Annotated in this window: 181 protein-coding genes, 4 tRNA genes, 1 other RNA gene, 7 pseudogenes and 1 riboswitch; of the genes and pseudogenes, 116 read left to right on the forward strand and 77 right to left on the reverse strand. The window is 60.3% G+C overall.

Translation table 11 applies throughout. The features are described from left to right. The 7 genes and pseudogenes from AWB64_RS17750 to AWB64_RS31610 all read left to right on the forward strand — a co-directional run. Positions 1 to 201, forward strand: a pseudogene (locus AWB64_RS17750) (IS21 family transposase); the annotation flags it as partial. A 136-nt stretch (positions 202 to 337) separates the two neighbouring features. Beyond that, positions 338 to 2200 (forward strand): hypothetical protein, encoded by a 1863-nt coding sequence (locus AWB64_RS17755; protein ID WP_060856760.1) that lies wholly within the window; start codon positions 338 to 340, stop codon positions 2198 to 2200. A gap of 318 nt (positions 2201 to 2518) precedes the next feature. Then, a pseudogene (locus AWB64_RS17760) lies at positions 2519 to 3706 on the forward strand (LLM class flavin-dependent oxidoreductase). Positions 3707 to 3785: 79 nt separating this feature from the next. Further along, positions 3786 to 4868 carry a porin gene (locus AWB64_RS17765; protein ID WP_060856761.1) on the forward strand — a complete coding sequence of 361 codons (1083 nt, stop codon included), beginning with the start codon at positions 3786 to 3788 and terminating at the stop codon, positions 4866 to 4868. 10 nt (positions 4869 to 4878) lie between these two features. After that, positions 4879 to 5766 carry an aspartate dehydrogenase gene (locus AWB64_RS17770; RefSeq protein ID WP_082850529.1) on the forward strand — a complete coding sequence of 296 codons (888 nt, stop codon included), beginning with the start codon at positions 4879 to 4881 and terminating at the stop codon, positions 5764 to 5766. 239 nt (positions 5767 to 6005) lie between these two features. Beyond that, a pseudogene (locus AWB64_RS32300) lies at positions 6006 to 6239 on the forward strand (transposase domain-containing protein); the annotation flags it as partial. Between the two features lie 190 nt (positions 6240 to 6429). Further along, positions 6430 to 6588 carry a hypothetical protein gene (locus AWB64_RS31610; RefSeq protein WP_157766651.1) on the forward strand — a complete coding sequence of 53 codons (159 nt, stop codon included), beginning with the start codon at positions 6430 to 6432 and terminating at the stop codon, positions 6586 to 6588. Positions 6589 to 6699: 111 nt separating this feature from the next. Here the strand turns inward: AWB64_RS31610 and AWB64_RS17775 are convergent, their stop codons facing one another. From AWB64_RS17775 to pcaD, 7 genes are all read right to left on the reverse strand, one after another. Then, the gene (locus AWB64_RS17775; protein WP_244164102.1) at positions 6700 to 7581 is read right to left on the reverse strand and encodes an amidohydrolase family protein; all 882 of its coding nucleotides are present in this window, start codon (positions 7579 to 7581) and stop codon (positions 6700 to 6702) included. Between the two features lie 89 nt (positions 7582 to 7670). Beyond that, positions 7671 to 8879, reverse strand: a complete 1209-nt coding sequence (locus AWB64_RS17780; protein ID WP_244164103.1) for a sugar ABC transporter substrate-binding protein — start codon at positions 8877 to 8879, stop codon at positions 7671 to 7673. A 52-nt stretch (positions 8880 to 8931) separates the two neighbouring features. Then, entirely contained in the window at positions 8932 to 10002 is a 1071-nt protein-coding gene (locus AWB64_RS17785; protein WP_060856764.1) for an ABC transporter permease, read from the reverse strand. Then, the gene (locus tag AWB64_RS17790) at positions 9999 to 11018 is read right to left on the reverse strand and encodes an ABC transporter permease (protein ID WP_060856765.1); all 1020 of its coding nucleotides are present in this window, start codon (positions 11016 to 11018) and stop codon (positions 9999 to 10001) included. Before AWB64_RS17790 ends, AWB64_RS17785 begins: the two co-directional genes overlap by 4 nt. Next, entirely contained in the window at positions 11015 to 12544 is a 1530-nt protein-coding gene (locus AWB64_RS17795; protein WP_060856766.1) for a sugar ABC transporter ATP-binding protein, read from the reverse strand. Before AWB64_RS17795 ends, AWB64_RS17790 begins: the two co-directional genes overlap by 4 nt. Beyond that, positions 12537 to 13295, reverse strand: a complete 759-nt coding sequence (locus tag AWB64_RS17800; protein WP_060856767.1) for an SDR family NAD(P)-dependent oxidoreductase — start codon at positions 13293 to 13295, stop codon at positions 12537 to 12539. The genes AWB64_RS17795 and AWB64_RS17800 overlap by 8 nt, the downstream gene beginning before the upstream one ends. Positions 13296 to 13318: 23 nt before the next feature. Then, positions 13319 to 14119, reverse strand: a complete 801-nt coding sequence (pcaD, locus tag AWB64_RS17805; protein WP_060856768.1) for a 3-oxoadipate enol-lactonase — start codon at positions 14117 to 14119, stop codon at positions 13319 to 13321. A 227-nt stretch (positions 14120 to 14346) separates the two neighbouring features. Between pcaD and AWB64_RS17810 the strand changes: the two genes are divergently transcribed. Beyond that, positions 14347 to 15039, forward strand: coding sequence for a GntR family transcriptional regulator (locus AWB64_RS17810; protein WP_060856769.1), 693 nt, complete (start codon positions 14347 to 14349; stop codon positions 15037 to 15039). Further along, entirely contained in the window at positions 15036 to 15725 is a 690-nt protein-coding gene (locus tag AWB64_RS17815) for an MBL fold metallo-hydrolase (RefSeq protein WP_060856770.1), read from the forward strand. The genes AWB64_RS17810 and AWB64_RS17815 overlap by 4 nt, the downstream gene beginning before the upstream one ends. A 71-nt stretch (positions 15726 to 15796) precedes the next feature. Here the strand turns inward: AWB64_RS17815 and AWB64_RS17820 are convergent, their stop codons facing one another. After that, positions 15797 to 17323, reverse strand: coding sequence for a D-arabinonate dehydratase (locus tag AWB64_RS17820; protein ID WP_060856771.1), 1527 nt, complete (start codon positions 17321 to 17323; stop codon positions 15797 to 15799). Positions 17324 to 17465: 142 nt separating this feature from the next. Here AWB64_RS17820 and AWB64_RS17825 point away from each other — a divergent pair, with 142 nt between their 5' ends. The 5 genes and pseudogenes from AWB64_RS17825 (at position 17466) to AWB64_RS17845 (ending at position 22197) form a co-directional block, all read left to right on the forward strand. Next, complete coding sequence (locus AWB64_RS17825; protein ID WP_060856772.1) at positions 17466 to 18182, forward strand: FadR/GntR family transcriptional regulator; 717 nt, start codon at positions 17466 to 17468, stop codon at positions 18180 to 18182. A gap of 1082 nt (positions 18183 to 19264) precedes the next feature. After that, a complete protein-coding gene (locus tag AWB64_RS17830) occupies positions 19265 to 19831 on the forward strand; it encodes a carboxymuconolactone decarboxylase family protein (protein ID WP_060856773.1) in 567 nt (188 codons plus the stop codon). A 63-nt stretch (positions 19832 to 19894) separates the two neighbouring features. Beyond that, positions 19895 to 20671 carry an enoyl-CoA hydratase/isomerase family protein gene (locus AWB64_RS17835; RefSeq protein WP_060856774.1) on the forward strand — a complete coding sequence of 259 codons (777 nt, stop codon included), beginning with the start codon at positions 19895 to 19897 and terminating at the stop codon, positions 20669 to 20671. Positions 20672 to 20726: 55 nt separating this feature from the next. Next, positions 20727 to 21399 (forward strand): annotated as a pseudogene (locus AWB64_RS17840) (peroxiredoxin-like family protein). Between the two features lie 83 nt (positions 21400 to 21482). After that, positions 21483 to 22197: pseudogene (locus AWB64_RS17845) on the forward strand (SDR family oxidoreductase). Here AWB64_RS17845 and AWB64_RS17850 read toward each other — a convergent pair. After that, a complete protein-coding gene (locus AWB64_RS17850; RefSeq protein ID WP_060856775.1) occupies positions 22174 to 23106 on the reverse strand; it encodes a LysR family transcriptional regulator in 933 nt (310 codons plus the stop codon). The pseudogene AWB64_RS17845 and the gene AWB64_RS17850 sit on opposite strands and share 24 nt — an antisense overlap. Before the next feature lie 213 nt (positions 23107 to 23319). Continuing rightward, positions 23320 to 24435: an alkene reductase gene (locus AWB64_RS17855; protein WP_060856776.1), complete on the reverse strand. Its 1116-nt coding sequence runs from the start codon at positions 24433 to 24435 to the stop codon at positions 23320 to 23322. Positions 24436 to 24565: 130 nt separating this feature from the next. Here AWB64_RS17855 and AWB64_RS17860 point away from each other — a divergent pair, with 130 nt between their 5' ends. Next, on the forward strand, positions 24566 to 25312 hold the full coding sequence (locus AWB64_RS17860; RefSeq protein ID WP_244164104.1) for a glutathione S-transferase family protein: 747 nt from the start codon (positions 24566 to 24568) through the stop codon (positions 25310 to 25312). 90 nt (positions 25313 to 25402) lie between these two features. On the opposite strand, the gene AWB64_RS17865 is transcribed toward AWB64_RS17860, so the two are convergent. Further along, positions 25403 to 26314, reverse strand: a complete 912-nt coding sequence (locus AWB64_RS17865) for a LysR substrate-binding domain-containing protein (RefSeq protein ID WP_060856778.1) — start codon at positions 26312 to 26314, stop codon at positions 25403 to 25405. Between the two features lie 185 nt (positions 26315 to 26499). Here AWB64_RS17865 and AWB64_RS17870 point away from each other — a divergent pair, with 185 nt between their 5' ends. The 11 genes from AWB64_RS17870 to AWB64_RS17920 all read left to right on the forward strand — a co-directional run bounded on the left by AWB64_RS17870 (position 26500) and on the right by AWB64_RS17920 (position 40949). After that, positions 26500 to 27405, forward strand: coding sequence for a haloalkane dehalogenase (locus AWB64_RS17870; RefSeq protein ID WP_075643300.1), 906 nt, complete (start codon positions 26500 to 26502; stop codon positions 27403 to 27405). 27 nt (positions 27406 to 27432) lie between these two features. Further along, on the forward strand, positions 27433 to 30447 hold the full coding sequence (locus AWB64_RS17875) for an FAD-binding and (Fe-S)-binding domain-containing protein (protein ID WP_060856779.1): 3015 nt from the start codon (positions 27433 to 27435) through the stop codon (positions 30445 to 30447). A gap of 45 nt (positions 30448 to 30492) precedes the next feature. Then, positions 30493 to 31449, forward strand: coding sequence for a dihydrodipicolinate synthase family protein (locus AWB64_RS17880; RefSeq protein WP_244164106.1), 957 nt, complete (start codon positions 30493 to 30495; stop codon positions 31447 to 31449). A gap of 132 nt (positions 31450 to 31581) precedes the next feature. Then, positions 31582 to 32832 (forward strand): MFS transporter, encoded by a 1251-nt coding sequence (locus AWB64_RS17885; protein WP_082850530.1) that lies wholly within the window; start codon positions 31582 to 31584, stop codon positions 32830 to 32832. Between the two features lie 101 nt (positions 32833 to 32933). Then, complete coding sequence (locus tag AWB64_RS17890) at positions 32934 to 34178, forward strand: FAD binding domain-containing protein (protein ID WP_060856781.1); 1245 nt, start codon at positions 32934 to 32936, stop codon at positions 34176 to 34178. Between the two features lie 40 nt (positions 34179 to 34218). Next, positions 34219 to 35484 (forward strand): LVIVD repeat-containing protein, encoded by a 1266-nt coding sequence (locus AWB64_RS17895; protein WP_060856782.1) that lies wholly within the window; start codon positions 34219 to 34221, stop codon positions 35482 to 35484. Then, entirely contained in the window at positions 35475 to 36470 is a 996-nt protein-coding gene (locus AWB64_RS17900) for a Gfo/Idh/MocA family protein (RefSeq protein ID WP_060856783.1), read from the forward strand. Before AWB64_RS17895 ends, AWB64_RS17900 begins: the two co-directional genes overlap by 10 nt. 34 nt (positions 36471 to 36504) lie before the next feature. Then, complete coding sequence (locus tag AWB64_RS17905; protein ID WP_060856784.1) at positions 36505 to 37536, forward strand: porin; 1032 nt, start codon at positions 36505 to 36507, stop codon at positions 37534 to 37536. 190 nt (positions 37537 to 37726) lie between these two features. Continuing rightward, the gene (locus AWB64_RS17910) at positions 37727 to 38440 is read left to right on the forward strand and encodes an SDR family oxidoreductase (RefSeq protein WP_060856785.1); all 714 of its coding nucleotides are present in this window, start codon (positions 37727 to 37729) and stop codon (positions 38438 to 38440) included. Positions 38441 to 38597: 157 nt separating this feature from the next. Beyond that, complete coding sequence (locus tag AWB64_RS17915) at positions 38598 to 39002, forward strand: heme-binding protein (protein WP_060856786.1); 405 nt, start codon at positions 38598 to 38600, stop codon at positions 39000 to 39002. 63 nt (positions 39003 to 39065) lie between these two features. Then, positions 39066 to 40949, forward strand: a complete 1884-nt coding sequence (locus AWB64_RS17920) for a malate synthase G (RefSeq protein ID WP_082850531.1) — start codon at positions 39066 to 39068, stop codon at positions 40947 to 40949. Here the strand turns inward: AWB64_RS17920 and AWB64_RS17925 are convergent. Then, positions 40946 to 42120 (reverse strand): IS3 family transposase gene (locus tag AWB64_RS17925; protein ID WP_099050561.1). Its coding sequence is split into 2 segments (ribosomal slippage): positions 40946 to 41847 and positions 41847 to 42120, totalling 1176 coding nucleotides; the frame shifts between segments, so codons are not numbered across the junction. The genes AWB64_RS17920 and AWB64_RS17925 overlap by 4 nt on opposite strands. A gap of 47 nt (positions 42121 to 42167) precedes the next feature. After that, positions 42168 to 43454, reverse strand: a complete 1287-nt coding sequence (locus AWB64_RS17935; RefSeq protein ID WP_060856788.1) for a chloride channel protein — start codon at positions 43452 to 43454, stop codon at positions 42168 to 42170. Between the two features lie 280 nt (positions 43455 to 43734). On the opposite strand from AWB64_RS17935, the gene AWB64_RS17940 reads away from it, so the two are divergent. From AWB64_RS17940 to AWB64_RS17960, 5 genes are all read left to right on the forward strand, one after another. After that, on the forward strand, positions 43735 to 44643 hold the full coding sequence (locus AWB64_RS17940; protein WP_060856789.1) for an AraC family transcriptional regulator: 909 nt from the start codon (positions 43735 to 43737) through the stop codon (positions 44641 to 44643). A 120-nt stretch (positions 44644 to 44763) separates the two neighbouring features. Then, positions 44764 to 45696: a fumarylacetoacetate hydrolase family protein gene (locus tag AWB64_RS17945; RefSeq protein ID WP_060856790.1), complete on the forward strand. Its 933-nt coding sequence runs from the start codon at positions 44764 to 44766 to the stop codon at positions 45694 to 45696. A gap of 11 nt (positions 45697 to 45707) precedes the next feature. Continuing rightward, positions 45708 to 46535 (forward strand): N-acyl homoserine lactonase family protein, encoded by an 828-nt coding sequence (locus tag AWB64_RS17950; RefSeq protein ID WP_082850532.1) that lies wholly within the window; start codon positions 45708 to 45710, stop codon positions 46533 to 46535. A 2331-nt stretch (positions 46536 to 48866) separates the two neighbouring features. Further along, positions 48867 to 49889, forward strand: coding sequence for a glycosyltransferase family protein (locus AWB64_RS17955; protein WP_060856791.1), 1023 nt, complete (start codon positions 48867 to 48869; stop codon positions 49887 to 49889). Between the two features lie 385 nt (positions 49890 to 50274). Next, positions 50275 to 51234 carry a DUF6566 family protein gene (locus AWB64_RS17960; protein ID WP_060856792.1) on the forward strand — a complete coding sequence of 320 codons (960 nt, stop codon included), beginning with the start codon at positions 50275 to 50277 and terminating at the stop codon, positions 51232 to 51234. Positions 51235 to 51314: 80 nt separating this feature from the next. Here AWB64_RS17960 and AWB64_RS17965 read toward each other — a convergent pair whose 3' ends face one another. Then, on the reverse strand, positions 51315 to 52820 hold the full coding sequence (locus AWB64_RS17965; protein ID WP_060856793.1) for a mannose-1-phosphate guanylyltransferase/mannose-6-phosphate isomerase: 1506 nt from the start codon (positions 52818 to 52820) through the stop codon (positions 51315 to 51317). A gap of 468 nt (positions 52821 to 53288) precedes the next feature. Between AWB64_RS17965 and AWB64_RS17975 the strand changes: the two genes are divergently transcribed. The 25 genes from AWB64_RS17975 (at position 53289) to hutG (ending at position 83807) form a co-directional block, all read left to right on the forward strand. Then, positions 53289 to 54659, forward strand: coding sequence for an undecaprenyl-phosphate glucose phosphotransferase (locus AWB64_RS17975; RefSeq protein ID WP_060856795.1), 1371 nt, complete (start codon positions 53289 to 53291; stop codon positions 54657 to 54659). Positions 54660 to 54710: 51 nt separating this feature from the next. Next, positions 54711 to 56102, forward strand: coding sequence for a UDP-glucose dehydrogenase family protein (locus AWB64_RS17980; protein ID WP_060856796.1), 1392 nt, complete (start codon positions 54711 to 54713; stop codon positions 56100 to 56102). Positions 56103 to 56238: 136 nt separating this feature from the next. Further along, on the forward strand, positions 56239 to 56694 hold the full coding sequence (locus AWB64_RS17985; RefSeq protein WP_060856797.1) for a low molecular weight protein-tyrosine-phosphatase: 456 nt from the start codon (positions 56239 to 56241) through the stop codon (positions 56692 to 56694). Next, a complete protein-coding gene (locus AWB64_RS17990; protein WP_060856798.1) occupies positions 56688 to 57863 on the forward strand; it encodes a polysaccharide biosynthesis/export family protein in 1176 nt (391 codons plus the stop codon). Before AWB64_RS17985 ends, AWB64_RS17990 begins: the two co-directional genes overlap by 7 nt. A 32-nt stretch (positions 57864 to 57895) precedes the next feature. Then, a complete protein-coding gene (locus AWB64_RS17995) occupies positions 57896 to 60121 on the forward strand; it encodes a polysaccharide biosynthesis tyrosine autokinase (protein WP_060856799.1) in 2226 nt (741 codons plus the stop codon). 27 nt (positions 60122 to 60148) lie between these two features. After that, on the forward strand, positions 60149 to 61135 hold the full coding sequence (locus tag AWB64_RS18000) for a glycosyltransferase family 2 protein (RefSeq protein ID WP_060856906.1): 987 nt from the start codon (positions 60149 to 60151) through the stop codon (positions 61133 to 61135). Between the two features lie 56 nt (positions 61136 to 61191). Next, positions 61192 to 62331 carry a glycosyltransferase gene (locus AWB64_RS18005; RefSeq protein ID WP_060856907.1) on the forward strand — a complete coding sequence of 380 codons (1140 nt, stop codon included), beginning with the start codon at positions 61192 to 61194 and terminating at the stop codon, positions 62329 to 62331. Between the two features lie 3 nt (positions 62332 to 62334). Continuing rightward, positions 62335 to 63864: a glucose-6-phosphate isomerase gene (locus tag AWB64_RS18010; protein ID WP_060856800.1), complete on the forward strand. Its 1530-nt coding sequence runs from the start codon at positions 62335 to 62337 to the stop codon at positions 63862 to 63864. Next, positions 63861 to 65063 carry a glycosyltransferase family 4 protein gene (locus tag AWB64_RS18015; protein WP_060856801.1) on the forward strand — a complete coding sequence of 401 codons (1203 nt, stop codon included), beginning with the start codon at positions 63861 to 63863 and terminating at the stop codon, positions 65061 to 65063. Before AWB64_RS18010 ends, AWB64_RS18015 begins: the two co-directional genes overlap by 4 nt. 53 nt (positions 65064 to 65116) lie before the next feature. Continuing rightward, positions 65117 to 66283, forward strand: coding sequence for a glycosyltransferase family 4 protein (locus AWB64_RS18020; protein ID WP_060856802.1), 1167 nt, complete (start codon positions 65117 to 65119; stop codon positions 66281 to 66283). A 739-nt stretch (positions 66284 to 67022) separates the two neighbouring features. Next, positions 67023 to 67673, forward strand: a complete 651-nt coding sequence (gene purN / locus AWB64_RS18025; protein WP_060856803.1) for a phosphoribosylglycinamide formyltransferase — start codon at positions 67023 to 67025, stop codon at positions 67671 to 67673. Further along, positions 67670 to 68971: an RsmB/NOP family class I SAM-dependent RNA methyltransferase gene (locus AWB64_RS18030; protein WP_060856804.1), complete on the forward strand. Its 1302-nt coding sequence runs from the start codon at positions 67670 to 67672 to the stop codon at positions 68969 to 68971. The genes purN and AWB64_RS18030 overlap by 4 nt, the downstream gene beginning before the upstream one ends. Before the next feature lie 278 nt (positions 68972 to 69249). Further along, complete coding sequence (locus AWB64_RS18035; RefSeq protein ID WP_060856805.1) at positions 69250 to 70446, forward strand: DesA family fatty acid desaturase; 1197 nt, start codon at positions 69250 to 69252, stop codon at positions 70444 to 70446. Between the two features lie 152 nt (positions 70447 to 70598). After that, on the forward strand, positions 70599 to 71729 hold the full coding sequence (gene nadA, locus AWB64_RS18040) for a quinolinate synthase NadA (protein ID WP_060856806.1): 1131 nt from the start codon (positions 70599 to 70601) through the stop codon (positions 71727 to 71729). Next, entirely contained in the window at positions 71730 to 72617 is an 888-nt protein-coding gene (gene nadC / locus AWB64_RS18045; protein ID WP_060856807.1) for a carboxylating nicotinate-nucleotide diphosphorylase, read from the forward strand. It begins immediately after the preceding gene. 330 nt (positions 72618 to 72947) lie between these two features. Next, positions 72948 to 73802 (forward strand): transporter substrate-binding domain-containing protein, encoded by an 855-nt coding sequence (locus AWB64_RS18050; RefSeq protein ID WP_341845227.1) that lies wholly within the window; start codon positions 72948 to 72950, stop codon positions 73800 to 73802. Between the two features lie 84 nt (positions 73803 to 73886). Next, positions 73887 to 74609, forward strand: a complete 723-nt coding sequence (locus tag AWB64_RS18055; RefSeq protein WP_060856809.1) for an ABC transporter permease — start codon at positions 73887 to 73889, stop codon at positions 74607 to 74609. 27 nt (positions 74610 to 74636) lie between these two features. After that, the gene (locus AWB64_RS18060; RefSeq protein ID WP_060856810.1) at positions 74637 to 75407 is read left to right on the forward strand and encodes an ABC transporter permease; all 771 of its coding nucleotides are present in this window, start codon (positions 74637 to 74639) and stop codon (positions 75405 to 75407) included. A 14-nt stretch (positions 75408 to 75421) separates the two neighbouring features. After that, the gene (locus AWB64_RS18065) at positions 75422 to 76213 is read left to right on the forward strand and encodes an ABC transporter ATP-binding protein (protein ID WP_060856811.1); all 792 of its coding nucleotides are present in this window, start codon (positions 75422 to 75424) and stop codon (positions 76211 to 76213) included. Positions 76214 to 76273: 60 nt separating this feature from the next. Beyond that, a complete protein-coding gene (locus AWB64_RS18070) occupies positions 76274 to 77812 on the forward strand; it encodes an HAL/PAL/TAL family ammonia-lyase (RefSeq protein ID WP_082850534.1) in 1539 nt (512 codons plus the stop codon). A 261-nt stretch (positions 77813 to 78073) separates the two neighbouring features. Next, complete coding sequence (gene hutU, locus AWB64_RS18075; protein WP_060856812.1) at positions 78074 to 79756, forward strand: urocanate hydratase; 1683 nt, start codon at positions 78074 to 78076, stop codon at positions 79754 to 79756. Between the two features lie 7 nt (positions 79757 to 79763). Then, complete coding sequence (locus AWB64_RS18080; protein WP_063493236.1) at positions 79764 to 80369, forward strand: HutD/Ves family protein; 606 nt, start codon at positions 79764 to 79766, stop codon at positions 80367 to 80369. Next, positions 80356 to 81585 carry an imidazolonepropionase gene (gene hutI / locus AWB64_RS18085; protein ID WP_060856813.1) on the forward strand — a complete coding sequence of 410 codons (1230 nt, stop codon included), beginning with the start codon at positions 80356 to 80358 and terminating at the stop codon, positions 81583 to 81585. The genes AWB64_RS18080 and hutI overlap by 14 nt, the downstream gene beginning before the upstream one ends. Before the next feature lie 23 nt (positions 81586 to 81608). Then, positions 81609 to 82994, forward strand: coding sequence for a formimidoylglutamate deiminase (locus tag AWB64_RS18090; RefSeq protein WP_060856814.1), 1386 nt, complete (start codon positions 81609 to 81611; stop codon positions 82992 to 82994). Positions 82995 to 83006: 12 nt separating this feature from the next. Beyond that, positions 83007 to 83807 (forward strand): N-formylglutamate deformylase, encoded by an 801-nt coding sequence (gene hutG, locus AWB64_RS18095; protein ID WP_060856815.1) that lies wholly within the window; start codon positions 83007 to 83009, stop codon positions 83805 to 83807. A gap of 2 nt (positions 83808 to 83809) precedes the next feature. Here the strand turns inward: hutG and nadB are convergent, their stop codons facing one another. The 4 genes from nadB to radC form a co-directional block, all read right to left on the reverse strand. Continuing rightward, on the reverse strand, positions 83810 to 85408 hold the full coding sequence (gene nadB, locus AWB64_RS18100; protein WP_060856816.1) for an L-aspartate oxidase: 1599 nt from the start codon (positions 85406 to 85408) through the stop codon (positions 83810 to 83812). A 209-nt stretch (positions 85409 to 85617) separates the two neighbouring features. Beyond that, positions 85618 to 85785: a 50S ribosomal protein L33 gene (gene rpmG, locus AWB64_RS18105; protein WP_006478046.1), complete on the reverse strand. Its 168-nt coding sequence runs from the start codon at positions 85783 to 85785 to the stop codon at positions 85618 to 85620. An 11-nt stretch (positions 85786 to 85796) separates the two neighbouring features. After that, positions 85797 to 86030, reverse strand: coding sequence for a 50S ribosomal protein L28 (gene rpmB, locus AWB64_RS18110; RefSeq protein WP_031359861.1), 234 nt, complete (start codon positions 86028 to 86030; stop codon positions 85797 to 85799). 284 nt (positions 86031 to 86314) lie between these two features. Continuing rightward, positions 86315 to 87091 (reverse strand): RadC family protein, encoded by a 777-nt coding sequence (gene radC / locus AWB64_RS18115; protein WP_060856817.1) that lies wholly within the window; start codon positions 87089 to 87091, stop codon positions 86315 to 86317. A 273-nt stretch (positions 87092 to 87364) separates the two neighbouring features. Here radC and AWB64_RS18120 point away from each other — a divergent pair, with 273 nt between their 5' ends. From AWB64_RS18120 to AWB64_RS18150, 7 genes are all read left to right on the forward strand, one after another. Beyond that, entirely contained in the window at positions 87365 to 87820 is a 456-nt protein-coding gene (locus tag AWB64_RS18120; protein WP_060856818.1) for an FKBP-type peptidyl-prolyl cis-trans isomerase, read from the forward strand. A gap of 2 nt (positions 87821 to 87822) precedes the next feature. Then, positions 87823 to 88785: a 4-hydroxy-3-methylbut-2-enyl diphosphate reductase gene (gene ispH / locus AWB64_RS18125; RefSeq protein WP_060856819.1), complete on the forward strand. Its 963-nt coding sequence runs from the start codon at positions 87823 to 87825 to the stop codon at positions 88783 to 88785. 432 nt (positions 88786 to 89217) lie between these two features. Next, positions 89218 to 90486: a branched-chain amino acid ABC transporter substrate-binding protein gene (locus AWB64_RS18130; RefSeq protein WP_060856820.1), complete on the forward strand. Its 1269-nt coding sequence runs from the start codon at positions 89218 to 89220 to the stop codon at positions 90484 to 90486. A gap of 187 nt (positions 90487 to 90673) precedes the next feature. After that, positions 90674 to 91624: a branched-chain amino acid ABC transporter permease gene (locus AWB64_RS18135; protein ID WP_060856821.1), complete on the forward strand. Its 951-nt coding sequence runs from the start codon at positions 90674 to 90676 to the stop codon at positions 91622 to 91624. A 16-nt stretch (positions 91625 to 91640) separates the two neighbouring features. Next, positions 91641 to 92810: an ABC transporter permease subunit gene (locus AWB64_RS18140; RefSeq protein ID WP_056351684.1), complete on the forward strand. Its 1170-nt coding sequence runs from the start codon at positions 91641 to 91643 to the stop codon at positions 92808 to 92810. A 27-nt stretch (positions 92811 to 92837) separates the two neighbouring features. Then, positions 92838 to 93614 (forward strand): ABC transporter ATP-binding protein, encoded by a 777-nt coding sequence (locus AWB64_RS18145; protein ID WP_056351686.1) that lies wholly within the window; start codon positions 92838 to 92840, stop codon positions 93612 to 93614. Between the two features lie 44 nt (positions 93615 to 93658). Continuing rightward, positions 93659 to 94363, forward strand: a complete 705-nt coding sequence (locus AWB64_RS18150; protein ID WP_374728633.1) for an ABC transporter ATP-binding protein — start codon at positions 93659 to 93661, stop codon at positions 94361 to 94363. Positions 94364 to 94417: 54 nt separating this feature from the next. Here the strand turns inward: AWB64_RS18150 and AWB64_RS18155 are convergent, their stop codons facing one another. The 3 genes from AWB64_RS18155 to AWB64_RS18165 form a co-directional block, all read right to left on the reverse strand. Further along, positions 94418 to 94846 carry a GNAT family acetyltransferase gene (locus AWB64_RS18155; protein ID WP_060856822.1) on the reverse strand — a complete coding sequence of 143 codons (429 nt, stop codon included), beginning with the start codon at positions 94844 to 94846 and terminating at the stop codon, positions 94418 to 94420. Beyond that, the gene (locus tag AWB64_RS18160) at positions 94843 to 96027 is read right to left on the reverse strand and encodes an acetylornithine transaminase (protein ID WP_060856823.1); all 1185 of its coding nucleotides are present in this window, start codon (positions 96025 to 96027) and stop codon (positions 94843 to 94845) included. The genes AWB64_RS18155 and AWB64_RS18160 overlap by 4 nt, the downstream gene beginning before the upstream one ends. A 289-nt stretch (positions 96028 to 96316) precedes the next feature. Beyond that, the gene (locus AWB64_RS18165; protein ID WP_060856824.1) at positions 96317 to 97348 is read right to left on the reverse strand and encodes a CDP-6-deoxy-delta-3,4-glucoseen reductase; all 1032 of its coding nucleotides are present in this window, start codon (positions 97346 to 97348) and stop codon (positions 96317 to 96319) included. A gap of 59 nt (positions 97349 to 97407) precedes the next feature. On the opposite strand from AWB64_RS18165, the gene AWB64_RS18170 reads away from it, so the two are divergent. Further along, positions 97408 to 98502, forward strand: coding sequence for an NAD-dependent epimerase/dehydratase family protein (locus AWB64_RS18170; RefSeq protein ID WP_060856909.1), 1095 nt, complete (start codon positions 97408 to 97410; stop codon positions 98500 to 98502). Here AWB64_RS18170 and AWB64_RS31950 read toward each other — a convergent pair. From AWB64_RS31950 to AWB64_RS18180, 3 genes are all read right to left on the reverse strand, one after another. Next, the gene (locus AWB64_RS31950; RefSeq protein ID WP_167353928.1) at positions 98468 to 98644 is read right to left on the reverse strand and encodes a hypothetical protein; all 177 of its coding nucleotides are present in this window, start codon (positions 98642 to 98644) and stop codon (positions 98468 to 98470) included. The two genes, AWB64_RS18170 and AWB64_RS31950, sit on opposite strands and share 35 nt — an antisense overlap. Before the next feature lie 103 nt (positions 98645 to 98747). Next, positions 98748 to 99620, reverse strand: coding sequence for an alpha/beta hydrolase (locus tag AWB64_RS18175; RefSeq protein ID WP_082850536.1), 873 nt, complete (start codon positions 99618 to 99620; stop codon positions 98748 to 98750). Between the two features lie 65 nt (positions 99621 to 99685). Then, positions 99686 to 100399 carry a pseudouridine synthase gene (locus AWB64_RS18180; protein WP_060856826.1) on the reverse strand — a complete coding sequence of 238 codons (714 nt, stop codon included), beginning with the start codon at positions 100397 to 100399 and terminating at the stop codon, positions 99686 to 99688. Positions 100400 to 100601: 202 nt separating this feature from the next. Here AWB64_RS18180 and poxB point away from each other — a divergent pair, with 202 nt between their 5' ends. Continuing rightward, positions 100602 to 102323 carry a ubiquinone-dependent pyruvate dehydrogenase gene (gene poxB, locus AWB64_RS18185; protein WP_060856827.1) on the forward strand — a complete coding sequence of 574 codons (1722 nt, stop codon included), beginning with the start codon at positions 100602 to 100604 and terminating at the stop codon, positions 102321 to 102323. An 85-nt stretch (positions 102324 to 102408) separates the two neighbouring features. Beyond that, a complete protein-coding gene (locus tag AWB64_RS18190; RefSeq protein ID WP_060856828.1) occupies positions 102409 to 102699 on the forward strand; it encodes a hypothetical protein in 291 nt (96 codons plus the stop codon). A gap of 826 nt (positions 102700 to 103525) precedes the next feature. On the opposite strand, the pseudogene AWB64_RS32730 reads toward AWB64_RS18190, so the two are convergent. The 5 genes and pseudogenes from AWB64_RS32730 to AWB64_RS18215 all read right to left on the reverse strand — a co-directional run. Then, positions 103526 to 104410, reverse strand: a pseudogene (locus tag AWB64_RS32730) (NYN domain-containing protein); the annotation flags it as partial. A 215-nt stretch (positions 104411 to 104625) separates the two neighbouring features. Next, positions 104626 to 104916, reverse strand: a complete 291-nt coding sequence (locus AWB64_RS18200) for a hypothetical protein (RefSeq protein ID WP_157766653.1) — start codon at positions 104914 to 104916, stop codon at positions 104626 to 104628. Between the two features lie 172 nt (positions 104917 to 105088). After that, positions 105089 to 105173 (reverse strand) — tRNA-Leu (locus AWB64_RS18205). Between the two features lie 123 nt (positions 105174 to 105296). Then, positions 105297 to 106439, reverse strand: a complete 1143-nt coding sequence (locus AWB64_RS18210; RefSeq protein ID WP_244164110.1) for an ABC transporter substrate-binding protein — start codon at positions 106437 to 106439, stop codon at positions 105297 to 105299. Positions 106440 to 106509: 70 nt separating this feature from the next. Then, positions 106510 to 107451, reverse strand: coding sequence for a CysB family HTH-type transcriptional regulator (locus AWB64_RS18215; protein ID WP_060856831.1), 942 nt, complete (start codon positions 107449 to 107451; stop codon positions 106510 to 106512). Between the two features lie 220 nt (positions 107452 to 107671). Here AWB64_RS18215 and AWB64_RS18220 point away from each other — a divergent pair, with 220 nt between their 5' ends. The 6 genes from AWB64_RS18220 (at position 107672) to cobA (ending at position 113800) form a co-directional block, all read left to right on the forward strand. Next, a complete protein-coding gene (locus AWB64_RS18220; RefSeq protein ID WP_060856832.1) occupies positions 107672 to 109351 on the forward strand; it encodes a nitrite/sulfite reductase in 1680 nt (559 codons plus the stop codon). 33 nt (positions 109352 to 109384) lie between these two features. Continuing rightward, on the forward strand, positions 109385 to 109921 hold the full coding sequence (locus AWB64_RS18225) for a DUF934 domain-containing protein (RefSeq protein ID WP_060856833.1): 537 nt from the start codon (positions 109385 to 109387) through the stop codon (positions 109919 to 109921). Then, positions 109918 to 110649, forward strand: coding sequence for a phosphoadenylyl-sulfate reductase (locus tag AWB64_RS18230; RefSeq protein WP_060856834.1), 732 nt, complete (start codon positions 109918 to 109920; stop codon positions 110647 to 110649). The genes AWB64_RS18225 and AWB64_RS18230 overlap by 4 nt, the downstream gene beginning before the upstream one ends. Positions 110650 to 110715: 66 nt before the next feature. Next, on the forward strand, positions 110716 to 111678 hold the full coding sequence (gene cysD / locus AWB64_RS18235; RefSeq protein ID WP_060856911.1) for a sulfate adenylyltransferase subunit CysD: 963 nt from the start codon (positions 110716 to 110718) through the stop codon (positions 111676 to 111678). Positions 111679 to 111712: 34 nt separating this feature from the next. Further along, the gene (locus AWB64_RS18240) at positions 111713 to 113035 is read left to right on the forward strand and encodes a sulfate adenylyltransferase subunit 1 (protein ID WP_060856835.1); all 1323 of its coding nucleotides are present in this window, start codon (positions 111713 to 111715) and stop codon (positions 113033 to 113035) included. 9 nt (positions 113036 to 113044) lie between these two features. Then, a complete protein-coding gene (gene cobA, locus AWB64_RS18245) occupies positions 113045 to 113800 on the forward strand; it encodes a uroporphyrinogen-III C-methyltransferase (protein ID WP_060856836.1) in 756 nt (251 codons plus the stop codon). Positions 113801 to 113859: 59 nt separating this feature from the next. Here cobA and AWB64_RS18250 read toward each other — a convergent pair whose 3' ends face one another. The 6 genes and pseudogenes from AWB64_RS18250 to lptF all read right to left on the reverse strand — a co-directional run bounded on the left by AWB64_RS18250 (position 113860) and on the right by lptF (position 118933). After that, on the reverse strand, positions 113860 to 115164 hold the full coding sequence (locus tag AWB64_RS18250) for a type II toxin-antitoxin system HipA family toxin (RefSeq protein WP_060856837.1): 1305 nt from the start codon (positions 115162 to 115164) through the stop codon (positions 113860 to 113862). After that, a complete protein-coding gene (locus AWB64_RS18255; RefSeq protein WP_060856838.1) occupies positions 115154 to 115495 on the reverse strand; it encodes a helix-turn-helix domain-containing protein in 342 nt (113 codons plus the stop codon). Before AWB64_RS18255 ends, AWB64_RS18250 begins: the two co-directional genes overlap by 11 nt. Positions 115496 to 115651: 156 nt before the next feature. Further along, a complete protein-coding gene (locus tag AWB64_RS18260; RefSeq protein ID WP_060856839.1) occupies positions 115652 to 116020 on the reverse strand; it encodes a sirohydrochlorin chelatase in 369 nt (122 codons plus the stop codon). Between the two features lie 24 nt (positions 116021 to 116044). Then, on the reverse strand, positions 116045 to 117193 hold the full coding sequence (gene lptG / locus AWB64_RS18265) for an LPS export ABC transporter permease LptG (protein WP_060856840.1): 1149 nt from the start codon (positions 117191 to 117193) through the stop codon (positions 116045 to 116047). Positions 117194 to 117196: 3 nt separating this feature from the next. Beyond that, positions 117197 to 117742, reverse strand: a pseudogene (locus AWB64_RS18270) (LptF/LptG family permease); the annotation flags it as partial. 93 nt (positions 117743 to 117835) lie between these two features. Beyond that, positions 117836 to 118933, reverse strand: a complete 1098-nt coding sequence (gene lptF, locus AWB64_RS18275) for an LPS export ABC transporter permease LptF (RefSeq protein WP_060856912.1) — start codon at positions 118931 to 118933, stop codon at positions 117836 to 117838. A 222-nt stretch (positions 118934 to 119155) separates the two neighbouring features. Between lptF and AWB64_RS18280 the strand changes: the two genes are divergently transcribed. From AWB64_RS18280 to AWB64_RS18290, 3 genes are all read left to right on the forward strand, one after another. Next, on the forward strand, positions 119156 to 120667 hold the full coding sequence (locus tag AWB64_RS18280; protein ID WP_060856841.1) for a leucyl aminopeptidase: 1512 nt from the start codon (positions 119156 to 119158) through the stop codon (positions 120665 to 120667). 37 nt (positions 120668 to 120704) lie between these two features. Next, positions 120705 to 121136 (forward strand): DNA polymerase III subunit chi, encoded by a 432-nt coding sequence (locus AWB64_RS18285; RefSeq protein WP_060856842.1) that lies wholly within the window; start codon positions 120705 to 120707, stop codon positions 121134 to 121136. Between the two features lie 98 nt (positions 121137 to 121234). After that, the gene (locus AWB64_RS18290; RefSeq protein ID WP_244164107.1) at positions 121235 to 121642 is read left to right on the forward strand and encodes a DUF2486 family protein; all 408 of its coding nucleotides are present in this window, start codon (positions 121235 to 121237) and stop codon (positions 121640 to 121642) included. Here AWB64_RS18290 and AWB64_RS18295 read toward each other — a convergent pair whose 3' ends face one another. Further along, positions 121643 to 122008 carry a c-type cytochrome gene (locus tag AWB64_RS18295; RefSeq protein WP_063493237.1) on the reverse strand — a complete coding sequence of 122 codons (366 nt, stop codon included), beginning with the start codon at positions 122006 to 122008 and terminating at the stop codon, positions 121643 to 121645. 103 nt (positions 122009 to 122111) lie between these two features. After that, a complete protein-coding gene (ilvD, locus tag AWB64_RS18300; protein WP_060856843.1) occupies positions 122112 to 123785 on the reverse strand; it encodes a dihydroxy-acid dehydratase in 1674 nt (557 codons plus the stop codon). 106 nt (positions 123786 to 123891) lie between these two features. Between ilvD and AWB64_RS18305 the strand changes: the two genes are divergently transcribed. Both AWB64_RS18305 and lgt read left to right on the forward strand, forming a co-directional pair. Beyond that, positions 123892 to 124839, forward strand: a complete 948-nt coding sequence (locus tag AWB64_RS18305; protein ID WP_075643301.1) for a LysR substrate-binding domain-containing protein — start codon at positions 123892 to 123894, stop codon at positions 124837 to 124839. 21 nt (positions 124840 to 124860) lie between these two features. Next, positions 124861 to 125766: a prolipoprotein diacylglyceryl transferase gene (gene lgt / locus AWB64_RS18310; protein WP_060856844.1), complete on the forward strand. Its 906-nt coding sequence runs from the start codon at positions 124861 to 124863 to the stop codon at positions 125764 to 125766. A 97-nt stretch (positions 125767 to 125863) separates the two neighbouring features. Here the strand turns inward: lgt and AWB64_RS18315 are convergent, their stop codons facing one another. The 5 genes from AWB64_RS18315 to AWB64_RS18335 all read right to left on the reverse strand — a co-directional run bounded on the left by AWB64_RS18315 (position 125864) and on the right by AWB64_RS18335 (position 128319). After that, a complete protein-coding gene (locus tag AWB64_RS18315; protein ID WP_060856845.1) occupies positions 125864 to 126592 on the reverse strand; it encodes an SIMPL domain-containing protein in 729 nt (242 codons plus the stop codon). 94 nt (positions 126593 to 126686) lie between these two features. Beyond that, complete coding sequence (locus AWB64_RS18320) at positions 126687 to 127145, reverse strand: EVE domain-containing protein (RefSeq protein WP_060856846.1); 459 nt, start codon at positions 127143 to 127145, stop codon at positions 126687 to 126689. 149 nt (positions 127146 to 127294) lie between these two features. Further along, positions 127295 to 127476: non-coding RNA, 6S RNA (ssrS, locus tag AWB64_RS18325), on the reverse strand. A gap of 148 nt (positions 127477 to 127624) precedes the next feature. Beyond that, complete coding sequence (locus AWB64_RS18330; RefSeq protein ID WP_060856847.1) at positions 127625 to 127939, reverse strand: cell division protein ZapA; 315 nt, start codon at positions 127937 to 127939, stop codon at positions 127625 to 127627. Continuing rightward, positions 127936 to 128319: a hypothetical protein gene (locus AWB64_RS18335; RefSeq protein ID WP_060856848.1), complete on the reverse strand. Its 384-nt coding sequence runs from the start codon at positions 128317 to 128319 to the stop codon at positions 127936 to 127938. Before AWB64_RS18335 ends, AWB64_RS18330 begins: the two co-directional genes overlap by 4 nt. A 326-nt stretch (positions 128320 to 128645) precedes the next feature. After that, a riboswitch (cobalamin riboswitch) is annotated at positions 128646 to 128946 on the forward strand. Between the two features lie 72 nt (positions 128947 to 129018). Between AWB64_RS18335 and AWB64_RS18340 the strand changes: the two genes are divergently transcribed. From AWB64_RS18340 to cobC, 6 genes are read left to right on the forward strand one after another with little or no spacing between them, the layout of a single operon-like run. Next, complete coding sequence (locus tag AWB64_RS18340; protein WP_060856849.1) at positions 129019 to 130884, forward strand: TonB-dependent receptor domain-containing protein; 1866 nt, start codon at positions 129019 to 129021, stop codon at positions 130882 to 130884. Between the two features lie 50 nt (positions 130885 to 130934). Further along, complete coding sequence (locus AWB64_RS18345; protein ID WP_099050568.1) at positions 130935 to 131927, forward strand: FecCD family ABC transporter permease; 993 nt, start codon at positions 130935 to 130937, stop codon at positions 131925 to 131927. Continuing rightward, positions 131924 to 132715: an ABC transporter ATP-binding protein gene (locus tag AWB64_RS18350; RefSeq protein WP_060856850.1), complete on the forward strand. Its 792-nt coding sequence runs from the start codon at positions 131924 to 131926 to the stop codon at positions 132713 to 132715. The genes AWB64_RS18345 and AWB64_RS18350 overlap by 4 nt, the downstream gene beginning before the upstream one ends. Positions 132716 to 132722: 7 nt before the next feature. Continuing rightward, positions 132723 to 133772: a nicotinate-nucleotide--dimethylbenzimidazole phosphoribosyltransferase gene (gene cobT, locus AWB64_RS18355; RefSeq protein WP_060856851.1), complete on the forward strand. Its 1050-nt coding sequence runs from the start codon at positions 132723 to 132725 to the stop codon at positions 133770 to 133772. A gap of 7 nt (positions 133773 to 133779) precedes the next feature. Further along, positions 133780 to 134541, forward strand: a complete 762-nt coding sequence (locus AWB64_RS18360; protein ID WP_060856852.1) for an adenosylcobinamide-GDP ribazoletransferase — start codon at positions 133780 to 133782, stop codon at positions 134539 to 134541. After that, positions 134526 to 135101 carry an alpha-ribazole phosphatase gene (cobC, locus tag AWB64_RS18365; protein ID WP_060856853.1) on the forward strand — a complete coding sequence of 192 codons (576 nt, stop codon included), beginning with the start codon at positions 134526 to 134528 and terminating at the stop codon, positions 135099 to 135101. The genes AWB64_RS18360 and cobC overlap by 16 nt, the downstream gene beginning before the upstream one ends. A gap of 2 nt (positions 135102 to 135103) precedes the next feature. Here the strand turns inward: cobC and AWB64_RS18370 are convergent, their stop codons facing one another. The 4 genes from AWB64_RS18370 to cobU are packed head-to-tail and all read right to left on the reverse strand — an operon-like array spanning position 135104 to position 138476. Then, a complete protein-coding gene (locus AWB64_RS18370; protein ID WP_060856854.1) occupies positions 135104 to 135997 on the reverse strand; it encodes a cobalamin-binding protein in 894 nt (297 codons plus the stop codon). Next, positions 135994 to 136998 carry a threonine-phosphate decarboxylase CobD gene (cobD, locus tag AWB64_RS18375; protein ID WP_060856855.1) on the reverse strand — a complete coding sequence of 335 codons (1005 nt, stop codon included), beginning with the start codon at positions 136996 to 136998 and terminating at the stop codon, positions 135994 to 135996. Before cobD ends, AWB64_RS18370 begins: the two co-directional genes overlap by 4 nt. Then, a complete protein-coding gene (gene cbiB, locus AWB64_RS18380) occupies positions 136991 to 137932 on the reverse strand; it encodes an adenosylcobinamide-phosphate synthase CbiB (RefSeq protein WP_099050564.1) in 942 nt (313 codons plus the stop codon). The genes cobD and cbiB overlap by 8 nt, the downstream gene beginning before the upstream one ends. Before the next feature lies 1 nt (position 137933). Next, on the reverse strand, positions 137934 to 138476 hold the full coding sequence (gene cobU / locus AWB64_RS18385) for a bifunctional adenosylcobinamide kinase/adenosylcobinamide-phosphate guanylyltransferase (RefSeq protein ID WP_060856856.1): 543 nt from the start codon (positions 138474 to 138476) through the stop codon (positions 137934 to 137936). Positions 138477 to 138533: 57 nt separating this feature from the next. On the opposite strand from cobU, the gene AWB64_RS18390 reads away from it, so the two are divergent. Beyond that, positions 138534 to 140009, forward strand: coding sequence for a cobyric acid synthase (locus AWB64_RS18390; protein ID WP_060856857.1), 1476 nt, complete (start codon positions 138534 to 138536; stop codon positions 140007 to 140009). A gap of 14 nt (positions 140010 to 140023) precedes the next feature. Here AWB64_RS18390 and AWB64_RS18395 read toward each other — a convergent pair whose 3' ends face one another. Further along, on the reverse strand, positions 140024 to 140443 hold the full coding sequence (locus tag AWB64_RS18395; protein WP_060856858.1) for a PaaI family thioesterase: 420 nt from the start codon (positions 140441 to 140443) through the stop codon (positions 140024 to 140026). A gap of 165 nt (positions 140444 to 140608) precedes the next feature. On the opposite strand from AWB64_RS18395, the gene AWB64_RS18400 reads away from it, so the two are divergent. Then, entirely contained in the window at positions 140609 to 141235 is a 627-nt protein-coding gene (locus AWB64_RS18400; RefSeq protein ID WP_060856859.1) for a nucleotide-binding protein, read from the forward strand. A gap of 74 nt (positions 141236 to 141309) precedes the next feature. On the opposite strand, the gene panD is transcribed toward AWB64_RS18400, so the two are convergent. From panD to AWB64_RS18420, 4 genes are all read right to left on the reverse strand, one after another. Further along, positions 141310 to 141696 (reverse strand): aspartate 1-decarboxylase, encoded by a 387-nt coding sequence (gene panD / locus AWB64_RS18405; protein ID WP_060856860.1) that lies wholly within the window; start codon positions 141694 to 141696, stop codon positions 141310 to 141312. 11 nt (positions 141697 to 141707) lie between these two features. Beyond that, complete coding sequence (panC, locus tag AWB64_RS18410; RefSeq protein ID WP_060856861.1) at positions 141708 to 142541, reverse strand: pantoate--beta-alanine ligase; 834 nt, start codon at positions 142539 to 142541, stop codon at positions 141708 to 141710. 98 nt (positions 142542 to 142639) lie between these two features. Then, positions 142640 to 143491, reverse strand: a complete 852-nt coding sequence (locus AWB64_RS18415; protein ID WP_060856918.1) for a segregation and condensation protein A — start codon at positions 143489 to 143491, stop codon at positions 142640 to 142642. Between the two features lie 83 nt (positions 143492 to 143574). Continuing rightward, a complete protein-coding gene (locus AWB64_RS18420; protein ID WP_208603290.1) occupies positions 143575 to 143763 on the reverse strand; it encodes a DUF3460 family protein in 189 nt (62 codons plus the stop codon). Between the two features lie 596 nt (positions 143764 to 144359). On the opposite strand from AWB64_RS18420, the gene AWB64_RS18425 reads away from it, so the two are divergent. Further along, positions 144360 to 146093 (forward strand): autotransporter assembly complex protein TamA, encoded by a 1734-nt coding sequence (locus AWB64_RS18425; protein ID WP_244164111.1) that lies wholly within the window; start codon positions 144360 to 144362, stop codon positions 146091 to 146093. A 28-nt stretch (positions 146094 to 146121) separates the two neighbouring features. Further along, on the forward strand, positions 146122 to 150177 hold the full coding sequence (locus tag AWB64_RS18430) for a translocation/assembly module TamB domain-containing protein (RefSeq protein ID WP_060856863.1): 4056 nt from the start codon (positions 146122 to 146124) through the stop codon (positions 150175 to 150177). Between the two features lie 62 nt (positions 150178 to 150239). On the opposite strand, the gene metG is transcribed toward AWB64_RS18430, so the two are convergent. Beyond that, positions 150240 to 152369 carry a methionine--tRNA ligase gene (gene metG / locus AWB64_RS18435; protein ID WP_060856864.1) on the reverse strand — a complete coding sequence of 710 codons (2130 nt, stop codon included), beginning with the start codon at positions 152367 to 152369 and terminating at the stop codon, positions 150240 to 150242. A gap of 358 nt (positions 152370 to 152727) precedes the next feature. Continuing rightward, positions 152728 to 153384 (reverse strand): YiaD family glycine zipper/OmpA-like lipoprotein, encoded by a 657-nt coding sequence (locus AWB64_RS18440; protein ID WP_060856865.1) that lies wholly within the window; start codon positions 153382 to 153384, stop codon positions 152728 to 152730. 269 nt (positions 153385 to 153653) lie between these two features. Here AWB64_RS18440 and apbC point away from each other — a divergent pair, with 269 nt between their 5' ends. From apbC to AWB64_RS18460, 4 genes are all read left to right on the forward strand, one after another. Beyond that, a complete protein-coding gene (gene apbC / locus AWB64_RS18445) occupies positions 153654 to 154742 on the forward strand; it encodes an iron-sulfur cluster carrier protein ApbC (protein ID WP_060856866.1) in 1089 nt (362 codons plus the stop codon). 270 nt (positions 154743 to 155012) lie between these two features. Then, positions 155013 to 155501, forward strand: a complete 489-nt coding sequence (locus tag AWB64_RS18450; RefSeq protein ID WP_060856920.1) for a superoxide dismutase family protein — start codon at positions 155013 to 155015, stop codon at positions 155499 to 155501. Positions 155502 to 155701: 200 nt separating this feature from the next. Next, positions 155702 to 156271, forward strand: a complete 570-nt coding sequence (gene dcd / locus AWB64_RS18455; RefSeq protein WP_056351848.1) for a dCTP deaminase — start codon at positions 155702 to 155704, stop codon at positions 156269 to 156271. A gap of 114 nt (positions 156272 to 156385) precedes the next feature. Beyond that, a complete protein-coding gene (locus AWB64_RS18460) occupies positions 156386 to 158683 on the forward strand; it encodes an arginine/lysine/ornithine decarboxylase (protein WP_060856867.1) in 2298 nt (765 codons plus the stop codon). Positions 158684 to 158741: 58 nt separating this feature from the next. Here the strand turns inward: AWB64_RS18460 and AWB64_RS18465 are convergent, their stop codons facing one another. The 5 genes from AWB64_RS18465 to AWB64_RS18485 all read right to left on the reverse strand — a co-directional run bounded on the left by AWB64_RS18465 (position 158742) and on the right by AWB64_RS18485 (position 163833). Next, positions 158742 to 159683: a bestrophin family protein gene (locus tag AWB64_RS18465; protein ID WP_060856868.1), complete on the reverse strand. Its 942-nt coding sequence runs from the start codon at positions 159681 to 159683 to the stop codon at positions 158742 to 158744. A 124-nt stretch (positions 159684 to 159807) separates the two neighbouring features. Beyond that, positions 159808 to 161214, reverse strand: a complete 1407-nt coding sequence (argH, locus tag AWB64_RS18470) for an argininosuccinate lyase (RefSeq protein WP_060856869.1) — start codon at positions 161212 to 161214, stop codon at positions 159808 to 159810. Between the two features lie 151 nt (positions 161215 to 161365). Continuing rightward, the gene (locus AWB64_RS18475) at positions 161366 to 162133 is read right to left on the reverse strand and encodes an anti-sigma factor (protein ID WP_060856870.1); all 768 of its coding nucleotides are present in this window, start codon (positions 162131 to 162133) and stop codon (positions 161366 to 161368) included. Then, positions 162133 to 162717 carry a sigma-70 family RNA polymerase sigma factor gene (locus AWB64_RS18480; RefSeq protein ID WP_060856871.1) on the reverse strand — a complete coding sequence of 195 codons (585 nt, stop codon included), beginning with the start codon at positions 162715 to 162717 and terminating at the stop codon, positions 162133 to 162135. The genes AWB64_RS18475 and AWB64_RS18480 overlap by 1 nt, the downstream gene beginning before the upstream one ends. A gap of 291 nt (positions 162718 to 163008) precedes the next feature. Continuing rightward, entirely contained in the window at positions 163009 to 163833 is an 825-nt protein-coding gene (locus AWB64_RS18485) for a helix-turn-helix transcriptional regulator (protein WP_374728632.1), read from the reverse strand. A gap of 142 nt (positions 163834 to 163975) precedes the next feature. Between AWB64_RS18485 and AWB64_RS18490 the strand changes: the two genes are divergently transcribed. Beyond that, on the forward strand, positions 163976 to 164728 hold the full coding sequence (locus AWB64_RS18490) for a class I SAM-dependent methyltransferase (protein ID WP_060856872.1): 753 nt from the start codon (positions 163976 to 163978) through the stop codon (positions 164726 to 164728). A gap of 62 nt (positions 164729 to 164790) precedes the next feature. Here the strand turns inward: AWB64_RS18490 and ppc are convergent, their stop codons facing one another. After that, a complete protein-coding gene (ppc, locus tag AWB64_RS18495; protein ID WP_060856873.1) occupies positions 164791 to 167775 on the reverse strand; it encodes a phosphoenolpyruvate carboxylase in 2985 nt (994 codons plus the stop codon). 346 nt (positions 167776 to 168121) lie between these two features. On the opposite strand from ppc, the gene hemC reads away from it, so the two are divergent. From hemC to AWB64_RS18510, 3 genes are read left to right on the forward strand one after another with little or no spacing between them, the layout of a single operon-like run. Then, positions 168122 to 169141, forward strand: a complete 1020-nt coding sequence (gene hemC / locus AWB64_RS18500; protein WP_060856874.1) for a hydroxymethylbilane synthase — start codon at positions 168122 to 168124, stop codon at positions 169139 to 169141. Between the two features lie 44 nt (positions 169142 to 169185). Further along, the gene (gene hemDX / locus AWB64_RS18505; protein WP_060856875.1) at positions 169186 to 171342 is read left to right on the forward strand and encodes a fused uroporphyrinogen-III synthase HemD/membrane protein HemX; all 2157 of its coding nucleotides are present in this window, start codon (positions 169186 to 169188) and stop codon (positions 171340 to 171342) included. After that, positions 171342 to 172535 carry a heme biosynthesis protein HemY gene (locus AWB64_RS18510; RefSeq protein WP_060856876.1) on the forward strand — a complete coding sequence of 398 codons (1194 nt, stop codon included), beginning with the start codon at positions 171342 to 171344 and terminating at the stop codon, positions 172533 to 172535. Before hemDX ends, AWB64_RS18510 begins: the two co-directional genes overlap by 1 nt. 71 nt (positions 172536 to 172606) lie before the next feature. Here AWB64_RS18510 and AWB64_RS18515 read toward each other — a convergent pair whose 3' ends face one another. The 6 genes from AWB64_RS18515 to trxB all read right to left on the reverse strand — a co-directional run bounded on the left by AWB64_RS18515 (position 172607) and on the right by trxB (position 178151). Further along, positions 172607 to 174109 carry a TolC family outer membrane protein gene (locus AWB64_RS18515; protein WP_060856877.1) on the reverse strand — a complete coding sequence of 501 codons (1503 nt, stop codon included), beginning with the start codon at positions 174107 to 174109 and terminating at the stop codon, positions 172607 to 172609. A 41-nt stretch (positions 174110 to 174150) separates the two neighbouring features. After that, the gene (locus AWB64_RS18520; protein ID WP_060856878.1) at positions 174151 to 174474 is read right to left on the reverse strand and encodes a rhodanese-like domain-containing protein; all 324 of its coding nucleotides are present in this window, start codon (positions 174472 to 174474) and stop codon (positions 174151 to 174153) included. A 141-nt stretch (positions 174475 to 174615) separates the two neighbouring features. Then, the gene (locus AWB64_RS18525; RefSeq protein ID WP_060856879.1) at positions 174616 to 175269 is read right to left on the reverse strand and encodes a protein-L-isoaspartate O-methyltransferase family protein; all 654 of its coding nucleotides are present in this window, start codon (positions 175267 to 175269) and stop codon (positions 174616 to 174618) included. A gap of 219 nt (positions 175270 to 175488) precedes the next feature. Next, entirely contained in the window at positions 175489 to 176109 is a 621-nt protein-coding gene (locus AWB64_RS18530; protein ID WP_060856922.1) for a trimeric intracellular cation channel family protein, read from the reverse strand. 2 nt (positions 176110 to 176111) lie between these two features. Next, positions 176112 to 176939: a Smr/MutS family protein gene (locus AWB64_RS18535; RefSeq protein WP_060856880.1), complete on the reverse strand. Its 828-nt coding sequence runs from the start codon at positions 176937 to 176939 to the stop codon at positions 176112 to 176114. A 216-nt stretch (positions 176940 to 177155) separates the two neighbouring features. Continuing rightward, positions 177156 to 178151 (reverse strand): thioredoxin-disulfide reductase, encoded by a 996-nt coding sequence (gene trxB / locus AWB64_RS18540; RefSeq protein ID WP_060856881.1) that lies wholly within the window; start codon positions 178149 to 178151, stop codon positions 177156 to 177158. A 342-nt stretch (positions 178152 to 178493) separates the two neighbouring features. Between trxB and AWB64_RS18545 the strand changes: the two genes are divergently transcribed. Both AWB64_RS18545 and lolA read left to right on the forward strand, forming a co-directional pair. Further along, positions 178494 to 180800, forward strand: a complete 2307-nt coding sequence (locus AWB64_RS18545; protein ID WP_060856923.1) for a DNA translocase FtsK — start codon at positions 178494 to 178496, stop codon at positions 180798 to 180800. 21 nt (positions 180801 to 180821) lie between these two features. Continuing rightward, entirely contained in the window at positions 180822 to 181505 is a 684-nt protein-coding gene (gene lolA / locus AWB64_RS18550; protein WP_060856882.1) for an outer membrane lipoprotein chaperone LolA, read from the forward strand. Positions 181506 to 181557: 52 nt separating this feature from the next. Here the strand turns inward: lolA and cytX are convergent, their stop codons facing one another. Continuing rightward, positions 181558 to 182904: a putative hydroxymethylpyrimidine transporter CytX gene (cytX, locus tag AWB64_RS18555; protein ID WP_060856883.1), complete on the reverse strand. Its 1347-nt coding sequence runs from the start codon at positions 182902 to 182904 to the stop codon at positions 181558 to 181560. Between the two features lie 214 nt (positions 182905 to 183118). Here cytX and AWB64_RS18560 point away from each other — a divergent pair, with 214 nt between their 5' ends. From AWB64_RS18560 to AWB64_RS18570, 3 genes are all read left to right on the forward strand, one after another. Then, positions 183119 to 184432, forward strand: a complete 1314-nt coding sequence (locus AWB64_RS18560) for a replication-associated recombination protein A (protein ID WP_060856924.1) — start codon at positions 183119 to 183121, stop codon at positions 184430 to 184432. 167 nt (positions 184433 to 184599) lie between these two features. After that, complete coding sequence (gene serS / locus AWB64_RS18565; RefSeq protein ID WP_060856884.1) at positions 184600 to 185898, forward strand: serine--tRNA ligase; 1299 nt, start codon at positions 184600 to 184602, stop codon at positions 185896 to 185898. A 132-nt stretch (positions 185899 to 186030) separates the two neighbouring features. Next, positions 186031 to 186120 (forward strand) — tRNA-Ser (locus AWB64_RS18570). Positions 186121 to 186199: 79 nt separating this feature from the next. Here the strand turns inward: AWB64_RS18570 and AWB64_RS31615 are convergent. Beyond that, positions 186200 to 186568 (reverse strand): hypothetical protein, encoded by a 369-nt coding sequence (locus AWB64_RS31615; protein WP_157766654.1) that lies wholly within the window; start codon positions 186566 to 186568, stop codon positions 186200 to 186202. Positions 186569 to 187157: 589 nt separating this feature from the next. Between AWB64_RS31615 and AWB64_RS31620 the strand changes: the two genes are divergently transcribed. The 7 genes from AWB64_RS31620 (at position 187158) to AWB64_RS18605 (ending at position 191850) form a co-directional block, all read left to right on the forward strand. Beyond that, a complete protein-coding gene (locus AWB64_RS31620; protein WP_157766655.1) occupies positions 187158 to 187430 on the forward strand; it encodes a hypothetical protein in 273 nt (90 codons plus the stop codon). Between the two features lie 217 nt (positions 187431 to 187647). Next, positions 187648 to 188430, forward strand: a complete 783-nt coding sequence (gene map, locus AWB64_RS18580) for a type I methionyl aminopeptidase (RefSeq protein ID WP_060856886.1) — start codon at positions 187648 to 187650, stop codon at positions 188428 to 188430. 173 nt (positions 188431 to 188603) lie between these two features. Continuing rightward, complete coding sequence (locus AWB64_RS18585; RefSeq protein ID WP_060856887.1) at positions 188604 to 189125, forward strand: GNAT family N-acetyltransferase; 522 nt, start codon at positions 188604 to 188606, stop codon at positions 189123 to 189125. A gap of 242 nt (positions 189126 to 189367) precedes the next feature. Beyond that, the gene (gene minC, locus AWB64_RS18590) at positions 189368 to 190123 is read left to right on the forward strand and encodes a septum site-determining protein MinC (RefSeq protein WP_060856888.1); all 756 of its coding nucleotides are present in this window, start codon (positions 189368 to 189370) and stop codon (positions 190121 to 190123) included. A 97-nt stretch (positions 190124 to 190220) separates the two neighbouring features. Next, complete coding sequence (minD, locus tag AWB64_RS18595) at positions 190221 to 191036, forward strand: septum site-determining protein MinD (RefSeq protein WP_060856889.1); 816 nt, start codon at positions 190221 to 190223, stop codon at positions 191034 to 191036. A 9-nt stretch (positions 191037 to 191045) separates the two neighbouring features. Further along, positions 191046 to 191300 carry a cell division topological specificity factor MinE gene (gene minE / locus AWB64_RS18600; protein WP_060856890.1) on the forward strand — a complete coding sequence of 85 codons (255 nt, stop codon included), beginning with the start codon at positions 191046 to 191048 and terminating at the stop codon, positions 191298 to 191300. Between the two features lie 244 nt (positions 191301 to 191544). Then, complete coding sequence (locus AWB64_RS18605; protein ID WP_060856891.1) at positions 191545 to 191850, forward strand: YXWGXW repeat-containing protein; 306 nt, start codon at positions 191545 to 191547, stop codon at positions 191848 to 191850. A gap of 201 nt (positions 191851 to 192051) precedes the next feature. Here the strand turns inward: AWB64_RS18605 and AWB64_RS18610 are convergent, their stop codons facing one another. Together AWB64_RS18610 and AWB64_RS18615 are read right to left on the reverse strand one after the other, a co-directional pair. Continuing rightward, entirely contained in the window at positions 192052 to 193428 is a 1377-nt protein-coding gene (locus AWB64_RS18610; protein WP_060856925.1) for a chloride channel protein, read from the reverse strand. Positions 193429 to 193780: 352 nt separating this feature from the next. Continuing rightward, positions 193781 to 193960: a hypothetical protein gene (locus AWB64_RS18615; protein ID WP_060856926.1), complete on the reverse strand. Its 180-nt coding sequence runs from the start codon at positions 193958 to 193960 to the stop codon at positions 193781 to 193783. 249 nt (positions 193961 to 194209) lie between these two features. Between AWB64_RS18615 and AWB64_RS18620 the strand changes: the two genes are divergently transcribed. After that, positions 194210 to 195343: an OpgC domain-containing protein gene (locus AWB64_RS18620; protein WP_060856892.1), complete on the forward strand. Its 1134-nt coding sequence runs from the start codon at positions 194210 to 194212 to the stop codon at positions 195341 to 195343. 9 nt (positions 195344 to 195352) lie between these two features. Here AWB64_RS18620 and AWB64_RS18625 read toward each other — a convergent pair whose 3' ends face one another. Together AWB64_RS18625 and AWB64_RS18630 are read right to left on the reverse strand one after the other, a co-directional pair. Continuing rightward, complete coding sequence (locus AWB64_RS18625) at positions 195353 to 196660, reverse strand: MFS transporter (RefSeq protein WP_060856893.1); 1308 nt, start codon at positions 196658 to 196660, stop codon at positions 195353 to 195355. A 275-nt stretch (positions 196661 to 196935) separates the two neighbouring features. After that, positions 196936 to 197418: an energy transducer TonB family protein gene (locus AWB64_RS18630; RefSeq protein ID WP_060856894.1), complete on the reverse strand. Its 483-nt coding sequence runs from the start codon at positions 197416 to 197418 to the stop codon at positions 196936 to 196938. 120 nt (positions 197419 to 197538) lie between these two features. Between AWB64_RS18630 and AWB64_RS31955 the strand changes: the two genes are divergently transcribed. The 3 genes from AWB64_RS31955 to AWB64_RS18645 all read left to right on the forward strand — a co-directional run bounded on the left by AWB64_RS31955 (position 197539) and on the right by AWB64_RS18645 (position 198460). After that, positions 197539 to 197697 carry a hypothetical protein gene (locus tag AWB64_RS31955; protein WP_167353930.1) on the forward strand — a complete coding sequence of 53 codons (159 nt, stop codon included), beginning with the start codon at positions 197539 to 197541 and terminating at the stop codon, positions 197695 to 197697. A 208-nt stretch (positions 197698 to 197905) separates the two neighbouring features. Continuing rightward, positions 197906 to 198166, forward strand: a complete 261-nt coding sequence (locus tag AWB64_RS18640; RefSeq protein ID WP_341845228.1) for a type II toxin-antitoxin system RelE/ParE family toxin — start codon at positions 197906 to 197908, stop codon at positions 198164 to 198166. A 3-nt stretch (positions 198167 to 198169) separates the two neighbouring features. Beyond that, a complete protein-coding gene (locus tag AWB64_RS18645; protein ID WP_060856896.1) occupies positions 198170 to 198460 on the forward strand; it encodes an addiction module antidote protein in 291 nt (96 codons plus the stop codon). A 14-nt stretch (positions 198461 to 198474) separates the two neighbouring features. Here the strand turns inward: AWB64_RS18645 and AWB64_RS18650 are convergent. The 5 genes from AWB64_RS18650 to rph all read right to left on the reverse strand — a co-directional run bounded on the left by AWB64_RS18650 (position 198475) and on the right by rph (position 202505). Further along, positions 198475 to 198564: transfer RNA gene (locus AWB64_RS18650), tRNA-Ser, on the reverse strand. A gap of 119 nt (positions 198565 to 198683) precedes the next feature. Continuing rightward, positions 198684 to 199874 (reverse strand): MFS transporter, encoded by a 1191-nt coding sequence (locus AWB64_RS18655; RefSeq protein ID WP_060856897.1) that lies wholly within the window; start codon positions 199872 to 199874, stop codon positions 198684 to 198686. A gap of 39 nt (positions 199875 to 199913) precedes the next feature. Then, positions 199914 to 201152 carry a radical SAM family heme chaperone HemW gene (gene hemW / locus AWB64_RS18660; RefSeq protein WP_060856898.1) on the reverse strand — a complete coding sequence of 413 codons (1239 nt, stop codon included), beginning with the start codon at positions 201150 to 201152 and terminating at the stop codon, positions 199914 to 199916. Beyond that, positions 201149 to 201766, reverse strand: coding sequence for an RdgB/HAM1 family non-canonical purine NTP pyrophosphatase (rdgB, locus tag AWB64_RS18665; RefSeq protein ID WP_060856899.1), 618 nt, complete (start codon positions 201764 to 201766; stop codon positions 201149 to 201151). Before rdgB ends, hemW begins: the two co-directional genes overlap by 4 nt. Then, positions 201759 to 202505 (reverse strand): ribonuclease PH, encoded by a 747-nt coding sequence (gene rph, locus AWB64_RS18670; protein WP_279616268.1) that lies wholly within the window; start codon positions 202503 to 202505, stop codon positions 201759 to 201761. The genes rdgB and rph overlap by 8 nt, the downstream gene beginning before the upstream one ends. Before the next feature lie 299 nt (positions 202506 to 202804). On the opposite strand from rph, the gene AWB64_RS18675 reads away from it, so the two are divergent. From AWB64_RS18675 to AWB64_RS18695, 5 genes are all read left to right on the forward strand, one after another. Further along, positions 202805 to 203749: a YicC/YloC family endoribonuclease gene (locus AWB64_RS18675; protein ID WP_060856928.1), complete on the forward strand. Its 945-nt coding sequence runs from the start codon at positions 202805 to 202807 to the stop codon at positions 203747 to 203749. Between the two features lie 7 nt (positions 203750 to 203756). Then, entirely contained in the window at positions 203757 to 204422 is a 666-nt protein-coding gene (gene gmk, locus AWB64_RS18680) for a guanylate kinase (protein ID WP_060856900.1), read from the forward strand. A 56-nt stretch (positions 204423 to 204478) separates the two neighbouring features. Further along, entirely contained in the window at positions 204479 to 204682 is a 204-nt protein-coding gene (gene rpoZ / locus AWB64_RS18685) for a DNA-directed RNA polymerase subunit omega (protein ID WP_031359151.1), read from the forward strand. 82 nt (positions 204683 to 204764) lie between these two features. Continuing rightward, on the forward strand, positions 204765 to 207203 hold the full coding sequence (locus tag AWB64_RS18690; RefSeq protein ID WP_244164108.1) for a RelA/SpoT family protein: 2439 nt from the start codon (positions 204765 to 204767) through the stop codon (positions 207201 to 207203). A 113-nt stretch (positions 207204 to 207316) separates the two neighbouring features. Next, entirely contained in the window at positions 207317 to 207808 is a 492-nt protein-coding gene (locus AWB64_RS18695; RefSeq protein ID WP_060856901.1) for a phage protein NinX family protein, read from the forward strand. 85 nt (positions 207809 to 207893) lie between these two features. Here the strand turns inward: AWB64_RS18695 and AWB64_RS18700 are convergent. After that, a tRNA-Arg gene (locus AWB64_RS18700) sits at positions 207894 to 207970 on the reverse strand.

Below are 207970 nucleotides of genomic sequence, written 5' to 3' on the forward strand. Positions count from 1 at the left end.
ACCGCGCTTGGCGGCCGACGCTTCGACTCTATTGAGGAACAGAACGCGTTTCTCGTGCGCTGGGAAGCGAACTGGGCATCCAAGCGCTTGCACGGCCGCGCCCGCCGTCAGGTCGAGGCGATGTTCCAGGAGGAGAAGCCGCACTTGCGGGCGCTGCCCCTGGCAGGATTCCGCTACTTCGAGCAGGTCGTTCGCACCGTACTCTTCTAGCACCAACAGATCTGCATCGCCAACGCTTCGGTTGGTAACTTTTCGGCTCGACCTGGATGCAATTCTTCTTGTCCGGATAGTTGTTGCTGTACTATCCCGAGCCAATAAACCGAAAGACAGATTTTTAATGACAAAAAACCTGGTGGATATAGGAAGAATGTTTCGCGGGAATACCAAATACTTCCAAAGTGTCGTCGCATGCGTTTTCGGTCTGTCTCTTATAATTTTTTATGCGAACCGCATGCCGACATCGGGAGACCTAGTCGCTCACTTCTTGCTGGTTGACGAGATCATGCGGCATGCAGGCGTCCGACCAGCTCCCGTCCCGAACATCGGTGCCATGGCGCTATATCCTCCGGGCGCCCATTGGCTAGCAGCGATCGTTGGCTGGGCTCAAGGATCCGGCCTTCTCGGAATGGTCGTCGTCTCGATCGTATCGGTCTTCGTCGCCTATCTCCTCATTGTGCATCTCGTCGATCCTGCTTCGCCTGCGAACGTAATCGCCTTCGCAGTGTTGCTGAGACTGCTTGTAAGGACGCACGCGCAAATCGGCTGGGAGATATCTGGGAACTTTTTTTATCCGCAAATCGTGGCCGACGTAATTTTCTTTTCCGTCCTGCTATGGCTAACTCATAACAACGGCGTGCTGTACCGCGCGCCAGTGGTCGTCGGGGCCGGCGCTCTTGCAATGTTTGTGCAACCGCTCGTGGCATTGCACATTCTTGCTGCGGGATCAATGCTGTTCGCCTATGATTCTCTCGCGCGATGGGTCAAGACCCGCCGGGTCCCTTCGGCCTCGATACTGGGAGCAATCGGGGTTGCCGGATCAGCCGTCTTAATGGCTTTTTTTCATCCGTCGTTTAGGGCAATGAGGCAGATCGCACAGCATGATGGAGGACTCGACCTCGGCATCCGATATCCTATGGCGGCAGCGGCAGGATGTAGCCTACTTGGTCTAGCCAGCCTTTGGAGGCACTTCTCGGGTCACGCCAAAGAAGACGATGCCGTGCTAGGTTCCGCTCTCGTCGCTTCAGTGTGTCTCGCATTTACGCAATTAGCGGCACTTGAGTTGGCTGGAGAGGGGTCAACTTATGCTGTAAAGAAGCATATGTTCATCATCGTCACGCTGGCAGCGGTAAATGCGGCGAGATTGATTGGTCAGAGCACCTCAAGGTTCGAGCGGCGTTGGCCGATTGGCTGGTTGATTTCCCCTGTGATTGCGGCAGCGATATCAGTCACCATCCTCAATACGTTCACCGCGCCGATAGCGCCTGCAATAAGGGCAATCAAGTATGCCAACACAGCTATCAAGAATCAAATTTCAGGATTTGTCCCTGGCGATGTTGTGGCGCTTGATTCACAAAATCCATTAGTAAGTCTAATGGTGACGATGGGACCGTTCCAACATCCTTATACGTGGTTTGGAGCAGGCTCGCCGACATTAGGTGCCAAACTAATTATGGTACCGAGAGACCGGAGCATTGATGCCAAATGTCCGTCTCGTTTTGCAGAAACTTATGACTATGTAATCGTAGCAGCGGAATGTCTAAAAAAATATACGGTTGGCAAGATGTTAGATTTCACGCTAAATGGTGATGGTCGTTTTTTTCTTGGCGATGGCTGGGGTATGCCAACAGGATCCGGGACCGTTTCTGATGGATCAAAAGAAGCCTTTATCAATCTGCAGCTTACCCGTTCGCATCCAAGCGAATATCTATTAACGGTCGATGCGGACGTGTTTCTGAACAAAGCTCATCCAACCCAGACTTTCGATGTAAAAGTCAATGGTGATCCAGTAGCGACGTGGACCTTCGATCTCAATAACTACAGCAGTTTAAAGGCGGCTGTCGTTCCTGGGGCCCTGGTACCCGGCGACGTCATGAAAATTTCAATCAGCGCGCGAGACCCGATCTCAGCGCATGAGATCGATCCGTCATCCTCTGATCCGCGAACTTTAGGATTAGGGCTAAAAAGGTTGACAGTAGATTAAGTCGTCGCGTCAGGGTTTCTGGACCGACTCCTCATCGGCAAGGCGACCCAAAAAGGCTTCCGCCGATTTTGAGCGATCAGGCCACTATCGCGGGAGACTCGCCGCAAATGCAAATGCTCGGTGTCACGATATCGCTGGTCTACAGCGGAAAGGCGTAGTGTATAAATAGAAGCGCCCGAATCGGCTGTCACCGAGCGGGCGCTAGCGGCTCAGAACCCCAACCATCACGAAGGGAAACCGAATCGTGTACAAGACTACCAACGTGCCCAGTTTGACAGTTCCGCGCACGCCGAAAGTTTTTCCTGTGGTCCAAGAGTTATGTCAACGGAACCCGCAACACAATCAACACCCCGCGCGCCAGCGCTACAAGGCCCGCTCGATTTTCCGGACAGCCCTCTGTCGAAGGCCGGCCGTGAGCCGCTGATGCTCGGCCTGTTCCTGCCGACGCAGACCGGCGGTTTCTCCCAATCGACCTATCCGCGCGGTACGGACTGGACTTTTGACTACAACCGTGCCTTGGTGCTGAAAGCGGAATCGCACGGTTTGACTTCGTGTTCGGCCTGCAGCAATGGGTGCCCAAGGGCGGTTTCGGTGGCGCCTCACATTACCGGGAAAACTTCCTTGATCTTTTATGTCGACCGTCGCGTTGAGTGCGATGACTAAACGCATTATCACGATCTCGACAGTACACATCCTATATGGCAGCTGGCATCCGCTACATCTCGCGCGCTTCGCGGCGACCGCCGATCATATTTCAGGCGGCAAGTTCGGGCTGAATATCGTGACAGGTTACGATGCGGCCGAACCGCTGATGTTTGGGATGAAGCGGATCGCGCATGACGAGCGCTATGAGCGTGCGGACGAGTTCGCATCGGTGATGGAGACCTTGTGGAGGGCAGCGAAAACGTTACCCATGAAGGTCGCTTCTATCAGCTCGAAAACGCGTATGTGTCGCCGCGGCCGCGTTACGGCCGCCCGATCATGGTGTCAGCGAGCGCGTCCCAGGCCGGTTTCGAGTACGCAGCTCGGCATTCGGACGTGGTGTTCACGTCGAGTCCGGCCGGGGCGGTGTTCGAGCGTGCGATCGAGGCGCTGCCAGAGCATGTGAAGCGGATTCGCGCACCGTATGCAGACACGGGGCGCTCGCCAAAAGTGATCATTTTCCCCCTCGTCATTTGCAAGCCGACGCGGCAAGAGGCGTTCGCGTATCGCGACGCGATCCTGGCGCAGGCAGACTACGAGTCGGTCAGGGCGTACACCGCGCGTCACTCGGGCGGCGATGCGCAGGGATGGAAGGAACACGTGCCGGCCGACCGGATTCTCGGCGGTCACATCCAGATTGTCGGCGACCCCGACGACGTGGCCGACGCGCTGCAGAAACTGCATGAAGCGGGCATCGACGGCGCGCAGATCGGCTTCTATGATTATGCGCCCGAACTGGATTTCTTTGCTGCGAACGTGCTGCCGTTGCTCCGAGCGCGAGGACTGAGGCTCGAGCACGAGTAGGAATCCGGAACCACGGCGCGGACCGGCTTATCTAGAAGCCGGTCACGTCTTTTTACATATTAAATAAATAGGATAACTAATGATAAAAAGAAAAATATACAGTGCTGCCGCACTGGCGTGGTTTGCGGCTGGCGCCCACGCGCAAAGCAGTGTGACGCTGTATGGCAGTATCGACGAGGGGGTGACGTACAACACGAATGCCAAAGGCAGTGGCACGGCACTCGCGGGTCCAATCGCTGTGCCTGATTTCTTTGGCTTGCGCGGCAGCGAGGATCTCGGGAATCATCTGAAAGCGGTGTTTGCGTTGCAGCACGGGTTTCTCTCCAATACCGGCGCCGGAACGATCGGTAATGAGGCGTTCAGCCATTTTGCATACGTGGGCTTGTCTTCACCCCAGTACGGTACGTTCACGATGGGTCGGCAACTTGACCTGACGACCGAGGCGCTGCGGCTCAATTCGAACGGCAGTATTCAGTACACGTTCTATCTGTTCCACCCGGCGAATCTCGACAACATCGGGATCATGGGCGATTCGATCAACAATTCGCTGCGTTATACGACACCGGAAATCGGTGGACTGACTGCGAGTGCTATTTACGGCCTGGACGACACGGTCACGCAACCGGGGCATGTGTTTTCCGCCGACGTGTTGTATAAGAATGGTCCGTTCCGTGCATCGGCGGTGTATAGCAGTTGGCGCAACCACGCGATCGATGTGGGGTCGAAGCTCGGCTATTCGAGTTTCCTCGGACAATCGCTCGCCACTGGGGCTGTTTTTAGTGCGAGGACACAGCGCATCAGCGGCCTGTCCGCGTTCTATTCAATCGGCCAGAAAGTGGACCTGCATGGCATGCTGACTCAGGTGAACTTGGGAACGGACACTGCTTCGGGTCGCATGCGTACGGTCGAGGCGGGCGCTGATTTCCATACCACTGTAGCAAACACCGTCAACGTCGGCGGGTATCTGTCATGGCTGACTGATACACGGTACGCGGAGGTGGGTGTCGGCGATATGTACAAGCTTTCGGTGCGGACCACGGTCTATGCGCAGCTCGCGTGGCAGCACGCAAGCGGCTCAGGCAATGCTGCCATCCCCCTGCTCGCACCGTCGTCCAGCGCTAATCAGGCGGCGTTGCGCATCGGCATGCATCACTTCTTCTGACGAGCGTTCAATGGATACTCAAGCGTCTGCAGACATACCAGGTGTGAGTCGCCGCGCGCTCGTTACGTTGATCGGCTTCGGCGCAATAGGCTCGACTGTGTTCGACGCGTTCGTTGACGATCCTGATATTGCCATCAGCCAGATAATCACATCGCCACGCAGCGTCGAAGCGGTGCAGCGCCGTGTCGGCACGTCGGTGGTGGTGGTCAGCTCAGTCGACGAACTACCTCAAAGGCCGCAGTTCGCGCTCGAATGTGCGGGGCATCGCGCAATCGGCGACCACGTAATTCCGCTTCTACGTCGCGGCGTTGACTGCGCGATTGCCTCCGTCGGGGCGCTCACTGACGATGCCCTTCGCGAAGCACTCAACGCTGCCGAGGTGGCTGGAGGCACGCGCGCGGCGCCCCTATCAGGGGCGGTCGGCGGTATCGACGCGCTGTCGGCTGCGGCGGTCGGCGTGCTTCACGAAGTTCGCTACACCGGCCGCAAGCCGGTTGACGCCTGGCGCGGCACGCTCGCCGATGCCGCTGGCAGGCTCAATGCCGTTTGTGGGGCGACCGTGATTTTTGATGGCACAGCTGGCGAGGCAGCGCGGCTTTACCCTAAGAACGCGAACGTCGCCGCGGCGGTGGCGCTGGCAGGCATCGGCTTCGGGCGTACACGTGTGCAGTTGATCGCTGATCCTGCTGCAACAACCAATACTCACATCGTTTGGGCACGCGGCGTATTCGGCGAGCTGCGCGTGGAGATCGACGGGAATCCGTCAGCGCAGAACCGGAAAACTTCCGCGTTGACGGCATTCAGCGCGATTCGTTTTCTGCGCGACCAATGTCTTGGACCACACACGGTCCGGACGTCCAGGAAAGAGCGTTTTCAAGACACGCGGGATTCAGATTAGCATTCTTAGTGACGCGTTCGGCATCGTACCCCAGGTCGATTAAAGTGCCCCGCCAAGTCCCAAACCTCCTGCACCGGCGTCGATGAACGTATGTGCGCTAACCACGTATTACTGGGGTTCTGGCGCAGTAGCCGATCTGCTATGGTGGCCGGTCCCGAGACGAGCAATGTAACGAATGATTAAGACCCAACGCCGCTGTGAGCAAGGCGCTCAAACGGCGGCATTATCCGCTGGACATAATGCTGACATGCGTGCGTTAGGATGTGGCCTATCCATTGAGTCTACGTCATCTGGAAGAAATGATGTCCGAGCGGGCAGTGTCGGTCGATCATTCGACGGTGCACCGGTGTGCTATCCAGTAGCCCCCTGCGCTCGGTAAGGCATTCGGACCGCGCAAGAAAAAGATTGGTCGAAGCTGGCGAATGGACGAGACCTACATCAAGGTCAAGGGCGAATGGAGGTGTGTGTCACGAACACAAGCGAGGAGCTTGTGATGCTGTACTAAAGACGGAAGTTGGCTTTCCGAAGCCGGCCTGCAGGGGCATGCTTCAAACCGCCCGGTGCTGCTGCGTTCAAAAGGCGTGGTAGTGAGCGACCGTGGAAAAGTCAGCCGTTGAGGATGGCAGGTAAGTATTGAGAAGATGAACGAAAGTGAACCCTCCGATGACGCATCGTTATTGCCTTAAAGCGCTGTCCATGCTGGCGACCACAATGCTCGGTCCGGCGCTTCGTGGACTGCTGGTGTGGGACATGAATGGAACATTTGATGAAGTTTATTCAATACCAGTGATGCAAGCCGCACGCGAAATGATGACGCCGTAGTGGGCAAGCACGTGCGTTATGCGCCGACCCTCGACTGTGTGCATATCAGTTCGTTCGGATTTGAGGGCGGGAGCGCGTTACGAGAGGGGATCAAGTAATGATCGAAGTCGGCTAAACCGTGTATGGCTCGAAGTCATACAACCGCTCCGGGTTGTCGACAAAAATCGCTTGTCGTAGCGACGCGTCGTTGACCCATTCACCAAACTGGTCGACAAGATCGGTGTCGTCGGGCATGGGTACGGGTATCGATGGGTGCGGCCAGTCGGTGCCCCATACGAGCTGATGCGGGTTCGCACCGATCAAGGCCTCGACGAAGGGCCGGGTGTCTTCGAAAGGCGTAGTCTGTCGGCTCGTGCTTCGATAGGTTCCCGACAACTTCACCCACGCGCGTCCCTCGCGCACCAGCGCAAGGAGATTCTGGAAACCCGCATTGCGGATGCCCTTGTTCGCCGGCACATGGCCCAGGTGATCGAACACGGCCGGCACGCGCAAGCGCTGAACCAGCGCGGGGAGATCGTCGATCGTCGAGACGTCGGCGAGAAACTGCAAGTGCCAGCCGAGTTCGCTGATGCGCTGCGCGAGCGTGCTTGCCGTGTCCATCGCCAGGCCCGCGCCGAACAGCAGGTTCAGCCGCACGCCGCGCGTGCCGAGACGATGAAATTCAGCAAGTTCGGCATCCGTGACGCTCGGCTCGACCACTAAGACCGCACGCATCGGTATCCGGCTCGCGGCCACCGCCTGCAGGCTGCGACGGTTGTCCATACCGTATGGGCTTGGCTGGACAATCACCGACCGCGCGATGCCCAGGGTCTGCGCCAGATGCTCATAGTCCGCAAGCGGCGCATCGGGCGGTGTATAGCTGCGTGCCGGCGCATACGGCCATTCGCTCGCCGGTCCGAATACATGGAAATGGCAGTCGACGGTACCGGGCGGCAATGGACTTCTTGGCGCGCGTGAAATCGCACGCGCCGGCTCACACACGGGATTGATCACGATTCAATGTTCCTTGGCGCGGGGAATCAGGAAGCCCGTCGCAGACGCCCGCGCCTTTGGTGCGACGCTCGGGGCTTCATAAGGCTTCTTCAAGGCTTGACCGTCGCGGCCACCTTGGTCAGTTTGAACAGGTCCGCGGGCGCCTCGCAATGCGCACAATTTACGCCAGGAACGTTCGGCGCCTGCTTGATGACATCGGCAGGCAGCGGCTGGATCGTCGCGCTTGGCGTCGGTGTGCCGTGCAACGCAGAGCTGAGCGACAGCTCGGGTGTGAGCACCGGATCAAACACTTCGGTGTTAAACGAATCGGGTACCTTGGTCGACGGGAAGGCATTACAGCCGTTGGTGAAGGTGTCCCCTGTGCACACCTTCACCTGGGCCGCCGGTACCCACGGCAGCGGATACTCGATGTTATGCACCGCCACCTTGCGTTTGCCGGTCAGCTCTTCCATCATCAACTTGAACGCGTAACCGGACACGTTGATCGGGTCTCCCGACGATATTCCATCAAGGCCGCGCTGCTTCAGATCGGCGTTGGCGAGCGCAAGACGAAAGCCGTTGGTGTTCTCGCCCGTTACCGGCACGAGCTTTTTCTGACCGCTTGCGAGCATCGCGGCCACGATGCCGTCCTCGCCGTTTTCGCCAAAGATCGCATCGACGTCCGGGTGTGCCGCAAGCGCCTTCGCTGTCTCCTGCTGCGTAGTCTGGCTGTTCCACATGCCGTAGTACTCGGCCACGATCTTGATGCCTGGATACTTTTTGAACACACTCATCGCGCCGTCGTAGTTCATTTTGTCGACAGAGTTGCCCGCGACGCCGCGATCGATGAACACATTGCCCTTGCCGTTAAGCTTGTTGACGAGCCATTGGGCGGTATTTGGTGCGAAACCGGCTGTGATGTAACTGACCGTGCGCGCGCATGGCTCGGTCACCGTGGCACTGTATGTGTAGACCAGCACGTGTTTTTCGCAAGCCTCGTGGATCGCGCGGTTCAGGCCGGTCGACGAGATCGGGAAGGTGATGATCGCGTCCGCGCCCGCCGACACCATGCTCTGGTATGCGGCCGCTTGCGCTTGTACGTCGGTGCCGGAAATGACGGTTTTCAGATCAACGAGCTTGTCGTAAGGCGGTGTCGCGGCGAGCGCCTTGATCAGGTTCGAGGTCTCGGTCTGATAGCCGTTGCCGCTGTAGCTCATGCTGAGGTAAACCTTGTATTTCTTCGGCGCAGTCTGCGCCTGAGAAGGCGCGACTGCGCCGACCAGCATGGCGGCGGCGAGCGCGAGCGAGCAGGTCTTCAAGCGTGTGCTGGAATTCATGTTTCCTCCTGATGGTGTCCGGGTAGGCCGGTCTTTAGGGTTGTGTTCTGCTTCTGAAACCACTGCGTTTGATGAGAAGTGCGAAATCGTCGCGCAGCAACACCAGGGCGACGAAGATCACTGCGCCGTAGATGATCGTGCGCCAGCCTTCGGCAATACCGAGCGACGACACGATGGTGGACAGCGTGGTTAGCAGGATCGCGCCGGCTGCGGCGCCCAGATAGATGCCGCGTCCTCCGACGATCGACGTCCCGCCGATCACCACCGCCGCAACCGACGGCAGCAGGTAGCTCTGGCCGAGCGTGAGCGTGACGCCGCGCACGTAGCCGAGCATCAGAATGCCGGCGAGGCCCGCGCTTGCGCCGCTGATGGCATAGGTCGCGATGGTGAGCCGGTGTACGGGCAGGCCTGCCACGTGCGCCGCGGTCGGGTTTGTGCCGAGCGCGTAGACCTTGCGGCCGAAGCTCGTCCGCATCTGCAGGAAGCAGCCGGCCGCAGTGCCGAGCACCATCAGGTACAGGATCGGGGCGCCGAGCGGCGTGCTCACGAACAACGAAGAGAGGGCAGCAGACGGCTGGCCGGCCGGCGTGCCTTGCGTGAAGCCGAGCGTGACACCATAGAGGATCACACCCATCGCCAGCGTCATGATGAACGGCGGAATCTTCACGAGACTCACGCCGATGCCGCTGCACGCACCGAGCGCGCCGGTGACCGCGAGGATCGCGGGCACGCCCCACACGACGGCCGAATCCGCACCGCCGATCCACTTGAACGCGAGCACGCCGCCCAGGGTCATCATCGAGGCGACGCTCAGGTCCAGGCCGCCGAGCAGGATCACCATCTGCTGGCCGAACGCGACCACCATCAGGAAGCTCGAGATCACGAGGATGGCCTTCATCTGCGCGAGGCTGCCGAAGTTCGGGCCGAGCACGCGTGAGGCGGCAATCAGCGCGAAGGAAATCGCGAACAGCGCGATGGCGGTGCGCACGTCGCGGTCGAGCCGGCTGAACCAGCCTGGCGCGGCTTCGCCGCCACGGGTATCGGCGGGGCGGCCGCTGGTGTCATTGGCGCCGTTGCTGCCGTTGGTCAAGGGCGTCTCGGTCATGCGTGCACCTCTTCGCGTGAGCTGAAGCGGGCGAAGAACACCGCCACCACCACCGCCGCGATCATCACTACACCCTGGAAGATGCCGGTATAAAACGATGACACGCCGGTGGAGAACAGCACCTTCTGCAGCAGCGTCAGGGTCAGCGCGCCGAGGATCGATCCCGCCACGCCGCCGCGTCCGCCCGAGAACGAAGTGCCTCCCAGCGCAATAGCCGCGAACACCAGCAACAAATACGGTTCGCCCGCGTTCGGCGTGCCCGTGGAGGTGAGGGCGCTCAGCATGAAGCCGGCGAGGCCATAGCAGACGCCCGCGAGCATGTACGCCACCAGCTTGATCCGCTTGACCGGCACGCCGGCCAGAACCGCAGCGGTTTCGTCGGCGCCGGTGGCGTAGAGGCCGACGCCCCAGTCGGTGCGGCGCAGCACGCGCCAGATCGCGTACGTCACCGCTGCGATCACAAGCGAGACCGGCACGATGCCGTGAATGCGGTCAGTCATCGTGTAGATCATGAAGTCGGAGACGTTGCCGCCGGGGGCGTCGAGGATTAGCAGCGCGGCGCCTGAGCAGACGATCATCGACGCGAGCGTGAGCGCGATGGATTGCAGGTTCCAGTACGCCACCAGGTAGCCGTTGATCGCACCCACGCCGGCGCCGGCCGCCATCGCGATGGCCACGCCCTGCAGCGCGCCCCACGGGCCGTCGCCGCCGTGCACCGCGACCAGCACGTTGGTGAGCGAAACCACGCCCGCTACCGAGAGGTCGAAGCCGCGCGTCAGCACGACCAGCGTGCCGCCGGCCGCCGCCAGCGCGAGCGGCAGACTGTTGTTGAAGATGTCCGTGATGACCGTGGCGCTCAGCGCGTCGGACTGCGTTGCCGCGAAGATCACGGTCATCACCGCGAGGATCACGACAATGATCGTGGTGCCGTCGCCAAGCAGACGCCGGGACAACGGCTCGGGGCGCAGCATGGCGGCCGCACGCGAGCGGCCGGAAGAGGGACGTGCCTGGTTCATGATGCGTGGGCTCCGTGTCCAGCCGCAAGGGCGACGAGGCGCGCCTCGGAAAGTTCGTCGCCGGACGCTTCTCCCGCGATGCGTCCGCCGTAGACGACCGCGCAGCGGTCGACAAGATGGATGAGTTCGGCCAGTTCGGTGGAATAGATCAGCGCCGCGCCGCCTTCTGCGACGAACGCGCGGATGACGTCGTAGATCAGCGCCTTGGTGCCGACATCGACGCCGCGCGTCGGGTCGAACAGGACCAGGTAGCGCGCGCCCGACATCAGCACGCGGCCAATCAGCGCCTTTTGCTGGTTGCCGCCGGAAAGCGCGCCGATCTTCAGCTTCAGGTATCGGCTCGAAAGGTCGACGCGTGCCGCTTCCTGGTTCACGGCGGCCCGCTCGCGTGCGCCGTTGACCACGCCGAAGTGGCCCAGCCGGCCGAGAATGGGCAGAGTCATGTTGCTGTCGGTGCGCAGGCTGAGGAACACGCCTTCGGTCTTGCGTTCCTCGGGCACGAAGCCGATGCCGGCTTTTGCCGCGTCAGCCGGAGTAGCCAGGCGTACGGACTTGCCGTCGATACGGATCTGTCCGCCGCGCACGGGCGTGAGGCCCGCGAGCATGCGGAACAGGTCGCGCTGTCCCTGGCCTTCCAGACCTGCGACGCCGACTATTTCTCCCTTGCCGACGGACAGCGTGATGTCGTTCACCGTACCGCCCGCGAGCTTGGTCACCCCGAACGCTTCCGCTCGTGCCACTGTCGATACGCTGCGCGCCGCGTGCGATTCGCGCGCGGCGGAGCCGACCATCATCTTGAAGATGCCGGCGTCCTCGATGCCTGCAAGCGACACCGTGCCGATGCTTTCGCCGTTGCGCAGCACCGTGCCGCGACGGCACAGCCGGCGCACTTCGGAAAGCCGGTGCGAGATGTACAGCACGCCGGCGCCGGCCGCGGTCACGCGCGCGAGGATATCGAAGAGCCAGGTCGGATCGGAGAGCGCCGCGGTGGGTTCGTCCAGCACCAGAAGACGTGGCCGACGAGCCACCGCGCGCATGATCTCGACGCGCTGTTTTTCGGCTAGCGAGAGCGCGCGTACGTACACACCCGGATGAATGTGAGCGAGGCCGTACTCCGCCAGCATTGCAGCGGCGCTCGCTTCGCTTGCCTTCACCGAGACAAGGCCGGCCGCGCCCTTTGCCTGCCGGGGCAGCATCAGGTTTTCGGCCACGCTCAGGTTCGGCAGCAGGCTCAACTCCTGGAATGCGGTCGAGACGCCGGCGGCGCGGGCGGCCATCGGATTAGCCGGCGTATAAGCGCGGCCGTCGAGCGTGAGCGTGCCGGTGTCGGGAGCGACAATGCCCGAGAGCACCTTGACGATAGTCGATTTGCCCGCGCCGTTCTCGCCGAGCAGCGCATGGATCTCACCCGGCTCGATGTCGAAAGACACGCGGCGTACCGCGACCGTCGCGCCGTAGGACTTGGCGATGTTCTGGATGCCGAGGATCGCCGGTGCGCCCTTGGACTGCACAAGAGCGTCAGCCATTGTAGACACCGCCGTCGATGCCGAAGGACTGCGCGGTGACGTAGGCCGATTCGTCGGAAGCAAGGTAGACGAAGAGTGGCGCGATTTCGTCGGCGCCGGCCTGGCGGCCGAGTGGCACGAGTGCCGCGATCTTTTCGTGCTGCGCGTTCGCGCCGCCCATGAAGTCGATGGCCGGCTGGTTGAACGCGGTATCCACCCAGCCGGGACAGATCGCATTCACGCGGATGTTGTCGGGTGCGAGTTCGAGCGCGAGCGCCGTCGTGAAGGCGATCACCGCGCCCTTGGAGGCCGAATAAGCGACCAGTCCCGGGCCGCCGCGCTTGCCCGCAAGCGACGACATATTGATGATCGAGCCTTTACCCGACTGCTTCAGATGCGGGATCGCGTGCTTCGCGCCAAAGAAATGCGCGCGCGCGTTCACCGCAAAGAGCGCATCCCAGTTGGCCTGATCGAATTCCGCGATCGCGCCCGAGCGCTGCAAGCCGGCGTTCTGTGCGAGCGCGTCGAGGCCGCCCAGCCACTCCACGCCGCGCCCGATCAGGTTGGCGACGCTCGCTTCACTTGTCACGTCGACCTGTACGAAATGTGCGGCGTCGCCGAGTTCCGCAACTACCGCGCGGCCGGCTTCCTCGGCTATGTCGCCGATCACCACGCGCGCGCCTTGCGCAATGAAGCTGCGCGCCGCTTCCTTGCCAATGTTGCCAATAGCGCCCGTGATGATGATGCGTTTTCCGAAGAGACGGCCTGCCATGAGGAACTCCTGAATGGAATGGGTTACCGGCTGCGCGAATTCGCGAGCAGGAAGCTTTCGATTGCCGGATTGCACAACTGCGGCTGCTCCATGGTCGGCATGTGCGCCGCACCGGGAATCGTGATCAGCTGGGCGTTGGGGATAGGACGAGCGATGCGTTCTAGGACAGGTAGCGGCGTCGAAGTATCGTCTTCACCCGCCACGACCAGCGTGGGGACGGCGATGCGGCCGATCACAGCGGCGGCGAGATCCATGTCGCGGATGGCGGCGGCGCAGCCGGCATAGCCGTCGAGTGAAGTGCCGAGGACCATTGCGCGCATCTTCTGCATCAGTTCGGGCTGCGCGCGCTTGAACGCGGGCGTGACCCAACGGTCGACCGATGCTTCGGCGAGCGGCGCTACGCCGATATCGCGCACTTCTATCACGCGCGCTTCCCACAACCCCTTCGGCGCCTCGCTCGTGGTAGCACACAGCGTGAGGCTCATCAACCGCTCGCCGTGCCATGCGCCCACGTATTGGCCGATCATTCCGCCGAGCGACAACCCGACGTAGTGCGCCTGCTCGATGCCGAGGTGGTCCATGAGGGCGAGCACATCGGCGGCGAGCAGGGCGAGCGAGTAGTCGCCGGGCGTGGCGCTGGAGCCGCCGTGGCCGCGGATGTCATAGCAGAGTACGGTAAAAGAGCGCGACAGCGTATCGAGCTGCGGCGCCCACATCGACAGATCCGCGGCGAACCCGTGACTCAGGATCACGACCGGCGCGCCGGGCTTGCCGGTCAGCGTGTAATGGGTCTGAATGCCGTTAGTGTCGGCCCGTGCTTCCATGTCTCCGATTCCCCGATAAGCGTTTTGCTCAGCGCTTTTCCAGCGAGCTGGAGCTAATGAAAACCGAGTGTCGATTTTGTCGCCAATTTTGTCAAACGTATTTGCGTCAAGGTAAACGCCAATATTGGCGCAACACGATGGAGGTAGAATGCGCGGACGTATAGGCAGCCGGAAGCGTCGGAGAGTGGCGCGGCGAGAACGACGAGAAAACTATCGAGGGAAAGGGTTTGGTCACGAAAACGGACGCACAGGCGGCGCAACTTGTGGAAGGCATCAAGTCGGACATCATCATCGGCCGGCTGCGTCCGCATCAGCGATTGGTCGAGGAAGAGATCAGCGCGCAGTTCAACGTTTCGCGGCATGTGTCCCGAGCGGCGCTCGTGCTTCTTGAACGCATGGGACTGGTCACGCGTCGGCCCAATCGCGGCGTAATCGTGCGCGACTTTTCCATGGAACAGGTCGAGCAGATCTATGAGGTCAGGATGATCCTGCAGCGCGAGGCAGCGAGCCGTGTGCCGATGCCGGCGCGGCCCCACGATCTCTCGCAGATCGAAGCGATCCATGCGGAATACTGCCGCGAGTTGGACGCGGGCAACCTGCTGCAGGTCAACGTGCTCAACGACGCGTTCCACCGGCGCATCTGGGCGACCTGTCCCAATCTTTACCTGGCCGAGACGATCGAGAAGCTGTGGGTCGAGACGACCGGGATCCGCTGGTACGGCGTCGGCGATCCGCAATTACTGTCGCATTCGCGCGAGCATCACGCCACCATGATCGAACAGTTGCGAAGCGGCGACCGCGACGGTTTCATGGCGCTCGCCGTTGATCACATCATGCCGCCGCTGGACGCATTCAGACGCGCGCACCGGGCCAGTTCCATGTTCGGCGCGGCGGTGTTACAGGAGCGTGAAACCGGATGAATCCGACCTACGAGATCCTGGTGCAGGGCAACAACCTGCGCCTGAAGAACGATTTCCTGGGCATTGCCAACGTCACCCTGATTCGCGGACATGACGGCCTGACGCTGTTCGACACCGGCGGCTATATCTCGCGCCTTGGTCTGCTGAAGGCGCTGCGCGACCGCGGCATTGAGCCCGCCGACATCAAAACAGTCTTTCTCTCGCATTTGCATTTCGACCACGCGCACAATATCGACCTGTTTGCGAATGCGCGCTTTGTCGTCAGCGAACGTGAGTGGGAATACGCGGCGTGTCCGCATCCGGAAGATCTGTTGCTGCCCTGGGGGATTCGCGAGCAGCTCTCGAAAGGCAAGGTCGAGTTCATCAAGGGCGAAGGGCAGTTGGACCGGGGCGTGCACTTCTTTCCGGCGCCCGGCCATACGCCCGGCTGCTACGGACTTGAACTGGACACCGCCGACCGGGGCCGCGTGATCATCGCCGGCGACGCGATCAAATACGCTAAGGAAGCGATCCTCAAGCGTTGCGACATGGCCTTCGACGAGGTCGACGTTGGTACGCGCACGATCAAGCGGATCCTCGAACGAGCCGACCGGATTGTGCCGGGTCATTTCCCCGAGTTGATCCGCCAGCCGGACGGCAACTTCAGTTGGGAAGAGTCCGCGCCGTTCGAACTGCTGATTCGCTAGCGCCGCTTGAAAAGCGAACGGGCCGCCACGAGTCGGCCCGTTCACAACGTACTACGTACTACATCTGCGCACTACATCTGCGCGCCGATCATCCAAGGCACAAACTCGTCATCGCCCACGCCGAGGGCTTCGCTGCGGCTCGGCTCTCCCGATGCGACCCGCAGGATCGCATCGAAGATTTCCTGGCCCTTCTGCCGCACCGTGGCGCTGCCGTCCATGATGTCGCCGCAGTTGATGTCCATGTCGTCGCGCATGCGGTTGAACATTTTCGTGTTGGTGGCGAGCTTGATGGAGGGTGCGGGCTTGGCGCCGAAGCACGAGCCGCGTCCCGTGGTGAAGACCACGAGATTCGCGCCGCTCGCGATCTGGCCGGTCGCACCCATTGGATCGTAGCCGGGCGCATCCATGAAAACGAGGCCGTGGGTATCGACCGGTTCGGCGTAGCGGTACACACCCATTAAAGGCGTCGAACCGCTTTTCGCGACCGCGCCAAGCGACTTTTCGAGGATCGTGGTGAGGCCTCCGGTCTTGTTGCCCGGCGTCGGATTGTTGTCGATGCTGCCTTTCTCGCGCTGCGCGTAGTCCTCCCACCAGTGAATCCGCTCGACGATCTTTTCGCCCACTTCACGCGAGACGGCGCGCCGGGTCAGCAAGTGCTCGGCGCCGTAGATTTCGGGCGTTTCGCTGAGGATAGCGGTGCCGCCGTGCTGCACCAGCAAGTCGACGGCCGCGCCCAGCGCCGGGTTCGCCGTAATGCCGGAGTAGCCATCCGAGCCGCCGCATTGCAGCGCGATGCTCAAGTGCGAGACCGGCAGCGGTTCGCGTTCGACGCGATTGGCCGCTGGCAGCATCTCGTTGACGGCGGCGATGGCCGCGTCGATGGTCTTCTGCGTACCGCCGAGTTCTTGCATGACGAGGGGCACGATCATCGAGCCGCTTTCCACGTTCTCCGCAACGAAAAGAGCACCCATCTGGTTTGCTTCGCAGCCGAGTCCGATCACGAGCACGCCAGCGAAATTGGCGTGCTTAACGTAGCCGCCGATCGTGCGGCGCAGTTGCTGGATGCCTTCGCCGTTATGGTCGATGCAGCAGCCGAAGCTGTGCGTGATGGGCACGACGCCGTCCACATTCGGATAGGCAGCGAGCGCGCCGGGTGCGGCGAAGTGCTGCGCCACGCGCTTGCTCACCGTAGCGGAGCAGTTCACGGTGCTGACTACGCCAATGTAGTTGCGCGTCGCGACGCGTCCGTCGGCACGGCGAAAGCCCTGGAACGTCAACGGCTGCGCCGCCGGGGCTACAGCCTTGACGTCGCTGCTGAACGCGTAGTCGCGGTCGAACGAGCCGATCGACATGTTGTGCGTATGGACGTGGTCGCCCGGTACGATGGCGTCGGTCGCGAAACCGATGATCTGACCATAGCGGCGTACGGCTTCGCCGACGGCGATCGGGCGCAGCGCGATCTTGTGCGCAGCCGGGACGTCGGCGCGCGCAACCAGGCCGCCGAATTCGGCGAGCGTCGTGCCGCTGGTGAGCGCATCGCGGGCAATGGCGACGTCGTCTGCGTCGTCGAGTTTGAGCGCGCGTGAAAGTGGGTCCATCATCGTTCTCCAGATCCATCGAATGTAGTGTGGGCGCCGATTTTTGCGGACACCTGAGGCAGGTCCGTCGGCTGGGAGTCATACTGCGATAATCGCGTGTCGACAGGAAATTGGTCGGACCACAAGGGAAGGCGGAGGACTCATGGCAACGGCTGGCATCACTCGCGCGGCGCTTGCGCATGTAATCAGGAAACTGGAAGACAGGATCCTCGACGCCAACTGGCGCAAGGAAACGCGCCTGCCTTCGGAGCGGGAGCTGGCAGCCGAATACGCCACCTCACGCGCCACCGTGCGCGAGGCGATCCAGCGTCTCGTCACGCGCGGCTTGCTGGAGACCCGTCGCGGCAGCGGCCTCTTCGTAAGCGCCCAGCAGCCGGCGCGCCTAAGCGCGCCTTGGCTGCAGTTGATCGCGGAAAATCCGCCAGTGCGGGGGGACACGCTGGAGTTTCGCCTGATCTTCGAATGCGCCGCCGCGCGTTTCGCGGCGACACGCGCGACTCCCGATCAACTGACTGAGATGGCATCGATTCTGGAGCGGATGCATCATGCAGTGCACGCACGGGACGTCGAAGCGGAGGCGCGCGCCGATGCCGAATTTCACGCGGTCCTTGCAACGGCGTCGCACAATCTGATGCTGAGCCATTTCTATGCGAGCGTGATCACTTTATTGCGCGAGCACATCACGAACAATACGTACGAGGCGTCGCATATCCAGCTCGACGGGGGAGAACTGGCACTGACACGCCTCGCCCAGCACAAGGCGATATATCGGGCCATACGCGCTCGCCGGCCCGACGCGGCCTTCAAGGCCATGCATGCGCACATTGATTTTGTCGGCAAGCAGTTCGCAGCGACATGATGGTTGGTACCGCCAAGCATTGGCTGGGAGCAGAATGTGAGTTTTATGGCAGGGTTCGAATGACTGAGGCGACCGGGTCATGGGATATGGTTGAGTCGAGCGGCGCGCGATTGCCATCGGTGCAAGTTGCCGTCTTTGTTTGCGCTGTAGTGAGTTTGAAAACCTCATTCTGGTAATGCGAACAAAAGGATAGTTGCCGCCCGCTTTTGCTGCATTAATTACGAATGCTCATACCTTACTCCTTTGATCGTGGCGTACTGTGCTCGTGCTGTCAGTCTTGAAATCGCAGCAGCACACATAAATTGGAGTTACTCGATGGGCCAACCATACGGGCGTTCACAGAGCGCGGGGAAGAGGTTGCAAGCGTCGCGTCAACCCCCAACGGGAAAGCCGGCGCAACGCACCAATAAAGCACTGCATAAAGCCTGTGCCGCCGCGGGAGTCAGCGCAGACGGCATCCGTTATCAAAACGCGAGTGTTCAAGTTGCTCGTCAACGCTGGGGGTGCCGAGAATCTTGCTCTCACGCTCGATTCATACTTGGCGCCCACTTCGGAGCCGGCAAACGGTGAGCGATTTACAGTCGAGACTGCGTTTTTCACATGGAAGCAACGCTGCGATTGCCGCGCGGGTTTTTTGATCAACCGTACCCTGTATTGACTCCAGAGTGCAACCCTATTGCTTTAACCCATGGGCTCGGGCTGTGTTTGCGGGAGGGAGTGGCAAGCGGCAGCTGGTTTGTCTCCTACGACGCCTGCACCCGCAAACGGTCCGACCTAAGCGCAACCTAAGCAGCGAAATCGGATCACGCCATCTGCGTTTAACTTTTTATTCAGGAGGAAACGATGTTGGATCCGACTATCCCTACTTCGCCCATTACGGTGCCGGATGCGCCATCGCCGAATGCACCGGTAGACCTCCCAGATGTCCCGGCGCGTCGACCGTCAGCCGCATCCGGTCTGTTCGTTCAATGCTGCCCTCGCTTTATGCCTGTCAGGAATGGGTGTTATCGACGGCACCTGCCTTCTTGGGATTGGCGCTGACGCTCATCATTTGCTCGTCGACAACACGCAGGAGCAAACCGATGAGCAACTTCCTAACCTACACGATCAATGACGCACCGGCCGATTCGAAGGCCAGCCTCGAAGACACGAAGCGCGCCTTTGGCTTTGTCCCCAACCTTCAGGCGAACATGGCGGAATCGCCAGCGCTGATAGCAGGTTACTCGGCGCTGTGGGACCTTTTTTCGAAAAGCACGCTGACGCCGCACGAACAGCAGATCGTCTATCTCACATCGAACTTTGAGAACAACTGCCACTACTGCATGGCCGGCCACAGCACGCTGGCAAAGATGCTCAAGTTGGATGCAGGCGTGATCGCCGCGCTGCGCGCCGGCACGCCGCTGCCCGATGCAAAGCTCGAAGCGCTGCATCGCTTCACGACGCTCGTGGTGCGTGAGCGTGGCTTGGTCCCGGACGGCGAAGTCGACGCATTCCTCGCTGCTGGCTACACCCGTCAGAATGTCCTCGAAGTGATCTTGGGCGTAGCGACCAAGGTGATGAGCAACTACACGAACCACATCGTCCACACCGAACTCGACGGCTTCATGGCGGGTAATGAGTGGACTAAGCCAGTCGCCGTCGCGGCTTAAGCCGTCGCCGGGAGCACTTGCGGCTCCGTCCGACCCCATACGGAATCTCTCCGAGGATGCGCAATGTCCACGTTCGACCGGTATTCAAACGCGTACTCTAACGCCAGACTGACCCGCACGCCAGACGGCGTGCTCGAAGTTCGCTTCCATACCGACGGCGCAAAGCTCGTCTTCAATGGCCATACTCATGAACAGTTCACCGATATGTTTCACCAAATCGGCGAAGATCCGGATAACCGCGTGGTTATCCTGACGGGTAGCGGCGACGCATTCATGGACGCGATTTCGCCGGAAGGTTTCGATTTCTTTACGCCGCGTGGCTACGACAAGATCTTCCGCGAAGGGCGCAAGATCCTGATGAACATCCTGGACATCGAAGTCCCGATGATTGCCGCGCTGAACGGCCCGGTCCTGCTGCATTCGGAATACGTCCTGCTGTGCGACATCGTGGTGGCCACGCCCGAGACGGTGTTCCAGGACATGCCGCACGCCGCATTCGGCATCGCTCCGAATGATGGCGTCCATCTGCTGTGGCCGGACATGATCGGCAGCATTCGCGGCCGGTACTTCGTGCTCACGCAGCAAAAGCTTGATGCTGCGGAAGCAAAGTCGCTGGGTGTAGTCAATGAGATCGTGCCTGCGGATCAATTGCTGGATCGTGCGCATGCCATCGCCGCGACTATCGCAAAGCAGCCACCGCTCACCACCAAATACACCCGCATCGGCCTCACCCAGCGCCTGCGTCGGGTGATCGACGAAGGCATCGGCTACGGCCTGGCGCTGGAAGGTATCACCGCAGCCGAAGTGGCGCGCATGGCAGCAGCGCAAAACGCCGCCTGAATCCACTGACCTTTCAATTCCGCAATTCCTTTATTCCTCTCGACGGAGAACGCTCATGTCACTGCAAGACAGACTCGACGCATTCCGGGCCGACTTCAAAGCAGGCAAGCCGCCGTTCAATGCGCCCCCGCAAATTCATCCGGTGATGGAACGCGCCACGGCAGAATTGATTGCGAGCGGCCATGCGGGTCGCGCGATCAAGGCCGGCGACCCGCGCGCCGCATTTCAACCTGAAAGATCAGAACGGCAATGACGTGTCTTCCGCCGCGCTGCTGGTGAAGGGCCCGCTGGACGTGACGTTTTATCGCGGCGTCTGGTGCCCGTACTGCAATATCGAATTGCAGGCGATCAACGAAGTGCTGCCGCAGATTCAGACATATGGCGCGAACGTCGTGGCGATCTCGCCGCAGACGCCGGTCAATAGCCGCAAGTCTGTGCGCACCAACGAACTCGGCTTCCCGGTGCTGAGCGACGTGAATGGTCAGACGGGCGCTGACTTCGGATTGCGTTTCGCGTTGCCCGACTATCTGGTCGAGTTGTACAAGAACCTGAAGAACGATCTGCCGGCGTTTAACAACGACCCGAGCTGGACCTTGCCGATGCCCGCGCGCTACGTCATCGGACAGGATGGCATCGTGCTGTATTCCGAAGTCAACCCGGATTACACGCGTCGTCCCGACCCGTCGGACATGTTCCCGGTTCTGGAAAAAGCGACGTCCAGCGCCTGAGCTTTATCGCTAAACGCTTACCACGCCGCGCCGGAGAACCCGGCGCGGCTTTTCGATTCCTTCCGGTTCGTAAAGGGCATTTGATGACACAGCGTACATTTCTCGTAACAGGCGCGACTAAGGGCATTGGCCTCGCGTTAACAGAACGGCTGCTTGCGGACGGCCACCAAGTCGTGGGTCTCGCGCGCGAAGCAAGCGATTTCCCAGGCGAACTGGTCAGCCGATCTTGCCGACCATGCCGCAACGAGTGCGGTATTGGATGATCTGGTGCGCCGTCACGCGTTCGATGGCGTGGTGAACAATGTCGCGCTCGTCAGACCTCAGCGTCTGGGTGAAGTCGTGCTCGACGATCTCGACGACGTCCTCGCGCTGAATCTTCACCCCGCCGTGCAGACCGTTCAGGCGCTGCTTCCCGGTATGCGGGCGCGTGGCTGGGGACGCGTCGTGAACATTTCCAGCCTGACGATTCTCGGCATGACGCAACGCACGGCCTATGCCGCGGCGAAAGCCGCGTTGGTGAGTTTTGCGCGATCGTGGGCACTGGAACTGGCTGGCACGGGCATTACGGTGAATGCCGTCGCACCAGGTCCGACAGAGACCGCGCTGTTTCGGGCGAACAATCCGCCGGGGAGCGCGGGCGAGAAGCGGTATCTGGCCTCAGTGCCGATGGGCCGCTTCGGTAAGCCCCATGAAATTGCCGCGACGATTGAATTGCTTCTGTCTGACGCGGCCGCTTTCATGACCGGTCAAACGCTGTACGTCGACGGTGGAGCATCAATCGGCAAGCTCGCTTTCTGAGGACGTACCGCCCGGGCTGCTGCCAGCGGCACCGAGTATCTCTTCCACGAAGGCGACAAAGGCGCGTGCCTTCGCACTCACCAGGCGCCCGGCCGGGAATACCGCCCACAGGTCGATCGAGGGCAATTCCCAGTCGATCAGTACCGCCTGGACCGAGCCGTCGGCGAGTTCCGGCGAGAACATCCATTCCGACGCGATTGCCAAGCCCATGCCGCCGAGCAAGGTCGTACGCATGCCCTCGGCGGCGCTCACGCTGACGCGCCCCGATACCACCACCGCCACTTCCTTTCCCTGCTGGCTGAACGCCCACGACTCGCCACCGCCTCGCAACGAATACACGATCACCTGATGCTGGCTGAGCTCCGCAGGCGTCTTCGGCACGCCCGCTTCGGCGAGATACGCGGGCGTGCCGACAACCAGCCGGCGGCTTTGCGCAAGGCGGCGCGCGGTCATGGTCGAATCGTCGAGCGATCCCATACGCAACGCAACGTCTACGCCTTTTTCGAGCAGGTCGATGGTGCGATCGTCCAGTACGATATCGATCTGCAGATTGGGGTGCCGGTCCAGAAAGGTCTTGAGAGCGGGCAGGATGTGCAGGCGCGCGAAGGTCACGGCGGCACTGATGCGAAGCGCACCGGACAGCCCGGTAGACACGTCGCGCGCGACATGCTCGGCAAGGTCCACTTCCTCGATTGCGCGCCGCGCGTGTTCGTAGAAACGCTGACCGGCATCGGTGGGCGTCAGCCCGCGTGTCGAGCGCAACACGAGTCGCACGCCGAGTCGCTCTTCGAGTTGCGCGATCGACTTCGAGACGGCCGGTTGCCCGAGTTTGAGCCGCTTTGCGGCTGCCGAGAACGAGCCCGCCTCCACTACGCTGACGTACGTTTCCATTGCTGCCATCCGGTCCATGCTGCTACTTCTCCTTGAAGGACCTTGAAGTCCGTATCGCGACTGAGAGGTTTTCAGCCGGAAGTCTATTGCGTCAGAACCAGGTCGATGTAATTGTGGGTGTCGGGCAGTCTTTGTAATCTGCATCGCAATTCACGGAAACGATTCGCTGAAATAAACAGCCCCGCCGCAGGTGATCCTGCGGCGGGGCTGTTCACAACGCTCGCTTCCGGTTCAGATAACCAGCGCGGTGCTGTGGAAGGGATAATCGGTGTAGCCGTGCGCATTGCCACCGTAGAACGTCGAGCGGTCGTAACGGTTCAGTGGCGCCCCGACGCGCAGTCGCTCGGGTAGATCCGGATTGGAGATGAACAGACGCCCGAACGCGACGAGATCGGAGTCGCCTGCCTCGATCATGCGATGCGCGCTGTCCGCAGTGAAGCCGCCTGCCACGATGAGCGTGCCTTTGAACACGCGCCGCAAGTCTTTCGCCGAGACCGCCGACACCGCTGCGGCGACGTCATCGTTACCGCGCACGCGTGGTTCGATCACATGCAGATACGCTAGTCCATAGCCATCCAGACGACGCGCGACGTAGCCGAACGTTGCGTGCGGATCGCTATCGGACATCGTGCCGTACGAACTTCCAGGCGAAAGACGAACCGCGATCTGGCCAGCGTCCCATACCGAACCGATTGCATCGAGCACCTCGAACAGGAAACGCGCGCGGTTCTCAAGCGAGCCGCCGTATGCATCCGTGCGGTGATTCGAGCCGTCCTGCAGAAACTGGTCGGGCAGATAACCATTGGCTGCATGCAATTCGACACCATCGAAACCGGCCTGTTTCGCGAGCACCGCCGCGTGACGGAATGCTTCGATCACGCCCGGAATCTCTTCGAGTGCGAGGGCACGCGGGAACACCTGTTCGACCTCGATAATCTGGCCGTTTTCGTCATGGATTGCCGAATGTTCATAGGCACGCACGGCAGAAGGCGCGACCGGCATTTCTCCGCCGATGTTGGCGGGGTGCGCCTGTCGTCCCGCATGCCACAGTTGCAGGAAGATACGTCCACCTTTTTCGTGGACGGCGTCGGTGACGCGTCGCCAGCCGCGCGCATGTCCTTCGGTGTAGATCCCCGGTGCGCCCGCATAGGCGAAGCCAAGTGGAGACACCGATGTCGCGTCGGAAATCAGCAAACCGCCCGACGAGGCGCGCTGCGCGTAGTAATCGACCATCAGATCGCCGGGAACATTGTGCGCGTCGGTGCGCATCCGTGTGAGTGGCGCCATGACGACGCGGTGGCTGACCGGATAGGGACCGACCTGAGTTTGGGTAAAGAGGGTGTTCATTGCGCGTTACCTGAGAAAAGGGAAAAGACCTCTGGATCTTCAGGGCAAGCGCGAATCTGCAGAAGACGGTACCGGGAGATAGCTGTCATTCCTGAGCGGAATAGTCAGAAGGGTGAGCCGTCGGGAGTCATTGGTCATTCCTCGCGGGAATAGCGCTTATCGCTCCGGCCGGACTTCACCGGATGTCGAATGCCACGCAAAGTTCGTCTCACGTCAAGCCGACATCTCTCTTAAAGGATTACACGCCATGTACCACGTTTATGCATTCGCTACACCCAATTCCGTTAAGGTGCCGATCGCACTCGAAGAACTCGGAATCGACTACACGCTACATGCCGTCAACGTTCGAAAGGGCGAGCAGAAAAGCGACGGATTTCTTGCATTGAATGCTAACGGGAAGGTGCCCGTACTGACCACCGACGACCGCAATTTCACGCTGACCGAGTCTTCGGCCATCCTTGTTTATCTCGCTGAAAAGCACGGCAAGCTACTCTCGCAAGACCCGGTGCGCCGGGCGCGCACGTTTGAACAACTGTTCGTCCATGCTTCCGGGCTGAGCCCAGCCTTCGGACAGGCGGGTTACTTCCTGAAATTTGCACCGAAGGTTGTGCCGCACGCCATCGAGCGCTTTTCCGGCGAAGCGAACCGGCAGCTGAAACTGCTCGACGCTACCCTTGCCAAGCAGCCGTTCGTTGCAGGCGACGAATATTCCATCGCGGATATTGCGCATTTTGGATGGATTTGGAGACGCGCCTTTCCGGACCTGACTTTCGACGAGACGCCCCATGTGCAACGCTGGTACGACGCGATGTTTGGGCGTCCGGCAGTGGTAAGAGCAATCGAGAAGCTCGAACTACTTGCGAGAGAAAACGGGTGAGGCGTGTCGGTACAATGGTTGTGGCCGTTCGTGTCCGGAAAAGGGTGCCAGTCCTCAAAGTGCAGATGTCTGTGATTTCCCAGGGCGTAATCAGCCGTGTTTCGCAAAAAATTCTTTAGCTACCGCGAGAATCCAGTCTCGGAAAACCACGCTTTGGGGGAGTGGCGGTTCCCCGGCCGGAAGGAAAAGATAATAGCTTCGGCCAGTCCTCAATGGACGATCGATTGCCAGAGTCACGGACCCTGCGCGCAACTCGCCCTCGATTAAAAAACTTGGCACTAAGCCAATGCCAAGGCCAGATGATACGGCTTCGATCAGGTGAGACGTCAGCTCGAATTGCGGTCCCACGTTCATTGAACGGTTGTCAAGAAATTGCTCCTCGAACCAGTTGCCCCATGCGTCCGGCCTTGCTGCTACGCGCAGCAGTAAATGGCGAAAGACGTCGGCCGGCTCCTTTATTGGCAAGGTCTCCGCCATGGCCGGACTCATGATTGGGAGTAACGTCTCATCGCAAATTTTATACGACACTACGCCCGGCCAAGGCGCCTCGCTTACGCCGATTACAGCATCAATACCCGAGCGTTCCAAATCGAAGTGACCGATACGCGAGTGCAAATTGATCTGGATACCTGTGTGTTTTTCGTAAAAATTTGATAGTCGCGGCATGAGCCATTTACTGGCGAATGTGGGCAGGGCGGCTAAGTCAAGGCTGCCTCGACCTGTCTGCGATGCGATCGCCTGAAGCGATGCACTGCGCACACGTTGCAACGCCACATCAATCTCCCGGTGATAGACCGAGCCGATCGCGGTCAAGGTGAGCTTCCTATTCGCTCTGCGAAAAAGGGGCACGCCGAGCAGTTCCTCAAGCGCTTGGACTTGCCTGCTAACGGCGCTTTGAGTCAAGACAAGATCTGACGCCGCCTCGGTAAAACTTAGGCGCCGCGCTGCGGCGTCAAAGGCGATCAGCAGAGACATTGAAGGTGTTAGGCGACGCGGATTCATTCATAAACCTCATGCAAAAGCTGACCAGAATTCGTTTGTAGTCAGAGTATGGGACGTGGACACTACGCAAACAAGAGGTGAGATCGCTAGGTGCAACACACAGTGTTTACCCGCTTGCACCGCGGTTCCGCTACCACAAACCGCGCACTGATTGTCCAACGATCGCTGCCAAACGGAGACAGGCAATGAGTCAGGCAATTTCGGCCGCATTCCCTTACGACATGCAAAGAGCACGCGTCCGTGACGCTGAAATGGCCTACGTGGACGTCGGCGAGGGAAAACCCATCGTGCTGCTGCACGGCAATCCGACTTCCTCGTACACATGGCGCAACGTGATTCCCTACCTGGAGCCACTCGGCCGGTGCCTAGCGCCCGATTTGATCGGCATGGGTCAATCCAGCCCCTCGCCTACGTACTCGTATCGCTTCGACGACCACGCAAAATATCTGGATGCCTGGTTCGAGCAACTGGATTTGCAGGAAGAAATAATTTTGGTCGTTCAGGACTGGGGGGCGGCGCTTGGCTTCGATCGGGCAGTGCGTTTTCCTGAATCCGTCGCTGGAATTGTCTACATGGAAGCTATGGTCCGGCCACGGCTGTGGACCGATATGCCGCCCGAGCGTCAGGCCGTCTTCCGGAAGTTGCGCGGAGCCGAGGGCGAGCAGATGGTGTTGGAGGAAAATTTCTTCGTGGACAAAATGCTCTTCGAACTCGGCGTGAAGCGACCGTTATCGACGGCAGAAAAAGAGGTCTACGCGAAGCCGTTCAAAACGCCGGGTGTATCGCGGCTGCCCACACTGGTCTGGCCACGTCAAATCCCCTTCGACGGCGATCCGCCGGACACCTTTGTACGGGTCAAGCGCTATAGCGACTGGCTTGCGCGGAGCGAGCATTTGCCGAAGCTCTTCATCAACGCCGACGAGGGGCACGGGACCGCAGGCGCAGCACGCGAATTTTGCCGCGCGTGGCCGAACCAGAAAGAGATCACCGTCAGCGCAAAACATTACGTACCCGAGGACTGTCCGCACGAAATCGGTCAAGCCGCTGCCGAGTTCGTCCGAGCGGTGCGCGGGCAAACTTTAGCAGAATGAAACACTCAACTAGCCGGATCTGAATACATGGCGTCGATCTACTCACCCTTGACTGGGCCAGAACACCGCGCTTCGGTCGAATCGGACGCTACGCGCTTGAGCAAACCCTGGCATGCGCTGCGGCAGGACTTGCAGCAAGCCTTGGGCGACTGCGTGCACTTCGATCGCGGCCATCTCGCTGTTTATGCGTCGGACGCCTCAAATTACCGACAGGTCCCGATTGCAGTCGTGGTCCCGCGCTCACTCGACGAGGTAAATGCTGGCGTGGCCATTTGCCGTAGGCACAAGGCGCCGGTTCTCATGCGTGGCGCCGGCACATCTATGAGCGGACAGGCCGTCAATACAGCGGTAGTGTTCGATATTTCCGCCCAATGTGCGGCCATCATTGACCTGGATCCCCGTGCGGGGACCGCCATCGTCGAACCTGGCGTAGTTTGCGATCAATTGCGCGACGCAGCTGAGGGTTACGGACTGACGTTCGCACCCGATCCGTCGACGCACAGCCGATGCACTATCGGCGGCATGATTGCCAATAATTCCTGCGGGCCCCATTCAGTCATGGCGGGCAAGACGCTGGAAAATGTTGAAGCGCTCGAGGTCATGACCTATGACGGCGCCCGGTTCTGGGTGGGACCAACCAGTGACGCTGAGCTTGAACGGATCATCGCGGTAGGTGGCAGGCGGGGGGAAATCTATGCGTCGTTGAAAGCCCTGCGCGATAAGTATGCCGACCGGATTAGGGCCAGGTTCCCGACGCTCAAGCGACGCGTATCCGGATACAACCTTGATCAGTTGCTGCCGGAAAACGGCTTCAATGTAGCGCGTGCGCTGGTGGGCACGGAAGGCACTTGCGCATTGACATTGCAAGCCAAGGTGCGCCTAGTCAAGAGTCCGAGCGAGCGTGTCGTGCTGGTACTGGGGTTTCCGGACATCTATGTGGCGGCTGATGCTGTCCCGGAATTTTTGCTGTGCAGCCCGATAGCGATTGAAGGGCTCGACCGCGCGATCATACGCGGCTTGCAAGCGCGCAAACTTGCAGCGGCAGAGATCGCAATGCTGCCGCCGGGTGACGCTTGGGTAGTCCTTGAATTTGGGGCGGATACGCTCCACGCGGCGACTGCTCTCGCCGAGCACGCTCACAGTGTCCTGTCCAGTCGCCAGTGCGGCCCGCAACCCACTAGCGCGCTAATCACAAGTCGCGATGATCAGAAACGCATCTGGTCCATCCGCGAGAACGGCGCCTCCAGTACGCAATTGTCCATCGACCCTAATGTAGTCGACCCCAAGGTGGGTTGGGAGGACGCAGCGGTGGACCCGGCGCGTTTAGGCGATTACTTGCGTGGCTTTCAGGCGCTTGTTGATCGCTACGGTTACCGCACGTCGCTTTTTGGGCACTTCGGTGACGGTTGCGTGCACGCGCGGGTCACGTTTGATCTGCGTAATGCACAAGGCGTGCTCGATTATCGTAATTTCGCGCGGGAAGCCGCACAACTCGTCGTCGAATATGGCGGGTCGCTATCTGGCGAGCACGGCGACGGGCAAGCGCGCGCCGAACTGCTTCCTATCATGTTCGGTGACGAGATCATGGAGGCCATGCACGTATTCAAGCGCATCTGGGATCCTGACAACCGCATGAACCCCGGCAAAATCGTCAATGCTAACCGGCTTGACGACCATCTGCGGCTGGGGCCGGATTACAAGGTCGTTAATTTTTCAACCCGTCTAAAGTTTCGAGGCGCTGAGGGCGATGGCTTCCAGCGAGCGCTCGAACGCTGCGTAGGCACTGGCCGATGCCGTTCTCATAAGGGCGGGACTATGTGTCCAAGCTTCCGTGCGACGCACGACGAGCGCTTTTCCACCCGCGGGCGCTCACGGTTGCTATGGGAAATGCTCCAGGGCGATCTGATCAACGAGGGCTGGCAAAGCGAGAACGTCAAGGAGGCGCTTGATACTTGTCTTGCATGCAAGGGATGTCGCAGCGATTGTCCCACGCATACGGACATGGCCTCATATAAGGCGGAGTTTCTCTCGCATTATTTCGAGAAGCACCGGCGACCCCGACAAGCGCTATCGATGGGACGCATTGGCGACTGGGCGCCACTCGCTGCGAGAATGCCTGCCGTTGCAAACTTCATGACTCAGACGCCGGTCCTGTCAGCGATAGCAAAGCGACTCGCCGGAGTAAGTGCTGCGCGGAGCCTGCCAAAGTTCGCTCCGAAGAGCTACCGCCGCAAGGCTATGGGTCGAATCGGCATCGGCAATGGTAGCGCTCCTAGCGTCATTCTTTGGGTTGACACATTTTGTGAGAATTTCCATCCGGAGATCGCCGAGGCGGCCGCAACGGTCCTAGGGCATGCTGGCTTCAACGCGGTCCTGCCAGCAAAAGCAATGTGTTGCGGGCGCCCATTGTACGACTTCGGCTATTTGGACCTTGCCCGCGAACGGCTTAAAACCATCCTTGACACGCTTTCGCCGATGCTTGAGGGGGAGTGCGCTCCCGTTGCATTAGTAGGGCTTGAGCCAGGCTGCATGTCGGTGTTCAAGGATGAATTGCTCAAGTTGTTTCCTGATGATCCCCGCGCCAAGTCTCTCAGTGACAAAACATATCTATTCGCCGACTTTCTCGCGGCGAATGCATATACGCCGCCGAAAATGGACGCTGAGGTAATCGTACATACGCATTGCCATCAAAAAGCTCTGTTCGGTACGGCAGGTGACAAGGCAATTCTCGACGCAATGGGAGTCACTGCAACAATGCTGGACAGCGGTTGTTGTGGGATGGCGGGGTCGTTTGGCTTTGACCCGAAGCATGCGGATATCTCGTCGACCGTTGGTGAACTGGTTTTGCTTCCTGCCATTCGAAGCTCGCCGCAGACTACCCTTGTCTTGAGCAACGGCTTTAGCTGCCGCGAGCAGATTCAACAGGGCACGGGCAGGCGGGTCGTGCATTTTGCGGAACTGCTCGCCATAGCGCACAAAGCCGCTCGCACTGCTCCGGTGGCGGACAGTCACGAAAAGGATCTTGCCCCGCTCCTTGGATGAGCAGTTCGAAAAAGCAGTCGCATTCTTCAACTTCACGGATATGAAATGATGACCTCTTTTAACGCTGAACTCCCTGCCCAACCACTTAGTGGCGTATTTGCACCCGCGCTGACGCCTTTCGATTCCGCGGGCAAGATTGATCAAAGGGTCTTTACTGCCCACTGCCGTTGGCTTGTCGACGCTGGCGTCGGACTCGCGGTTTTCGGTACTAATTCTGAAGCAGCATCGCTTTCACTCGGCGAGCGTCAGGACGCGCTGGAGGAATTGATCGTCTCGGGTTTAGACCCGCGGCGTTTCATGCCGGGAACGGGCACGTGTTCGGTTAAAGAGACCGTTGAGCTGACACGCCATGCACTCGGCCTAGGGGTCAGTGGCGTGCTAATGCTTCCGCCGTTCTACTACCCAGACCCGTCTGAGGATGGTCTTTTCAGCTATTTCGCCGATGTCATCGACACCGTGGCCGATGATCGCCTAAGGCTCTATCTCTATCACATACCGCAAATGACGGGCGTGCCGATCACGCTAGGTTTAATCGAGCGGTTGCTTAAGCGCTATAGCGGTACGGTTTGCGGACTGAAGGATTCTTCTGGCGACTGGTCAAATATCGAAGCTACGATCCGCGCCTTTTCCGCTGACGGCTTCAGTGTTTTCCCAGCCAGCGAAGCCTTGTTGGCCAAAGCGTTGCCACTGGGCGCCGTGGGTTGCATCAGCGCAACAGCAAATATGAATCCATTTGGACTCGCCCGCTATTACCAGTCGCTAGTTACGGCCCCGGACGCGCACGCGCCAGACGAAGCCATGACATTGGCGGTACGCCGCGTCTTCTCGTCCATGCCAATGATTCCTGCAATGAAGTACACGCTTTCGCAAGTCACAGCGTCTCCCGGTTGGGCTGACGTCCGGCCACCACTCACTTCGCTGTCTGAGCAAGATCGTTTAACGCTCGACCAAGCTCTGAAGGAAATCGGCTTTCAGATGGAGGGACTCAGCGCCTTTGTCTGAAAGCAAATCGCGATCACCGATCACGATAATCGATTGCAGCTTCGCACGGAAAGAGTTTGGGCAGTTCACGCGTCGCCTCATTGGCGGAGCTGAAATTAGAACCCAGACCTAAACCTTATATTGGAGACTTTGATGAATGGCATTCAAGGCTATGCAGACCATCCCCAAGTAACTGCGTCCTATGGGCGACTGTCCAAACCTGCGCTTGTATTGGTAATGTGCCTGCTAGGCACGTCCTATATGTTCAACGCAATGGACAGGCAGGTGTTCCCCTCGCTGCTGACTGCAATACGCGGTACATACGGCCTGTCCCTCGCGCAGGCAGGTTTCGTGAGCACCGTTTTCACCATTAATGTCGCTGCTTTTGGCGCGCTTGGCGGCTGGTTTTACGCGCGCTTCACGCGCAAGTCCATCTTGGTTGGCGGCCTCATCGCGTACTCGGTATTCACGTTGATCACACCGCTTGCGCAGGGGTTCGTCACACTCGCGGCATATCGAGCGCTGACTGGCGTCGGGGAGGCGTTACAGGTCGGCGCACTTTACTGCTGCCTGGGTGGCTACTTTGCACGCTCACGTGGCGCAGCAATGGGATGCATGCAGGCGTTCTTCGGGCTCGGCGCGTTGATGGGACCCATCATCGGAACTCGTCTGCATCAATCGTTCGGACAATGGGAGATGCCGTTTTATGTCTTTGGCGTGGCGGGAATAGTCGTGGCTGTGTTGCTTTCGCGGTTCATGCCGCCTGCTTTCAGCGAAGCTGTCGAGCAAATGGACGAAATGGAATCGTTCGATTCTGCGGCCGCGCGTGCCTCGAAATTATTAAACCGCAACGTGTGTCTTGGCGCGCTGTCCTTTTCATTGGTGGGTCTTTCGTTTTTCTCCTATACGGCGCTCTATGCCACGTATCTCCATGAACGCCTGGGATTCACGTCGGTTGCAGCGGGTTCTGCGTTAGGCATGTACGGCTTGGGCGCGATCGGTGCAGTGGTGGGCGGTTGGGCGGGCGATCGGCTCGGCAAGGCGGGCATCTTTGCTTGCCTCCTGGTGCTTGCGGCGGTGAGCTATTTGATGTTTCACGGAACTGCGCAGCCGCTGGTACACGGAATCCTCTCGCTCCTCTTCGGCTTGATGGTCAGTGGCTACTTCTACGCGCGGTTTGTCTCTGTGATCCAGCGAAGTGCCCCTCCTCAGAAGATCGGCTATGCCGTTGCTGCGGCGATGACAGGTTTCTACCTGAGTGGACCATTTGCCGGTTTCCTTTTCGGCGAACTCGTTGAGATATGGGGATGGTCGACAGCCGCCAACATCATGGTCGTTGCGCCCCCTTGCGTTGCAATCGTATTGATGTGTTTTTTTGACTTCTCCCGACTGCGCAAGGCCTGATCCTACTCTCTGCCGCCAGACAGAGGATGAGCGCGGGAACGCAGACGTAAAAAGCCACCAAGGCTTCTACCCATCATGTGTACTGTCGTGAGGTTAAAACGATGAACCAGCAAGTCACACAGCCCGGCCAGCGCAGAGCGCTCGTGATCGGCGCTTCCATGGCAGGACTTTTTGCGACCGCGCTGCTGCGCAAGCAGGGATGGATCGTCGATCTGTTCGAGCGGTCCGATGTGGAGCTTTTTGGCCGTGGAGCAGGAATAGTCACGCACAGCGAACTCCTCGCCGCGCTTGTCGAAAGTGGTGCGGACATCGAGCGCCTCGGCGTTGCCATTAACGACCGAATCGCACTTGATCAGCGCGACAATGTCATCGAGCGCCTCGCATATCCGCAGATTGTTACATCGTGGGATCGCCTGCATCAATTGATGCGGGACACGATCCCCAGCGAGCACCACCACCTCGGCTGCAATCTGCAATCCATCGAGCAAACGGAGAAGGGTGTCACCGCCCGTTTTTCGAACGGACGCGTAGAGCAAGCCGATCTGCTGATCGCCGCGGATGGTTACCGTTCCATGGTGCGCGGCATGTACATGCCTTCGGTCCAGCCTGCCTACGCAGGTTATGTGATTTGGCGCGGGGTAGCGGACGAAGCAGACATGCCGCTTTCCGCGAAGCAGACCATCTTCGACAAGTTCGCGTTCTTCCTTCCACCGAAAAACAAGATCATCGGCTATCCGATACCCGGCACCGACCACGCGCTCGAAGCGGGCAGACGCCGGTTCAACTGGGTCTGGTACAGGCCGGTCGATCCGCGGACACTCGAAGACATGCTCGTTGACGAGCAGGGCAATCATCACCCCGTCTCCATTCCGCCGCCGCTCGTGCGCCAAGCGTTGATTGATGAATTGAAACAGGCCGCGGCAACAACTCTGCCTCCTTCGTTCAGTGACACATTGTCAGTGATCCCGCGGCCGTTCTTCACACCAATCTACGACCTGTACTGTCCAAAGATGGTGTTTGGACGGGTTGCCCTGATCGGCGATGCCGCATCGGTAGGCAGGCCGCACATCGGTATGGGTGTCGCGAAGGCTGCCGCCGACGCGCAAGTGTTGGCCCGGCTTGCCGGCGATCCGTCGACGACGGTCGATGAAGCGCTGGCGGCGTTTGAAAAAGAGCGGCTCGTGGATGGACGGCGGGCGTTTGAACGTGGGCGCACGCTTGGCGAATATCTATTGCTGGACGAAGAGGCCGGTGTAGTCAATCACGATGATCACTGGCGGGAGTTTCATAGCGTCGCCGGAATCTTGAAAAATACAGCCTCGTCCGACTTCTTGAAATCACTCTGAGTCGTGCGCTTACCGTCAAATAACAAGCAAGGATCCACATATGTCCAGTCAATCGCTACCCGCCGCAGACTTCTCAAAGAACATGCGTCTCATCGGCTATTGCGACCAGGGAAACCGTCCGGATGGTGTCCAACTGATGGTCCATCATGGCTACGCCTACGTCGGGCATATGTTCTCGAAAGGATTCAGCGTTATCGATGTTCGGGACCCGCGCAATCCCGCAGCCGTCAATTATGTTTCAGCGCCTCCTGATACCTGGAACATCCATCTGCAAGCACACGACGACTTGCTCCTCGTGATTAACGCCAAGGATATGTTCGCCGCAACTGAGTTCCAAGACGAACGCGCCTACTACAGCGGTGCGCTCGGCGAAAAGGTGGGAACGGCAAGCCGAACAAGCACGCAACGCCATTGGCGCGCGGGCTTGGCCGTCTATGACATCTCGCGCCCGGATACGCCCTTTGAGATTGGCTTCATGTCAATCGACGGAGGCGGAATCCACCGACTGTGGTACACGGGTGGGCGTTGGGCGTATGCGTCCGCACTGCTTGACGGTTTCACTGATTACATCTTCATCACCATTGATATGTCCGATCCTCGGCGCCCTGTTGAAGCGGGACGCTTCTGGCTACCTGGCATGCATGCCGCAGGAGGCGAAACACCTAGCTGGGACACCTCACGCCGATATGGTCTGCACCATCCGATCGTGCACGGGGACACCGCTTATTGCGCGTGGCGCGACGCGGGGATGGTGGTGTTGAATGTGGCAGATCGGACCGCGCCAAAGCTCGTCGTGCATCGTAACTGGTCGCCGCCGTTTGGGGGCGGCACTCATAACTGCCTTCCGCTGCCTGAGCGCGACCTTCTTGTCGTACTCGACGAAGCGGTGCTCGACAATCAAGCCGACGGCGAGAAATTCATCTGGGTGTTCGATAATCGCGAGCCCTCGAATCCGACCAGCATTTCGACGCTGCCTTCGCCCAACGAAATAGACTACGCGGCAAAGCCCGGGCATTTCGGTCCACACAATCTCCACGAAAACCGCCCGGGTACATTCGTCAGCTCCGAAATCATAGTCGCGACCTATCAAAACGCCGGGGTCCGTGTCTTCGACATCCGTAATCAACACGAGCCGTCCGAAATCGCCGCACTGGTACCCCCTACGCCCAGTCGTCTCGTTGATAGCCGCCAGGGCAGGCCGTTAGTGATCCAATCGGCGGACGTTTTTGTGGATGCCAACGGGCTCATTTATTCGACTGACTACAACGGCGGCCTTTATGTGATGGAGGTCGAGTCATGGCGGTGAATGCAGCGATTATAGGGCTCGGATGGTGGGGACGACACCTGCTTAAGCAAATGCAACCATCACCGGCACTGAATTTTGTTGTGGCGGTCGGCAGCCGTGAACCTCATCGCGCGGTTGCGGAAGAATTCGAAATTCCGTTCACGCTGGATTTCGAAAGCGTTCTTAAAGACGCGCGCATTGATATGGTCGTGATCACAACACCTCATGCTTTTCACGCAAACCAGGTGATGCAAGCAGCGTCGTACCGCAAGCACGTCTTTTGCGAAAAGCCACTTTCGCTAACGCTTGCCGACGCCCGAGCATGTGCGCTCGCATGTCGGAGCGCCGGCGTGCGACTCGGGATCGGTCATGAACGCAGGTTCGAGGCGGCGCTTCGGGCCGCCTCTGCATTAGTCCGACGCGGGGAGCTTGGAAAAATCATGCATGCGGAAGGAAGCTTTAGCCATGACAAGCTTGCAAACCTGTCGAACGAAAACTGGCGATTGAAAGAAGCCGCATACGTGCCCCTTCCCCTGAGTGGGACCGGGATACATATGACGGATTTGTTCGCGGACCTTTTAGGCGGCATCACGGAGGTCTATGCATCTTCGCCGCTGCGCGATTCGAACGAGGCGTGCAAGACGCTTTCGCTTCACCTGCGGTTCGGCTCGGGGTCGACCGGGTATGTCAACTCAACCCTTGAGACTCCGCTGTACATGCGTATCGCGTTCTTCGGCACGAGCGGTTGGGTGGAGGTCCGCAATCTGGACCACCCGGACTCGCGCGGTGCAAGCGTCATGACGGTGCGAATGTCCGATGGATCCGAGCATACGAGCTGGTTCGAATGGAATGACTCGGTACGGGAAAATCTAGAGGCTTTTTGCAGGACGATCACGGCAAACGAAGTCTATCCGGTCTCGGATGCGCAGATGGTCGCTAATATCGCCGTCATGGAAGCAGTAAGCCAATCGTTGCGGGTCAATCGACCGGTTAGGCCAGAAGAGTAACCAAAGAGAAAAAGAAAACAACAGGAGACAAAAAATGAAAATTTTAGTTAGTTATACTACAGATATAGGACGATTTTTTTTCGTAGCAATTGCGCTTTTTGCCTGCCCATTTGCCCATGCGCAAACTTCGACACTGCAGCTCTATGGTCTGATAGATGAAGTCGTTGGTAACTTCAAAGCGAGCGGCGATCCTTCCTCGGTCGTTGGTCTGATGAACGGCGGACAGATTACATCGTTTTACGGCATACGCGGGACGGAGGATCTCGGAGGAGGATTGAAGGCAGGGTTCGCCGTGGAGAGCTATATTCTGGCAAACACCGGTCAGGGGGGCCGTTATGTTGGAGATGCGCTGTACTCGCGAAACGCCTATGTGGAGATTGCAAGTCCTTACGGTCTAGTACGTTTCGGGCGCCAGGTGACTCCGCTGTTCTACATCATGGCAAAGGCTAATCCGATGGGTGGGTCGTTTCGCTTCAGCCCTTTGATGACGCAGACATGGATTGTAGGTTATGGCAGGACAATGCTTGGCGACACCGGTTGGGATAGCGCGGCGCTTTATCAGTCGCCGTCGATTCTCGGTGTGACTTTTTCTGTTCAAGCAACTGCCCCGGGCAACGGCACTCATAATGAAACCGCTACGCTTGTGTACGACCACGGCCCCCTGTACATAGCCGGCGTCGCTCAACGGGTCAAAACTGGATTGGGCGTCGTTGCACCCATCTATCGGCAAGATGCATATTTTCTTGGCGCTACGTACGACTTTAACTACGTTCGTCTTTACGCCTCCTACACTCATACCGCATCATTCGATTTCGGCATTGTTAACGACACCTACCACGGTGGTGTGTCGATCCCAATTGGCGTATCGTCGCTGGAATTTGCCTACTCCCGCACAAACTCTACCCGTGAGGTGGGATCAATCGATGCTCATCGAAACACGGCAGGGGCGACCTTTGATTATCCGCTTTCCAAACGCACAGACGTATATGTCAGTTACTTGTACGACAAGCTGAGCGGCACTGGAACAGCTAATAGCTTCGGCGCAGGCATCAAGCATCGATTCTGAAAGACGGCCAACACGGCAAAGGCGTGATGATTGTTAGCGTCACTAAGCATCGTTTTCACCACACTGATTTGGTGCGTCACAGACTAACCAATCGTGAGTGCAGCCTAATCTAGTTGGGGCTGTTCGTTCATCGCTAACAGGGCGATATCTACTAATCAATACCATAATCAACAACCCAAAGACGACGCTCATGGAAAATCTTGCAGAAAAAAGAGTTTTAATTGTTGGAGGCAGTTCCGGAATCGGGGCTGCGTCAGCTCGGGCGTTTGCGGCTCGCGGTGCTCTCATAACCATCGCATCACGTAACCAAAGCAAGTTGGACTTTGCCGCTAACGAAATCGGAGGCGATATCGTCACTGCAATTCTTGATACAACGGACGAGACTTCTATTGAGAGTTTCTTTGCCAACGCGAACTCTTTCGACCACATCGTTGTATCGGCCGCCGAGACGGCGAGCGGGCCTATAGGGCAACTCGTCCTTGCTGAGGCCTATGCGTCGATGAACAGTAAATTCTGGGGTGCTTACCGAATCGCGAAAGCAGCCAAAATAACCGACGGTGGCTCTTTGACGCTCGTTTCCGGATTTCTTAGCATCCGGCCGAGCAAGAGTTCCGTATTGCAAGGTGCTATTAATGCGGCGCTAGAGGCCTTGGCGCGTGGCTTGGCGCTTGAGCTTTCTCCCGTCAGGGTGAATACCGTTTCTCCAGGACTCGTCGCTACGTCGTTATGGTCAAAGCTCAACAACGAAGCACGTCAGGCGATGTTCGAAGCCGCGGCCGCGCGCTTGCCCGCTCGGTGCGTCGGTCAGCCTGAAGACGTAGCGAACGCTGTTGTCTACTTGGCCACAACGCCGTATGCAACCGGTTCCACTGTTGTCGTCGATGGTGGAGGGTCGATCGCTTGAGCGATGCCTCTTATTGTGGCTGGAGGGTCGACCGGTAATTGGCCACGACATTATGAACGGCACACCTCAGATCACCGTCGGCAACGTGACCTTCGAATTAAGTCGCTAATTTGTTAACAAGCTCGCCAGGGCTAGCACAACGTTGGAGCACCCTTACATGCAAAATAAGCCCATTCTCGGCTTCGCTGAAGTTACCGCCATTCTCGAAGCCGCTCGCGTCGAAGCAGAGCATTACAAGTGGCCAGTCTCGATTGTTGCGGTTGACGATGGCGGACATCCGCTCGGCCTGGTGCGTCTAGACGGTTGTTCGCCGATCGGCGCATACATCGCGACGGAAAAAGCCCGCACCGCCGCACTCGGACGACGCGAGACTGTTAGCTACGAGGACATGGTAAACGCGGGGCGCAGTGCGTTTCTGAGCGCACCCATCGTGACCTCGCTCGCGGGCGGCGTTCCGGTGATAGTGAGTGGTCACGTCGTTGGCGCAGTGGGTGTATCGGGGGTTAAGCCGGAACAGGACGCACAGGTAGCTAAGGTAGGCGCGCGGGCAATCGAAGGTTAAAAGACCAAATTAATGAAGCGAAAACTTAGGTAATGAATTCGACTGAAACGGAGCAATTACGTCATGAGTCAAATGATCAAACGCAACGGCCTCCGAATAGCGGCCGTCTTTAACCAGTTCGTCGAGGAGGAGGCATTGCCCGGCACAGGTGTCTCAAGCGAACATTTTTGGACCGGCTTGGCCGCTCTCGTGCACGATCTCGGTCCCAAGAACCGCGCGCTGCTTGGCGAGCGCGATAGGCTTCAGGACGAGGTGGACACGTGGCACGGTTCCAACCCGGGTCCGTTGCGTGACCTAGTAGCATATCGGGCGTTTCTCGAGAGGATCGGCTATCTTGTCCCGGCCACGCCCGTCGTCAAAGTGTGTACTACAAACATCGACACGGAGATCGCTGAGCAAGCCGGCCCGCAACTGGTCGTGCCGCTGTCAAACGTGCGCTACGCGCTCAATGCTGCAAACGCGCGCTGGGGCAGCCTATACGATGCCCTATACGGAACCGACGCGATATCCGACACCGGCGGTGCCGAGCGTACCAAAGTTTTTAATCCTACTCGCGGCGCGATGGTGATCGCCCGCGCCCGAGCGTTTCTTGACGAAGCCGCGCCGCTTTCGAATGGCTCGCACACTGACGCCAGGCTCTACGCCGTCGAAGACGGCAATCTTTTAGTTACACTTACCTCGGGCATAAGCAGCCTGAAAAGTCCCGATCAGTTTGTCGGCTTTCAAGGCGAGGCGGGCGCACCATCTGCCATCTTACTCAAGCATCATGGCCTGCACTTTGAGATACAGATTGACGCCACTGATCCCGTCGGCAGGACCGATTTGGCGCACGTCAAGGACGTGCTCATGGAAGCTGCCGTGTCGACCATTATCGACTGCGAGGATTCGGTTGCGGCCGTCGATGCCGCCGATAAGGTACGGCTTTATCGGAATTGGACAGGCCTGATGAAGGGGAATCTCACCGAAGATGTGACGAAAGACGGGAAGTCCTTCACGAGGCGCCTTAGCCCAGACCGCGAATATCAAAGACCGGACGGCAGTATCGTCAAATTGCATGGCCGCTCGCTCCTGTTTGTGCGTAACGTTGGTCATTTGATGACTAATCCAACGATCATTGATCGCGATGGACATGAGATTCCTGAGGGCATGCTTGACGCGGTAATGACTACGCTTGGCGCGATGAACGACCTGATAAACAAGCGCAACTCGCGCACAGGCTCGATTTACATCGTCAAGCCCAAGATGCATGGGCCCGCCGAAGTAGCGTTTGCGTCGGAACTGTTTGGGCGCGTCGAAGCGCTGCTTGGCTTGCCGGGGAACACCATCAAGATGGGCATTATGGACGAAGAAAGGCGTACCAGCGTCAACTTGCTCGCGTGCATTGGCGCGGCCGCGGCGCGGGTCGCGTTTATAAACACAGGCTTCCTTGACCGGACCGGCGACGAAATGCACACCGCTATGCGCGCTGGCCCGATGATACGCAAGGGCGACATGAAATCGTCGAAATGGATCGCAGCATACGAGCGTAATAATGTGCTGGCAGGCCTAAGCGCAGGCCTACGAGGGCGGGCGCAGATCGGCAAGGGCATGTGGGCAATGCCCGACTTGATGCGCGCGATGCTGGAACAAAAGATCGAACACCCGAAGGCAGGCGCAAACACCGCATGGGTACCCTCGCCAACCGCTGCAACGCTACATGCGCTGCACTATCACATGGTCGATGTGCGAGCCGTGCAACGGGCGATGGAAAAGACGTCCTACGAGAGTATTCGTGACGAACTGCTTGATGACTTGCTCGCCATTCCGGTTGTTGAAAAATCCGACTGGTCTGCCGACCAAATTCAAAGTGAGCTGGATAACAATGCGCAGGGCATCCTTGGTTACGTCGTGCGTTGGGTTGATCAAGGTATTGAGGTCGGTCGGAATCCGTGGACGCCAACGGGTTAAGCAGCGATTTTACTCAAATAGAATCGCTGCGTGAAAGCGGCCGGCGACAGATAGTCCAAACGCGCCTGGGTGCGCTGCCGGTTATAAAAGATCTCGATGTATTCCGTGATTTCTTTCTGCGCCTGATTGCGGGTCACGAACTTGCGATGATAGACGAGTTCATTTTTCAGCGAACCCCAGAAGGATTCAATCGGTGCGTTGTCGAAGCAATTTCCTCGTCGGCTCATTGAGGCCTGCATGCCGAACTGTTTGAGGAGCTTCTGATAGGCGTGAGCGCAGTATTGACTGCCGCGATCCGTGTGCTGTATCAGACCGGCCGGTGGTCGGTGTGACGCGACAGCCCGAAACAGTGCCTGCATGACCAGCTGTTTTGTCATGCGCTCGCTCATCGCGTAGCCGACTACCTCTCCGCTAAACAGGTCCTTGAGGCCGGCAAGATACAGCCATCCCTCATCAGTCGCGATATAAGTGATGTCGCCACACCAGACCTGATTCGGCCCGCTCACCTTGAAATCCTGGTTCAACAGGTTCGGTGCAACTGGCAGGTTGTGCGTGGAATTGGTCGTCGCCTTGAACTTGCGCTTTTGCTTGCATCGCAGGCCGAGCTTCGCCCGCAAACGCTTGATGCGGTGAACACCAATCTGGACACCGTGGTTCGCCAGATCCTTCTGTAGCCGTTCCGGGCCGAAGGTTTGTCGGGTACGCTCGTGAGCTGCGCGCACCTGCGCTTCGAGTTGAAGCTCCTGCTCAGCGTGCAGCGACAGCGGCCGTGTGCGCCAGGCATAGTAGCCGCTGATGGACACGCCCAGGAACCGGCACATCGGCGGCACCGGGTAATGCTGTCGCATCTGTTCGATAACGCCGTACTTCACCGCGACTCCTTCGCGAAGTACGTCGCAAACTTTTTTAACAGATCGCGCTCCATCTTCACTTCTGCCAACTCTCGCTTGAGCCGCCCCAGCTCTGCCTCGATCTCTGTCGGTGGTTTCTGGTTTTGCCCAACGTTCTCCAGCTTGCCGTCCTTTGCCGCGCGAACCCAGTTCGCCAACGTCTTCATCGAAATAGACAGTCGACGCGCCGCTTCGGACACGCTAACGCCGTCAGTCATTGCCAGCTTTACTGCCTCTTCACGAAATTCCTTCGTGTACACGGCTTTGGGGATTCGGTTCATCAATGCCTCCATTCCTCAATTCTACGGAATGTTGGCGTCCACTTTTTTCAGCCGACCTCATAAAGTGCAGGAGCGAAAAACTTCGACACTTGGCTTGAGATCAATGCTGTTGCCATAAGGGAGATCACGAGCGCGTGTCCGTTTATCATCTCGATGACAATGACGAAAGCGGTAATCGGGCTTTGTGTGACCGCCGCGAGATAACCTACCATGCCCAGTGCGATGAGCATTGGGAGTTGCATGTCGCCGAATAAGAGATGCAATGCATTGCCAATACCAGCGCCGATTGCTAACGAAGGCGCAAATAGGCCACCCGGCACGCCAGGCAAATACGATCCGATCATTGAAAGCATTTTAAGAAAAGGATAGGTCACCCCGAGCTGTGCGTGACCTTCGAGCATATCGCGCGCCTCTACATAACCGCTGCCGAAGGTGTGGTCGCTTGAGAGAACGCCGATCACCGCGATGATTAGTCCGCAAGCGGCTCCGAAGGCGACCGGTCGACGAGCGCGCCAGCGCACAACTGATGCGGGTAACCATCGATGCGTGTTAAGTAGAAGCCAGCAGAAAACGCCTCCTGCTACGCCGCACAGTACGCCAATTAGCAAGACCGCGACGGCGAGCAAGTGGGGGAACTGTCCGCTGACATCGATGGTGCCGAAGTAAATGTAATTGCCTTGCAATCCGAGAGAGACGATCCCGGCAAAAATGATTGCGGTGATCAGCACGCCGCTCGTGCGTTGCTCAAAGCTTCGAGTCAATTCCTCAATCGCAAAGACTACACCGGCAAGCGGCGCGTTGAACGCTGCCGAGAGGCCCGCAGCTGCTCCGGCGAGCGCCAGCCTGCGTTCCAGTTCAAAACCCCGAATTGCGCGAAATCGTGCTGGATAAAAGCGCTTTAGGCTATACATGAGCGAAGCCCCCACATGAATAGTGGGACCTTCACGTCCAATGGTGAACCCGCCGAGGATGGAAAGGAATGACACTGCAACCTTGCCGATTAGGATCCTAAAGCTGAGCAGACGGGGCGCAAGCGCTCCGTCATCGTGAAGTGTTGCGATGACTTGGGGAATGCCGCTTCCCTCGGCACCCGCGAAATAGCGACGAGTTAGCCAGACTCCTATCGCACCAATGACTGGCGTGATAAGGAGTGGAAGCCACCAATCACGCGAAACATAATGAAGAAAAATCTTGTACCCGAAATCAATCAGTCGCGCGTAGAGAACCGCGACTAGCCCAGTTGCGATAGCACCCAGCCAAAAGACGCCGTAATGCAACCACAATCTCCGCGCACGCTGGATCGTTCGTTTATCAATGAATTTCTGGATTGGCATGTACTCGTCGCTGACAACGTTAGCGTTCGAAACATAGCATAGTGTGCCATATCCGACACAACAGAACGGGCATAAATAACCGGCTGGTATTTGCGGAAGCATTACTGGCCTTGTTTTGTTGATTTGCATCCAAATCTGACCCCCCGTGGGTCAGGATTCCGTGCAAACCAACAACCGGTGATAGAAAAGGCTTCGGGCCAGCCAGCGGTAGAATGCTGCAACCGAAAACAGTGAGACGCAACGAACGGAACAGGTGGCCGTTGAACATCTGGAGATTGACATGGAAAATCTTGACCTGACCGACAGCCCGTCGAGCCGCAAACCCGTCAACAATATCGCGCGGTACTGGTGTTGCGAGGTCTTAGGCGAGCTGGACTTTCTCTCGGGTCGCTTCAACAGCCAGCGCTATAGCCAGCACTGGCACGAAGGACCGACTATTGGCGTCATCACGCGGGGAACGAAGCGCTTCTCATGCCGCGGCCAGACGCATGAACTGTCGACCGGCTCGTGGATGCTGATCAACCCCGACGAAGTCCACAAGGGTGAAGCGGTTGACAGCAATGGATGGAGCCAGCGCCTGATCTATCCCGCTGTCGACTGGATACTGCGTCTGTGCGATGAACTCGAGGTCCATGCGCCGCGGGTTATCGCACCTCGTTTTGCCCGCGCAACAGCGTTCGACGCAGAGACGAGCGATCGCTTCGTGCAGGCTCATCGAGCGGCTGAACTGATGCACTACGAAGGCACGATCTCGCAGATCGAAGCGGAGGCGTCGATGCTTTACGCGATGCAATCGGTGTTGTCGCGTTACTTGTTATCGAAAGCGATTACGGACACCCCTCATCCCGCCGATACCACGTTTGATCGCTTACAACCCGCCCTCGATCTGATCGATAGTAATCTGGCCGCCGACCTGAGTCTTGACGCGCTGGCCGGCTCTATCGGCGTGGGGCGCTTTCATTTCCTGCGCATGTTCAGGGCGGCCGTGGGCGTCGCGCCTCATGCGTACGTATTGCATAGCCGCGTCGCGCGGGCGAAGCAACTTCTCGACGGCGGCATGAGCGCCAGTGCCGCCGCACTCGATGTCGGCTTCTTCGATCAAAGCCATTTTTCCAACGCGTTTCGCAATGCCTATGGAACGACGCCGACGAGTTATCTCGCAAGACATCGCGGCGTTTCAACGGACTGATGTCAATATCTTGCAAGACGCCGCCGCAAGGTCGCGATAGGCTTGTATCGAACCGGCGCTGCCTATGCCTGCGATAGGTGTGCGATGCGCCGGCAACATTCGAATACAAGGAGAACTTGCATGAGTGCATCGAAACATCATCGCTATGACGTTGCCGACATTGAGATGCGGCTTGCCAACTTGCGTACTGCATCGGGATACGCGCTGGGCATGGAGATGCTGCAAGGCATGGTCAATATCACGGCGAGTGCGACTGCACTGGGACTTCCCGCGCCGCGCGATATTGACGATCTGCTGCAAAATGAACGCGCGGTGGAAGTCCGCACCGTCATCGATGCGCTGGCCGACAGTCCAGGCTCTGCGCATATCGTATCCGCACAAGACGTGCGCTTCGCGCCGCTCGTCACGCGGCCGGAAAAGATTCTCTGCGTGGGGTTTAACTATCGGGAGCACGCAGCGGAAACGAACACGCCGATTCCCCAGAAGCCGCCGTTGTTCGCCAAGTTCGCGAACGCGCTGAATCACCATGAAGGCGTAGTGGCGCTTCCCGTGAATGCCGATGACCGCTTCGACTATGAGACGGAACTCGTGATTGTCATAGGCCGGGCCTGCGCGAAGGTGTCGGTCGACGATGCGCTCGATTACGTCGCCGGCTATGCAACGGGTAACGACATCAGCGCGCGAAGCCTTCAAACGGTGACGACGCAATTCACGGCAGGCAAGGCGTCCGATGGATTCGCGCCCATTGGACCGTGGCTGGTGCCGGCGGGACAGATCGCGGATCCACAGGAGCTTACGCTGCGAACGTTCGTCAACGGTGAAAAGCGCCAGGACTGGAGCACCGCCGACATGATCTTCAACTGCCGGCAGGTGATCAGTTACGCGGCCAGTTTCATGACGCTGAAAGCCGGCGATGTCATCTTCACTGGCACGCCGCAAGGCGTTATCTTCGGCGAAAAAATACCGGCTGAACAAAGGCGATGGCTGCGCGCGGGTGATGAAGTCGTCTCGTCTATAGAACGACTCGGCGACCTGCGCGTCAGGCTTGCCTGAAGGAGCATACGATGACAAACGAACTGACTGAGGGTGACGCTCAAGGCGTCGCTAAGCGCACGCCTACCGGCACAGTCGACCGCATGACGGTGCTCAATGGTGGCGAAGCGCATGTATCCGATATCTCTCAATGGTCGCCCGGCGTGAACGTCGGACAGCCTGCGGTGTTCAGTAACAATGCATACCTGATCCAGCATGGCGCGGACTTGATGCTCTGGGACACGGGCCTCGACGATTCCATGATCGACATTCCCGGCGGCAGGGTCATGGCGCACGACGTACGCGGTATTGTTAAGAAAACGCTTGCCTCGCAGCTTGAAGAGATGGGCATATCGCCAGAGCAGGTCACGCATATTGCGTTCTCTCACGCGCACTTTGATCACGTGGGCAACAGCCGATACTTCTCCGGCGCGACGTGGCATGTGCAGCGGTTCGAATACGACGCCATGTTCGGCACTAATACGACTCAACTCGGTTTCCTCCCCGAGCTCTACGAGACGATGCGTAATAATCCGGTCAACATGCTCGGCGGGCATCACGACGTTTTCGGAGATGGCGCCGTGGTCGTTCACGCGACACCTGGACATACGCCCGGCCATCAGTCACTGCTCGTGCGCCTGCCGGATCGAGGACCGGTGGTGTTGAGCGGGGATGTCGCGCATTTTCATCAGAACTTTTGTTGCCGTCGCGTTCCGCTTTTCAACTTCGACAAGCCTCGCTCTGTCGATTCAATGAACTATGTAGACGCACTCGTCGCGCGCGAACAGGCCGAGCTCTGGATCAATCATGACAAGGCGCAATCGGAGACGATTCCCCATGCGCCGCAATGGATCAAGTAGCTTCAAATTGGCCGAGCAATCGCGGGGCACTTAGATTCGTGTTGATTCCGTCAGTCGGGCTACGTTAAGAGTGATCTGACCGGACACAACGGCTATTTTACTGTCGAAGACCGTGCGAGGATGCTTGTCCATTACGCATTGCTCACTGGCGAGGAGGCCGTGATCGGCCACTTTGTCGAAGCAAGCGATGGAATGCCTTGGTAAGTATCCGATAGCAGCACGGTGAAGGTCCGCTTCTGGGTTTGAAGATACTTACCGCAGATCCCTTTCCGGGCTCGCAGCAACGACCGTTTCGTCTGCCGCTTCGGTCGTGCGACGAAGGCAGCCACTACCTCAGTAGTTAGCCGATGAGCCTCCTTCGACTCGGGTACGTTCAGTGACCGTTTTCGGGGTGTTACCGACGCTCGAAAGTCCAACCGCGTCATCAAGTGAACTTCGCTTCCTGCCCACGATGTGTCGAGCTTCGAAATTACTTTCTCGCAGGCTTTGATCTGCTCCGTTTATAATGGGGATGTTTTTTATGTCTCCCGGGCCGCGATGTTCTCTGCGCCGGCGACGCTAGATGCACATGTTGAGATGTGCGTCCATGACGCTCAGTTGTTACCAAATATCTGCAGGCAAGACCATGCCCGACGAGTGTTTTTTTTTTGGTCAGGCGTTGGTCTGCAGGGCAACGAACCTATGTACGACCTACAGGGCTCGTCAAGAAACAGTCCGCATTGTGATCCGACTTGATTTCGCAATCCTTCAGGGCGGCGAAACGCTCAGACGAAGGTGCCCCGATCGGATCCGGGTCGAATTGGCGATTTTAAGGGTGTTCGGCGACACTACGGTGCGGAGATGCTAACTAACAACTCACCCGGCCATGTGCTGCGCTTGTTCGCCCGACATGGCGTCGGCGCTGAAGCGCGGCACGTGCTGTGCGGCGAGCCCCCGGCTGATCGGTAACCCGCGCTCATGTTGAGCTCGACACGCTTGGCACTCACCCGGATCGGACTGTGAATCTCGCTATGCGATATGGTCTGTTTGTCTCGGTCGATCCCAAACATGCTTCCGCGCACGTTAAGGGCAGTGGCAAGGCAAACAAACTCACTGGTTTCGATAACCTCTTGCTTTTCTCGAGAAGCGAATTCGCTCGATACATCTCCTAAGGTGAGGCAACGGTAAAAGCGCTTAGAACTTCCGTCGTGCTGTTTGCGCATCAGGGTCGCTTTCTGGACTGAATGTTGTGAGACGGGTTACGACGCCTTTCGGCAAGCGACCGATCCAACTAGTCGTAGCAGTCCCCGGTACACGCCAACGCAGCGATCAGCAGTCTCGTAGTACAGAAATGCGGCGGATTATGACGTGCCGCCGCAGGACAAGGGCTCTATCGAGGTCAGCGAGTAGCTGTGAAATGACTTTCAAAGTCGGAGTTGTGCGGGGGCAAGTCTCGAATCGCTTTTTGAATAACTGTATTTGTTGCTTGCTATCAAAGACGCCCGAATTGCTGCCGATTTTATAGCTGTGGCTAGCATCAACACACATTCGTAAGTGAGAATGCAAGCTCGATCGTTGATTAAGCTTCTGCTTTGTGTTCGCCTGAGCGATAAAACCTTGCAAATTCCAAAGAATAGATTACCGCAAATTCATAGAATTTTTAATCCACCGATTCCCCAATGACCGTTGGAAGTAAACTGTTTTGACTGACCTCGTGAACGACTTAAACGTGATTGCGATGAGACGCATGCTGTCGTCTGTGTAACTGAGTGGTTACTTCCTTCTAAGCCTGGTCGTTCCGTAAAGCCACTGGCTATTTATTTTTGCAATCGCGTGTAGAGGTGCAGGGACTATTGTTGAACGCTTTTAAACTTCGGTTTAGACCGAGCCGTTGGCTTATGCTGATCTTGAAACTCCTACTATTCTCTTGTATTTTATAGCGTGTCTTAGTCGTCGGGTAAAGCGGTCAAGAACGACGAACTGACAAGGGAGGTGTCAATACTGTGCTGAATCGAAATCTACTCATTTGAATCGTCGCGCAGGCGTGGCGGCCTCCGGGTTAACTACTGCTGATCACCAGAAAAAGCTGTCCTCATGATGTTGTCGCTGTAAACAGGCCGGTTAAAGTTGCAAACTTGCTTGATACATAGAGCTCTACGTGGTGTCGAGTAACACTCAGTTTTTGATTGCGTCAGACCGTGCAGGAACTTCTCCCAACTGTGACACTTGCGGCGTAGTATTATGCAGCTTAAATGATGCTTTCCGGTAAGAGTTACGTTCTAATGTTAAGAGCTTGACTATTTGAGCCAGCAGTTTTTCTGATTTTTTCACAACTAGACTGGATTATCTGAGATGCCACTTGACGATGTTTCCGCAATTAGTAATTTGGGGTCTTTGCTTTCACTTGATGGCAAAATTGTGGCGCCTTACGATCTCGAATTTTCGAATGGACCGATGACCGGCTACCGGGCGCTCGGACTTTCAAATGGAGTTTTCAACGCGGCGCTGGCTGCGTTCAGACTTGATTATGCGTTTATATCGCAGGTAATAGTAATAAATGGCATGGGAGTGACGCTTGGGGATTCTATTGTCGGAATAACCGCGCTTCTCGCGATTAAGGCGAATTTTCCGAATATTTCCTTTAAGATTTTTCGGCCGCGACATACGGCCAAATTTGTAAAGCAGCTTTATGAACTTGCTTCGCCGTTATTAGGCACTATTGTCGACTTGCCCGTTAAACTCTACCCGCTGGCGCAAGGGGAGTTACGCATCGATATCGGTAACCATTTGTTTTGGCCGAAATTCGCCGAATTGCCGATGATCGATTTTTTTATTGATGCAATGGGTATAACGCCCCAATCAATTTCTGCCGAACGTAAGCGCAACCAATGGCTCAAGGGCATAAGCCTACCGAACACGCAAGTAATCAACGGCGAATATGTGCTGCTGTGTCCCACCGCTAGCACTCCGGTACGGAGTATTCCGGTGTCGCAGCGCGCGCGTCTAGCTGAAGCGCTGTGGCAACACTTCAGGCTCCCTGTGGCGGGGTTTGGCGCGATCGACCACGCCCATTACATTGATCTAACGCCACGTTCACCCGACACGGCGCATTTCATCGCTTGGATAAAGGGCGCGCGTTACGTGGTCACGCCCGACACAGCCGCGCTGCACATAGCTGCCGGATTCGACATTCCCACTACAGCGTTTTTCACCACAATCGCGCCGGATTTGCGTGTGCGCGACTACCCGCATTGTCATTCGATAGATCTATCGCTTCCGCAATTAGCAGGTATCCATGCAAGCAATCGGACGAAAGATATAGAACTGATCGAGCGTGCATATAACGCGCTGAGTGCAGATCGTTTTTTTATGTAACTACTTAACATTTGTTAAGTGCATACCTCAAAACTTCGACGTAAAGTCGGAATAAATTACCTATAATTGTAAGAATTAAAAATGATATAGGTCGCTGAAAATCTACTGCTTTGTCATATTCGGGCAAACCATTAGGATGGTATGCTTCCTGCACGTATTCTTCATACCCTATGACAAAGGGTGGATCGTGCGCCGCAATGAACCGGTTTTGCACCACGGCGCAGATTGAAAGCCTTTTCGCATGCACCAATTTGTTGTTTTTAGCAAACGTTTGCGAACACTTCGAATTTCTTGATTCAGCGTGGTGCGAGTGATTTTCACCTAATTTCACTCCTTACGCTCGGTTCAACATTCGCAGCGCGGTCCGACTGCATGGAGCAACCCAATGTTTTTCGACGAACTCAGCAATGAAGAGTGGGCGCTGATTGCGCCGCTTGTGGCCGAAGGCGAAATCCGTGAACATCGTCGGGGACGGCCGCGCGCGCATCCGCGCACTATCGTGAACGCGGTGCTGTGGATTCTCACGACTGGCGACACATGGTCGAAGCTTCCCAGTCACTATCCAACCGTGCCGACCTGCCGCCGGCGTTTCAACGACTGGCAAATGGATGGCACGCTGATTGAAATGGTGACGCGGCTCGCTGCACGCGGCCGGTCGTTCGCCATCGTTCCAACCGTGCCGGTGGAAGCGCCGCAGCGCCAGGCGCAAACCGCATATGAATGCGATCGCCTTCGCGGCGTGTTCTGGCAGAACCCGGAGTCGTGGGGCGCTGGCGACGGCCGCGGTGCGAACGCGGTGGATGCACTGTTCGCCGCCGTGCCGCGCCGCTTGCCGGAAGCGCACGACATCGCGCGCGCCAATGCGCCCGTGCCGCTGTCCGCCAGTCGAAAGGCAATGATCATGAACGTGCCGCGAGCGGCGTATTACGACGCTTCGCGCAGCGTGGGACGTCCGCTTGACCCCGTACCCATGGCTTTCGAACCGGACTGCACCCCGGTTCACGACGGTCACGGCTACACCATCTATGCCATCGCGCGTCCCGTCGCGGGCAGCATGTTTCGCGGCTGGGCCGAGATCGTCAAGGATGGGCGGCGCGTGGAGCGTTCAGGTCTGATAGGACCGCGATACGGCATCGCCGAGGAAGCGGCGGCTTACGCGCTCGATTGGTCGCGTAGATGGATCGCGTCGCAGTCCACACGAATCACGCATCCGGGGCAGGCCGACTCGGACGATGTGCAACTTGCCACGCCTGAAACGGCGTCCGCCGAGGCTTTGAATCATGTGCCGCAAGGCGAACGCGCCACACCGGTTGAAGTCCGGAGCTTGGCCGACGTGCAGGGATAGATCGTCACGCGTTGGCAATAATGAAGAAGTAATACGTCACGCCATGCGGCGCGCTGAAATCGCGCACCGCATGGCGCTCTTTATTGCCGGCCGTATTTATCGTCGAAACGGACGATATCGTCCTCGCCCAGATACGTGCCCGACTGCACTTCAATGATCTCGAGCGGCATCTTTCCCGGATTCTCCAGTCGATGTTGCACGCCAATCGGAATATAGATGGACTCGTTCTCGGCGAGAATGAACTCTTCCTTGCCACGCGTCACGAGCGCCGTGCCACGCACCACGACCCAATGTTCCGCGCGGTGATGATGCATTTGCAGCGACAACCGCGCGCCCGGTTTCACCACAATGCGTTTTACCTGAAAACGCTCGCCGTTATCGACGGAATCGTAATGGCCCCACGGCCGGTGCACCTTGCGGTGATCCGCCGCTTCCTTGCCTTGCTCCGCCTTGATGCGCCCGACTATGGCCTTCACGTCCTGCACGCACGCCTTGTCCGCGACGAGAATGGCATCCGCGGTTTCAACGATCACCAGGTTGTGCGTTCCCACGCAGGCAATCAGGCGTCCTTCGGAATGCGCATAGGTCGATGTGGAACCCTGGAACATCACGCGGCCGCGCGCGACGTTTTCCTCGCTGTCTTTCGGCAGAATCTTCCAGATTGCGTCCCATGAACCGACGTCGGACCAGCCCGCGTTAAGCGGTACAACGGCGCCCGCGCAGATGCTTTGATCGGCAGCAAGTTGTTCCATCACCGCGTAGTCGATGGAATCCGAAGGCGAAGCCGCGAACGCGTCCTTGTCGAGACGGAAGAACTCGCCGTCGCGCGTGCCGGCGTCGCAGGCGGCGCGGCAGGCGGCGTGAATGGCCGGCTGGAAGTGCTCGATGGCTTTGAGCCACACGGATGCACGCACGATAAAAATCCCCGCATTCCACCAGTATTCGCCCGAGCTCACATACTGGCGCGCAAGTTCGAGATGCGGTTTTTCCACGAACTTTTCGAGCGGCCATGCGCCCGAACCAAGCATCTGTTGCCCAACCTTGATATACCCGTATCCCGTGTCCGCATGCGTCGGCACAATGCACATCGTGACGATCGCTCCGTCTTCCGCGCATTTAGCCCCCGCGCCGATTGCCTTGTGAAATGCTTCGCTATCCGTAACAACGTGATCCGCAGGCATGACAACGAGGATGGCGTCGCCGCCAGCGGACAGCGCGTGCATGGCGGCGACGGTCAGCGCAGGCGCGGTGTTGCGCGCGACCGGTTCGAGCAGGAGGTCCGCCTTGGCGGCGGCGGAGCGCAACTGATCGGCGGTCGTGAAGCGATGATCCTCGCCGCACACGATGATCGCATTGTCGACGCGCGCCGTGCCGTATGTCAGGCCGTCCAGCCTTTGCGCCGTCGATTGCAACAGCGACTGGTCGCCGATCAGGCCGATCAACTGTTTCGGAAAATGCTCGCGCGACATGGGCCACAGGCGGGTTCCCGCGCCACCGGCCAGGATGACCGGCTGGATTCTCAGCCTGGTTTCCAATGCGGCAGGCGTGTGCGGAGCGCTGACAAGGGTTGTATCGATGGCGGTCATGAAGGGGTGACTCCTTGAGCTTGAACGGGTATTGCAATTTTTAGCACGTAGTTAATAGGCGATAAATCAAAAAACCAGAAAATAATCGATAACCATATGCAAACCGGTAAGAGCGTCATTAAACGTAACCGGACCGGGGAGATGAATTTTTTTCTTACGCTTCGAGAATTTTTTCTCGAAAAATAATTGCTGGATGACTTGCTGAAAGCCTTTCTGAACAAGCCTTCCGGCGGTCCTCGGCAACGACAAAAAATCCTCTTGCCCTCATGGCTTACGACGCTCAACGCGCAATTCAATCCCTCTCGTGACAAAAATAAATCGGTTAAAAACTGGAATTAATTCGCGCATTATTTTGCGGTTGCAGCATGAATTTAATTCCAGCCTTATACGGGTATGTACCAAGGCGTGTGGCGAACCATTTGGCGAAGCCGTGCCACCGCCCTGGGATTTCCACCCGAGGTGTCCAACATGTTGAGCGTGCTTTCGAGAATGATCGACATAGCGATGGTCGCGCTGGGCGCGTGGCTCGCCGCGTCGCTGCACGCGGGAAATGCGGTATGGCTGGATGACATGCAAAGCACGCTGCTTGCATTCAATTGCGTGCTGGTGATCATGACGTTCCCGTCGTTCGGAATCTATAAGTCATGGCGCGGCAAGCCCGTCTACGACCTCCTGTTACGCGTGACGGTAGCGTGGCTGATGGTGGAGGGCGCGGGCGTCCTGCTGACCTTCAGCGTACACCGTGCGGATTTGTTGTCGCGTTTGTGGTTGCTTTACTGGGGCGTGGCCGCTGCCGCGCTGCTCATGATTTCGAAGGCGGCCGTGCACGCCACGCTCAAGTCGCTGCGGCGTGAAGGCTTCAACCAGAAGGCGGTCGCCATTGTGGGCGCGGCGCCCTACGGACAGTTCCTGATCGAGCAGATGCGCAGCCGACCAGAAGCGGGTTTCCGCCCGGTGTACGTATTTGACGAGGCTCTTGCTGAAGAAACCCTTGCGGGCGTGCCGGTCAGCCGCGATCTGGCCGACCTCACGCAACTGGTTCGCCGCCGCGCGATTCGTGAGCTATGGCTTGCCTTGCCGATTTCGCAGGAACGGACCATTCACAAACTCGTCGCCGAGTTCCGCGATGACTTCGTGAACATCCGCTTTATCCCCGACGTGCGCAGCCTGTCGTTCTTCAATCACGCCGTGGTGGATTTGCTTGGTGTGCCGGCGATCAATCTGGCGGCGTCGCCGATTACGGATTTGAAGGTGCTGCCCAAGCGCGTCTTTGACCGGATGTTTGCAGCAGTCGTGCTGCTGAGTCTCGCGCCTCTGATGATCGTGCTCGCGGTGGCCGTGAAGCTGTCGTCGCCGGGGCCGGTTTTCTTCAAGCAAAAACGCAAGGGCATAGACGGTAACGAGTTCGAGATCTACAAGTTCCGCTCCATGCGCGTTCACAAGGAAACGGCGGGGCACGTGACGCAGGCAAAGAAGGGCGACAAACGCGTGACGCGCGTGGGCGCATTCCTGCGGCGTACGAGCCTCGACGAACTGCCGCAGTTCATCAACGTGCTGCGCGGCGAGATGTCGGTCGTCGGACCGCGCCCGCATGCGCTCGAACACGACGACATCTACAAGGACCTCGTGAAGGGCTACATGTACCGGTATCGCATCAAACCCGGCATTACCGGATGGGCGCAAGTGAACGGTTTTCGCGGTGAGACCGACCGCATTGAAAAGATGATGGGGCGCGTGAAACTCGATCTGTACTACATGCAGCACTGGACCTTCGGACTCGACATGAAGATTGTCGCGATGACTTTGTGGAAGGGTTTCGCCGGTGCGAACGCTTATTAAAACAATCAACCAAGAACGCTTGAACAACTTGCCAACCCTGGAGCGCGTGCTATGAAACTCACCATCATTGGAAGCGGCTATGTAGGCCTCGTGACGGGCGCGTGCCTCGCCGATATTGGCAACGACGTCTTCTGTCTCGACCTCGACGAACGCAAGATCGCGATCCTCAACGGTGGCGGCGTGCCGATCCATGAACCGGGCTTGCAGGAAGTCATCGCACGTAATCGCGCAGCGGGACGCCTGACGTTTTCCACCGATGTAAAAGCCGCGGTCGAGCACGGCGAAGTGCTGTTCATTGCAGTGGGTACGCCCTCGGACGAAGACGGCTCCGCCGACCTGAAGTACGTGCTCGCGGCGGCGCGCGACATTGGCCGCTACATGAATAACTTCAAGGTGATCGTCGATAAATCCACGGTGCCGGTCGGCACGGCGCGCCGCGTGAAGGCGGCGATCGATCAGGAACTCGCCGAGCGCGGCGAATCGCACATGTTCTCGGTTGTATCGAATCCGGAATTCCTGAAGGAAGGCGCGGCTATCGACGACTTCACGCGGCCCGATCGCATTGTGCTGGGTTGCGACGACGACGTCCCGGGCGAACGCGCGCGCGAACGCATGAAGCGCCTGTATTCGCCGTTCAACCGCAATCACGAACGCACGCTTTACATGGATGTGCGCTCGGCCGAGTTCACCAAGTACGCAGCGAACGCGATGCTTGCCACGCGGATCTCGTTCATGAACGAACTTGCGAATTTCGCTGATCGCGTGGGCGCGGATATTGAAGCGGTGCGCCGGGGTATTGGCTCTGATCCGCGCATTGGCTACGACTTCCTGTATGCGGGATGCGGTTATGGCGGCTCGTGTTTTCCGAAGGACGTGCGCTCGCTGATTCAGACGGCGGGCGAATACGACGAGCAGATGGAAATTCTGAAGGCTGTGACATCGGTGAACGAGGCTCAAAAACAAACCCTCGCGAACAAGATCGTCGCGCGTCTTGGCAATGACCTGAGCGGCAAGAAATTTGCGCTGTGGGGCCTCGCATTCAAGCCGAATACCGACGACATGCGCGACGCCCCGAGCCGCATATTGATTGCGGCATTGCTGGAACGCGGCGCGACGATCAGCGCCTATGATCCGGTTGCGACCGATGAAGCGCAGCGTGTCATTGCGCTCGATCTTCGCGATACACCCGAGCAGCTCTCACGCTTGAGCTATGCAAAAGACCACGCCGAAACGCTCGACGGCGCGGACGCATTGATCATCGTGACGGAGTGGAAGGCGTTCAAGAGCCCGGACTTCGACGGCATGAAACGCCGTCTGAAAACACCGCTCATTTTCGATGGCCGCAATCTTTACGAGCCAGAAACCATGGCCGAAATCGGTATCGAATATCACGCGATCGGGCGGGGTGTGCGGCAAGCGGCCAAGTCGCCGGTCACCGCATAAACCCATCAAACCCCTTAAAACGCAGCATAAAAAACATTCTGGAGCAAAGCGCGATGACCGGTTCAAGGACCCGGCGTTCGCGCCATGCGCCGCTTTATTGGACACACTCACGGTCTCGTTCAAGGACACCGCTCACATGTTTCAAAGCGTCTTGATTGTCTGCCATGCGAATGTCTGCCGGAGTCCGGTCGCCGAGATGCTGTTTCGCGCGCACGCGGCGCGGATGACAGCCACGCATGCGAGACACGGGATCGAATTCAGCTCTGCAGGGCTCGTTGTTCAAGAGGGCCGCACTATCGATTCAACCATGTCGCGCCTGCTGATGGAACGCGATGTCGATTCATCGGGGCACGCAGCACGCCAGCTCGATCGCGCCATGGCGCGCGCCGTCGATCTGATTCTGGTGCCCGAGCGCAAGCACATCGCCGCGATTGAAGAGATGGAACCGGTCACGCGCGGCAAGGTGCATCTGCTCGGCAAGTGGGAGGACGCTGAAGTGGCCGATCCTTATGGCCGCCATGAAACCGCCTATCGCGAGAGCTTCGGGCTTATTGAACGTCTGGTCCAGGGATGGCTGAATAAAATATGGTGAACCGGTCTCTAGCTTTTACTGTTTCCGCGGTCTTTTCGCTGACGACTTTTCTGTCGGCTTGCGGCGCGCTGCCGGGTTATAGCCTGAACACATCGCGCCTGCAGGACAACGATCCCACGCCGACGGCGACCTATCCGGTGCGCCTGATTTCGGCAGACGTCATCCTGCAGCAGAACCGTCCGGCGACAGCCGCGCCATTGCCGCCTGCGCGGTTTGCCGACCCTGCGCAGTATGTTTATCGCGTGGCGCCGCAGGACATTATTGGCATCACCGTGTGGGATCATCCGGAGCTCACCACGCAGCAGGGGCAGACCTTGTCGGCGGGCGGCAACACCACGCAAACCGTGGCCGGCGCGCTCGCGCAGCCGTACACCACGGCGTTGCCGGGCCAGGCCGATCCGTTCGGGCAGACCGTGTCGCCCGACGGCACCATCTTCTTCCCGTTTCTCAACAAGGTTCACGTGGCGGGCAAGACCGCGGGCGAGATTCGCGATCAGCTTGCCGCGGCTTTGTCGCCGTATTTGAAAAAGCCTCAAGTCGATGTGCGCGTACTCGCGTACAGAAGCCAGAAGGTGTCGGTGACGGGTGAAGTAAAGGCGCCCGGGCCGCTTGCAATGAGCGACGTGCCGCTCACGCTGGTCGATGCCATCACGCGTTCCGGCGGCACGACGGCGGACGCCGACCTGCAGCGCGTGCGCCTCACGCGCAACGGCAAGCTGTATCAGCTCGACGCGGATGGCGTGCTCGATCGAGGCGAAATAGATCAGAACGTGATGCTTCAGGCAGGTGATATCGTCAACGTCCCCGACCGAACCGACAGCCGCGTGTTCGTGATGGGCGAAGTCAAGACGCCGTTGCCTGTGTCGATGATGAAAGGCCGCCTCACGATCGCTGACGCGCTGACGCAAGCCGGCGGCATTCTGGATACCGACGCGAACGCGCGGCAGATCTACGTGGTGCGCGGCGCGCGCGAGAAACCTGAATCGCCCGATATCTACAGGCTCGACCTGACCCAACCGGACTCCCTGCTGCTGTCCACGCAGTTCCGGCTGCAACCGCTCGATGTGGTGTACGTGGGCACGGCCGGCTCGGTGCAGTTCAACCGTCTAGTCAACCAGGTCCTGCCGACGTTGCAGACCATCTTCTACCTGAAGCAACTGACGCGCTGATCGTCATGACGCGTCAAATCAACAGGGATTGAATCGTGAGCACGCCAGCACATTCCTATCAGGGCAAGACAGAAGAAGAGGACGTCGTTCTCGGGCAGTTGCTGCAGGTGATCATCGACGACATCTGGTGGCTCGCCGGGATCGCAGCGTTTATTGTGCTCGCGGCGGGCGCGTATTGCTATGTCGCCAAGCCTGTGTATTCCGCCGATGCGCACGTGCGTGTCGAGCAGTCCGACAACACGTCGCAAGCGCTCACGCAGACGCAGACCGGCGCGGCTATCGGCAATTCGTCGGGCGCGCTGCCAACCGATGCGGAGATCGAGATCATCAAGAGCCGCGGCGTGGTCGCGCCGGTCGTCACACAGTGCAAGCTCAATTTCTCCGTGACGCCGATGACCGTGCCGCTGCTGGGCAGTCTCGCAGGGCGTCTCGCGACGCCAGGCAAGCCGTCGAAGCCGTGGCTCGGCATGACGTCTTACGCGTGGGGTGGCGAGCAGGCCGCGATCGATTCCATTGAAGTCGTCCAGCCGCTGGAAGGGCAGAAGCTCACGCTGACCGCGCTTGCCAACAAGCGTTATTCGCTCGCGACGCCTGATGGACGTCAGTTGCTTGAAGGCACGGTCGGCACGATGGAAAGCGGCAATGGCGTGAACATCAACGTGGCGAAACTGGTCGCGCGTCCGGGCACGCGGTTCACCGTGGTCCGTGCCAACGACCTCGACGCCATCGCTTCGTTCCAGTCGGGCATCACGGTCGCGGAACAGGGCAAGGCGACGGGCGTGATCCAGATATCGCTCGAAAACGGTGACCCGGCGCGCGCTGCGGAAATTGCGAACGCGCTGGCCGATTCGTATCTGCATCAGCACATAGAAAGCAAGCAAGCCGATGCCGAAAAAATGCTCGCGTTCCTGAAGAGCGAGCAGCCACGTCTGAAGGGCGATCTGGAGCATGCGGAGGCTGCGCTCACCGAGTATCAAAGCAAATCCGGCTCAATCAATGCAAGCGATGAAGCCAAGGTTTATCTTGAAGGCAGCATCAGCTACGAAGCACAAATCTCAGGGCTCAAGTTGCAGATCGCAACGTTGAACCAGCGCTACAACAGCGCGCATCCGGCGTTGATTGTCGCGCAGCAGCAGTTGAGCCAGCTTGAAGCGGAGCGCGCGCGTTTTGGCGAGCGCTTTCGTAACCTGCCCGCATCGGAAGTGAAGGCCGTGTCGCTGCAACGCGACGCGAAAGTGGCCGAAGACATCTACGTGCTGCTGCTCAACCGCGTGCAGGAGTTGTCGGTGCAGAAGGCGGGCACGGGCGGCAACGTGCATATAGTCGATGCCGCGCTTCGCCCGGGCGCGCCGATCAAGCCGAAGAAAGTGCTGATCATGTCGGCTGCGGTGATCCTGGGAGTGATCCTTGGCACGGGCTTTGTGTTCCTTCGTCGCGCGATGTTCAAGGGCATCGTGGACCCGGACAAGGTCGAGCGTCTGGCAGGTTTGCCGCTGATCGGGCTCGTGCCGTTGAGCGTGGAACAAGTGAAGCTCGACGCTGAAGCGAAGCGCACCGAGCGCGACCGCGATCGTGTCCTGCCAATTCTCGCGACCATGCGCCCGAACGATGTCTGCGTGGAAATCATGCGCAGCTTGCGCACGTCGCTGCAATTCACGCTGATGGAAGCACGCAACCACACCGTGATGTTGACGGGGCCGGCATCGGGCGTAGGGAAGAGTTTTCTGGCGGTGAATCTGGCGGTGCTGCTGGCGGCATCGGGCAAGAAAGTGCTGCTGATCGACGCTGACATGCGGCGCGGCAAGCTCGAGCGTTCGTTCGGTCTCGAGCGTGCGAACGGACTGGCTGAACTGCTTGCCGGAACCATCGGCCTGGAACAGGCGATTCGCACCACGCGCACGCCGTTGCTCAGTTTCATGCCTGCGGGCAAGCGTCCGGAGAATCCTTCGGAACTGCTGATGTCGCCGCGCCTGCAGCAGTATCTGGATGGCCTCGGGCGTGTCTATGACGTGGTCTTCATCGATACCCCGCCGGTTCTCGCGGTCACGGATGCATCGATTATCGGCAAGCTGTCGGGCAGCAACTTCCTTGTGATGCGCTCGGGCGCACACAACGAAATGGAAATTTCCGACGCCATCCGGCGTTTGCGTACAGCGGGCATTCCGCTTGCCGGCGCGATCATGAACGGCATGGCGCAGCGCTCGCGCGGCTATAACCGCGGGCACTATGCGGCGGTTGAAGACTACCTGAACGTTTGACGCATCGGAGCGCGCATGACATCGACCCTGACCATCTCCGTGCTGGTTCCAACGTATCGCCGTCCCACCGATTTGCAGCGATGCCTCGCGGCGTTGCGTGCGCAAGCGCGTCCGGCGAATGAAGTGCTGATCGTGGCTCGCCCTGAAGATGAGGCCACGCACTGCGCGATAGAAACTGAAATGGCCGCGCCTAATCCGTTCGAGTTGCGCGTGATCGAAACGGGACTGGGCGGTCAGGTTGCGGCGTTGAACCGCGGGCTCGATGCGGCGCGCGGCGATATTGTCGCGATCACCGACGACGACGCCGCGCCGCGCATCGACTGGCTTGCGCGCATTGATCATGCGTTCGCGAACGATGCTTCGCTCGGCGCGCTGGGCGGCCGCGACTGGGTCTTCGAGCGCGGCGCATTGCTCGATGGCGAACGGACCGAAGTCGGCCAGATCCGCCGCACGGGCAAGGTCATTGGCAACCATCATCTGGGCGTTGGCGAGCCGCGCGAAGTCTGGTTGCTCAAGGGCGCCAACATGATCTATCGGCGCGCGGCCGTGGGCGGTCTGCGTTTCGATACGCGCTTGCGAGGCAAGGGCGCGCAGCCTTGCAACGACTTGTCGTTTAGCTTGAGCGTGAAGCGCACGGGCTGGAAGATGGTCTACGATCCGCGCGTCGCGGTCGATCATTTCCCGGCAGAACGTTTCGATGACAACGGCCGCGACGCACAAACGCTAGGCGCGCTCGCCGACACCGCATACAACGTGCATCTGGTGCTGCGTGAACATCTTGGGCCGGTCGCGCGACATATTGCGTGGTACTGGTACGCGCTCATCGGCACGCGCGCGATGCCGGGATTCGCGCACACGCTGCTCGCGCTCGCACTCACCCGCGATACCGCTTGCTGGACGCGTTATCGCGCCATGCGCCGGGGCGCGCACGACGCCCGCCGCGACGCGCAGCACGAGCCTGCGGCCTACGCGCTCGCCATGCGCGGCCATTCCGATGGAGCGAAAGCCGCATGAGCCGCGTATCGAGAGTCCGCAATACCAAGCAGCACGGCGACGCGGAGACTTCCTTCGTGCAGCCGACGAAGGTCCACGTTCATCTTTTCTATGGCGCGGACCCGCGGTTTTATCGAAAGGGCGAGAACATCGGTTGCCTTTATGGGTATCACCATGCGGAGTCGCCGGAACTGGCGCTGACGTATTCCCGCGATGAACCCGAGAACAAGATCGTGCGTCTCGTGAGACGCGGATTAAAAGCGGCGCTCGGCTTCGACTTCATCCATACGTGGCGCAACCGCGCCGAGATACTGAATTCGGATGTGGTGTGGACGCATACGGAACACGAGCATTTATCGGCGGCATTGTTGCTCTTGATAAAAGGACGCGCGCGCGGCAATCCGATGTTGCTCGCGCAAAGCGTCTGGCTCTTCGATAAATGGGCGGGTTTTGGCGCGTTAAGAAAGTTCTTTTACAGGAAACTGCTCGCACGCGCCGATGTACTGACCACGCATGCCACGGAGAACGCACAAATGGCGCGCGACTATCTGAAGCGTGACGTGCAACAGGTTTTCTACGGCATCAATCCGCGCGACTTCCCGCTGCTGGAACCGGCTGCGTGGCAACCGAACACGCCCGTTCGGATCGGTGCGATTGGGAATGATCGCGACCGCGACTGGGAGTCGCTCGTGAAGGCATTCCGCCAGAATCCGGCGCATGAGGTGCGCATAGCGACGCGCCGGCGGGTATCGAAGGAACTGCATGCCGGCAATGTGAAAATCGCGCCCGCCATTGGTCTCAAGGCAGCGCGTGAACTCTACGACTGGGCCGATGTGATCGTCGTGCCGTTGCGGCATAACACGCATGTATCGGGTATTACGGTCGTGCTGGAAGCGGTCGCGTTGGGCAAGCCGGTGATTGTCTCCGACGTCGGTTCATTGCGCGATTATTTTGGCTCGGAACATGTGTTCTATGTGCCGCCGCACGACGTGCAGGCGTTGCAGCGAACGCTTGATGTAATCGTCGCCAATCCCGCGCTTGCGTTGCAGCGCGCGCAGGCGGCGAGCCGTCATTTTGCGGCGCGCGATTACACCACGCGTCAATTTGCAATGCAGCATGTGCGCATCACGCAGGACTTCATGCATAGGGTGCGCCCGGTTGAGGCTCCGTTGCATGCGGACATTGGCAACGTTGCGCCTTCGCGTGGAGCAAACTGAACGATGAGCACGCCGGCCGCACCGCGCACGCCGAAGTTCATCGCCGATCTGATCGAGAACGGCGGGAAGCCCGCGCGTGCCGGATTCCTTGGCCTGTTTCGCGACGACCCCAAACATTGGGTGCCGCAGACCGGATTCTGGGCGTTCACGCTGCTGCTCATACTTGCGCATCAGGGCACGATCCTGACGCTTGCGTTTCCGTTTTTATCGACCGCGGTTGGCCTTTGGCTTTACTTCAAGAGTCCCGCGCGGTACATCGGCTTCGTGTGGTGGCAGTGGTTCCTGAGTCCCGAAGTGCGACGCCTCGCCGACTACGCGAAGGGCGGCTTCACGCCAACCAGCCTGATCCAGATCGCGCCCGTGGTCGTCACCATGATCTGCGCGCTGACCGTCGTGCGGCATTACCGCGTGCTTGCCGAGCGGCGCGGCTTGCCGGTGCTCCTGATTCTTTTGGGGCTCGCCTATGCGTACTTGATCGGCGTGATGTCAAATGGCCCGATGGCGGCGACCTACGACCTCGCTGCATGGCTCTATCCGGTACTGATCGGCTTTCATATCATGGTCCATGCACGCGAGTATCCGAAGTATCGCCAGGCGATCCTCGATACCTTCATCTGGGGCATGCTCTTCATGGGCGGCTACGGCCTCGTGCAGTTCTTCGTCATGCCGGCGTGGGACGCCATGTGGATGATCGGTTCGCAAATGGCGTCGCAGGGCGACCCCGTGCGCCTCGGCGTGCGCGTGTTCAGCACCATGAATTCATCAGGCCCGTTCGCACTCGCCATGATGGCCGCGCTCACCTTCACCATGGCCGGCACGCAGAGCGTGCGCTGGCTCGCGGGCGGTCTTGGTTTCATATCGTTCGGACTATGCATGGTGCGCTCGACATGGGGCGGCTGGGTCATCGCCATGGTGTTGCAACTGATCAAGGCAAGCAACAAGGTGCGCGTGCGGATTTTGATTGGCGCGGTGGTGCTGGTGGCGCTCTCCGTGCCGCTGCTCACCTTCGGTCCGATCGCCGACAAGATGGCGACGCGCCTGCAGTCGATCACCAATCTCAGCGACGACAACAGCTACGCCGCGCGCAACGAGTTCTACGCATCGTTTGCCAAAACCGCTTTCACCGATGTATCCGGCGAAGGATTCGGCGCGACCGGCGCGTCGACCAAGCTGTCGAGTTCCAACGGCGACCTCGGCAAATACGGCAGCTTCGACAGCGGCGTGATGAACGTGCCGTTCGTGCTCGGCTGGCCGGGTTCGCTGATGTATCTCGCGGGGCTTGGCCTGCTGCTGATGCGCGCCTTTCGCGCTTCGTTCTCGCTGCGCGACGACAAATACGCGCAAGCCTCGTTGAGCGTGGCGTTTGCGATTGTCGGCATGCTGGTCTTCACCAACACGTTCACGTCGATTGGCGGAATGATCCTTTACATGGGCCTGTGTTCCGTCCTTGCCGCACGCCACCACATGCGGCTCGAAAAGAGGCGGGCGCGCGCGCTCTTCGAACAATCCATTCCACAAAAGGCACTCCGATGAGAATTGCCATCGTCACCCATGTCGTGCGTCATAACGACGGGCAAGGCCGCGTGAACTATGAGATCGCGCGTGCCGCGCTGGCGGAAGGCCATCAGGTCACGCTGCTCGCGTCTCACGTGGCGCCGGAACTGGCCGCCGAACCGCGTTTGAAGTGGGTTGAGATCAAGGTCGGACGCTTCTGGCCGACAAAGCTTTTCAAGCAGCAGGTTTTCGCGCTGAAGACCGCGATATGGCTGAAGAAACATAAAAAAGAATATGACGTGTTGCATGTGAATGGGTTCATATCGTGGGCCAGAGCCGATGTGAACACCGCGCACTTCGTACATGGCGGGTGGCTGCGCAGTCCTTATTATCCGTTCAAACTGACCGGCGGCTTGTGGTCCGCTTACCAGGTTCTTTATAGCCGCGTGAACGCAAGGCTCGAACATTGGGCCTATCAACGCTCGAAGGTCATTGCGGCGGTGTCGGAGAAGGTCGCTGTCGAGATTCGTGCGAATGGTACGGATAGCGAACGGATTGAAGTCGTCTATAACGGTGTGGACACAAGCGCGTTCGTAGCGGCGCGGCGCGCGGGCAGCGACCGGGCGTCGTTCTCGCTTCCCGGCGATGCCTGTCTGCTCCTTTTCGTTGGCGACCTGCGCACACCGCGCAAGAACCTCGATACCGTTATGAAAGCGCTGTTGCAGCTTCCATCCAACGTTCATCTGGCGGTCGCCGGCTACATTCCGGGCAGTCCCTATCCCGAAGAAGCCAAGGCGCTTGGCATTGGCGAGCGCGTGCATTTTCTTGGACTTGTGAAGAACATGCCAACGCTCATGCATTCGGTCGATGCCTTCGTCTTTCCCTCGCGATACGAAGCCATGAGCCTGTCGCTGCTCGAAGCGCTCGCGGCCGGCTTGCCGATCATCACGGCGAAGACGGCAGGCGGGGCGGAGATTATCGACACGGATTGCGGCATCGTGCTCGACGATCCAGACGATGCAACCGCGCTCGCGGGAGCGATTGCCAAACTCGCCGATGCGCCGGATTTGCGCCGCGAAATGGGCGCTGCCGCCCGCTTGCTGGCTGACCAGTTCGGCTGGGCGCGAATGGCGCGGCGCTATCTGGATTTGTATCGCGGCTTTGCGAATCAGGCGGGTGCCACGGCAACATCGAGCGATGTCCAGCAGGTCGAAGGCGGAGCCGCGAAGGCCGTATAGCGCGCTTCCGGCGCTGTCGTTATCCATTAACATTATTGAGCGGGGTCGGTGATATGAGCACACAAGCCATCAAGTCGCTGCAGATCGGGATGCATTGGTTTCCTGAGCGCGCGGGCGGTCTGGACCGCATGTATCACACGCTGGTTGGCGCGTTGCCGGGTGCGGGCGTCACGGTGCGAGGCGTGGTTGCCGGGTCGGCGCGGGTTGCCGCCGATACCGAGGGTGCCATTCGCGGTTTCGGCCCGGCGGCGCAGTCGTTGCCGCGCCGCTTGATGGCGGCGCGCCGTGCGTTGCGCGCTTCGTTGAGCCGTGAGCGGCCTGACGTGGTCTCGTCGCATTTCGCGCTTTACACGTTCCCTGGTCTCGATGTGACCCGTGGCATTCCGCAGGTTTCGCATTTCCAGGGGCCGTGGGCTGACGAGAGTCATGTGGAGGGTGCGGATTCCATTGGACAACGAACCAAGCGCATGCTTGAGCAGCGTGTGTATGCGCGTTCTACGCGGCTGATTGTTTTATCGGAGGCATTTGGCGAGATCTTGCAGTCGCGTTATTCCATACCTGCTGAGCGGATTCGCGTGGTGCCGGGATGTGTCGATGTCTCGCAGTTCAACTTGCCGTTAAGTCGTGCCGATGCGCGGCGGCGCTTGCAGTTGCCGCAGGATCGTCCGGTGGTGCTGGCTGTGCGGCGGCTCGTGCGGCGCATGGGGCTGGAGGATCTGATTGAAGCGATGAAGCGCGTGAAGGCGAAGCAGCCGGACGTGTTGTTGCTGATCGCGGGGAAGGGGCGGTTGGCTGAGGAGCTGCAGGCGCGCATCACGGACGCTGATCTCGACGATAACGTGCGTCTTCTGGGGTTCGTGCCGGATCGGCATTTGGCGGCGCTTTATCGGGCGGCGGATGTGAGTATTGTGCCGACTGTGGCGCTTGAGGGGTTTGGGTTGATTACGGTGGAGTCACTGGCCTCGGGGACGCCGGTGCTTGTGACGCCGGTGGGCGGGTTGCCGGAGGCGGTGGCGCCATTGTCAGGGAATCTTGTGTTGGCTTCTACTGGCGTTGATGCTATTGCTGACGGGTTGATCGGTGCACTCGATGGGTCGCTTGTTTTGCCAAGCGAGCAGGCATGTCGGGCATATGCCAAGGCGAATTTCGATACGCCGGTTATCGCCCGGCGGGTGGCTTCTGTTTATAGCGAAGCTATTGAGGTGGGGGTTTTGCATTAGAGGGGCGGGGTGGGGTAGGGACCTGCTTTTTAGGGCTTTGCGCGTTCCCTGCTCGTTGTTCCTCTTTAACACTGTTAGCCACTGTCCGTGGCGGGACTTCATTTCTTTTTCCAACGGCGAAAAAGAAACGAAGCAAAGAAAACGCCTTACAACCGCTAATTCTTAAAGAGACCAAGCGTGCATTTATATCTGCTTGGGACTTCAAAAGAACCCTCGACGCCATAACCACCAGCACCTGAAACCCTTCCCCTCCGGACCGCTACATCCACACGCTTCGCCACCCGTGTTCTCGGGCAAGCACACAACCCCACGAAACCAGTACGGCCAAACACCCCATTTGCGTGCAAGCACGCAAATGGGCGCGCGCTGCGCGCCGCGTTTTCCGGTTTGACGGCTACTCACACTGGTGGCGAAGCGTGTGGGTAGCCGTAAACGGAGCGGGAGGGGTTCAACTGTCCGGGGTTATGCGCTGAGCGTTCTTTTGAAGTCCCAAGCAGATGTCCGTGCACGCTTGGTCTACTTAAGAATTGGCGGTTGAAAGGCGTTTTCTTTGCTTCGTTTCTTTTTCGCCGTTGGAAAAAGAAATGAAGTCCCGCCACGGACAGTGGCCAACAGTGCTAAAGAGGACCAACGAACACGGAACGCGCGCAGGCGCAAAAAGCAGGCCCCCACCCGCTACCCCGGGCGAAAGCACCAAAAACCCCCAATTCCCGCCAATCCCAAATGATAAAATCCCCCGATGAAAAAAATCGTCATCCTGATTTCCGGACGGGGAACCAACATGGAAGCCGTCGCACGGGCATGCGTGCGCGAAGACTGGCCGGCGCGGGTGGCAGCTGTCATCTCGAACCGTCCTGACGCCGCTGGTCTCGCATTCGCAACGGCCAACGGCATCGAAACAAAGGTGGTCGATCATCGCGAATTCGAATCGCGCGAAGCATTCGATCAAATACTTGCACGCACTATCGACAGTTTCGAACCCGATCTCGTCGTGCTCGCCGGTTTCATGCGCGTGCTGACCAACGCGTTCGTTGAACACTACGCGGGACGCATGATCAACGTTCATCCGTCGCTGCTGCCATGCTTTCCAGGGCTCAAGACGCATCAGCAAGCCCTCGACGCCGGCGTCCAGATCCACGGCGCAAGCGTCCATTTTGTCACGCCAACGCTCGATCATGGCCCGATCGTCGCGCAAGCGGCGGTTCCGGTCATGGCCGGCGACAACGCGGCCGCGCTCGCCAATCGAGTGCTGGCCGTGGAACACGTAATTTACCCACGCGCGGTGCGCTGGTTCGTCGAAGGGCGTCTTGCCATCGACGGCGAGCGTGTCGTGCTCACGCCACCAGAGCCGCAATGGCTCTTTGCCGACATTGCCGGGGAGGGCGTATGAGGCTTCATGGATTTTTGATAGGACAAACAGAGACGTTGCTCGCGGACGTATTGCGTTTCAGCGGTCCCGCTGACGCCGCCACCAGCCGTTTTTTCCGCGCACACCCGAAGCTCGGGCACAACGAACGCGGTGTAATCGCCGAAGCGGTGTTCGCGGTCTTGCGCCGAAAGATGGAGTTCTCGCATCTCGCGGAAAGCGGATCGGGCAACCTGGCGCGGCGTCTCGCGTTGCTGGGATTGATGCAGACGGCGGGTTTGTCGGCGGTAAAGCCGTTCATCTCCGCCGATGAATACCAGTGGCTCAACCAGGTATCGAAGATCGATCCGGGCAGTCTGCCGGTACGCGTGCGTACGAACTTGCCGCAGTGGATCTACGACGCCATGACCAAGCGTTTCGATACCGATGAACTAGCCCAGCTCGCCGCCGCGCTGAATTACCCGGCGCCGCTGGACTTGCGCGCGAACCCGATCAAGGCCACGCGCGATCAGGTTATCAAGACGCTGACGGAAGCGGGAATCGACGCCGGCGAAATGCCGTTCGCGCCTTATGGCGTGCGGGTGGACGGCAAGCCGGCACTGACGCGCCTGCAACCGTTCCAGGACGGCTGGATTGAAGTGCAGGACGAAGGCAGTCAGCTTCTTTGTTCGCTGGTTGCGCCCCGGCGTGGCGAAATGATCGTGGATTTCTGCGCGGGCGCGGGCGGCAAGACGCTGGCGCTCGGCGCAATGATGCGCTCGTCGGGCCGTCTCTACGCCTTTGACGTATCTGACCGCCGGCTCGCGAAACTCAAGCCCCGCCTGGCTCGTAGCGGTTTATCGAACGTGAATCCGGTGCTGATCGACAGCGAGCACGACGCCAAGATCAAGCGGTTGGCGGGCAAGATCGACCGTGTTCTCGTCGATGCCCCCTGTTCCGGACTCGGCACTCTGCGGCGCAATCCCGATCTGAAATGGCGTCAGTCGCCGGAATCGGTGGCGGAACTCACGCCGAAGCAGCTTTCCATCCTGACCAGCGCCTCCCGGCTGGTGAAAGTGGGTGGGCGTCTCGTATACGCCACGTGCAGCATGCTCGAAGCGGAAAACGAGGGCGTGGTGACTCAGTTTCTGGCCGCGCATCCCGGATTCAAGCTGGTACCGGCGAAAGACGTGCTGGCCGAACAGCGCATTGATCTCGATACGGGCGACTATCTGCAACTGTGGCCGCACAAGCACGGCACGGATGGTTTTTTCGCCGCCGTGCTCGAACGTTTGCCGGTTGCGGCAAAAGAAGCCCCATCCGAAGAGACTGTGGCGGAATAAGCGATATCTGCTTGCGATCCCCGCGGAATGAAGGTGATTCCGTGGGCAAGCTTACGAAACGGGGGCGATCCGTATTGCCCCCACTAAATCCGGCGACAAATCAGCGGTCAAAATTCCCGCTACCGTTGCGCAAAATCAAAATTTTCTCCTATCGACACAAAGACTTGGAACGCATGACGTAAAATGCCGTCGAACCACGTGCATATTCCTTTCATGCACCCAACAGCCGTCGATCTGTTTTCGTTCGGCTATTTTTTCCGCCTTTCAGGTAAATTGCCTTGCTGAACTCATCGCTTGAATTTCTCGCCAACGGATTGTTGAACCTCTCGTGGTGGCAGATATTGCTGTTCACGCTCGTGATGACCCACATCACGATCATCGGTGTCACCGTCTATCTGCATCGCTGCCAGGCGCACCGCGCGCTGGAACTGCATCCTGCCGTAAGCCACTTTTTCCGTTTCTGGCTCTGGATGACCACCGGCATGCTGACCGGCCAATGGGCCGCGATCCACCGCAAACACCACGCCAAGTGCGAGACCGAAGAAGATCCGCACAGCCCGCAAACGCGCGGCATCTGGAAAGTCCTGCTCGAAGGCGCCGAGCTTTATCGTTCGGAAGCCAAGAACGAGGAAACCATGCGCCGGTTCAGTCACGGCACGCCGAACGACTGGATGGAGCGCAATGTCTACACGCGTTATCCCATTCTCGGCATCAGCATCATGATGGTTGTCGACGTTGCGCTGTTCGGCATCGTTGGCCTGTCGGTCTGGGCCGTGCAGATGATCTGGATCCCGTTCTGGGCAGCCGGCGTGGTCAACGGGCTGGCTCACTGGTGGGGTTATCGCAACTTCAATTCGGCAGACGCCAGCACGAACATCTTCCCGCTCGGCATCCTGATTGGCGGCGAAGAACTCCATAACAACCACCACACGTACGCAACGTCGGCGAAGCTGTCGAACAAGTGGTACGAATTCGATATTGGCTGGATGTATATCCGCATCATGTCGGCATTCAAGCTGGCCAAGGTCAAGAAGATTGCCCCTACGCCGCGTCTGTCGGCATCCAAGCCAGTGCTCGACCACGACACGCTCCAGGCTGTTCTGTCGAATCGCTATGAAGTGATGGCGCGATACGGCAAGGCGCTCAAGCGCGCGTATCGTCAGGAATTGTCGAAGCTGAAAGACGGCGGCGCCACCGATAAATATCAGTTGATGCGCGGTGCGCGCAAATGGGCGCACAAGGAAGAAGCGGGTCTGGACGAACCGCAACGCCAGCAGTTGCCGGCCTTGTTCTCGGACAATCACAAGCTGCGCACATATGTTGAGTTGCGTCAGGATCTGGCCGCCATGTGGGATCGTTCCAACGCATCGCGCGAACAACTGCTCGCGCAGTTGCAGGACTGGTGCCACAGGGCGGAGCAAAGCGGCATCAAGGCGCTGCAGGATTTTGCATCTCGCCTGCGCCGGTACGCCTGAAGCGCAATCGAAGCGCGACCTGAAACGCAAAACCTTCGTCACTGATATCCGTTAAAATTTCATGACGTTACGAGACCCCGCTCTGGCGGGGTTTTGTCGTTTTGCAACGGTGTAAGTGCATGCCGTTTTCACGAGACTGGAGACAGCCAGTAATGGAACAGGCGATAAAAAGCGTCGAGTACGACCGGCCGCAAGGGCTGACCTGCGGCATCGGGCAGGCGTGGGCGAAAGTGCCCGATGCGCCGTCGCAGGCGGAAAAGCGCGAGTTGAAGGAACGCATCCGTTCGTTGCTCGTGCACGAGAAAGCGGTGCTGGTCGCGCATTATTATGTCGATGCCGAGTTGCAGGAACTCGCCGATGAAACCGGCGGCTGCGTAGCGGATTCGCTGGAAATGGCGCGCTTCGGGCGCGATCATGCGGCGCAAACGCTGGTTGTCGCGGGTGTGCGATTCATGGGCGAGACGGCGAAGATACTCAGCCCCGAGAAGCGTGTGCTCATGCCCGACCTGGACGCGACCTGTTCACTGGATCTGGGATGCCCGGCCGACGAATTCTCGGCTTTCTGCGACGCGCATCCCGACCGAACGGTGGTGGTCTACGCGAACACCAGCGCGGCGGTGAAGGCGCGAGCGGACTGGATGGTGACGTCGTCTATTGGCTTGGAGATCGTCGCCGATCTGCACGCGCGCGGCGAGAAAATCCTCTGGGCGCCCGACCGGCATCTGGGCTCGTATATTCAGAAGCAAACCGGCGCCGACATGCTGTTGTGGCAAGGCTCGTGTCTTGTGCACGACGAATTCAAGGGTATCGAACTCGACCTGCTGCGCCATGAATATCCCGATGCAAAAATCCTCGTTCATCCTGAATCGCCAGAGGGCGTGGTCGCGTTGGCGGACGTGGTGGGATCGACGACCCAACTGATCGACGCCGCCGTGAAGCTCGACGCCAAGCGCTTTATTGTTGCGACAGATCTCGGCATCCTGCACAAGATGCGGCTCGCGGCGCCGGGGAAGGAGTTTATTGAAGCGCCCACGGCTGGCAACAGCGCAAGTTGCAAGAGTTGCGCGCATTGCCCATGGATGGCCATGAACGGCCTCGCGAATCTCGCGGCGGTTCTCGAGCGCGGCAACAATGAGATTTTCGTGGACAGCGCGATCGGCGAGCGCGCGCGTGTTCCTATCGACCGGATGCTCGATTTCGCCGCGCGTCACAAGAAACGCGTTCAGGCGAGCGGCGATCTGGCGAAGGATGGTCCGTTGTTTTCAAACGTTGGAGCGGCGTGAATGTCTTCTGCAAGTCATCTGGTTTCCCCTTTGTTCGATGAAATCCGCACGCAATACGGCGCAGCCTTCGATCAGGTGCTGGAGCGCAATGTAACGGACGCGCTCGCGGAGGACATCGGGGACGGCGACCGCACCGGTCTGCTGGTTCCGGCGGGTATTGAACGCACGGCGCGCATTATCGTTCGCGAGGAGGCGGTGCTGTGCGGCGTGCCATGGTTCGAAGCTGTTATGCGGCGCGTGGATGCGGCTATTCGCGTGGAATGGCTCTATCACGAAGGCGCGCGCATGAGCCAGAATTCGCCCGTGGTAGTGCTGCGCGGCCCGGCGCGCGCGCTGCTGACGGCCGAGCGCAACGCATTGAATTTCCTGCAGTTGCTTTCCGGCGTGGCGAGCGCGACGCGGCGTTACGTCGACGCAATAGAAGGCACGCGTGCGCGCATCCTCGATACCCGCAAAACCTTGCCTGGCTTGCGTCTCGCGCAGAAGTACGCGGTTCGCGTGGGCGGTGGCGCGAACCAGCGCCTCGCACTCTACGACGGCATTCTGATCAAGGAAAACCACATTGCCGCAGCGGGCGGCGTGGGCGCGGCAATGGATGCGGCGCTTGCGCTGAATGCCGGCGTGCCCGTCCAGATCGAAGTCGAGACGCTTGAGCAGTTGGAAACGGCGCTGGCGCATCGGGCGGAATCGGTTTTGCTCGACAACTTCAGTTTCGACGCAATGCGCGACGCCGTTGGCCTGACGGCTGGCCGCGCGGTGCTGGAAGTATCGGGCGGGGTGAACTTCAGCACCGTGCGCACGATTGCGGAGACGGGCGTGGACCGCATTTCCATTGGCGCGCTGACGAAGGATGTTCGGGCCACCGACTATTCGATGCGGCTGGAATAAAGCCCCAACGCGGGGCGCGGCGGCTGTGGCGTGCAATGCGCCATGACCTTGCGCCTCGTTTCTTTTCTGCACTACGTCGTGTCTAGACAACTTTGTGACGTTCTCCACAAAGCGGGTTCATTCATCGACGAATCTTCCTCGCCATTCCTCGTAACACCCTCGTAAGCCTTGCCCGTCAAGCGTCTCGGTATTTTCCCTAACTTTTCGCACTTGCCAACAAAAACCGTTGCCAGTCCTTTTTGTTCAATGCATGCTTGTCTATACAAGTTGGCGATTCGCCAATCGGTCAAACACTCATTCTGGAAAAGTGGCTCAACTATGACAGGCAAAATGAACTTGCTGGCTCGGCTCGCGGCATCGGTGGCCGTGGGTGTCATCGCTTTCGGCGCTGTCAGCGCTCCGGCAAAAGACTGGAAAACCGTCACGATCGCCACGGAAGGCGCGTACGAACCGTGGAACCTGACCTTGCCCGGCGGCAAGCTCGGCGGCTTCGAACCGGAACTCATCCAGAACGTCTGCGACCGCATCAAGATCCAGTGCAAGCTCGTGACGCAAGACTGGGACGGCATGATCGCGGGCCTGCAGGCAGGCAAGTTCGACGTGCTCATGGACGCCATTTCGGTCACGCCCGAGCGCGAAAAGATCATCGCGTTCTCGCGGCCTTACGCGTCCACGCCCGCGGCGTTCGTCGCGTCCGGCGATGCGCCGGCCGCGCTCGCCAAGCAGCCGGGAGCCGGGCAAATCGTGAAACTCACCGGCGATCCGGCTCACGACAAAGCCACCGTCGACGCATTGCGCGTGGCGCTGAAGGGCAAGACCATCGGCATTCAGTCGGGAACCGTGTACACCAAGTTCATCGATACGAACTTCAAGGACGTCGCGACCATCCGCGAGTACAAGACCGCGCCGGAGCATGACCTGGATCTGGTGGCGGGGCGCATCGACGTTGCGTTCGATGACAGCACGTACTGGGCATCGGCGTTCGCCAAGCCGGAAAACAAGGGCCTGGCGTTCACGGGACCGAAGATCTCGGGACCGGTCTGGGGTCCGGGCGAGGCGCTCGCATTCCGTCAGTCCGATAAAGACCTGAAGGCCAAGTTCGACGAAGGTATTGCCGCGGCGCTCGCCGACGGCACAGTCAAGCGTCTCTCAATGAAATGGATGAAGGTCGACGCAACGCCTTGATGGCCTGCTGACCACGTCCACCAATCCGGCGGGCGCGCGAGGAAAACCGTGCGTCCGGCGACGCAACACCGCAGGAGACAAAAGATGAGTCTGGTTCAACTACTCGGTTTCGGCGAACAGGGCTGGGGCGCCGCATTGCTGGTCGCGCTCCTCATGACTGTATTGCTCACCATCGCCGCGCTTGCCGTGGGCGCCGTGTTCGGGGCAATGGTCGCATCGGCGAAACTGTCGCGCAGCCGCACGTTGCGGGTTATCGGCGATGCCTACACCACGCTGTTTCGCGGTATTCCCGAACTGCTGATCATCTATCTTTTCTACTTCGGTGGATCGTCTGTCGTGACCGCCGTTGGACAGTTTTTCGGCGCCGATGGGTTTATCGGCGTGCCGCCGTTCGTGGTTGGCGCGCTTGCCATTGGGCTGATTTCCGGGTCGTATCAGGCGGAGGTTTATCGCTCGGCGGTGCTGGCGGTGTCGCGTGGCGAGATCGAGGCGGCGCGCGCGATCGGCATGTCCACGCCGACCATGTGGCGGCGCGTGCTGATTCCGCAAGTCGTGCGTTTCGCGCTGCCCGGCATTGGCAACGTGTGGCAGTTGAGCCTCAAGGATTCCGCGCTGATCGCCGTGACCGGGCTTTCCGAACTGATGCGCACGAGCCAGGTCGCGGCCGGGTCGACGCATCAATACTTCACGTTTTATGTGGTCGGCGGCGCGCTGTACCTGATTCTCACGAGCCTGTCGAACCGTGTCTTCGATCGCGCTGAAGCGCGCATCGGCCGGTCGTTCCGCGGCACGCTCGCGCGCCACTAAGACAAACGTTCCCAGGCGACTCCGATCATGAACATCGATTTCGAATTTCTCGGCGATACGCTGTCGAAACTCCTTGCCGCCGTGCCGACCACGCTGGGGCTTTTCGTCGCCTCGCTGATTCTGGGCGGACTGCTTTCGCTCGTGATCGTCGCGATGCGCGTAAGTCCCATCTGGGCGCTCAACCGTTTTGCGCGCGGCTACATTCTGGTATTTCGCGGCTCGCCGCTCTTGATCCAGATGTTCCTGGTCTATTACGGGCTCGGACAATTTCACGCGGTTCGCGCGAGTTTCGTCTGGCCCGTGCTGCGTGAACCCTACGCGTGCGCCATTCTTTCGCTGGCGCTGTGCACGGCCGGATACACCGCCGAAATCATTCGCGGCGGGCTGCAATCCGTGCCGCACGGCCAGATTGAAGCGGCGCTCGCGTGCGGCATGTCGCGCTGGACCGTGTTGCGCCGGATCATCGCGCCGATCACGCTGCGCTACGCATTGCCCGCGTATTCGACCGAAGCCGTGCTGCTCGTCAAATCGACGGCGCTGGCGAGTCTCGTCACCGTGTGGGACGTAACCGGCGTCGCGCAGCAGATCATCCAGCGAACCTACCGGACCATGGAAGTGTTCATCTGCGCGGCAGCCATTTATCTCGTGCTGAATTTCATCATCGTGCGCGCGCTCGGGATGCTCGAAAAGAAGCTCTCGCCGCATCTGCGCGACCGTAACGGCACGGCGTCGAAGAAGTCCGCGCCTGCGTCGCTCAAGGCGGCCACCGCGTCGGGCAGCTCGGACATCGATTCCTGAATCAGGGAGAACTCATGAACACCAGCAATTCCATTGCGCTCTCGGCGAGCAATATCCACAAGTCTTTCGGCGACGCACACGTGCTCAAGGGCATTTCCCTCGACGCGCACGAAGGCGACGTGATCTCGATTCTCGGCGCGAGCGGCTCGGGCAAAAGCACGTTCCTGCGCTGTATCAACATGCTTGAAACGCCGGACGACGGGGAAGTGAAGCTGGCGGGCGAGGCTATCGAAATGAAACGTGGCCGCGACGGACGCCTGCAGCCGGGCAACCGCAAGCAGGTCGACCGGATTCGCTCGCAACTCGGCATGGTGTTCCAGAGTTTCAATCTCTGGTCGCACATGACAGTGATGCAGAACGTGATCGAAGGGCCGTTGCGCGTTCAGAAACGCACGCGCGCTGAATGTGTGGAAGAAGCCGAGCAACTGCTGACGAAGGTCGGCTTGTATGAAAAGCGCGACGCTTATCCCGCACATTTGTCGGGCGGCCAGCAACAGCGCGTCGCGATTGCGCGCGCGTTGGCAATGCACCCGAAAGTCATGCTCTTCGACGAACCCACGTCCGCGCTCGACCCCGAACTGGTCGGCGAAGTGCTGCGCGTGATGCGCGCGCTCGCCGAAGAAGGGCGAACCATGCTCGTCGTCACGCACGAGATGGGGTTTGCGCGGCATGTGTCGAACCGGGTGATGTTCCTGCATCAAGGACAAGTCGATGCCGAAGGCGCACCCGACGACCTTTTCAACGGCCGATGCTCGGAGCGCTTCCAGCAGTTTGTATCGAGTCATCATTCACGTACGGCTAATTGATTTGCAAGCGAGGTTGACGTGCTGGCCAGTTCCTTTTTACAAGCGCCATCGATTGAACCCATGGTCATCGGCGCCGGATCGAGTGAAGGTTTTGACCATGGATATGCGCCGGCCGTGGTGAATCTCGATGCACCGCTCGGCTGGCGCGACATCGCGCGGATTGCACATGGCGCGAAGCTGGTCTTGTCGCCCGAGGCACGCGCGCGTATCGATCACGCGCGCGCGCTGGTCGAGCAGATTGTCGAGCGCCGGATTCGCGCTTATGGCGTGAATACGGGCGTGGGCGCGTTGTGCGACGTGGTCGTGTCGCCGTCCGAACAACGCACGTTGTCGCGCAATATCCTGATGAGTCACGCGGTGGGCGTGGGCGAACCGCTGCGGCGCGAGGAGACGCGCGCGATCATCGCGGCGGCGGTGAACAACTTCGCGCACGGGCGCTCGGGCGTGCGGCTGGAACTTGTCGATCTGCTCGTGACGCTGCTCGACAGCGGCGCGATTCCCGAAGTGCCGGCGTTCGGTTCTGTCGGCTACCTGAGTCATATGGCGCATATCGCGCTCGTGCTGATTGGCGAGGGTTTTGTCCGCGATGACACCGGCCGCACCAGCGCGGCTCGCGCGTTGCAGCAGCTTGAGCGCGAACCGCTGGTGCTGGAGGCGAAGGAGGGCCTGAGCGTCGTCAACGGCACGCCGTGCGTGACCGGGCTCGCATCGCTCGCACTGGCACGCACCGAACGCCTTTTGCAATGGGCCGACACCATTTCCGCAATGACCTTCGAGAACCTGCGCGGGCAGGCCGCCGCGTTCGACGCCGATTCGCTCGCGCTGCGGATATCGCCGGGATTGGCTGCGGTCGGTGCGCATTTGCGCGAGCTTCTCGCCGATAGCGGGATCATCGCGGCGTCGTTTGGACGAATCACGCAGGACCCGCTGAGCTTGCGCACGATTCCGCATGTCCACGGCGCGGCGCGCGATGTGTTCGCGACCACCGCCGAAGTCGTGAACCGCGAGCTTGCTTCCGTCACCGATAACCCCGTCGTCACCGGCACGCTGGCCGCGCCGCGTGTGTTTTCGCAGGCGCATGCGGTAGGCGCGTCCATCGGCCTTGCGATGGACAGCCTGAGCACCGCGGTCGCCGAAGTGGCCGCGATGGCAGAGCGGCGTATCGACCGGCTGGTCAATCCGCTGGTGAGCGGCCTGCCCGCGTTTCTCGCCGATAGCGGCGGCACCTGTTCCGGTTTCATGATCGCGCAGTACACGGCGGCTTCGCTGGTCGCGCACAACCGGCGGCTCGCGATGCCGGCAAGCCTCGATGGCGGCATCACGTCCGGTTTGCAGGAAGACCATTTGTGCCACGCAACGCCGGCTGCGCTCAAGGCGCTGGAGATCATCGCCAACGCGGAACGTATCTTTGCCATCGAGTTGCTCGCGGCGGCGCAAGCCTACGACCTGCAACCCGCTGAACTGACGCGCGCGCCGAAGACCGACGCGGTGTATCGGAGCGTGCGGGCAGCGATCTCGCCCTATCGCGATGACCGGCCGCTCGCGGGCGACATTGCCGCCGCCGTCGCCTTCGTCTGCGAAGCCGCTCCGGCGTTTTAGCGCCCGCTGTATAGACAGATTCGCGCCGCCGCTCAAGGGCGGCGTTTGCATTGCTTTTGCGTCTCGGGCGCCGTTCAGCCTCGCTCTCATCTCATTAAAGTAAACCCCTAGTCGAATCGATAAACGACCGCTTGCGCTCCTTTTTATTTTAATTCAGACTTGTATATACAACTTGTCGACCGGCTCCGCGAGATTCATTGAAAGCCGCGCCACCGGCCTCAAGACACCGAATACTTTCCATCCCGTCCGAGGAGTGCTTTGATGAAAAACCACAATCCGCGTCCACTGCGCGCACCGCGCGGCACCGAACTCACGTGCAAGAGCTGGCTGACCGAAGCGCCGTATCGGATGCTGTTGAACAACCTCGATCCCGAAGTTGCCGAGAATCCGGACAAGCTTGTGGTGTACGGCGGTATAGGCCGCGCGGCACGCAACTGGGAGTGTCTCGACAAGATTCTTGAAACGCTGCAACGCCTGGAAAGCGATGAATCGCTGCTGGTGCAGTCGGGCAAGCCGGTTGGTGTGTTCAAGACGCATGCAGACGCGCCGCGCGTATTGATCGCAAACTCGAACCTCGTGCCGAAATGGGCGACCTGGGAGCATTTCAACGAACTCGACCGCAAGGGTCTTTTCATGTACGGCCAGATGACGGCCGGAAGCTGGATCTATATCGGCAGCCAGGGGATCGTGCAGGGCACGTACGAAACGTTCGTGGAAGCGGCACGCCAGCACTTCAACGGCAGTTGGAAAGGCCGCTGGATCCTGACGGCGGGCCTGGGCGGCATGGGCGGCGCGCAACCGCTCGCGGCAACGCTGGCCGGGGCGGTATCGCTGAATATAGAGTGCGACCAGACGCGTATCGACTTCCGTCTGCGCACGCGCTACGTCGATAAACAGGCGAAGGACATCGACCACGCGCTCGAACTGATCAAGCAGCACACGGAAGCGGGCGATGCAATTTCCATCGCGCTTCTTGGCAACGCGGCCGAAGTGCTGCCGGAACTCGTGCGGCGCGCCAAGGCGGGCGCCATCAAGCCGGACCTCGTCACCGACCAGACCTCGTCGCACGATCTGATCAACGGTTATCTGCCGGCTGGTTGGAGTCTGGAAAAGTGGCGCGCAGCGTCGCTGGATGCATCGCAACACGCCGAACTCAAGGCGGCGGCGCAACGCTCATGCGCCCAGCACGTCCAAGCGATGCTCGATTTCCACGCCATGGGCATTCCCGCGGTCGATTACGGCAACAACCTGCGCCAGGTCGCCTTCGATGACGGCGTGAAGAACGCCTTCGATTTCCCCGGCTTCGTGCCCGCGTACATCCGCCCGCTGTTCTGCGAGGGCAAGGGCCCGTTCCGCTGGGTGGCGCTTTCCGGCGATCCGGAGGACATCTACAAGACCGACGCCAAGCTGAAAGAATTGTTCCCGCACAACGCCGGCATGAACCGCTGGCTCGACATGGCGCGCGATCGCATTGCGTTCCAGGGTTTGCCGGCGCGGATTTGCTGGCTCGGCCTGGGCGAGCGCCACGTCGCCGGTCTCGCGTTCAACGAGATGGTGAAGAACGGTGAGCTCAAGGCACCGATCGTCATTGGCCGTGATCATCTGGATACGGGTTCCGTTGCAAGTCCGAATCGCGAGACGGAAAGCATGAAGGACGGCACGGACGCCGTGTCCGACTGGCCGTTGCTCAACGCACTTCTGAATACTGCTGGCGGCGCGACATGGGTCAGCCTGCATCATGGCGGCGGCGTAGGCATGGGATATTCGCAGCACGCGGGCATGGTGATCGTCGCCGATGGGACGGACGCCGCGCACAAGCGTCTTGCGCGCGTGCTGGTCAACGACTGCGCGTCCGGCGTAATGCGCCATGGCGACGCGGGCTACGAGCAGGCAATCGAATGCGCGAAGAAGTTCGGCCTCGACTTGCCGTTCATCACGACCTGAAGCTGATATGTCCTTCGCCTTCAGCATCATTCGCGCGGCCGATCTGAAGGCCGTACCGTGGAAAAACGGCGGCGGCGCGACGCGGGAAATCGCGGCGTCGCCGAAGGGCGCTGCGTTCGATGCGTTCGACTGGCGCGTAAGCGTCGCGGACGTATCGGAGGCGGGCGCGTTTTCGGCGTTCAACGGGATTGACCGCGTGCTGACGCTGATCGAGGGCGAGCAGATGGTGCTTACCGATGCAACCGAGGGTCAATCTGCGGAGTACGTTCTCTCGCGCTGGGATTCGGTCGCGTTTGCGGGCGAATCGCCGATCACCGCGGAATTGCCGCACGGTCCCACGCGCGATTTCAACCTCATGCTGAGGCGCGATCGGGTCTCGGGGACCGTGATGGTACGGCGCGACGCCGGGCAACTGGACGTGCATCCGGGCAGCGTTGTGCTGGTCTGTGCGCTCGGTGAATTTGCGGTGGACGGCGAACGTTTGTCCCAAGGCGACGCGATGGTTTTCGATGCAAGCGAGAATGGCTCGCTAGGTATCGAGCCGCTTTCGCAAGACGCGGTTCTTATCGACGCGCGTATTGTTTCAAAGGATGTTGGACATGAGCTCCGCTGACAACCCGCAAGTCTGGCGCAACGCGCGCCTTGCACCGCGCGCCGACCCTGCAGAAGTAATCGAGAACGCGGCGATCGTGGTGCGCAATGGGCGTATTGAATGGTTCGGCGCCGAAGCGGAAATCCCTTCTGCGTTTGCCAATGCCGAAAGCCATGATCTGCAAGGGCGGCTTGTCACGCCGGGTCTTGTCGATTGCCACACGCACCTCGTCTACGCCGGAAACCGCGCCGAGGAATTCGCGATGCGGCTCGAAGGCGCGAGCTACGAAGACATCGCCAAACGCGGCGGCGGCATTGTCTCGACCGTGCGCAACACGCGCGCCGCAAGCGAGGACGAACTGTTCGCGCAGTCGCTGCGAAGGCTCGACGCGTTGCTTGCCGAAGGCGTGACGGCGCTGGAAATCAAGTCGGGTTATGGACTGGATCTGACCACGGAGCGCAAGATGCTGCGCGTTGCCCGGCGTTTGTCCGAAGCGCGGCCGGTGACCATCGCTACAACGTTTCTAGGTGCGCACGCGTTGCCGCCGGAATACGCCGGGCGCGCCGATGGCTACATCGCCCATGTTTGCGGCGAGATGCTGCCGGCGCTTGCGGCTGAAGGCCTGGTTGACGCCGTCGATGTATTTTGCGAGCGCATCGCGTTCACGCTGGAGCAGGCCGAACGCGTCTTCAACGCGGCGTCGAAGCTGAATTTGCCCGTGAAAATGCACGCGGAACAATTGTCGCTGATGGGCGGCGCGGCGCTCGCGGCGAAGCATCGCGCGTTATCCGCCGATCACCTCGAATTCCTCGATGAACCCGGCGCCATCGCCATGCGCGAATCGGGAACCGTGGCCGTGCTGCTGCCCGGCGCGTTCTATTTCATCCGCGAGAAACAACTGCCGCCAATCGACCTGCTGCGCCGTCATGGCGTGCCGATCGCGCTCGCCACCGACAGCAATCCGGGCACATCACCGAGCACGTCGCTGCTCCTGATGCTCAACATGGGCTGCACGTTGTTCCGTTTATCGGTGGCGGAAGTGCTGGCGGGTGTTACGCGCCACGGCGCAAAAGCACTCGGTCACGCCGATGTATCCGGCGAGATCCGGATCGGAGCGAAGGCGGATTTTGTCGCGTGGGATATCGAAACGCTGGCGGAACTGGCGTACTGGACCGGCCTCGACCGATGCGCGCTGGTCGTGCGGCACGGCGGCGTGACCGTGGACAAACGGAAATAATCCAGAAGCAATAGGAATACCTCATGACAAGAAACAGCCTGTTTGCCGAACATGCGCGTTTGCAGGACGGCTGGCGTCGCGATGTGCTGCTCGAATGGGACGATCACGGGACATTGGCCGCCGTGACGCCGGACGCCGTTCAGCCCGCGGGCGTTGCCAAAGCCAAGGGTCCGGTGCTCGCCGGCATGCCGAATCTCCATTCGCACGCGTTCCAGCGCGCAATGGCCGGTCTCACCGAATATCGCGCGAATCCGACCGATAGTTTCTGGAGCTGGCGCGACCTGATGTACCGGTTCGCCGCGCGCATTTCCCCGGACAGTCTCGGGGCGATCGCGCGCTGGCTGTATATCGAGATGCTGAAGGCGGGCTACACGTCGGTCTGCGAGTTCCACTACGTGCACAACGCGCCCGATGGCACGCTCTACGACAACCCCGCTGAAATGGCCGCGCGCGTGGTCGGCGCGGCGGAGCAAACGGGAATCGGCATGACGATGCTGCCCGTGCTTTACCAATACAGCGGCTTCGGCGCACGCGAGCCGACGCCGGGCCAGGCGCGTTTCATCCACACGCCGGAAAGCCTGCTCGAAACGCTCGTCTCCTTGCGTGGCGCGCAGCCCGAAAACGGCAATCTTCGATACGGCGTCGCGCCGCACTCGCTGCGGGCGGTATCGAAGGAAACGTTGACGCGCATGCTCGACGGCCTCGACCGCGAATTCCCCAGCGCGCCGGTGCACATTCATGTCGCGGAACAGACGGCCGAAGTCGATGCATGCCTCGACGTCCTGAAAGCGCGCCCGGTGCAATGGCTGCTCGATAACTTCGACGTGAACGAACGCTGGTGCCTCGTGCATGCAACCCATGTCGATGAAAACGAAGTCCGCGCGATGGCCGAAAGCCGCGCCATCGCCGGCCTGTGCCTGACAACAGAAGCCAATCTCGGCGACGGCATTTTTCCGACGCACGCCTATCTCGCCGCCAACGGGCGTTTTGGGCTGGGTTCGGACAGCCATATCGCGCTCGACTGGCGTTCCGAACTGCGCTTGCTGGAATACGGACAACGGCTCACGCGGCGCGAGCGCAACGTGCTTGCGTCGGACAAGCAGACGCACGTCGCCGATCGTCTCTTCGATGCCGCCACGCAAGGCGGCGCGTGCGCGACCGGCCGGGCTGTCGGCATGCTCGAAGCCGGCCGGCGCGCGGATTTCATCGTGCTCGATCCCGACCATTCGGCTATTGCGGGCCAGGCTCCGGATGCGTGGTTATCGGGCGTGGTGTTCTGCGAGCACGGCGAAACGCCGGTGCTGGATGTTTGTGTCGGCGGTAAAGTCGTGGTCGAGGCGCGCCGGCATTCTGATGAACGCGAGGCTTTCGATTCGTATCGGAACACGCTGGCGAGCTTGCTCAAATAAAGGAACGCACCGATGACCGATCAAGTTTTCACCTTGAAGCGCGGCACCGCGCCGCTGCTGATTTCGATTCCGCATGCCGGCACGCAGATTCCGGCGGATATTGCGGCCACGATGAATCCCATTGCCCGCGAAGTCGACGACACCGACTGGCATCTCGAACGGCTCTACGCGTTTGCCGTGGAAATGGGCGCATCGATTCTCGCGCCGTTCAACTCCCGCTACATGATCGACCTGAATCGGCCGCCAGATGGCGCGAATCTTTACCCTGGACGCGACACAACCGGCCTGTGTCCCATCGATACCTTCAACAGCGAGCCGCTTTATCCCGAAGGCGGCGCGCCGACTGAAGCACAGATTGCCGAGCGTCGCGAAAAATACTGGCTGCCGTATCACGACGCGCTCGCGGCCGAGCTTGTGCGGCTAAAAGCCGAGCATGGCAAGGTGCTGTTGTGGGAAGCGCATTCCATCCGTTCGCACGTGCCGCGTTTCTTCGATGGCAAGCTTTTCGATTTCAACTTCGGCACGGCCGGCGGCGAAAGTGCGGTCGCGGGTCTCGGCGAGCAACTCGAAGCCGTCGTTGCCAAACACGGCGCGTACACGGCCGTCGCGAACGGACGCTTCAAGGGCGGATACATCACGCGTCATTACGGCAAGCCGCAGGACGGCATTCATGCCGTGCAACTGGAACTGTCGCAGATCACTTACATGGAAGAGACCCGGCCATATCACTACGACGAAGCGCGCGCAGGCCAGGTCGGACCGTTGATCCAGGATCTGGTGCAGTGCGCGCTGGATGCCGTGCAAGCGGCTTGATTTCAGGCTTCCCGCCGCCTGACCACTGGCGGCGTGAGCACGGTCGGTAGCGCCTTGGGTAGGGTTTCCGGCCAATCGCGGCTGAAGTGCAGGCCGCGGCTTTCACGCCGCGAACACGCGCTTTCTACGATCATGGAAGCGACATCGACCAGATTGCGCAATTCGAGCAAATCCCGGCTTACCTTGAAATTCGCGTAGTACTCGTGGATCTCGTCACGCAGTAATGCAATCCGATGCTGCGCGCGTGCGAGGCGTTTGTCGGTGCGCACAATGCCCACGTAATTCCACATCAGCCGGCGCAACTCGTCCCAGTTATGCGCGACGACAACTTCCTCGTCCGGATCGGACACGCGGCTTTCGTCCCAGGCGGGCAGCGGCGCATGCGCGCTCGTCGCAAATCCTTCGGCTTCCATGGCCTGCGCCGCGGCGCGCCCGATCACGAGACATTCAAGCAGCGAATTGCTGGCAAGCCGGTTCGCGCCGTGCAAGCCAGTACACGACGTTTCCCCCACGGCAAAAAGCCCGGCGCGATCCGTGCGCCCCGCCAGGTCCGTCACCACGCCGCCGCAGGTGTAATGCGCGGCTGGAACGACGGGAATCGGCTCCTTCGTAATATCGATACCGAACTCGCGGCAACGCGCGAGGATGGTAGGGAAATGCTCTTGCAGGAACGCTTCGGGTTGGTGGCTGATATCGAGATACACGCAATCGATGCCGCGTTTCTTGATCTCGAAGTCGATCGCCCGGGCCACGATATCGCGCGGCGCAAGTTCGGCGCGCTCGTCGTGCGCGGGCATGAAGCGGGTTCCGTCCGGCAGCCGCAAGATCCCGCCTTCGCCGCGAACGGCTTCGGAAATCAGGAAGGATTTCGCGTACGGATGAAAGAGGCAGGTCGGATGGAACTGGATGAACTCCATGTTCGATACACGGCAACCAGCACGCCAGGCCATTGCAATGCCGTCGCCGGTGGCGGTATCCGGATTCGTGGTGTACAGATAAACCTTCCCGGCGCCGCCTGTCGCGAGCACGGTATGCGGCGCTTCTATGGTGACGGTGCGCCCGCTGGCAATATCGAGCGCATAAAGCCCGTGGCACCGATGCCCGGGAAGTCCAAGATGCTCGGACGTGATCAGGTCGATTGCGTGGTGATCTTCGAGGACCGTGATGTTCGGATGAGTGCGCACGCGTTCGTTGAGCGTGCTGACGACGGCGTGACCGGTGGCGTCCGCGGCATGAATCACGCGTCTGTGGCTATGACCCCCTTCGCGCGTCAGATGAAAGCCGAGTTCGGCGGACAGGTCGCGGGTGAACGGGACACCTTGCTCGATCAGCCATTCGATGGCAGCACGCCCGTTGTCCACAATGAACCGCGTGGCCGCTGCGTCGCACAGGCCGGCGCCGGCAATCAGCGTGTCGTCGACGTGATTGTCCGTGCTGTCGCCGGAGTCGAGCACCGCCGCAATGCCGCCCTGCGCCCAGTCGCTTGCGCCGTCGCTCACGCTGCGCTTGGCGAGGATCACGACGCGTCGCGTCTCCGCGAGATTCAAGGCGACGCTCAGACCCGCCAGCCCGCTGCCGATGATTGCCACATCGAAATTCATCCTGTCACGTCTCCGTCAGTAGTTGTCCGCCGTAACTTTCCGGATGCATGTGATTGGCATTCGAAGGTCTGGCCGACAAGCATAACGCGTGGCGTGTGCTTCGGTCACTTTGCCGTTCGGCCAATAGGGAGAACGGCAGCCGGAGCACATAAGCAAAAAGCCTCGCGTGAGCGAGGCTTTTTGTGCAGCGATACAACGGAACCAAGACCTTATTTGATCTTCGTTTCCTTGTACTCAACGTGCTTGCGGACAACGGGATCGAACTTCTTGATCGCCATCTTTTCCGGCATGTTGCGCTTGTTCTTGGTCGTCGTGTAGAAGTGACCCGTGCCAGCGGTCGATTCCAGCTTGATCTTGTCGCGTGCGCCCTTGGCCATTTTCGTGCTCCTTAGACTTCGCCACGTGCGCGCAAATCTGCGAGCACGGAGTCGATGCCGTTCTTGTCAATCAGGCGAAGGCCGGCGTTCGAGAGACGCAGACGAACCCAACGGTTTTCGCTTTCAACGAAGAAGCGACGGTTTTGCAGATTGGGCAGGAAACGACGCTTGGTGCGGTTGTTCGCATGGGAAACGTTGTTGCCGCTCATCGGCCCCTTCCCGGTTACTTGGCATACACGTGCCATGAGAGCACTCCTAATACGCTTTAATTCTGAGTTCGAACGCCAGATACACTTTTGGACCACTTCGACTACCGGAGAGGCTAGCCGACCAAGGACCGCGTACGCTCGGAACAGGTTGGTTGAAAGAAGCAAACCGAGATTCTAACCGCAAAAAACCAGCAAAATCAACTCTTTTTGGTATCGGACGAGGTATCGGGTCACGCCGGGAAGGAGCGGTTTCATGGCTTTTTCACCCTGCGAAGGCTGTCCGGGCGGTGATTTCGCCGCCATTGGCCGCGCAGGCGGCGTCAAGCCGGCATCCAGCCCTGTCGTGAAAAAGAAAATACTTCGTTCGACGCCACGACCAGATGGTCCAGCAGCCGGATATCGATGAGTGCGAGCGCTTCCGTAAGCAAGCGCGTGAGCCGCCGGTCGCTTGCGCTCGGCGTGACGCCGCCCGAAGGGTGATTATGCGCGACGATCAGGCTCGCCGCATTCAACGTCAGCGCGCGGCGTACGATCTCCCGCGGGTACACCGCCACGCGCGAAAGCGATCCTTTGGCCGATTCGTCGACCGTTATCAGGCAATGGCGGATGTCCAGAAACAGCGTCACAAACACCTCATTGGGCCGGTTACCGATCAGCCATTTCAAGTAGTCTTCCACTGCCTGGGGAGCGTCGAGCAACGGCCGGTCGCGGGTTTTCTCGGCCAGCGCGCGCTGGCACAGCTCGGACACTGCCAGCAGCAGCGCTGCCTTCGCCGGTCCGATCCCGCCAAACCTGCGTAATTCGGTTGCGGTTGCCCCGAGCACGCCCCGGATGGACTCGAACCGGGTGAGAAGGTCGCGCGCAACATCCACTGACGTCATGCCAGGGCGGCCAGTGTTCAGGAACAAAGCCAGCAATTCAGCATCCGACAACGCGTGCGCGCCATGCTGCAAAAGGCGTTCACGCGGCCGGTCGTGCTGCGGCCAGTCGAGAATGCGGGGCGTGGTGGCATTCTTCTCATCGGGTGCGGAAGCGCTCAGGAGTGCGTCGGCCGCGCGGGGGCCAGCCGCCGGTACTAATTCGAGACAAGCGTTCATGGCGCGTTTTCACCGAGGGCAAACCGGTTTTGCCGGATGGCTGGCCGTCTCACGTAGAGGTCGGCGACGCCCACGCACTGTGGCTTACAATGGAGGTTTCGCGCCTGTCTGGGCGCTTTGCTGATACCTTGTCGGGCATTTGCGTTCAATATCAGGCCTCCAGCGGCGGGACGCCAGGACGTCACTGCGCCGTGCCTGAATACGCTGCGGTTCTTTGTGCGACAGTGCTGGCTGACAAAGTAATTACGGCTCTTACGGCTACTACGATCAAACATGAGCATCATCGATATCTCTGAAGTGAAACCCGGTTCGCATGTCACGCTTCACTACCGGCTGGCGCTTGAGGATGGTGCGGACATTGTCAGCACGTTCGCCGACAAGCCCGCCACGCTTTTGCTGGGCGAGGGTCACCTTGCTCCGCCGCTTGAAGACATTCTGATGGGTCTGAAGGTCGGGCACCATTCGACCTTTCGGCTGACGCCCGAGCAGGCGTTCGGTCCGCGAAATCCCGAAATGCTGCAATGGGTGTCCCTCGCCACGCTGCGTGAAAACGCCATGATCGGTGAGGATTTTTCGCCCGGCGATCTCGTGGAATTCAACGCGCCTGGCGGCGGCCGTTACGCTGGCGTCCTCAAGGAAGTCGGCGAGACCTCCGCGCTGTTCGATTTCAATCATCCGCTTGCCGGCCAGCCGCTGGCGTTCGAAGTGAAAATCATCGGAATTCTGTAGCCATGAGCTCGACTGACACCCTTCTCGATGTCGAAATTCTTCTCGCCCAGCCGCGCGGTTTTTGCGCCGGCGTCGATCGCGCGATCGAAATCGTGGAGCGGGCGATTGCACTGTTCGGCGCGCCCATCTACGTGCGTCACGAGATCGTGCACAACGCTTATGTGGTCGAGGACCTGCGCAAGAAAGGCGCGGTATTCATCGAGGATCTGGCCGATGCGCCCGAGGGCAGCACGCTGATTTTCAGCGCGCACGGAGTCTCGAAGGCGGTTCGCGCCGAAGCTGAAACGCGTGGTTTGCGGGTGTTCGACGCCACGTGTCCGCTCGTGACCAAAGTGCATATGGAAGTCGCCAAGATGCGTCAGGACGGCTTCGATATCGTGATGATCGGGCACAAGGGCCATCCGGAAGTGGAAGGCACCATGGGCCAGAGCGGCCAGGGCATGCATCTGGTCGAGGATATCGAGGACGTGGAAGCGCTGGCGCTCACGGATCCGGATCGCATTGCCTATGTGACGCAGACCACGCTGTCGGTGGATGACGCGTCGGCGATCATCAATGCGCTGAAGTCTAAATATCCTTCGGTGAAAGAGCCGAAAAAACAGGATATTTGCTATGCCACGCAGAATCGCCAGGATGCGGTGAAGTTTCTCGCGCCACAGTGCGACGTGGTGATCGTGGTCGGGAGCCCGAATAGCTCGAATTCAAGCCGCTTGCGCGAAGTAGCCGAAAAGCGCGGCATTCCGGCCTATATGGTGGATTCGCCGACGCAAATCGATCCGAAATGGGTCGAGGGGAAAAAGCGCATTGGCGTGACGGCGGGTGCGTCGGCGCCCGAGGTGCTGGCCCAGGCGGTGATCGCACGCCTGCGGGAGTTGGGCGTTCGCAATGTGCGGCCGCTCGAGGGCATTGAGGAAAAAGTGTCATTTCCGTTGCCGCGTGGATTGACCTTGCCATCGGAGAAATGAACGGCGTGGAAGGGCTGACGGAAGTTACCGTCCCTCAAATAGAAAAACCGCTCCAATTTGCGTTGGCGCGGTTTTTTTTCGTAAAGAATGTTCAATTGGATGTCGTCAGTACAAGCGATGAGCCGTCGGCGCCGATTCACATCGGGATCGTGCACTGATAATGTGCATTAACCAGAAAATCCCGCAGGCGCTGCGCAAGGCTCTCATCGGTGTATACCCATAGTGCTAATCGCCGGTGCAACTTGCGCACCACCGTGGAGCGCAACCCGGTTGCGCTTTTGCGCCGATCCGCGTCGAAAACAGGGGTTGCAATGGAGGAAAACCCCTGTCAATCAACAATATTGCACGTCTCAAAAACCGAGTTACAATGCGCGCGTTCCAAGCCGGATGGGCTGGAGACTTCAGCTTTTCAAGGCGCCGGAGACCTATTGAATGCGAATTAAGTTTGGCTTTGTCGTGACCATTGCGGCAACAGTTGCGATGGCAACGGCATGCGGCAAAAAGAATGACAACGAGCCGGCGGCAGCGGCGCCGGGAGCTTCCGCGAGCGTTGCGGCAAGCGCGCCGCAAGTGGCGGCCTCGGTGACAGACGCGTCGGCTAGCGCGGCTTCAGCGCCAGTTCCCGCCAGCAATGCCACGGTCGTGAAAATCGGACATGTCGCGCCGCTCAGCGGACCGCTGGCCCATCTGGGACAGGACAATGAAAATGGCGCGCGGCTGGCTATCGAGGAAATCAGCGCGCAAGGCTTGACCATCGACGGACACGCAATTCACCTCGAACTCGACGCACAAGACGACGCCGCCGATCCGAAAAAAGGGCTCGCAGCAGCGCAGCAACTGGTGGCGGATCATGTGGCGGCGGTCGTCGGTCATTTGAATTCAGCGGTGTCGATTCCGGCTTCGAAAATCTATAGCGACGCAAACGTGGCGCAGATTTCCGGATCGACAACGAACCCGGGGTTCACCCAGCAAGGTTTCAAGACCACATTCCGGGTGATCCCGACGGACGCGCGCCAGGGCGCGGTCCTCGCGGGCTACGCGGTAAAGACGCTGCACGGCAAACGCATCGTGGTAGTGGACGACGCCAGCATCTACGGCCGCGGCCTCGCGAACGAATTCGCGAAGGCGGTGGTGGCGAACGGCGGCCGGATTGCGGGCCATGAAGCCACGACTGACAAAGCAAAAGACTTCAAGGCGATCCTGAACAAGATCAAGCGTGTCCAGCCCGACGTGGTGATGTTCGGCGGCATGGACGTAACAGCCGGTCCATTCGCGAAACAGGCGGCGGCGCTTGGCCTGAAGGCGAAAATCCTGGGCGGCGACGGAATCTGTTCCGCCGAGCTGGCCACGCTCGCGGGCAACGCCTTGCCGAACGTGGTCTGCACGGAACTCGGCGTGGGCTTGCCGAAACTCGATAAGGGCGCGGACTTCGAGAAGCGTTACGAAGCGCGTTTCCACTCGCCGGTCCAGAGCGATGCGCCGTTCACGTACGACGCGGTGTACGTCATTGTGGATGCAATGAAGCGCGCCAATTCAGTCGAAGCGCCCAAGGTGCTGACAGCAATCGGTTCGACGGATTTCAATGGTCTGACAGGGCACATTGCATTCGACGACAAAGGCGATCTGAAAGGCGGCGGCGCGATCACGCTAATCGATTTCAAGGATAACAAGAAGAACGTCATTGACGTCATCACGCCGTAATCCAGTCGTGCAGCGCGGTAAGGCGAATGCACATGGAGTTAAGGCAATCCCCTAGATACGTAGTCAGTTTCGGACGTTTTAGAGTTTTTTTTCAAGTACGCGCGATGCCGTTGCGTTTTTTTCTTCCCTTCGGTTTATCGGCCAGCGATAAAGCGTAAATCTAGTCGCACGGGCTAAGGAGCCTTCAATGGATATTTTCATCCAGCAGATTATCAACGGGCTGGTGCTGGGCAGCGTCTACGCCATCATCGCGTTGGGTTACACGATGGTGTACGGGATTCTCGGCATCATCAACTTTGCTCACGGCGACGTGCTGATGGTCGGGGCCATGGTCGCGCTCTCCGCCATCGGCGTGATGCAGAACCATTTTCCGGGCATGAACCACGCGCTGATGCTGGTCATCGCGCTGGCCATAGCGGCAATTGTCTGTGCAGTGGTGGGCTACACCATCGAGCGCGTGGCTTACCGGCCGTTGCGCCGCGCGCCGCGTCTCGCGCCGCTGATCACGGCCATCGGCGTGTCGATTCTCCTGCAGACGCTCGCCATGATGATCTGGGGCCGCAATCCGCTGGCCTTCCCGCAACTGCTGCCGACCGATCCGATCAACGTGATCACCGCCACCGCCGACCGTCCAGGCGCCGTGATTTCGATGACGGAAATCGTGATCATCGTGGTTGCGTTCATTGTGATGGGCGGCTTGCTGCTGCTGGTTCACAAGACGAAACTCGGCCGTGCGATGCGCGCCATTGCCGAGAACCCGGGCGTGGCGTCGCTGATGGGCGTGAACCCGAACTTCGTGATCTCGGCGACCTTCATGATCGGCTCGGCGCTGGCCGCACTGGCCGGCGTGATGATCGCCTCCGAATACGGCAACGCGCACTTCTACATGGGCTTTATTCCAGGGCTGAAAGCCTTTACCGCGGCGGTGCTGGGCGGTATCGGCAACCTGGGTGGCGCAATGGTCGGCGGCGTGCTGCTGGGACTGATCGAGCAACTGGGCGCGGGGTATATCGGCAATCTGACGGGCGGCGTGTTCGGCAGTAACTACCAGGACGTGTTCGCGTTCGTGGTGCTGATCATCGTGCTGGTGTTCCGTCCGTCGGGCTTGCTCGGCGAACGTGTCGCAGACCGCGCTTAAAACAGGGAGACCAAGCATGACTTCAATTCAACCAATCGAGCCGTCGACCACGCTCATCCCTGAACGCAAAACCGCAAAGAACTATGTGGTCACCGTGCTGGTCGCCGCACTCGTGGTCCTCGCGCCGATGATCATCGGCGCGGCCGGCGGCAATTACTGGGTCCGCGTGCTCGACTTCGCCATGCTCTACGTGATGCTCGCGCTGGGACTGAACGTGGTGGTGGGTTTCGCCGGCCTGCTGGACCTGGGCTATATCGCGTTCTATGCCGTGGGCGCTTATGTGGCCGCGTTGCTTTCGTCGCCGCAACTAACGTCGCAATTCGAATGGATTGCGCATATGTTCCCCGCCGGCCTGCACGCGCCAATCTGGGTGATCGTGCCGGTGGCCATGGCTCTGGCGGCTACCTTCGGCGTGCTGCTCGGTGCGCCGACCCTGCGTCTGCGCGGCGACTACCTCGCGATCGTGACCCTCGGTTTCGGGGAAATCGTCCGGATCTTCATGAACAACCTGGATCGTCCGGTCAACATCACGAACGGACCGAAGGGGATTACGGGCGTCGATCCGGTGTCGCTGTTCGGGTTTGATTTATCGAAGACGCATTCGTTGTTCGGATTCAACTTTCCGTCCGTCTACAACTATTACTACCTGTTCGTGCTGTGTTCGCTGTTCGTGATCTTCGTGTGCGTGCGCCTGCAGCACTCGCGGATTGGCCGCGCATGGGCCGCGATCCGCGAAGACGAAATCGCCGCGAAAGCAATGGGCATCAACACGCGTAACGTGAAGCTGCTGGCGTTCGCGATGGGCGCGTCCTTCGGCGGTTTGTCGGGCGCGATGTTCGGCACGTTCCAGGGTTTTGTATCGCCGGAATCGTTCACGTTCTGGGAGTCCATCGTGGTGCTCGCCTGCGTGGTGCTCGGCGGCATGGGCCACATTCCGGGCGTGATTCTGGGCGCGGTGCTGCTCGCCGTGTTCCCCGAATTCCTGCGCTCGACCATGGGTCCGTTGCAGAACGCCATCTTCGGCCATCAGATTGTCGACACGGAAGTCATCCGCCAGCTGCTGTACGGCCTCGCGATGGTGCTGATCATGCTGTATCGCTCGGAAGGCCTGTGGCCGTCGCCGAAACACGAAGACAAGATCGCGAAGATCGCAAAGCGCGCCGGCAAGAAGCCGGTCCGCGCCTGACGCCAGAAGAGAGCGGAGAAATACACAATGAGCGATAAACCCATTCGACTGTCGGTCAAGGGCGTGAACAAGCGCTTCGGCGGTTTGCAGGCGCTGTCCGAAGTCGGCCTGGAAATCAGGGAAGGCCAGATCTACGGTTTGATCGGCCCGAACGGCGCGGGCAAGACGACGTTCTTCAACGTGATCACGGGCTTGTACACGCCGGATTCGGGCTCGTTCGTGCTCGACGGAACGCCTTATACGCCGACCGCCGTGCATCAGGTGGCGAAGGCCGGCATTGCGCGCACGTTCCAGAACATCCGTTTGTTCGGCGGCATGACCGCGTTGGAAAACGTTATGGTCGGGCGGCACGTCCGCACCAAGCACGGGCTGATTGGCGCAGTGTTGCAGACGCCTTCGGAGCGCCGGGAAGAGAAGGAAATCAAGGAGCGCGCGCTGGAACTGCTCGAGTACGTGGGCGTGCTGCAGTACGCGGATTACACGTCGCGCAATCTGTCGTACGGGCATCAGCGGCGTCTGGAAATCGCGCGCGCATTGGCGACCGATCCAAAGCTGCTCGCACTCGATGAACCCGCCGCCGGCATGAACGCCACGGAAAAAGTGGAACTCACGCGCCTGCTCGACAAGATCCGCAGCGACGGCCGCACGATCCTGCTGATCGAACACGATGTGAAACTGGTGATGGGATTGTGCAACCGGATGACGGTGCTCGATTACGGCAAGGTGATCGCCGAGGGTCTGCCACAAGACGTGCAGAAGGATCCGAAGGTGATCGAGGCTTATCTCGGGGCAGGGGTTCACTGATGGCGACGACGAACGGAACGAACGGCATGGCTGCAGGAACGGCGATGCTGAAAATCAAGGGCCTGCAGGTGAGCTACGGCGGCATTCACGCGGTGAAGGGCGTGGATCTGGAGGTCGGGCAGGGCGAACTCGTGACGCTGATCGGCGCGAACGGTGCGGGCAAGACGACCACGATGAAAGCCATCACGGGACTCAAGCCGTATTCGGCGGGCGATATCGAATACATGGGCAAGTCGATCAAGGGCGTGCCGTCGCACGAACTGCTCAAGCGCGGCCTCGCGATGGTGCCGGAAGGCCGTGGCATTTTCGCGCGCATGTCGATTCTGGAAAACATGCAGATGGGCGCGTATTTGCGCGACGACAAGGACGAAATCCAGAAGGACACCGATCGCATGTTCGGTTTCTTCCCGCGCCTGAAGGAACGCGCGGCGCAATATGCGGGCACGTTGTCGGGCGGCGAGCAGCAGATGCTGGCAATGGCGCGCGCGTTGTTGTCGCGCCCGAAATTGCTCTTGCTCGATGAACCCTCGATGGGTCTCTCGCCGATCATGGTCGAGAAAATCTTCGAGGTGGTGCGCGAGATTTCCGCTGAAGGCCTGACGGTGCTGCTGGTCGAGCAAAACGCGCGGCTCGCGTTGCAGGCGGCGAATCGCGGCTACGTGATGGATTCGGGTCTGGTCACCATGTCCGGTGACGCGAAGCAGATGCTGGATGATCCGAAGGTTCGGGCAGCTTATCTGGGCGAATAATCTTCGCCGAGCAGTTGTTAAAAACCGCATGCCTGATCCAAGGCATGCGGTTTTTTACGCCGGAAGCCGCTTACCGAGACTGACGACTTCATCCATGTGATACCCGAGCTTTGCGTAGAACGCCCGCGTCTCCGGTTTGTTCGCCATGATCTGCAGATTGAGCTTCGGACATCCGATGGATGCGAGCGCACGTTCCGCGTGTTCAACCAGCGCGCGCCCATAGCCGTTTCCGCGCTGGTCCGCGGCGACCGCGAGCGAATACAGCCATCCGCGATGTCCGTCGTAGCCCGTCAGGACCGTGCCAATCACGCGCTCGCCCAGCACGCCGACGAAGAACAATTCGGGCTGCATGGCCATCTTGTTCCGTATCGATAAACGCGGATCACGCTGCGGTTTTCCAGGTGCCGCGTATTCGGGAAACGCCTCTGACCAGAGCGCGAGCACGGCGTCCGTGTCGCGCTCATCGAAAATGCGGATGTTCACAGCTTGTCGAGAATGGAACGCAGCATCGACATCATCAGATCGATCTCGTCGTTCGTCACGTTCAGCGCCGGCATGAAGCGCAGCAGGTTCGGACGTGCGGCGTTCAGCAGCAAGCCGTCCGGGCCCATGTCGCGCGCCATTTCCACAATCTTCGGACCGCTGTCATTATTTAGCAGCAGCGCGCGCAGCAGGCCTTCGCCGCGTTCGCCATTGAAGCCGCGCTCTTCCGAAAGCTGCAGCAACTGCGCCTTCAGATATTCGCCGCGTTCACGCACGCCTTCCAGAAAGCCCGGCGCCGTCAATTGCGAAATCACCGAATAACCCACGGCGGTCATCAACGGATTGCCGTTGTACGTGCCACCCTGATCGCCGGGTTCGAAGCAGGCGATTTCCTTGGTCGACAACAACGCCGCCAGCGGCACCCCGCCGCCAATGCCCTTGCCCAACGTCATGATGTCCGGCTCGACGCCCGACAATTCATACGCGAACAATGTGCCGGCGCGTCCGCAGCCGCTTTGCACTTCATCCACGATCATCAGCAGATTGTGCTTCTTCGTCAGCGCGCGCAACGCCTGCATGAATTCGCGCGTGGCCGGGATCACGCCGCCTTCGCCTTGAATGGGTTCGAGCATCACGCCGACGGTTTTATCGGTGATCAGTTTTTCAACCGATGCAATGTCGTTCAAGTCGGCCTTTGGAAAGCCCGGCACTTGCGGTGCATAAATGGTGTCCCAGCCCGGCTTGCCCGAGGCCGACATGGTCGCGAGCGTCCGGCCGTGGAAGCTGTGATCGAAGGTAATGATCTCGTACGCGCCGCCCCTGAATTTCTTGCCCCACTTGCGCGCGAGCTTGATCGCGCCTTCGTTGGCTTCCGCGCCGCTGTTGGCGAAGAACACTTTGTCGAAGCAGCTATTCGCGGTGAGCAGGCCGGCGAGCTGCGCCATCGGTGCGTTGTAGAACGCGGGCGACGGGTTGATCAGCGTGCGCGCCTGTTTGTTCAGGGCTTCGATCATGCCGTCGTTGCAATGGCCGAGACTGTTCACCGCCCAGCCCTGGATGAAATCCAGGTATCGCTTCTCGTTGTTGTCGTAGAGCCAGGAACCCTTGCCGTGCGTGAACACAATCTCGGGACGGTTCGTGATGAACATCAACGATTCAACGGGATACTCTTGGAAATTCATGACGGCGGGCTCCACAAAGACAGCAAAGGAAAAAAGCGGCGAAGGATGAAACGGTGCCGGAAATGCAAAAAGCCACGGATGTCCGTGGCTTCATGGTGGCGAAATGTGCGCAGGCTTGAAATCAAGCGCCAATCCGTGACGAGCCAGCGGCATCCCTAGGGAAGCGGCGAGCGGCGACGTCGAAGATGGGTCTGGAGGCTGAGCATTTGCGAAGAATACGATAGGAAGTTCGTGCATGTAAACCGTGACGGCCGATTTTTATCGGGCCGTCACGTTCCCGGCCCAACCATCAAACCGGATTTGCGAGATCGGCCGCGCTGGTGAACGAGTCGGCGTAAAACTCGTCTTCCGGCAAACGATGATGATTCGTGAAGTCACGCTGAGCCGATTCCACCATCACCGGCGCGCCGCACGCGTACACCTGGTACGCGCTCAAGTCTGGCAGATCTTCAATGACAGCACGATGAACAAAGCCGGTACGTCCTGTCCATTCGTCGGTACTGTCGGGTTCGGACAAGACCGGCACGAAGGAGAAGTTCGGCACTTCCCTGGCCCAGGTTTCGGCCAGCTCCATCATGTAAAGGTCTTGCTTGCGGCGGCCGCCCCAATAGAGCGTCATGGGCCGGTTCAGATTCTTGAACACCGCATGTTCGATGATCGCCTTGATCGGCGCGAAACCCGTTCCCGAGGCGAGCAGGATGATCGGCTTGTCCGAATCCTCACGCAGGAAGAATGTACCGAGCGGGCCTTCGAAGCGCAGGATGTCGCGCTCTTTCATGTTGCCGAACACGTGGTCCGTGAACGTGCCGCCGGGCATGTGGCGGATATGCAGCTCGATCGGGCCTTCGTGATGCGGCGGGCTCGCCATTGAATAGCTGCGGCGCTTGCCGTCCTTCAGGATGAATTCGATGTACTGTCCGGCCAGATACTGCAGGCGTTCGTTCGCGGGCAATTGCAGCTTCAGTTCCACGACATCCGTGCCCTTGCGTTCCAGCGCGTTCACGCGGCAAGGCAGCTTCTTGACCTGGACGTCGCCCACACCCGCTACTTCGCGGATATCGACCACGAGATCGCCCTTGGGCGTCGCGCAGCAGAGCAGCGCCATGCCGCGGGTTTTTTCGTCGTTGGACAATGCCGACGAGGAATGGGGCGCCTGGTCGACTTCGCCCGAAACGACCGTGCCCTTGCATGAACCACAGGCTCCGTTCTTGCAGCCGTAGGGAAGTCCGATACCCTGGCGCAGCGCTGCGAGCAACACTGCTTCGTCAGGTTCTACCTGAAACTGCCGGCCGCTTTGCCGGAGCGTAACGTTGAAAGCCATAGATCCTGGATGAGTTGGATGAAACAAAAGCCAAAGCGCTCGCGGCTACAATCGACAGCATGATCGCCACTCGAAAACTACGGCGCGCGCGTGTGCTGATTGCCGGTTGCGGCGACGTGGGCCTGCGCTGCGCGCCACTCCTGACTCAACGCGCTGCCGCACCCCGCGTGATCGCGCTGACAAGCCAGCCCGCGCGAGCCGCCGAACTGCGCGCAGCCGGCACAACGCCGCTTCTGGGCAACCTCGACGAGCGCCGCAGCTTGCGACGCCTCGCCGGGCTCGCCTCCACGGTGCTGCATCTCGCGCCACCCCAGAAATCCGGTAGTGACGATCTTCGCACCCGCGCGCTGATTGCAGCATTAAGCAGGCCGCGACGCTCGGTGGCGCGCATGGCGACCGCGGCGCTCGGCCGCCAGCGGGCATGGCGCGGATGGTTTCGCGCGACTTTCAAGCGCCGTGCCGGAGCCACAAAAAGAGCGTCTATTGTACCCGACCGGGTTTCGGGCGCGGTCGTGCGCAGGTTGCCCATACGCGTGGTTTACGCAAGCACGTCCGGCGTTTATGGCGATTGCGGCGGCGCCCGGATCGACGAAACCCGCCGCGTGCGGCCAGACAACGGGCGGGCGAAACGGCGGGTATCGGCGGAAATGCAATTGCGGCGCGCGACGCGGCGCGGTGCAATGAGCGCATCGATTGTGCGGATTCCCGGCATTTATGCGGCCAATCGCCTGCCGCTCGCCCGGTTGCAAAAAGGCACGCCCGCGCTCGCGGCCGCCGACGATGTCTTCACCAATCACATTCACGCCGACGATCTCGCAGCCATCATGGTGCTGGCAATACGGCGGGCACGGCCGCAGCGCGTGATCCACGCATCGGATGACAGCGAGTTGCGCATGGGCGACTATTTCGACCGTATTGCCGACGCATACGGCCTGCCGCGCGCGCCGCGCGTTTCACGCGAGGACGCAGAAGCGCAACTCGAGCCCATGATGCTTTCTTTCATGCGCGAGTCGCGACGTTTGAAAAACACCCGGCTTCGGGACGAGTTGCGTTATACGCTGCGATATCCGAGCATCGACGATTTTCTGAGCGGCGTCATGAGCGGTATCACAACGGGCATCACATCAGAACCGGCAACGTCTCGAGCAAAATGAAACAAAGCAATGCGCCGATCAGCGCCCCGATCAGATTTGGCTGGTAACGGTGGCGCAGATGCATCGTCACCATCAAACCGACAATAAACACCACGCTGATTGCCACGAACGCGATCATTGCAATGGTCATGTGGGCGGCCATGGCGGCCTCCTGCTTTTTTAATAGTCGTGAAAGCAGTATAGATTTAGGTCCGAAGAAAGGCATGCTGCAGTGCGGTTACAACGGGCTTGCATTTACGCAACGATCAGCGTGAATCGATAAACGCAGAAACATCAGCCAGCACTGTTGAATGTCCGCGCAAGGGCAACGCCAGCGCAGAAACAATCCGCACGTGACTGAACCCCTCGTAGTGCTTCACTTCCACCGAATCGCCGTGTTTGCGCAGCACGGCCGCGAGGCGGTCGGTGTTGCCTGGATCGACGGTGGTGTCGCCGGTGCCGGCGGCAAGGAACATGGGCGGTTCGTGGCCGGTGACGTAGTTGACCGGCTGGCTTTCGGGGCGCGTGCTGGCCGGGAATACATCGAGCAGCGTGCGGTCTTTTATCGGCAGGAAATCGTAAGGTCCGGCGAGGCCGATCACGCCGCACAGATCGGCTTTCGACATCGATTGCGACGCCAGATAATGCGGGTCCGTTGCAATCAACGCCGCGAGATGCGCGCCGGCGGAATGGCCCATGACGAACAGGCGGTTTGGATCGCCGCCGAATTCAGGCGCGTGATCACGCGCCCAGCGCACGGCGGCAGCGGCGTCATCGACGAAACCGGGGAAAGCCGTTTGCGGATACTTCCGATAGTCGGGCAGCACGGCCACGTAGCCGCGCGAGGTCAGCGCCTGAGCCACGAAAAGATAGTTGCCCCGGCTGCCGTTCTGCCAGCTTCCGCCATAAAAGAACACCACGACCGGGCGCTTTTCTCCTGGCGCGGCGGGCTGCGTTGGAACGTACGCATCGAGTTCCTGCGCCGGGTCCGCGCCATACGCTATGTCGGCTGTCTTCCGGTAGCCGCCGGATGGAATCGCCGCGTTCAGAAGCCTGACCGGGCTGCATGCGGCGAGCGCCGTGGCGCATAAGCTGGCAAATCCAAGCATGAGGGTGCGGCGCTTTTGTTGTACTGGCATGAAGACCGTAAAGGTGAAGGGATGCCAGGATTTACGCTCGGCGGGCCCGGATGGATGCAATGCGTTCAGCTTTGCCTGAGCATCGCCAGATCCGCGTCATTCAGCCAGCGCCACTGACCTTCGGCAAGATCGGCCGGCAGACCATATCCGCCAATACGTTCCCGATGCAGCTTTTCCACGCGATTTCCCGCCGCTGCAACCATGCGCTTGACCTGGTGATACTTACCTTCCAGCACGGACAGTTCCAGCAGCCGCTCGTCACGTCGATGCGCCGAGACGGCAGCTATCGGCTGTGGTTCGCCGTGCAGCAGGACGCCTTGCTGAAGGGCGCTGAGTTGCGCTTCATCGATAGGATGTTTCGTGGTCGCGAGATAGACCTTCGGCACCTTCTTTTTCGGCGATGTGAATGCGTGGACAAACGCGCCATCGTCGGACAAAAGCAGGAGGCCGGTCGTGTCCTGATCCAGCCGCCCGACGCATTGCACGCCGCGCTCCGCCAGTTGCGGCGGCAGCAGATGAAACACGCTCAGATGATGCTGCGGATCGCGCGAGCACTCGTAGGCCGCTGGCTTGTTCAGCGCCAGATACGCTTTCTCGCGATACTGCCAGCTCACGCCATCGACATCGAACGCGAAAAACTGAAGCATGTCGGATGCAATCAGCATGTCCGGATTGGTGCACGCCGCTCCGCCAATGGACACGCGCCCATCCGCGACCAGCGCGCGGCATTGGCGGCGCGATCCGAAGCCTTGTGTAAAGAGAATGCGTTCGAGATCCATCGGCGTTGCCTGGGCACATTGAAGCGAAGGGCGGGCGGACATTCTAGCAATGCGCGCGAAAGACGATCTTTCATGGATATGCCGCCGCATGGCGTCTATGCTTTTCGAGTTATTTCCCGGTTCAACTCATCACAAAGAAAACCTGACAACGCACTCACGCAATACCGGCACGACCCCCTCTTTTTTCCTCAAGGAGCAGGACATGGCAAAAAACACGGTTGCGGAATTTCTGGCGAAGACACTGGCCGCGGCGGGTGTCGAACGAATCTGGGGTGTGACGGGCGACAGCCTGAACGGGCTTGCCTACAGCCTCGATCAGGTCGGCTCGATCAAATGGATGCACACGCGGCACGAGGAGGTCGCGGCGTTCGCGGCAGGCGCCGACGCGGCGTCGACGGGCAAGCTCGCGGTGTGCGCCGGCAGTTGCGGCCCGGGCAATTTGCATCTGATCAACGGGTTGTACGACTGTCACAGGAATCAGCAGCCGGTATTGGCGATCGCCGCGCATATTCCGTCGTCGGAGATCGGGCTTGGGTATTTCCAGGAGACGCATCCGACCGCGCTTTTCAAGGAATGCAGCCATTACGTAGAGCTCGTGTCCAGCGCCGCGCAGTTTCCCCGTGTGCTCGCACGTGCAATGCGCACGGCAATTGAAGAACGCGGCGTGGCGGTGATCGTGCTGCCGGGCGACGTTGCGCTGAGCGAAGCGCCTGCCGAGACGCCCTCGTGGTCGGCTACGGGACCCTCGACCATCCTGCCGTCGGATATCGATATTGAACGGCTCGCGTCCATGCTGAACGAGTCGGAAGCCGTCACGCTCATGTGCGGCAGCGGCACGGCCGGCGCGCACGACGAAGTCGTCGCGCTCGCGGACGCGCTCGGCGCGCCAGTCGTGCACGCCATGCGCGGCAAGCAGTTCATTGAGTGGGACAATCCGTACGACGTCGGCATGACGGGGCTGATCGGCTTCAGCTCGGGCTATCACGCCATGATGTCGTGCGACACGCTGCTTTTGCTCGGCTGCGATTTCCCGTACCGCCCGTTCTATCCGACCGATGCCAAAATTATCCAAATCGACTGGCGCGGCTCGAGACTCGGCGCGCGAGCACCTTTGTCGCTCGGACTCGTCGGCACGGTGAAGGAAACGGTCGCCGCTGTGTTGCCAAAGATCGCGCGCAAGCCGGACCGCAGTTTCATCGATACCGCGCGCAAGCACTACGCATCGGCGAGAAAGGGACTCGACGAACTGGCGACACCCTCGGGTCCGGGCCGCCCGATCCATCCGCAATACCTGACGAAGCTGATCAACGAAGCCGCCGACGAAAACGCCATTTTCACCGCCGATGTCGGCACGCCGACCGTCTGGGCCGCGCGCTACCTGACAATGAACGGCAAGCGTCAGCTTCACGGCTCGTTCAACCACGGTTCCATGGCGAACGCCATGCCGCAGGCGCTTGGCGCGCAGGCAGGGCACCCCGGGCGGCAAGTGATTTCGTTATCGGGCGACGGCGGTTTGTCGATGCTGCTCGGCGACCTTTTAAGCGCCCGCCAACTTGGCCTGCCCATCAAGGTGGTGGTTTATAACAACAGTCTGCTTGGCTTCGTTTCAATGGAGCTGAAGGCCGCCGGTTACCTCGATACCAACGTTGATCTGGCCAAGACCGACTTCGCGGCAATCGCTCAGGGCGCGGGCATTTTCAGCGTCCGCGTGGAGGAGTCGGAAGACATCGCAGAGGCGCTGCAAAAGGCTTTCGCGCATCCGGGGCCGGCGCTCGTGGACGTGGTGACATCGAAACACGAGCTTGCCATGCCGCCAAAAGTGGGGCTGGCGCAGGCGAAAGGCTTCAGTCTCTACATGCTGCGGGCGATCCTGAACGGTCGCGGCGACGAAATCGTGGAACTCGCGAAGACGAATTTCCGATAGGAATATTCTGATTTCGTTGAAATTCTCGTTATTTCGAACAACAATGCGATGCTGCAATCGATTCACAACTCCAGGGAGATTTTCAATGAAGAAGTTTTCGCAAATTGCATTGGTTGGTGCACTCGCATTCGCGTTTGCAGGCGCGGCAATGGCTCAGGGCGCGGGCGGTGGCGGCGGTTCGAAGACCGACGTCAGCAAGCCGCCGGTGAGCCCGAAAGAACCCAAGCCGCATCTGCCGCACAGGCACAAAAAAGCGGCATCGGATGCGGGCGGCACGACGTTGCACCAGCAGGACAAGGCCTCGCATTTGAAGGGCGCATCGGCGGCCGCGGCTGCGTCGGCGATGGGTACGAACGACAAGGGCGCACCGCAATAAGCGGCCCTGGAGTGGATGTGGAAAAGCGGCACGCGTGAGCGTGCCGCTTTTTTATTGGCCGGAGCCTAACTGCCTAAAGCGTTTTTCCGATCTCGGACACTCACTCTTCGCTTGCCGCCGCGGGTTTTGAACGCCGGCTGCGCGGCGCTGTCTTGCGCGGCGTTTTCTTCGATGCGGCTTTTTTTGCAGCGGCGGGGACTTTTTCCGGCTGTGCGTCGCTGTCACTGTTCACGGTTTCAGCGATGGTGGCAACGTCAGCCAGCTCTGCCTGTGATGTCTTCGCCGCGACTTTCTTCGCTGCAACCTGACGTCCGCGCCGCGCTGCGCCCCGTTTCGGTTGTGGCTCCTCGTTCATCTCGCTCAGCAACGCGAGCGCTTCTTCCTCGCGCTGCCTGATTGCGGGTATCGGTGCGATTGCGGGCTCTTCAACCGTCACCGGCGCCCGTTCGAAGAACGGGTGTTCGTGAGACGCTTGAGACGTTTCGGGCTGGGCATCGGGTGCATCGGCAAACAGGGGTTCACGAGCTTGCTGCGGCCGGGCATTGCGTCCATTTCTGCGGTTGCGCTCTCTGCCGGATTTTTGGCGCGGTTCCGCGTCGGAAGCTTCATCAAACGGCGAACCCGGATACTGCTGTGGCTCGCTTTCGCGATTCCACTCGCTGCCGAATCCGATTTGCGCGCCGGTTTGAGTGTCGGTTTGCGAGTCGGCGGCTTCAGATTGGGCCTCAACGAAGAGCGGCTCGGAAACTTGGGCTCGCGTGTTGCGGCCTCTGCGGCGATTGCGCTCGCTACCCGATTTGGCCGCTTGACGGTTTTCCGTCGTCATGACCGGCGCCTCGACTTCACGCACCGTTTCCACAGCAGCGCTCGTCTGCGTCCTGAACACGAATGCGCCCGATTTTTCATCGCGGCCAACTTCCAGCAAACCGCGCGACTGCGCTTCCTCGAGCAGGTTGCCGAACGCGCGGAAGCCGTAGTACGACTCGTTGAAATCGGGCTTGCGCCGCTTGATCGCGCTCTTCAGCACTGACGCCCAGATCTTCCCGCTCTCGCCGCGCTCGGAGGCGAGGTCATCGAATGTTTCCACGGCGATCGCGATGGCTTTCGCCTTGCGCGCTTCGATTTCCTGCTTCGGTTGGCGATCGTCGTCGGCGCTGCGCTTGTTCGACGAAGATGCCGATGCCGCCGCCGCATGCGCATCGCGCGCGTCGCGCGCTTCACGGGCCTCGCGCGCTTCGCGCTTGGCGATGGCGCGTTGCTGCTCGCGCACGAGGTCATCGTAGAAGATGAATTCATCGCAATTTGCGACGAGCAGATCGGAGGTCGAATTTTTCACGCCCACGCCGATCACTTTCTTCGCGTTCTCACGCAACTTCGACACCAGCGGCGAAAAATCCGAGTCCCCGCTGATGATGACGAAGGTATCGACGTGCGATTTCGTATAACAAAGGTCGAGCGCGTCGACCACGAGGCGGATGTCCGCCGAATTCTTGCCCGACTGACGCACGTGTGGAATTTCGATCAGTTCGAAACTCGCTTCGTGCATGGCGGCTTTGAAACCCTTGTAGCGATCCCAGTCGCAATAAGCCTTTTTCACCACGATGCTGCCCTTGAGCAGCAGGCGTTCGAGCACCGGCATGATGTCGAACTTGTCGTACTTCGCGTCGCGCACGCCGAGGGCGACGTTTTCGAAGTCGCAAAACAACGCCATGCTGACGCTTTCGGGGAATGAGGCCATAGAAACTCCAGCAGAATGCCGGGTATGCACGGCAGTATTGAGAGCGCACATGATATCTGTTTGTGCGGTGCAGTTTGCGGTGTGGGGAATAATCAGCGGGCGGGGACGGGAGATGGATCAGGAAGGCGGACGCGCATGGTCTGCGTCACTTCATTACTGCGCGAAGGTTTTCCGCGCGCTGGAAACAATCAGCCTCGTCCGTAGCCGATGTCTTGCAGCAGCATGGCGTAAGCGCGTTGTTCGTCGCCGCCGCATTCGGCGATCAGGCTGTGCCAGTTGCGTCGCGCGAAGTGGCGGCGCACGAAAGCGAACACAATGAACCGGATTGCCCACGCCACGATGGCCAGTCCTAGGTAAACCGCAACGGGCATGAAGTACCAGCCGCCGAGTGTAAAGACGGCAAGGGCGAGATTAGCCAGCACCATGAGTGCGTTTGCCGTCGCCATCTGTACATAGAGTCGTCGCGCTGGATGTGCCATATGCCTTTCCCAAGACCATGGAAGGCTTTACGGCAGTGCCCGGTAAAACTTGAGCGCGCCTTGATCCGCTTCTTTCAAATCGATGATAAACACGCCGATTCGCGTTCGCATGAATAGGAACACGACTCATAGCCAGGACAGGCTTTTTGCGTAAGGACTTTGAGCTTTTGCGTGGTGCCCGGGGCCGGAATCGAACCGGCACGCCTTGCGGCGGGGGATTTTGAGTCCCCTGCGTCTACCAATTTCACCACCCGGGCAAACAGCATTTGAACTTGACCGGTAGACACGGAATAAATCCGACGCCAACCGGCAAGTCAGCGATTATGCCTAAATTCGTTTCCGGCGGCAAGCCTCTGAATGCTTGCCGCGGATCACGATGTTCACTGGCTCAAATACGTGAACTGCCCGCTCCAGATGACGCCCATCACGCTCGCCCGTTGATCCAGACCGACGTGGTCCGTGACGCTGGTACTGACCACGCCGTTCGGCACGACCAGTTCATGCGCGTGTTCCAGTTCCGAGCGCAACGCAACCCGAAACGCTGGCGTTCCAGGCTGCCCGGCCTTCAACGCGCGTCCGACGGCATCCTGCAAGCGCGGATAAACACCGGCTGCATCGCCGGCAAACTGGGTTACCGTGCCCTTGCCGTACTTCGCCTCGTAAGCGTCCACGAACGCGAGCGCCGCTTTCTTCGACGGATGATCCGCGGGCAGCGTCCGCGCGACCACGACCGGTTGTGTCGGGAACAGCGTGCCTTCCACGTCCTTGCCGCCGAGCTTGATGAATTCCGGCGTCGCAATGCCGTGCGTCTGGTAAATCGCGCCTTTATAACCGCGCTCGACCAGCGTGCGCTGCGGCAGCACGGTCGGCGTACCAGCGCCTGCGATCAGCACCGCGTCCGGTTTCGCCGCCATGAGCTTGAGAATCTGGCCGGTCACGCTGGCATCGGTTCGATTGAATCGCTCGCTCGCGACCACCTTGATATGCCGCAACTCCGCGAACTTCGAAAACTCGTTGAGCCAGCTATCGCCGTAACTATCGGCGAAACCGATGAAGCCAACCGTCTTCACATTCCGGGTGACCATGGTGCGGGTCATGACGTCGGCCATTGCGCGATCGGTCTGCGCCATCTTGAACGCCCACACTTTCTTGCCTTCCTGCGGTTCCACAACGGACGCCGAGCCGATCAGCGTGATCATCGGCGTCTGGTATTCGGCGACCGGATCAAGCGCCGCGAGCGCCGCCGGCGTGATGTTCGGTCCGACGATGACATCGACCTTGTCTTCCGTGATCAGCTTGCGGATGTTGCGCACGGCGGCGCCCGGATCGGAACCGTCGTCCAGGATGATGTAATCGGCCTGCTGTCCCGCGATGGTCTTCGGCCACATCAGCATGGCGTTCTTGCTCGTGATGCCAATGGCGGCCGCCGGCCCTGTGCTCGACAAGTCGATACCAACCTTCAACTGCGCGGTGGCCGCCGCGCTAAAAACCGCGAGCGCGCCGAACACGAGCGCCGGCGGCATGAACTTCGACAACTTCATTGGAGAGTCTCCGCGAAGAGATATGGTTTAAGTGTGGTTTAGGAAAGTCGGATCAAAGCTCGTAGCTTTCGTGCTCGCCGGAAAGCGCTTGTTCGATCAGTTTGCGGTTCATCGAAGGCGAAAGCAGTTCCACGAGCGTGTATACATAACTGCGCAAATACGCGCCTTGCTTCAGCGCGAGGCGCGTGACGTTCGTGCCGAACAAATGGCCAACGGGCATGGCGCGCAGATGTTTATCGCGTTCGGGATTGAAAGCGATATCCGCGAGAATTCCTACGCCCAGGCCAAGTTCCACGTAGGTCTTGATCACGTCGGCGTCAATGGCCTCGAGCACGATGTCCGGGCTCAGGTTGCGCAGCGCGAACGCCTGATTGATCTTCGAGCGCCCGGCGAACGCGTTGTCGTAGGTGATGATCGGGTATTGCGCGAGGTCGTCGAGCGTGAGCAGCTTGCGCTCGAGCAGTGGATGATCCGGCAGTGTGACGGCGACGTGATGCCACTGAAAGCAGGGTAGCGAAACCAGTTCTTTATAGTTGGCGATCGCCTCGGTCGCAATCGCGATATCCGCCTGATCGTGGATGACCATCTCGGCGACCTGCGTCGGGCTTCCTTGCAGAATTGAAAGGTGCACTTTGGGAAATCGCTTCTTAAATTCCGCAATGGCGGTCGGCAGCGAATACCGCGCCTGCGTGTGCGTGGCGGCAATCACGAGGTTGCCCTGATCCTGCGCCGCGTAATCCTTACCGACGCGCTTCAGGCTCTCTACTTCCTGCAAGATTTTTTCCACAGATGCCAGGATAATCCGACCCGGCTCCGTCAGCGAACGTACCCGTTTGCCATGACGCGTGAAGATCTCGACACCGAGTTCATCCTCAAGCTCGATGATCGCCTTCGATACCCCCGGCTGCGACGTGAACAGCGCTTTAGCGGCTTCGGTGAGGTTGTAATTCTGCCGGACGGCTTCGCGCACGAAGCGGAACTGGTGCAGATTCATATATAACCCATCCGCATATCAAAGTAATTTATCAGTCGTTTGCAATATATAGGAAGTTTATTACCATCGAGACAATTTTTCCAATATCGATATCTGTATTTGTCATAAGCAAATGAGGGCAATGTCCGAACGGCATTGCGGCTTGCGACTCTACTAATTTCGAGATACGGCGTGGCTAGGACGCCGTATTGACGGAACTACTAAAAACTGGGGCCCCCGAATGTATCAATACGATCAGATCGACCAGAAAATCGTCGACGAACGCGTCGCTCAATACAGCGACCAGGTGCGCCGCCGATTATCCGGCGAGTTGAGCGAAGAGGAATTCCGTCCGCTGCGCCTGCAGAACGGGCTCTACATGCAGCGCCACGCGTACATGCACCGCATCGCGATTCCATACGGCAATCTGCGCAGCGACCAGATGCGCATGCTTGGCACTATCGCGCGTGAACACGATCGTCATTACGGCCACTTTTCGACGCGGACGAACATTCAGTTCAACTGGATCAAGCTCGAAGAAACGCCCGAAATCTTGCGCAAATTGGCGTCGGTGCAAATGCACGGCATTCAGACCTCGGGCAATTGCATCCGCAATATCACGGCGGATCAGTTCGCCGGTGTCGCGCCCGATGAAATCGTCGATCCGCGTCCGTGGGCCGAAATCCTGCGTCAATGGTCGACGTTCCACCCGGAATTCGCGTGGCTGCCGCGCAAGTTCAAGATTGCGGTGAACGGTTCCGTGGAAGACCGCGCGGCCGTGCAAGTGCACGATCTTGGCGTGTATCTCAAGAAGAACGCAGCCGGCGAAGTGGTCGCGAGCATTCTCGCGGGCGGCGGTCTGGGACGCACGCCGATTGTCGGCGCGGTGATCAAGGAAGATTTGCCGTGGCAGCATTTGCTGACGTATTGCGAAGCGGTATTGCGCGTGTACAACCGCTACGGACGTCGCGACAATATGTATAAGGCGCGGATCAAGATTCTCGTGAAGGCGCTGAGCCCCGAAAAATTCGCGCGGCAAGTGGAAGAGGAATGGGCGCATCTGAAAGATGGTCCCTCCACGCTCACGCAGGAAGAAGTGACGCGCGTGTCGCAGTTCTTCGCGCCGCCTGCTTATGAAAAGCTGCCGGATACGGACGCGTCGTATGAAAAGCATCTCATTGAAAGCAAGCCGTTCGCACGCTGGATCGAGCGCAACGTGCGGCCGCACAAGGTGCCGGGCTATGCGTCCGTGACCTTGTCGCTGAAGCCCACGGGCATTGCGCCGGGCGATGCAACGGACGTGCAGATGGACGCGGTCGCCGATCTCGCCGATGAATTCTCGTTCGGTGAAATCCGCGTCTCGCACGAGCAGAACCTGATCCTTGCAAACGTGAAGAAGCGCGACTTGTTCACGGTGTGGGAACGCGCGAAGGCGCTGGGTTTTGCGACATCGAATATTGGTTTGCTCACCGACATCATTGCATGCCCGGGCGGCGATTTCTGCTCGCTTGCAAACGCGAAGTCCATTCCGATTGCACAAGCCATTCAGGAACGTTTCAGCGATCTCGACTATGTGTACGACCTGGGCGACCTGACGCTGAACATCTCGGGTTGTATCAACGCGTGCGGTCATCATCACATTGGCAACATCGGTGTTCTAGGTGTCGATAAGGACGGCTCGGAGTGGTATCAAGTAACGCTTGGCGGCGAGCAAAGCTCGGGTGCAACAGGCGCGCATCTCGGCCGCGTGATTGGCCCGTCGTTCTCGGCGGAAGAAATGCCCGACGTGGTGTCGCAAGTGATCGATACGTTCGTTGAGAATCGTATTGAAGGCGAGCGGTTCATCGAGACGTATGGCCGTATCGGCATTGCGCCGTTCAAGGAACGGGTGTACGCGTCGCGCCAGCCGGCGCATGCCTGAAACGTTAAGTTGAGTCGCTAAGGAATATTGCACATGGCTTTGATTATCAAGAATCGCGAAGTGGTCGAAGACGACTGGCATGTGGTGCGTGCCGGTGAAGACGGCGCGCTGCCGGCGGTCGATGCGCTCCTGCCCGGGAAGGTGATCGTGCCGTTCACGTGGTGGAAAGAGCACAAGGCGTCGCTCAGCTCGGCGCACAAGAAGGAACCTATCGGCATCTGGCTTGCTCCTGACGACGAACCTGCCGAACTGGTTGAAGACTTCGACAAGATCGCGCTGATCGCCGTCGATTTCCCCAAGTTCAGCGATGGCCGCGGCTTCAGCATCGGCCGTCTGCTGCGCGAGCGTTATCAGTGGACGGGTGAGTTGCGGGCAATCGGCGACGTATTGCGCGACCAGTTGCGCTTTCACGCGCGTTGCGGTTTCGACGCCTTCGCCGTTCGCGCCGACAAGGACATCCACGATGCCCTGAATGCATTCGGTGAACTGAGCATTCCGTATCAAGGCGCGGTCGACGACCCCAACCCGCTGTTCCGCCGCCGTGAAAAAGCAGCGGAGGCGGCTGCATGAATGCCGAACTGCAAGCCAAGGTCGAACGCCTTGACTCGTTGCTCGATTCCATTGCGCAACGTCATGCGAACGTCAAACTAGCCAGCAGCCTCGCCGCCGAAGACATGTTGCTCACGCACGCGATCCTTTCGCGCGGCGCGAAGATCGGCATCTTTTCGCTCAACACCGGCCGTCTGCATGCTGAAACGCTGGGCATGATCGATCGCGTAAAAGAGCGGTATGGTTACGATATCGAGCAGTTTCATCCGCTGCCCGAAGCGGTCGAAGAATACGTTCGCGATCACGGCCTGAACGCGTTCTATGAAAGCGTCGATCTGCGCAAAAGCTGTTGCGGAATCCGCAAGGTCGAACCGCTGAATCGCGCATTGAGCAACGTAAGCGCGTGGGTCACGGGACAGCGTCGCGAGCAGTCGGTAACGCGTGTGGAACTGCATGAGGAAGAGCACGACGCGCCGCGCGGAATCGCGAAATTCAATCCGCTCGCGGACTGGACCGAGGCGCAAGTCTGGGACTATCTGAAAGCCTTCGATGTCCCGGTCAACCCGCTGCATGCGCGCGGTTACCCGAGCATTGGCTGCGAGCCGTGCACGCGTGCGGTCCGTCCGGGCGAAGACAGCCGGGCGGGGCGCTGGTGGTGGGAATCGCGGGACACGAAGGAATGCGGCTTGCACATCACGAACATCCGGGTTGTGGAAGACCGCAGCGCAGCGCCGAGTTCGGCGCTCTAAACGTATTGATATTGACGCATGGCGCCGCCACGTGGTGCCATGCAAAGCAACCAAGGAACGACGCATATGAGCAGCACGCTCGATTCAACCGTCCCCGCGCCCATCGCGAATCGCGAAACGCGGATGGACCATCTCGACTGGCTCGAAGCAGAGTCGATTCATATCCTGCGTGAACTCGTCGCCGAATGCAGCAAGCCCGCCTTGCTGTTTTCAGGCGGCAAGGATTCGGTCGTCGTGCTGCATCTCGCGTTGAAGGCATTTGGTCTCGGATCGGGCCGCAAGACGGTGCTGCCGTTCCCGCTGGTTCACATCGACACCGGCCATAACTTCGATGAAGTGATCGACTTCCGCGATCGCCGCGCCGCTGAAATTGATGCGGAACTCGTGGTGGGTCACGTCGAGGATTCGATCAGGAAAGGCACTGTGCGCCTGCGTCGCGAAACGGATTCGCGTAACGCCGCGCAAGCGGTGACGTTGCTCGAGACCATCGAGGAACATGCGTATACGGCATTGATCGGCGGCGCGCGTCGCGACGAAGAAAAGGCTCGCGCGAAAGAGCGCATCTTCTCTTTCCGCGATGAATTCGGCCAGTGGGATCCGAAAGCGCAGCGCCCGGAATTGTGGAGTATCTATAACGCGCGCCTGCATAACGGCGAACATCTGCGCGTGTTCCCGATTTCGAACTGGACCGAACTGGATATCTGGCAATACATCGCTCGTGAGAAGCTTGAATTACCGTCGATTTATTACGCGCACAACCGCGAGATCATTCGACGCAACGGCTTGCTCGTGCCGCTGACGCCGCTTACGCCGTTGCAGGAAGGCGAAGTGTCGGAAACAGCGCTGGTGCGTTTCCGGACGGTTGGCGACATCAGTTGCACGTGCCCGGTTGCGAGCGATGCCGACGATGTCGAGAAGATCATCGCAGAAACGGCCGTGACGGAAATCACGGAGCGCGGCGCCACGCGCATGGACGATCAGGCGTCCGAAGCCGCGATGGAAACCCGCAAGAAACAAGGCTATTTCTAAGCATCGCGCCGCACACAAGGAACAGGGAAACACCATGAGTATTCATCAACCCGAAGACCTCGGCGTATTGCGATTCATCACGGCAGGCAGCGTGGACGACGGCAAGAGCACGCTGATCGGCCGCCTGCTGTTCGACAGCAAGGCGGTGTTGTCGGATCAGTTGTCGGCGTTGTCGCGTGCGAAAAACAAGCGCACCGTCGGCGATGAAATCGATTTGTCGCTGCTGACCGATGGCCTCGAAGCGGAGCGCGAGCAAGGCATTACCATCGACGTGGCGTACCGTTATTTTGCGACCGCGAAGCGCAAGTTCATCATTGCCGATACCCCCGGGCACGAGCAGTACACGCGCAACATGGTGACGGGTGCATCGACGGCGCACGCGGCGATCATTCTGGTGGACGCCACGCGCGTCACGTTCAAGGACGGCGTTGCGCAACTGCTCCCGCAAACGGTGCGTCATAGCGCCATCGTCAAGTTGCTTGGACTGCAGCATGTGATCGTTGCGATCAACAAGATGGACCTGGTCGAATTCAGCGAGTCGCGTTTCAATGAAATCCGCGACGCTTACGTGAGCCTCGCGCAACGTCTTGGTATCGGCGACGTGCGCTTTGTGCCGGTATCGGCGCTCAAGGGCGACAACATTGTGACGGCCAGCGAGCGCATGCCCTGGTACGCGGGCGAACCGCTGCTCGATCTGCTCGAAGCGCTGCCGGTTGCGCAGCCCGTCGATCAGGCGCTGCGTTTTCCGGTGCAATGGGTCGCGCGCCAGGACGGCAGCAAGGCCGACGATTTTCGCGGTTATATGGGGCGCGTCGAATCGGGCGAAGTGAAGCTTGGCGACACGATCACCGTGCTGCCCGCCAATCGCGACGCAACCGTGGCCGAAATCATCGCGCCGGTGCCGGGCGGTGTTGGGCAGGTGGATCGCGCGTTCGCGGGTCAGACGGTGACGATCCGTCTCGCGGAAGATGTCGACGTGTCGCGCGGCGATACATTTGTGCCGCGCAATGGCACGGGCGCCAGGATCGAGCCGGCGAAGAAGCTGGATGCAGACCTCTGCTGGTTCGACGAAGAGCCGCTTTCGCCGCAGCGCAAGTATCTGCTCAAGCAGACCACGAACACGGTGTTCGCGCGCATCGGCGCGATCAAGGAAGTGCTCGACGTGCATACATTGCTGCACTCCGTGGACCGCCGTGACCTGAACATGAACGACATTGGCCGCGTGGCGCTGACGCTGCAAAAGCCGATTGTCTGCGATGCCTACGATACGCATCAGGGCACGGGCGCGTTTGTTCTTATCGACGAAGCGACGCATCACACGGTTGCGGCCGGGATGATTCGCTCGTTCTCAGCCTGAGCGATGACTATGGGAAAGGTGTATTTGATCGGCGCGGGGCCGGGTGCTGCGGACCTGATCACCGTTCGCGGCGCGCGCTTGTTGAGCGAGGCGCAGGTGGTTCTGCACGATGCGCTGATCGAGCCGGCCATGTTGGATTACGCGCCTGACGCACGCAAGATTGCGGTCGGCAAGCGCTGCGGGCAGCGGTCGACGGCGCAGCATTTCATCAACAAGCAGATCGTCGATGCCGCGCTCGAACATGACGTCGTCGTGCGGTTGAAGGGCGGCGACCCCATGCTTTTCGGTCGCGCCGACGAAGAAATGCGCGCGCTGGAAGCGGCGGGTATCGAGTATGAGGTCGTGCCCGGAATCACGGCGGCGCTGGCGAGCGCGGCGACGCTGAAGCGCTCGCTGACGTTGCGCGGAGTATCGCGGAGTGTGGCTCTGGCAACGTACAGCCGCGCGCCGAGCAGCGACGAGATCCGCGAACAGGCAAGCGCCGATTCACTCGTATTCTATATGGGCCGCGACAGCGCGCCGGACATTGCGCAGCAACTCATCGATTCAGGGCGGCCGGGGTCGACGCCGGTTGCCATCGTCGAGGCTTGCAGTACGGAGCGCGAGCGCTCGCTGACGTTGACCCTGGGCGAAATGGCGCGTGGCGACGCACAGGCATGGCTCGATGCGTCGCAGCCAAGTTTGCTGATGATCGGCGAGGCCTTTGCGGAGCGGACGTTGGCAGCGGCCGGGCAGGTAAAAGCGGTGCTGCAAGTAGCGGCTTGATGGCTTGCTTGCTGGTTGAACAAGAGCCCCTGCATATCAACGGCAGGGGCTTTTTTATTTCAGGTTTTTTCTACTTCGCGCAGCCCGATGCTCTGCGGCTTGCGAAACGCCGAGGCGATCTTGTCGCACTCGGTCTTGGGGACATCGAACGCTTCGAAGCAGGTTCGCCACTCGCGCACAACGCCCGAGAGATGCTGGATGATTTCAGCAGCCACATGTTTCAGCAGGCCAAACCGCCCCGCAGCGGAGAGCGCGTTATCGAGCGTTGCAAGTCTGCCTTTGGCGGGACCAACGCCAAGCACCAGGAAACGTTCGGATCCGACTTGAGGCTTCGGCACGACATCGTACAGGTCGCTCAGTCGCCATCCCTTCTTGGCCCCGTCCCACACGAACGCATGATTGCGAAGATGATCGTCGTCGTTTGTCACGAGGATGTTGAACACCATGCGCTTGAACAACTCGGTCTTGTCGGCCGCGACAAAGCCGGTCGCGCCATGATCGCTGAGTGTATCGGCCAAGTCCGTATAGCTTGCGGACGCTGTATCGCTTTCGTGCATCTTGAGCATCGTTAGCGCGCTGACCACATGCCGTTTTCCAAAGCTCCCCTCGGGCAACAGCATGCGATCGAACCGCTCGATCAGCATGACGTCGCGTCCATCGGGCAGGTGGATGGACCGGGTCTCTGGAACCCGCATGCCGCACTGGCGGGCGAGTTCCAGCGTCGCGCGTTCCACCAGAGGCACGTTGAAACCATCCCGGGCGACGGGAAATTTCGCGACCCACTGGCGGTTGTCGTCGAGTAGAACCGCTTTGGGCCTTGCCCCGCCAAAAGTCGCCCCGACGCTGAAAAGCAGTTGCAATTTCTTTGGAACCGGCTTGCCGTCCTGGATCATCGCGGCTGCGTCGAGCAGATAGGTGAGCGATTTTGCATCGGGCAGCTTGCCGGGCTCCGCGGGCGCATTCGGGGCATCTCTGAAATCCAGCGCGCCAGTCCGGTGTGGACCAGCATGAGCAAGGTATTCGGTTTCCGGCAAGCCGTCAGGGGCTGCGCGCAACATATTTTCGATCACGCGCCTGCCCCATGAATCCGGCGCCGCATCCCGAATCGCGCCAAACAGCGCCAGTCCTGCCGGCGGTTGAAAGACCGTTTCCCTGGATTTTTTCGCTTCGTGCAGAGGCATGCTGACGGGGTCTACGGCTACAGCATTTGCGCGTTGCAGATATTTGTTGCCATAGACGAACGTCGATGCAATCGGCTTGATGCCTTCTTCAAGGAGTTCAAGCTTTCCAGCCGGAACGGCATCGGCCGCGCCCTCGAGTGCAATGAAGACGTACTTGCTCCAGGTCGACGTACTAGAAATCATAGTCGTCTGTCTTCGATGCGCTCTTGCGTGGGCGCACGCGGGACTCTATCTGACGGCGTGCTTCGCCTATTCGATCGTTTTGTGGATTTGCGAGCGGTTCGAGTGTTCCGAGAAGGCCTGCCCGGTCGAATGCCTGGAGCCACGACGCGAAGCTCACTGAAACGTCGCCACTTTCGATACGTACCAGTGTGCTTGGGCTGATGTTGGCACGTTCGGAAAAATCCTGCCTCGTCATGTTGCGCGCGATACGCGCGGCTGCGACTGCGCGTCCGAACAACGTTGCGCGTTGGTCCAGTTCCGGCGAAATGAATTCCTTGTTGTTCCGTTTCATTTTGTCTTATCTGACATATAAATCCGCTTAGTTATTCAGTATAGACAAAAATAGCAAAATATAAAATTTTAAGGTAAAAAAATAGTCATATCTGACCAATTAACAACCTTAAGTGGTCAGATATGACTATTTTTTTAATCTGGTGCGTTGCCGGGGTTAGCTAACTTGCTCCAGGCAATATCGCGCAATGGCATCAAGCACAGTGTCGTCTTCACCGACCGCCGTCGCGCACTTGATCTCTATCGATGGAAACATTGCGCGGCACCGTTCCAGCAATTCCGGGAGGTCTCGCCGGATATGGCCGCCCTGGCCGAAAAACACGGGCACGACGGTCATGCCATCGCAGCCGTCCGATCCGAGCTTTTCAATGGCCGTGGGTAAATCCGGCGTCATCAATTCAAGGAACGCAAGCGCCACCGGATCGCTGCGCTGAGCGCGCAGCTTCGCCGCCAGTCGCTCGAAGGGCTCGGCCCAGCGCGGATCGCGTGCGCCGTGGCCGAACAGAATCATGCCGTGCTTGCTCATTGCGTGCTCCGCAGAGGCGAAAACCTAATGCCGGTCGACCCAGCGCAAACCGATCAACCCGACGATCAAATAGACCAGCGCGGGCGCCGCGGCCGTTACGGGCGCGGGCCACGTATTCAACGTACCGATGTGAGAAAACAGCGTGTTGATCAACTGGAAGCTCATCCCGATCATGATCCCGCCGAAAACCTTCACGCCCACGACGCCAGCGCGCGTATGCAGGTACGCGAACGGCAGCGACAGTACCAGCATCACCAGCACCGCGAGGGGATAAAGAATCTTGCGCCAGAACGCGATCTGATAACGCTGCGAGTCCTGATGATTCTCCGTCAAATGCTGAATGTAGCGAAACAGGTTGAACATCGACATGCGGTCGGGCGACACCAGCAGCACCGACAAAATCTGCGGCGTCAACTCGGAGCGCAACGAATATTCCGGCAGCGTGGTCTGCTGCGCCCGATAAACCGGATTGAGCGCGTCGCCGGGATTCACCTTTTGCGGCGGTGCATCGACGAGTTGCGTGTCCGTCACGCCCGTGAGCTTCCAGTGACCGGGCGGCTGATACACGCCGCTTTTCGCAATGCGCACATTGGTCAGGTGCAGCAACGAATCGAACTCGTAGATGCGCACATCGGCAATGGTCGTGTCCGGATTCAGCGTGCCAACGTTCACGAATCGCGTAACCGGCTCGCCATCGGCGCGCGCAGTCAGCGTGTCCTTCACCCAGACGCCGGATTCGAAGTTCATCGATACTGACGACCCGAGCGCCTCCAGCCGAACCCTCTCCGAGAGCTGATCGGAATAGGGACCCACGACTTCGCCGATAACGTAGGTGAGCAGGACCATTGGAATGCCGATCTTCAGCAGCGACCGCAGCGCCTTGCCAGTCGACAATCCCGATACGCGGAAAATGGTGAACTCGGAGGCCGCGGCCATTTGCGCGAACACATAAATTGCGCTGATCAGCGCGGCGACCGGGATGATTTCGTAGAATCGCGACGGCGTCTGAAGCGCCACGCGCAGCACGGCCAGGCCGAACTTGTAGTTGCCATGCCCGACGGTGTTCAGTTCATTGATCAGATCGAAAAAGAAGAACAGGCCGGAGAATGCAAACAGGATGAAAATAAACGCGAGATAGATCTGACGCGCGAAGTACCGTTCGTAAATGCGCATGCGTCAGGCCCCTTTCGAACGCATCAGGTTCGACCACCGGAACAGCGGCCGATTGCGAATGCGCATCCAGAAAATGAACGCCACCAGCAGCGAAACAAGTATGTGCAGTCCGACCAGCCCGACGCCGAACGAAACCCGCCCCTGTTCAATCCACGACTGCACCACGTTCAGCAGGTTCGAATAGGTCAAATAGATCAGCACGGCCATGACGAGGTTGATGGTGCGGCTGCGTCGCGGATTCTGGTACGAAAGCGGGATGGCAAGCAGCATGAGGTTGATCGCGATGAGCGGCAGTCCGGCGCGCCACGCGATTTCGGCGAGATTCGTGCGGCTTGGGTTGGCCAGCAGCTCGTTCGTGTACATGCCCGTAGTCGATGGCGTATTCACGAACTGCTGGCTCTGGATCTTCACGCCGTAGCGCTCGAATTCCATGATCCGGAAGTTCGGCTGTCCGGGAACGCCGTCGTATCGGCGGCCATTTTCGAGCACGACGAAACGGTCGCCGTTCGCGTGCGTTTCGGTATGGCCGTTCTTCGATACCACCACGTCGAAAAAGAAGAACAGGCCGGAGAATGCAAACAGGATGAAAATAAACGCGAGATAGATCTGACGCGCGAAGTACCGTTCGTAAATGCGCATGCGTCAGGCCCCTTTCGAACGCATCAGGTTCGACCACCGGAACAGCGGCCGATTGCGAATGCGCATCCAGAAAATGAACGCCACCAGCAGCGAAACAAGTATGTGCAGTCCGACCAGCCCGACGCCGAACGAAACCCGCCCCTGTTCAATCCACGACTGCACCACGTTCAGCAGGTTCGAATAGGTCAAATAGATCAGCACGGCCATGACGAGGTTGATGGTGCGGCTGCGTCGCGGATTCTGGTACGAAAGCGGGATGGCAAGCAGCATGAGGTTGATCGCGATGAGCGGCAGTCCGGCGCGCCACGCGATTTCGGCGAGATTCGTGCGGCTTGGGTTGGCCAGCAGCTCGTTCGTGTACATGCCCGTAGTCGATGGCGTATTCACGAACTGCTGGCTCTGGATCTTCACGCCGTAGCGCTCGAATTCCATGATCCGGAAGTTCGGCTGTCCGGGAACGCCGTCGTATCGGCGGCCATTTTCGAGCACGACGAAACGGTCGCCGTTCGCGTGCGTTTCGGTATGGCCGTTCTTCGATACCACCACGTTCACCTTGCCGCCTTCCGTGCTCGTCACGAACACGTTTTGCACGTGGCCCTGATCCGGCGACATCTTCTCGATGAAAAACACGCGGTGGCTCGTGGGCGATTCGCGGAACTGGCCAGGCGCGAGGAGCGACACTTCATCGCGTTGTTGAAAGCGCGCCTTGATGAGCTTGCTCTGCTGGTTCGACCACGGCCAGCCGACGAACGCGAAGAAAATGATCAGGATGATGATCGGCGTGGAAAATTGGGCGACCGGTTTGATCAGCGCGGTCTGGCTCACGCCCGAGGCGAGCCATACGACCATTTCCGAGTCGCGATACCACCGTGTCAGCACGAAGAGAATGGACACGAACAGCGTGACGATCAGCATCACGGCGAGATAGCCGATCACCGTGAGCCCGATCAGCACGACAACGTCGCGTGGATCGACCTGGCCTGACGCCGCGAAGCCGACGATGCGGATCATCATGGTCGTCAGCATGATGGTCAGCAGCACCATGAATACGGCGCCGGCGGTGTACGCGAGTTCACGCTGAAGGGAGCGTTGGAAGATCATTGATTGATAGCTTGAAGCCGGCGGCGACGGATGGTTGGACGATGTGCGGGCCCATCTTGGCGGTCGCATCTGGCCGCCATGCGATGACAAACGTGCAAACTGGACGAAGTCATGAGGGCAGACATTCGATCCAGGCATCGCTACCTGTGACCGCCTCGGAAAAAATAGCGGATAATTGCGGCTTTCAGCCTTCAGCCAAGATTTTATCCGAGGATAAGCGCGATGGACTTTAGCATAAAAGCCTGTGATTGGAGCAAAGGCTCGGCAAATGGTTTCCTTAATGGAAAAGCCGATGTAGTAGTGCTCGGCGTGTTCGAAGCGCAGACGTTGACGGGCGCTGCCCGCGAGATCGATTTGGCGACCAAGGGTCTGCTCACGCGCACAGTGAAAGCCGGCGACATGAGCGGCAAGGCAGGTTCCACGCTGATGCTGACCGAAGTGACGGGCCTGGGGGCATCGCGCATCTTGCTGGTTGGTCTCGGCAAGCAGGACGGTTTCAACCAGAAGGCTTACACGGAAGCCGCACGCGCGGCGTGGCGCGCGCTGCTCGCCACGAAGATCGCAAATGTCGCGTTCACGCTGGCCCAGTTGCCCGTGCCGGAGCGCACCGGCGACTGGGGCGTGCGCTGCGCCATCCTCGCGCTGCGCGAGCAGACCTACAAGTTCACGCAAATGAAGAGCAAGCCGGAAAACGGCAATCGTGCGTTGAAAAAGGTCGTGTTCAGCATCGACGCAACCGACGAAAAAGCCGCAAAGCTCGCGGTCAAGCATGCCACGGCGCTTGCCAACGGCATGGACCTGACGCGCGATCTCGGCAATTTGCCGCCGAACGTCTGCACGCCGACCTACCTCGGCCAGACCGCGAAAAAACTCGGTAAGGACTTCAAGCTCAAGGTCGAAGTGCTCGGCCAGAAGCAGATCGAGGCGCTGGGCATGGGCTCGTTCCTCTCGGTGGCGAAGGGTTCTGTCGAACCGCCGGCGTTTATCGTGATGCATCATCAGGGCGCGGGCGCCAAGGCGGCGCCGGTGGTGCTCGTGGGCAAGGGCATTACATTCGATACCGGCGGCATTTCCATCAAGCCGGGCGACAGCATGGACGAGATGAAGTACGACATGCTCGGCGCCGGTTCCGTGTTCGGCACCATGCGCGCCATCGCGGAAATGGGATTGAAGCTCAACGTGATCGGTGTGGTTCCGACCTGCGAAAACATGCCCGCCGGCAACGCCGTGAAGCCGGGCGACATTGTCACGTCCATGTCCGGCACGACTATTGAAGTGCTGAACACCGACGCCGAAGGCCGCCTGATCCTGTGCGACGCGTTGACCTACGTGGAGCGCTTCAAACCGTCCGCCGTGATCGATATCGCCACGCTGACCGGCGCGTGCGTGGTCGCGCTCGGCCACCACAACACGGGCCTGTTCTCGAAGGACGACGCGCTGGCGGGCGAGTTGCTGGATGCATCGAAGGAAGCAGTCGACCCGACCTGGCGCATGCCGCTCGACGAGGAATACCAAGATCTGCTGAAGTCGAATTTCGCCGATGTCGCGAACATTGGCGGACGGCCGGGCGGCGCAATCACCGCGGCGTGTTTCCTGTCGCGTTTCACGCAGAACTATCCGTGGGCGCACCTCGATATTGCGGGTACGGCCTGGAAAAGCGGCGCAGCGAAAGGCGCAACGGGCCGTCCGGTGCCGTTGCTCACGCAATTCCTCGTGGATCGCGCGGGACAATGAGCTTGGTTGCACCGAGCACTAACCCGGAGGCGCGGGCATGACGCGTATCGACTTTCATTCGAATGTGGGTGACTCGATCGCGTACGCCTGCCGCCTTGCGCGCAAGGCGTATATGAGCGGCCAGCCATTGGTCGTGCTGGCCGAATCCGAGCGGCTCAAGCGTTTCGACGAACAGTTGTGGACGTTCAAGGCGCTCGAGTTCGTGCCGCATTGCATGGCGGACAGCGCGCTGGCGGCAGACACGCCGGTGTTGCTGGCGGCGTCGCTGGACGCGGTGCTGGAAAACCAGCAGCATCAGATCCTGCTGAACCTTGGCGCTGCCGTGCCGCCGCAATTCGCGCGCTTCGAGCGCCTGCTGGAAGTCGTCGGCAATGACGAACACGAACTCGTGGCCGGGCGCGAGCGCTACCGGTTCTATCGTGACCGGGGTTATGTGCTCAACAACTACAAACAGGGCGCGGGAGCGTGAAACCTCCGGGATGGCGCGCGGCCGGGTACAGGGTATGATCCCCAAAAACGCCGGCCGTAAGCGTCAACTCATGCCTGCCATCAAGACGGAGTCCACTCGTGCCCATCACCACCGCGCCCGATACGGCTGAATCACCCGATAATTTCGATTCCTCCATCCCCGTTCTCACCGATGTAATCGTACCGGGACGTCCCGAGCGCGCCCGCGTGGCGCCGCGCGCACCCGAGCCGGTGTTGTCGCAGGTGGCTTTGTCCGACGAAGTCACGCGCGGCACGGATCGCGACGCCGATCAGATCGCGGAAAGGCTGCGCGGGCGCTTTACGCATTTCCTCACCGGCGATGGCCGCGCGTTGATTGAAGAGCGATGCCGGGAATCGTTGCAGGAACATTCCACGTGGCTCGTCAGCCAGATCACGCGCGAAGTCGCGCTGGCGCTTGAAACCGAGTTGACCGAGTGGGTGCGCGAAGCGGTTGCAGACGAACTCGAACGGCGCGGCCGCGCCTGATCAATTCGATTTCATCGAGAGAATCCAGTCCGCCAATGCGTGCGCCTGATCGGGCGTGACCTGCGTATTGGCAGGCATTGGCACCACGCCCCAGTCGCCCACACCGCCTTCCGCAATCTTGCGCGCCAACATGGCGCGGGCGCCGGAAACGTCCGCGTATCGGGCGGCTATGTGCCTGAATGACGGCCCCATGAAATCGCGGGAAATTGAATGGCAGCTCATGCAGTTGCTGCCCTGAGCAAGCACGAGACGCGGATCGGCCGTCTGAGTAGCGGCGTCTGACGGCTGCTGCGCGTGGGTGTTTGCTGCGCCGCAAACGAGCATCCACGCAATTATCCATCTGCCGAATCGAATACCGAACGCCATGTGGTCTCCGCTGTTTTATCTGGGCCGCCGCGCCACAGTATAAAAGACGAGGGGCGCACGATCTGCATCGTGCGCCCCTGGACGTTCGGCTGCGAACCAAAGATCAGCCCGTCACCGCGCCCTTGTTCGCCGGCATGGCCAGTGCTGCGTATTTGGCCAGGACGCCGCGGGTATAACGCGGCGCGGGTTTTTTCCACTCGGCGCGCCGGCGTTCGATTTCAGCATCGTCCACGTTCAGTTGCAGGAGCAGCTTGTGGGCGTCGATAGTGATCGAATCGCCTTCCTTGACCAGCGCAATCGTGCCGCCCACGAACGCTTCCGGCGCAACGTGACCCACGACCATGCCCCACGTGCCGCCGGAGAAACGGCCGTCGGTGATGAGGCCCACGGATTCGCCCAGCCCCTGGCCGATGATCGCCGAGGTCGGCGCCAGCATTTCCGGCATGCCCGGACCGCCTTGCGGCCCGAGATAACGCAACACCACGATATCCCCCGCCTTGATCTGCCCCGCGACGATCGCGCTCATTGCGCTTTGCTCGTCCTCGAACACGCGCGCCGGGCCCGTGATGACCGGATTCTTCAGGCCGGTGATCTTGGCGACCGCGCCGTCCGTCGCCAGGTTGCCCTTCAGGATCGCGAGGTGGCCTTCGTCGTAAAGCGCTTTGTCGATGGGGAAAATCACGTCCTGGCCAGCGCGCGGTTTCGACGGCACGTCCTTCAGTTCTTCCGCAATGGTCTTGCCCGTGATCGTGATGCAATCGCCGTGCAGCATGCCTGCATCGAGCAGGATCTTGAGCACTTGTGGAATGCCGCCAGCCTTGTGAAGATCGGTCGCCACGTATTGACCCGATGGCTTCAGGTTGCAGATCACCGGCACTTTCTTGCGCATGCGCTCGAAGTCGTCAATGCTCCATTCGACTTCCGCCGCGTGCGCGATCGCGAGGTAATGCAGCACGGCGTTGGTCGAGCCGCCCGTTGCCATGATCAGCGCGACGGCGTTTTCTATCGATTTCTTCGTGATGATGTCGCGCGGCTTGAGGTCGGCTTTCACGGCTTCGACCAGCACGCGCGCCGATTCCGCCGCGGACGTGACTTTTTCCTCGTCGGGATTGGCCATCGTCGACGAATACATCAGCGACATGCCGAGCGCCTCGAACGACGAGCTCATGGTGTTCGCCGTGTACATGCCGCCGCACGATCCGCTCGACGGACACGCGTTTTTCTCGATGCCGTCGAAATCTTCCTTCGACATGCGTCCGGCCGAGAACTCGCCCACGGCTTCAAACGACGACACGATGGTCAGGTCCTTGCCCTTCCAGTTGCCCGGCCGAATGGTGCCGCCATACACGTAGATGCCCGGCACGTTCATGCGCGCGAGGCCGATCATGCCGCCCGGCATGTTCTTGTCGCAGCCGCCGATCACGACCACGCCGTCCATCCACTGGCCTTGCACCGCTGTTTCAATGCAATCCGCGATCACTTCGCGCGAGACGAGCGAGTACTTCATGCCTTCGGTGCCCATCGACATGCCGTCGGAAATCGTCGGCGTGCCGAAGATCTGCGGATTCGCGTCCGATTTGCGAATGGATTCGACAGCGGCATCGGCCAGTTTTTGCAAACCCGAATTGCACGGCGTGATGGTGGAATGACCGTTCGCGATGCCGATCATCGGCTTGTCGAAGTCTTCCTCCTTGTAGCCGAGGGCGTAATACATAGAGCGGTTCGGGGAACGCGCAACGCCTTGCGTGATGTTTTTCGAGCGGCGATTGAAGGCCATGTGGGGGCTCCTTGGGAATATTTTTATCTGATCGCAGAAGGATGGAGCTTCTGCGAACGCGTGTCCAATATATTATTCAGGGTCGATTAGGTCGTGGAAGGTATCAGTGGAAACGCGAAACATCGAACTCAGATTGTTGCGATATTTTGTGACCGTTGCGGAGGAAATGCACTTCGGGCGCGCCGCGGCGCGGCTCGCGATGACGCAACCGCCGTTATCGCAGGCCATCCGCTCGCTCGAAGAGATGCTCGGCGTGGCGCTGTTCGTGCGCACCAAGCGCTCGGTCGAGCTGACGCCGGTTGGCAAGGATCTGCTGCCGGAGGTGCGCCGGCTGCTGGCGGGCGCTGATTCTCTCAGGCCGCTCGCGCAGTCGCTCGCGCGAGGCGAAGCGGGCGTGTTGTCGCTGGCGTTCGTTTCCACCGCGGATTACGGGCTGCTGCCGCTGTTGCTGCGCGATTTCGGCGCGCGTTATCCCGGCGTGCGACTGCAACTCGTGGAAGCAACCAGCGACGTGCAGGTGGAGGAACTGGTCGCCGGGCGTATCGATGCCGGCCTTGTCATCCCGCCCCTGCCGCCGCGCCACGCCGTTGCGCTGTCGTATCTGCCGATCGCGCGCGAGCCGCTTGTCATCGCGATGTCGAGCGACGCCGCCGCCGGACTCGGGCAGGGCGCCGCCGAGTGGTCGGACACGCCGGTGAGCCTCCATCAACTCGCCGATGCCCCGCTCATCGTCTTTCCGCGCCGTCTCGCGCCGGATTTCTATGACATGATTATGGGCTGCTATGGCGCGGCCGGGCTGATTCCGCGTATCGGGCAGGAGGCTATCCAGATGCAGACCATTGTCAGTCTGGTGTCGGCTGGAATGGGCGTCGCGCTCGTGCCGCAGTCGCTGCGTCATCTGCGAAGGACCGGAGTGGTGTATCGTCCGTTGCTCGAATCCGGGCTCGTGGTCGAGACCGGACTCGTCTGGCGCGCGGCGGAGGTCAGCCCGGTGCTCGCCGGTTTTATCGATATAGTGCGCGCTCATGCAGCCACCGTCCCGGCGCTGCCGTGACTTCACCCCGTAAATAGAAACATGCTCATTCACCCGAATTTCGATCCCATCGCCATTCATCTGGGCCCGCTCGCCGTGCGCTGGTATGGCCTCATGTATTTGCTGGCTTTCATCCAGTGCATTGTGATCGGACGGATCCGGCTGCGTCTGCCTTACGTGTCGGCGCAGGGCTGGACCACGAAAGATATCGACGACATCTTGTTTTACGGCGTGCTCGGCACGATCCTGGGCGGCCGGCTGGGCTATGTGGTGTTCTACAAGTCGAGTTTTTATCTCGCCCATCCACTCGATATCTTCAAGGTATGGGAAGGCGGGATGTCCTTTCACGGCGGCATGCTCGGCGTGATTACCGCAATGATCGTGTTCGCGTGGCAGCGCAAGCGCACGTGGCTGCAGGTCACTGATTTCGTCGCGCCCATGGTGCCGCTAGGCCTTGCCGCGGGCCGCTTCGGCAATTTCATCAATGGCGAATTGTGGGGCCGCGTCACGAATCCGAATGCGCCCTGGGCCATGTTGTTCCAGAACGCTTCCGCCGATGACGCCATCTGGCTGCAAAAGCATCCCGATCTGGATGCGCAGTGGCATTTGCGCGCGATTTTCGACCGATATCAGATGTTGCCGCGCCATCCGTCGCAGTTATATGAGATTGCGCTGGAAGGTTTTGCGTTGTTTATTGTGGTGTGGCTGATATCGAGGAAGCAGCGGCCGGTTGGCGCGATTTCGGCGGTGTTTCTAATTGGTTATGGCGTCGCGCGATTTACCGTGGAGTTTGCTCGCGAGCCGGATGATTATCTCGGCTTGCTGGCTGCAAATCTATCGATGGGCCAATGGCTTTCCCTGCCAATGATTATCGTGGGAATTGGTTTGCTGATCTGGTCGTATAAGAGAGAACGCGCCATGCCTTCAAAACCCGCGAAAGTATCCTGATTGCCGAATCAACTCGCGCAGAACGACAAAAGCCTCGCGCGGAGCGAGGCTTTTTAACGCGTTACCAATGCTCTATTAAACCGTCAAGCCGACGCGTTTAACGATTCATCTGCACCGACCCGGACACATTCACGGTCACGGTCGACGTGCCCGCTTCAAGCGCCATGGGCGCGGCCATCTTTGCGTCTGCGCTCATGCTCCTGGCTGCCATCATCATCACCGGTCGCGGCGACGAGCCGTTATGCCCGATATTCACTTCACGAATTGCATAGCCGCTATAGCCGAACGCCTGCGACGAAGCCTGCGCCTGCTGCTTGAACGAAGCGATTGCCCGCGTGGAAAGCTTTTGCTCCGCCTCGCGCTGCGCCTCGGGCGACAACGAGAAGGTCACGCTGCCCACCTGCATGGAATCGCTCATTTTCCCGGCGAGCTTCGTTGCGGCCGTAAAGTCCTTCGATTCCAGCACGACTTCCGTGCGACCGCGCCACGCGGAAATACGGCCATCGCGATCCGTCGATGGATAAACGGTGAACGCGCCGCTATGGGCCGTCACGTTTTCGACGCCCTTCGCCATGCGCAGCGCGGCGTCGGCGCGCTGATTGAGCACGCTCGTCAATGACGCCGCGTCCTTCGCTTCCTGCTCGTAAAACAAGGTGATATCAACGACGTCCTGCGGCACGTCTTCGCTTGCTTGCGCAGAAAGCGACAACACGCCCGAAGGCTGCGCCTGCGTCACCACGTTTTGCGCGGACGCGCCCTGCGCCATGGCAGCGCCTGCAAGAAGGGCAATGGCCGCGAGTGCCGAAGTGGTGTTTTTCTTTGTCATCGATTAACTCCGTATGCATGAGTGCACGTCATTGTGACCGATGCTTAGTTGACGCACGTGCTCACGAAGTTCCCTTCAGTTTCCTTTAATGACGTTACAAAAAATGTTCGGTGATAAAGCGCCATTGCGCCTCGGTCACAGGCGTGATCGATAAACGATTGCCTCGCGCAAGCACCTGCATGTCGGCAAGCTCTGCGTGATCGCGAAGCGCGGAAAGCGGGATGAGCGGTGTCTTCTTGACGAAGTGAACATCGACAAGAAGCCACCGTGGCTTTTCCGGCGATGACTTTGGATCGTAGTAAGGACTGGATGAATCGAACTGCGTGGGATCGGGGTAAGCCGCGGACGATACTTTCGCAATACCGGCAATGCCCGGCTGCGGACAACTCGAGTGGTAAAAGAGAACGCCGTCGCCGATCTGCATGCCGTCGCGCATGAAGTTGCGCGCCTGGTAATTGCGCACGCCAGTCCAGGGCAAGGTTTTTTTCGGAGCATGCGCGAGATGGTCGATGCTCGCTTCGTCCGGTTCCGACTTCATCAGCCAATAGCGCATGAACGTGGCTCGCGGAAAAAGATGCGCTGCTTGAATGTTCACAGCACACCCGTACAAAAGAAAACGGCATCGGAAATTTCCGACGCCGTTCACTTGGGTCAAGCATGTTACGTGCAGCCTTGCGCGCAACTTCGCACATGCTGCTCAATCAGGTCCCCGCCCAAGCCGCTAGGCCGGCATCCTGAACCTGGGTTCAAGATTGGTCGCAGTAAGCAACACCTTGGGCTCATCAGACAGAGTGACGCGCTCGCCAGTGCTACAAGATCCCACAACCGTGCACAATGGCATTGGTTCAAGGAATATATGACCTTGGCAAACCAGGCAGGGAGCAATCACTGTACACCAATCGTCCCGACGATGCAGCACTGATACAGGAAAACTTTATGTCGATTGCATGGCGTCGAACCGTGTGCGCAATGCAATAACGTCCACGACATCACATGCGCCCCAAGCGTTAGCAAACATGTGCACGCTGGAATTCACTGCGCTTCGTATTGTGAAATCACCACGCCAAGCTGTTCATTCATTTGATGCATGGTGCGGCGAATTTCTTCGGCAGGGAACGCTTCGCCGTGACGCACGCTGTTCTGCAACTTGAGCAATTCCGACGCAAGCGACAACGCCGCCATTACCGCAATCCGATCCATGCCACGCACGCTGCTTGCATTGCGCACCTTCGACATTTCCGCGTCCACGCGCGCAACCGCTTCACGCAGTGCACCTTCCGTTTCTGGCGAGCAAGCGAGGCGGTACGGCGCGCCAAGAATGGATACCTCGATCTGCTTGGTCGTCATGCCTTTTCTCCGTGATGGTGTGATTCCTCGTGCAACGCGCCGTGCGCCGCTTCGGCGGTGTCCGGTTCGATGCTGGCATCAGGAGGCAAAAGGGCAAGCTGGTTATCCGGCTCGGGTGCGCTTTTCGCGCGCGGCAATTTTTCGAGAATTGCGTTGAGACGAACTTGCGCATCGTCGATTTTCGCCGATAACGAATCACGCTCCGCCATCAGGGCGTCGCGTTCCTCGCGCATTTGCGCGAGTTCTTTCTGCGCACCCGCAAACTCCGCGCGCAACTGGTCGAGTTGCTGGGCAATTGCGTCATGCGCCTGATGATGGCGTTCGCTGATCTTGATCAGCCGGCCAATATTTTGTGACAGTGATTCGAGTTCGTTGAGCATGTGCTGCGTCCTCTTAAGACCTCGCATTTTAGCGCGCTTCGCTGGCGCTTCAGAAATTTGGTTCGTTTCCAGACGTAACAGCAGTTGGAAGTCAATGCATTGGCGCGAGCCTTTATTCGTAAGGGGAAATGATTTATCCAGTTAAATTCCGCCGCCATTGACTGCGTGACGGCGAGCCAATCGACGCTTTTCAAAGTACCGCTTCAAGTTTGTTCGAAACTTGTCGGACCGCATGAAAACACGGGTGAATCGAACGCCCGATCAAATGCGGCAATGTCCCGCACGGCGGCATGTTCCCGCTTTCTTGACGGGTTCGCGCGCCGCTCTTAAACTCGCGCCACCTTGGTGCTCGCGCACGCTTGATCCAGCATGCGCAGTTAAACGGGAAGCAGGGAGCAAGGTCCGCCTGGACCGCGCCAACCTGCGCTGCCCCCGCAACGGTAAGCGACCGCAACGCAAGTTGCAAGCCGGTCCCACGCGTAACGTCCGGCCGCCTCGCGGCATTTCAACGGCATTTCACGACTCGAAATGGCACGGACGCCACGCTTATGCCACTGCGCCTTTGGCGCGGGAAGGCGGGCCGACGCGTCGTCAGCCCGGATACCGGCCTCGGGGAGAGCATCGCCTCGCGGCCGTGCTCGTCACGCATGGACTTGCGGGGAGCGGGTCGCGCATGCATTTACCGGATCGTCCTACATCATGGTTTCACCCATTACCCGCGCCGTGCTGCTGCTTTGCGGCAGTTTACCCGTTGTCGCGAGTGCCCAGTCCGTATCGGCAACTACCGTGGGTTCCAGCGAACCTGTCACGCTTGCGCCCGTCGTGGTGACGACGACTCGTGCGCCGCAAAAACTCGCCGATTCCATCGCGCAGACAACGCTTTTCGATCAGCAGGATATCGCCGATACCAACGCCACCGACGTCGCCGGCCTGCTCGCGCTCGGCGCAGGCGCGCAGATCACGCGCAACGGCGGCCCGGGTTCGAGCGCGAGCTTGTTCTTGCGCGGTGCGTCGTCGGCGCAGTCGCTCGTGTTGATCGATGGCGTGCGGGTGGAATCCGCCGGACTGAGCGCCGCGCAACTCTCGCAACTCATGCTCGATCAGATCGACCACGTGGAAGTGGTGAACGGTAATGTGTCGGCGCTGTACGGATCGAATGCGGTGGGCGGCGTCGTGCAGATCTTCACGAAGGACGGCGGCGATCATCCGCCGCGCTTCAACTTCGAGACCGAGGTAGGCAGCTATCACACGCAGCGCCAGCAGGTTGGCGCAAACGGCGCGCTCGATAAAGACGGCCGCACCACCTTCAGCGTGACGCTCTCGCGCGAAAAGACGGACGGGTTTTCATCGATCGATCCGGCAACCTCGCCGAATGTGAACCCGAACGCGAACGGCTATCTCAACGAGAGCGTGTCGGCAACGTTGCGGCACCAGTTCTCGAGCAAATGGGACGCGGGCGTGCGCTTCCTGCAATCGAACGGTATCAATAGTTTCGACAACGCTTTCGGCCTGCCCACCGACGACAACGAATCGCACAACCGCGTGCGCTCTACTTCGGTGTTTGCGAACGGCAAGATCACCGATAACTGGACCACGCATTTCACCGTGGCGCAGGGGCAGGATCGTGCGAACACGGAGTTGAACGGCGTCTACAACAGCAAGTTCAATTCTGAAAACCGGCAATACACCTGGCAGAACGATCTCGCGCTGACGCCGGATCACAAGTTTGTGTTCGGCTATGAACATCTCGACCAGACGCTGGATTCGGATCAGCTCACCGCGCCGGATCGCCATGTGAATTCGGGTTTCGCGGGTTACGTGGGCAACTTCGGCGCGAATCAATTTCAGGCGAACGTGCGGCGCGACCAGTATTCGGATTTTGGCGGCGCCAATAGTTATTACCTCGGCTACGGCTACTATTTCGATGCCCACTGGAAAGCCACGCTCAGCTATTCCGATGCATTCCGCGCGCCGAGCTTCGACGATCTGTACTATCCGTTCAGCGGCAATCCATCGATACAACCCGAGCGCAGCCACTCGGTCGAAGGCGCGTTGCAATATGCATCGGGCGCGGTGGGAATCCTGCGGCTGACCGCATTCCAGACGCGTTACACGAACCTGATCGACTACGTGTCGGACGGCAGCGGCTTTTTTATCGCGCAGAATGTGGGGCGCGCGAAGGTGCAGGGGCTTGAAGGATCGTGGCAAGGGCATGTGGGACGCACGGATGTCCGCGCGTCGTTCACGCTGCAAAATCCTGTCGATGAAACCAATCAGCAGGACCTCACGCGCCGCGCCCGGCGTTTTGCGACGCTCGCCGTGAACCGGTCGATAGGCGGCTGGCGCGTTGGCGGCGAATGGATCACGAGCGGCGCACGCGAGGACTTCGATTCCACGCTCGGCGGTTATGGTTTGGTGAATCTGTCGGCGCGATATGACATCACGAAGTCGTGGTACGTCGGCGCGCGCATCGACAACCTGTTCAACAAGGACTATCAGCTTGCGTATTCGTACAACACGCCACGGCGCGGCGCCTATATCACGCTCGGCTGGCAACAGCGGTGAAGCGCGATAACGCCCCGCGGATGGCCGCCCTACGGATGGCCGCCCCGCGCATGGCCGCCCAACGCGCCTTCATGATCTGGATCGCGCTCGCCTTCGCGGCGGCGGCCGTGCTGATTGCGTCGCTGGCAATTGGAAGCGTGCCCGTGTCGCCCGCGCGCGTCATGCATGCGCTTGTATCGCCGGGTAATGACGTGCTCGACGAAATCGTGCGTAGCCTGCGTTTGCCGCGCGCGCTTGGCGGCTTTGCATCCGGCGCGTTGCTCGCGATGGCCGGCGCGCTGCTGCAAGTCCTGCTGCGCAATCCGCTGGCCGAACCGTATGTGCTGGGTGTATCCGGCGGCGCGGCGGCGTTCGCGCTCGCCACCATGCTGTTTTCGATGTCATGGTGGAGTGTCGACGTTGCCGCATTCGCCGGCGCGTTTTTATCGATACTGCTCGTCCTCGGCCTTGCCCGGCGAGAGTTATGGCGTGGCGAACCGCAGGATGCATCGCCGAGATTGTTGCTCACCGGCGCGGTGATCGCGGCGGGTTGGGGCGCGTCGATCACGCTGATGCTTGCCATTGCGCCCGAGAACCGCCTGCGCGGCATGGTGTTCTGGCTGACCGGCGACCTGAACGGCGTTGCAATGCCTTGGCCCGGGATGATTGCCTTGGTGATCGCGCTGATCGCGATCGTGCCCGCGGCGCCGCAACTCAACGTGCTGCTGCGCGGCGATATTGCCGCCGAAGCGCTCGGCGTGCGCGTCGTGCGTTTGCGCTTGCGCGTGTATCTGGTTGCGTCGCTCGCGGCTGCTGCCGCTGTTACCACCGCCGGGACGATTGGTTTTATCGGGCTCGTGGTGCCGCATGTCTTGCGGCTCGCGTTCGGTAACGATCAGCGCATGTTGCTGCCTGCATCCGCGCTCGCGGGCGGCTTTGCTGTAATGGGCGCAGACCTGATCGCGCGCACCGTGATCGCGCCCGCTCAGTTGCCAGTGGGCGTCATCACGGCGCTGGTCGGCGTGCCGGTATTCTTGTGGATGTTGCTGAGGCGCGTGCGATGAACGGACTTCACGTCAACCGGCTTACCTTGCGCGCAGGGGATCGCGTGCTGGTCGCAGCGCTCACGCAGACTTTCGCGCCCGGCGAAATGTGGTGCATCGCGGGGCCGAATGGCGCGGGCAAGACAACCTTGATATCGGCGCTTGCGGGGTTATTGAAGGAAGCCGGGGAATCGATTTCCCTCGATGGACGCGTGCTTCGCGAATGGCGCTCGAATGATCTGGCGCGTCGCCGCGCGTTGATGCCTCAAGCTTCGCACGATGCATTCAGCGCGAGCGTTCTCGATACGGTCATGCTCAACCGCTTTCCGCATCTGACCGGCTGGGGTTGGGAGAGCGACGCGGATCGTGCGGCCGCGCACGGGGCGCTGGAAACGCTGGGCCTTGCCGCATTTGCGTCACGCGATATCCAGTCGCTTTCCGGCGGCGAACGTCAACGCGTTGCACTGGCCGCGGCCTTATGCCAGGAGGCGCCGCTTTTATTGCTCGATGAACCGCTCTCGCATCTCGACCTGCATCATCAGATCGATTGTCTCGAAGCGTTGAGCGCGTGGGTCACGACTCGCGAACGCAGCGTGATTTTCTCGTGCCACGATTTGAACCTTGCCCGGCGTTTCGCCACGCACGCCTTGCTGCTCGATGGCGCTGGCCACGCGCACGCAGGCCTCGCGCGCGAGGTCCTTACGCCCGAGCGCGCCGGCGCCGCATTTGGTTATCCGCTAACCTTGATCCAGCAGGACGGACACGAAGCGCTCGTGCCCGCCCTGCGTCCAATGTTCAAATCACCCTGACCCGACCATGCCCGACACATTTCCCCGCGCTGAACCGCTCGACCGGTCGGCGACAGCAGAGCTGCAACATGTCATCGATACCAAGACAAAACCGCCCGGAAGCCTTGGCCGGCTGGAATCGCTTGGCCTTCAGATCGGGCTGATCCAACGGACGGCGCGCCCGCGTATCGAGCGGCCGGTCATGATCGTTTTCGCCGGCGATCACGGCATTGCAGCCGAAGGCGTAAGTCCGTTTCCGCAAGAAGTGACCGTGCAGATGGTCGCGAATTTCGTCGCGGGCGGGGCGGCGATCAACGCGTTGTCGAAGGTATCGGGCATGACGCTCGAAGTCGTGGACGCGGGCGTGGCGAGCGCATTGCCGCCGGCCGAAGGGTTTGTCGACGCCGCCATCCGCCGCGGCGGCACGCGCAACTTCGCCCACGAACCTGCCATGACGCGCGACGAGGCGTTGCAGGCCATCGCGCGTGGCGCAGAACGCGTGCGGTATCACGCGGCGCTTGGCACCAATGTGATCGGCTTCGGTGAAATGGGCATCGCGAATACATCGGCGGCGGCGTGCTTGATGAGCCGTATCTGTGCGGTAGAAATAGATGCGTGCGTTGGGCGCGGCACCGGACTCGACGACGCCGGCCTGAACCGCAAGCGCGACGTGCTCGCAGCGGCGTTGAAAAAGCACGCTGTGTCCGCTGATCCAGTCGATACGCTCGCGACCTTCGGCGGCTTTGAAATCGCGATGATCGTGGGCGGTTTTCTCGCGGCGGCCGAAGCGCGGATGACGATTCTGGTGGATGGTTTTATCGTGACGTCGGCGCTGCTCGTCGCCCACGCAATCAATCCTGCCGTGCTCGATTACTGCGTGTTCGCGCATGCATCGGATGAAACGGGGCATCGGCGGATGCTCGACTATTTCGACGCAAAGCCCTTGCTGCAGCTTGGGCTTCGGCTTGGCGAAGGAACCGGCGCGGCGCTCGCGTTGCCGTTGTTGCGCGCGGCGGTGGCGTTCATCAACGAGATGGCGAGCTTCGAATCGGCCGGCGTTTCCGACAAGACCGCGTGACGCGCCCATGAACCGCCCTTCGCGGGAACTTCGATATTTCTTCACCGCGCTCGGGTATTTCACCCGCGTGCCGGTGCCGCGTTGGGTCGGCTTCGAGGCGGATTATCTGAACGCGGCGGCACGCTATTTTCCGTTGATCGGCGTGTTGATTGGCGGCTTTGGCGCAGTGGTTTATCTCGCTGCATTGCGAGTTTTTCCAGCGGGCGTGGCCGTGTTGTTATCGATGGCGGCAACGCTGCTCATAACCGGCGCGTTCCATGAGGACGGGCTGGCGGATTGCGCCGATGCGTTCGGCGGCGCTTATACCCGCGACGACACGCTGCGCATCATGCACGACTCGCGCATTGGCGCGTTCGGGGCGATTGCGTTGATCGTGGCGCTGGCTTTGAAATGGCAGACGCTGGCTTCAATGTTGCCTTTACGTACCGCCTGGATGATCGTCGCCGCGCACGCCGCAAGCCGCACGTTTGCGATCAGTTATCTCTGCACGCTCGATTACGTCCGTGCCGAAGGCAAGGCGAAACCGGTTGCGCAGAAGATGAGTTCGGGCGCATTCACGTTGGCGGCGGTGATCGGATTGCCCTGGTTGTTCTGGCCCGACTGGCGGCTTGGCTGCGTGACGATCGTGGCGCTGAGCGCGATGAGGTTTTTTATCGGGCGGTATTTTGTCAGGCGCATCGGTGGCTATACCGGCGATTGCCTCGGCTTCGCGCAGCAGCTTTTTGAACTCGCAATCTACCTGATCGGACTCGCATGGATCTCGTCCTGATTCGTCATCCGGCGGTGGGTATCGATGCCGGGATTTGCTATGGCCGCACGGATGTTCCGCTTCGTGCGAACGCCGCCGAATCCGCGCGTCTGCTGAGCGAGCGTTTGCAGACGCTGAAAGTGCCCGACGCCAGCGGCGGTTTATACACAAGCCCCTTGAGCCGATGCCGCTTGTTAGCTGAAGCATTAGGCCCCGTCCACGCCTCCGATGCACGCTTGCAGGAGCTCGATTTCGGCGCATGGGAAGGGCAGCGATGGGACGGCCTGGATCGCGCGATGCTCGATGCATGGGCGGCCGATCTGGAGCACGCGCGCGAGCATGGCGGCGAGAGTGTCGCGCAGTTTGCAAAGCGGGTTGCCGGTTGGGCGGATTCGGTTTGTACGGCTGATCACGAAGGTCCGGTTCACGTCATCACTCATGCTGGCGTCATGCGCGTCATGACAGGGCATCTTCTTGGCATCGCGCGTGCAAACGTCATTCAATGGCCGCTGGATTTCGGCGCGATCGTGTGGCTCAGGCGCGCGCGCGGCCAATGGCTTCTCGTGCGATGGAACGCCTGAACCTACTTCGGACGCCGCACTCTGGCCGCGGCGAGATCCTCGCATAAGGCTGCCGCGCCAAGCGCAAGCCGCGGTGTCGGCCGGTTGATCAAATCGCCGTCGATACCAAACAGGTTGCCGCGCGCGACTGCTTTCATGGAAGGCCATTTGCGCCATGTTTCCAGCGACGGCAACGCGCGCTCCGATTTCGTCGCGCCCTGTGTTGCGGTGACGATGGCTTCCGGGTCGGCGGCAAGTACGGCTTCGGTCGAGAGTGTCGGCACGAGCGGTTTCAAGCCGGCAAAAACATTGCGGCCGCCGCAGAGTTCAATGACTTCGCTGACCGTGTTCGAACCGTTTAGCGTCATCAGCGGATCATCCCAGACCTGATAGAACACGCTTACGGGCGATTGCGTTGCATAACGCGTTCGCAAGTTGCCGATGTCACGGCGAAACGCGTTCGACGCGGTGTTCGCTTCAGTCGACGTGCCGAGCAGGACGCCGAGTTTATCGATGGTCGCGGGAATGTCGTCGAGTGTGTGCGGCTCGCTGAAGAACAGCGGCACGTGCAGTTCGCCCAATCTGTCGAGTTGCCGCAACGCATTGCCATGCCGCCACACGACGATCAGATCGGGTTTCATCGCGACGATGCGTTCGAGGTCGAGCGATTTATTGTCGCCTACGCGCGGTATCGATCTGGCTTGCGGCGGGTAATCGCTGTAGTTCACCGCGCCGACAATGCGATCGCCGCCGCCCGCAGCAAAGAGCAGTTCGGTGACGTGCGGCGCGAGGCTGACGATGCGCTGCGCCGGAGCGCTCAACGTGACGGCTGTGCCGGCGTCGTCGGTGACGGTGAGTGCGTGCGCTTGGAAGGAAGCAGCAAAAAGGAACAGCGCAACAAGCGAGCGAAAGGTCATGCCTTTACCTGCAGCACGGCTGTTTTGAACGCGTGTTCAAACCGGGTCCATTGAGCGTCCGATCCTGTCAGCCCGATCCGCAAACTCGGCGATGCGCCATGTTCGAAAAGCCGCGTCCAGATCCCTTGTACGGCCAGCGCGTGCTGCAAATCCGCGGCGTTCGCCGTCTCGAACCATGCGAAAAGCGGCGTTGAATGGGGATCGAAACCGAGAGCACGGATCAATGCCGCAAGCCTCGCGCTATCGCGTGCCAACGTTTCGCGCGTTGCCGTTTGCCACGCGCGGTCGTTGAAAGCAGCGGACACCGCGTGGCGCGCCGGACCGCTCACCGTCCACGCGCCGAGCGTGTCGTTCAACGCATCGCGCAGAGGTTGCGCGGCCAGGACGAAGCCCGCGCGAATCCCCGCCAGCCCAAAGAACTTGCCAACCGAACGCAGCACGATCAATCCCTCGCGCGCGGTTTCCGCCGCGAGAGAAGCATTGTCATAAGCGTCTGCGAAAGCTTCATCGACGATCAAGGTGCCGTCGCGCGCTGTCAGTTGTTCATGCCAACCCAGCAAGACATCTCGTTCTATACGCTCGGCCGTCGGATTGTTAGGATTCGAAACGATTACGTGATCGACATCTTCGGGCAGATCGCCGGACGTCACATCGAGCGGCACGATCCGATGCCCCGCGCGTTGAAACGCCGGCGCGTATTCACCGTAAGTCAGCGGCGCGACCGCCGCGACGCCTTTTCGGAGCAGTCCAGGCAACGCGCGGATCGCGGCCTGACTCCCGGCGACAGGCAACGCGCCGGGCGCGCCATAGTGGCCCGCCGCGAGTTCGGCGAAACCATCGGCATCTTCGGGCAAGCGGCGCCATGCATCGGCGGGAACAGCCGGAACCGGATAAGCGCGCGGATTGATTCCCGTCGACAAATCCAGCCAGTCGCCGAGCGCGATTCCATACCGGCGCGCCGCTTCGTGCAAGTTTCCGCCGTGTCGGACCGGTTCAGCCATGAAGCCCCACGCTCATGAAAGCCAGCACCAGCAACAACACGAGCCAGAGCAGCGTCGTCCGATCGACCAGCCGCAGCGCCGCGACCACGTGCTGCGGCGTCGCGGTCATGCCGAAGCCCAGCACCGGCCGCGTTTCGAGTGTGCCGTGATACATCGCGGCGCCGCCGAGCAGCACGTTCAAGCTCCCCGCGCCCGACGCCATGACCGGTCCCGCGTTCGGGCTGTCCCACAGCGGCGCTTGCGTGCGCCAGCAATTCCACGCCGTGCGGGTATCGCCGAGAAGGGCGTAGCTTGCCGCCGTGAGCCGCGCGGGCACGTAGTTCAGGACATCGTCGAAACGGGCGGCCGCCCAGCCGAAGCGCAGATAACGCGGCGTCCTGTAACCCCACATGGCGTCGAGCGTGTTGGCGAGCCGGAACATCAGCGCGCCCGGACCGCCCGCGATCACGAACCAGAAGAGCGCGCCGAAGATCGCATCGTTGCCGTTTTCCAGCGCGGATTCGACGGCGGCGCGTGAAAGCGCGGCTTCGTCGGCATTGGCGGTTTCACGCGATACGATGCGCGCCGTCAGCGTACGCGCTTGCGCAAGATCGCCGCGGCCGAGCGCGCGGGCGATCGGCACGATGTGATCGCGCAGGCTTTTCGCGCCGAGCGCGAACCACAGGAGCGCGACGTGCACGGCGCAGGCAGCGGCGAAGGGCAGCACGCTCACTAGAATCCAGCTGATCAAAACGGGCGGCACGACAGCCGCGAACCACGCGAGGATTCCTGCTGGCCGCGCCCGGAATCCCGTGTTCATCCGGGCTTCAATGCGCGTCGCCAGCCGTCCGAACGCAACCAGCGGGTGACGCGTTGCGGGTTCACCAAAAATCCTGTCGATAACCACGCCCGCTATGGCGAGCATTGCCGTGACGTAAAAGGAGAGCAGCGCCATGTCAGCCCTTGAGCATGAGTGGCAGGCCTGCCACCATCATGGTCACATGCGCGCTCGCGGCGGCGACGCGCTGGTTAAGGCGGCCGAGTTCGTCCACATAGAGACGCGTGACGGAGCCCATGGGCACGACGCCAAGTCCTATCTCGTTGCTCACCACGATCACTTTTCCCTTGACGTGTGAGAGGGCGGCGTCGAAGGCGCTGAATGCTTGAAGCGGCGGGCCGTCGGGCGTGGTTCCATCGGCGGGGAAAAGCAGGTTGGCAAGCCACAGCGTCAGGCAGTCGATCAGCACGACATGTCCCTCGCGATCCAGCTCGCGCAGCGCGCGCCCAAGATCCAGCGGCGCTTCGACCAGCGCCCAATGCGCCGGCCGACGTTCGCGATGCAACGCCACGCGCGCCGCGAATTCGCTGTCGTTTTCGTCGATGCGCGCGGTGGCCACATAAGTGACGGGCAGACCACTTTCAGCGGCAATCCGTTCGGCAAACGCGCTCTTGCCCGAACGTGCGCCGCCGAGAATGAAGGTGAGGTCGGGTGAAGTCATCGCAATATTGTACCGGCGGGCGCTACCATAGCGGCTTCCGTTAAACCGGCAACCACCATGCAATTCGCACCGCGCGGCACGCTGATGATCCAGGGCACGACCTCCGACGCCGGCAAAAGCACGCTGGTCGCGGGCCTTTGCCGGCTGGCGCGGCGCGGCGGGATGAAGGTCGCGCCGTTCAAGCCGCAGAACATGGCGCTCAACAGCGCGGTCACCGTGGATGGCGGCGAAATCGGCCGCGCGCAGGCATTGCAGGCGATTGCGGCGGGTGTCGATGCCGAAATCGACTTCAATCCCGTGCTGCTCAAGCCAACGAGCGATCGTGGCGCGCAGGTGATCATCCACGGCCACGCGCACGCCAATCTCGACGCCCGCGCGTACCACGCGTACAAAACCATCGCCTTCGATGCCGTGCTCGCCTCATACGGCCGCCTGCAGCAACGGTTCGACGCGATCATCGTGGAAGGCGCAGGAAGTCCGGCCGAAGTGAACCTGCGGGACCGGGACATTGCCAATATGGGTTTTGCCGAGCGCGCGGATTGCCCGGTCGTGCTGGTGGCGGATATAGACCGTGGCGGCGTGTTCGCGCATTTGCTCGGGACGCTCGCGTGTTTGTCAGAGTCCGAGCGGGCGCGCGTTCGCGGTTTCGCGATCAACCGTTTTCGCGGCGACATCAGCTTGCTGCAACCCGGTCTGGACTGGCTCGAAGCGCAGACCGGCAAGCCGGTGCTGGGCGTCGTGCCATACCTGCACGGGCTTACGCTCGACGCCGAGGATATGCTGCCGAGCCAGTTGCACACGCGCGGCGACGGTGCCGAGGTGCTGAAAGTGATCGTTCCGGCGTTGCCGCGCATCAGCAATCACACCGATTTCGATGCATTGCGCGCGCATCCCCAAGTGGATTTTTCATACGTGCGCGCCGGGACCGCGCCGCCGCCGGCCGATCTGATCGTGCTGCCGGGATCGAAAAGCGTGCAGCGCGATCTGGCGTGGCTGCGCGAAAACGGCTGGGACAGGGCGATTGAACGGCATCTTCGATACGGCGGCAAAGTCCTGGGAATTTGTGGCGGCATGCAAATGCTGGGCCGTTCGATCGATGACCCCAACGGTTTCGAAGGCCCCGCCGGCTGCGTGATCGGCCTGGGACTGCTGGAACTCGATACCACGCTGACCGCCGACAAACTGCTCGATAACGTGAGCGGCCGGCTGACCATTGGCGGCGCGCCGTCACCAGTTCGCGGCTACGAAATCCACATGGGCCGCACGTCGGGCGTGGCGCTCGCCCGGCCGGCCGTCATGCTGGAAGGCGAGCGCCCGGACGGCGCCATCTCCGCCGATAACCAGATCGCCGCGACCTACCTTCATGGCATCTTCGATACCCCCGAAGCCTGCGCGGCGCTGCTCGAATGGGCCGGTTTGCGCGACGCGCAGAAGCTCGACTACCCGGCACTGCGCGAGGCCTCGCTGGACCGTCTTGCCGATACCCTCGGGGAATCGCTGGACCTCGAAGCGCTCGCGGCGTTATTCGGCTGAAGGCCGCTGCGGACTCAATACAGGATCATCTGCGTGCATCGAAACAGCGCGATGGTTTTCCCCTCGCCGTTCGTCACGATCGCGTCCCAGACCTGCGTGCTGCGTCCGAGATGCACGGCTGTCGCCTTCGCGGTAATCACGCCGTCGCGCGCGGTTCCCACGTGATTGCTCTTCAATTCGATGGTCGTGAAATTCTTGGCGCCTTCGGGCAAATGCGCGAGGCAAGCATAGCCGCAGCACGTGTCCGCCAGCCCGACCACGGTCGCCGCATGCAGGAAACCGTTGGGTGCGAGCACTTCCGGACGGATGGCGAGCGTGCCGGTGAGCGCGCCGCTTTCCACCGATACCACTTCCACGCCCAGTAAATCGGGCAGCGTGCCGCGCTGGCGTTTGCGCAAGTGTTCAAGGGTGACATCGGGGCGAAGTGCTGCCATTTCGGATGATCCTTAGGCTGAAGAGGCGGGTCTTTGACAGGTGCGTGGATTGAAACAAGTAAATCCGATAGTATCAACGGCTCGAACTTTTCACTTATTACAGCGCTTACGGAGCGGCCAGGTTTTCAGACCCGTCGCACCGGCAAAACACGTGGAAATGGATCTATGACGGTGATCGTGGTGGCAAATCCCAAGGGCGGCGTGGGCAAAAGCACGCTGTCGACGAATCTGGCTGGTTATTTCGCGGCGAACGGTGAATGGGTCGCGCTCGCGGACCTGGACAAACAGCAGTCGGCGCACGGCTGGCTTGGCCTGCGCTCCGACATGCTGCCGAAGATCGAAGAGTGGACCACCAACGTGGACGCACCGACCAAGCCGCCGAAAGGCCTGGAAAAAGCGGTCATCGATACCCCGGCCGGGATTCACGGCACACGGCTCGCGCTCGCGCTGGAACTGGCGGACAAGGTGATCGTGCCGCTGCAGCCATCCATGTTCGATATCCTCGCCACGCAGGATTTTCTCGTTCGTCTGCAGAAGGAAAAGGCTATCCGCAAGGGCAGTATCGAAGTCGGCGTAGTGGGAATGCGCGTAGACGCCCGCACGAAATCAGCGGATCAACTGCACCGGTTCGTTGAAGGGCTCGACTTGCCGGTGCTCGGTTATCTGCGCGATACCCAAAACTACGTGCAAGCCGCCGCGCACGGCCTGACCATCTGGGATGTGGCGCGAAGCCGGGTGGAGAAGGATCTCGAGCAGTGGCAACCGATTATTGAGTGGGTATCGAAGAAGTAGGTTTTTAGCCGAAAAAAAATGCCGGTGGCTTTTGCAGCCGACCGGCGTTTCATTGTGCGGGTTATGCCGCTGATTCAAGTCCAGTTCTGCGTTGGCACGTGATCGCGATTGCCCTTGATGCGATTTTTTTCATCGACAAAAACCAGATCCGGCTTCCAGCCTGCTTTCAGTTCGGTTTCGTCCACGAGCGCGAACGCCGCGATGATCACCAGGTCGCCCAACTGCGCGCGCCGCGCCGCCGAGCCGTTCAGCGAAATCATGCCGCTTCCGCGCTCGCCCTTGATGGCGTAGGTCGTCAGCCGCTCACCGTTGTTCACGTTCCAGATATCTATTTGCTCGTTCTCGACCAGATTCGCTGCCTCCAGCAGGTCTTCGTCGATTGCGCACGAGCCTTCGTAATGCAGTTCGCAATGCGTGACTGCCGCGCGATGAATCTTCGATTTCAACAGCGTTCGCTGCATGCGTTCCTCGTTCAGATTTCCAGGTTGTCGATAAGGCGCGTGGTGCCGAGTTTGGCCGCGGCCAGCACCACGAGCGGCGCGGCAGTGTCCGCAGGGCCGGGCGGCAGCAGATCGACACGCTTTCTCACCGCGATGTAATCCGGCTTCCAGCCCCGCTGGGCAAGCGATTCCACGGCTTCTTTCTCAATCGATGCAAAATCGCGATTGCCCGACAGCACGGCGTCGCGCACGCGATTCAAGGCTTGCGCCAGTACTGGCGCCTCGGCGCGCTCGGCCGCTGCCAGAAAGCGATTGCGCGAACTGAGCGCAAGTCCGTCGGTGTCGCGCACGGTTTCGGCGGCGACAATTTCAGTCGGCAGCGCGAATTGATGGCACATCTGCCGCACGATCATCAACTGCTGGTAATCCTTCTTGCCGAACACGGCCACGCGCGGCTGCACGCACGACATCAGTTTCATCACCACCGTGCACACGCCCTGAAAGAAGCCGGGCCGGAATTCGCCTTCCAGGATGTCGCCCAGATTGGTCGGCGGGTGCACGCGGTATTGCTGCGGTTCCGGATACAAATCCGCCTCGGTCGGCGCGAACAGCACATACACGTTCTCGGCCTGAAGCTTCTCGATATCGTCTTGCAGCGTGCGCGGGTATTTGTCGAAATCCTCGTTCGGCCCGAACTGTAGCCGGTTCACAAAAATGCTTGCTACAACCGGATCGCCATGCTGGCGCGCCAGGCGCATCAACGACAAATGGCCTTCGTGCAGGTTGCCCATTGTCGGAACGAAGGCGGTTCGGTTCTGGCCGCGCAATTGATCGCGCAGTTCATGGATTGAGCTGATGACTTTCATCTAGCGGGTGACTCCTTGCGGGCAGCGCAAAAAACGCGGCTCATGAGGCAAAAAAGGAAGGGTTATGGAATATTGCGCTTGATGGACGGTATTCGCGTTCACGCCGGCGAATACGCGAGTCTCACGTAGATAGGCGCGTACGGCTCGGCCTGGGTAATCTCGATCAGCGACTCACGCGACAATTCCAGCATGGCGATGAAATTCACGACCACGACTGGTACGCCGCGCGAGGGGTCGAAAAGATCGCCGAATTCCATGAAACGGGCGTTTTGCAGGCGTCGCAGGATCACGCTCATGTGTTCCCGTACCGACAATTCCTCACGCGAGATCTTGTGATGCTCGACCAGCCGCGCGCGCTTGATGACGTCGGCCCAGGCGGCGCGCAGGTCGTTGACATCGACATCCGGGAAACGTTGCGCCGAACTTTGCTCGACGTAGACGTCGGCCCGCAGAAAGTCGCGGCCAAGTTGCGGAATGCGATCCAGACGCTGCGCCGCGAGCTTCATTTGCTCGTATTCCAGCAGGCGCCGCACGAGTTCGGCGCGAGGATCTTCGGCTTCCTCGCCGGTATCCGCCTTTTTCACCGGCAGCAGCATGCGCGACTTGATCTCGATCAGCATGGCGGCCATCAGCAGATATTCCGCCGCGAGTTCCAGATTCGATTCGCGAATCTGGTCGACGTAGCCAAGATACTGGCGCGTCACGTCCGCCATCGGAATGTCCAGAACGTTGAAATTCTGCTTGCGGATCAGGTACAGCAACAGGTCGAGCGGACCTTCGAACGCCTCGAGAAAGATTTCGAGCGCGTCCGGCGGGATATACAGGTCAGTTGGCAGCTTCCAGAGCGGTTCGCCATACAGATGCGCGAACGCCACGCCGTCAATGGTATTCGGCGTGGAGTCGGTTGCCGGCGTGGCGAGCGCAGCGGCGCGATCGCCCGCGCGGTCCACAGATTGGTCGTCGGCGCGATGAGCCTTCGCCGGCTGTCCCGGATGATCCGCAGCGTGCTGCGCGTCGCGCGCGGAACTCACGTTCAGAAGTTCTGGTAATAGACGTAGGACGTTTGCTCGACACGCGATGTCTTGAGTTTCGAGCGTTCGTCAAGGTCGATAGGCTGCTTGTCCCACAGGAGCGCGCGGCCCTTGCGCTGTTCGTCTTCCAGCGAAGGTTTTTGCTCTTTCAGCTTGTTGATGAACTGGGTGATGTCCGACTGGTACATGATTCGACTTCCGTTGGCTCAGAGCGATTCAAAAACGGGCGCAGCGGCATTTCGGGTGAAACTCGGATGAAACGCCGCCGGGAACAAATGCAATTTTACCGCAAGCGTCAGGGCGCGGAGCGGTAAACCCGCGGGAAGAACGGGCGTTGGCCATCCGGCCTATAAAAGCGGCTCGATCGCTGGCAAGCCACCAAGTCCGTGGAAACCCTGTCATTAATTGCAAAATCGCGGAACAAGCGCGGTAATGAGCCGTCCAAGCCGCACTTCTGCATTTTGCGGAGCGCGTCCGGGAGCCCGCTGCGCCTGTTTTTGCGCCGCCGCGACGCAAGAATTCCGAGCACTCTCCGCATCGGTTGAATAAGCGCTTTCGGGACAGCCGGCGCCGCCGATGTGGTGAAATAGCGCCTGCTGAACCCACCGCCGTTTCGGGCGGAAGCAATCCCGCGTTGCCTAATACATTGTCTTATTCCACCCGGAGGTCACGTTTGGCGGGGCGCCTGTTTGATCTGCTGCGCTTCAGGCGCGGACAAGCCGAGCATCGGCGGCGGCGCTTGCTGCCGGTTGCATCGTCGAACGCGCCTTTCCGTGCGTCGTCATTCGTGCGTCGCGTTGTCTGGTCGCTCCACGCGCTGGCGCTTTGCGCCTTTGCGGTGCCCGCGCACGCCAAGTACGACGTGGATATCGATGCACCCCGCAGCGTGCGGTCACTGCTGAAAGACCATCTGGATTTGTCGCGATTCAAGAAACGCGACGACATCAGCGACGAACAATTCGATTTCCTTGTGACGGCCACCCCGCAGGAAGTGCGCGATCTCGTTGCCACCGACGGATACTTCACGCCCGTCGTGCGTACCGACGTCAAACGCGACGGCGACAAGCGCTCCGTGACCATTTCGGTCGATCCAGGTCCGCAGACCAAGGTGGCTTCCGTTTCGCTCACCTTCAAGGGGGCGATCACGGAAGAGGATCGTGCGCAGGAAAACACCGCGCGCTTCGCGTTTTCCATCCACGAGGGCGATCCTTTCTCGCAAGGCGCATGGGACGACGCGAAAAACGCGTCGCTGAAAGCGCTCCAGTCGCGGCGCTATCTGGGCGCGAAAATTTCGGAATCGAAGGCGCGGGTGAATCCGCGCACACATATTGTGGATTTGTCGGTGACGTTCGACAGCGGCCCGACCTTCACTTTCGGCAAGCTCGACGTGTCGGGTGTGCGGCGTTATCCCGAGCAGATCATCCACAACGTCAACCCCATCCACGAAGGCGATATCTACGACATCGCCCGCGTGAACGAATTGCAGCGGCAGTTGCAGAACACGCCGTATTACGCGTCAGTTGCCATAGACGCCGACAACGACGTGACCAAGCCCGTCGAAACGCCGATGCACCTGAAGGTCAGCGAATATCCGTACAACAGCGTGCGCTACGGCGTGGGCTATGCAACGGATACCGGGCCGCACATTCAGGGCGCCTATAGCTATCTGGACACGTTCGGGAAGGCTTATCCGTTCACGGTGTCGGGGCGTATCGACCAGACGCAGCAGTATGGACAGGTCCAGCTCGCCATGCCGCCGGGCAACCGGGCGTGGGTGAACAGCGTGCTCGCGTCGTACACCAACACCAATGTGTCCGATACACGCATCTACAGCGCCCGCGCGGGCGTGCAGCGTTCGCGCTCGCTGCAGAACATCGACACCACGTATGCGCTGCTTTTCTATGACGATCGGCTAACGCAGAACGTTGGACCGCCTACGACGAGCCGCGCGCTGGTACCTTCGTGGCAATGGGTGCGCCGCAACGTGGACGATCCGCTGTTTCCGCGCTCGGGCAACCTGATTCGCGCCGAAGCCGATTTCGCGATCAAGGGCATTCTCACCGACCAGACGTTCGGCCGTGTCTACACGAACCTGCTGCAATATCTGCCGCTTGGCAAGCGCGACCTGTTCGTGTTCCGGGCGGAGTTCGGCGGCGTGTTCACGGCGGGCGGGTCGAGCGGAATTCCGGCGTCGCTGCTGTTTCGCGCGGGCGGCGCCAATTCGGTACGGGGTTATGGCTATCAAAGTATTGGTCACGATGTTGGAGGCTCGGTGTTGCCGACCAAATATCTGATGACGGGCAGCACTGAATATCAGCACTGGTTTTCGCACGACTGGGGCGGCGCGGCCTTCTTCGACATAGGCGCCGCCGCCGACACCTGGAGCGAGCGGGTCTTCGAACCCGGCGCGGGCGTCGGCGTGCGCTGGCGCAGTCCGGTTGGACCCGTGAACGTGGACGTTGCATATGGTTTCAAGAACCGGGACATCCGTCCGTACCTGACGCTTGGAATTGCCTTTTGATGAGCTTGCATAACGTGTTTTTTCGCGCATGACGGAACGCAACGGCCAAACCCCTGGTGAGCAAGCGGACCCTTCGGAGGGCCGGGGCAATGACACGTCTGCTGACACCGTTCCGGCACCCAAGAAGCCGCGCGGCGGCTGGCGGCGTCTGGCCAAGTGGCTGGGCGGCATTGTCCTGGTCATCGTTCTATGCTTCGCCCTTGGCCTTGCAATGATCTTGTACGGCTTGAATAGCGAACGCGGCACGCGTTACGTGTGGCAGGCCGCTACGTCCCTGCTGGGCGGCCGCTTGAGCGGTACGCTCGATGGCGGCGCGATCTCGACCGGCCTGCGTTTGCGCAACGTGCACTGGAAAAGTCTCGACGGCGCGGGTACGGATATCGCGGTGGACAGCGTCTCCGGCCGATGGGAACTGACGCGCGCGCCGCTGCGGTTCACCATCGATTATTTGCATGTGGGAACGGTCGACGCCCGGATTGCGCCATCGCAGAAAAGCAGCGGCCCGGTCCAGTTGCCGACGGATTTGCGCTTGCCAATCCAGCTTGTTATCAGCGACGTCACGCTCGACAAGCTGCGCCTGCACGAAGGCGCGACGACCACGGAGTTTTCCCGCCTCGCGCTCTCGGGTCATAGCGACGGACGCCATCATGCAGCCACTGTCCAGCGCCTCGATACACCATTCGGTGCTGTCACGGCGGCGTTGAAACTCGATGGTGGCGCGCGGCCGTTTCCGCTGACGGGCGACCTTGGATATTCCGGCAAGGTGAGCGACGAAACCGTGCAGGTCGCCGCGCGCCTCGCGGGGTCGCTTGAAAACCTGACGGCGGATATCGATGCAAGCGGCATGAAGCTGAAGGGCAGTGCGCACGTGGAGGCCGAGCCGTTTGGCGAGGTGCCGCTCAAGCGCGCGCTCGTAAGCGTAGATCACGTGAATCCGCAGGCGTTCAGCGCGAGCGCGCCGTTCGCGGACCTCGCGCTGCGAGCCGAATTGAAGCCCGATCCAGCAACGCCCAACGCGCTTGTGGTGACCGGGCCCGTTTCCATTGTGAATGCGAAGCCGGGCACGGTGGACAAGCAGTTGATTCCGCTGATCGACGCGCGTGCGAACGTGAAACTCGATGCATCCGAGCAGACCATCTCGGGCTTGAATGTGCGTCTCTTGAAGGAGGCGACGCTCACAGGCGGCGGAGCCTTGAAAGATGGCAAGGGCGAGTTCGACCTGAAAGTGGCGAAACTCGATTTGAGCCAGATCGAATCGACGATCCGGCCGACGCAGTTTGGTGGCCCGATCGGCATCAAGCTTGCCGGCGACACGCAGACCATCACCCTCGATCTCAACGACGCCAAAGCCGCGTTGCGCGCGCAAGGCAAGATCACGCTGGACGCAAGGCAGACCGCCTTCGATAACGTGAAGTTGACTGCGGGGACCGGGCGTATTGAATTAAGCGGCGCGCTCAAGAAAGACGTGCATTCGACCTACGATGTGAAAGCGAAGATTGTTGATTTCAATCCGCTGCTGTTGTCCGAGCAACTGATCGCAACGCCGCCGCCCGCGAAGGGTGCCAAAAAGCCTGCTGCAAAACCGCGCACCATCGAAGCACGCGTGAATGGAACGCTCTCGGCCACCGGCGTTCTCGCGCCAGTGCTCACTACCAAAGCGCAATTCAAGCTGGGCGAAAGCGTCTACGACAACCTGCCGCTCACCGGCGCGGGCACCATTCAGGTCGTGGGCATGCGCATCCTGCCCAGTAACGCGACGCTTTCCATCGCGGGAAATAATGTGGATCTGAACGGTAGTTTCGGTACGCCGAGCGATCGATTGCGTTTTCGCATCGACGCCCCGCAGCTCGAACGTTTGGGATTTGGCCTCGCGGGTCTCGTCAAGGCGGACGGCGATCTGACCGGTTCCTTTGCGCATCCGAACGTGGCCGCGAACTATCAGGCAGACAGCGTGGTGTTCGGCGCCAATCGCGTGGGACATGCGGAAGGACGGGCCGAAGCGCGCGATGGCGCCAACGGAGCGCTGGTTTTCACGTTGAAGGCGCGCGATCTCAGCACTGACGGCGTCGATCTTTCGAGTCTCGATGCGAATTTGAACGGCACGCGCGCCAATCACACGCTCAACGCAACGGCCGTTGGAAAGTTGCGAGGCAACGCGGTCAATCTGACGCTCGCTGCAAACGGCCGGCTGACCGACGCCCGCGACGGCGCGCATTGGGACGGCACGGTCACGCGGTTGTCGAATAAAGGCACGCCGAATCTGAATCTCGAAACACCGCTTACCGTGAGCTACGCCCCGAATCACATTGCGCTGGGCGCAACGCGGTTGTCGGCGGAAGGCGCCGCGCTCGACCTGAAGTCGTTCGCGTTCGACAACGGCAGGATCAGTTCCGCGGGATCGCTCACCAACCTTTCCGTGCTCCGGATGCTCGAAATCCGCGAGGAACTAATGGGTGGTCCGCCGCCCATCAAGACCGATCTCGTATTCGACGGCGACTGGAACTTCGCGCTTGGCGCCACCGCAACGGGCTACATGCAAGTGAAGCGGCGCGGCGGCGACGTGTCCATCGACGCCGCCCGTGGCGTCGCTGCGCTCGGCATCACGGACATTGCAGCCCGCGCCGATTTCACCGGCGGCAACCGGCTTAACGCTACGCTGCATGCACAGGCGTCGCGTATCGGCGTGATCGACGCCAATGTCCACACTACGCTGGTTTCGCGCGACGGTGTCTTGACCGTGTCCGACGAAGCGCCGCTGAACGGCAGCATTGACGCCAGCGTGCCGACGCTGCGTACAACGGGCGGGCTGATCGGCCCGACCTATTTGCTCGATGGCCGGCTTGGCCTGAAGCTGACCATTGCGGGAATCGTGGCCAAGCCGACTGTGTCCGGCATGCTGACGGGCGACGCGCTTTCGGTAACGGTGATCGACCAGGGCGTGCAGTTGAAGGACGGCGTCATTCGTATAGCGTTGTCGGAAAATCTCGTCGATTTGCAGCAGGTCGAGTTCCACGGCGCGAGCGGCACGTTGCGCGCAACCGGCAAGGTGCGGCTCGATCAGGATCAGCCGGATCTGACGGCGAGCATTATTGCGGACAAGCTTGAGTTGTTCGCGTCGCCGGACCGGCAACTGCAATTGTCGGGCAGCGCGTCGGTGGCAAATGCTGGTTTGAAGGGCGGCATCAATATCGATGGCAAGTTCACCGTCGATCACGCGCTTTTCGACTTGCCGGAGCAATCCGCGCCGTCGCTTGGCGATGACGTCGTGATCGTGCGTCCCGACGGCACGGTGAAGGGCGAGGATCAGCATGTGATCGCGACTGGCGAGAAACCGGTGGGGGCGTTTGCGCCGCGCGCGAATATCGATATCGACCTCGGGCAGAGGTTCCGTTTCCGTGGCGCGGGCGCCGACCTGGGTCTCGCCGGCACCATCACCGCCATGAGCGCGCCGAACATGCCGCTGCGCGCGGTCGGCAACGTGCGGGTCACGCCGGGTTCAACGTACACGGCGTTCGGGCGGAAACTTGGCATCGAGAACGGATTTTTCACGTTCAACGGCCCGGTCACGAATCCCGGCATCAACATCCTCGCAATGCGGCGCAACCAGGAAATCGAAGCGGGCGTGCAAGTCACGGGAACGGTGCAGGCGCCCAACGCCAAGCTGATTTCCGAGCCGAACGTGCCGGACAACGAAAAGCTGTCGTGGCTGCTGTTCGGGCATGGCACGGACCAGGGCAACAACGTGGGCCAGCAAAGCGCGATGACCAACGCACTGGCATTGCTTGGAAGCGCAAGCGGCAAGCGCATCGCGCAGACCTTCGGGCTCGATGAGTTTTCCATCGGCACGAGTGAGGTCGGGCTGACCGATCCGCAAGTTGTGATGCTCTCGAAGGCAATCAATGAACGGCTCGTGCTCGGTTACGAGCAGGGGCTGCAATCCGCAAGCAACGCCATCAAGATGACGCTGAGCCTTTCCCGTTTCTGGTCCGTTTCCGCGTATGGCGGCACGTTCCAGGGGCTCGACCTGCTTTACACGCGACGCTTTGATTCGTGGGCGCGAAGGAACCGGCCCTCAGAAAAGTAGGGATGAAAAAAGAGCCGTTCAACGTCAGTTGAACGGCTCTTGTCTTCGCTCAGCCCGTGCCTTTACTTCACGCGCATTCCCGGTTTTGCGCCGCTGTGCGGCTCAAGGATATACAGGCCGGGTTCCGCTCTTTCGTCGTCGGACGAAGCAGCCAGCACCATGCCTTCCGACAGGCCGAACTTCATCTTGCGCGGCGCCAGGTTCGCGACCATCACCGTGAACTTGCCGATCAGATCGCTCGGTTGGTATGCCGACTTGATGCCGGAAAACACATTGCGCGTTTTCTCTTCGCCAACGTCCAGCGTCAATTGCAGCAGTTTGTCCGATCCTTCCACGGCCGTGCAATCCACGATCTTCGCAATACGCAGATCGACTTTCGCGAAATCATCGATGGAAATCGTGCCTTCTGCTTCCGGCGCTTTTTCCTTCACGGCTTTCTTCGACGCCGACGCCGATGCCGGTGCAGCAACCGAAGCCGCAGCCTGACCCGGCGCGACCGATTCACGATTCGCTGCGATCAACGCCTCGATCTGTTTCGGATCCACGCGCGTCATCAGGTGTTTATACGCGTTGATCGGCTGCGAAGCGCTGAGCGGCGTGGCTGCATGGGCCCAAACGAGCGGCTTGATGCCGAGAAACGCTTCCACCGATTCCGCCAGCAACGGCAACACCGGCTTCAACGCAAGCGACAGCAGCCTGAATGCCTCCAGGCTGACGCTGCAGGTTTCGTGCAGCGCGGCCGCGTTCGCCGGGTCCTTCGCCTGATCCCAAGGCTTCGAGGTATCGACATAACCGTTGACCGTATCGGCGAGTTCCATGGTCGTGCGCAGCGCGCGGCCGTATTCGCGCGCTTCGTATAGCGCCGCGATCTGCGGAATAGTCGCCCGCAATTGCTGCAACATTGGGTGATTCATCGCGCTGTCCTGCACGCGGCCATCGAAACGCTTGATCAGGAAACCCGCCGCCCGGCTCGCAATATTGATGTACTTGCCGACCAGATCGCTATTGACGCGCGCCTGAAAATCCTCGAGATTCAGGTCGATGTCTTCCATGGTGTGGTTCAGCTTCGCCGCGTAGTAATAGCGCAGCCACTCGGGATTGATGCCTGTATCGATTACGCTTTTCGCCGTGATGAACGTGCCGCGCGACTTCGACATCTTGGCGCCGTCGACGGTGAGAAAACCGTGAGCGAACACGTTAGTTGGCGTTCTATGACCGGAAAACTGCAGCATGGCCGGCCAGAACAGCGTGTGGAAATACAGGATGTCCTTGCCGATGAAGTGATATTGCTCCGTTTTCGATCCCGGCCGGATCCACTCTTCGAAATCGAGGCCGCGCGCATCCGCCAGGTTCTTGAAGCTGGCGTAATAGCCAACGGGCGCGTCTACCCAGACATAGAAATATTTGCCGGGCGCGCCCGGAATTTCAAAGCCAAAATAGGGCGAATCGCGCGAGATGTCCCAGTCGGCGAGCTTCGCTTCGCCTTTGTCGCCAAGCCATTCACGCATCTTGTTCGTGGCTTCCGGCTGCGCGAGGCCGCTGACCCAGCCGCGCAGAAAATCTTCGCAGCGCGGGTCGGAGAGACGGAAAAAGTAGTGCGTCGACGTCTTGCGGACCGGCGTTGCACCCGACACCACCGAATACGGGTTGATCAGGTCGAGCGGCTGGTAAGTCGAGCCGCAGACTTCGCAGTTGTCGCCATATTGGTCCTTCGCGCCACATTTCGGGCATTCGCCCTTGATGAAGCGGTCCGGCAGAAACATTTCCTTGACCGGGTCGTAGGCTTGCTCGATCTCGCGCGCATCGATCAGACCGGCTTCCTGCAGCGACTTATAGATGGATTCGCACAGGACGCGGTTTTCTTCGGCGTCGGTTGAGTAATAGTTGTCAAACGAGATGCCGAAACTGTCGAAATCGCGCTTGTGTTCCTTGCCTACGCGTTCGATCAGCTCTTTCGGCGTAATGCCTTCCTGCTCGGCGCGCAGCATGATCGGCGTGCCGTGGGTGTCGTCGGCACCGACGTAATAGACCTCGTGACCGTGCATTCGCAGCGTCCGGACCCAGATATCCGTCTGGATATATTCGACCATGTGGCCGATATGAATCTGACCGTTCGCGTACGGAAGCGCGGACGTGACCAGAATTCGGCGATGAGCGGGGGCGGAGGCGGGAATCGGTGTTGACGATGACATAAGGCGCTGGCCTGCGGTTGAAGATTCAGTGAATGCGTGAAAAAGCGAATCACGATTCTAGCAGGAGGAAGGCGCGGCGCCGGGGCGGGGGAGTTGGCGTACGCGAGGATGAACCTCGGGCGTTCTTAAATTCCGGACGAAAAAAAACCGGGGCAATATAGCGGGCCCCGGAGCAACAACGACAAGAGGAGAATGGCACGTGGCGGCACAACACACTGCCAGCCACCTACCGTTAATACAGACACACGCCGCGCGGCCAAAGTTTCAAATATTTTCTGATTCCCGCGATATTTTCGGGAATCGATCAAAACCCCGGCGATGCGGCGAAACTGTCAATCTCCCTTGTAAATCAATCCGCTTACTGCACCTGTCCAGGCTGAGCCGTGGCGCGCAGATAAATTTCAACGCGACGGTTCTGCGCACGGCCGGCTTCGGTGGAATTGTCGGCGATAGGCTGGGTCTGGCCCATGCCTTGCGCCGCCAGACGCTGCGCCGCTACGCCATGACCGGCGAGGTACGACGCCACGCTTTGCGCGCGATTTTGCGACAACGTCTGGTTGTAGGCCGGCTGGCCGGTGCTATCCGTATGGCCAACCACCTGGGCCACCAGTTCCGGGTGCTGCACCAGCGTCTGCGTGACCTGATCGAGCACCGGCGCGAAGGTCGGCTTGATTGCGTAGCTGTTGGTATCGAAGGAAATTGCGTTCGGAATGTTTACCTTCAGCGAACCATCCTGCTGCTCGGTCACTTGCGTGCCCGTGCCTTGCGTGGCGCCCGTCAGCTTGCCCTTGATGGCCTGCCAGTTGTAACCGGTAATGCCGCCCGCCGCCGCACCTACGCCCGCGCCGATTGCCGCGCCCTTGCCGCCGCCGAAGATCGCGCCAAGGCCCGCGCCGGTCGCGGCGCCAATACCCGTGCCGACTGCGGCATTGTTGCCCTGCTGGGTGGCGCAACCGGCGACCAGCGCGCCGGCTACTGCGATTACGGACAAGCGCGTCATCATTTTCGAGTTCATTGTCATTTCTCCAGGATTCAATCAAGGCAGCCGCCCGGTGAACGCAGGAGTTCCCCGTGGGGTCTTCCGGCGAGCCGTTGCGCCTGCCACTACAATACGGTCAAGGATTCAAGCGATTAAAACGATGCGTCCCCAGACCATGGCAGCGTGGGATAGTGCAGTGCACGCGTCCGTCACGCAATGTCGTGCAACAATTCCTTTCAAATTTCATACCGCGTGCGCGAAAGTGTTCGATCCCTTTTCGCAACAAGCGTTCCCACGGAGTCTCGATGAGTCTTGATCGCGCCCAGATCGACACCGCCCTCGGCGGTCTGATCGATCCCAATACCAGCCGCTCTTTTGCGGACACTAAAAGCATTCGCAACGTGACCATAGACGGCGCCAATGTCGGCGTCAATCTCGTGCTGGGCTATCCGGCGAAAAGTCAGTTCGAGGCTATACGCACGCTCGTGTCCGACACAATCACCAAGGTGCCCGGCGTGGCCGGCGTACGCGTGGATGTATCGTCGCAAGTGGTGGCGCACGCCGTCCAGCGCGGCGTGAAATTGTTGCCGAACGTCAAGAACATCATTGCGGTGGCGTCGGGCAAGGGCGGTGTCGGCAAAAGCACGACCGCAGTGAACCTGGCGCTTGCGCTGGCTTCGGAAGGCGCGTCGGTCGGCATGCTGGACGCCGATATCTACGGCCCCTCGCTGCCCATGATGCTCGGCATCAGCGGCCGGCCGGAGTCTCCCGATAATCAATCGATGAACCCGCTGGTCGGCCACGGCATCCAGGCGAATTCCATCGGCTTTCTGATCGAACAGGACAATCCGATGGTCTGGCGCGGCCCGATGGTCACGTCCGCGCTCGAACAATTGCTGCGCCAGACCAACTGGAAGGATCTGGATTACCTGGTCGTGGACATGCCGCCGGGCACGGGCGACATCCAGCTCACGCTGTCGCAGAAAGTGCCGGTGACGGGCGCGGTAATCGTCACCACGCCGCAGGATATCGCGCTGCTCGACGCCAAGAAGGGCTTGAAGATGTTCGAGAAGGTCGGCATTCCAATCTTAGGCATTGTCGAGAACATGAGCACGCATATCTGCTCCAATTGCGGCCACGAAGAACATATCTTCGGCGCGGGCGGCGGCGAGCGCATGTCGAAGGAATATGGCGTGCCGGTGCTTGGCAGCCTGCCGCTGGATATCGCCATCCGCGAGAAAACCGATGCCGGCCAGCCGACCGTGGTGTCGCAGCCGGACAGCAAGATCGCCGAGGCGTACCGGTCGATCGCGCGCAAGGTTGCGATCGCGATTGCGGAACGCCAGCGCGACATGACCTCGATGTTCCCGAGCATCGTGGTGCAGAACACCTGAACGGCGGCGGGCGCGAACGATATGACTCGTGCCTGTCGCTCAGGGATGTGCCTCAGGGATGTGCCTCATGCGTGTCGCGGTATCATGTGGCCTTCCATTGGCGCGGTCAGGTGAGCACACGGGGTGGTCGCGGGTCGCCATGAGGATTGCATGAAACGAAGATTCGACGGGTCTGGATCGGGCAGCCAGCCTGCCACGGCAAACCCGATCCTGAACACGGTGTCGCGCTGGCGAACGCGCGCGGTATTGGGCGTAGCCGCGGGCCTGGCAATGACCGCCGGCACATTGCTGCTTGGCGGCTGCGGCATTTTGTTCCAGACCCACGAGAAACGCGCCGATGCCACATTGCAACCCACCGCGGGCAGCAACGTGGCCGGGTCGGTGACGTTCATCGAACGCTCGGATGGCGTACAGGTTTCCTATAATCTGTCCGGCATGCCGCCTGACAGCGAGCACGCGCTGCAGATTCACGAGCGCGGGGATTGCATCGTCTCGAATTCATCCGATGGCGGCCCGGTCTTCGCACCCGCAGCGGACCGCAGCCGGTCGGGCTCGAAAGTGGAGGGCGACCTCGCCACCATTCGCGCCGACGCGAACGGCTCGGCGACCGGATTCATCGTGGCGCCCGATGTTTCGCTCGACGGCGTGCGCTCGGTGCTCGCGCGCGCCGTTCTGCTTCATCGCGATACCTCCGACTCGTACTCGCTCACGCCACGCGGCGCAGGACCCGCACTCGCGTGCGGCGTGATTCGTCAATGAAATCAGGCCACTAAAGCAATCAGCCTAGCTTCTTGGCCAGGTCCCGCCGCGTGGCTCATCACATCAAGTAAAATACGCGCTTCTCGGCGGCTCCCCCCGGCTTTGACGTGCTTCTGCACGCAATCCCGGCTTCCGGCCACGCCCTGTTTCAAGCACAGCGGCTTCTCCAAAGCTGCTTCTTTCGTTGGGTAGCGTTCCCTATGAGCATCAAGTCCGACAAGTGGATCCGGCGCATGGCCGAAGAGCACAAGATGATCGAGCCGTTCGTGCGCGATCAGGTGCGCGTGTCCGAAGACGGCAGGAAGATCGTGAGTTACGGCACGTCGAGCTATGGCTACGACATCCGCGTGGCGGACGAATTCAAGATATTCACGAACATCAATTCCACGATCGTCGACCCGAAGAATTTCGACGAGAAATCGTTTGTCGACTTCAAGGGCGACGTTTGCATCATTCCGCCGAATTCCTTCGCGCTGGCGCGCACGGTCGAGTATTTCCGGATTCCGCGCTCGTGCCTGACGGTGTGTCTCGGGAAATCCACCTACGCGCGCTGCGGGATCATTGTGAACGTGACGCCGTTCGAGCCGGAATGGGAAGGCTACGTGACGCTCGAATTCTCAAATACGACACCTTTACCTGCCAAAATCTACGCGAACGAAGGCGTGGCGCAGGTTCTCTTCTTTGAAAGCGACGAAATCTGCGAGACTTCCTACGCTGATCGTGGGGGCAAGTATCAAGGGCAAAGCGGCGTAACGCTGCCGAAAACCTGACGTTGCTGCTGCAGATAGTGCAGTTTGGAACGTCATTGCAACGCTTTTTGAAAGACCGCTGGACTCGAGCATGCACAACTCGGTCAGCGGTCGTTCCATTTGGAGATTCGCCTCATGAAGTTCCGTTTTCCCGTCGTCATCATCGACGAAGATTTTCGCTCCGAGAACATCTCGGGTTCCGGTATCCGCGCGCTCGCCGAGGCGATCGAGCGCGAAGGCGTCGAGGTGCTCGGGCTGACGAGTTACGGCGACCTGACTTCGTTTGCGCAGCAATCGAGCCGCGCGTCGTGTTTCATTTTGTCGATCGATGACGACGAATTGCTGCCGTATGCCGACAGCAACGTGGTGCTGGCCGAGGGCGATGCGCCAGAACTGGCGTCCGCCATCGTTGCGCTGCGCGCGTTCGTGCAGGCGGTGCGCCGGCGCAATGCCGACATTCCGATTTTCCTGTACGGCGAAACGCGCACGTCGCGGCACTTGCCCAACGACATCCTGCGCGAACTGCACGGCTTCATCCACATGTTCGAGGACACGCCGGAATTCGTCGCGCGCCACATCATTCGCGAGGCGAAGGTGTATCTCGACGCGCTCGCGCCGCCGTTCTTCAAGGAACTCGTGCAATACGCCGAAGAGGGTTCGTACTCGTGGCATTGCCCCGGACACTCGGGCGGCGTGGCGTTCCTGAAAAATCCGCTGGGCCAGATGTTCCATCAGTTTTTCGGCGAGAACATGTTGCGGGCGGACGTCTGCAATGCCGTCGATGAACTCGGCCAACTGCTCGATCACACCGGACCGGTGGCGGCGTCGGAGCGCAACGCGGCGCGCATTTTCAGCGCGGACCATTTGTTCTTCGTGACCAACGGCACGTCGACATCGAACAAGATTGTCTGGCACGCAACCGTCGCGCCGGGCGACATCGTGCTGGTCGATCGTAATTGCCACAAGTCGATCCTGCACGCCATCACCATGACGGGCGCGATTCCGGTGTTTTTGACGCCAACGCGCAATCACTTCGGCCTGATCGGGCCGATTCCGCGCGACGAATTCAAGCCGGAAAACATCCGCAAGAAGATCGAGGCCAATCCGTTCGCACGCGAAGCGCTCGCGAAGAACCCGAACGTGAAGCCGCGCATCCTGACGATCACGCAAAGCACGTACGACGGCATTGTCTACAACGTCGAGATGATCAAGGACCTGCTCGGCGACATGCTGGACACGCTTCACTTTGACGAAGCATGGCTGCCGCATGCCGAGTTCCACGAGTTCTATCAGGACATGCACGCCATTGGCGCGGGGCGTCCGCGTACGGGCGCGCTGGTGTTCGCCACGCATTCCACGCACAAGCTGCTCGCGGGCATTTCGCAGGCATCGCAGATCGTGGTTCAGGATTCGGAAAACAGCACGTTCGACAAACACCGCTTCAACGAAGCGTATTTGATGCATACGTCGACCAGCCCGCAATACGCGATCATCGCGTCGTGCGACGTGGCTGCGGCCATGATGGAGCCGCCGGGCGGCACGGCGCTGGTGGAAGAGTCGATTGCGGAAGCGCTCGATTTCCGCCGCGCCATGCGCAAGGTCGACGACGAATACGGCGACGACTGGTTCTTCAAGGTGTGGGGACCGGAAGCGTTGGCCGAGGAGGGTATTGGCGACCGCGAAGAATGGGTGTTGAAGCCGAACGACCACTGGCATGGTTTCGGTGCGCTCGCGGAAGGCTTCAACATGCTCGACCCGATCAAGGCGACCATCATCACGCCGGGGCTCGATGTTGACGGCGAGTTCGGCGAGACGGGCATTCCGGCTGCCATCGTGACGAAGTATCTGGCGGAGCACGGGATCATTGTGGAGAAGACCGGGCTTTATTCGTTCTTCATCATGTTCACCATCGGCATTACGAAGGGCCGCTGGAACTCCATGGTCACCGAACTGCAGCAGTTCAAGGACGACTACGATAACAACCAGCCGCTGTGGCGCGTGCTGCCCGATTTCATTGCACAGCATCCGTCGTATGAGCGCATGGGATTGCGCGATTTATGCGAGCAGATTCACAGTGTTTATCGTGCGAATGACATTGCGCGGCTGACGACCGAAATGTATCTCTCCAGCATGGAACCGGCCATGAAGCCGTCCGAAGCGTATGCGAAGCTGGTGCATCGCGAGATCGACCGGGTGCCTATCGACGAACTCGAAGGCCGCGTGACGACCATTCTGCTGACGCCGTACCCGCCGGGCATTCCGTTGCTGATTCCGGGCGAGCGGTTCAACAAGACCATCGTGGATTACTTGCGCTTTGCGCGCGAATTCAACGAACGCTTCCCGGGTTTCCATACGGATATTCACGGGCTGGTCGGTGAGATGATCAACGGGCGGATCGAGTATTTCGTCGATTGCGTGGCGCTCGAGCGTTAAGCCGAAAGCTAGATGGCAATGGAGAAGGCCCGCATAAGCTCAAGCGGGCCTTTTTCATTTAAGTCACGATAAACCTGCGTTCCGTCACCCCGGGTTCGGGCAAGCCTTTCGGCGGCCGCTTGAAGTCGGGATCGGCGGTCATGTCGTGGAGCATGTTTTCAAGCGCATCGCAGAGCGCATTGAGCGCGAGGTCGTTTTCTTCCAGGCCGAACGGATCTTCGATCTGCGCCGCGATGGCTTCCAGCGACATGAATGCATATGCGACGAGCAATGCGAAAAGAGGCGTCAGCACGCCCGCGCCATCGACAAGACCGAACGGCAGCAGCACGCAGAACAGGTAGACCGTCCGGTGGATCATCACTGAGTACGAGAAGGGCAACGGGGTGGACGCCAGACGCTCGCAGCCGCCGATCACACCCGAAAGCTCATTGAGATTCTGCTCGAATGCGAGCACGCCGTATCCGTCGAGCGCGCCTTCCTGGGCACGTACACCGGCCCATTCGCCGAGCCAGCGCAGGATGGTTGTCGATCGATTCTGCGCTTTGACCGTGCGCTGATATAACGCAGGCGTCAGGCGCGTGGCGAGATCGGGAAGCGCGTCGGTGCGGCGCATTTCGTGGCGCAGCGCATGACCAAGCGCGCCGATTGCCGCGATAAATTCATGTGTGTCCTCGGCCTTGACGCCGCGTGTCAGGGTCAGTGCCTGACGCGCGAGCGAACGGCCGTGAATGGACAATCCGCCCCAGAGTTTGCGGCCTTCCCACCAGCGCTCATAGCTCGCGCCATTGCGAAATCCGAGGAATACCGCGAGCGCGATGCCAACCAGGGCGAACGGCGGCGTGCCGAGTCCCACCGGATAATTGCGCACGTGATCGTGCATCACGATTGCCGCGACGGACAGCACGAAGATCAGCGCAAGCCGGGGCAGGAGTTGCGGAAGCACGGAGCCGCGCCAGACGAACAGCATGCGGAACCAGTGGAGTTTGGGGCGGATGATCATGGGAACCGGATTTGACTGAGTTGGCCGCATTCCATTGCTGGGATCCGGCGAGGCTGTAGCCGTATTGACTACGAATGTAGCCAATACGGCTACGTTGTGGGCTGGCCGGACCGTGACATCAACCTCACCCCAACGCCACCCGCGCCGCCTTCGCCGCTGCCCGAACCTGTTCCGGCGCTGTCCCGCCAGCGTGGTTCCGGCTCGCAACCGACCCTTCCAGCGTCAAGTACTCGAATACATCGTCGCCAATCAAATGCGCGACATTCGGCAACTCCGAGCGCATTTCCTCGAGCGTCAGATCCGCCAGGTCGCAGCCACGACCCACGCAGATGCGCACGGCGAGCGCCACGGCTTCGTGCGCATCGCGAAAGGGCAAGCCGCGTTTCACCAGATAATCGGCCAGATCCGTCGCCGTCGAAAAACCTTGCAACGCCGCCGCGCGCATGGCGTCCGGCTTGACCGTGATGCCCGCTGCCATTTCAGCGAAAATCCGCAGGGTGTCCGAGACGGTATCGACGGTATCGAACAGCGGTTCCTTGTCTTCCTGATTGTCCTTGTTGTACGCGAGCGGCTGACCCTTCATGAGCGTCAGCAACGAAACCAGATTGCCATTGACGCGTCCCGTCTTGCCACGCGCAAGTTCGGGCACGTCGGGGTTTTTCTTTTGCGGCATGATCGACGAGCCGGTGCAAAAACGATCAGCCAGATCGATGAAACCCACCCGCGGACTCATCCACAGCACGAGTTCTTCGGAGAAGCGCGAGACGTGCGTCATGATCAGCGCGGCGGCGGCCGTGAATTCGATGGCGAAATCGCGATCCGATACAGCGTCGAGCGAATTGGCGCAGATGCCATCGAAGCCGAGGGTTTTGGCAACGGCTTGACGATCGATCGGATAGCTCGTTCCAGCCAGCGCGGCAGCGCCCAGCGGCAAGCGATTCACGCGTTTGCGGCAATCGGCCATGCGTTCGCTGTCCCGCGTGAACATCTCCACATACGCCAGCAGGTGATGACCAAACGTCACGGGCTGCGCCACTTGCAGATGCGTGAAGCCCGGCATGATGGTTCCGGCATTCTGCTCAGCAATATCGATCAGCGCGCGGCGCAGTTCCACTAATAGCTCGCCAATCCGGTCAATCTCGCCACGCAGCCACAAACGGATATCGGTCGCGACCTGATCGTTGCGCGAGCGGCCGGTGTGCAGGCGCTTGCCGGCATCGCCAATAAGCGCAGTCAGCCGTGCCTCGATGTTCAGGTGCACGTCTTCGAGGTCGAGTTTCCATTCGAATTCGCCACGCTCGATTTCGCCCTGAATCTGCGTCATGCCTTTCTGGATGGCCTGGAAATCCGCATCGCCGATAATTTTCTGCGCGGCCAGCATGGCGGCGTGGGCGAGCGAACCCTGGATATCGACGAGCGCCAGACGCTTGTCGAAGAACACCGATGACGTATAGCGCTTGACCAGATCGGACATCGGTTCGTTGAAGCGAGCCGACCAGGCTTCGCCTTTCTTGTGCAGTTGGGACGTCATAGTGATGTTCGTAAGAGGACTGAAAACGAGGACGGAAAACGGCGGAACTGCCAATTTTACAGGCAATGACAAACCCGCAACCATTTGGGAGGCCGTCGAAAAGAAAAGGGGCGCCTTACGACGCCCCTTCGGATTCACTGCGTGAAAACCATCAAGCTGCCGGAATCACCTTACCCGTATAAACCACCGGCCCGGTCGGCCCATTGGGGTTCGGCGAGCCGCCAACCGGTTCGACCGAAACCGCCAGCACCGGATACGCACTCACAGAAGCGGCCTTGAACTTCGCGGTTCCGCCGACCGGCAGCACGCCGAGCGACACCGGATGTCCTTGCTTCGGCAAACCCCAAAGCTGCATGGATTTATCGGAAGGATCGGACGATCCGCTCAACCGCCGTACCGTCACTTCCGATGTCCTGTCGTCCCAGGTCACGAGCATGCGCGCGTTGGATTTTTCATCGGCGAGGGTGGCCACATAGCCAATGCGCGGTTCCTGCGCCACTTGCGGCACGGGCGTAGGCGTGGGTACGGGCGTTGTCGTGGAAAGCTCGCGCACCGACACCACGAGCGCGATAGCAGCAATGGCGGTCGCGGCGATCGACCAGCCGCGCCAGAACGACAGGTTCTCGAACCAGTTCGGTTTCGGGCGTGCGACCGGACGAGCCGCGGCTGCATCGCGGCGTGCATTCACGAGATTCAAGCGCCGTTCGATAGCCGGCCAGATTTCGGGAGGCGGCGCCACAGCCGGCCCGAGCTCGGTCATGGCCGCAAGCCGCAAGCGCCACGTTTCAACGGCCAGCCGGATGACGGGATCATGCTGCGAAATACTTTCGAATCGTCTTCGCGACCCGCCGCGCAATACGCCAAGCGTGTATTCGGCGGCAAGCTGATCGACGAGGCCTGCGTATCGATGCAGATCCATCACAGCCCTCCCAGGCACGTCTTGAGTTTTTCCAGGCCGCGACGAATCCACGACTTCACTGTGCCGAGCGGTACTTTGAGAACGTCGGCTACTTCGCTGTGGCTCTGGTCACGCAGGTACGCAAGCGCCACCGCCTGGCGCTGATTGGCTTCGAGCCGTTCCATGCAGATCGCGAGTTGCCGTGCTTCCTGGCTCATCAGCATCTGGTCGGAGGGATCTGCCTCGTTTGCCGGCAAGGTATCGTCCAACGCGTCGCTCCATTCGGTTTCGGCGCTGGCCCCGTTGGCTTTTTGCCGCCGCAAATAATCGAGTGCCCGGTTGCGGACGATCGCCGCCATCCAGGTCATCGGCGCGGACAGGCCTGCTTTGTAGTCGCCCGCGTATCGCCAGATATTGACGAACGCATCCTGCAAGACTTCTTCGGCCCACTCGCGCTTCACCAATATACGGAGCGCGAGGCCAAACAGTTTCGATGAAGTCAGATCGTAGAGCGCGCGCAACGCGGCGGCGTCTTCGGTGGCGACACGGTCGAGCAATTGCACGAGGGTGTCGGGTGTCGGGTCTTGAGAAAGGATTGTCGTCATGGGACCGGTCGGGTGGGCGGCGCGACTGATATTACCGAAATAATCGCGTTGATCCGCATTGGTTTTTTTGCATCCGGATGAATCCGTTTCGCTTTTTCAAACGTAATCACGGATACGAGCCCGTTTTGGCAAGCGCGAAAAATCCCGCGCAGCCGGCGCAGCTCACCACGTGTCCCCGTTCTCCTCCGGCCTTGGCCGGGGAGAAGCGGCTTCGCCCGGTCCAATAGGCCGGGCATTTTTTTGGCGCCGGGCGCGCGAATCCGCGCTTGAAACTGCCCGGCAATCTCCTGCTTAAACGCCCACCAGCATCACCAGCTTCAAATCCTCCCGATGCGCGGGCTTGAACGTAATCTGGTCGTACACAAGGCGGCCGCGCGTGGGATGGTTGAATTCCCGCGTGCCGCCTTCGCGCTCGCCCACATCCTGAGACGCCCAGAAACGCGCGAACGCATCGCTTGCGGCGCTGAGTGAATCGATCAGCGCGCGTGTCGGGGCATCGTTCAGATGACGAATCGAGTCGGCCCGGAACTCGGCCACCAGCCGTCGCGCCCGCGTCTCCCAATCCACGATCAGACTTTGCGCTCCCACCCCGGTAAAGGTGAACGAAAGCAGGTTGCGATCCTGCTCGCCATCAAGCCAGCCGACAAACAATTGCGCCGCCTGCACATTCCACCGCAGCGCGTTCCATTGGCGGTCGAGCACGTAGGCGGGGGCATCGATCAATTCCACGGATTTCAATAGCGATAGAGGCGCGTCCTGCGCCGCCGGATCGGGCTCGGCGGGATCGCGCTGGGCGGCGAGTTCAAACAGATAGGCGCGCTCGGCGCGCGAAAGCTGCAATGCCACGGCGATGCGCGCGAGGGCATCGGCGGAAGCCGACACCGGCCGTCCCTGCTCGATCCACGTGTACCAGGTCGGACTCACGCCGCACAATTGCGCAACTTCCTCGCGACGCAAACCGGGCGTGCGGCGGCGCGGACCGGGCGGCAAGCCGACCGCCATTGGCGAAAGCCGCTCGCGATGCGCACGGATAAAGTCGCCCAGCGCGCGCGCCGGGGTGGCATCGAGCGGCGGTGCGGTATTGGCGTTAGGCACGGAAGGGGACGACAAGGTCATGAGCACACGTTGAAATAGTTTCAATCCGACGTTCGGGTACTTTGGATACCAGAATAACCGCACAACTTGTACCGGTACAAGGCGGCGCTTATTGTAGCGTTGCAGTCGCCGAGAAAACACCCACAAAAACCTGGAGTTACCCATGAAACATCACGATCAGGTCGCCGACGCCTTCGGCTCGACCGCCGCCGCGTACCTCACGAGCGCTGTTCACGCAACCGGCGCTGACCTGCAGGAACTGGCGCGCGAAGTCGCGGCGGTTCCTGACGCTGTCGTGCTCGACCTGGGCTGCGGCGCTGGTCACGTGAGTTTTGCGGTCGCGCCGCACGCCAAAAACGTGGTGGCGTATGACATTGCGGAGCAGATGCTGGCGACCGTTGCCGCGGCGGCGAAAGATCGCGGGCTGGCGAACATCGCGACGCAACGAGGCCGCGCCGAGCGCCTGCCTTTTCCCGACGCCACCTTCGACCGCGTGTTGAGCCGCATGAGCGCTCATCATTGGCACGATGTGCCCGCCGCGCTCAAGGAAGTGCGGCGCGTGCTGAAACCGGGCGGCCGCGTGGTGTTCGTGGACATCGCGGGCGCGGATCATCCGTTACTCGATACCCATATCCAGGCCGTCGAAGTGCTGCGCGATGGCTCGCATATCCGGGATTATCGAGGCGACGAATGGCTGGCTTTATTCGGGCAGGCGGGATTCAAGGCTGAGATTCGCAGCCGCTGGCGCCTGCCGCTTGAATTCGATACATGGGTCGCGAGAATGCGCACGCCGCCGGAACGGGTGACGGCGATTCGTTCGCTGTGGAAAAACGCGCCCGACGAAGTGCGCCAGTATTTCGCGGTTCAGGACGATGGTTCGTTTGAACTGGATGCGCTGATGCTGGAAGCGGAGTGACGAAAAAGCCGGGTGGGATTCGAAACCGCCCGGCTTTGCATGGGACAAACCCGCCCCAGGAATCACCCCGTGTTACGCAACCCCGCCGCAATCCCGTTAATGGTCAAATGAATCCCGCGCCCCAGCCGCACGTTGTCATCGCCCGCGCGGTGCCGCTTGAGCAATTCCACCTGCAAGTGATTCAGCGGGTCCAGATACGGGAACCGGTTCTTGATCGAGCGCGCGAGCAGCGGGTTATTCGCGAGCCGTTCGCTGTGCCCCGTGATCTCCGACAACACGTTCGACGTCCGGTCCCATTCCGCCACGATCCGGCCGAACACGTGCTTGCGAAGCTTTTTATCGGTGACGAGCTGGGCATAGCGCGATGCCACCGCAATGTCGGTCTTCGCCAGCACCATGTCCATGTTCGAGAGCAGGTTCGCGAAAAACGGCCAGGTCTTGTGCATCTTCTTGAGCGTGGCGAGCCGCTTGTTGCGCTCGGCGGCGTCGGGCGCGGTATCTAGAAAATCCGTCACCGCGCTGCCAAAGCCATACCACCCGGTAAGAAGCAGACGGCATTGGCCCCACGAAAAGCCCCAGGGAATGGCACGCAGATCCTCGATCTTGCGTTGCTTCGGATCCTGGATTTTCCGCGATGCCGGCCGGCTGCCAATGTTCAGTTCGGCAATCTCTGAAATCGGCGTGGATTCGAAAAAGTATTCCTTGAACCCCGGCGTCTCGTACACGAGCGCGCGATACGCGGCCATCGCCGAATCGGACAGCGTCTGCATGATCGCTTCGAACGCGGGCAACTGGGCGGGCGTGTTTTCGTGCGGCAAAAGCGATGCCTCGAGCGTGGCCGCAACCACAAGCTCCAGATTACGACGCCCGATTTCCGGATTGCCGAACTTGCTGGCAATCACTTCGCCTTGCTCGGTCGTGCGGATCTGGCCATCGACGGTACCCGGCGGCTGCGACAAGATCGCCTGATACGTCGGACCACCGCCGCGCCCGACCGTGCCTCCGCGGCCATGAAAGAGCCGCAGCGTGGTCTTGTGCTGCCTGAACAACGCAACCAGCGCCAGTTCCGCCCGATACAACTCCCAGTTCGACGTAAGAAAACCGCCGTCCTTGTTGCTGTCGGAATAACCCAGCATGACTTCCTGCTCGCCGCCTTGCAGTTCGACCAGTTTGCTCACGCCCGGCAGCGCAAAAAAATCGCCCATGATATGCGGCGCGTTGCGCAGGTCGGCGATGGTTTCGAACAGCGGAATCACCATCAGGCCGTTGTGCGCCGGATCCTTGGCATGGCCAAGACGCCCTTGCAGCAAACCAGTTTCCTTCTGCAGCAACATGACTTCCAGCAAGTCGCTGACGGTTTCCGTGTGCGAAATGATGTAGTTGCGCACGGCCCGCGTGCCGAATTTCTCGCGCGTCACGCGCGCCGCTTCCAGCACGCCGAGTTCACTCCGGGCGAGGTCCGAATAATCGAAATAGGGCAGCCGCAGCGGTCGCGGCTGGGCCAGTTCGTTGAGCAGCAACGCAATCTTGTCGGCTTCGGGCAGCGCGGCGTAATCGTCCTGAACGCCCGCGCGCGCCAGCAATTCTGCAATCACCGCTTCATGAATGTCCGAACTCTGACGCAAGTCGATACTCGCCAGATGGAAGCCGAACACTTCCGCCGCGCGCGCCAAAGGTGACAGGCGCGGCGCCGACAAATACTCGCCATGATGCGCGGCGAGCGACTCGATCAGCACGTTGAGATCGGCGGCAAATTCCGTCGCCGATGCATACGGTTTCGCCGGATGACGGCTGCGCGCCGTAACCACGCCCGCGCCCAGACGCTCGTCGGCAGAAGCGACGAGCCGGGCATACACGCCAATCAACGCGCGCCGGTAGGGTTCGTCGGTACGATGCGGCGACGAATCCGGGGAGGCATCGGCGAGTTTCTTGAGCGCGTCGCTCGCGCCGGCCAGCAAGTTCGACACCGATAATTCCGCGCCGAGCTTATGCACCTGCTCCAGATAGTGTTCGAAGATCACCGTGGCCTGGCGCGTGATGGCGTGGACAAGCGTGGGCGCGGTGACGTTCGGATTGCCGTCGCGATCCCCGCCAATCCAGCTTCCCATCTGCAGGAACGCTGGCAACCGCGCGGGCAGGCCGTGCTCGGCGAGCGCGGCTTCTATGTCGGCGTAAAGCGCAGGAATTTCCTCGAGGAATGTCGCGCGGTAATACGACAGCGCGTTCTCGATTTCATCGGCAACGCTCAGGCGGGCGTCGCGCAACATCCGCGTTTGCCAAAGCGACGTGACGCGGGCGCGCAGCATCGATTCGTTGTGCGCACGTTCGCGCGCGGTCAGTTCCTGGTCGCGTTCGGCAAGCAGCCGCGCGACCTCGTGCTGCGCGTCGAGAATGCTCTTGCGCGAAACTTCGGTCGGGTGAGCGGTCAGGACGGGCACGATCAGGGCATCGTCGAAGAACTTCTGCAGCGTGGCCTTGGCCGTTGACGCATTCGGCGCCGCCTTCAACCGCTCGATTGCATACGCCATGGTGCCGGCTTGCGGCGCGGAGCCCGCGAGCGCGTGGATTCGCCGGCGCCGGTTGTGATGCCGGTCTTCCGCGATATTCGCCAGATGCGAAAAATAGCTGAACGCGCGCACGACGCTCACCGTCTGTTCGGGTGAAAGCGATTTCAGACGCTTGTCCAGCGCCTGCGAGGCCTCGCTGTCTTCCTCGCGACGAAACTTGACTGCCGTCTGACGAATCGATTCGACGACATCGAACACTTTGTCGCCTTCCTGCTCGCGCACCACGTCGCCGAGCAGGCGGCCGAGATAGCGGATGTCTTCGAAGAGCGGCAAGTCCTTGTCGTCGCGCGTGCGCGATGCGGTTTTGGGCGCGCCAGAGCCGCCAGTCGCAAGGGGCTTCCTGACGGCGGCAGCACGTGTTTTCGAAGCTTTGGCGACGGACGGTACATCGGCCGCGATGGCCTTGACGGACGAACCTTCATCCTTCGATACCGCATTGCGGCGGGGGCGGGCAGTGCGCGCCGATCCGGGAGACGTCACGTTGAATTCCTCTTGTTAGCCAACTTTAAAGCCACAGACTGAATATGGAAGCGTGCGGACGGGCGCATGAAACGACGTCCGGGTGCTCCGCCAAGCTGCTCTTGCAGTGTTACTGGGCGTTGCGGCTGAAGCTCGAGAAATCCAGGGCGATCAGCGGTATCAGCACCCGGGAATGCGTGCTTCGACCATGATGCGTGCCGCATGCCGCGGCGTGTGCCCTGCTGTCTCCGTCCTGCCGCATCGCTCCGGGCCCCTCAGTCGCGCCAGCGCGGCTCGGACTGTAATTGGGCTGTGGCGTGCGTGCTACCATTGTTTGTTATCCATCCCGTCATTCGATTGACCCGCAATGAACTCCGAGACGCCTTCCACGCCACCGCCCCGTACCTTGGTCATCGCCTCGCGGGAGAGCCGTCTAGCCATATGGCAGGCAGAGCACGTGCAGTTTGCGCTGCACAAATTATATCCATCTTGCGACGTCAAAATCCTCGGATTGACGACTCGCGGCGATCAGATTCTCGACCGGACCTTATCGAAGGTCGGCGGTAAAGGGCTCTTCGTCAAGGAACTCGAAGCGGCGCTCGCCGACGGCCGCGCGGACCTCGCCGTGCATTCGCTGAAAGACGTGCCCATGGAACTGCCCGACGGCTTCACGCTCAGCACCATCCTCGAACGCGAAGATCCCCGCGACGCCTTCGTCTCGTCGCATTTCGCGTCGCTTGGCGATTTGCCTCACGGCAGCATAGTGGGAACCTCGAGCCTGCGCCGCGAAGCCATGCTGCGCATGCATTTTCCTCATCTCGACGTGCGCCCGCTGCGCGGCAATCTTGATACCCGTTTGGCCAAGCTTGATCGCGGCGATTATGCAGCAATCATTCTTGCTGCAGCCGGTCTGATCCGGCTCGGGCTTGAAGCGCGGATTCGCGCGTATTTGTCGCCGGAAACGAGTTTGCCGGCGGCGGGACAAGGCGCGCTTGGCATCGAGATTCGCGCGGGCCGTGAAGACCTCGCGGCGTGGCTTGCGCCCTTGCATCATGCGGCCACCGCTGCGGCGGTCGAAGCGGAGCGCATGGTCTCGCGCTCGCTCGGCGGCAGTTGCGAAGTGCCGCTTGCCGCCTACGCCGAATGGCGCGGCGGCGCGCTGCACTTGCGCGGGTGTGTATCGACGGTCGATGGAACACGCGTACTTCGCGCCGAGGGCTCGGCGAACGGCGGTGACGCCGGTGCCGATGTTGACGTTCAAGCCGCGCTCGACCTCGGCGCCCGCGTTTCGGCGGAACTCGAAGCGCAAGGCGCAATGGACATCGTCCGCGAGCTGAGCACGGCGAGCGGCGCGCGCATTCCTCCTGCTGCTTCGCCCGTCGACTGATGGCGAGCGCTCACGATTCGACGCAATCACCGGGCGAGGGGACAATGCGGCAGTCGACCGTTGTCATCACGCGTCCGTCCGGCCAATCCATTGCATTAATCGCGATGCTCGAACGCGCCGGTTTCGCGCCGTTCGAGTTTCCGCTCATCGACATAGGCCCGGCCGCCGATACCGCCCCGCTTCAAGCCGCGCTGGGCGAGCTTTACGCGCCTGCCGAACTCGGATTCGCGCTCGTTGTATTTGTGTCGCCGAACGCGATTCAGCACGCGTTTGCCGCGCTGAGTGCGCCGTGGCCCACGCACGTTGCGCTTGGCGTGGTCGGACCCGGAAGCGTTGCCGCGCTCGCGCGCCAGGGTATCGCTGCGCCGGCCTATACGGTCATCAGTCCGGGCGCCGACGCCACGATCACCGAAACGCCGACCGATCCCCGCTACGATTCCGAGGCGCTGTACGCGGCGATCATGTCGCATTTCGGTCCCGATGGCCTCAAGAACAAACGTGTGCTGATAGTACGTGGCGACGGCGGCCGCGAATGGCTCGCGGATACGCTTGTTGATGCGGGCGCGAACGTGGAGAAAGTGGCGGCTTACACGCGCATCGTGCCGGAACCGTCCATGCGCGACTGGGAGCGCATTCACGAACTGCTGTCGGGCGAGCCGCACGCGTGGCTGCTCACCAGTTCGGAAGGCGTGCGCAACCTCGAAGAACTGGCTCGCGAATATCTCACCGCCGACGAAACCCTGACGCTCAAGCACGTGCCGCTTGTCACGCCGCATCCGCGTATTGCCGAAGCCGCGCGGCAGGCGGGTTTTGATAGGATTACGGTGTCCGGCGCCGGCGACGAACGCATCGTGCAGGCGTTCAGTGCGCTCTTGAACCCGGCTTCAGTCCCGGACGCAAAGGTTTCTGAGCGCCAGGAACAGGGATACGCGGCCTCGGCGGCAACGCCACCCGGCCAGTCCGGTCAAAAAATCAACCCGGAGTCCGCGCCGACGGATTCCAGGCCGGCCTCCGCGCCGGCTCACCAACCGGCTCAATCACGCATGACTGATTCGATCGATTCCAGCAAGGCTGCTTCTAAACCTGATCCTAAATCCGATCCCAAGTCCGCCGCGTCGGCGGCGCCGTCGAATCCGCCCAATACGCCGTTCACGCCGTATGAATCGCAGCCGCCTAAGCAGCGGCGCGGCGGCGCGGGCACGGCGCTGCTCTGGCTCGTGCTCGTGATCATCGTGGTGGTGGCGGGCGTGGGTGGTTTCATGCTCAACCGCAAGTTCGATCAACGGGATGCGCAACTCGCGCAGCGCATGCAGGCCAACGACGCGCAAACTGCCGCACTGCGCGCGCAAGCCGATCAGGCCGCCAGTTCGGTCAACGCCATCAACACGCAGATCATCCAGTTCCAGGGCAAGCTCACGGACGCACAGGCGCAAAGCCAGGCGCTGCAACAGCAATATCAGGATCTCGCGAGCAATCGCGACGACTGGACGCTCGCCGAAGTCGAGCAGATCCTGTCGAGCGCCAGCCAGCAATTGCAACTCACCGGCAACGTTCAGCTTGCACTCTTCGCGCTCCAAAGCGCCGACACGCGTCTTGCCGCGACCACGGGGCCGCAGATAGTGACGATCCGCAAGGCCATTGCGCAGGACATGGACAAGCTGCACGCCACGCCGTCCACCGATCTGACCGGCCTTGCCATCAAGCTCGATACCGCCATCGACCAGATCGACCGTCTGCCGCTCGCTGGTGAAGCGGCCATCGTGCCCGCGACCGCACACGCCGATACCCCCGGCGACAGCGCCGCCATTGCCGCCGCGACCAACCAGCCGCGCTGGAAGGTGTGGCTGCAGCAGCTAGCGGGCGGCATTGGGCAGCAGTTGTCGAGCCTGGTGTCGGTGCGGCGAATCGATAACGCCGACGCCATGCTCGCCTCGCCGGATCAAGGCTATTTCGTGCGCGAAAACGTGAAGCTGCGCTTATTGTCGGCGCGCTTGTCACTGTTGTCGCGCAGCGAACCTGCGCTCAAGTCAGACCTGAACGCCGCCGATACCGCGCTCGGCCGATACTTCGACGCGTCGTCGGGCAAGGTCAAGTCGGTGCGCGATCTGATCAAGCAGGTCAACGACGCATCCACCGCCGTGGCCGTGCCCGACCTGAACGCGAGTCTCGCGGCGGTCCACCAGTTCAAGCGAGGCGGATGATGACAATGCGCGGACTGATCTGGTTTGTGCTCCTGTTCGCGGCCGCCGCGGCGCTGGCGCTGGTCGGCGTGTTCGACGGCGGCCAGGTGCTGCTCGTGATCCCGCCGTATCGGGTCGATGTATCGCTGAACCTGTTCGTAGTGGCGCTGGTGGTGACGTTCATCGTGCTGTACGCGGTGCTGCGCGCCATCCGCAGCGTGTGGAAAATGCCGCAGCGCGTGTCGGCGTATCGCATGCGCTCGAGGCTTGCAAAGGCAAATGCGTCCTTGCGCGATGCGATCGGCCACTTGTACGCAGGACGTTTCTCGAAAGCGGAAAAGTCCGCGCGCGATTCTCTCTCCGTCGATGAAAACGTCGGCGCCGCCGGGTTGATCGGTGCAAAAGCCGCACACGAAATGCACGAGTACGCGCGCCGCGACGAGTGGCTCGCGAAGGTGACGGGCAGCGACTGGCAGGATGCGCGCTTGATGGCCACGGCAGACATGCGTGCCGACGGCCGCGACGCCGACGGCGCGCTCGTTGCACTGACCGAAATGCAGGCGCAGGGCGGCCGCCGGTTGCACGCGCAGCAGATCGCGTTGCGTGCGCAGCAGCAGTTGAAGAACTGGGGCGAAGTGCTGAAACTGGTCAAGACGCTGGAAAAACGCGAGGCGCTGCATCCGGCGGTCGCGGTGCGTTTGCGTCAGGTCGCCGCCGAGAATTTGCTGCGCGATCGCCGGCACAATCCGGATGCGCTGCTTGAGTTCTGGCAGTCGTTGTCTCCGGTCGAACGGCAGTCGCCGCGTCTGGCCGATCTTGCCGCCGAATTGCTGATCGCGCTGGACCGTCGCAACGACGCACGCAAGATTGTCGAGGAAGCGCTGAACCACAATTGGGACGCGCGTTTGCTGCGCCGGTATCCGGATTGCGCGTCTCCGGGCGACGCATTGCCGCTGATCCAGCGTGCCGAAGCGTGGCAGAAGGAGCGCACGGAAGACGCCGACCTGCTGTTCACGCTCGGCCGTTTGTGCCTGCATCAGCAGTTATGGGGCAAGGCGCAGGCATTCCTGGAATCGGCCTTGAAACTCGCCGATAATGAACCGCTCAAGATCCGCACGCATCGCGCGCTTGCCCGCTTGCACGAACAACTCGGCGATAGCGAAAAGGCGAGCCAGCATTATCGTGAGAGCGCGCTGGCGATGAACGTGGTCTGAGTTTTTGACGCTTCGAATAAACGCGAGCTCCTTCGTGCACGAAGGCTCGCGGTTTTTTTATTGCTTGCGGGTTATTGAGGCAGGGAACGCCGGCCAGTTGCCGGATTCGCCGTGCGCGGATGCGGCACGGCTGGCACCACAGGCAGCGCTGTGAGCGCGGTGTCGTCGGTCGGAGAGAGCAGCGAGTTCAGCGAAAGCACGTCGCTGTCGGTGAGACTTGCTGTGGACGCCTTCAATTTCAGCGAATTGATCAGCGTGTCGTAACGCGCTTTTGCGAGATCGCGGCGTGCCGAAAAAAGCTGATCCTGCGCGTTGAGCACGTCGATATTGATGCGCACGCCGACCTGATACCCAAGCAAGTTCGACTCAAGCGACGTACGCGCCGACCGTTCGGCGGTTTCGAGCGCGCGAACCTGAGCAAGTCCGCTCGATACCCCCAAAAATGCCTGTCGCGCCGATAACGCAGCCGAGCGCCGGGCTTGGTCCAGGTCGGCTTGCGACTTGTCTTCGAGCGCGAGCGTTTGCCGCACGCGGCTTTGCGTCGCGCCGCCCTCATAAAGCGGAATGGTGAGCTGAACGCCGACCGTTGCGTTGCTGTAGTAAGCGCCAAAATTGCCCAGTTCGGCCGCCGCCGCCGGGATGCCCGGACCAATGGTGCCCGCGCCGCTGCCAAAACCGCCGCCGAAATTTCCGCCGAAGTTGCCCGCGCCCGCAGCGCCCAGACTGCTCTTGGAATAGCTCGCGACAAGATCGAGCGACGGATAGTGACCGGCTTTCGCCTTCAATGTCTCACGCTGAGCATTCGATACAGCCAGTTGCTTGAGCACGACGTCATAGTTGGCATCGCGCGCGGCGTCAACCCACTGCTGCATGTCGGCGGGAACGGGCGGCGGCAGCGTCACGCCGCGAGCAAGGCCGTCCACGCGCGTCACCGGATGCCCGACGATCTGCTCCAGCGCAGCCAGTTTCACATCGAGATCGTTCTGCGCGGCAATCTCCTGCGAGACAGCCTGATCGTATTTGGCCTGGGCTTCGTTGGTATCGGTGATGGTGGCGCTGCCGGCGTCGAAGGAATGTTTCGCCGATTCGAGCTGCTGCGCAATCGATGCCTTCTGCGAGCGCACGATCGCGAGACTATCCTGGGCCGAAAGCGCGTCGAAGTAAGCCTGCCCGAGCCGCACGATCAAATCCTGACGCGCGGCCGCGAACTGCGCCTGAGCCGATGTCAGCGCGATCTGGCCTTGCTGGTAGCCCTGCCAGCTTGCGACGTTGATGAGCGGTTGAGTCAGCGAAACAACAAAGCCGTTGCTGTTGCCGTTCGATGCCGGAAAACCGCCGCCGAACTCGGTGCGCTGCTCATTGGCGGACAACGATGCCGACAGTTGCGGCAACAGTTTTGCCCGCGCCTGCGGCAGCTGTTCACTGTCGGCGGTGAGACTGGCGCGCGCGCCTTGAAGCTGCGCGTCCGTGTTGAGCGCTTCGTCGTAGAGCTGGTCGAGACCGACTGCCATTGCGGGCAAGCACGCCAGCCCGGCGCTGAGGCTGGACAGCGCCAGCGCGAACATCGGCCGCATGGAGATTCCGTGGTGACTAAAAAGGCTGAAGGAACGGCGAATCAGTACGTTGGCACGGCCGGATCGACTTGCTTCGACCATGCATCGATACCGCCGAACAGGTTGAACACCTGCGTAAAGCCGCGAGACTCCAGGAACATGCCCACTTGCGCGCTGCGGGCGCCGTGATGGCAGATGCAGACGATCTGCGCTTCGTCGTCCAGTTCTTCACTGCGGGCAGGAATGTCGCGCATCGGAATGGCGACAACGTTGGCCAGCCGGGCCGTTTCAAGTTCCCACGGTTCGCGGACGTCGAGCAGGACAGGAGCGGGGCGCGATGAATCGGCGAGCCATTCGGCCAGTTCGGGTGCGGACAGATTTTGCATGGGATTCCGGTGAAAAGGGCAAGCAGTCGGAGAGCAGGTCAGCTCGCCTGTGCCGCCGGCACAAACGTGTCACGTAAGGTTTAGCAAGTTAAGGCATGGGACCGGGAGCGCGTGCATTCATAAAACGCGCTCCCGGACAACTCAGAACTTGAAGCGCGAAGGTTGCACCGCGTTCTTGAGCGGCGCGATCAGCGTTTCAAAGATATCGGCCACGCGGAATTGCTTTTCGTCAACACGCGTGATGATCTGCGCTTTCATGACCGGCGCGCCGCCAACGAACGCCGCCAGCCGGCCGCCGATCTTCAGTTGATCGAGAAATTCCTGCGGCATGACCGGCAAACCGCCCGACACGCAAATGATGTCGTAGGTCTCGCCCTGGTTCCAGCCGCGTGCGCCATCGCCCAGCGCAACCTGTACATTCGACACACCGTTGGCCGCCAGATTGTCTTCGGCGAGCTTGGCGAGTTCCGGTTCAATCTCAACGGTTGTCACCGAGCGGCCGCGCGCGGCGAGCAGCGCTGCCATGTAGCCCGAACCCGCGCCGATTTCGAGCACGATCTCATGCTTTTTCACAGCCAGCTCTTGCAATACACGCGCTTCGACGCGTGGAAACAGCATGTGCTGGCCAGCCGGCAGCGGAATCTCGAGATCCGCGAACGCAATGTTGCGATACGCAGCGGGGACGAAATTTTCACGCTTGACGATCGACAGCAGGTTCAGGACGTCCTGGTCCAGCACATCCCAGGGGCGGATTTGCTGTTCGATCATGTTGAAACGCGCTTGCTCGATGTTCATGTTCAGTCTGCGGGTCGATCGACCGTTGAGGGTGGAGTTGACTTGGTGACGTACGCAATGACACCGCGTAATGCCGTGCTTATTTCTGCGCTTATTACTGTAAGTAAGCCGAAAATCGAAGTTGGATTGTAGCAAATCAACAAGTGCTGGACGTTGCGGCGGCAAGCGTTAGCCATTTGGGCGACGTTCAAGCGCGAGTTGAATCCGGCTTTAAAGCCCTCAATGCGGCAGCCGTACGTCCAGCACCAGCGTCACGAGCCTTGCAACAAGAATGAACCCGGTCGAAAGCAGCACGTTGTAGACGCCCAGCACGCCCATGGAATCGAGCCCGAGATACAGCCAGCAACCGGCGAACGCGCATACGGCATAAGGCCGAGAGTCGCGCAGGATCAGCGGAACTTCGTTGCACAGCACGTCCCGTATAATGCCGCCGAAAACGCCCGTCACCACGCCCATCAAGGCCGCGGTGAATGCGGGCATTTGCGCATCGAGTGCGATCGACGTGCCCGAAATGCTGAACAAACCAAGGCCGATTGCGTCCGCGACCAGCAATGCCCGCTGATCGAACAGGCGGGTCGTCAGGCGCAGGAACATGGGCGCCGTGAGCGCCAACGCGAAAATAACGATCACATAATCCTGGTGCTCGACCCAGTAAAACGGCCGGCGCGAGAGCAGGACATCGCGCACGGTCCCGCCGCCAAATGCCGTCGCGAGCGCGACCAGAAAGGCGCCGACCGCGTCCAGCCGGCGTTTTCTCGCTTCGATCAACCCCGATATTGCATACGCGAAGATTGCGAGTCCCTCCATGATGGCGATTGCCAGGGTAAGCCGGGGATGCACCTTCAAGGCCTCTTTCGCTGATCGCGATGACTGCGGGCGTCCCGGTCTTGCGGATGTCCATGATGATGCGGCGAGCCGGCCGGCTTCAGCAGCACAAGTACGGCGCCCGCGCCGCCATCGTGCGGCCGCGCCTGGCAAAACGCGATCACTTCCTCTTTCTGCACGAGCCACGCGCGAACCTTGCCTTTGAGCACCGGTTCGCGGCCGATCGAACCCAGTCCCTTGCCGTGAATCACGCGCAGGCAGCGCAGGCCGCGTTTCGCCGATTCCCGGATGAACTCCGACAACGCCTTGCGCGCTTCCTCGCGCCGCATGCCATGCAGGTCGAGCTGCGCCTGCACGATCCACGCGCCGCGCCGGAGCTTTCTCACCACCTCCTCACGAACGCCGTGGCGGCAATAGGAGAGTGAGTCGTCGGTATCGAGCAGGCTTTCGGGATCGTATTCGTCGGAGAGCGCCTCGTGCAGCACTGCTTCTTCGTCAAGGCGCGTCTGCAGCGGCAAGGGCGAAGGCGGCACGCGCGGCAGCGTCATGCGGGGCGGCGCCTTCAGCGGCTCGACTTCGCCGATAGCACGGCGGAACACGTCGGCGTCGGCGAGTGCTTCGCGCTCCGCCGCCATTGCGGCCTTGCGCTGGGACTTGCGCACCGCCGCCTGCGCCTCAAGCGATTCGCGCAGCGCGCCGAGCCCGGCGAGACCATCGCGTTTGAGCGCTGCCGACAGTTCTTCTTGTGTCGGCGGCGCTTTTCTCGATGCCGCGGCTGCGCCCGGCGCGATCTCGCGCGGGCGCTTGGGCCGGGGTTCGTTCGGATGGGGCAGGTTCTTGGGCATTGGAAGGCAGAAGAAAATGCGCGGCGGCGCCTTGGTTCACGGCGCTTTCCGGAAAGCCTTTTTAACATGGGAGCGCGGGAAAAGGACGCGCATGAAGATGCGTCCACGCGATTTTTGCCGCGCCTGAAACGGAAACGCCGGTCGATTCCAAAGGATCGCGACCGGCGTTTGACCATATCTGATGCTTCAAACCTCTAGCGCAACAGTTCCCGCGGCTTATCTCTCGGCTTCGGCGCTCATCGACCGGACGGCGGGGTTCTCGTGGATGCTTTCAAGATAGCGCTGCGCGTCGAGCGCGGCCATGCAGCCCGTTCCGGCGCTCGTAATGGCCTGGCGATAAATGTGATCCTGCACGTCACCAGCGGCAAACACGCCGTCTATGCTCGTGCCCGTCGCATTGCCCTGCAGGCCGCCGTTCGTGATGATGTAGCCGTTCTTCATTTCCAGTTGGCCCGCGAACAGGTCCGTGTTCGGCTTGTGGCCGATCGCGACGAACACGCCTTGCAGCGGCACTTCGCTGACCGTGCCTGTTTCCGTGCACTTGATCTGCAGGCCGGTCACGCCGCTTGCGTCGCCCTTGACTTCGTCGAGGACGTGATTCCACTTGATATCCACCACGCCTTCTTTTTCCTTCGCGAGCAGGCGGTCGATCAGGATCGGCTCGGCGCGGAATTTGTCCCGGCGATGAACCACCGTCACTTTCTTCGCGATACCCGCCAGATACAGCGCTTCTTCCACGGCTGTATTGCCGCCGCCGATCACGGCCACTTCGCCGTTCTTGTAGAAGAATCCGTCGCAGGTGGCGCACGCCGACACGCCCTTGCCCATGAACGCTTCTTCCGAAGGCACGCCCAGATATTGCGCCGATGCACCCGTCGCGATGATCAGCGAGTCGCACGTGTACTCGCCCGAGTCGCCGATCAGGCGGATTGGCCGTTCGGTCAGCTTGGCAGTGTGGATGTGATCGAACACAATTTCCGTGTTGAAACGCTCGGCATGTTCCAGCATGCGCTGCATCAGTTCCGGACCTTGCACGCCCAACGGATCGCCGGGCCAGTTCTCCACGTCGGTCGTGGTCATGAGCTGACCGCCTTGCGCCAGACCCGTGATGAGCAAGGGCGACAGGTTGGCGCGCGCCGCGTAGACAGCGGCGGAATAGCCAGCAGGACCGGAGCCGAGAATCAGCACTTTTGCGTGTTTGGGCGAAGACATGAGAGCAATCCGTTTGGTTAGGGCCAAACCGCCGGGCGATCAGACGGTTTATTTCGCAGAAGGCGCGGGCGGCCAGGAAAACCGTGCCGGCGGCGCACTAATGCCGTTGACCTGTATTTAGGTGCGAGTTCGCCATTATAAAGAGTGTCAACAAGCGCCGCCGAGTGATCCTTTCAATGGCGGCCATAGGGTGCGCTGGCACGTCCGGCGTGTAACGCGGCTGTTACAGGGTGAAACCGTGGTCCATTTTTGCTCGATCATCGCAACGCAGCGTTTACAATGCGTCCTTAACCCTGTCGGCTCGCCGTGAGATTCATGGTGGGCCAAAAGCCTTACGGATCAATGGCAAAAGCTACCTATTCTGCGAGTGCGCAGGCGTTGCCTCACCGCATGTCGCGCCTTTTTACCGAGATTCGATGGATCCTGCAGGTCGCGCTCGGCGTGTTCCTGCTCATGGCGCTCGTGAGCTACAGCCGCCACGATCCAAGCTGGACCCACGCCGCGCAAGTTGACCAGATCGCCAACTGGGCGGGGCGGGTGGGCGCGTGGACGGCGGACATCCTTCTGCTGCTCTTCGGCCTTTCCGCATATTGGTGGGTCGTGCTGCTCGCGCGGCGGATCATCGCAAATTACCGGCGGATCACCAATCACGAGACGCCGGCCGAGCAACCGCTGAAAGACCGCACGTGGCTTGCCGAGGCCTTCGCTTTCGTGCTGGTGCTGCTGGCAAGCGACGGTATTGAAGCGTTGCGCATGTGGTCGCTCAAGGTGCAGGTGCCGCGCGCGCCGGGCGGCGTGGTCGGCGAGGCCGTGGCGCATGCCGTTTCCCACGCGTTCGGCTTTACCGGCGCGACGCTGATCCTGTTGATTGCTCTGGCCATCGGCTTGTCGCTCTATTTCAACTTCTCCTGGCTTTCCGTCTGCGAAAAAACCGGCGACGGCATCATGGCCACCATTACGGGCGCAAGACTGCGCCGCGAAGCAGGGCGTGACCGCAAGCTCGGCGAAGCGGCGGCCGAAAAACGCGAAGGCAAGGTGGTACGGGGCCGCGTCAAGATTGAAGAGCAGGAACCGGTCATGATCGTGCCGCCGGCCGCGCCAGTGAAGTCGGCGCGGGTGGAAAAGGAAAAGCAGGTGCCGCTTTTCACCGATCTTCCCGGCGACTCCACGCTGCCGCCGCTGGCATTGCTCGACGCCGCGCCCGAAGTCAAGGAGACCATTTCCGCCGATACGCTCGAATACACGTCCCGCCTGATCGAGAAAAAACTCAAGGACTTCGGCGTGGAAGTGGCCGTGGTCGCCGCGTATCCGGGACCGGTCGTGACGCGTTACGAAATCGAACCTGCCACGGGCGTCAAAGGGTCGCAGATCGTGGGGCTGGCAAAGGATCTGGCGCGCTCGCTTTCGCTGGTTTCCATCCGCGTGGTCGAGACGATTCCGGGCAAGAATTTCATGGCGCTGGAGTTGCCGAACCAGCGCCGCCAGACCGTGCGTCTGTCCGAGATTCTCGGCTCGCAAGTTTATGCCGATGCCGCTTCGCCTTTGACCATGGGTCTCGGCAAGGATATTGGCGGAAAGCCGGTGTGCGCGGATCTCGCGAAAATGCCGCACTTGCTGGTGGCCGGCACGACCGGCTCGGGCAAATCGGTGGGTATCAACGCGATGATCCTGTCGCTGTTGTATAAGGCCACGGCCGACGAAGTGCGCATGATCCTCATCGATCCGAAGATGCTTGAAATGAGCGTCTACGAAGGCATTCCGCATCTGCTCTGCCCAGTTGTCACCGACATGCGGCAGGCCGGTCACGCGCTGAACTGGGCCGTGGCCGAGATGGAACGCCGTTACAAGCTGATGAGCAAGATGGGCGTGCGTAATCTCGCAGGCTTCAACAACAAGATCGACGAAGCCGCGAAGCGCGACGAGAAGATTCCCAACCCGTTCAGCCTGACGCCGGATGAACCCGAACCGCTGAACCGCTTGCCGACCATCGTGGTCGTGATCGACGAACTGGCCGACCTGATGATGGTTGTCGGCAAGAAGGTGGAAGAACTGATTGCCCGCATTGCGCAGAAGGCGCGCGCGGCCGGCATTCACCTGATTCTCGCCACGCAGCGGCCATCGGTGGACGTGATTACCGGCTTGATCAAGGCGAACGTGCCTACGCGCATGGCGTTCCAGGTGTCATCGAAGATCGACTCGCGGACCATTCTCGACCAGCAGGGCGCCGAGTCGCTGCTCGGCATGGGCGACATGCTTTATCTGCCGCCAGGTTCCGGCTTGCCGGTGCGCGTGCATGGCGCGTTTGTATCGGACGAAGAAGTGCACCGCGTGGTGAACAAGCTGAAGGAGCAGGGCGAGCCGAATTACATTGAGGGCATTCTTGAGGGCGGCGTGGCCGGGGACGGTGAAGAAGGCGCGCCGGGCGCGTCCGGTGGCGGCGACGGCGAAGCCGATCCGCTCTACGATCAGGCCGTCGAGATTGTGATCAAGAACAAGCGCGCATCCATCTCGCTCGTGCAGCGGCACCTGCGGATCGGTTATAACCGTGCAGCGCGGTTGCTCGAGCAAATGGAGAATTCGGGCCTGGTTTCAAGCATGTCTTCGAACGGCAATCGCGAAATTCTCACGCCCGCGCGTGAAGCAGAATAGGTTTCTGGAGGTTTCATTCATATGCAGTCAGTGTTCAGCAAGTCGTTTCATCGCGTGATTCAAGCAGGGGTTTTGAGTGCGTCAATGCTGCTTGCATCGCAGGCATTCGCAAGCGGCACCGAGCAGTTGAAGGCGTTTGTCGCGCAGGTCCATGCGGCGCACGGCACCTTTGTCCAGCGTGAGGTGAAGGCGCCGAGCAAGGCGGCTTCCGCCACGGCCACGCAGAACGCCGCGCCGAAAACATCGGGCACGGCGAGCGGCACGTTCACGTTCGCGCGGCCGGGGAAGTTCATCTGGTCGTATGAGAAGCCGTATGCGCAAGTGCTCCAGGCTGACGGCGACAAGCTCTATGTCTATGACAAGGACCTGAACCAGGTCACCGTGCGCGAGTTGGGCAATGCGCTGGGCGCGAGTCCCGCCGCGATCCTTTTTGGCAGCAATGATCTCGACAAGAATTTCACCCTGCGCGATGCAGGCGTGAAGGATGGCATCGACTGGCTGGAATTGACGCCGAAAGCGCAGGATACGCAGTTCCAGCAGGTGGGTATCGGCTTCAGGAACGGCAATCTCGAAGCCATGGAATTGCACGACGTATTCGGTAACGTGACCTTGCTGACGTTCTCGAATATCGAGAAGAACCCGCCGCTGAGAAACGATCAGTTCAAGTTCGTGGTGCCGAAGGGCGCCGATGTAATCAACGGTTGATCGCGGTTCAGGAAGCGAGGCGTTTGCAGCCTCGCTTGCAGTTGCACGGCGCTCAAGTCGCCGATGATCCGCTTTCCTGCCGCCGTCCCGCACCCGAAACCAGTGCCAGATAAGCCAGCGCGCCAATCACCAGCGCCGGCAGCGTGGCGCCGAGATTCGGCAGCCATTGGTTGATCGCGTGATAAGCCGCAATCCCGAGCGCCCATGCAACAAACGCGCTCACATGCCAGCCGGCCGAGAACGCGTACGGGCCGTGCCGATCGGTCAGCGCGGCGACCGCCACGCGACGTTTGCGCACAATGAAATGGTCCGCGAGCACCACGCCGAATAGCGGCGCAAAGACCGAGCCGATCAGCAGCAGGAAATTCTGGTACTTGCCCATCTGCACGAGCAGCGCGATCAGCGTGCACAACGCGCCGAATCCCGCCGATAACAACGGCACGCTCGCCTTCGCCCAAAACGTGCCGGTGGACACGGCGGCCGAATGGATATCGGCGAAGGCGTTGTCGATTTCATCGATGAGGATCAGCAGCAGCGCAATCCCGCCCGCGGCCTGCGCAAACGCCACAGTGAGCAATGCATCGCCGCCGCCCGCCGCGAGGCCGTAGAACGCGCCGAGCGCATAGAACCAGATATTCGCAATGCCGTAGCCGAACAGCGTGCCTCGAAACGTGCCGCCCGCGCTGCGGCCGAATCGCGTGTAATCCGCTATCAGCGGCAGCCATGAAAGCGGCATCGCGACAACCAGGTCGATACCCGCGCCGAACGGCATTTCGCCGGTGCCCGGCCGGTTCATCAGCGCGCCAATGTCCTGTTTCGACAGCAGGTTCCACGTGAGCCACCCCGCGCCGCCGAGCAGCAGCCACATGCCCCACGTGCGCAAGAAGCGGCGGACAAAGGACAGCGGGCCGGTGATCGCGAGAACCGCCGCCAGCAGGCCGAAAATCAGCGTCCAGATAAGCGGCATGGAGACGCCAAAGGACTGCTTGGCGAGGGCATCGGCGGAATCGCGCATCACGATGATTTCGAACGAACCCCAGCCCACGAGCTGCACCGCGTTGAGCACGGCGGGGACGGACGCGCCGCGAAGCCCGAGCGTGGGGCGCAGCGACGACATGGCGGCGAGCCCCGTGTCCGTGCCGACTACGCCGGCAAGCGCGAGCAACACTACGCCGATCACGGTGCCGAGCACGATGGCCACGAGCGCATGGGGCAAGGACATGCCCGGCACGAGCAGCGCGCCAGCCTGAGCCACCAGCAAGCCGATACCAAGCGAAAACCACAACGCGAAGGCATCCGATGTCCCGAACGCGCGGCGCGCGGCCGGAACGGGCAGCAGGGGAGCGTAAGTCGAGGCGCTGGTTTCGGTGGCGGTGTCGGTAGTGTTCTCTTGTGCCATTCGGATTTCGTCCTTATTTGCGAAGTTTGGGCCGGCTCGTGCGTGTTTTTATCGAAGAGAAACCGGGCGGGCGGCAACTGTCATAATCGACTATCGCAGCATTTTGAAGCAGCGCCGGCGTTTGTCTTGGAAAAGCGCACGAATTATCGCTGGCTTCGCGCTTGTTGCACCATTGCTGCATTCCCAGACTTATCCGGAAAATCCCAATCGCGCCATGTTCGAAGAAAACCGTGCCAATGTTCCCCTCGCCGAGCGTTTGCGTCCTCGTACCATTGACGAGGTGATCGGCCAGAAACATCTGTTGGGTCCCAACAAGCCGCTGCGCGTCGCATTCGAATCCGGCGAGGCGCATTCCATGATCCTCTGGGGGCCGCCCGGCGTGGGCAAGACCACGCTCGCGCGCTTGATGGCCGCCGCGTTTCATGCCGAGTTCATCTCGTTGTCGGCGGTGTTGTCGGGCGTGAAGGACATTCGCGAGGCCGTTGAACTCGCGCAGATTCATCGGGCGAACGGGCATCAGACGCTGGTTTTCGTGGACGAGGTGCATCGGTTCAACAAAAGCCAGCAGGACGCGTTCTTGCCGCACGTCGAGTCCGGGTTGTTCGTGTTCGTGGGCGCGACGACCGAGAATCCATCGTTCGAAGTCAACAGCGCGTTGTTGTCGCGGGCGGCGGTTTATGTGCTGAAGAGCCTGGATGAAAGCGAACTCGACGAATTGCTGGAGCGCGCGCAGGGCGAACTCGGCGGCCTGACGTTTTCCGATGACGCCCGCGCGGCGCTGATCGGCTCCGCCGATGGCGACGGCCGCAAGCTCCTCAACAATCTGGAAATCGTGGCGCGGGCGGCCGCGCAGCACAAGTCGACGCATATCGACGGCGAATTGCTCGGCAGCGCGCTGACTGAGAATCTGCGGCGCTTCGACAAAGGCGGCGATGCGTTCTACGACCAGATCAGCGCCTTGCACAAATCGGTTCGCGGCAGCAATCCGGACGCGACGCTTTACTGGTTTTGCAGAATGCTCGATGGCGGCGCCGATCCGCGCTATCTCGCGCGGCGAATCGTCCGGATGGCCTGGGAAGATATCGGTCTCGCCGATCCACGCGCTGGCCGCATCGCGCTCGACGCCGCCGAGACCTATGAGCGGCTTGGCACGCCGGAAGGCGAGCTCGCGCTGGCGCAGGCGCTGATCTATCTGGCGGTCGCGCCGAAGTCCAACGCTGGCTACAAGGCTTATAACGAGGCGCGGCGGTTTGTCGGCAAGGATCAGTCGCGCGGCGTGCCGGTTCATTTGCGCAACGCGCCGACCCGGCTGATGAAGGAGCTTGGATACGGCCATGAGTATCGATACGCGCACGACGAACCCGATGCCTTCGCGGCAGGTGAGACCTATTTGCCGGATGGCATGCGCGACCCGCACTGGTACGAGCCGACGCCGCGCGGGCTGGAAGGCAAGATCGGAGAAAAGATGGCGCGTCTCGCGGAACTCGACGCGCAATGGCGGCGCGAGCACAAGGGCGACAAAAAGTAGCGTATCGACGTTTCTCGGTTGACGCTGAATGCGTGGATCGATGCAAATCGATGCAGCAATTGCGGGTTTCGGCAGGCCAGACGGCTAACGCGTCCAAACCACGTCAACACGCATGGCGTGCTGCGTTAAAATCGCGGATTCGCATATTTGGAAGAACCGGCCCCGCCATGCTCGACATTCAACTCCTGCGCAAAGATCCAGACGCTGTCGCCAAGCGTCTGGCCCAACGCGGCTACACACTCGACGTCGCGGCATTCGCGGCACTGGAAGCGGAGCGCCGCGAAATCCAGACCCGCACTGAAGAACTGCAAATGCGCCGCAATACGCTGTCCAAGCAGATCGGCGCAATGAAAGGACGCGGCGAAGACACAGCGGCCGTCATGGCGGAAGTGGGGGGTATCGGCGAAACCATGAAGGCTTCGGCGGCGCAGCTTGAAGAGATTCAGAAGCGGCTGTCCGACCTCATGCTCGGCGTGCCCAATTTGCCGCACGAAAGCGTGCCTGTTGGCAACGACGAAGCCGGAAACGTGGAAGCGCGCCGCTGGGGTACGCCGCGTTCATTCGATTTTGAAGTGAAGGATCATGTTGATGTGGGTGCGCCGCTCGGGCTCGACTTCGAAACGGGCGCAAAGCTTTCGGGCGCGCGTTTCACCTTGCTGCGCGGGCAGATTGCGCGTCTGCATCGCGCGCTTGCACAGTTCATGATCGACACGCATACCGAGCAGCACGGTTATACGGAGGCGTACACGCCGTATATCGTGAATCCGGAAATCTTGGTGGGCACGGGCCAGTTGCCCAAGTTTGCCGATGACATGTTCCGTGTCGAAAAGGGCGGCGAGGAAAACACGGTCACCCAATACCTGATTTCGACCTCTGAAATTTCGCTGACGAACACGGTGCGGGAAAGCATCCTGGAAGCCTCGGCGTTGCCGGTCAAGCTCACCGCGCACTCACCGTGCTTTCGGTCCGAAGCCGGTTCGTACGGGCGCGATACGCGCGGTCTGATCCGTCAGCATCAATTCGATAAAGTCGAGATGGTGCAGGTCGTTTCGCCGGAAAAGTCGTATGACACGCTCGACGAAATGGTCGGCCACGCTGAAACCATCCTGCAGAAGCTCGAATTACCGTATCGCGTGATCACGCTGTGTACGGGCGACATGGGTTTTTCGGCATCGAAGACCTTCGACCTGGAGGTCTGGTTGCCGGCGCAGAACACGTATCGCGAGATATCGAGTTGCTCGAACACTGAAGCGTTCCAGGCGCGGCGCATGCAGGCGCGGTTTCGCAATGCGCAGGGCAAACCGGAGTTTGTCCATACGCTGAACGGTTCGGGCTTGGCGGTTGGCCGGACGCTTGTCGCGGTGCTGGAGAATTATCAGAATGCAGACGGATCGGTGACGGTTCCGGTAGCGTTGCGGCCGTACTTGCGTGGCGTCGAGAAACTGGCAGTGCCGGCATCGGAATAAGACGTGTCTGTTGTAACAGACTTACGAAAAGGGGCTTGGAAACCGGATTGGACTCGTCTATAATCTTTCTCTCGCTGGACATCGACCCGTTTAGCGAGAGCCGCTGCAAGCAGTGATGCGGCTGCAATAACTGGAAAGGTGGCAGAGTGGTCGAATGCGCTGGACTCGAAATCCAGTGTACCTTTAGGGGTACCGTGAGTTCGAATCTCACCCTTTCCGCCAAATTAAAAACACCCGCTGATCGCTAGATCAGCGGGTGTTTTGCTTTGTGGTCCGAAGTCGTAGCGCGGGTTGGCGCGTTTCAGCACTTCGGCAGCCGGCCTTCTATATCGGAGATGGTTTTTCCGTCCTGATTCCGGCCAATCGAACTGCGGCTCAGATTATTCGACGTCCGGCACGCCCAGTTGTCCGGCTTTTCGATACTTGGTACTGGCCGGTTCGCCCAGTCGTCAGCGCCTGAAGCTGGTTTGGGCTCGGACGCGCCGTCCAGTGCCCCTGTGATTGATGGCGCCCGATAAACGTGCGCCGGGAGGATCGACAAGGACACCGGGTTATCGGGCATGGGCACGGCAGGATCTGTAGCTTGTGCGTATGCCACATGACTTAGCGCATGGGCAATCAAGCCGGTCGCAAGCAGGCTTTTTCGAACAATAAAAGAGATTTGTTTCATGCGCTAATTCCGCTAATGGCAACTGTATGCCGCGAGCCCGGATGTATATCAGCAGTTGCGTGCGTTAAGGCGTCGTCAATTTCTCTGTACTTGGAATAGTCACGTCATCATTTCTTTAATCTGAATAACTTGATTTAGGCGTCTCTCCAGTACTCGCGAATGCACGGATAAATAATAGCGCGAAAATTCGTTGAGACCTTGTCATGCGCGGCTGAACAAGGTGTCGGTGATTCAATCGCCGGTTTCGTTGCGAAATCAAGTTGCGACCTTGCACGCCTTGACGCAACTGGGGTTTCGCCACATGCGTCCACGCACGCTGGCGTTCGTATCGATATAAATTGTGAAGCAAACTTAATAACGATAGCGTCACCCTTGGCGTGCATTTTTGCTTCTGATAATGACTAACCGAAAAGCCCCGGTGAATCAGATTTCACCGCGGCTTTTTATTCTTCAAAATGCTTATCAAGTTGTACATCGTGCAATATTGAAGCGCATTTCCGGTTCCGGTAATCCGCTGTAGTCTCGCTCCGATTTCTGTACTTTTACGGTTGACCCATACTGCGACGGTGTCAACGTCACCAGCCACGCGTTGGGCCCGACCACGAGTTCCGAGGCGCCGCCCGATTTCGACGTGGACAAGGCCGGAAGCCGGTCTTCAAGGCAATTGAAGATGTCCGGCGGCGCGCGCCTCGACGACACGAATATCACCGGGTTCGAAGCACGAAGTTCGGGACCGCTCGTGGAACTGCATGCGGTGAGCGCGAGTCCCGCGAACAAGGCCACCGGCAACGGGCACCATAAAGTAATCGAAAGAGCAAACGAAACAGCGCGACTTGAGGGCATTGGCGAAAGGCGTAGTTAAAACAAGACGCAAATAGAGCGTAAACCGCTCCGGGAAACAAGCCTGAATCACGAGAAACGCGGTGCCGTGTGGCTGCGCGGCGATGCGGAAAGCATTGGAAAAAGAGCGGGGTAGCGCGCGATGCTATCATCGCCGGCATCCTGAAATAATGCGCTGCGGACACCTTGATACTGGATCGAAGCCATATCGATACCGCGCGCCGACACACCAACGCTCCATGGCTATAACACTCAAGTCGCCCGGCGACATCGAAAAGCTGCGCATTTCCGGGCGCCTCGCCGCAGAAGTTCTTGCCATGATCGGCGAACACGTCAAGCCGGGCGTCACCACGGACGAGCTGGATGCGATCTGCAACCGCTTCATTGTCGACGAACTGAAGGCGATCCCCGCGAACGTGGGCTACATGGGTTTTACGAAGACCATCTGCACGTCAGTAAATCACGTGGTCTGTCACGGCATTCCGAGCGCACGGGAACTGAAGGATGGCGATATCGTCAACATCGATGTCGCGATCATCAAGGACGGTTATTTCGGCGATACGAGCCGCATGTATTACGCGGGTGCGCCGAGTCGCGAGGCAAAGCGTCTTTGCGACACAACCTATGAAGCCATGGTTGCCGGCATTCGCTCGGTGCGCCCGGGCGCGACGCTCGGCGACGTGGGTTACGCGATCCAGACGGTCGCCAACCGCGAGGGTTATTCGATCGTGCGGGAGTATTGCGGTCATGGAATTGGCCGTGTTTATCATGAAGATCCGCAAGTGCTGCATTACGGACAACCGGGCGCGGGCTTGCGCTTGAAACCGGGCCTTGTTTTTACCATCGAACCTATGGTGAATGCCGGCCGCGCTGCAACGCAGCAATCGCGCGACGGCTGGACGGTGACAACAAAGGACCGATCGCTTTCCGCGCAGTGGGAACACATGGTCGCCGTCACCGACGATGGCTACGAAGTGCTCACGCCTTGGCCCGACGGCACCGGCGAGTATGCGGCGCCGTGAATACACGGGCGGGCGCCAGAGCACATAGCCTGCAATAATGATTTGACTCGTTTGCCCGTTCGGTCGAAGCTACCAAATTAGACGAGCCAGACGAGCCGGCAAAAACAGCCTGAGACATAGCCTAAGAAGACTGCTTAAGAAGCTTGTGACAAGCTTGAGAGAAAAACACCCGCATGAGTCCTTCACTAACTGTTCACCGGATCGCCGCGCATCAAGGCGCAGTCCTGCGCGAACTTCGCACGGCCTCGTTGCGCGAAGCACCGTATGCGTTCGGGGAGACGCTGGAGGAAGCCTTGTCCGCCGATGTCTCGAGCTTCGACGAAACGGCTGATCGCCACGCGAATTCCGACATCACGGCATCTTTTATTTTGTACACGGAAGGCCATCCCGCAGGTCTTGTCGGTGCGTTCATCGAAGAGGCCGCGGAGCCGCGCGCTTTCGTTTATGCGTTGTGGGTCGCGCCGGCAGTGCGGCATTTGCGTGGCGGCGAGTTGCTGGTGAATGCCGCGACCCAATGGCTCGCGGAGCGGCGCGTGCACGACGTCTTTGCATGGATCGCCGATGGCAATCGCAATGCCATGCGGTTTTATGAGCGCCTGGGTTTTGGTCCGACCGGCGAGCGGCGCCGGATTCCCGCACATCCCGAGGAATTCGAGACGCTGCTGGTGCGTCGCGTGGGCGATCGCGCCGCGTAGTCCCGGACACGTGCATCCGCGCAATTGCCGCAACGGGATGGGCCGTGCGTGATAACGTGGCCTGTTCGTCCGCTCATGTTCTCTTCGCGGTTCCTCCAAGTTCTTTCTTTCCAGCGGACATCACGCTGCCTGTTGCAAAACGACACGACGCTTGCACGGCACCTGTATTGCAGCGGCAATCTGAAATTTTCCTGCTGTCCGCGCTCACGCCTGTAAAATACGCAAAAATTTTGGCTTTACCTATGTCGCTCAAAAAAACGCCCTTTTTCGAATTGCGCAGCGGCTCTGTCGACACGCTTTTGTTTGTCGTCAAGACTACCGACCTCGACGCGCTGCGCACGGAACTCACGCGGCGCTTCGAAGCGACTCCTGAATTTTTTGCGGGCGATACCGTCGCCATCGACGTGCGCCGGCTCGACGCGGGCGATCGTATATCGGTGAGCGAACTCGCGGCGTTGCTCGACAGCGTGCGCATGCGTCCTGTCGGCGTGGTGGCGTTGCCGGAGCAGGCGTGGGCGGCTGAAAACGCGTTGCCGTTGCTGGAGGCCCGCGACCGGCGAGGCGCGCCCAAGCCTTCAGTCGATGCCAACGTCGAAAACACTGAAGCCGTCGCCGTGATCGAAGCGGCAGTCGCGCAAGCGCCGCCGCCGGGCGCGCCGGCACCGAAGACCACGATCATCGACCGGCCGTTGCGTTCCGGGCAGCAGGTGTACGCGAAGGGCGATCTTGTCGTGCTCGGGCTCGTGAGCTACGGCGCCGAAGTGATCGCGGAAGGCAACATCCATATTTATGCGCCGTTGCGCGGCCGGGCGCTTGCGGGTGTCCACGGCAATCTCGACGCGCGCATTTTCTGCACTTGTCTTGAACCGGAACTGATTTCCATCGCCGGGATTTACAGGACGACGGAAACGCCGCTCACGCCGGATGTTCTGGGCAAGTCGGTGCAGATCTGGCTCGATGAAGAAAAACTCATGATCGAACCGTTGCGGCTGACCTGAGCGGCCTGATCAACATCAGCCAACGCGCGCCTGATGGGGACGGCGCGCATCAGGACGGCATGCCAGCGGATTTAATGGACGAACACAAGGTACAGGAATGGCAAAAATCATTGTGGTGACTTCGGGCAAGGGCGGCGTCGGCAAGACGACCACCAGCGCGAGCTTCGCATCGGCCCTCGCATTGCGCGGGCACAAGACGGCCGTGATCGACTTCGACGTCGGCCTGCGCAATCTCGATCTCATCATGGGCTGCGAACGCCGCGTGGTGTATGACCTCATTAATGTGATCCAGGGTGAAGCGAACCTGAACCAGGCGCTGATCAAGGACAAGAAGTGCGAGAACCTGTTCATCCTGCCGGCTTCGCAAACGCGCGACAAAGACGCGCTTACGCAAGACGGCGTGGAGAAGGTCATCAACGACCTGATCGCGATGGACTTCGAATACATTGTCTGCGACTCGCCGGCCGGGATTGAGTCGGGCGCGCTGCTCGCCATGCATTTCGCCGACGAAGCGCTGATCGTGACGAACCCGGAAGTGTCGTCGGTGCGTGATTCGGATCGCATTCTCGGCATTTTGTCGTCGAAGACGAAGCGTGCTATTGAAGGCAAGGAACCGGTCAAGGAACACTTGCTGATCACTCGCTACAACCCGAAGCGCGTGAGCGAAGGCGAGATGCTGTCGCTCACCGACATCCAGGAAATCCTGCGCATCGATCTGATTGGCGTGATTCCGGAGTCGGAAGCGGTGCTGCATGCGTCGAACCAGGGTTTGCCGGCCGTGCACCTCGATGGCACTGACGTGGCTGAAGCGTACAAGGACATCGTCTCGCGCTTTCTTGGCGAGGAAAAGTCCCTGCGCTTCACCGACTATCAGAAGCCAGGTCTGTTGCAACGCATCTTCGGCAACAAGTAAGGGGACGCAATGTCGATTCTTTCGTTTTTGCTGGGCGAGAAAAAGAAGTCCGCTTCGGTCGCGAAGGAACGCTTGCAGTTGATCATCGCGCACGAGCGCGCGGGTGGCCAGCCGGCCGCTGATTATCTGCCGGCGTTGCAACGAGAACTCGTTGCCGTGATTTCCAAGTATGTGAAGATCTCAAGCGACGATATTCGCGTGAGCCTGGAACGCCAGGACGATCTGGAAGTGCTCGAGGTGAAGATCGAGATTCCATCGGTCTGACGTATTTGATGTCACCTCAAAGCGGGTGAGAAAGCCGGAATCGATGTCTGATTCCGGTTTTCGCGTTTCTGCGGTTTACCGTTTGCGTGCGCGGAGTTATTGGGCGATGCCGAATTACATCAATATTCGGTTGCAGTTTAGCCATCGCCGTTACATGGGATTTGTCGGCTAAAGCGCGGGTTCGCGCATTGATTGGGTATCGCTGCATCGTTTCGTGTGCTGCGACTCACTCGAGAGGCCGATCATGAAAATTCGTTTGTTAATCGCCCAGGCGGCCATTGTCATGGCCGGTGTTGCCGCTGTCGCGGGAAGTGCGTCGGCCGAAGTCATCATCGTGGCGCCGAATGCGCCGCCGCCAGTTCGCGTGGAAGTCGCGCCGCCGGCGCGCGCCGGTTATGTGTGGGATCAGGGCCATTGGCGCTGGGAGCACGGGCAGTACGTGTGGAATCCGGGGCATTGGCAAGTCGAACGCGTGGGATATCACTGGGTGCCGGGACATTGGGTCGCGCGTCGCGGTGCGTGGCGATATATGCCGGGGCACTGGGCCTGAGGTTTATCGCTCGCCCGTGCGTTCGTTTAACCCCATGACGCGACGGGCGGCCAGTCACATGCCGCCCGCGCACCGGAGCTTCAGATGAAAACGAAACTGCTGATCGTCACCTTGCTCGCGACCTTGCTTGGCGGTTGTATCGTCGTGCCGGCGCATTCTTATGCGTACCGGCCGGCAGCGCGGGTCTACGTCTATTGAGTTTTATTTGGTCGCAGGCTCTTCTGCATCGACGGGCGTTTCAGTTTCAGGCACTTCAGGAGACGCTCGCGGCACGGGCAACGGCAACGGCGTCATGTAACGCTGGGCGAGCGCTTCGTACAACGGCGGCGCGAAAAAGCGCGACACGCGGCTCGCGATCAATGCCGTTGCCATGAGCGAGATCACCAGCGCGTGGCCGTCGATCATTTCCATGACGATCACGAACGACATGATCGGCGACTGCGTGACGGCCGCGAGATAACCGACCATGCCGAGCGCGATCAGCATCGACAACTGCATGTCGCCGAATACCATGTGCAGCACGTTGCCGAAACCCGCGCCAATGGAAAGCGAAGGCGCGAAAATGCCGCCGGGAATGCCGGGCAGATATGAGCCGATCATCGATACCATCTTGAGCAGCGGGTAGAACACCGAGAGATGTTCGTGCCCTTCCAGCAGACCTCGCGCTTCGGCGTAGCCGCTGCCGAACGTGGTGCCGCCTGAAACCAGCCCCACAATCGCGATGATCAAGCCGCACACCATGGCGAACACGACCGGCTTGGACGCATGCAGTTCGCGCAAGCGCGCGGGAATCCATCTCGATGTATTGAGCAGGAGCCAGCAGAACAAGCCGCCCGCGATACCCGTCACGACCGCCGTCAGCACTACGGCGACCGCGAGCAAACTGGGAAAATGCGCGCCGACGCTGATGGTTCCGAAATACGTGTAGTTGCCGTTCAGGCCCAACGCAACAATGCCCGCGAGGATGATCGCGGTGATCAGCACGCCGCTCGTGCGCGCTTCGAAGCTGCGCGTCAGCTCTTCAATGGCGAAGACAATGCCCGCCAACGGCGTATTGAATGCCGCCGATAACCCCGCCGCCGCGCCCGCGAGTACAAGCTGCCGTTCTATGCGCGCATTGGATCGAGGGAACAGGCGGCGAAGGTTGTACATCAGCGCTGCGCCGACCTGCACGGTCGGACCTTCGCGGCCGATGGTGAAACCGCCGAGTATCGCCAGGAAGGAGATGCCGATCTTGGCGGCCACAATGCCTGGCGACAACAGCCGCGTTCCAAGCCCTGGCGGACTATGCAGCACGGCGATAACCTGCGGAATGCCACTACCTTCGGAGCCGCGAAAAAACCTGCGCGTGAGCCAGACCGACAGCGCGGCGACGGCTGGCGTTAGGATCAGCGGCAGCCACACGTGGTCGTGCTGAACCAGGCGGAACGTGTTGTAACCCCAGTCGATGAGTCTTGCATAAAGCACCGCCACAAGTCCCACCACGATCGCGCCGACCCAGAAAATGCCGTATCGATGCCAGATACTGCGCGCGCGCCGGACAGTGCGGCGGGGAAGAGAACGGAGCACTCGATTCATGAGCAATAAGCCACGCGACCGGCTTTTGGCAAAGCGGTGATTATAACGACGCGCGTAACGAGAATCTGGATCGGTCGCCAATATCCATTGAGAGCAAAACAGAACGAATAGGGCAATATCAGCCGATAAAAGAAAAATGGGACGCCAGCCATCAGCCTGCGTCCCATAAACGCTCTTGTCGGGGTGGCAAGAGCGGAGAGAATGTCGAAAGCAAAACGCAATGCCACATTTGGCGATTTGTATAACGCGCAAACGTTTGAACAAACGCACAGGGCTAATGAAAGATTTATCGGCTAGTGTTAGAGAGTTCCGAATGTGCGGCGGTGTTTACTTCAAACGTAGCGGGAGATTTTCAGCTCGTGACTAGCTCAAAAGTGACCACGGCTGCAATGGCGCCCAGATTGGCAATCAGCGCCTCAAGCACAATGCCGCGCCAGCTCGTCGTCCGGAAACGCACAGCCAGCATGAGTGCGCTGAATAAGGCGATAGCAATCATCGCGACAACGTGGGCACTGTGAAGATGAATCCGCACGATTGCCTCATTTATGTGCAAAGTTTTTTCGAGTATAGACAGCGAGCGCCGGTACGCAAGTTGCGATTCTCCGGAAAAGATCAACGCCGCAGCCGTTCTAGCGTTAAGCGAATAATCTGACGGGAATTTTTGGAAGACATCTAGTACTAACCCGAGTTTGAACTGAACCCGCAAATTTGACCGGATTTGGCTGCCATTTGGTCTCTTTCGTATTTCTTGCAGACACGTTATTTCTTCGGAGTTGCATTCATGAGTTCGCCGAATCGCCGTTCCCTTGAAGTCGATTTCTTTCGGGGACTCGTGCTGCTCGTGATTGCCGTGGATCACATCTCCGGAAGCGTCTTGTCCCGCTTCACGCTTCATAGCTATGCGTTTTGCGATTCCGCCGAAGTATTCGTGTTCCTTGGCGGCTATGCGTCGGCTGCCGCCTATACGTCGATAGAGACGAGCCGCAGTCACACTGCCGCTTGCAGACGGTTCCTCAAGCGTAGTTGGGAAATCTATCGCGCGTATCTGTTTACGGCCGTGATGATGTTGCTGGGCGGCGCATTGCTCATGTGGTTGCGGGTCGATACGCCCATGCTGCAAATCACCGAATGGCCGGCGTTCCTGGCGCGTCCGCTCGGCCTTTCGTTCGATATCGCCACGTTGCGGCATCAGCCATATTTGTCGTCGGTGTTGCCGATGTACGCCATGTTCGCGCTCGCCGTACCTTTTGTCGTGCCGCTTGCACAGCGCAAACCTGTTGTCGTGCTGTTCGGCAGCCTGGGCATGTGGCTGTTTGCGTCGTCGCTCGCGCAATGGCTGCCTTCCGCCTACGCCGAAGGCTGGTCGTTCAACCCGTTCGCGTGGCAACTGATGTTCGCGCTGGGAATACTTTCGCGCGTCCAGCCGATCAGCGCGGAATTCCACAACTCGAAAACGGCGCGCTGGCTGACGCGTGCCGCCATTGTCGTGTTCCTGACGTTCGCTTTTGCCAAGCTGTTCCTCGAGACGCAGGCGCCGCCCGGATACATGAAGCAGAACCTCGCGACGCTGCGCATCGTGAGTTTTGTCGTGGTCGCGTGGCTGTTTGCACAAGCGGTCCATGCAGGCTGGATTCGCGCGATCGCTCAGGCTTTGCCCAGCGTGGTGAATGTGGGCAAACAAGGGCTTGTCTGTTTTATCGCGGGCGCGTGCATGTCGCTTGTCATCGACACAGCTTTGCGCGTGGTCTCGCTCGGCTCATACCAGTGGATGGCGGGATTGGGCGGCGACGCCGTAGCGATTGGCAGCCTGATCTGGCTCGCCGCCTTCTGGCGTGACAGGAAGGAGGCGCAGCGTACTCGGGTGCCCAAGCATCCCGCCGTGCCGGCGCATATGGCTAACCGGCGGGATCAGTAACGTGCGGAGTTAAAGCTTGATTTCCCGTGTCTCGCGCATACAGAGCACGCCGATCAGGCTGATCGCCGCCGCCACCGAAACATAGCCGCCGACCCACGTCAGGCCGCCGCGATTCGCCAGCAATTGCGCAATGTAAGGCGCCACCGACGCACCCAGAATCCCGCCCAGGTTGTACGCCACGCCTGCGCCCGTGTAGCGCACGTTGGTCGGGAACAACTCAGGCAGGAGCGCGCCCATGGGGGCGAACGTCACGCCCATCAGGAACAGTTCCATGGTCAGGAACAGCGCGACTGAAGCCGTGTTGCCGCTGCCGAGCAACGGCGCCATCGCGAAACCGGAGGCGATCGCTGCGATGCAACCCACGATCAGCACCGGACGGCGGCCGAATTTATCGCTGGCGAGCGCGGACAGCGGCGTGGCAATGGCCATGAAAACCACGGCGAAGCACAACAGGCCCAGGAATTTCTCACGCGTGAAATGCAGTGTCGACACGCCGTATGAAAGCGAGAAGACCGTCGAGATATAAAAGAGCGTATAGCAGACGATCATCGCGATCGCGCCAAGCAGCGTGGGCCCGAGATAGCGGCTCAGCAGCGTTGCCACGGGCACGCGCACACGCTCATGCTTTTCCACCGCCGCACGAAACGCTGGCGTTTCCGCGATTTTCAGGCGCACGTAGAGGCCGAGCACCACCAGCACCGCGCTCACAATAAACGGCACGCGCCAGCCCCAACTGCGGAATTGTTCGTCGGTGAGGGAAAGCGCCAGGCCGAAAAACAAGCCGTTCGATGCCAGAAATCCCACCGACGGCCCCAGTTGCGGGAACATTCCAAACCAGCCGCGCTTGCCCTGCGGTGCATATTCGGTTGCGAGAAGCGCAGCGCCGCCCCATTCGCCGCCCAGGCCGATGCCTTGTCCGAATCGCAGGATGCACAGCAGCACCGGCGCCAGGCTGCCAATGGACGCATAACCCGGCACGAAGCCGATCAGCGTCGTGGAAACGCCCATGACCAGAAGGGACGCGACCAGCGTCGATTTTCGTCCGATCCGGTCGCCGAAATGGCCGAACACGAACGAGCCGATTGGCCGGGCGATAAACGCGATGCCGAACGTCACAAACGCCGACAACGCTTGCGCAGCGGGCGAGCTATGCGGGAAAAAGACCGGTCCGATAACGAGCGCGGCGGCTGTGGCATAGACATAAAAGTCATAGAACTCGATTGCCGTACCGATAAAACTCGCGAAAATGACGCGGGCACTGCTCATTTTGGCGTCGCTCGCGGGCGATGCAGGCAGTGAAGGTGAAGCTGACGACATGGCGTCTCCGTTTTGGCCATCGCGCGCGGTTGTACGCGCTGCGGGACATTTCGATTAAGCGAACGAGGCGAACAAGCCAGATGGGGCAAGCAGACTGCGTCGACCTGCGCATGGGTGCGTCGCGGTATCGAGCGGGCGGGCGCATCGCACGGGCGCCGGTTGGGCGACCACGATGGCTTGGCCGGCGTGGCCGGCGAAAAGGGGTATCGAAAATTATAACGAGCACGGGTCGCGACCGGCAAGGAACTGTTTCTATAAGTGCGACGAAAGTTCCATTAATCGATAGTCGTCGCCTGCGGCGAATGCGCGCTTCTTAGCTGGAACTGGCCGTTGTCGTTGAAGAGCCAGTCTTCGAAGAGTTCGAGGTGTCCGTTGCCGTCGAGCAGCCGCGTGGGCGGCGCGGGCAGCGGGGACGCGCGGCGCAGCGAGGCGAGTGCGGTTGCTTCGGCTTCGTCGTCGCCATTGGTTCGATACACGGACGAATGGAGCACGCGGCCGTTGCGGTCCACGGTGTAAGCGACCACGACGAGCGAGCGGAGCATCGCTTGCGGCGTGCCTTTGAGCACCAGCGACGGATTGCGCTCGAAAATACGCTGCGCCACGCGCACCTTGTATTGATCGAGCGTCGCGCTGCTGACGGCGGCTGCGGGTTTCGGCGATTCGAGCGCGCTGGGCGGCGGGGTGATGGTGCACGCGGCGAGAAGGGCGGACAGCGCGATGCCCGGCATGAGCTGCGTGATTTTCAGGCTGAGAGTCATGGCGATAAAACTCCGGGGAAGTCGCTGCATCAATCTCAACCATATATAACGATGAACGCCGGGTCCATGTCTTGCTGCCCTAATTGCATTCCCACGTTTGCACGATGCAAGGAGAGCACCATGAGCCAGGATCCGTCAGACCTGAACAATCCGCAGCCTGCGGAACACAGTGACAACGAGGCGAGCAAGATGCCCGAACGCGACGACGAACATCGCAAGCAGGCGCCGAGCGACCAGCCCGGGAAGAAACCTGGGGAAGGGGAGCCCGATGTGGGGTGAGGGGTTTGGTGGTTGCGTTTGGTGTCAGGAGACCCGTATCGGTATGGATGCGGGTTTTTTCATTGCGGGAAGCATTGTTGCGGCATCGGGGAGATAGATTGGAAGATCGGCCGAAGAGGGTAGAACACGGTGGTGGGATTAATAAACCGTAGCCAGTAGGATACACTTAGGCCATGATTGAACTGCGGCAGACCCCGAGATTTGCACAATGGATCGATGGTCTACGCGATCTTCGAGCACGTGCGCGAATCCAGATCAGATTCGCCGTCTTGCTGGCGGGAACCTCGGTGATGTGAAGCCGGTCGGCGGCGGTGTCTCTGAGCTGCGAGTCGATGTTGGCCCTGGCTATCGTGTGTACTACGTGCAACGTCGCGGTGCTTTTATCCTGCTGCTATGCGGCGGCGATAAAAGCACACAACCCAACGACATCGCGCAGGCGCTTCACATGGCTCGCGAACTGGAGGATTGAATCATGCCCACTAAAACTATTCCCTACGATGTGGCTGAACACCTGCGCACGGAAGAGGAAATGCTTCTTTACATCGAAGCCGCTTTTGAAGAGGCTGGCGACGATGCCAGCTTTATCGCCAAAGCCCTTGGGGACGTTGCCCGTGCGCGCGGTATGACGCAGGTTGCCCGTGATGCGGGTTTGTCTCGCGAAAGCCTGTACAAGGCGCTTTCCGGTGACCGCAGTCCGGATTTTTCGACGTTGCTCAAGGTTATGCGCGCCCTCGGTATCCGGCTGCACCCAGAAGCTGCCTGATCGCGAAAGCGTTCTGGCGGAAGCGGTGAGATTCGAACTCACGGACGAGTCACCCCGTCGCTAGTTTTCAAGACTAGTGCCTTAAACCGCTCGGCCACGCTTCCACGTTTCACACTCAGCAACTGCACGACTACTGGAACAGCGCGCTTGAAACGGCGCACCTTTCCGGCAAGGCGCGTATTGTAGCGCAACTTCGCCGCCGGTTTAAGCCTTCGAAAGCGCGTCATCCTTCCAGCGATTTGGTCGCACGCAAACCGGGAAACAAGCGCATCCAGAGCAGCGCCACAACAATCGTTCCCGCTCCGCCAATCAACACCGCCGGCACCGCGCCAAACAGGCCCGCAGTCATCCCCGACTCGAATTCGCCCAGTTGATTCGATGTCCCGATAAACAGCGAGTTGATCGCGTTGACGCGTCCACGCATGTCATCGGGTGTTTGCAGTTGAACGAGCGAGTTGCGCACCACCACGCTGATCACATCCGACGCGCCCAGCGCGCCAAGCGCCAACGCGGATATGACAATGTTGCGCGATAACCCGAACACGATCGTCGCAATGCCGAACGCGATCACGCCGCCAAACAGCGCTGTCCCCGCGCGCTGCCGCAACGGAAAATGAGCCAGATAAACCGATCCGGCCAGCGCGCCGACCGCGGGCGCCGCGCGCAGGATCCCGAGCGCCCAGGGCCCGGCATGCAGAATGTCGCGCGCGAACACCGGCAGCAAAGCCGTCGCGCCGCCCAGCAGCACCGCGAACAGATCCAGCGACAATGCGCCCAGAATCACGGGCTTGCGTCGAATGAAAGCAATGCCCGAGAACAGCGATTCGAACGAAACCGGCGTACGCATGCGCACGGCCTGCTCGATTTTTATCGATGAAACCAGCAGCGCCGCCGCAACGAACGCCACCGATACCGCCCCGTACACCACGAGCGCGCCGAGCCCGTAGAGCAGCCCGCCCATTGCGGGGCCGAGAATCTGCGCGGTCTGGTTCGCGGACGTGGACCACGCGGTCGCGTACTGCAACTGCGCGCGCGGGATCAGGTTGGGCAGGAGCGCGGACATGGATGGCGATTCGAACGCCCGCGCCGATCCCGCAACGGCGGCGATCACATAGATCAGCTCTTGACTGGTTATTCCGCGCCATGTCGCAATGCACAAGGTCAACGCCGCCACGCCCTGAATTGCCTGGCAAACGAACGCAATCACGCGCCGGTCGTAACGGTCGGCCACGTGGCCGACCACGAGCGTAAGCAGGAACATGGGCAGGAACTGGGCGAGGCCAACGAGCCCGAGCGCGAACGCGCTATGCGTGATCGAATAAATCTGCCAGCCGATGGCGACCGACATCATCTGGAACGCCACCGACGACATCACCCGAGCGCTCCAGAAGAGCGCAAAGGGCCGGTGGCGCATGACCGACCCGGGCGGCAACGCAGGTGAAGAGGCGCTCAATTAACGGTTGTCCTTGATCGTTTTCGAGTCGGGATTCTTGAGGAACAGCGCCTGCAGATCGTTGAGAAAATCCTGGCCGCGCTGCGTGGGCGCAATGGTTTCAACATCGCGCGTGATCAGGCCGCGCTTTTCGGCTTCGACCAACGCGGATTCGATCGCGGACATGGCCAGACCCGTTCGTTCGTTGAACGAATGCACCGGAAAACCTTCGACGAGGCGCAACGTGTTGAGCATGAATTCGAAAGGCAGGTCGCGCGGACCCACTTCATGTTCTTCCTGGACCGCCGCACCCGCGAGCGCTTCGTCCATGTACGTGCCGGGATGTTTGTATCGAACCTGACGCACGATTTTTTGCGGAAAAGACAGCTTGGTATGCGCGCCCGCACCAATGCCGAGATAGTCGCCAAAGCGCCAGTAATTCAGGTTGTGCCGGCTCTTCCTGTTCGGCTTCGCGTAGGCCGACACTTCATAGCGCTCGTAACCCGCCGAAGCGGTACGCTCGTGAATCCAGTCCTGCATGTCGGCCGAGGCGTCGTCGTCGGGAACCGGCGGCGGGTACTTCGCGAACATCGTGTTCGGCTCGAGCGTCAGGTGATAAAGCGACAAATGCGGCGGCGCGAAACCGATCGCGGTGTCTATATCGGCGCGGCATTCGTCCAGCGTCTGCTCGGGCAGCGCGAACATCAGGTCGAGATTGAAGTTATCGAAGTTTTTCGCGGCGATTTCCACGGCCTCGCGCGCTTGCGTTGCATCGTGAATCCGGCCGAGTGCTTTCAAATGCCGCTCGTTAAAGCTCTGGATTCCTATCGATAAACGGTTTACCCCGCTCGCCCTGAACTGCGCGAACTTCGCGGCTTCGAACGTGCCGGGATTCGCTTCCAGGGTGATCTCGGCGTCGGCGTCCAGCGGCAGCAACGCGCGGGCATCGGAGAGAAGGCGGTCGAGTCCCTTCGCCGAGAGCAAACTGGGCGTGCCTCCGCCAATAAAAATGGAATGAACCTGACGGCCCCAGACCATTGGCAACGCGTGTTCGAGGTCGGCGCGCAACGCATCGAGATACCGGTCTTCAGGGAACGTCTGGCCTTTCCACTCGTGCGAATTGAAATCGCAATACGGGCACTTCTTCACGCACCACGGGAAATGCACATAAAGCGATAACGGCGGCAGCGACGTCAGGCGGATACTGCCCGGCGACGTGAACGCCTTCACGACGTTGATCGTTTGAGGACCCGGATTCACGAGACGTCCTTCAGCCGTTCCAGCAAATGCCGAAGCGCGATTGCGCGATGGCTGTTGGCGTTCTTGATGGCGGGATCGAGTTCTGCGGCGGTTTTTCCAAGCGATGGCACGAAGAAATGCGCATCGTAGCCAAAACCATTTGCACCGCGCGGAGCATCCAACACTTCGCCGTGCCAGCGGCCCTCTGCAATCAGCGGCTCGGGATCGTCGGCATGACGAACGAGCACGAGCACGGAGAAGAAATACGCGCGGCGGTCCGTTTCATTCGCGAGGTCGGCAACGAGCCGCGCGTTGTTCGCGGCATCGCTTTTTTCGCCGCCGTTCTGCAACTGCGCATAGCGTGCGGAATAGACGCCGGGCGCGCCGCGCAATGCGTGAACGCACAGGCCGGAGTCGTCGGCGAGCGCGGGAAGTCCGGTTGCCTTCGACGCATGCCGCGCCTTCGCCAGCGCATTTTCCACGAACGTCACGTGTGGTTCCTCGGCTTCCGGCACGCCGAGTTCGCCTTGTGTCACCAGGGCGATGCCCGCCGCGCTCAACAGCGCCGCAAACTCACGCAACTTGCCCGCGTTGTTCGACGCAAGCACGACGCGTTTCAACGCAATATCAGACACTGAGCAACTCCAGCGCGACCTTCTGCTTCGCTATCAATGTTTCTATGCCGCTTTGCGCCAGATCCAGCAGAGCGTTCATTTCGGCGCGCGTGAAAGGCACGCCTTCCGCCGTTCCCTGCACTTCGACAAAACCGCCAGCGCCCGTCATCACGACGTTCATGTCGGTATCGCATTGCGAATCTTCGTCGTAGTCGAGATCGAGCACCGGCTGGCCGTTGTACACGCCCACGGAAATCGCCGCGACAAATTCGTTGATCGGCGATTCCGCGATTTTTCCGGCGGTGATGAGCTTTGTGACGGCATCGTGGGCCGCGACGAATGCGCCTGTGATGCTCGCGGTGCGCGTGCCGCCATCGGCCTGGATCACGTCGCAATCGATATGCAGCGTGCGCGCACCGAGTTTGTTCAGGTCGAACACGGAACGCAGCGCGCGCCCGATCAGGCGCTGGATTTCCTGCGTGCGTCCGGTCTGTTTGCCGCGCGCCGCTTCGCGGTCGTTGCGGGTGTTTGTCGCGCGCGGCAGCATGCCGTATTCCGCGGTGAGCCAGCCTTGATCGCGGCCGCGCAGGAATTCGGGCACGCGCTCCGAAATGCTCGCGGTGCAGATCACTTTGGTGTCGCCGAATTCGACGAGGACCGAACCTTCCGCGTGCTTCGTGTAATGACGCGTGATGCGCACGTCGCGCAACTGGTTCGCGCGACGGCCGCTGGGGCGTGAAGACGGGGCGGGCGAGGTCAGCGGGGAATCTGTCATGGAGGCGATCAGGTGAAAAAGCGGTGAAGGGGGCCGGACGCTGGCCAGAGCACAAATTTTATCCGCAATCGGCATGAACGGCTGACTGGCGCGTTCGCCGCCAGCGCGCCAAGCTCCGCGTTTCCCGGGCGATACCGGCAAAAATGGGATAATGCCAGCTTCCTCGCCCGGCCAACATTGCATGCCATTCGCGCAGCTTCACGCCGGGCGTACTGAAGTGAACTGGCCGGGCGGTGCACGCGGTAAATGCATGCGCGCATATGGCCTTCAAAACGGACGCGATAATGATCTACAGCATGACAGGCTACGCCAGCGCCACGCGCGAGGTAGCGTCGGACGGCGCGGGCGCAAATGGTTCGGGCGTGGGGGTATCGGTGGAATTGCGCACGGTGAATTCGCGCTTTCTCGACATGAACTTCCGCATGCCGGAAGACGTTCGCTCATGTGAACCGCAATTGCGCGAAATGCTGATGAACAAGCTCTCGCGCGGCAAAGTCGATATTCGTATCAACCTGAATCGCGCCGAGCAGACGACCATTTCAGGCGTGCTCAATCGCGATGCCCTGTCGCAACTCGCCGCGCTGGAGCGTTCGGTGCTCGACGTTTTCCCCGATTCCGAACGCATGCGCACCGGCGAAATCCTGCGCTGGCCGGGCATTTTGTCGGAGAGCGGGGTATCGGCGGAAACGTTGCGCGACGCCGTGCTGGCGTGCGGCAAGCAGGCCATTGCGGAACTCATCGACGTGCGCGCCCGCGAAGGCGCCGCGCTTGGCGCCGTCCTGATCGCGAACGTGACGGAGATGGAGGCCATCGTCGCGCGCATCACGCCGCTCGTGCCCGAATTGATCACGAAGCATCAGCAGAAGATCGTGGAGCGCCTGCAGATTGCGCTTGGGATTGCCGCGCCAGAAAACACCACGGGCACGACGCAAAGCAGCATTCCACGCGAGGAAGTCGCTGAACGGATTCGCCAGGAAGTGACCATGTACGGCATCCGTATTGACATCAACGAGGAATTGCAGCGCCTCACCGCGCATCTGACGGAAACCCGTCATGTGCTGCAAAAGGGCGGTAAGGTCGGCAAGCGGCTCGACTTCATGATGCAGGAACTCAATCGCGAAGCGAACACGCTCGGCTCGAAAGCGGCCGCAAAAGAACTCGCGGATGCATCGATGACGCTCAAACTGCTCATCGAACAGATGCGCGAGCAAGTGCAGAACCTGGAGTGAAGGCGCAATGAACGACGCTCAACGCAACACTTACGCCGGCGTGTACCCTGGCAACCTGTTCATGGTCGTGGCGCCTTCGGGCGCGGGCAAGTCCACGCTGGTGAACGCACTGCTCGCGCAAGATGCGGCCATCCGACTGTCCGTGTCGTACACCACGCGCGAGCCGCGTCCGGGCGAGCAAGACGGCGTGCAATACCATTTTGCTTCCGTCGATGATTTCATGGCGCGTCACAACGCCGGCGAATTCCTCGAAAGCGCCGAAGTGCACGGCAATTACTACGCGACCTCGCGCGTATGGATTGAAGAACAGATGAAAAGCGGCCATGACGTGCTGCTCGAAATCGACTGGCAAGGCGCGCAGCAGGTCAAGAAACGCTTTCGCAATGCGGTGGAGATTTTCATTCTGCCGCCGTCGCTTGATGCGCTGGAAGAGCGTCTGAAAAAGCGCGGGCAGGATGCGCCGAACGTGATCGTGCGCCGTTTGCTCGCTGCCGGCAGCGAGATGGCGCACGCGCCGGAGGCCGAATATGTGCTGATCAACGAGAACTTCGAGCAGGCGCTGACGGAATTGCGCTGTCTCGTTGCCGCGACACGCCTGCGGTTTGGTTCGCAATATGCACGCCATACGCAGCTGTTCGTCGAGTTGGGCATACACTCGCCGCACGCCGAGTGAGCGGGCTTTCCGGTCACATAAGGTAGAATGAAGAACATATCGAGAAGGAATCAACCATGGCCCGCATCACTGTCGAAGACTGTCTGAAAATGATCCCCAATCGCTTCGAGCTCGCGCTCGCGGCAACGTACCGTGCGCGTCAACTCGCTCAAGGCCACACGCCGAAGATCGAAAGCCGCGACAAGCCGACTGTTGTAGCGCTGCGTGAAATCGCGGCGGGTCAGGTCGGTGTGGAAATGCTCAAGAAGGTTCCGGTCTAGGTTTTGATCCGGTTACCGGCCAGGGCAATTTTCGAATCAATGCGCATCTTTGTTAAAGCGACAGCTAACCACGGAGGCGACCATGAATCCAGTTCCATCGTCCGTCTCTGTGGACCCGCATCACGACGTGCTCAGCACTGAAACCGATGCAGATGCGCATATCGAGTTCAACGCTGAAAACCACGCGCACGACCACGATCAAGATGGAGATTCTCCATCGGCCGCGCGCAAGTACATAGATGCGGTTCTCGAACAGTCGTTTCGCCATCTGTTCGGGCCAACCGCCACGCCGGAGAAACCGCGCCGTCACGATGTCGTTTCCATCGCGAAACTGACGACTGAACTGGCCGCGTATCTTTCGCCGGAAGAAATCAAGCAGGTCAAACAGGCTTTCCATTTCAGCGACGAAGCCCATCTCGGGCAATATCGGCAGAGTGGCGAGCCGTACATCACGCATCCGGTCGCGGTCGCGGAAATCTGCGCAAGCTGGAAACTCGACGATCAATCCATCATGGCGGCGTTGCTCCATGACGTGATCGAAGATCAGGGCGTGACGAAAACCGAAATTGCGGAACGGTTCGGGCCGAAGGTCGCGGAACTTGTCGACGGCTTGTCGAAGCTCGACAAAATGGAGTTCCGCAATCGCGAGGAAGCGCAGGCGGAAAACTTCCGCAAGATGCTGCTCGCCATGGCGCGCGACGTGCGAGTGATCCTCGTCAAGCTGGCCGACCGCTTGCACAACATGCGCACGCTTGGCGCCGTGCCGGCGGAGAAGCGGCGTCGCGTGGCGCGCGAGACCATCGACATTTATGCGCCCATTGCGCACAGGCTCGGCCTGAACAATACGTATCGCGAACTGCAGGACTTGAGTTTCGCGAACTTCAATCCGCATCGCTATGCCACGCTCGAGCGCGCAGTCAAGGCCGCGCGAGGCAATCGGCGTGAAGTGGTCGGCAAGATCATGGAAGCGGTCCAGCGCACGATTGCCGACGCGAAGATCAAGGCGGACGTCACCGGGCGCGAGAAAACCATCTTCAGCATTTATAAGAAGATGCGCGACAAGCAGTTGTCTTTTTCGCAAGTGCTCGACGTGTACGGATTTCGCGTGGTGCTGGATACGGCGCTCGAGTGCTACACGTGCATAGGCGCATTGCATGCGCTCTACAAGCCGGTGCCGGGCAAGTTCAAGGACTACATCGCGATCCCGAAGGTGAATGGCTATCAGTCGTTGCACACCACGCTCGTGGGTCCGTTTGGCGCGCCTATCGAATTCCAGATCCGCACGCGCAAGATGCATGAAATCGCGGAGGCGGGCGTTGCCGCGCACTGGCTGTACAAGAACGGCGGCGCGGATCTCAACGATGTGCAAAAGCGCGCGCATCAATGGCTCAAGTCGCTGCTCGACATTCAAAGCGAAGCAGGGGACTCCAGCGAATTCCTCGAACACGTCAAGATCGACCTGTTTCCGGACGCGGTCTACGTGTTCACGCCCAAGTCGAAAATCATGCCGCTGCCGCGTGGCGCGACTGCACTCGACTTCGCGTATTCCATTCATAGCGATCTCGGCAACCAGTGTGTCGCGGTGAAGATCAACAACGAGTTGCTGCCGCTGCGCACCGAGTTGAAGAGCGGCGACATTGTTGAAGTGATTACCGCGCCGTATTCGAAGCCGAATCCCGCGTGGCTTGGGTTCGTGCGCACCGGTAAGGCCCGTTCGGCAATTCGTCACTACCTGAAGACGATGCGGCTGAATGAATCGGTGCAACTGGGCGAACGGCTTGTCGACCAAAGCCTCAAGGGCTATGGCCTGGCGCTTTCCGAAGTTACGCCGGAAGTGTGGGAAAAGCTGGTGCAATGGACCGGCAACAAGAGCCGACAGGAAATCTTCGCGGACATCGGCCTCGGCAGGCGTGTCGCTGCGGTGATGGCAAAGCGCATTGAAGTGCTGATGACCGGACGGGACGACGATGATTCCCCTCGCGAAAGCTTCACCACGAACACCGCGCCGCCAGTCGTGATTACCGGTACGGAAGGCATGTCGGTGCAGTTGTCGGCGTGCTGTCGCCCGATTCCCGGCGACGACATCATGGGTTATATCGGCATTGGGCTCGGCATGGCGATCCACACCACCGAGTGTCGCGTGGCGCAGCGTATTCATAGGCGCGATCCCGGCCGCTGGATCGACGTTGCCTGGGCGCCGCAGCCCGGCCGCCTTTTCGACGTCGCCATCAAAGTGCTCGTGAGCACGTCGAAGGGCGTATTCGCCCGCGTGGCCGCTGATATCACGTCTGCCGATGCCAATATCGTCCACATTGCAATGGACGAGGACGTGACGCAGGAATCCACCGTCTTGCGTTTCGTGATCCAGGTCAGTGACCGCGTGCATCTGGCAAACGTGATGCGGCGTGTCAGGACGAATCCGGACGTGATGCGCATTGCGCGTGAACGGCCGAGTGACGAGCCACATCACCGCAACACCGAAGGCGGCATGCGGATCGATCGCGAACGCGGCGACTATTGACGCGACTGACGTGGGCCTTGGCGCAGCCATTGGCTCGCGCGCAGAGGCTTTGATCGCCGCTGGAACGCGACCTGCGTGCCTTGTACCCATTCTGCGTACAACAAGGGGCACATATGAAAACATCGGAACTTGAAGGCGCCGAGCTCGACTATTGGGTCGCACGCGGGCTGCACGATTTCATCCGCGAAATCCATTTCACCGACGGCGGGCAGACGCTCGCCATTCGCGGTAACGATCGCGGGCGGGCGTGGGACGGGCGATTTTTGCCGTCGTCGTCCTGGGAAGCTGCTTCGGTTGTGCTGGAGCGCGCCTGCCGGCTTGAGATGAGCGACCACGGGCGTGGGGAGGTTGTCTGCACGGCGGTGTTCGGCAAGGACGGGCAGGAGGTGGCGGGGCGTGGTGCATCGTTGAGAATTGCGCTGCTTCGCGCCTTCCTGCTGCATGCGTTTGGAGAAACGGTAGACGATGATTATCCGCACCGGTCGCAAATGCTATTGGGCGAGCGAGCGGAGCCGCTGGGCGAACAGAGCGCGGTGGCATCGATTGAAGATGCGCCGGCACCGGATGGACGGATTGGGGATATAGGATCAGCCGCGCGGCAATAACCGGCGGCGCATTTGATCCAAAGACCGATCCCATGATTGCCGCAAAAACAAAAAGGGCCTTCCTCGCGGAAGGCCCTTCTTAAACTGGTGCGGCTGGCAGGATTCGAACCCACGACCCCTTGGTTCGTAGCCAAGTACTCTATCCATCTGAGCTACAGCCGC

This window comes from Caballeronia sordidicola, from assembly GCF_001544455.2.
In the GTDB taxonomy this organism is placed as follows: Bacteria; Pseudomonadota; Gammaproteobacteria; order Burkholderiales; family Burkholderiaceae; genus Caballeronia; species Caballeronia sordidicola.

Excerpts from the sequence above, each read along its gene's own strand:
- AWB64_RS17755 (WP_060856760.1), top strand. The coding sequence starts at position 338 with ATGACAAAAAACCTGGTGGATATAGGAAGAATGTTTCGCGGGAATACC.
- AWB64_RS17765 (WP_060856761.1), top strand. The coding sequence starts at position 3,786 with ATGATAAAAAGAAAAATATACAGTGCTGCCGCACTGGCGTGGTTTGCG.
- AWB64_RS17770 (WP_082850529.1), top strand. The coding sequence starts at position 4,879 with ATGGATACTCAAGCGTCTGCAGACATACCAGGTGTGAGTCGCCGCGCG.
- AWB64_RS31610 (WP_157766651.1), top strand. The coding sequence starts at position 6,430 with ATGACGCATCGTTATTGCCTTAAAGCGCTGTCCATGCTGGCGACCACA.
- AWB64_RS17785 (WP_060856764.1), bottom strand. The coding sequence starts at position 10,002 with ATGACCGAGACGCCCTTGACCAACGGCAGCAACGGCGCCAATGACACC.
- AWB64_RS17790 (WP_060856765.1), bottom strand. The coding sequence starts at position 11,018 with ATGAACCAGGCACGTCCCTCTTCCGGCCGCTCGCGTGCGGCCGCCATG.
- AWB64_RS17795 (WP_060856766.1), bottom strand. The coding sequence starts at position 12,544 with ATGGCTGACGCTCTTGTGCAGTCCAAGGGCGCACCGGCGATCCTCGGC.
- AWB64_RS17800 (WP_060856767.1), bottom strand. The coding sequence starts at position 13,295 with ATGGCAGGCCGTCTCTTCGGAAAACGCATCATCATCACGGGCGCTATT.
- pcaD (WP_060856768.1), bottom strand. The coding sequence starts at position 14,119 with ATGGAAGCACGGGCCGACACTAACGGCATTCAGACCCATTACACGCTG.
- AWB64_RS17815 (WP_060856770.1), top strand. The coding sequence starts at position 15,036 with ATGAATCCGACCTACGAGATCCTGGTGCAGGGCAACAACCTGCGCCTG.
- AWB64_RS17820 (WP_060856771.1), bottom strand. The coding sequence starts at position 17,323 with ATGGACCCACTTTCACGCGCGCTCAAACTCGACGACGCAGACGACGTC.
- AWB64_RS17825 (WP_060856772.1), top strand. The coding sequence starts at position 17,466 with ATGGCAACGGCTGGCATCACTCGCGCGGCGCTTGCGCATGTAATCAGG.
- AWB64_RS17830 (WP_060856773.1), top strand. The coding sequence starts at position 19,265 with ATGAGCAACTTCCTAACCTACACGATCAATGACGCACCGGCCGATTCG.
- AWB64_RS17835 (WP_060856774.1), top strand. The coding sequence starts at position 19,895 with ATGTCCACGTTCGACCGGTATTCAAACGCGTACTCTAACGCCAGACTG.
- AWB64_RS17850 (WP_060856775.1), bottom strand. The coding sequence starts at position 23,106 with ATGGACCGGATGGCAGCAATGGAAACGTACGTCAGCGTAGTGGAGGCG.
- AWB64_RS17855 (WP_060856776.1), bottom strand. The coding sequence starts at position 24,435 with ATGAACACCCTCTTTACCCAAACTCAGGTCGGTCCCTATCCGGTCAGC.
- AWB64_RS17865 (WP_060856778.1), bottom strand. The coding sequence starts at position 26,314 with ATGAATCCGCGTCGCCTAACACCTTCAATGTCTCTGCTGATCGCCTTT.
- AWB64_RS17870 (WP_075643300.1), top strand. The coding sequence starts at position 26,500 with ATGAGTCAGGCAATTTCGGCCGCATTCCCTTACGACATGCAAAGAGCA.
- AWB64_RS17875 (WP_060856779.1), top strand. The coding sequence starts at position 27,433 with ATGGCGTCGATCTACTCACCCTTGACTGGGCCAGAACACCGCGCTTCG.
- AWB64_RS17880 (WP_244164106.1), top strand. The coding sequence starts at position 30,493 with ATGATGACCTCTTTTAACGCTGAACTCCCTGCCCAACCACTTAGTGGC.
- AWB64_RS17885 (WP_082850530.1), top strand. The coding sequence starts at position 31,582 with ATGAATGGCATTCAAGGCTATGCAGACCATCCCCAAGTAACTGCGTCC.
- AWB64_RS17890 (WP_060856781.1), top strand. The coding sequence starts at position 32,934 with ATGAACCAGCAAGTCACACAGCCCGGCCAGCGCAGAGCGCTCGTGATC.
- AWB64_RS17895 (WP_060856782.1), top strand. The coding sequence starts at position 34,219 with ATGTCCAGTCAATCGCTACCCGCCGCAGACTTCTCAAAGAACATGCGT.
- AWB64_RS17900 (WP_060856783.1), top strand. The coding sequence starts at position 35,475 with ATGGCGGTGAATGCAGCGATTATAGGGCTCGGATGGTGGGGACGACAC.
- AWB64_RS17905 (WP_060856784.1), top strand. The coding sequence starts at position 36,505 with ATGAAAATTTTAGTTAGTTATACTACAGATATAGGACGATTTTTTTTC.
- AWB64_RS17910 (WP_060856785.1), top strand. The coding sequence starts at position 37,727 with ATGGAAAATCTTGCAGAAAAAAGAGTTTTAATTGTTGGAGGCAGTTCC.
- AWB64_RS17915 (WP_060856786.1), top strand. The coding sequence starts at position 38,598 with ATGCAAAATAAGCCCATTCTCGGCTTCGCTGAAGTTACCGCCATTCTC.
- AWB64_RS17920 (WP_082850531.1), top strand. The coding sequence starts at position 39,066 with ATGAGTCAAATGATCAAACGCAACGGCCTCCGAATAGCGGCCGTCTTT.
- AWB64_RS17935 (WP_060856788.1), bottom strand. The coding sequence starts at position 43,454 with ATGCCAATCCAGAAATTCATTGATAAACGAACGATCCAGCGTGCGCGG.
- AWB64_RS17940 (WP_060856789.1), top strand. The coding sequence starts at position 43,735 with ATGGAAAATCTTGACCTGACCGACAGCCCGTCGAGCCGCAAACCCGTC.
- AWB64_RS17945 (WP_060856790.1), top strand. The coding sequence starts at position 44,764 with ATGAGTGCATCGAAACATCATCGCTATGACGTTGCCGACATTGAGATG.
- AWB64_RS17950 (WP_082850532.1), top strand. The coding sequence starts at position 45,708 with ATGACAAACGAACTGACTGAGGGTGACGCTCAAGGCGTCGCTAAGCGC.
- AWB64_RS17955 (WP_060856791.1), top strand. The coding sequence starts at position 48,867 with ATGCCACTTGACGATGTTTCCGCAATTAGTAATTTGGGGTCTTTGCTT.
- AWB64_RS17960 (WP_060856792.1), top strand. The coding sequence starts at position 50,275 with ATGTTTTTCGACGAACTCAGCAATGAAGAGTGGGCGCTGATTGCGCCG.
- AWB64_RS17965 (WP_060856793.1), bottom strand. The coding sequence starts at position 52,820 with ATGACCGCCATCGATACAACCCTTGTCAGCGCTCCGCACACGCCTGCC.
- AWB64_RS17975 (WP_060856795.1), top strand. The coding sequence starts at position 53,289 with ATGTTGAGCGTGCTTTCGAGAATGATCGACATAGCGATGGTCGCGCTG.
- AWB64_RS17980 (WP_060856796.1), top strand. The coding sequence starts at position 54,711 with ATGAAACTCACCATCATTGGAAGCGGCTATGTAGGCCTCGTGACGGGC.
- AWB64_RS17985 (WP_060856797.1), top strand. The coding sequence starts at position 56,239 with ATGTTTCAAAGCGTCTTGATTGTCTGCCATGCGAATGTCTGCCGGAGT.
- AWB64_RS17990 (WP_060856798.1), top strand. The coding sequence starts at position 56,688 with ATGGTGAACCGGTCTCTAGCTTTTACTGTTTCCGCGGTCTTTTCGCTG.
- AWB64_RS18010 (WP_060856800.1), top strand. The coding sequence starts at position 62,335 with ATGAGCACGCCGGCCGCACCGCGCACGCCGAAGTTCATCGCCGATCTG.
- AWB64_RS18015 (WP_060856801.1), top strand. The coding sequence starts at position 63,861 with ATGAGAATTGCCATCGTCACCCATGTCGTGCGTCATAACGACGGGCAA.
- AWB64_RS18020 (WP_060856802.1), top strand. The coding sequence starts at position 65,117 with ATGAGCACACAAGCCATCAAGTCGCTGCAGATCGGGATGCATTGGTTT.
- purN (WP_060856803.1), top strand. The coding sequence starts at position 67,023 with ATGAAAAAAATCGTCATCCTGATTTCCGGACGGGGAACCAACATGGAA.
- AWB64_RS18030 (WP_060856804.1), top strand. The coding sequence starts at position 67,670 with ATGAGGCTTCATGGATTTTTGATAGGACAAACAGAGACGTTGCTCGCG.
- nadA (WP_060856806.1), top strand. The coding sequence starts at position 70,599 with ATGGAACAGGCGATAAAAAGCGTCGAGTACGACCGGCCGCAAGGGCTG.
- nadC (WP_060856807.1), top strand. The coding sequence starts at position 71,730 with ATGTCTTCTGCAAGTCATCTGGTTTCCCCTTTGTTCGATGAAATCCGC.
- AWB64_RS18050 (WP_341845227.1), top strand. The coding sequence starts at position 72,948 with ATGAACTTGCTGGCTCGGCTCGCGGCATCGGTGGCCGTGGGTGTCATC.
- AWB64_RS18055 (WP_060856809.1), top strand. The coding sequence starts at position 73,887 with ATGAGTCTGGTTCAACTACTCGGTTTCGGCGAACAGGGCTGGGGCGCC.
- AWB64_RS18060 (WP_060856810.1), top strand. The coding sequence starts at position 74,637 with ATGAACATCGATTTCGAATTTCTCGGCGATACGCTGTCGAAACTCCTT.
- AWB64_RS18065 (WP_060856811.1), top strand. The coding sequence starts at position 75,422 with ATGAACACCAGCAATTCCATTGCGCTCTCGGCGAGCAATATCCACAAG.
- AWB64_RS18070 (WP_082850534.1), top strand. The coding sequence starts at position 76,274 with ATGGTCATCGGCGCCGGATCGAGTGAAGGTTTTGACCATGGATATGCG.
- hutU (WP_060856812.1), top strand. The coding sequence starts at position 78,074 with ATGAAAAACCACAATCCGCGTCCACTGCGCGCACCGCGCGGCACCGAA.
- AWB64_RS18080 (WP_063493236.1), top strand. The coding sequence starts at position 79,764 with ATGTCCTTCGCCTTCAGCATCATTCGCGCGGCCGATCTGAAGGCCGTA.
- hutI (WP_060856813.1), top strand. The coding sequence starts at position 80,356 with ATGAGCTCCGCTGACAACCCGCAAGTCTGGCGCAACGCGCGCCTTGCA.
- AWB64_RS18090 (WP_060856814.1), top strand. The coding sequence starts at position 81,609 with ATGACAAGAAACAGCCTGTTTGCCGAACATGCGCGTTTGCAGGACGGC.
- hutG (WP_060856815.1), top strand. The coding sequence starts at position 83,007 with ATGACCGATCAAGTTTTCACCTTGAAGCGCGGCACCGCGCCGCTGCTG.
- nadB (WP_060856816.1), bottom strand. The coding sequence starts at position 85,408 with ATGAATTTCGATGTGGCAATCATCGGCAGCGGGCTGGCGGGTCTGAGC.
- rpmG (WP_006478046.1), bottom strand. The coding sequence starts at position 85,785 with ATGGCCAAGGGCGCACGCGACAAGATCAAGCTGGAATCGACCGCTGGC.
- rpmB (WP_031359861.1), bottom strand. The coding sequence starts at position 86,030 with ATGGCACGTGTATGCCAAGTAACCGGGAAGGGGCCGATGAGCGGCAAC.
- radC (WP_060856817.1), bottom strand. The coding sequence starts at position 87,091 with ATGAACGCTTGTCTCGAATTAGTACCGGCGGCTGGCCCCCGCGCGGCC.
- AWB64_RS18120 (WP_060856818.1), top strand. The coding sequence starts at position 87,365 with ATGAGCATCATCGATATCTCTGAAGTGAAACCCGGTTCGCATGTCACG.
- ispH (WP_060856819.1), top strand. The coding sequence starts at position 87,823 with ATGAGCTCGACTGACACCCTTCTCGATGTCGAAATTCTTCTCGCCCAG.
- AWB64_RS18130 (WP_060856820.1), top strand. The coding sequence starts at position 89,218 with ATGCGAATTAAGTTTGGCTTTGTCGTGACCATTGCGGCAACAGTTGCG.
- AWB64_RS18135 (WP_060856821.1), top strand. The coding sequence starts at position 90,674 with ATGGATATTTTCATCCAGCAGATTATCAACGGGCTGGTGCTGGGCAGC.
- AWB64_RS18140 (WP_056351684.1), top strand. The coding sequence starts at position 91,641 with ATGACTTCAATTCAACCAATCGAGCCGTCGACCACGCTCATCCCTGAA.
- AWB64_RS18145 (WP_056351686.1), top strand. The coding sequence starts at position 92,838 with ATGAGCGATAAACCCATTCGACTGTCGGTCAAGGGCGTGAACAAGCGC.
- AWB64_RS18150 (WP_374728633.1), top strand. The coding sequence starts at position 93,659 with ATGCTGAAAATCAAGGGCCTGCAGGTGAGCTACGGCGGCATTCACGCG.
- AWB64_RS18160 (WP_060856823.1), bottom strand. The coding sequence starts at position 96,027 with ATGAATTTCCAAGAGTATCCCGTTGAATCGTTGATGTTCATCACGAAC.
- AWB64_RS18165 (WP_060856824.1), bottom strand. The coding sequence starts at position 97,348 with ATGGCTTTCAACGTTACGCTCCGGCAAAGCGGCCGGCAGTTTCAGGTA.
- AWB64_RS18170 (WP_060856909.1), top strand. The coding sequence starts at position 97,408 with ATGATCGCCACTCGAAAACTACGGCGCGCGCGTGTGCTGATTGCCGGT.
- AWB64_RS31950 (WP_167353928.1), bottom strand. The coding sequence starts at position 98,644 with ATGGCCGCCCACATGACCATTGCAATGATCGCGTTCGTGGCAATCAGC.
- AWB64_RS18175 (WP_082850536.1), bottom strand. The coding sequence starts at position 99,620 with ATGCCAGTACAACAAAAGCGCCGCACCCTCATGCTTGGATTTGCCAGC.
- AWB64_RS18180 (WP_060856826.1), bottom strand. The coding sequence starts at position 100,399 with ATGGATCTCGAACGCATTCTCTTTACACAAGGCTTCGGATCGCGCCGC.
- poxB (WP_060856827.1), top strand. The coding sequence starts at position 100,602 with ATGGCAAAAAACACGGTTGCGGAATTTCTGGCGAAGACACTGGCCGCG.
- AWB64_RS18190 (WP_060856828.1), top strand. The coding sequence starts at position 102,409 with ATGAAGAAGTTTTCGCAAATTGCATTGGTTGGTGCACTCGCATTCGCG.
- AWB64_RS18200 (WP_157766653.1), bottom strand. The coding sequence starts at position 104,916 with ATGGCACATCCAGCGCGACGACTCTATGTACAGATGGCGACGGCAAAC.
- AWB64_RS18210 (WP_244164110.1), bottom strand. The coding sequence starts at position 106,439 with ATGCCGCCGGCGCTCGTGTTCGGCGCGCTCGCGGTTTTTAGCGCGGCG.
- AWB64_RS18215 (WP_060856831.1), bottom strand. The coding sequence starts at position 107,451 with ATGAATCTGCACCAGTTCCGCTTCGTGCGCGAAGCCGTCCGGCAGAAT.
- AWB64_RS18220 (WP_060856832.1), top strand. The coding sequence starts at position 107,672 with ATGTATCAATACGATCAGATCGACCAGAAAATCGTCGACGAACGCGTC.
- AWB64_RS18225 (WP_060856833.1), top strand. The coding sequence starts at position 109,385 with ATGGCTTTGATTATCAAGAATCGCGAAGTGGTCGAAGACGACTGGCAT.
- AWB64_RS18230 (WP_060856834.1), top strand. The coding sequence starts at position 109,918 with ATGAATGCCGAACTGCAAGCCAAGGTCGAACGCCTTGACTCGTTGCTC.
- cysD (WP_060856911.1), top strand. The coding sequence starts at position 110,716 with ATGAGCAGCACGCTCGATTCAACCGTCCCCGCGCCCATCGCGAATCGC.
- AWB64_RS18240 (WP_060856835.1), top strand. The coding sequence starts at position 111,713 with ATGAGTATTCATCAACCCGAAGACCTCGGCGTATTGCGATTCATCACG.
- cobA (WP_060856836.1), top strand. The coding sequence starts at position 113,045 with ATGGGAAAGGTGTATTTGATCGGCGCGGGGCCGGGTGCTGCGGACCTG.
- AWB64_RS18250 (WP_060856837.1), bottom strand. The coding sequence starts at position 115,164 with ATGATTTCTAGTACGTCGACCTGGAGCAAGTACGTCTTCATTGCACTC.
- AWB64_RS18255 (WP_060856838.1), bottom strand. The coding sequence starts at position 115,495 with ATGAAACGGAACAACAAGGAATTCATTTCGCCGGAACTGGACCAACGC.
- AWB64_RS18260 (WP_060856839.1), bottom strand. The coding sequence starts at position 116,020 with ATGAGCAAGCACGGCATGATTCTGTTCGGCCACGGCGCACGCGATCCG.
- lptG (WP_060856840.1), bottom strand. The coding sequence starts at position 117,193 with ATGCGCATTTACGAACGGTACTTCGCGCGTCAGATCTATCTCGCGTTT.
- lptF (WP_060856912.1), bottom strand. The coding sequence starts at position 118,933 with ATGATCTTCCAACGCTCCCTTCAGCGTGAACTCGCGTACACCGCCGGC.
- AWB64_RS18280 (WP_060856841.1), top strand. The coding sequence starts at position 119,156 with ATGGACTTTAGCATAAAAGCCTGTGATTGGAGCAAAGGCTCGGCAAAT.
- AWB64_RS18285 (WP_060856842.1), top strand. The coding sequence starts at position 120,705 with ATGACGCGTATCGACTTTCATTCGAATGTGGGTGACTCGATCGCGTAC.
- AWB64_RS18295 (WP_063493237.1), bottom strand. The coding sequence starts at position 122,008 with ATGGCGTTCGGTATTCGATTCGGCAGATGGATAATTGCGTGGATGCTC.
- ilvD (WP_060856843.1), bottom strand. The coding sequence starts at position 123,785 with ATGGCCTTCAATCGCCGCTCGAAAAACATCACGCAAGGCGTTGCGCGT.
- lgt (WP_060856844.1), top strand. The coding sequence starts at position 124,861 with ATGCTCATTCACCCGAATTTCGATCCCATCGCCATTCATCTGGGCCCG.
- AWB64_RS18315 (WP_060856845.1), bottom strand. The coding sequence starts at position 126,592 with ATGACAAAGAAAAACACCACTTCGGCACTCGCGGCCATTGCCCTTCTT.
- AWB64_RS18320 (WP_060856846.1), bottom strand. The coding sequence starts at position 127,145 with ATGCGCTATTGGCTGATGAAGTCGGAACCGGACGAAGCGAGCATCGAC.
- AWB64_RS18330 (WP_060856847.1), bottom strand. The coding sequence starts at position 127,939 with ATGACGACCAAGCAGATCGAGGTATCCATTCTTGGCGCGCCGTACCGC.
- AWB64_RS18335 (WP_060856848.1), bottom strand. The coding sequence starts at position 128,319 with ATGCTCAACGAACTCGAATCACTGTCACAAAATATTGGCCGGCTGATC.
- AWB64_RS18340 (WP_060856849.1), top strand. The coding sequence starts at position 129,019 with ATGGTTTCACCCATTACCCGCGCCGTGCTGCTGCTTTGCGGCAGTTTA.
- AWB64_RS18345 (WP_099050568.1), top strand. The coding sequence starts at position 130,935 with ATGGCCGCCCAACGCGCCTTCATGATCTGGATCGCGCTCGCCTTCGCG.
- AWB64_RS18350 (WP_060856850.1), top strand. The coding sequence starts at position 131,924 with ATGAACGGACTTCACGTCAACCGGCTTACCTTGCGCGCAGGGGATCGC.
- cobT (WP_060856851.1), top strand. The coding sequence starts at position 132,723 with ATGCCCGACACATTTCCCCGCGCTGAACCGCTCGACCGGTCGGCGACA.
- AWB64_RS18360 (WP_060856852.1), top strand. The coding sequence starts at position 133,780 with ATGAACCGCCCTTCGCGGGAACTTCGATATTTCTTCACCGCGCTCGGG.
- cobC (WP_060856853.1), top strand. The coding sequence starts at position 134,526 with ATGGATCTCGTCCTGATTCGTCATCCGGCGGTGGGTATCGATGCCGGG.
- AWB64_RS18370 (WP_060856854.1), bottom strand. The coding sequence starts at position 135,997 with ATGACCTTTCGCTCGCTTGTTGCGCTGTTCCTTTTTGCTGCTTCCTTC.
- cobD (WP_060856855.1), bottom strand. The coding sequence starts at position 136,998 with ATGGCTGAACCGGTCCGACACGGCGGAAACTTGCACGAAGCGGCGCGC.
- cbiB (WP_099050564.1), bottom strand. The coding sequence starts at position 137,932 with ATGGCGCTGCTCTCCTTTTACGTCACGGCAATGCTCGCCATAGCGGGC.
- cobU (WP_060856856.1), bottom strand. The coding sequence starts at position 138,476 with ATGACTTCACCCGACCTCACCTTCATTCTCGGCGGCGCACGTTCGGGC.
- AWB64_RS18390 (WP_060856857.1), top strand. The coding sequence starts at position 138,534 with ATGCAATTCGCACCGCGCGGCACGCTGATGATCCAGGGCACGACCTCC.
- AWB64_RS18395 (WP_060856858.1), bottom strand. The coding sequence starts at position 140,443 with ATGGCAGCACTTCGCCCCGATGTCACCCTTGAACACTTGCGCAAACGC.
- AWB64_RS18400 (WP_060856859.1), top strand. The coding sequence starts at position 140,609 with ATGACGGTGATCGTGGTGGCAAATCCCAAGGGCGGCGTGGGCAAAAGC.
- panD (WP_060856860.1), bottom strand. The coding sequence starts at position 141,696 with ATGCAGCGAACGCTGTTGAAATCGAAGATTCATCGCGCGGCAGTCACG.
- panC (WP_060856861.1), bottom strand. The coding sequence starts at position 142,541 with ATGAAAGTCATCAGCTCAATCCATGAACTGCGCGATCAATTGCGCGGC.
- AWB64_RS18430 (WP_060856863.1), top strand. The coding sequence starts at position 146,122 with ATGACGGAACGCAACGGCCAAACCCCTGGTGAGCAAGCGGACCCTTCG.
- metG (WP_060856864.1), bottom strand. The coding sequence starts at position 152,369 with ATGTCATCGTCAACACCGATTCCCGCCTCCGCCCCCGCTCATCGCCGA.
- AWB64_RS18440 (WP_060856865.1), bottom strand. The coding sequence starts at position 153,384 with ATGAACTCGAAAATGATGACGCGCTTGTCCGTAATCGCAGTAGCCGGC.
- apbC (WP_060856866.1), top strand. The coding sequence starts at position 153,654 with ATGAGTCTTGATCGCGCCCAGATCGACACCGCCCTCGGCGGTCTGATC.
- AWB64_RS18450 (WP_060856920.1), top strand. The coding sequence starts at position 155,013 with ATGACCGCCGGCACATTGCTGCTTGGCGGCTGCGGCATTTTGTTCCAG.
- dcd (WP_056351848.1), top strand. The coding sequence starts at position 155,702 with ATGAGCATCAAGTCCGACAAGTGGATCCGGCGCATGGCCGAAGAGCAC.
- AWB64_RS18460 (WP_060856867.1), top strand. The coding sequence starts at position 156,386 with ATGAAGTTCCGTTTTCCCGTCGTCATCATCGACGAAGATTTTCGCTCC.
- AWB64_RS18465 (WP_060856868.1), bottom strand. The coding sequence starts at position 159,683 with ATGATCATCCGCCCCAAACTCCACTGGTTCCGCATGCTGTTCGTCTGG.
- argH (WP_060856869.1), bottom strand. The coding sequence starts at position 161,214 with ATGACGTCCCAACTGCACAAGAAAGGCGAAGCCTGGTCGGCTCGCTTC.
- AWB64_RS18475 (WP_060856870.1), bottom strand. The coding sequence starts at position 162,133 with ATGGATCTGCATCGATACGCAGGCCTCGTCGATCAGCTTGCCGCCGAA.
- AWB64_RS18480 (WP_060856871.1), bottom strand. The coding sequence starts at position 162,717 with ATGACGACAATCCTTTCTCAAGACCCGACACCCGACACCCTCGTGCAA.
- AWB64_RS18485 (WP_374728632.1), bottom strand. The coding sequence starts at position 163,833 with ATGACCTTGTCGTCCCCTTCCGTGCCTAACGCCAATACCGCACCGCCG.
- AWB64_RS18490 (WP_060856872.1), top strand. The coding sequence starts at position 163,976 with ATGAAACATCACGATCAGGTCGCCGACGCCTTCGGCTCGACCGCCGCC.
- hemC (WP_060856874.1), top strand. The coding sequence starts at position 168,122 with ATGAACTCCGAGACGCCTTCCACGCCACCGCCCCGTACCTTGGTCATC.
- hemDX (WP_060856875.1), top strand. The coding sequence starts at position 169,186 with ATGCGGCAGTCGACCGTTGTCATCACGCGTCCGTCCGGCCAATCCATT.
- AWB64_RS18510 (WP_060856876.1), top strand. The coding sequence starts at position 171,342 with ATGACAATGCGCGGACTGATCTGGTTTGTGCTCCTGTTCGCGGCCGCC.
- AWB64_RS18515 (WP_060856877.1), bottom strand. The coding sequence starts at position 174,109 with ATGCGGCCGATGTTCGCGCTGGCGCTGTCCAGCCTCAGCGCCGGGCTG.
- AWB64_RS18520 (WP_060856878.1), bottom strand. The coding sequence starts at position 174,474 with ATGCAAAATCTGTCCGCACCCGAACTGGCCGAATGGCTCGCCGATTCA.
- AWB64_RS18525 (WP_060856879.1), bottom strand. The coding sequence starts at position 175,269 with ATGAACATCGAGCAAGCGCGTTTCAACATGATCGAACAGCAAATCCGC.
- AWB64_RS18535 (WP_060856880.1), bottom strand. The coding sequence starts at position 176,939 with ATGCCCAAGAACCTGCCCCATCCGAACGAACCCCGGCCCAAGCGCCCG.
- trxB (WP_060856881.1), bottom strand. The coding sequence starts at position 178,151 with ATGTCTTCGCCCAAACACGCAAAAGTGCTGATTCTCGGCTCCGGTCCT.
- AWB64_RS18545 (WP_060856923.1), top strand. The coding sequence starts at position 178,494 with ATGGCAAAAGCTACCTATTCTGCGAGTGCGCAGGCGTTGCCTCACCGC.
- lolA (WP_060856882.1), top strand. The coding sequence starts at position 180,822 with ATGCAGTCAGTGTTCAGCAAGTCGTTTCATCGCGTGATTCAAGCAGGG.
- cytX (WP_060856883.1), bottom strand. The coding sequence starts at position 182,904 with ATGGCACAAGAGAACACTACCGACACCGCCACCGAAACCAGCGCCTCG.
- AWB64_RS18560 (WP_060856924.1), top strand. The coding sequence starts at position 183,119 with ATGTTCGAAGAAAACCGTGCCAATGTTCCCCTCGCCGAGCGTTTGCGT.
- serS (WP_060856884.1), top strand. The coding sequence starts at position 184,600 with ATGCTCGACATTCAACTCCTGCGCAAAGATCCAGACGCTGTCGCCAAG.
- AWB64_RS31615 (WP_157766654.1), bottom strand. The coding sequence starts at position 186,568 with ATGAAACAAATCTCTTTTATTGTTCGAAAAAGCCTGCTTGCGACCGGC.
- map (WP_060856886.1), top strand. The coding sequence starts at position 187,648 with ATGGCTATAACACTCAAGTCGCCCGGCGACATCGAAAAGCTGCGCATT.
- AWB64_RS18585 (WP_060856887.1), top strand. The coding sequence starts at position 188,604 with ATGAGTCCTTCACTAACTGTTCACCGGATCGCCGCGCATCAAGGCGCA.
- minC (WP_060856888.1), top strand. The coding sequence starts at position 189,368 with ATGTCGCTCAAAAAAACGCCCTTTTTCGAATTGCGCAGCGGCTCTGTC.
- minD (WP_060856889.1), top strand. The coding sequence starts at position 190,221 with ATGGCAAAAATCATTGTGGTGACTTCGGGCAAGGGCGGCGTCGGCAAG.
- minE (WP_060856890.1), top strand. The coding sequence starts at position 191,046 with ATGTCGATTCTTTCGTTTTTGCTGGGCGAGAAAAAGAAGTCCGCTTCG.
- AWB64_RS18605 (WP_060856891.1), top strand. The coding sequence starts at position 191,545 with ATGAAAATTCGTTTGTTAATCGCCCAGGCGGCCATTGTCATGGCCGGT.
- AWB64_RS18610 (WP_060856925.1), bottom strand. The coding sequence starts at position 193,428 with ATGAATCGAGTGCTCCGTTCTCTTCCCCGCCGCACTGTCCGGCGCGCG.
- AWB64_RS18620 (WP_060856892.1), top strand. The coding sequence starts at position 194,210 with ATGAGTTCGCCGAATCGCCGTTCCCTTGAAGTCGATTTCTTTCGGGGA.
- AWB64_RS18625 (WP_060856893.1), bottom strand. The coding sequence starts at position 196,660 with ATGTCGTCAGCTTCACCTTCACTGCCTGCATCGCCCGCGAGCGACGCC.
- AWB64_RS18630 (WP_060856894.1), bottom strand. The coding sequence starts at position 197,418 with ATGACTCTCAGCCTGAAAATCACGCAGCTCATGCCGGGCATCGCGCTG.
- AWB64_RS31955 (WP_167353930.1), top strand. The coding sequence starts at position 197,539 with ATGAGCCAGGATCCGTCAGACCTGAACAATCCGCAGCCTGCGGAACAC.
- AWB64_RS18640 (WP_341845228.1), top strand. The coding sequence starts at position 197,906 with ATGGATCGATGGTCTACGCGATCTTCGAGCACGTGCGCGAATCCAGAT.
- AWB64_RS18645 (WP_060856896.1), top strand. The coding sequence starts at position 198,170 with ATGCCCACTAAAACTATTCCCTACGATGTGGCTGAACACCTGCGCACG.
- AWB64_RS18655 (WP_060856897.1), bottom strand. The coding sequence starts at position 199,874 with ATGCGCCACCGGCCCTTTGCGCTCTTCTGGAGCGCTCGGGTGATGTCG.
- AWB64_RS18675 (WP_060856928.1), top strand. The coding sequence starts at position 202,805 with ATGATCTACAGCATGACAGGCTACGCCAGCGCCACGCGCGAGGTAGCG.
- gmk (WP_060856900.1), top strand. The coding sequence starts at position 203,757 with ATGAACGACGCTCAACGCAACACTTACGCCGGCGTGTACCCTGGCAAC.
- rpoZ (WP_031359151.1), top strand. The coding sequence starts at position 204,479 with ATGGCCCGCATCACTGTCGAAGACTGTCTGAAAATGATCCCCAATCGC.
- AWB64_RS18690 (WP_244164108.1), top strand. The coding sequence starts at position 204,765 with ATGAATCCAGTTCCATCGTCCGTCTCTGTGGACCCGCATCACGACGTG.
- AWB64_RS18695 (WP_060856901.1), top strand. The coding sequence starts at position 207,317 with ATGAAAACATCGGAACTTGAAGGCGCCGAGCTCGACTATTGGGTCGCA.